The organism is Prosthecobacter fluviatilis (genome assembly GCF_055388355.1).
This window is the reverse complement of sequence record NZ_AP043782.1, coordinates 4,707,347-4,937,473: the sequence shown is the minus strand read 5'-3', so window position 1 is coordinate 4,937,473 and position 230,127 is coordinate 4,707,347. Positions and strand designations below refer to the sequence as shown.

At 61.1% G+C, this 230,127-nt stretch carries 197 protein-coding genes (1 of these 197 running past the window's edge); 88 read left to right on the top strand and 109 right to left on the bottom strand.

Features of this window, described 5'->3' with window-relative positions; translation table 11 throughout:
* Positions 1-144: 144 nt before the first annotated feature.
* A complete protein-coding gene (locus ACZ5WW_RS19330; RefSeq protein ID WP_377169024.1) occupies positions 145-1,143 on the top strand; it encodes a hypothetical protein in 999 nt (332 codons plus the stop codon).
* On the opposite strand, the gene ACZ5WW_RS19325 is transcribed toward ACZ5WW_RS19330, so the two are convergent.
* The 5 genes from ACZ5WW_RS19325 to glpK form a co-directional block, all read right to left on the bottom strand.
* Complete coding sequence (locus ACZ5WW_RS19325) at positions 1,127-2,149, bottom strand: PIN/TRAM domain-containing protein (protein WP_377169022.1); 1,023 nt, start codon at positions 2,147-2,149, stop codon at positions 1,127-1,129. The genes ACZ5WW_RS19330 and ACZ5WW_RS19325 overlap by 17 nt on opposite strands.
* Positions 2,150-2,211: 62 nt before the next feature.
* Entirely contained in the window at positions 2,212-2,931 is a 720-nt protein-coding gene (locus tag ACZ5WW_RS19320; RefSeq protein WP_377169020.1) for a hypothetical protein, read from the bottom strand.
* Between the two features lie 184 nt (positions 2,932-3,115).
* Positions 3,116-5,206, bottom strand: coding sequence for an ATP-dependent DNA helicase RecG (gene recG, locus ACZ5WW_RS19315; protein WP_377169018.1), 2,091 nt, complete (start codon positions 5,204-5,206; stop codon positions 3,116-3,118).
* Positions 5,207-5,254: 48 nt separating this feature from the next.
* Positions 5,255-6,334 (bottom strand): GNAT family N-acetyltransferase, encoded by a 1,080-nt coding sequence (locus ACZ5WW_RS19310; RefSeq protein WP_377169016.1) that lies wholly within the window; start codon positions 6,332-6,334, stop codon positions 5,255-5,257.
* A gap of 1 nt (position 6,335) precedes the next feature.
* Positions 6,336-7,820, bottom strand: a complete 1,485-nt coding sequence (gene glpK / locus ACZ5WW_RS19305) for a glycerol kinase GlpK (RefSeq protein ID WP_377169014.1) — start codon at positions 7,818-7,820, stop codon at positions 6,336-6,338.
* 126 nt (positions 7,821-7,946) lie between these two features.
* Between glpK and ACZ5WW_RS19300 the strand changes: the two genes are divergently transcribed.
* Positions 7,947-8,594 carry a hypothetical protein gene (locus ACZ5WW_RS19300; RefSeq protein ID WP_377169012.1) on the top strand — a complete coding sequence of 216 codons (648 nt, stop codon included), beginning with the start codon at positions 7,947-7,949 and terminating at the stop codon, positions 8,592-8,594.
* A 66-nt stretch (positions 8,595-8,660) separates the two neighbouring features.
* Here ACZ5WW_RS19300 and ACZ5WW_RS19295 read toward each other — a convergent pair whose 3' ends face one another.
* From ACZ5WW_RS19295 to ACZ5WW_RS19270, 6 genes are all read right to left on the bottom strand, one after another.
* Complete coding sequence (locus tag ACZ5WW_RS19295; protein ID WP_377169010.1) at positions 8,661-9,395, bottom strand: 3-keto-disaccharide hydrolase; 735 nt, start codon at positions 9,393-9,395, stop codon at positions 8,661-8,663.
* A 31-nt stretch (positions 9,396-9,426) separates the two neighbouring features.
* Positions 9,427-10,383 (bottom strand): carboxylesterase family protein, encoded by a 957-nt coding sequence (locus ACZ5WW_RS19290; protein ID WP_377169008.1) that lies wholly within the window; start codon positions 10,381-10,383, stop codon positions 9,427-9,429.
* A 32-nt stretch (positions 10,384-10,415) separates the two neighbouring features.
* Positions 10,416-11,390: an alpha/beta hydrolase family protein gene (locus ACZ5WW_RS19285; RefSeq protein ID WP_377169006.1), complete on the bottom strand. Its 975-nt coding sequence runs from the start codon at positions 11,388-11,390 to the stop codon at positions 10,416-10,418.
* 22 nt (positions 11,391-11,412) lie between these two features.
* Positions 11,413-12,546 carry a serine hydrolase domain-containing protein gene (locus ACZ5WW_RS19280; protein WP_377169004.1) on the bottom strand — a complete coding sequence of 378 codons (1,134 nt, stop codon included), beginning with the start codon at positions 12,544-12,546 and terminating at the stop codon, positions 11,413-11,415.
* Between the two features lie 77 nt (positions 12,547-12,623).
* Positions 12,624-14,033 (bottom strand): DUF1501 domain-containing protein, encoded by a 1,410-nt coding sequence (locus ACZ5WW_RS19275; RefSeq protein ID WP_377169002.1) that lies wholly within the window; start codon positions 14,031-14,033, stop codon positions 12,624-12,626.
* Positions 14,034-14,038: 5 nt separating this feature from the next.
* Complete coding sequence (locus tag ACZ5WW_RS19270; protein WP_377169000.1) at positions 14,039-16,099, bottom strand: DUF1553 domain-containing protein; 2,061 nt, start codon at positions 16,097-16,099, stop codon at positions 14,039-14,041.
* A gap of 87 nt (positions 16,100-16,186) precedes the next feature.
* Here ACZ5WW_RS19270 and ACZ5WW_RS19265 point away from each other — a divergent pair, with 87 nt between their 5' ends.
* Entirely contained in the window at positions 16,187-17,074 is an 888-nt protein-coding gene (locus ACZ5WW_RS19265; protein ID WP_377168998.1) for a helix-turn-helix domain-containing protein, read from the top strand.
* A 4-nt stretch (positions 17,075-17,078) separates the two neighbouring features.
* Here the strand turns inward: ACZ5WW_RS19265 and ACZ5WW_RS19260 are convergent, their stop codons facing one another.
* Positions 17,079-18,476 carry a Gfo/Idh/MocA family protein gene (locus ACZ5WW_RS19260; protein WP_377168996.1) on the bottom strand — a complete coding sequence of 466 codons (1,398 nt, stop codon included), beginning with the start codon at positions 18,474-18,476 and terminating at the stop codon, positions 17,079-17,081.
* Between the two features lie 115 nt (positions 18,477-18,591).
* On the opposite strand from ACZ5WW_RS19260, the gene ACZ5WW_RS19255 reads away from it, so the two are divergent.
* A complete protein-coding gene (locus ACZ5WW_RS19255) occupies positions 18,592-19,551 on the top strand; it encodes a threonine dehydratase (protein WP_377168994.1) in 960 nt (319 codons plus the stop codon).
* On the opposite strand, the gene ACZ5WW_RS19250 is transcribed toward ACZ5WW_RS19255, so the two are convergent.
* The 5 genes from ACZ5WW_RS19250 to ACZ5WW_RS19230 form a co-directional block, all read right to left on the bottom strand.
* Positions 19,548-21,398, bottom strand: coding sequence for a CocE/NonD family hydrolase (locus ACZ5WW_RS19250; RefSeq protein WP_377168992.1), 1,851 nt, complete (start codon positions 21,396-21,398; stop codon positions 19,548-19,550). The two genes, ACZ5WW_RS19255 and ACZ5WW_RS19250, sit on opposite strands and share 4 nt — an antisense overlap.
* A gap of 4 nt (positions 21,399-21,402) precedes the next feature.
* Positions 21,403-22,359, bottom strand: coding sequence for a TlpA family protein disulfide reductase (locus ACZ5WW_RS19245; protein WP_377168990.1), 957 nt, complete (start codon positions 22,357-22,359; stop codon positions 21,403-21,405).
* A 115-nt stretch (positions 22,360-22,474) separates the two neighbouring features.
* A complete protein-coding gene (locus ACZ5WW_RS19240; protein ID WP_377168988.1) occupies positions 22,475-23,422 on the bottom strand; it encodes a TlpA family protein disulfide reductase in 948 nt (315 codons plus the stop codon).
* Between the two features lie 49 nt (positions 23,423-23,471).
* Complete coding sequence (locus ACZ5WW_RS19235; RefSeq protein WP_377168986.1) at positions 23,472-24,926, bottom strand: DUF1501 domain-containing protein; 1,455 nt, start codon at positions 24,924-24,926, stop codon at positions 23,472-23,474.
* 27 nt (positions 24,927-24,953) lie between these two features.
* Entirely contained in the window at positions 24,954-26,375 is a 1,422-nt protein-coding gene (locus ACZ5WW_RS19230; RefSeq protein WP_377168984.1) for a sulfatase family protein, read from the bottom strand.
* 95 nt (positions 26,376-26,470) lie between these two features.
* Here ACZ5WW_RS19230 and ACZ5WW_RS19225 point away from each other — a divergent pair, with 95 nt between their 5' ends.
* The 4 genes from ACZ5WW_RS19225 (at position 26,471) to ACZ5WW_RS19210 (ending at position 29,636) form a co-directional block, all read left to right on the top strand.
* Positions 26,471-27,160: a hypothetical protein gene (locus tag ACZ5WW_RS19225; protein ID WP_377168982.1), complete on the top strand. Its 690-nt coding sequence runs from the start codon at positions 26,471-26,473 to the stop codon at positions 27,158-27,160.
* A gap of 92 nt (positions 27,161-27,252) precedes the next feature.
* The gene (locus ACZ5WW_RS19220; RefSeq protein WP_377168980.1) at positions 27,253-28,182 is read left to right on the top strand and encodes an alginate O-acetyltransferase AlgX-related protein; all 930 of its coding nucleotides are present in this window, start codon (positions 27,253-27,255) and stop codon (positions 28,180-28,182) included.
* A 12-nt stretch (positions 28,183-28,194) separates the two neighbouring features.
* On the top strand, positions 28,195-28,605 hold the full coding sequence (locus ACZ5WW_RS19215) for a MauE/DoxX family redox-associated membrane protein (RefSeq protein WP_377168978.1): 411 nt from the start codon (positions 28,195-28,197) through the stop codon (positions 28,603-28,605).
* The gene (locus tag ACZ5WW_RS19210) at positions 28,602-29,636 is read left to right on the top strand and encodes a threonine aldolase family protein (RefSeq protein WP_377168976.1); all 1,035 of its coding nucleotides are present in this window, start codon (positions 28,602-28,604) and stop codon (positions 29,634-29,636) included. The genes ACZ5WW_RS19215 and ACZ5WW_RS19210 overlap by 4 nt, the downstream gene beginning before the upstream one ends.
* A gap of 11 nt (positions 29,637-29,647) precedes the next feature.
* Here the strand turns inward: ACZ5WW_RS19210 and ACZ5WW_RS19205 are convergent, their stop codons facing one another.
* The 6 genes from ACZ5WW_RS19205 to ACZ5WW_RS19180 form a co-directional block, all read right to left on the bottom strand.
* Positions 29,648-31,051: a hemolysin family protein gene (locus tag ACZ5WW_RS19205; protein WP_377168974.1), complete on the bottom strand. Its 1,404-nt coding sequence runs from the start codon at positions 31,049-31,051 to the stop codon at positions 29,648-29,650.
* Positions 31,052-31,071: 20 nt separating this feature from the next.
* Positions 31,072-31,323: an FmdB family zinc ribbon protein gene (locus ACZ5WW_RS19200; RefSeq protein ID WP_377168972.1), complete on the bottom strand. Its 252-nt coding sequence runs from the start codon at positions 31,321-31,323 to the stop codon at positions 31,072-31,074.
* A gap of 74 nt (positions 31,324-31,397) precedes the next feature.
* Entirely contained in the window at positions 31,398-31,667 is a 270-nt protein-coding gene (rpsN, locus tag ACZ5WW_RS19195) for a 30S ribosomal protein S14 (protein ID WP_377168970.1), read from the bottom strand.
* Positions 31,668-31,857: 190 nt separating this feature from the next.
* Positions 31,858-32,640 (bottom strand): thiazole synthase, encoded by a 783-nt coding sequence (locus tag ACZ5WW_RS19190; RefSeq protein WP_377168968.1) that lies wholly within the window; start codon positions 32,638-32,640, stop codon positions 31,858-31,860.
* 29 nt (positions 32,641-32,669) lie between these two features.
* Positions 32,670-33,527 carry a hydrogen peroxide-dependent heme synthase gene (gene hemQ / locus ACZ5WW_RS19185; RefSeq protein ID WP_377168966.1) on the bottom strand — a complete coding sequence of 286 codons (858 nt, stop codon included), beginning with the start codon at positions 33,525-33,527 and terminating at the stop codon, positions 32,670-32,672.
* A gap of 99 nt (positions 33,528-33,626) precedes the next feature.
* Complete coding sequence (locus ACZ5WW_RS19180; RefSeq protein ID WP_377168964.1) at positions 33,627-34,088, bottom strand: hypothetical protein; 462 nt, start codon at positions 34,086-34,088, stop codon at positions 33,627-33,629.
* A 50-nt stretch (positions 34,089-34,138) separates the two neighbouring features.
* On the opposite strand from ACZ5WW_RS19180, the gene ACZ5WW_RS19175 reads away from it, so the two are divergent.
* From ACZ5WW_RS19175 to ACZ5WW_RS19150, 6 genes are all read left to right on the top strand, one after another.
* Positions 34,139-35,620 (top strand): PQQ-binding-like beta-propeller repeat protein, encoded by a 1,482-nt coding sequence (locus ACZ5WW_RS19175; RefSeq protein WP_377168962.1) that lies wholly within the window; start codon positions 34,139-34,141, stop codon positions 35,618-35,620.
* Between the two features lie 419 nt (positions 35,621-36,039).
* Positions 36,040-37,188, top strand: coding sequence for an efflux RND transporter periplasmic adaptor subunit (locus tag ACZ5WW_RS19170; RefSeq protein ID WP_377168960.1), 1,149 nt, complete (start codon positions 36,040-36,042; stop codon positions 37,186-37,188).
* Positions 37,189-37,303: 115 nt separating this feature from the next.
* Positions 37,304-40,441: an efflux RND transporter permease subunit gene (locus tag ACZ5WW_RS19165; protein ID WP_377168958.1), complete on the top strand. Its 3,138-nt coding sequence runs from the start codon at positions 37,304-37,306 to the stop codon at positions 40,439-40,441.
* A 55-nt stretch (positions 40,442-40,496) separates the two neighbouring features.
* The gene (locus ACZ5WW_RS19160) at positions 40,497-41,870 is read left to right on the top strand and encodes an efflux transporter outer membrane subunit (protein ID WP_464694178.1); all 1,374 of its coding nucleotides are present in this window, start codon (positions 40,497-40,499) and stop codon (positions 41,868-41,870) included.
* A 72-nt stretch (positions 41,871-41,942) separates the two neighbouring features.
* Positions 41,943-42,593 carry a tetratricopeptide repeat protein gene (locus ACZ5WW_RS19155; RefSeq protein WP_377168954.1) on the top strand — a complete coding sequence of 217 codons (651 nt, stop codon included), beginning with the start codon at positions 41,943-41,945 and terminating at the stop codon, positions 42,591-42,593.
* A 12-nt stretch (positions 42,594-42,605) separates the two neighbouring features.
* Positions 42,606-44,954 carry a ComEC/Rec2 family competence protein gene (locus ACZ5WW_RS19150; protein ID WP_377168952.1) on the top strand — a complete coding sequence of 783 codons (2,349 nt, stop codon included), beginning with the start codon at positions 42,606-42,608 and terminating at the stop codon, positions 44,952-44,954.
* A gap of 20 nt (positions 44,955-44,974) precedes the next feature.
* Here ACZ5WW_RS19150 and ACZ5WW_RS19145 read toward each other — a convergent pair whose 3' ends face one another.
* On the bottom strand, positions 44,975-46,186 hold the full coding sequence (locus tag ACZ5WW_RS19145; RefSeq protein WP_377168950.1) for a S1C family serine protease: 1,212 nt from the start codon (positions 46,184-46,186) through the stop codon (positions 44,975-44,977).
* A gap of 325 nt (positions 46,187-46,511) precedes the next feature.
* Here ACZ5WW_RS19145 and ispG point away from each other — a divergent pair, with 325 nt between their 5' ends.
* Complete coding sequence (gene ispG, locus ACZ5WW_RS19140; protein WP_377168948.1) at positions 46,512-48,293, top strand: (E)-4-hydroxy-3-methylbut-2-enyl-diphosphate synthase; 1,782 nt, start codon at positions 46,512-46,514, stop codon at positions 48,291-48,293.
* Here the strand turns inward: ispG and ACZ5WW_RS19135 are convergent.
* Positions 48,247-48,792 (bottom strand): NUDIX hydrolase, encoded by a 546-nt coding sequence (locus ACZ5WW_RS19135; protein ID WP_377168946.1) that lies wholly within the window; start codon positions 48,790-48,792, stop codon positions 48,247-48,249. The genes ispG and ACZ5WW_RS19135 overlap by 47 nt on opposite strands.
* A complete protein-coding gene (locus tag ACZ5WW_RS19130) occupies positions 48,785-49,069 on the bottom strand; it encodes a hypothetical protein (RefSeq protein ID WP_377168944.1) in 285 nt (94 codons plus the stop codon). Before ACZ5WW_RS19130 ends, ACZ5WW_RS19135 begins: the two co-directional genes overlap by 8 nt.
* Positions 49,070-49,184: 115 nt before the next feature.
* Here ACZ5WW_RS19130 and ACZ5WW_RS19125 point away from each other — a divergent pair, with 115 nt between their 5' ends.
* Positions 49,185-50,054, top strand: a complete 870-nt coding sequence (locus ACZ5WW_RS19125) for an FHA domain-containing protein (protein WP_377168942.1) — start codon at positions 49,185-49,187, stop codon at positions 50,052-50,054.
* Positions 50,055-50,066: 12 nt separating this feature from the next.
* Here ACZ5WW_RS19125 and ACZ5WW_RS19120 read toward each other — a convergent pair whose 3' ends face one another.
* Complete coding sequence (locus ACZ5WW_RS19120; protein WP_377168940.1) at positions 50,067-51,347, bottom strand: MFS transporter; 1,281 nt, start codon at positions 51,345-51,347, stop codon at positions 50,067-50,069.
* 191 nt (positions 51,348-51,538) lie between these two features.
* Between ACZ5WW_RS19120 and ACZ5WW_RS19115 the strand changes: the two genes are divergently transcribed.
* A complete protein-coding gene (locus ACZ5WW_RS19115) occupies positions 51,539-53,089 on the top strand; it encodes a hypothetical protein (RefSeq protein ID WP_377168938.1) in 1,551 nt (516 codons plus the stop codon).
* A 92-nt stretch (positions 53,090-53,181) separates the two neighbouring features.
* On the opposite strand, the gene ACZ5WW_RS19110 is transcribed toward ACZ5WW_RS19115, so the two are convergent.
* Genes ACZ5WW_RS19110 through ACZ5WW_RS19095 form a run of 4 tightly spaced genes read right to left on the bottom strand, consistent with a single transcriptional unit; the run spans position 53,182 to position 55,653 of the window.
* Positions 53,182-53,727 carry a hypothetical protein gene (locus tag ACZ5WW_RS19110; RefSeq protein ID WP_377168936.1) on the bottom strand — a complete coding sequence of 182 codons (546 nt, stop codon included), beginning with the start codon at positions 53,725-53,727 and terminating at the stop codon, positions 53,182-53,184.
* A 3-nt stretch (positions 53,728-53,730) separates the two neighbouring features.
* Complete coding sequence (locus ACZ5WW_RS19105; protein WP_377168934.1) at positions 53,731-54,159, bottom strand: ExbD/TolR family protein; 429 nt, start codon at positions 54,157-54,159, stop codon at positions 53,731-53,733.
* Between the two features lie 5 nt (positions 54,160-54,164).
* Positions 54,165-54,806: a MotA/TolQ/ExbB proton channel family protein gene (locus ACZ5WW_RS19100; RefSeq protein WP_377168932.1), complete on the bottom strand. Its 642-nt coding sequence runs from the start codon at positions 54,804-54,806 to the stop codon at positions 54,165-54,167.
* 43 nt (positions 54,807-54,849) lie between these two features.
* Positions 54,850-55,653, bottom strand: coding sequence for an energy transducer TonB (locus ACZ5WW_RS19095; RefSeq protein WP_377168930.1), 804 nt, complete (start codon positions 55,651-55,653; stop codon positions 54,850-54,852).
* 174 nt (positions 55,654-55,827) lie between these two features.
* Here ACZ5WW_RS19095 and ACZ5WW_RS19090 point away from each other — a divergent pair, with 174 nt between their 5' ends.
* The 7 genes from ACZ5WW_RS19090 to ACZ5WW_RS19060 all read left to right on the top strand — a co-directional run bounded on the left by ACZ5WW_RS19090 (position 55,828) and on the right by ACZ5WW_RS19060 (position 67,137).
* On the top strand, positions 55,828-56,934 hold the full coding sequence (locus ACZ5WW_RS19090) for a hypothetical protein (protein ID WP_377168928.1): 1,107 nt from the start codon (positions 55,828-55,830) through the stop codon (positions 56,932-56,934).
* Positions 56,935-57,048: 114 nt separating this feature from the next.
* Positions 57,049-59,406, top strand: coding sequence for a TonB-dependent receptor (locus ACZ5WW_RS19085; RefSeq protein WP_377168926.1), 2,358 nt, complete (start codon positions 57,049-57,051; stop codon positions 59,404-59,406).
* A gap of 223 nt (positions 59,407-59,629) precedes the next feature.
* Positions 59,630-61,888 carry a TonB-dependent receptor gene (locus tag ACZ5WW_RS19080; RefSeq protein ID WP_377168924.1) on the top strand — a complete coding sequence of 753 codons (2,259 nt, stop codon included), beginning with the start codon at positions 59,630-59,632 and terminating at the stop codon, positions 61,886-61,888.
* A 19-nt stretch (positions 61,889-61,907) separates the two neighbouring features.
* Positions 61,908-62,600, top strand: a complete 693-nt coding sequence (locus tag ACZ5WW_RS19075; RefSeq protein ID WP_377168922.1) for a Fe2+-dependent dioxygenase — start codon at positions 61,908-61,910, stop codon at positions 62,598-62,600.
* A gap of 2 nt (positions 62,601-62,602) precedes the next feature.
* Positions 62,603-63,745, top strand: a complete 1,143-nt coding sequence (locus ACZ5WW_RS19070) for a PepSY-associated TM helix domain-containing protein (RefSeq protein WP_377168920.1) — start codon at positions 62,603-62,605, stop codon at positions 63,743-63,745.
* 154 nt (positions 63,746-63,899) lie between these two features.
* Positions 63,900-66,029: a TonB-dependent receptor family protein gene (locus tag ACZ5WW_RS19065; protein ID WP_377168918.1), complete on the top strand. Its 2,130-nt coding sequence runs from the start codon at positions 63,900-63,902 to the stop codon at positions 66,027-66,029.
* Between the two features lie 304 nt (positions 66,030-66,333).
* Positions 66,334-67,137 (top strand): hypothetical protein, encoded by an 804-nt coding sequence (locus ACZ5WW_RS19060; RefSeq protein ID WP_377168916.1) that lies wholly within the window; start codon positions 66,334-66,336, stop codon positions 67,135-67,137.
* Here ACZ5WW_RS19060 and ACZ5WW_RS19055 read toward each other — a convergent pair whose 3' ends face one another.
* The 5 genes from ACZ5WW_RS19055 to rseP form a co-directional block, all read right to left on the bottom strand.
* Positions 67,138-68,031, bottom strand: coding sequence for a polysaccharide pyruvyl transferase family protein (locus ACZ5WW_RS19055; RefSeq protein WP_377168914.1), 894 nt, complete (start codon positions 68,029-68,031; stop codon positions 67,138-67,140).
* Between the two features lie 120 nt (positions 68,032-68,151).
* Positions 68,152-69,570: a glycosyltransferase family 4 protein gene (locus tag ACZ5WW_RS19050; protein ID WP_377168912.1), complete on the bottom strand. Its 1,419-nt coding sequence runs from the start codon at positions 69,568-69,570 to the stop codon at positions 68,152-68,154.
* 21 nt (positions 69,571-69,591) lie between these two features.
* A complete protein-coding gene (locus tag ACZ5WW_RS19045; RefSeq protein WP_377168910.1) occupies positions 69,592-71,193 on the bottom strand; it encodes a serine/threonine-protein kinase in 1,602 nt (533 codons plus the stop codon).
* A 77-nt stretch (positions 71,194-71,270) separates the two neighbouring features.
* Positions 71,271-72,440 (bottom strand): glycosyltransferase family 4 protein, encoded by a 1,170-nt coding sequence (locus ACZ5WW_RS19040; RefSeq protein ID WP_377168908.1) that lies wholly within the window; start codon positions 72,438-72,440, stop codon positions 71,271-71,273.
* Positions 72,441-72,452: 12 nt separating this feature from the next.
* Positions 72,453-73,967, bottom strand: a complete 1,515-nt coding sequence (gene rseP, locus ACZ5WW_RS19035; RefSeq protein WP_377168906.1) for an RIP metalloprotease RseP — start codon at positions 73,965-73,967, stop codon at positions 72,453-72,455.
* A gap of 178 nt (positions 73,968-74,145) precedes the next feature.
* Here rseP and ACZ5WW_RS19030 point away from each other — a divergent pair, with 178 nt between their 5' ends.
* Positions 74,146-74,928 (top strand): DUF3313 family protein, encoded by a 783-nt coding sequence (locus tag ACZ5WW_RS19030; protein ID WP_377168904.1) that lies wholly within the window; start codon positions 74,146-74,148, stop codon positions 74,926-74,928.
* 143 nt (positions 74,929-75,071) lie between these two features.
* On the top strand, positions 75,072-75,533 hold the full coding sequence (locus tag ACZ5WW_RS19025) for a hypothetical protein (RefSeq protein ID WP_377168902.1): 462 nt from the start codon (positions 75,072-75,074) through the stop codon (positions 75,531-75,533).
* Positions 75,534-75,567: 34 nt separating this feature from the next.
* Here ACZ5WW_RS19025 and ACZ5WW_RS19020 read toward each other — a convergent pair whose 3' ends face one another.
* The 3 genes from ACZ5WW_RS19020 to ACZ5WW_RS19010 all read right to left on the bottom strand — a co-directional run bounded on the left by ACZ5WW_RS19020 (position 75,568) and on the right by ACZ5WW_RS19010 (position 77,645).
* Positions 75,568-76,029: a RidA family protein gene (locus tag ACZ5WW_RS19020; RefSeq protein WP_377168900.1), complete on the bottom strand. Its 462-nt coding sequence runs from the start codon at positions 76,027-76,029 to the stop codon at positions 75,568-75,570.
* A gap of 24 nt (positions 76,030-76,053) precedes the next feature.
* Positions 76,054-76,653 carry a CDP-diacylglycerol--glycerol-3-phosphate 3-phosphatidyltransferase gene (gene pgsA / locus ACZ5WW_RS19015; protein ID WP_377168899.1) on the bottom strand — a complete coding sequence of 200 codons (600 nt, stop codon included), beginning with the start codon at positions 76,651-76,653 and terminating at the stop codon, positions 76,054-76,056.
* Between the two features lie 128 nt (positions 76,654-76,781).
* A complete protein-coding gene (locus ACZ5WW_RS19010; RefSeq protein WP_377168897.1) occupies positions 76,782-77,645 on the bottom strand; it encodes an alpha/beta hydrolase in 864 nt (287 codons plus the stop codon).
* Between the two features lie 105 nt (positions 77,646-77,750).
* On the opposite strand from ACZ5WW_RS19010, the gene ACZ5WW_RS19005 reads away from it, so the two are divergent.
* A complete protein-coding gene (locus ACZ5WW_RS19005) occupies positions 77,751-78,701 on the top strand; it encodes a phosphatidate cytidylyltransferase (RefSeq protein WP_377168895.1) in 951 nt (316 codons plus the stop codon).
* 41 nt (positions 78,702-78,742) lie between these two features.
* Entirely contained in the window at positions 78,743-81,814 is a 3,072-nt protein-coding gene (locus tag ACZ5WW_RS19000) for a PSD1 and planctomycete cytochrome C domain-containing protein (protein WP_377168893.1), read from the top strand.
* A 589-nt stretch (positions 81,815-82,403) separates the two neighbouring features.
* Here the strand turns inward: ACZ5WW_RS19000 and ACZ5WW_RS18995 are convergent.
* On the bottom strand, positions 82,404-82,766 hold the full coding sequence (locus ACZ5WW_RS18995) for a cupin domain-containing protein (RefSeq protein WP_377168891.1): 363 nt from the start codon (positions 82,764-82,766) through the stop codon (positions 82,404-82,406).
* Between the two features lie 160 nt (positions 82,767-82,926).
* Between ACZ5WW_RS18995 and ACZ5WW_RS18990 the strand changes: the two genes are divergently transcribed.
* Genes ACZ5WW_RS18990 through ACZ5WW_RS18980 form a run of 3 tightly spaced genes read left to right on the top strand, consistent with a single transcriptional unit; the run spans position 82,927 to position 87,840 of the window.
* Complete coding sequence (locus tag ACZ5WW_RS18990; RefSeq protein ID WP_377168889.1) at positions 82,927-85,638, top strand: hypothetical protein; 2,712 nt, start codon at positions 82,927-82,929, stop codon at positions 85,636-85,638.
* Positions 85,639-85,662: 24 nt separating this feature from the next.
* Positions 85,663-87,348 (top strand): tetratricopeptide repeat protein, encoded by a 1,686-nt coding sequence (locus tag ACZ5WW_RS18985; protein ID WP_377168887.1) that lies wholly within the window; start codon positions 85,663-85,665, stop codon positions 87,346-87,348.
* A gap of 42 nt (positions 87,349-87,390) precedes the next feature.
* Positions 87,391-87,840 carry a hypothetical protein gene (locus ACZ5WW_RS18980; RefSeq protein ID WP_377168885.1) on the top strand — a complete coding sequence of 150 codons (450 nt, stop codon included), beginning with the start codon at positions 87,391-87,393 and terminating at the stop codon, positions 87,838-87,840.
* An 8-nt stretch (positions 87,841-87,848) separates the two neighbouring features.
* Here ACZ5WW_RS18980 and ACZ5WW_RS18975 read toward each other — a convergent pair whose 3' ends face one another.
* From ACZ5WW_RS18975 to ACZ5WW_RS18950, 6 genes are all read right to left on the bottom strand, one after another.
* On the bottom strand, positions 87,849-90,002 hold the full coding sequence (locus ACZ5WW_RS18975) for a RecQ family ATP-dependent DNA helicase (protein ID WP_377168883.1): 2,154 nt from the start codon (positions 90,000-90,002) through the stop codon (positions 87,849-87,851).
* Positions 90,003-90,264: 262 nt separating this feature from the next.
* Complete coding sequence (locus ACZ5WW_RS18970) at positions 90,265-91,353, bottom strand: sugar phosphate isomerase/epimerase family protein (protein ID WP_377168881.1); 1,089 nt, start codon at positions 91,351-91,353, stop codon at positions 90,265-90,267.
* 75 nt (positions 91,354-91,428) lie between these two features.
* Positions 91,429-91,746, bottom strand: coding sequence for a hypothetical protein (locus ACZ5WW_RS18965; protein WP_377168878.1), 318 nt, complete (start codon positions 91,744-91,746; stop codon positions 91,429-91,431).
* 15 nt (positions 91,747-91,761) lie between these two features.
* On the bottom strand, positions 91,762-92,736 hold the full coding sequence (locus ACZ5WW_RS18960) for a hypothetical protein (protein ID WP_377168876.1): 975 nt from the start codon (positions 92,734-92,736) through the stop codon (positions 91,762-91,764).
* A 60-nt stretch (positions 92,737-92,796) separates the two neighbouring features.
* Positions 92,797-93,513 carry a glycosyltransferase family 2 protein gene (locus tag ACZ5WW_RS18955; RefSeq protein ID WP_377168874.1) on the bottom strand — a complete coding sequence of 239 codons (717 nt, stop codon included), beginning with the start codon at positions 93,511-93,513 and terminating at the stop codon, positions 92,797-92,799.
* A gap of 18 nt (positions 93,514-93,531) precedes the next feature.
* The gene (locus ACZ5WW_RS18950) at positions 93,532-95,016 is read right to left on the bottom strand and encodes a glycosyltransferase family 39 protein (RefSeq protein ID WP_377168872.1); all 1,485 of its coding nucleotides are present in this window, start codon (positions 95,014-95,016) and stop codon (positions 93,532-93,534) included.
* A gap of 54 nt (positions 95,017-95,070) precedes the next feature.
* On the opposite strand from ACZ5WW_RS18950, the gene ACZ5WW_RS18945 reads away from it, so the two are divergent.
* Genes ACZ5WW_RS18945 through ACZ5WW_RS18935 form a run of 3 tightly spaced genes read left to right on the top strand, consistent with a single transcriptional unit; the run spans position 95,071 to position 98,080 of the window.
* Positions 95,071-95,769, top strand: a complete 699-nt coding sequence (locus tag ACZ5WW_RS18945; RefSeq protein ID WP_377168870.1) for an outer membrane lipoprotein-sorting protein — start codon at positions 95,071-95,073, stop codon at positions 95,767-95,769.
* A gap of 8 nt (positions 95,770-95,777) precedes the next feature.
* Positions 95,778-96,989, top strand: a complete 1,212-nt coding sequence (locus ACZ5WW_RS18940) for a class I SAM-dependent RNA methyltransferase (protein WP_377168868.1) — start codon at positions 95,778-95,780, stop codon at positions 96,987-96,989.
* Positions 96,986-98,080, top strand: a complete 1,095-nt coding sequence (locus tag ACZ5WW_RS18935) for an iron-containing alcohol dehydrogenase (RefSeq protein WP_377168866.1) — start codon at positions 96,986-96,988, stop codon at positions 98,078-98,080. Before ACZ5WW_RS18940 ends, ACZ5WW_RS18935 begins: the two co-directional genes overlap by 4 nt.
* Before the next feature lie 66 nt (positions 98,081-98,146).
* On the opposite strand, the gene ACZ5WW_RS18930 is transcribed toward ACZ5WW_RS18935, so the two are convergent.
* From ACZ5WW_RS18930 to ACZ5WW_RS18915, 4 genes are all read right to left on the bottom strand, one after another.
* Positions 98,147-98,662 carry a hypothetical protein gene (locus ACZ5WW_RS18930; RefSeq protein ID WP_377168864.1) on the bottom strand — a complete coding sequence of 172 codons (516 nt, stop codon included), beginning with the start codon at positions 98,660-98,662 and terminating at the stop codon, positions 98,147-98,149.
* A gap of 52 nt (positions 98,663-98,714) precedes the next feature.
* The gene (locus ACZ5WW_RS18925; RefSeq protein ID WP_377168862.1) at positions 98,715-99,740 is read right to left on the bottom strand and encodes a methyltransferase; all 1,026 of its coding nucleotides are present in this window, start codon (positions 99,738-99,740) and stop codon (positions 98,715-98,717) included.
* Positions 99,741-99,786: 46 nt separating this feature from the next.
* Positions 99,787-102,348, bottom strand: coding sequence for a M56 family metallopeptidase (locus ACZ5WW_RS18920; protein ID WP_377168860.1), 2,562 nt, complete (start codon positions 102,346-102,348; stop codon positions 99,787-99,789).
* Positions 102,349-102,428: 80 nt separating this feature from the next.
* Complete coding sequence (locus ACZ5WW_RS18915) at positions 102,429-102,833, bottom strand: BlaI/MecI/CopY family transcriptional regulator (protein ID WP_377168858.1); 405 nt, start codon at positions 102,831-102,833, stop codon at positions 102,429-102,431.
* A 147-nt stretch (positions 102,834-102,980) separates the two neighbouring features.
* Here ACZ5WW_RS18915 and ACZ5WW_RS18910 point away from each other — a divergent pair, with 147 nt between their 5' ends.
* A complete protein-coding gene (locus tag ACZ5WW_RS18910) occupies positions 102,981-104,468 on the top strand; it encodes an MFS transporter (protein ID WP_377168856.1) in 1,488 nt (495 codons plus the stop codon).
* 348 nt (positions 104,469-104,816) lie between these two features.
* Positions 104,817-105,722: a PIG-L deacetylase family protein gene (locus ACZ5WW_RS18905; RefSeq protein WP_377168854.1), complete on the top strand. Its 906-nt coding sequence runs from the start codon at positions 104,817-104,819 to the stop codon at positions 105,720-105,722.
* 309 nt (positions 105,723-106,031) lie between these two features.
* Here ACZ5WW_RS18905 and ACZ5WW_RS18900 read toward each other — a convergent pair whose 3' ends face one another.
* Positions 106,032-106,877 (bottom strand): hypothetical protein, encoded by an 846-nt coding sequence (locus ACZ5WW_RS18900; protein ID WP_377168852.1) that lies wholly within the window; start codon positions 106,875-106,877, stop codon positions 106,032-106,034.
* 116 nt (positions 106,878-106,993) lie between these two features.
* On the opposite strand from ACZ5WW_RS18900, the gene lysS reads away from it, so the two are divergent.
* Positions 106,994-108,469: a lysine--tRNA ligase gene (gene lysS, locus ACZ5WW_RS18895; RefSeq protein WP_377168850.1), complete on the top strand. Its 1,476-nt coding sequence runs from the start codon at positions 106,994-106,996 to the stop codon at positions 108,467-108,469.
* Positions 108,470-108,652: 183 nt separating this feature from the next.
* Complete coding sequence (locus tag ACZ5WW_RS18890; protein ID WP_377168847.1) at positions 108,653-109,909, top strand: serpin family protein; 1,257 nt, start codon at positions 108,653-108,655, stop codon at positions 109,907-109,909.
* Here the strand turns inward: ACZ5WW_RS18890 and ACZ5WW_RS18885 are convergent, their stop codons facing one another.
* Positions 109,910-110,734, bottom strand: a complete 825-nt coding sequence (locus tag ACZ5WW_RS18885) for an alpha/beta hydrolase family protein (protein ID WP_377168845.1) — start codon at positions 110,732-110,734, stop codon at positions 109,910-109,912.
* Positions 110,735-110,820: 86 nt separating this feature from the next.
* Here ACZ5WW_RS18885 and ACZ5WW_RS18880 point away from each other — a divergent pair, with 86 nt between their 5' ends.
* Positions 110,821-112,254 carry a sulfatase gene (locus ACZ5WW_RS18880; protein WP_377168843.1) on the top strand — a complete coding sequence of 478 codons (1,434 nt, stop codon included), beginning with the start codon at positions 110,821-110,823 and terminating at the stop codon, positions 112,252-112,254.
* Positions 112,255-112,278: 24 nt separating this feature from the next.
* On the opposite strand, the gene ACZ5WW_RS18875 is transcribed toward ACZ5WW_RS18880, so the two are convergent.
* On the bottom strand, positions 112,279-112,857 hold the full coding sequence (locus ACZ5WW_RS18875; RefSeq protein ID WP_377168841.1) for a class I SAM-dependent methyltransferase: 579 nt from the start codon (positions 112,855-112,857) through the stop codon (positions 112,279-112,281).
* 61 nt (positions 112,858-112,918) lie between these two features.
* Positions 112,919-113,827, bottom strand: a complete 909-nt coding sequence (locus ACZ5WW_RS18870; protein WP_377168839.1) for a tetratricopeptide repeat protein — start codon at positions 113,825-113,827, stop codon at positions 112,919-112,921.
* A 203-nt stretch (positions 113,828-114,030) separates the two neighbouring features.
* On the opposite strand from ACZ5WW_RS18870, the gene ACZ5WW_RS18865 reads away from it, so the two are divergent.
* A complete protein-coding gene (locus ACZ5WW_RS18865) occupies positions 114,031-114,345 on the top strand; it encodes a hypothetical protein (protein WP_377168837.1) in 315 nt (104 codons plus the stop codon).
* 91 nt (positions 114,346-114,436) lie between these two features.
* On the top strand, positions 114,437-116,062 hold the full coding sequence (locus ACZ5WW_RS18860; RefSeq protein WP_377168835.1) for a sodium:solute symporter: 1,626 nt from the start codon (positions 114,437-114,439) through the stop codon (positions 116,060-116,062).
* Positions 116,063-116,398: 336 nt separating this feature from the next.
* On the opposite strand, the gene ilvC is transcribed toward ACZ5WW_RS18860, so the two are convergent.
* On the bottom strand, positions 116,399-117,427 hold the full coding sequence (gene ilvC / locus ACZ5WW_RS18855; protein WP_377168832.1) for a ketol-acid reductoisomerase: 1,029 nt from the start codon (positions 117,425-117,427) through the stop codon (positions 116,399-116,401).
* 126 nt (positions 117,428-117,553) lie between these two features.
* Between ilvC and ACZ5WW_RS18850 the strand changes: the two genes are divergently transcribed.
* Entirely contained in the window at positions 117,554-118,432 is an 879-nt protein-coding gene (locus ACZ5WW_RS18850; protein ID WP_377168830.1) for an FKBP-type peptidyl-prolyl cis-trans isomerase N-terminal domain-containing protein, read from the top strand.
* Between the two features lie 100 nt (positions 118,433-118,532).
* Entirely contained in the window at positions 118,533-119,636 is a 1,104-nt protein-coding gene (locus ACZ5WW_RS18845; RefSeq protein WP_377168828.1) for an acyltransferase family protein, read from the top strand.
* 431 nt (positions 119,637-120,067) lie between these two features.
* On the opposite strand, the gene ACZ5WW_RS18840 is transcribed toward ACZ5WW_RS18845, so the two are convergent.
* The 3 genes from ACZ5WW_RS18840 to secG all read right to left on the bottom strand — a co-directional run bounded on the left by ACZ5WW_RS18840 (position 120,068) and on the right by secG (position 126,150).
* Entirely contained in the window at positions 120,068-120,508 is a 441-nt protein-coding gene (locus ACZ5WW_RS18840) for a hypothetical protein (RefSeq protein ID WP_377168826.1), read from the bottom strand.
* A gap of 84 nt (positions 120,509-120,592) precedes the next feature.
* Positions 120,593-125,422, bottom strand: a complete 4,830-nt coding sequence (locus tag ACZ5WW_RS18835; RefSeq protein WP_377168824.1) for a PVC-type heme-binding CxxCH protein — start codon at positions 125,420-125,422, stop codon at positions 120,593-120,595.
* A gap of 152 nt (positions 125,423-125,574) precedes the next feature.
* Positions 125,575-126,150 carry a preprotein translocase subunit SecG gene (secG, locus tag ACZ5WW_RS18830; protein WP_377168822.1) on the bottom strand — a complete coding sequence of 192 codons (576 nt, stop codon included), beginning with the start codon at positions 126,148-126,150 and terminating at the stop codon, positions 125,575-125,577.
* A gap of 140 nt (positions 126,151-126,290) precedes the next feature.
* Between secG and ACZ5WW_RS18825 the strand changes: the two genes are divergently transcribed.
* Genes ACZ5WW_RS18825 through ACZ5WW_RS18805 form a run of 5 tightly spaced genes read left to right on the top strand, consistent with a single transcriptional unit; the run spans position 126,291 to position 132,810 of the window.
* Positions 126,291-128,435: a VIT and vWA domain-containing protein gene (locus ACZ5WW_RS18825; protein WP_377168820.1), complete on the top strand. Its 2,145-nt coding sequence runs from the start codon at positions 126,291-126,293 to the stop codon at positions 128,433-128,435.
* Positions 128,436-128,454: 19 nt separating this feature from the next.
* The gene (locus tag ACZ5WW_RS18820) at positions 128,455-129,618 is read left to right on the top strand and encodes a vWA domain-containing protein (protein WP_377168818.1); all 1,164 of its coding nucleotides are present in this window, start codon (positions 128,455-128,457) and stop codon (positions 129,616-129,618) included.
* Between the two features lie 16 nt (positions 129,619-129,634).
* On the top strand, positions 129,635-130,321 hold the full coding sequence (locus ACZ5WW_RS18815; protein ID WP_377168816.1) for a response regulator transcription factor: 687 nt from the start codon (positions 129,635-129,637) through the stop codon (positions 130,319-130,321).
* A gap of 4 nt (positions 130,322-130,325) precedes the next feature.
* Positions 130,326-130,577 carry a hypothetical protein gene (locus ACZ5WW_RS18810; protein ID WP_377168814.1) on the top strand — a complete coding sequence of 84 codons (252 nt, stop codon included), beginning with the start codon at positions 130,326-130,328 and terminating at the stop codon, positions 130,575-130,577.
* Positions 130,578-130,584: 7 nt separating this feature from the next.
* Complete coding sequence (locus tag ACZ5WW_RS18805) at positions 130,585-132,810, top strand: sensor histidine kinase (protein WP_377168812.1); 2,226 nt, start codon at positions 130,585-130,587, stop codon at positions 132,808-132,810.
* Here the strand turns inward: ACZ5WW_RS18805 and ACZ5WW_RS18800 are convergent, their stop codons facing one another.
* Positions 132,811-133,251 (bottom strand): 3-hydroxyacyl-ACP dehydratase FabZ family protein, encoded by a 441-nt coding sequence (locus tag ACZ5WW_RS18800; RefSeq protein ID WP_377168810.1) that lies wholly within the window; start codon positions 133,249-133,251, stop codon positions 132,811-132,813. It abuts the gene before it with no gap.
* 61 nt (positions 133,252-133,312) lie between these two features.
* On the opposite strand from ACZ5WW_RS18800, the gene ACZ5WW_RS18795 reads away from it, so the two are divergent.
* From ACZ5WW_RS18795 to ACZ5WW_RS18785, 3 genes are read left to right on the top strand one after another with little or no spacing between them, the layout of a single operon-like run.
* Positions 133,313-134,077: a lysophospholipid acyltransferase family protein gene (locus ACZ5WW_RS18795; protein WP_377168808.1), complete on the top strand. Its 765-nt coding sequence runs from the start codon at positions 133,313-133,315 to the stop codon at positions 134,075-134,077.
* Positions 134,078-134,109: 32 nt separating this feature from the next.
* Positions 134,110-135,498: a sulfatase-like hydrolase/transferase gene (locus tag ACZ5WW_RS18790; RefSeq protein ID WP_377168806.1), complete on the top strand. Its 1,389-nt coding sequence runs from the start codon at positions 134,110-134,112 to the stop codon at positions 135,496-135,498.
* A gap of 39 nt (positions 135,499-135,537) precedes the next feature.
* Positions 135,538-136,416: an alpha/beta hydrolase gene (locus ACZ5WW_RS18785; protein WP_377168804.1), complete on the top strand. Its 879-nt coding sequence runs from the start codon at positions 135,538-135,540 to the stop codon at positions 136,414-136,416.
* A gap of 18 nt (positions 136,417-136,434) precedes the next feature.
* Here the strand turns inward: ACZ5WW_RS18785 and ACZ5WW_RS18780 are convergent, their stop codons facing one another.
* Complete coding sequence (locus tag ACZ5WW_RS18780) at positions 136,435-136,899, bottom strand: L,D-transpeptidase family protein (RefSeq protein ID WP_377168802.1); 465 nt, start codon at positions 136,897-136,899, stop codon at positions 136,435-136,437.
* A gap of 125 nt (positions 136,900-137,024) precedes the next feature.
* On the opposite strand from ACZ5WW_RS18780, the gene ACZ5WW_RS18775 reads away from it, so the two are divergent.
* Genes ACZ5WW_RS18775 through ACZ5WW_RS18755 form a run of 5 tightly spaced genes read left to right on the top strand, consistent with a single transcriptional unit; the run spans position 137,025 to position 139,680 of the window.
* Positions 137,025-137,612 (top strand): TetR/AcrR family transcriptional regulator, encoded by a 588-nt coding sequence (locus tag ACZ5WW_RS18775; protein ID WP_377168799.1) that lies wholly within the window; start codon positions 137,025-137,027, stop codon positions 137,610-137,612.
* A 59-nt stretch (positions 137,613-137,671) separates the two neighbouring features.
* The gene (gene trxA, locus ACZ5WW_RS18770; RefSeq protein WP_377168797.1) at positions 137,672-137,986 is read left to right on the top strand and encodes a thioredoxin; all 315 of its coding nucleotides are present in this window, start codon (positions 137,672-137,674) and stop codon (positions 137,984-137,986) included.
* 40 nt (positions 137,987-138,026) lie between these two features.
* The gene (locus tag ACZ5WW_RS18765; protein WP_377168795.1) at positions 138,027-138,470 is read left to right on the top strand and encodes a DUF5069 domain-containing protein; all 444 of its coding nucleotides are present in this window, start codon (positions 138,027-138,029) and stop codon (positions 138,468-138,470) included.
* Between the two features lie 49 nt (positions 138,471-138,519).
* Positions 138,520-139,278, top strand: coding sequence for an SDR family oxidoreductase (locus ACZ5WW_RS18760; protein ID WP_377168793.1), 759 nt, complete (start codon positions 138,520-138,522; stop codon positions 139,276-139,278).
* 12 nt (positions 139,279-139,290) lie between these two features.
* Positions 139,291-139,680 (top strand): nuclear transport factor 2 family protein, encoded by a 390-nt coding sequence (locus ACZ5WW_RS18755; protein WP_377168791.1) that lies wholly within the window; start codon positions 139,291-139,293, stop codon positions 139,678-139,680.
* A 3-nt stretch (positions 139,681-139,683) separates the two neighbouring features.
* On the opposite strand, the gene ACZ5WW_RS18750 is transcribed toward ACZ5WW_RS18755, so the two are convergent.
* The 8 genes from ACZ5WW_RS18750 to ACZ5WW_RS18715 form a co-directional block, all read right to left on the bottom strand.
* Positions 139,684-140,694: an ADP-ribosylglycohydrolase family protein gene (locus ACZ5WW_RS18750; RefSeq protein WP_377168789.1), complete on the bottom strand. Its 1,011-nt coding sequence runs from the start codon at positions 140,692-140,694 to the stop codon at positions 139,684-139,686.
* A 52-nt stretch (positions 140,695-140,746) separates the two neighbouring features.
* Entirely contained in the window at positions 140,747-141,673 is a 927-nt protein-coding gene (locus tag ACZ5WW_RS18745; protein WP_377168787.1) for a hypothetical protein, read from the bottom strand.
* A 142-nt stretch (positions 141,674-141,815) separates the two neighbouring features.
* Positions 141,816-142,322, bottom strand: a complete 507-nt coding sequence (locus ACZ5WW_RS18740; protein WP_377168785.1) for an O-acetyl-ADP-ribose deacetylase — start codon at positions 142,320-142,322, stop codon at positions 141,816-141,818.
* Complete coding sequence (locus ACZ5WW_RS18735; protein ID WP_377168783.1) at positions 142,319-142,825, bottom strand: macro domain-containing protein; 507 nt, start codon at positions 142,823-142,825, stop codon at positions 142,319-142,321. Before ACZ5WW_RS18735 ends, ACZ5WW_RS18740 begins: the two co-directional genes overlap by 4 nt.
* The gene (locus tag ACZ5WW_RS18730) at positions 142,822-143,370 is read right to left on the bottom strand and encodes an RNA 2'-phosphotransferase (RefSeq protein WP_377168781.1); all 549 of its coding nucleotides are present in this window, start codon (positions 143,368-143,370) and stop codon (positions 142,822-142,824) included. Before ACZ5WW_RS18730 ends, ACZ5WW_RS18735 begins: the two co-directional genes overlap by 4 nt.
* A complete protein-coding gene (locus ACZ5WW_RS18725) occupies positions 143,367-144,293 on the bottom strand; it encodes an ADP-ribosylglycohydrolase family protein (RefSeq protein WP_377168779.1) in 927 nt (308 codons plus the stop codon). Before ACZ5WW_RS18725 ends, ACZ5WW_RS18730 begins: the two co-directional genes overlap by 4 nt.
* Complete coding sequence (locus tag ACZ5WW_RS18720; protein ID WP_377168777.1) at positions 144,290-144,862, bottom strand: NADAR family protein; 573 nt, start codon at positions 144,860-144,862, stop codon at positions 144,290-144,292. The genes ACZ5WW_RS18725 and ACZ5WW_RS18720 overlap by 4 nt, the downstream gene beginning before the upstream one ends.
* Positions 144,859-145,554: an NUDIX hydrolase gene (locus ACZ5WW_RS18715; protein WP_377168775.1), complete on the bottom strand. Its 696-nt coding sequence runs from the start codon at positions 145,552-145,554 to the stop codon at positions 144,859-144,861. The genes ACZ5WW_RS18720 and ACZ5WW_RS18715 overlap by 4 nt, the downstream gene beginning before the upstream one ends.
* Before the next feature lie 487 nt (positions 145,555-146,041).
* On the opposite strand from ACZ5WW_RS18715, the gene ACZ5WW_RS18710 reads away from it, so the two are divergent.
* The 4 genes from ACZ5WW_RS18710 to ACZ5WW_RS18695 all read left to right on the top strand — a co-directional run bounded on the left by ACZ5WW_RS18710 (position 146,042) and on the right by ACZ5WW_RS18695 (position 150,926).
* On the top strand, positions 146,042-147,067 hold the full coding sequence (locus ACZ5WW_RS18710) for an aspartate-semialdehyde dehydrogenase (RefSeq protein ID WP_377168773.1): 1,026 nt from the start codon (positions 146,042-146,044) through the stop codon (positions 147,065-147,067).
* Positions 147,068-147,418: 351 nt separating this feature from the next.
* Positions 147,419-149,098 (top strand): sensor histidine kinase, encoded by a 1,680-nt coding sequence (locus ACZ5WW_RS18705; RefSeq protein ID WP_377168771.1) that lies wholly within the window; start codon positions 147,419-147,421, stop codon positions 149,096-149,098.
* Positions 149,095-149,778 carry a response regulator transcription factor gene (locus ACZ5WW_RS18700; RefSeq protein WP_377168769.1) on the top strand — a complete coding sequence of 228 codons (684 nt, stop codon included), beginning with the start codon at positions 149,095-149,097 and terminating at the stop codon, positions 149,776-149,778. The genes ACZ5WW_RS18705 and ACZ5WW_RS18700 overlap by 4 nt, the downstream gene beginning before the upstream one ends.
* A gap of 71 nt (positions 149,779-149,849) precedes the next feature.
* The gene (locus ACZ5WW_RS18695; protein ID WP_377168767.1) at positions 149,850-150,926 is read left to right on the top strand and encodes a dipeptidase; all 1,077 of its coding nucleotides are present in this window, start codon (positions 149,850-149,852) and stop codon (positions 150,924-150,926) included.
* A 47-nt stretch (positions 150,927-150,973) separates the two neighbouring features.
* Here ACZ5WW_RS18695 and rtcA read toward each other — a convergent pair whose 3' ends face one another.
* The 4 genes from rtcA to ACZ5WW_RS18675 are packed head-to-tail and all read right to left on the bottom strand — an operon-like array spanning position 150,974 to position 154,638.
* Positions 150,974-151,999, bottom strand: coding sequence for an RNA 3'-terminal phosphate cyclase (gene rtcA, locus ACZ5WW_RS18690; RefSeq protein ID WP_377168765.1), 1,026 nt, complete (start codon positions 151,997-151,999; stop codon positions 150,974-150,976).
* Entirely contained in the window at positions 151,996-152,385 is a 390-nt protein-coding gene (locus tag ACZ5WW_RS18685; protein ID WP_377168763.1) for a hypothetical protein, read from the bottom strand. Before ACZ5WW_RS18685 ends, rtcA begins: the two co-directional genes overlap by 4 nt.
* A 27-nt stretch (positions 152,386-152,412) precedes the next feature.
* Positions 152,413-153,903 (bottom strand): RtcB family protein, encoded by a 1,491-nt coding sequence (locus ACZ5WW_RS18680; protein ID WP_377168761.1) that lies wholly within the window; start codon positions 153,901-153,903, stop codon positions 152,413-152,415.
* A 42-nt stretch (positions 153,904-153,945) separates the two neighbouring features.
* The gene (locus ACZ5WW_RS18675) at positions 153,946-154,638 is read right to left on the bottom strand and encodes a hypothetical protein (RefSeq protein WP_377168759.1); all 693 of its coding nucleotides are present in this window, start codon (positions 154,636-154,638) and stop codon (positions 153,946-153,948) included.
* Positions 154,639-154,833: 195 nt separating this feature from the next.
* Between ACZ5WW_RS18675 and rtcR the strand changes: the two genes are divergently transcribed.
* The gene (gene rtcR / locus ACZ5WW_RS18670) at positions 154,834-156,438 is read left to right on the top strand and encodes an RNA repair transcriptional activator RtcR (RefSeq protein ID WP_377168757.1); all 1,605 of its coding nucleotides are present in this window, start codon (positions 154,834-154,836) and stop codon (positions 156,436-156,438) included.
* On the opposite strand, the gene ACZ5WW_RS18665 is transcribed toward rtcR, so the two are convergent.
* Positions 156,439-157,194, bottom strand: coding sequence for a pseudouridine synthase (locus ACZ5WW_RS18665; RefSeq protein WP_377168755.1), 756 nt, complete (start codon positions 157,192-157,194; stop codon positions 156,439-156,441). It lies immediately after the preceding gene.
* A gap of 110 nt (positions 157,195-157,304) precedes the next feature.
* Here ACZ5WW_RS18665 and ACZ5WW_RS18660 point away from each other — a divergent pair, with 110 nt between their 5' ends.
* On the top strand, positions 157,305-158,018 hold the full coding sequence (locus tag ACZ5WW_RS18660; RefSeq protein WP_377168753.1) for a L,D-transpeptidase: 714 nt from the start codon (positions 157,305-157,307) through the stop codon (positions 158,016-158,018).
* Positions 158,019-158,021: 3 nt separating this feature from the next.
* On the opposite strand, the gene rsgA is transcribed toward ACZ5WW_RS18660, so the two are convergent.
* A complete protein-coding gene (gene rsgA, locus ACZ5WW_RS18655; RefSeq protein WP_377168751.1) occupies positions 158,022-159,146 on the bottom strand; it encodes a ribosome small subunit-dependent GTPase A in 1,125 nt (374 codons plus the stop codon).
* Positions 159,134-160,651, bottom strand: coding sequence for an OpgD/OpgG family glucan biosynthesis protein (locus tag ACZ5WW_RS18650; RefSeq protein ID WP_377168749.1), 1,518 nt, complete (start codon positions 160,649-160,651; stop codon positions 159,134-159,136). Before ACZ5WW_RS18650 ends, rsgA begins: the two co-directional genes overlap by 13 nt.
* Positions 160,652-160,750: 99 nt before the next feature.
* Between ACZ5WW_RS18650 and ACZ5WW_RS18645 the strand changes: the two genes are divergently transcribed.
* Positions 160,751-161,374 (top strand): DUF2238 domain-containing protein, encoded by a 624-nt coding sequence (locus ACZ5WW_RS18645; RefSeq protein ID WP_377168747.1) that lies wholly within the window; start codon positions 160,751-160,753, stop codon positions 161,372-161,374.
* On the opposite strand, the gene ACZ5WW_RS18640 is transcribed toward ACZ5WW_RS18645, so the two are convergent.
* From ACZ5WW_RS18640 to ACZ5WW_RS18610, 7 genes are read right to left on the bottom strand one after another with little or no spacing between them, the layout of a single operon-like run.
* Positions 161,364-161,960 carry a 3-keto-alpha-glucoside-1,2-lyase-like domain-containing protein gene (locus tag ACZ5WW_RS18640; RefSeq protein WP_377168745.1) on the bottom strand — a complete coding sequence of 199 codons (597 nt, stop codon included), beginning with the start codon at positions 161,958-161,960 and terminating at the stop codon, positions 161,364-161,366. The genes ACZ5WW_RS18645 and ACZ5WW_RS18640 overlap by 11 nt on opposite strands.
* A complete protein-coding gene (locus tag ACZ5WW_RS18635) occupies positions 161,957-162,562 on the bottom strand; it encodes a hypothetical protein (RefSeq protein WP_377168743.1) in 606 nt (201 codons plus the stop codon). Before ACZ5WW_RS18635 ends, ACZ5WW_RS18640 begins: the two co-directional genes overlap by 4 nt.
* Before the next feature lie 11 nt (positions 162,563-162,573).
* Positions 162,574-163,557 (bottom strand): C-terminal binding protein, encoded by a 984-nt coding sequence (locus ACZ5WW_RS18630; protein WP_377168741.1) that lies wholly within the window; start codon positions 163,555-163,557, stop codon positions 162,574-162,576.
* 19 nt (positions 163,558-163,576) lie between these two features.
* A complete protein-coding gene (locus ACZ5WW_RS18625) occupies positions 163,577-165,016 on the bottom strand; it encodes a DUF1501 domain-containing protein (protein WP_377168739.1) in 1,440 nt (479 codons plus the stop codon).
* A 7-nt stretch (positions 165,017-165,023) separates the two neighbouring features.
* A complete protein-coding gene (locus ACZ5WW_RS18620; RefSeq protein WP_377168737.1) occupies positions 165,024-166,394 on the bottom strand; it encodes a hypothetical protein in 1,371 nt (456 codons plus the stop codon).
* 20 nt (positions 166,395-166,414) lie between these two features.
* Positions 166,415-169,351 carry a DUF1553 domain-containing protein gene (locus tag ACZ5WW_RS18615; RefSeq protein WP_377168735.1) on the bottom strand — a complete coding sequence of 979 codons (2,937 nt, stop codon included), beginning with the start codon at positions 169,349-169,351 and terminating at the stop codon, positions 166,415-166,417.
* The gene (locus tag ACZ5WW_RS18610; protein ID WP_377168733.1) at positions 169,348-170,052 is read right to left on the bottom strand and encodes a FadR/GntR family transcriptional regulator; all 705 of its coding nucleotides are present in this window, start codon (positions 170,050-170,052) and stop codon (positions 169,348-169,350) included. The genes ACZ5WW_RS18615 and ACZ5WW_RS18610 overlap by 4 nt, the downstream gene beginning before the upstream one ends.
* A 155-nt stretch (positions 170,053-170,207) precedes the next feature.
* On the opposite strand from ACZ5WW_RS18610, the gene ACZ5WW_RS18605 reads away from it, so the two are divergent.
* Positions 170,208-170,900, top strand: coding sequence for a hypothetical protein (locus tag ACZ5WW_RS18605; RefSeq protein ID WP_377168731.1), 693 nt, complete (start codon positions 170,208-170,210; stop codon positions 170,898-170,900).
* A 69-nt stretch (positions 170,901-170,969) separates the two neighbouring features.
* Entirely contained in the window at positions 170,970-171,947 is a 978-nt protein-coding gene (locus ACZ5WW_RS18600) for an ArsR/SmtB family transcription factor (RefSeq protein WP_377168729.1), read from the top strand.
* On the opposite strand, the gene ACZ5WW_RS18595 is transcribed toward ACZ5WW_RS18600, so the two are convergent.
* On the bottom strand, positions 171,916-173,559 hold the full coding sequence (locus ACZ5WW_RS18595) for a serine hydrolase (protein ID WP_377168727.1): 1,644 nt from the start codon (positions 173,557-173,559) through the stop codon (positions 171,916-171,918). The two genes, ACZ5WW_RS18600 and ACZ5WW_RS18595, sit on opposite strands and share 32 nt — an antisense overlap.
* Before the next feature lie 83 nt (positions 173,560-173,642).
* On the opposite strand from ACZ5WW_RS18595, the gene lpxK reads away from it, so the two are divergent.
* Genes lpxK through ACZ5WW_RS18575 form a run of 4 tightly spaced genes read left to right on the top strand, consistent with a single transcriptional unit; the run spans position 173,643 to position 177,227 of the window.
* A complete protein-coding gene (gene lpxK, locus ACZ5WW_RS18590) occupies positions 173,643-174,866 on the top strand; it encodes a tetraacyldisaccharide 4'-kinase (RefSeq protein WP_377168725.1) in 1,224 nt (407 codons plus the stop codon).
* Complete coding sequence (gene fdhD, locus ACZ5WW_RS18585) at positions 174,866-175,690, top strand: formate dehydrogenase accessory sulfurtransferase FdhD (protein WP_377168723.1); 825 nt, start codon at positions 174,866-174,868, stop codon at positions 175,688-175,690. The genes lpxK and fdhD overlap by 1 nt, the downstream gene beginning before the upstream one ends.
* On the top strand, positions 175,687-176,109 hold the full coding sequence (locus ACZ5WW_RS18580) for a hypothetical protein (RefSeq protein WP_377168721.1): 423 nt from the start codon (positions 175,687-175,689) through the stop codon (positions 176,107-176,109). The genes fdhD and ACZ5WW_RS18580 overlap by 4 nt, the downstream gene beginning before the upstream one ends.
* Positions 176,106-177,227, top strand: a complete 1,122-nt coding sequence (locus ACZ5WW_RS18575; RefSeq protein WP_377168719.1) for a cysteine desulfurase family protein — start codon at positions 176,106-176,108, stop codon at positions 177,225-177,227. Before ACZ5WW_RS18580 ends, ACZ5WW_RS18575 begins: the two co-directional genes overlap by 4 nt.
* Before the next feature lie 5 nt (positions 177,228-177,232).
* On the opposite strand, the gene ACZ5WW_RS18570 is transcribed toward ACZ5WW_RS18575, so the two are convergent.
* The gene (locus ACZ5WW_RS18570; RefSeq protein ID WP_377168717.1) at positions 177,233-178,450 is read right to left on the bottom strand and encodes an MFS transporter; all 1,218 of its coding nucleotides are present in this window, start codon (positions 178,448-178,450) and stop codon (positions 177,233-177,235) included.
* Between the two features lie 262 nt (positions 178,451-178,712).
* Between ACZ5WW_RS18570 and ACZ5WW_RS18565 the strand changes: the two genes are divergently transcribed.
* Both ACZ5WW_RS18565 and ACZ5WW_RS18560 read left to right on the top strand, forming a co-directional pair.
* The gene (locus tag ACZ5WW_RS18565; protein ID WP_377168715.1) at positions 178,713-180,224 is read left to right on the top strand and encodes a TlpA family protein disulfide reductase; all 1,512 of its coding nucleotides are present in this window, start codon (positions 178,713-178,715) and stop codon (positions 180,222-180,224) included.
* A 9-nt stretch (positions 180,225-180,233) separates the two neighbouring features.
* Entirely contained in the window at positions 180,234-180,455 is a 222-nt protein-coding gene (locus ACZ5WW_RS18560) for a hypothetical protein (RefSeq protein WP_377168713.1), read from the top strand.
* Position 180,456: 1 nt separating this feature from the next.
* On the opposite strand, the gene ACZ5WW_RS18555 is transcribed toward ACZ5WW_RS18560, so the two are convergent.
* From ACZ5WW_RS18555 to ACZ5WW_RS18495, 13 genes are all read right to left on the bottom strand, one after another.
* Positions 180,457-181,122 (bottom strand): response regulator transcription factor, encoded by a 666-nt coding sequence (locus ACZ5WW_RS18555; RefSeq protein ID WP_377168711.1) that lies wholly within the window; start codon positions 181,120-181,122, stop codon positions 180,457-180,459.
* Complete coding sequence (locus tag ACZ5WW_RS18550; RefSeq protein WP_377168709.1) at positions 181,119-182,225, bottom strand: sensor histidine kinase; 1,107 nt, start codon at positions 182,223-182,225, stop codon at positions 181,119-181,121. The genes ACZ5WW_RS18555 and ACZ5WW_RS18550 overlap by 4 nt, the downstream gene beginning before the upstream one ends.
* Positions 182,226-182,309: 84 nt before the next feature.
* Positions 182,310-182,972 (bottom strand): response regulator, encoded by a 663-nt coding sequence (locus ACZ5WW_RS18545; protein ID WP_377168707.1) that lies wholly within the window; start codon positions 182,970-182,972, stop codon positions 182,310-182,312.
* Between the two features lie 31 nt (positions 182,973-183,003).
* Entirely contained in the window at positions 183,004-185,655 is a 2,652-nt protein-coding gene (locus ACZ5WW_RS18540; RefSeq protein ID WP_377168705.1) for a DUF4118 domain-containing protein, read from the bottom strand.
* 11 nt (positions 185,656-185,666) lie between these two features.
* The gene (gene kdpC / locus ACZ5WW_RS18535) at positions 185,667-186,251 is read right to left on the bottom strand and encodes a potassium-transporting ATPase subunit KdpC (RefSeq protein WP_377168703.1); all 585 of its coding nucleotides are present in this window, start codon (positions 186,249-186,251) and stop codon (positions 185,667-185,669) included.
* 4 nt (positions 186,252-186,255) lie between these two features.
* Complete coding sequence (gene kdpB / locus ACZ5WW_RS18530; protein WP_377168701.1) at positions 186,256-188,277, bottom strand: potassium-transporting ATPase subunit KdpB; 2,022 nt, start codon at positions 188,275-188,277, stop codon at positions 186,256-186,258.
* A 40-nt stretch (positions 188,278-188,317) separates the two neighbouring features.
* Entirely contained in the window at positions 188,318-189,376 is a 1,059-nt protein-coding gene (locus ACZ5WW_RS18525; protein WP_377168699.1) for a porin, read from the bottom strand.
* Positions 189,377-189,407: 31 nt separating this feature from the next.
* Positions 189,408-191,120, bottom strand: a complete 1,713-nt coding sequence (gene kdpA / locus ACZ5WW_RS18520) for a potassium-transporting ATPase subunit KdpA (RefSeq protein WP_377168697.1) — start codon at positions 191,118-191,120, stop codon at positions 189,408-189,410.
* A gap of 15 nt (positions 191,121-191,135) precedes the next feature.
* Entirely contained in the window at positions 191,136-191,312 is a 177-nt protein-coding gene (kdpF, locus tag ACZ5WW_RS18515; protein ID WP_377168695.1) for a K(+)-transporting ATPase subunit F, read from the bottom strand.
* Positions 191,313-191,479: 167 nt separating this feature from the next.
* On the bottom strand, positions 191,480-193,426 hold the full coding sequence (locus ACZ5WW_RS18510; RefSeq protein ID WP_377168693.1) for a potassium transporter Kup: 1,947 nt from the start codon (positions 193,424-193,426) through the stop codon (positions 191,480-191,482).
* 101 nt (positions 193,427-193,527) lie between these two features.
* Positions 193,528-193,857, bottom strand: a complete 330-nt coding sequence (gene ppnP / locus ACZ5WW_RS18505; protein ID WP_377168691.1) for a pyrimidine/purine nucleoside phosphorylase — start codon at positions 193,855-193,857, stop codon at positions 193,528-193,530.
* A gap of 66 nt (positions 193,858-193,923) precedes the next feature.
* The gene (locus tag ACZ5WW_RS18500; RefSeq protein WP_377168689.1) at positions 193,924-194,979 is read right to left on the bottom strand and encodes a hypothetical protein; all 1,056 of its coding nucleotides are present in this window, start codon (positions 194,977-194,979) and stop codon (positions 193,924-193,926) included.
* A 78-nt stretch (positions 194,980-195,057) separates the two neighbouring features.
* Entirely contained in the window at positions 195,058-195,783 is a 726-nt protein-coding gene (locus tag ACZ5WW_RS18495; protein ID WP_377168687.1) for a uracil-DNA glycosylase family protein, read from the bottom strand.
* A 90-nt stretch (positions 195,784-195,873) separates the two neighbouring features.
* Here ACZ5WW_RS18495 and ACZ5WW_RS18490 point away from each other — a divergent pair, with 90 nt between their 5' ends.
* The 4 genes from ACZ5WW_RS18490 to ACZ5WW_RS18475 all read left to right on the top strand — a co-directional run bounded on the left by ACZ5WW_RS18490 (position 195,874) and on the right by ACZ5WW_RS18475 (position 202,368).
* Positions 195,874-196,845: a S1C family serine protease gene (locus tag ACZ5WW_RS18490; protein ID WP_377169223.1), complete on the top strand. Its 972-nt coding sequence runs from the start codon at positions 195,874-195,876 to the stop codon at positions 196,843-196,845.
* Between the two features lie 40 nt (positions 196,846-196,885).
* Positions 196,886-198,718 (top strand): hypothetical protein, encoded by a 1,833-nt coding sequence (locus ACZ5WW_RS18485; protein ID WP_377168685.1) that lies wholly within the window; start codon positions 196,886-196,888, stop codon positions 198,716-198,718.
* 21 nt (positions 198,719-198,739) lie between these two features.
* Complete coding sequence (locus ACZ5WW_RS18480) at positions 198,740-200,992, top strand: FG-GAP repeat domain-containing protein (protein WP_377168683.1); 2,253 nt, start codon at positions 198,740-198,742, stop codon at positions 200,990-200,992.
* Positions 200,993-201,087: 95 nt separating this feature from the next.
* Positions 201,088-202,368, top strand: coding sequence for a dihydroorotase (locus ACZ5WW_RS18475; protein WP_377168681.1), 1,281 nt, complete (start codon positions 201,088-201,090; stop codon positions 202,366-202,368).
* Positions 202,369-202,371: 3 nt separating this feature from the next.
* Here ACZ5WW_RS18475 and ACZ5WW_RS18470 read toward each other — a convergent pair whose 3' ends face one another.
* Both ACZ5WW_RS18470 and ACZ5WW_RS18465 read right to left on the bottom strand, forming a co-directional pair.
* Positions 202,372-203,034, bottom strand: a complete 663-nt coding sequence (locus tag ACZ5WW_RS18470; protein ID WP_377168679.1) for a response regulator — start codon at positions 203,032-203,034, stop codon at positions 202,372-202,374.
* Positions 203,035-203,038: 4 nt separating this feature from the next.
* Positions 203,039-204,244, bottom strand: a complete 1,206-nt coding sequence (locus ACZ5WW_RS18465; RefSeq protein ID WP_377168677.1) for a sensor histidine kinase — start codon at positions 204,242-204,244, stop codon at positions 203,039-203,041.
* A gap of 291 nt (positions 204,245-204,535) precedes the next feature.
* Here ACZ5WW_RS18465 and ACZ5WW_RS18460 point away from each other — a divergent pair, with 291 nt between their 5' ends.
* Complete coding sequence (locus tag ACZ5WW_RS18460) at positions 204,536-205,420, top strand: polyprenyl synthetase family protein (protein WP_377168675.1); 885 nt, start codon at positions 204,536-204,538, stop codon at positions 205,418-205,420.
* Positions 205,421-205,556: 136 nt separating this feature from the next.
* On the opposite strand, the gene ACZ5WW_RS18455 is transcribed toward ACZ5WW_RS18460, so the two are convergent.
* Positions 205,557-206,189, bottom strand: a complete 633-nt coding sequence (locus ACZ5WW_RS18455) for a LolA family protein (protein WP_377168673.1) — start codon at positions 206,187-206,189, stop codon at positions 205,557-205,559.
* Positions 206,190-206,308: 119 nt separating this feature from the next.
* Here ACZ5WW_RS18455 and fabF point away from each other — a divergent pair, with 119 nt between their 5' ends.
* Positions 206,309-207,553: a beta-ketoacyl-ACP synthase II gene (gene fabF, locus ACZ5WW_RS18450; RefSeq protein ID WP_377168671.1), complete on the top strand. Its 1,245-nt coding sequence runs from the start codon at positions 206,309-206,311 to the stop codon at positions 207,551-207,553.
* A 247-nt stretch (positions 207,554-207,800) separates the two neighbouring features.
* Here the strand turns inward: fabF and ACZ5WW_RS18445 are convergent, their stop codons facing one another.
* On the bottom strand, positions 207,801-209,003 hold the full coding sequence (locus tag ACZ5WW_RS18445; RefSeq protein WP_377168669.1) for an alpha/beta hydrolase: 1,203 nt from the start codon (positions 209,001-209,003) through the stop codon (positions 207,801-207,803).
* Positions 209,004-209,471: 468 nt separating this feature from the next.
* Here ACZ5WW_RS18445 and ACZ5WW_RS18440 point away from each other — a divergent pair, with 468 nt between their 5' ends.
* From ACZ5WW_RS18440 to ACZ5WW_RS18405, 8 genes are all read left to right on the top strand, one after another.
* The gene (locus tag ACZ5WW_RS18440; protein ID WP_377168667.1) at positions 209,472-210,965 is read left to right on the top strand and encodes a hypothetical protein; all 1,494 of its coding nucleotides are present in this window, start codon (positions 209,472-209,474) and stop codon (positions 210,963-210,965) included.
* A gap of 21 nt (positions 210,966-210,986) precedes the next feature.
* Positions 210,987-211,421 (top strand): hypothetical protein, encoded by a 435-nt coding sequence (locus ACZ5WW_RS18435; protein WP_464694177.1) that lies wholly within the window; start codon positions 210,987-210,989, stop codon positions 211,419-211,421.
* 47 nt (positions 211,422-211,468) lie between these two features.
* Entirely contained in the window at positions 211,469-213,949 is a 2,481-nt protein-coding gene (locus tag ACZ5WW_RS18430; protein ID WP_377168663.1) for an Hsp70 family protein, read from the top strand.
* Positions 213,950-214,036: 87 nt separating this feature from the next.
* Complete coding sequence (locus ACZ5WW_RS18425) at positions 214,037-214,957, top strand: sugar phosphate isomerase/epimerase family protein (protein WP_377168661.1); 921 nt, start codon at positions 214,037-214,039, stop codon at positions 214,955-214,957.
* A 95-nt stretch (positions 214,958-215,052) separates the two neighbouring features.
* Positions 215,053-215,430 (top strand): four helix bundle protein, encoded by a 378-nt coding sequence (locus ACZ5WW_RS18420; protein WP_377168659.1) that lies wholly within the window; start codon positions 215,053-215,055, stop codon positions 215,428-215,430.
* Positions 215,431-215,481: 51 nt separating this feature from the next.
* Complete coding sequence (locus tag ACZ5WW_RS18415; protein ID WP_377168657.1) at positions 215,482-217,431, top strand: alpha-1,4-glucan--maltose-1-phosphate maltosyltransferase; 1,950 nt, start codon at positions 215,482-215,484, stop codon at positions 217,429-217,431.
* Positions 217,432-217,562: 131 nt separating this feature from the next.
* The gene (locus ACZ5WW_RS18410) at positions 217,563-220,022 is read left to right on the top strand and encodes a DUF4838 domain-containing protein (protein ID WP_377168655.1); all 2,460 of its coding nucleotides are present in this window, start codon (positions 217,563-217,565) and stop codon (positions 220,020-220,022) included.
* 57 nt (positions 220,023-220,079) lie between these two features.
* The gene (locus ACZ5WW_RS18405; protein ID WP_377168653.1) at positions 220,080-221,342 is read left to right on the top strand and encodes a CehA/McbA family metallohydrolase domain-containing protein; all 1,263 of its coding nucleotides are present in this window, start codon (positions 220,080-220,082) and stop codon (positions 221,340-221,342) included.
* Between the two features lie 111 nt (positions 221,343-221,453).
* Here the strand turns inward: ACZ5WW_RS18405 and ACZ5WW_RS18400 are convergent, their stop codons facing one another.
* The 7 genes from ACZ5WW_RS18400 to ACZ5WW_RS18370 all read right to left on the bottom strand — a co-directional run bounded on the left by ACZ5WW_RS18400 (position 221,454) and on the right by ACZ5WW_RS18370 (position 227,540).
* Positions 221,454-222,053, bottom strand: coding sequence for a hypothetical protein (locus ACZ5WW_RS18400; protein ID WP_377168651.1), 600 nt, complete (start codon positions 222,051-222,053; stop codon positions 221,454-221,456).
* A gap of 6 nt (positions 222,054-222,059) precedes the next feature.
* The gene (gene murJ / locus ACZ5WW_RS18395) at positions 222,060-223,718 is read right to left on the bottom strand and encodes a murein biosynthesis integral membrane protein MurJ (RefSeq protein WP_377168649.1); all 1,659 of its coding nucleotides are present in this window, start codon (positions 223,716-223,718) and stop codon (positions 222,060-222,062) included.
* Positions 223,719-223,990: 272 nt separating this feature from the next.
* Complete coding sequence (locus ACZ5WW_RS18390; RefSeq protein ID WP_377168647.1) at positions 223,991-225,031, bottom strand: L-threonylcarbamoyladenylate synthase; 1,041 nt, start codon at positions 225,029-225,031, stop codon at positions 223,991-223,993.
* A 147-nt stretch (positions 225,032-225,178) separates the two neighbouring features.
* Positions 225,179-225,973 (bottom strand): GTP cyclohydrolase FolE2, encoded by a 795-nt coding sequence (gene folE2 / locus ACZ5WW_RS18385; RefSeq protein WP_377168645.1) that lies wholly within the window; start codon positions 225,971-225,973, stop codon positions 225,179-225,181.
* 86 nt (positions 225,974-226,059) lie between these two features.
* A complete protein-coding gene (gene rpsR / locus ACZ5WW_RS18380) occupies positions 226,060-226,299 on the bottom strand; it encodes a 30S ribosomal protein S18 (RefSeq protein WP_377168643.1) in 240 nt (79 codons plus the stop codon).
* Between the two features lie 18 nt (positions 226,300-226,317).
* The gene (gene rpmG, locus ACZ5WW_RS18375) at positions 226,318-226,491 is read right to left on the bottom strand and encodes a 50S ribosomal protein L33 (protein WP_294397372.1); all 174 of its coding nucleotides are present in this window, start codon (positions 226,489-226,491) and stop codon (positions 226,318-226,320) included.
* Positions 226,492-226,514: 23 nt separating this feature from the next.
* Positions 226,515-227,540 carry a TraR/DksA family transcriptional regulator gene (locus ACZ5WW_RS18370; protein WP_377168640.1) on the bottom strand — a complete coding sequence of 342 codons (1,026 nt, stop codon included), beginning with the start codon at positions 227,538-227,540 and terminating at the stop codon, positions 226,515-226,517.
* A gap of 193 nt (positions 227,541-227,733) precedes the next feature.
* On the opposite strand from ACZ5WW_RS18370, the gene ACZ5WW_RS18365 reads away from it, so the two are divergent.
* Together ACZ5WW_RS18365 and ACZ5WW_RS18360 are read left to right on the top strand one after the other, a co-directional pair.
* Positions 227,734-228,117: a DUF4282 domain-containing protein gene (locus ACZ5WW_RS18365; RefSeq protein WP_377168639.1), complete on the top strand. Its 384-nt coding sequence runs from the start codon at positions 227,734-227,736 to the stop codon at positions 228,115-228,117.
* A gap of 144 nt (positions 228,118-228,261) precedes the next feature.
* Positions 228,262-229,452, top strand: a complete 1,191-nt coding sequence (locus ACZ5WW_RS18360) for a complex I subunit 1/NuoH family protein (protein WP_377168637.1) — start codon at positions 228,262-228,264, stop codon at positions 229,450-229,452.
* Positions 229,453-229,536: 84 nt separating this feature from the next.
* On the opposite strand, the gene ACZ5WW_RS18355 is transcribed toward ACZ5WW_RS18360, so the two are convergent.
* Complete coding sequence (locus ACZ5WW_RS18355; protein ID WP_377168635.1) at positions 229,537-229,953, bottom strand: VanZ family protein; 417 nt, start codon at positions 229,951-229,953, stop codon at positions 229,537-229,539.
* 125 nt (positions 229,954-230,078) lie between these two features.
* Here ACZ5WW_RS18355 and ACZ5WW_RS18350 point away from each other — a divergent pair, with 125 nt between their 5' ends.
* Positions 230,079-230,127, top strand: partial view of a 3-keto-disaccharide hydrolase gene (locus ACZ5WW_RS18350; protein WP_377168633.1) — the 5' portion only. Its footprint extends 689 nt past the window's final position; the window shows 49 of its 738 coding nt (coding positions 1-49); the start codon lies at positions 230,079-230,081; the stop codon falls past the right edge of the window.

Sequence of the window (230,127 nt, the reverse complement as noted above, 5' to 3'; positions counted from 1 at the left end):
ATCAGGGTGTCGAGCAGGTATTTGGCTGAAAAGGCGGCATATTATTCCCAAAGTTGATTTAGCTGATGACCGAAGGGCAGAGTTCAAACGGCTCGCAAAGTTTTATGGTAATTCTATAAAATGATGGAACCGTAGTTGATGGTCATGCCCTCCAAAGCACCAGCACCCAAATGCCTGCGCATCATGTGCGCGACATTCGCCTTGCTCTGCCTGAGCCTTGTTCCATGCAAAGCCATCGTGTTTGAGGCCACCGCTGATCCGAACCACAACATCACGGCGCCCACCGGCATTTTTGCGAATTCAGGATGGCAGTATGAGGGCACTTACGGAGCCTACCTCGGCACCATGATTGCGCCGCAGTACTTCATCACTGCACAGCACTTCGGCACCCAGGGCACCACCTTCACTCAAAACGGTGTTTTCAGCGGTGGCGCAGACGTGACCTATAACATCGATACCGCAGCCAACAGTGGCCTCGGCTACTGGGACATCGCGGGCACGGATCTGCGCATCTTCAAAATTCAGGAGACTTTTTCCGCCTACGCCCCGCTCTACACGGGAGCGTCAGAACTGGGCATGACCATGGTGATCAATGGCCGGGGCGGCCCTCGGGGCGCAGATGTCCTTGTCAGCGGCGTGCTGCACGGCTGGCAGGACACCAACCCGGATGGCATCGCCCGCTGGGGCACCAACACCGTCAGCAGCATTTATTCGAGCGCTGTTGGCGACCTTCTTGCGGCCTCATTCAGCGCCAGCGGGACTGCCGAAGAAGCCACGCTCTCCAACGGTGACTCAGGGGGCGGCGTCTTCGTCAATGATGGCGGGATCTGGAAGCTGGCGGGGATCAATTACAGCATCGATGGAATGTTCGACACCAACAATGTTTCCGGTGATGGCAGCGACTTCAACGCAGCCTTGTTTGACCGAGGCGGACTTTACCAGGGATCCGACTCCTTTGGCTGGACGTACATCCCCGACCTGCCGCTGGACAATCCCTCCAGCATGTACGCCTCGCGCATTTCCTCCAGCGCCTCCTCCATCATGGCCATCACCCTGGTACCAGAGCCGCACTCCGGCCTGCTAGTGATGATGGCGCTCTCTGCAGGCCTGCTTCAGCGCAGGCGCATCAGGCAGCCGGTTTGATCTCTGCAAAGATCAGCCTTCCTGCACTCGTGGGCAGGGTGCCCGAAACCACCACATCCACCGTTTGGCCGATCAGTGCCGCCGCATTGTTGACCACGATCATGGCACCGTCTGGCAGGTAGCCCACCGCCTGGTTTTTGTCCTTGCCCGGCTTGGTGAGCGGCAGCCGGAGCTCATCGCCCACGCTGAGCTCAGGATTCAGAGCTGCGGCAAGTTCGCGCATGCTCAGCACGGTGATGCCCCGCAAGCGGGCCACCTTGGCCAGGTTGTCATCATTGGTTAGCAGCCGGGCATTCAGCTCCCGCGCGAGAGTCACCAGACGAACCTCCACAGGGGCGTCTGAAGCTCCGTCCTCATGGATGGAAACTTTCATTTCCGGCTTTGCCCGCAGCTTTTCCATGGTGTCCAGCCCCCGCCGGCCTCGCAGTGACTGCGCGACTTCACTGGAGTCAGCCAGATGCTGAAGACCATCCAAAACACAACGCGGCACCACGACGGCACCGCTGAGAAATCCAGTGGCAAAAACCCCTGGCAAGCGGGCGTCCATGACCACATTGGCATCCAGCAGCAGCGGTTCGCCCTCGGAGCCGTCACGACGGAAACGGATGTATGGGATGAGAAATGCAAACTGATCACGGTCACTGCGCAGGGCAAATGTGACTCCAAAAAAAGCCAGCGTGCCGTAGATGCAAATTTCAGCGATATTTTGCAGCGCCGCCCCTTCTTCATGATTTTGAAAATAGGCGAGCTGGAAGACGCCGATGCGTGTGATCAGCCAGGCGCAGAAGAGCCCCACCGCCAGCCCCAGCGTGGCATGTGAAAAATCACGGAGAGTAAAGTGAGCCAGCATCACATCCAGCACCACCAGCAGCCCCATGAACACCGCCCCACTGAGCGCCCCGACCCAGGCATCCTGGTCCAGCCCCAAGGCGATCGCGATGCCGATGAAAACGGAAAAAGCAAAAAACAGCGCACGCACAAGGCGGATGGGCCAGGAGGTTTTCATGGAGTTGCTCAGGGATTAAAGCAAAATCCAGCAGGGGCAAAAGGATTCTCCCCCGGAATTGATCACGGCCGCATGGCCAGCCCACCGCGCCGAGTAAACTGCAGCTCCACACCGGCGCCTGCAAACACCCTTCCCATCTCACGTTCCAGCTCCGTCACACTCCGTCCGGCCAGGATAAACTCCCGCACCGCCCTCTCCTCATCCATGCCTTGTCCCATGGCCTGCAGCAGTGCTTTCACGCCTGCCCCGTTCCCTGCACGGTCAAGATAGGTGAGGTAGAAGGTCAGAAGCATTGCCGAGGCACGGTTTTCAGCGGCCACCGGCGTTTCCAGGCTGGCCGCCCATGATTTGGGATCTATCGCCATCAGTTCAGACAGGTTCAGCATGCCAAACCGCACCGCCTCCCCCATCTGCCTGGCACCCGACTCACGCAGGCTTTGCCGAAGTTGCTCAATTGTCTGAGCTGGAGACCTCCCCATATTCTTCACATCTGCGAATTCAGGCCTGTCAATCAGCAGCCAGGCTGGCGGCACCTGGGGAGACACTGGGGGCAACGCCACAGTTGCGGGCGCAGAAGACTCTATGGAAGACTTTTTCAACGCATAGGTGCCCGATGCCGGCGAGCGCACCGTCGGCAACAGCGACTTTAGGCTCTGAGCCTCCACCAAGGTAGATTCACGAACCGCAATGGCAGCGCTGGGGTGCGGCGTCTCCACCTTCAGCCACAGTGCAAATTCTGTGACTCCTAAGACTGCCGTAGCAAGTATGGCCACACGCAGCATCGAGACAACACCCGTGACTCCAAGACGACGCCGCTTACGGACGATTCTGGCTTGGTCCACCAGCGCTATGGGTGCGCAGCTGGGTGCTAAGGGTTCCATGACTGCAAGTACTGACCGGGTAAAAGCCAGGAGCGTCAAGCTCACCAGTCTAAACATTGATTCAAACAAAGTTAACTTATGCAAACTACTGCATCATCGCCTGCGCTTTTTCTGCCATCACTTCTTCCCCGCGGAAGGCCGCCAGTGCAGGCCTCCGCAGTAGCGGGTCCTCATCCAGCGTCCGCTCGGCCAGCTGTCGTGCCAGTCTCACCAGGCGCGTATCGGCCAGCAGTTCCCCAAACAGCAGCGGAGCCTGCCCGCTCTGCGCATTGCCCAGCACATCCCCTGGCCCGCGCCTCCGCAGGTCCTCCTCGGCAATCTGGAAGCCGTCGCTGGTCTCCTCCATGATGGCCAGGCGCTGCCGGTTCTCCTCGTCCTTGTCGTCCACAAACAGCACGCAGTAGCTCGTGTGCGCCCCGCGCCCGATGCGCCCGCGCAGCTGGTGCAGCTGCGCCAGCCCAAAACGCCCCGCATCATGAATGAACATCACCGTCGCGTTCGGCACATCGATCCCCACCTCGATCACCGTCGTGGAAACCAGCGCGTCCAGCTTCCCGGCTCGGAATCGCTTCATCACATCCTCCTTCTCTTCCGCGCTCATCCGCCCGTGCAGCAGCCCCACCTCGCACGGGGCCAGCAGCTTCGACCACTCCTCATGCCCCTTCGTTGCCGCGCCGGCCTCCAGCTTGTCTGACTCATCGATCAGCGCATACACGATGTATCCCTGCCGCCCCTCCTCGATTTGCTCCCTCAGAAACTTCGCCGCCTCTTTCAGCTTCGTCTTGGGCCTCACCTTCGTGATGATTTTGACCCCGTCACGCGGCCGCTGGTCGATCGTTGAGACCTCCAGGTCTCCGTAAATGGTCAGCGTCAGCGTGCGCGGGATCGGCGTGGCCGTCATCACCAGCACATCCGGTGTATCCCCCTTGCGGATCAGCTTCGCCCGCTGCGCCACCCCAAACTTGTGCTGCTCATCGATCACCACGATCCCCGTGTTGTGCATCAGCTCCATATCATGCAGCAGCGCGTGCGTGCCGATGACGATCTCAGCTTTACCCGTGCTGTTTTTTCCACGCATCAATTCCAGATCATCGCCATCCTCCCTTTTCGATCCCGTCCTGAGCGCCACCCGCAGCCCCAGCGGTTCCAGCCACTTCCGTGCATTGCGCGCATGCTGCTCTGCCAGGATCTGCGTGGGCGCCATCAGCACGGCCTGCCGCCCGGACTCAACCGCCCGCAGCATCGCCGCAAACGCCACCACCGTCTTCCCGCTGCCCACATCTCCGTGCAGCAGCCGGTTCATCGGATTCCCCGAAGCCATGTCTTTGTGAATCTCCTCCAGACAGCGCAGCTGAGCCGCCGTCAGTTGGAAGGGCAGCTCATTGAAAAAGTCCTTCAGCAGCTCCCCGGTACCAGTCTGCCTGCGCCCTCCTGACTCGATGACCTGCCTCTTTCTCCGCGCCACGCGGAGCTGATATCCATAAAACTCCTCCAGCGCCAGATAGCGCTTCGCCTGCTCCAGGCCTTCCGTGCTCGTGGGAAAATGCACCTCCTTCAGCGCCTTGGCGCGTGACATCCCTGCAAACTCCCCCTCCGCACTCGGCGTCGGCAGCAGATCTTCCACAAATGCATCCGGCAGCGCCTGCAGCACATGCCACGCCGCCACCCGCAGCGCCTTCTGCGTTATGCTGCCTCTCAGCCGGTACATCGGTGTGATGCGCCCCGTGTGAATCTGCTCCGCATCGTCATCCGCCCCGCCTTTGATGATCTCATACTCCGGATGCGCCATGCTCAGCCGCCCCTTCGTGTCCTTGATCACCCCATAGACGATCAGTTCCTGCCCCTCCGCCAGCACCCGGCTCATGAAGGGCATGTTCCACCACTTCAGCGTCAGCTGCTGCCCCAGCAAGCCCGTGGCATGCTGCACCACCGCCTCAAACACGCCCGAGCGCCCGCCAAAAAACTTGGTCCCCGTCTTGGTCACCAGTACGTGGTGGCACGCAGGCTGCAGCCCCGCCTGAAACGCCAGCGCCTGCATCTGCCGCCGGTCCTCATGCCGGAAGGGCAGATGCCACACCACATCCGCCGCCGTCTTCACCCCCTCCTTGCCCAGCAGCCTCGCCGCATGCACAGGCAGGCCGGGAACATCAGAAAGGGAAAGGTCGAGGGGGATCACAAGGGTGAGATGGAATGCAGGATCGACGCTGTCAAAGGCGATCTCGGTTCAAGGCACCGGCTTCTCCATCACATAATCATCCATCACAAACCCGCTGCCGATATCAGTCACAACATCCTCGGTGAATCGAAATCCCGCGCGCAGGTAGGAGCGGATGGCGCCCGCATTCTTCTTGTTCACCCGCAGGCGCACCGTCTTGCACTCCATCTCACGGGCCCGGTCCTCGGCCCAGCTCAGGGTAAAGGCACCCAGCCCATGCCCATGCACCTCGGGCAGCAGGTACAGTTTGTTGATGAAAAGCACGGGCTCAAACAGCTGCTTTTCAAAGGAGATGTACCCCACGGCCTTCGGCCCGGCCACTTCCACCAGCGCATACCATACATCCCGCGCCTGCATCTCGTGCGCCATCGCCCCCGGCTGGTACCAGATGGACAGCATGTAGCGGATCTGCGTCCCGCTGATGATGCCGGGGTAGCACGCATGCCAGATCTCGTGCCCCAGCCTCTGCACCACGGGCAGCTCTTCAGGCCCGATCCGCCGGATGCGCGCAGCCAGCGCTCCGCGCGGTTGCTGCTGGATCGTGTTCAGCGCATGCAGCCATACCTCTTCATCCCTCGCAGGCGAAAGCCGGTGCAGATGCGCGGATATCTCCTCCTGCGTGGGCTCCACCACCTGCTCCTCACGAATCTGCTTCTGGTCCGCAGGGAATTCCGCCTCGGGCAGGATCAGCCGTGCCAGATGCCAGCAAGCCCAGGCGCGCCAGGTGCGCAGTTCCTTGTTGGGCTCCACCATCCGCGTAGCCAGGTGCTGCCAGTGCCGGCGCGGATTTCCAATAAACTGCCCCTCCACCCGGTGCTGCATGATCCACACGAGCGCCAGATACGGCAGCGGCCATTTCGCCAGGATCGGCTCATCCGCCGCCAGTGGCAGGGAAAGCGCACGATTGATCAGCAGAATGCTCTTTGCCGGAAATCCCTCCCGCCACAAGCTCTGCGCATAGTGCAGCGCCACCTCATAAAACCTCGGCCCCCGGTCATGCTGCAGCGCCTGGATGTCATGATGGTCGTAGTGCCGGTTTTCCTCCGGCAGCATCGGACAGGGCGGATTGATCCACTCGGTGTGTTTCACTTTATTTCTCCTCCCATGCCATCGCACGTCCCAGCGCCCGTTTCCAGCCCTCCGTGATCCGGCTGCGCATTCCCGCCTTCATCGTGGGCTTAAACTTGCGGTCCGCCTGCCAGTGCTTGGCGATGTCGGCCACGTTTTTCCAGTAGCCCACCGCCAGTCCTGCCAGGCAGGCAGCTCCAAGTGCCGTGGTCTCGTTCACCTTCGGTCGTACCACCGGCACGCCCAGCAGGTCGCACTGCATCTGCATCAGCAGGTTGTTCACGCTCGCACCGCCATCCACCCGCAGCTCCTTCAGCTTGATGCCCGCATCCGCCTCCATGGCCTTCAAAATATCCATGACCTGCAGGGCGATGCCCTCCAGCGCCGCTCGCGCAATATGCGCCGCCGTGGTGCCACGTGTCATACCCACCAGCGTGCCACGTGCATACGCATCCCAGTGCGGTGCACCCAGCCCGGCAAACGCAGGCACCAGGTACACTCCGCCCGTGTCAGGCACGCTAGCGGCCAGCGCCTCCACATCCGCTGACTGGCGGATGATGCCCAGCCCGTCTCGCAGCCACTGAATCGCCGCCCCCGCGATGAAAACGCTCCCCTCCAGCGCATACTCCGTGCGTCCGTCGATCCTCCACGCCACCGTCGTCAGCAGCTTGTTTTTGGACGCGATGGGTTTCGTCCCCGTGTTCATGAGCATGAAGCAGCCCGTGCCATACGTGTTCTTCACCATCCCTGGCTTGGTGCACACCTGCCCAAACAGGGCCGACTGCTGATCTCCGGCGATCCCAGCGATGGGCGTCAGCCCGCCGAGCAGCTTCGTCTCACCAAACACCCCGCTCGAGTCCCGCACCTCCGGCAGCATCGAGCGCGGCACACCAAAGATTTTCAGCAGCTCCTCATCCCATGTCCCTTTGCGGATGTCATAGAGCATCGTGCGCGAGGCATTGCTCACATCCGTCGCATGCACCTTGCCTCCGGTCAGGTTCCACAGCAGCCAGGAGTCGATCGTGCCAAACGCAAGCTCCCCCTTCGCCGCACGCGCCTTGGCCCCCTTCACATTTTGCAAAATCCACTGCACCTTCGTGGCGGAGAAATACGCATCCACCACCAGCCCCGTCTTCTTCTGGATCACCTTGTCCAGCTTCTGCGCACGCAGCTTGTCACACATCGGTGCCGTGCGCCTGTCCTGCCACACGATCGCATTACAGACCGGCTTCCCCGTTTTGCGGTCCCACACTACGGTGGTCTCACGCTGGTTTGTGATACCGATCGCGGCCACATCCCCCGCCTTCGCACGAGCCTTGTGCAGCGCCTCGGCCGCCACCCCGGCCTGCGTCGCCCAGATTTCCTGCGCATCATGCTCCACCCAGCCGGGCTTGGGGAAGATCTGCCGGAATTCCTTCTGCGCCGTAGCCACAATGCCGCCGTCATGGTTGAAGAGAATAGCGCGGGAACTGGTCGTGCCCTGATCGAGAGCGAGGATGTATTTCATGGTTATTCAGAATGTTCCCAAGCCCAGCGCACAGAGTCAATGCCTTACAAACTGCCTGGCAACGTGTAGCTGGCATTTTTCCCCCTGAATGAATACTTTCCGCCGGAAAGCATCCAAACCACCGTCATGCAAGCCACCCCTGAACCCGCAGCGCCCGCCACAGCCCCCCGCGCGCGCTCCACCAAAAAAATCATCCTCATCACCCTCGCCGTCATCCTTGGCTGCGCGGGCATCGCCGCCGCCACCGGGGCCTTGTGGGTCAAGCACACCTTCTACCCCTCCCCCATGAAGCCGGTCAGTCTCACCGCCTCGGAGCAGGCCGCCCTCAACGGCAAGCTGCAGGCCCTCAACAACCCGGCCGCCATCCCGCCTGACGAGGCCAACCGTACCATCATCATCAATGAGCGCGAGGTAAACGCCTACCTCGCCCAGCAGCAGCTCGGCGAGAGCGTGCAGGTTCAGTTTGCTGAAGGCCAGGTCTCCGCTGCCATCATCCTCACCGCCCCTCCGGATTTCCCGCTCGTGCCCAATCAGAAAATCCGCCTCCGCTTCACCTTCGGCACCAGCCTCACCCCGGCCCACAAGCTTTCCCTCAAGCTCGACGATCTCAGCCTCGGCGGCATCTCCCTACCCAATAGCTGGATCGGCGACATCAAGGGCCTCGACCTCATCGCCGCCAACGTGGAATCCGACCCCGCTCTGCAAAAATTCGTCGCCGGCATCCAGTCCCTCGACATCCACAACGGCACCCTCCGACTCGTGCTGAACAAGTAACCGTTCAAAAAACAAAAAACCGCAGAGGATCATTCCCCTGCGGCTTTTTTCGTTTGGATTCAGCAGCTACTTCTTCGCATCAGCCTCGGCCAGGATCTTCTTGGCCTCCTCGGCACCGATCTCCCGCACCTGCAGGTTCCGCCAGCGGATCTCACCGCCATGCGTCTGCAGCATGATCGGCCCCTTCGCATGCAGCGGCTTCGTGCGGTCATAGTAGTTTTCCATCACGTTGCCATCCACCACCAGCTTGTCATTCAGCCACACCCACGTGCGTGCCCCGATCTGGCGGATGCGGAAGCTGTTCCACTCGCCAAAGGGCTTGTCCGCCACGACCAGAGGGTCACGTCCCGGCGTATCAGGAGTGTTGTTGAAAAGACCGCCCGAACCCAGATGGGGCCTGCGTGTCGGCTTGGACGGGTCAAAGACCTGGTTCTTGTCCCAGATCTGCACCTGTGGCACCCCGCGCAGATAGATGCCGCTGTCAGCACCCGCCACGGTTTTGTACTCAATGAGGAACTCCATGTCACCAAACTCCTGCTCCGTGGTGGCGTAGGGGCCATGACCGTCATTGACCAGTTCACCGTTTTCCACCTTCCAGAAGGTCGCGAACTCCTCGCGCATCTTCTTCAGCGCAGCCTCCTTCTTCTCGCCTTCCAGTTTGACGACGGAGTGCGGATTCAGCCCGTACCAGCCGGTCAGATCCTTGCCGTTGAAGATCGGCTTGAATGCGGAGTCTTCCGCACGGGCCACAAGACAAAAGGCCATCATCAGGCCGCTGAGGGAGAGTGTGTGTAATTTCATGGTCGTAGATCGATGGATTGCCGGATGCTTGTCACTTCGCTCCCTTGAGCTTGGCGATCAGGTATTCTGTGGTCGTTTTATACTTCACATCGGCAGCACCTGGATACACCACCTCGCAGCCCACGCCCTTTTCCTTGCAGTGTTCCTGCAGCTTCACGCCAAAGTTGGCCGTGTGTGTGGGGTCCTTCTCATCCTTGCCGATGGCGGGAGGCGCACCAAAGCTGCAATACACGCCTGGATCATCCGAGCTCACCAGCGCATAAGGCGAGTACTCATTGATCCACGGAAGGATGCGCTCGCGTGCAGCCACAAAGTCGTCGAAGTTTTTAAACTCGCCCGCCTTGCTGAAGGCATGGCCGCCATAGCGGCTGTTCGGCGTCCATTCACGCATCTGCTTCGGGTCCAGCGTCGTCTGCGGACCATTCACCGCTGCCGTCAGCAGGCGGGTGGACTCGCGCTTGATCGGATCGCTGCTCTTCGGATCCGCCATGTCGTCATGGTAGGCCAGCCACAGGCTGCTGCACGCACCAGCCGAGCCGCCGCTCGCCGCGATGCGTGTCTTGTCGATGTTCCACTCCGCCGCCTTGCTGCGCACCGTTTGCAGCGCCAGCGCCGCATCCGTCAGCGGGGCCTTCACCGGCGGCACCACATCCTGCGCCTGCGAAATGTAGCGGTAGTTGATCGACACCACCGAGATGCCTTCCTTCAAGAAGGGCTCCACCGCGATCCCCTTCTTGTCTCCGCCCTGCCAGCCACCGCCATGGATGAAGAAAAGCACCGGTGTCGGCTTGTCAGACTTGGCCTGCCAGAAATCCAGCACATTTCGTTCAGCAGGCCCATACTTAAAATCCGCCACCGTCGGCAGCGGATTCTTCGGATAGACCTTCTTGGCCGGTGCTTTTTTGACAGGAGCCTCAGCCTTCTTCGCCGGAGCATCGGCGGCAGAGGCAATGGAAACGAGCAGGAGGAGGGAGAGAGCGAGTTTCATGGTAAAGTTGAGTGAATCTTATCGCTCGTCGTTCAGGGTTTCTTCAGCGTCTCAATCAAAAACTCCGCAATGCTCTTGTGCTTCACGTCCGGCGCACCTGGATAAACCAGCTCGCATTCGTCGCCGATCTCACGGCAGTGCTCCTGCAGCTTCACGCCGTAGTTCGAGGTATGCGTCGGGTCCTTCTGCTCCTGCCCGATAGCCGGAGTGCTGCTGTAGTAGAGGTAAACAGGCGGATCATCCTTGCTCACCCATTCATACGGCGAGTACATCTTGATCCACTTCAGCACCGACTCACGCTTCTCCAAAAACTCCGCAAACCGCGTGTCGCGTGTCTTGCGCTCGTTCGGGTCCATGAAGCCAAAAGCATGACCGCCGTAGCGGCTGTTCGGCGTCCACTCCTTGAGCTGCTTCGGGTCCAGCGAGGTCTGCGCGCCGCTCACCGCCGCACACCACAGGCGCGTGGACTCACGCGCGATGGGATCACGGCTCTTCGGATCGGCCATATCGTCATGGAAGGCCAGGTAAAGACTGCTGCAGGCCCCGGCGGAGCCGCCGCTGGCGCCGATTCGCTGCTTGTCGATGTTCCACTCCGCCGCCTTGCTGCGCACAAACTGCAGCGCACGCGCCGCATCCTCCAGCGGCCACTGCACCGGCGGCATCACGCCAGCAAGCTGCGCCTGCCAGGAGTAGCGGTAGTTGATGGACACCACGGAAATGCCCGCCTTCAGGCAGGCCTCCAGCTCGCCCACGCCCGATTTGTCCCCCGCCACCCAGCCGCCGCCGTGGATGAAGAAAAGCAGCGGTGCCGGTTTCGCGGAATCGGCTTTGTAAAAATCGAGCACCTGCCGCTCATGCGTACCATAGGGCACATTCGCGAGCGTGGGCGCCCTCTTCGGCGCGGCAGGCTTCGCAGCAGGCGCAGCAGCAGGTTTCGTCGCTGGGGCAGGTGTCTGTGCGTTCAAAGACGCAGCAAGGATCAGTGTCAGAATGGCAGATGATTTCATGGTTGGTGGTGGATTGAAAGGATCAGGGTTTGGCAAAATGGTCCGCAGCAGCCTTCTGGAACGCCGGCAGAATCTTCTTCCCCTCGTCTGTTCTCCAGCCGGCATTCTGCACCATAAAGACGGTCACGATGCCCTTGGCCAGATCGATGGACATATTGGTGGAATAAGCCCCCCCGTGACCAAACGAGCTGCCATTAAGCGAGAAGCCCAGGCTGTAGGCGTTCAACCCCTCGCCGGTCTGCTTCGTCTGCAACTGTTTCAGCGCCGCCTCTGAAATATAGCGCTTCCCGTTCAGCTGGCCGCCATTGAGCAGCATCTGGCAAAACTTCACCACATCCGCCGCCGTGCTGAAGAGTCCCCCTGCGGGCATCGGCTGGCGGATGCGCTCATGCAGCGGGTAGTACAGCTGCCCCACCGTCGTGGCCTCCAGATCCGTCTTGCTCTCATTCGCCTTGTAGGAAGTCGCGATGCGCTTCTCCTGCTCCTCGCTCGGCCAGAAGGTCGTGTCCACCATCCCGAGCGGCGCAAAGAGCCGCTGCTGCATGAAGTCCTCATAGCTCATGCCAGACACCACTTCGATGATCCGCGCTGCAGTGTTGATGCCCGCATTCGCATACTGGTATTTCGTGTCCGGCTCAAACTGCAGCGGTGCCGCCGCATAGCTCAGCACCGCCACCCGCAGCGGCAGCATGTCCAGCGTCGGGCTCTCCACTGCCGATTTAAAGGCCAGCCCGCTCGTATGGCTCAGCACATTGCGCACCGTGATCGGGTGCTTCGGCTTCTTCAGCACCACATGCTCCGCATCCTTTTCCGCTATCACCATCTGCCCTTTGAATTCCGGCAGGTATTTCTCCACCGGATCATCCAGAGACACCTTCCCCTCGTCCACCAGCATCATGAAGGCTGTCGTCGTGATCGGCTTGCTCATCGACGCGATCCAGAAAATCGCGTTCTTAGCCATCGGCTTCTTCGCCGCGATGTCCGCCCAACCCACCGTCGTCACATCCAGCACTTTGTCCTTGTCTGCCACCATCGTCACCGCTCCCGCAAGCACCTTGTCCTCCACATACGGCTGCAAAACCGAGGCAATCGGCTTGGGCGCTTCAGCACGGAGACTGACAAGGGCAATGAAAAGAAATGAAGTGATATGTTTCATGATCACGGACCATTCCAAACGCTCCGCTCACGCCGTTCCATCAAACAAAACACAACCTCCAATCGGTGCCCCTAGGCTCACGCCAGCACCTTCTCAATCACCTTCCGATCCTCCACCCCCGTCAACCGCTGCGCCAGCCCCTGGTGCAGATAGCTCAGCCGCGAGTGATCAATCCCCATCAGATGCAGAATCGTCGCATGCAAGTCGCTCACATGGCAGCGGTCCTCCACAGCCTTGAAGCCCAGCTCATCCGTCGCACCTATGGCCTGCCCGCCTTTCACGCCAGCTCCCGCCAGCCACATGGAAAAGCCATGCCAGTCATGGTCACGTCCCGGCTTGCCCACGCCCTCGCTCGTCGGCGTGCGGCCAAACTCCCCGCCCCACACCAGCAGCGTCTCCTCCCACAGTCCCGTGCGTTTCAGATCGGCGATTAGCGCGGCTATCGGCTGGTCCGTCTCCCCCGCATGCAGCGTGTGGTTCGTGATGCAGTCATTGTGCCCGTCCCACGTGTCCTCGATATGCCCGCCACCAGAGTACAGCTGGATAAAGCGCACCCCTTTCTCGATCAGCTTGCGTGTGATCAGGCACTTGCGGCCAAATTCCGCCGTGCGTGGGTTGTTCAGTCCATACATCTCGCGCGTGGCTGCGTCTTCGTTGTCCAGATCCACAACGCTCATCGCCTCCGTCTGCATGCGGTAGGCCAGCTCATAGGATTCAATGCGCGCCATCAGCTCCGTCTCCTCAGGGTGCCGCAGCAGGTGCTCTTCGTTCAAGGATTTCAGCAGGTCCAGGCTGCGCCGCTGCGTGCGCTCGCTCGTCCCCTCCGGCGTGGCCAGATCCAGCAACGGCGAGCCCCCGCTGCGAAACAGCGTGCCCTGATATGCCGCAGGCATGTAGCCCGCTGTCCAGTTCGAGGCACTGCCGATCGGTCCGCCACGCGGGTCCGTCATCACGACAAATCCCGGCAGGTCTTGATTCGCCGAACCCAGCCCGTAGTTCAGCCACGAGCCCAGGCTCGGCTTGCCGATGAAGATGCTGCCTGTGTTCATCTGCAGGCAGCCCGAGGCATGTGCCGCCGTATCGGCATGCATCGAGCGAATCACGCACAGGTCATCCGCATGCATCGCCACATGGGGAAACAGGCTGCTGATCTCCAGCCCGCTCCGCCCATGCTTCTTAAACTCAAACGGCGACTGCATCAGATGCCCCACCGCACGTCCGTTCGATCCCACCTTCGCATCCCCCGTATAGGGCATGCCATTGTACTTCTTCAGCGCCGGCTTGGGATCAAACGTGTCCACCTGACTCGGCCCGCCGTTCATAAAGAGAAACACACAATGCTTCGCCTTCGCCACAAAATGCGGCCTCTTCTCAGCCAGCGGCGATGCAGCCATCGCATCCGCCGCCAGCAGATCCGCCAGCGCCAGCCCGGTAAAGCCGCCGGTGGCACGCATCAGGTATTCACGTCGTGTGAGAGGTCGGCTCATGATCATCACTCAGGATAAACAAACTCGTTCAGGTTCAAAATCACACGGCACGCTTGCTCCAGCGGCTGCTCCTGCAGAAACACAAGCATCTTCGCCAGCTCATCGCCCTTGGGCTCCCGGCACAGCGCCAGCTTCCACGCCAGCGCGATCTGCCTCTCCGCATCATCTCCCGCCTCTCGCCTGAGGCGTGCCGCAAAGTGCCGCGCCTGCTCGTTCACAAACTCACCGTTGAACAAGCTCAGCGCCTGCGGTGCCACCGTCGTCACCTGCCGCTGCGGGCAGCTGCTCACGGTGTCGGCAAGATCCAGCGTCTCAAACATCGGCACCACGAGCCCGCGCTTGATAAAGGCATAGATGCTTCGCCTCGACGCCTCGCCCTCATCCGAGGCTTTCCAAACCTTGTCCTTGTCCGTATTCGCTTCCAGCGCCGCCAGCGGAATGCCGGGCTTCATCGCGGGTCCAAATCGTTTCGGGTTCAGCCTGCCACTCACCGCCAGCATCGAGTCTCGAATAGCCTCCACCTCCAGCCGTCGATACTTCATCAGCGCCTCCGATGACCTTCCCATCTGCCACGCCTTGCTGGCCAGGATCAGACGATGCAGCTTCTTCAGCGACCACCCCGCATCGTGCATGAACCAATGCGCCAGCCAGTCCAGCAGTTCCGGATTTTCAGGCGCTGCGCCCATCAGCCCAAAGTCATTCGCCGTGCTCACCAGCCCCTGGCCAAAATGCTGCTGCCACACACGGTTCACCATCACCCGCGCCGTCAGCGGATTTTGCTCGCTCGCCATCCATCGCGCCAGCCCCAGACGCCGCTGCGTGGTCTTGTCATTTGCCGTTGGAAACGGCGGCTGCTCCTTCACCAAGATGGCAGGCACCGCAGGTCCCACCAGATCGCCAAACCGAGTCGGCGATCCACGCACCAGCACATGCGTCTCCGGCGCTTTCGCAGACGGTTCCTTCCACGCATACACCTCCGTGCCATCCACAGCCACCGTCAGCTCCTTGCGTCCATTGGCAGGACGTTGCAGCGGATTAAACACCGCCACCAGGCTGTAATAGTCACGCGTGGCCAGCGGCTCAAACTTGTGATCATGGCAGCGGGCACAGCCGATCGTCAGCCCCAGAAACGCCTGCCCCGTGGTGCTCACGATGTCATCCAGCTGGTCATACCGGTCCGCCGCAGGATCAGCAGGCTCATCATCCCAATGTCCCAGCCTCAGAAACCCGGTGGCAATAACTGATTTTACAGACCTCTCCGCCAGCTCATCGCCTGCCAGCTGCTCCATCACAAAGCGGTTGTACGGCTTGTCCTCATTGAGCGCCTCAATGACGTAGTCTCGGTAGCGCCACACAAAGGGCTTCTCCGCATCACGCTCATAGCCGTTGCTGTCTGCATAGCGCACCACATCCAGCCAGTGCCTCGCCCAGCGCTCGCCGTAATCAGGGCGTTTCAACAGATCATCCACCACCGCGCTCAGATCACCAGATTGGGCAAATCGCACCTGCTCCTCCACCGTGGGTGGCAGCCCCGTCAGATCCAGATGCACCCGCCGTAGCAGCGCCTGCGGACTCGCCTGCCGCACAGCCTCTGCCTTGCCAAACACAAACGCATCAATCGGATTCTTGTGCGCCGACTCCGGCACCGCCACACGCCTCACCGGCTGGAATGCCCAGTGCTCCGAAGGCTTTTTCGGAATCATCTCGTTCTTCGGAAACGGTGCCCCCGCTGCGATCCATTGCTTCATCAGCTCGATCTGCTCCGCACTCAGTCGCTTGCCCTCAGGCGGCATCTGCTCGTCCTCATCATTCGAGACAATCCGCTCCAGCAAAGATTCATGCGCCTCCTTCGGGATCAAAGCCCCCGCATCCAGCCGCAGGTCGCCTTTCTGCTTCACCGTCCCATGGCACGACACACAGCGCTCTTTCAGCAACGGCTTGATGTCCTTCACATAATCCACCGCCATCAGCGGCAGCCCTGTCACCAGCATCCAGACACACCCATGCAGCCCTGCGCGCGGCGCAGATGGCCGGAAGCTGCTGGAGTATGGGTTAGACGTTTGCATGGCTGGCATAGATCATCTGTCACATCAATACGGCCATTCCACACCTCTCTAAATTGAATGTCTGGCCTAATTCATGCATATTTTGGCATGGCCTCAGAGCACGACCCCAACCTCTATTTCAACATTCCAGGCCCTTGGAATGTGAACGCCACACGCCCTGTGCACTGCGATCTGGGGCAGATCGTTTACGCTGGCACCAAGTGGAACAGCCAGGCCACCTACGCCCACGCACCACCGCCGCACTACCTGCGTCCCACCCCCAATTACCTTCTCGTTCTCACGCTGGAAGGCACTGCAGACTACATGGACGACACCGGAGTGCGCTGCGTGTTGCAGCCCGGCACGCTCGTGTGGTCAAAACCCGGCATCAATCAAAGCTACGGCCCCCAGCATGGCGTGCGCTGGAGCGAGCTCTTCCTCTGGTTCAATGGCAGCGTGTTCGACGCCTGGCAGTCTGCTGGTTTCCCCGGCGAGCGCAGCCGTGTGCTGGAGCTCAGCCCCCTTCCTTACTGGACTGACCGACTCCGCCGCATCCTCCAGCCGCCGCCCGATGCACCGGCTCAGACACCTCTCTCCCGCCTCTGCCACTTTCAGCAGTGGCTCGCAGATGCGCTTCAGCAGGATGACGCACGGCACCAGACCACGGAAACCATGCAATGGCGCGAGACCGCTGAGCACATGCTCGCGCGTGGCAGGCTCGGCGCCCCCTCGCTGGAGCAGATCGCGGCAGACCTCGGCATGTCCTACAGCGCCTTCCGCAAACGCTTCCTGCACATGACCGGCAAAAGCCCCGGCGAATTCCGCGCCGACGCCATTGTGCTGCGCGCCTGCTCCCGCCTTCTCGAAAGCAGCCACACCCTCGCCCGCATCGCCGACGACCTCGGCTTCCACGATGCCTTCCATTTCTCCCGCCGCTTCAAACAAGTCGTCGGCATGTCCCCCAAAGACTTCCGCCGTCAGCACCGGCAGCGCTGAGCCACTACACCTCCGGCAGCTCAAACCCGGCGGCATACACTTCCTGCGCCAGCTTGTTCGCCTCGGCGGCAAACTCACCGGTGAATACCTCGTTCACCGGATCAAAGTCCAGCCACGGCCCCACAATGACCTGATCCACCTCGGTGTTGATCTGGTTCGCCGCCAGCGTGGCCAGCATGCCCTCAAACATCGTCTGTCCCATCTTGTCTCCCTGCAGTCGCTCTTTGATCTCCTCGTTCTTCATCGCCTTGCCCAGGCGATACGACGTATTCGCCAGATGCGAGAGCGCCGCCGCCTGCTGCCCATGCCGGATGTGCAGCACATCCTTCGTGTATTTCCCGGCACGCACGGAATCGATGAAGTTCTTCATGTGATCAGGCCCCGTCAGGAAGTTCTCAAACTTCGTGATCGTCTTGCCCTCGTTGTCGTAGGCCTTGGACTCCGCCACATAGCCGCCTTCACAGTGGATGATGTTCCCCGTGCGGATGCCCTTGTAGGGCGGTTCGCCGCTTTTCTTGTCCATGTTCTTCATCGGCAGGCCAAACATGTCCATCAGCAGCGGCACCGGCTCATACGGGTGAAAGGCCAGCTGGCAGTTCGCCGTCTGCCCGTCGTCCACATACCCCCAGCGGTGGCCCAGGCTCATCACACGCTGCGGCAGCACCGCAGGATCATTCAGCGCCCAGCGCGCCACATCGTACTGGTGCGGGCCCTGGTTCCCGATGTCACCATTCCCATACGGCCACTGCCAGTGCCAGTCGTAGTGAAACTGCTTCCTCATGATCGGCAGCACCGGACGCGGCGCAGACCACAGATTGTAGTCCACCGTGGCTGGCGGCTGCTGCGCGGCATCCACTTTGTCGATGCTCAGCCGCATCCCGTGCACCAGCGCATGAGACAGCTTCTTTTTCCCGATGTGCCCCTCGTTCACCCACGCCATCGCCGCAGCCCATCCCAGATCCGACCGCCGCTGCATCCCATGCTGCACGATGATCCCCTTCGCCGCCGCCTTCGTGGCCGCCGCCATCAGCTTGCGCCCCTCCACCAGATTGTGGCACACAGGCTTCTCCACATACACATGCTTGCCATGCTGCAGGGCCGTCAGCGCGATCAGCACATGGCTGTGGTTCGGCGTGGCAATCGTCACCGCATCGATTTCCTTGTCCGCGCAGCACTCACGAAAATCACGATAAGTCTTCACCGTGACATTCAGCTTGGACAGCTCCGCCACCTGCTTGTCGATCACCTCCTGGTCCACATCACACAATGCCACCAGACGCACTCCTGGCACCTTCATCAGCTCCTTGATGTGCCCGCGTCCGCGTCCGCGGAAACCGATCACCGCCACACGCACATCGCCATTCGCCCCTAGCGGTGCCGCCCACGCGGGCATGGATGCCATTCCGGCAAGAGAAGTCTGAAGAAACCGACGACGAGAAGTGATGGGCGCGTTCATAGTGCATCTCATACGTCCGCACCGGGCTTGCCTTTGCGAACTTCATGCCTAGCCATGCAAGATGCAGCCCCTGCCGACCCTCAGCGAAATCGAATCTGCCAAGGCCCTCATCCGCCCGCACATCCGCGAGACCCCCACCTACCGCTGGCCGCTGCTGGAGTCAGGACTCGGCTGCGAACTCTGGCTCAAGCACGAAAACCACACGCCCGTCGGCGCTTTCAAAATCCGTGGCGGTCTCGTTTACATGGACGAGCTCAAGCGCCACCAGCCCGACGTCCCGGGAGTCATCGCCGCCTCCACCGGCAATCACGGCCAGTCCATCGCCTACGCCGCCAGGCGCAATGGCCTGCGCGCCGTCATCGTCGTTCCGCATGGCAACAACCCGGAAAAAAACGCCGCCATGCGCTCTCTCGGTGCCGAGCTGGTCGAGCACGGCCGCGAATTTCAGGAAGCACTCGAATACTCCCGCGAGCTCGCCGCCAGGGAGGAGCTGCACGCCGTTCCCTCCTTCCACTCCTGGCTAGTGCGCGGCGTCGCCACCTATGCCCTGGAGCTCTTTCACTCCGTCGCGGATCTCGATGCCATCTTCGTCCCCATCGGCCTCGGCTCCGGCTTCTGCGGCATTGCATCAGCGCGCGAGGCACTGGGCCTTAAAACCAAAATCATCGGCGTGGTCTCCGCACACGCACCCGCCTACGCCCTCTCCTTCCAGCAGCGTCAGTTCGTCGAGCAGTCCAGCCAGACCCGCGTCGCCGAAGGCGTCGCCTGCAAGACCCCCAACCAGGACGCCCTGCGACACATCCTCCAGCACGCGCACGACATCCTCACCGTCACCGACGAGGAGGCTCTCGCCGCCATGCGCGAGATCATCCAGTCCACCCACAACATCGCCGAAGGCTCCGGTGCCCTCGCCTACGCCGCCCTCAAAAACCACTCCACCGCATGGCAGGGCAAACGCGTCGCCTGCATCCTCTCCGGCGCAAACGCCAGCATGCACATCCTCCGCGAAGCACTCAGCTAAGGACGCTCCACCACCGGCAGCACAATCTGCGATGGATGCTCACGGTCATGATGCACCGTATTCGTAGCGGTCACCGTCCTCCGGTGCTGCTGCAGCGGCTCCCCCGTGTTCGGGTTCACATCAAAACGCGGGAAATTGCTGCTGCTGATGTCCACACGAATCCGGTGCCCCTTCTTGAAGACATTGCTCGTGGGATAGAGCTTGATCGTGATAGGATACACCTTCCCCGGCTGCATCAGCTTCTCCTCCTTCAGCGAATCCCGAAACCGCGCCCGCATGATCCCGTCTGTCAGGTTCAGGTCAAAGCCATGCGGCCAGTCCGCGCTCGGCGGATACACATCCACCAGCTTGGCCGTGAAATCGGTGTCCACGGCGGACGACGAAATCCACAGCTTCACCTCCATCTCACCCGTCACTTCCGTGTCTTCCGCCAGCGGTGCTGTTTGAAACACCAGCACATCACTGCGCGCCGAGAGCGGAATGGGCTTCGTCCAGTTCCAGAACTTGTCACTGCCACGTTGATCCCACGCCCCCTGCTGCATGATGCCATCTCCCGAGGAGATGTTGCCTCCGAGCGTCGGCACCGGATTCTTCGGATCAAACGCATAGCTCTGCGCCGCCGCCTCCACCTTCGGCTTTGCATCACTCAGCAACCCTTCCGGATGCAGATAAAACGGCGTCGCCTTCGCCCGCGCCAGCGGCCACTCATTCTCATCGCGCCACTGCCCGCCATGATTCAGCAGCCCATCCTTCGTCTTGCTGCCATCACCCGTGCCCATCACAAAAAGACGCACCTTCTTCGCAAAGGGAGCCGCCTTGCCCACGCTGTTGTCCAGCCCCTTCATCCAGTGGTCAAACCACTCCTTGCGCCACGCCAGCTGGTCAGCGATGGCCGCCTCCGCGCCAAACTCCACCTGCCCGTGCGCCGACTTGTTCTGCATCCCGTGAATCCACGGTCCCATGATCAGGTACACATCACTTTTGAGCGCCTTGCTTAGCGCCTGAAAATTCGCCGAGGTGTTCCCCGCCCACGAGTCATACCAGCCGCCCACCAGATACACCGGCATGTCCTTGTATCGCTTCGGATCAGCCAGGATGTTGTTCTGCGCCCAGAAGTCATCGTCCTTGCCATGCCGCATCGCCTGGATCAGCCAGTCCTCATACTCCGGCGCCAGCTTCAGCGGCGTGCAACCCGGCCGCAGCGGCAGCAGGGACAGGTAGTCCCACCGGTGGTCCGCCATCTCCTTCAGCTCCACCTGCGTGGCCGGATTCAGCGCCGCATTGCTGCCCTTCCCGGCGTTCAGCATGATCCAGTTCCAGAAGCGCATCTCAAACGCCCCCGCATTCCGCATGCTCTGCCGTCCCATGTTCGACACCGCATCCACCGGGATCACCGTCGTCAGCTCCGGCACCTTCGCCAGCGCCATCGCGTGCTGCGTGCCGCCCACATACGAGGTGCCCACCATCCCGATCTTCCCGTTCGCCCACGGCTGCGCGGCTATCCACGCGGCGCAGTCCGTTCCATCAACGCCATCATCCGTCATCCAGTGCCACACGCCCTCGCTGGCGTAGCGCCCGCGCGTGTCCTGCGCCACAAACACATACCCATGCCTGGCAAAGTACTCGCCATAGCTCTTCGCTCCGTCCTTGTTGTACGGCGTGCGCGTCAGCACCACCGGCAGCTTCTCACTGCTGCCCGCCGGCAGATACACATCCGTGGCCAGCTTCACGCCATCGTGCATCGGCACCATGACGTTTTTCTCCACCTTCACGCCCGCCTCCTGCGCCTGCACATGCAGCCAGGAGACGGCGCAAAGAACCGTGAGCGAAAGCCGGTGCTGCCTCATAAAATCACTCCGCCAGCAGCTTCGTCACCGCCTCTTCCAGCTGGCCGCGTGCATTCGTGCTCACCACCATGCCCTTCTTATTCAGCAGCCACATGGCTGGGATCGATTGAATGCCATACTTGCTGGCGATCTCATTCTGCCAGCCCTTGCCGTCAAAGTACTGCGGCCACTCCATGCCCTTTTCCTTCACAAAGCCTTCCAGCTCCGCCTTGTCCTGATCCAGCGAGATGCCCACGATTTCAAAACCCTTGGCATGCAGCTCCTTGTACGCCTTGATCACGTTCGGCAGTTCGGCCACGCACGGTCCGCACCAGGTGGCCCAGAAGTCCACCAGCACCACCTTGCCCTGCAGCTTGCTCACATCCACCTCACGGCCATCCACAGCGGTAAACTTGAGCTCCAGCGGCTTGGCCTTGAGGTCGGCGCTCGCCTTGATGCTCTTCAGCTTGCCCTCCACCATCTGGTTCATCTTCTCCTCCGGGAAATCTTTCAGATGCTTCTCCGCCTTCGCGGTCCATCCGGCCAGGTCACCGCCGGGAGCCTCGGCGGCTTCCACAGATTCCATCACGCTCACCAAGCTGGCCTGGGATTTGGTTTCCGCTTTGGCATCCGCCGCCTTCACAATGTCATCCAGGCTGATCGCCGGCTTGGGAGCAGGAATTCCGGCCACCTCGCGCACGCGCCCCGTCATTGCTTCAAACAGCGCCGCATCCCAGCGCGCCGGATTGGACGGCCCCGCTTTCAGCGCCGCAGCATACGCGGCATCAAATTCCGTGATCCCCTTCTTGAGCATCGCGATCGCTTCTTCACGCGTCTTGGGCTTCTCCTTCGGATTTTTCACCCCCTCCACGATTTGATTGACCTTCTGCCATTCGGCATCGCCGTCGGCAGCACGCATTGAAGAAGAGACAGCCAGGACAAAAGTCGTGACTCCGAGGCAGAAAAGACGGTGGGCTTTCATGAAGGTGATCAGCCTAAACGGACACAATCCCCCACACCAATCTTTTTACGCAAAGATTTCCATCACACCCTGCTGCACTGCGGTGTGGATCTTTCGCATCAGCATCTCACGCCACCTACTCAGCCAGCAGCTTCTTTACCTGCTCCTCAAGCCCTTCAAAGGCAGTCTTGCTCGCCACCACGCCCTTCTTGTTCAGCAGCCAAGCCGTCGGGATGGACTCGAGTTTGTATTTCATGAACAGCTCATTCTCCGCGCCTTTGCCGTCAAAATACTGCGGCCACTCCATGCCTTTCTCCTTCAAGAAGGCTTCCAGCTCCGCCTTGTCCTGGTCCAGCGAGACGCCGATCACCTCAAAGCCTTTTTCGTGCAGCTCTTTGTAGAGCTTGATCACCTTCGGCAGTTCTTCCACGCACGGTCCACACCATGTGGCCCAGAAGTCGATCAGCACCACCTTGCCCTGCAGCTTGCTCACATCCACCGCACGACCATCCAAAGCCGTGAACTTCAGCTCCAGCGGCGCGGCCTTGGACTTCATGTCCTTGATCCGGTCTTCCACCATCGTGTTCATCTTTTCTCCGGGGAAGTCCTTCAGATGCTTCTCCGCTTTGGCGATCCAGCCCTCCACATCGCCTCCCGCTTCCGCAGCTTTGTCAGAGGCGATCATCACACTCGCCAGGCTGGCCTGCGATTTCGTCTCGGGTTTCGCATCCTCGGCTTTGACGATCTCATCCAGACTGATCGCCTCCTTCTCAGGCCCGGCCACGCCAGCCATCCCACGCACACGTCCCAGCATGGCTGCAAACAGTGCCGCGTCCCAGCGGGCGGGGTTGTTCGGTCCGGCTTTCAAAGCCGCCGCATAGCTCGCGTCAAATTCGGCCAGCCCATTCTTCAGCAAGGCGATCGCCGCATCACGCGACTGCGGCTTGTCCTTCGGATCTTTGATCGCTGCGATGGCTTCATTGACCTTCTGCCATTCAGCATCGCCGTCAGCGGCATGAAGGGAGAGTGAAAAACCCAGGGCAAGAGCCAGGGCGCAGGCGCGAAAAATTGGATGGACGTTCATTGAGAATGCAGGGAAGCCTAAACGGGCTGGATCCAGGCAACCAATCCTTTTACGCAAAGATTTCCGTCACCGCCTTTCCTTTTCCATCCTCCGTCACGTAGAAAGGCCGTCCCTCGATCTCAAATTCCGTCTTCGGGCTGATGCCCATCGCCGTCATGATCGTGGCATGCAGGTCCATCACACTCACGGGATTCTTCGTGGCAATCAGCGGCCTCTCATCGGCCGTCTCTCCATACAGGTGCCCCTTCTTCACGCCGCCGCCAAACATCACCACGCTCGTCCCGCCGGTAAAGTGGCGGTGCAGCCCGTAGTGCTTCATCTCACTCAGCGTATCCACCTTGAAGGTCGTCTGATCGTTCGCATTCGACCCCGGCTTGCCCTCCATCAGCGCATCACGGCTGAACTCGCTCGCGATGATAATCAGCGTGCGGTCCAGCAGCCCCTTCGCCTCCAGGTCACGCACGAGCTGCGAGATCGGCATGTCAATCTCCTTGTGCATCGCATCCACCGTCGTGTGGCCGTCCTTGTGCGTGTCCCACTGGAAAAACGGCACATACTCCGTGGTCACCTCCACAAACCGCGTCCCTGCCTCCACCAGCCGCCGCGCCAGCAGGCATCCGCGCCCAAAGCGCCCCGTGTCATACTTTGCGTAGCTCTCCTTCGGCTCCAGCGTAATGTCAAAGGCCTCCCTTTCCTTCGCGCTCAGCAGGCGGCACGCGTTGTCCATGCTGCGCAGCATCGACTCCTGCTGGTAGTCGCTCATAAACTCCCGCTGCGGGCTCTGGTCCACCAGCTTGCGGAAAAGCCGGTCCCGGTTCGCAAAGCGGTTCGCGTCCATCCCCTTCGGCGGCTTGACCGACTGCGCCGCCTCTTCCGGGAAGGGCAGGTTCATCGGCCCAAACTCGCTGCCAAAAAATCCCGCTGTCGTAAAGGCCTTCAGCTCCTCGCTTTCGCCCACGCCTTCCAGGCGCTGGCCGATGTTGATGAAGGCAGGCATCACCGGATTGCGCGGCCCAAGCACCTTCGCCATCCACGCACCGATGTGCGGACACGCCACAGTCTGCGGCGGCACATAGCCCGTGTGCCAGTGATACTGATGCCGCGAATGAAGAATGCTCCCCAGGTCCGGTTGCACCGCGCTGCGGATCAGCGTCGCCCGGTCCATCACGTGCGCGATGTTTTCCAGCCCCTGGCAGATTTTGATCCCGTCCACGCTCGTGTTGATCGCCGGAAACGTGCTCAGCATCCGCTTCACCTCCAGCCCCTTCTCAAAGGGCAGATAGCCCTTCGGGTCAAACGTGTCCGGCGCCGCCATGCCACCCGCCATCCACAGCAGGATGCACGCATCCGCCTTTGCTGGCGGGTGCGTCACCTTGTCGCCAGACTTCGCCCAGATGGCACGCGGCTCGCCCGTCATCCACGCAGCAGTGCCGGCTGCCGCCAGTTTCTTCAGGAAATCGCGGCGCACCAAGTGCTCGGGCAGGGAGGGATCAAATTCGTGCATGGCAGTACCAGTAAAACGCTCCCAGAATCACTTCGCTGGCTCATTTTTCTTCTTTCCCGGCCCGCGAGGCGGATCGCCCGGCATGCCCGAGTGCATCTTTCCCGCGGATGGGTCATGCGGCCCTTCCGGCAGCGTTTTGGCCCACGCCATCACCTTCTCGGCCAGCTTTTCCACCACCTCAGGATGATGCTCGGCCACGTTGTTCAGCTGCGTCAGGTCCTTCGTCACGTCATACAGCTCCACGCGGCTCCGGTCAGGGTTCACCAGCAGCTTCCAGTCCCCTTCACGGATTGCCAGCTCCGGGCTGTGGTGAAAGGGCTCGCCCGCGATGTTAAACCGCCACTCCCACATCAGTGGCTTGCTGCGTGGGCGCGCGACTCCTGTCATCACGTCGCTCACATCCTCCCCGTCCAGCGCATGCCCTTCAGGAATTTGCACCCCCGCCACTTTGCAGATCGTCGGCAGCCAGTCCACACCGGCCAGCACAGCTTTATCATTGATCTGCCCTGCAGGCACCTTGCCCGGCCAGCGCACGATGCCTGGCACGCGAATGCCCCCTTCATACAGGCTGCGCTTGCGCCCGCGAAAAGGCCCCGCGCTTCCCACACCGCTGTGTCCTGCATTGCCGATGTGGATGTCCTCCGGCCCGTTGTCGCTGCTAAAAAGAATCAGCGTGTTCTTGTCTTTGCCCATCTTCTCCAGCCCCGCCATCAGCCTGCCGACCTGTGTGTCCAGGTCCGTCACACTCGCGGCGAAGACCTCCATCGCAGCCGCCAGTGGAAAGTCCTTCCCACCCGCCCTCAGATGCACATATGCCCTCATCTGCTCAGGCGTCGGGTTCAGCGTCGCATGCGGCACCAGCGTCCAGAGCTGGAGATAGAACGGCCTGTCACCCGCCTGCCCGATAAACCTGAGCGCCTCATCTACAAACAGGGCCGTGGACTTGGCGCGGAAATACGGATCAGCTGCAGGCCCGTTTGCGCCCTCTTTCTCAGACGTACCCACATAGTCGAAACCATACTGACCGATCTCCGGCCCGCCAGAGCCATTGCCCAAATGCCACTTGCCGATATGCGCCGTCGTGTAGCCGGCGGTCTTCAGCAGCAGCGCCGCGTTCGGCACCTGCGGCTCCAGCCAGTTGGACATGCCACGTGCCTCGTTCTGCTGCGGCGTGGCGTAGTGCCCGTGGATGCGATGCCTGGCCGGATACTGCCCGGTAAAAAAGGCGCAGCGGCTCGGCGAGCACACCGAGGCGTTCACGTAGAACTGCGTGTACACCGTCCCCTGCTTTGCCATCCTGTCCAGGTTCGGCGTGCGGATGATCCGGTTGCCATAGCATCCAAGATCTCCCCAGCCCAGGTCATCGGCCAGGATGAAGAGGATGTTCGGCCTGTCCGCGGCAGCGGCGGAAATCGAGATCAGCAGGAGAAAGGCGAAAATGCAGCGCATGGCTGCCGCAAACGATGCCAGGCACCTCAAACTGTCACCAATGCCCCCAAGATTCCACGATTGACGCGCGTCCTCCTCTCCGCCATTTCCATACTGTGCTCGTCAGTCTCCACCATCTGCTGTTTGTGCTGCTGCCCCTGGCCTTGGCGGCCCGCCACATCATCCGGCCGCGACCGGACACGCTTGCCATGTCACATGGCGTCACCCGCTTCTGCCTCGGGGTCGGAAAATGGGTGCTGCTGGTCGATCCCCTGTGGCATCTGGCAGACATGACCTTCCGTGGCGGGCCCGAAAGCCTCGGCACCAGTGTGGCTTGGATGGGCTTTCTGGGCCTGCTGCTCAGCCTGCATTTCGCTGCCACCGCCGCTGGCGACACACTCGCCGGGCTCGGCGGCATGTTTGGCTTTCCAGTGTCTGACCTGGTGCAGGAGACGCTGTCGCTGCGGCGCTTCACCCAGGGAAAATGGCTGCGCCTGACCGCCCTCCTCCTGGCGGCCACCGTTCTGGCGGCCCTGCTCCTGACAGCCTCGTTCAACGACACCTGGCTGCATCTGAAGGCACTCTTCTCACCTCCGGCGCGGACAGCTTCCAGCGTGCTCCAGCAGGCACGCGTGCGCACAGACTTTCATGTGCTGACGATCGTCGCAGCACTTGCCAGCCTTGTCGCCCTGCCTCACTCACGTGATTTCCTGCGCGAGCCTGCCCCCTGGAAGGCTACCCTCTGCATCCTCATTTTCACCCTTGCTGCGGCAATGCTGTGGACGCATGCCGCCCCTGTGTCATGAAACCGCTGCCTCCACGAATCGACCCGGCAAAGCGTACGCCAGTCCCTCCAAGCCCGGAGCTAACCCCCCGGGCGGCGCAAAATATCGTCCGCGTGTTTGCTCTTCTGCTGGCCGTCCCCCTGCTGTTCGAAGCAGCCTCCTGGTTTACCTCTTCCAGGACCAATCTGGCGGCCGCCACCGTGCGTAGCGGTGTGCAGTGGCTGCTGATGCACGCCCTCAATGAAGGCAACCGCACAGTCTTTCTCGGCCGTGACGGCTGGCTTTTCGACCACCAAGAACTCGACCGGCTGGCCCATGCCAAGCGTGCGGGCAATGACGTGCATTCCGGACTGATCCGCCTCGCGGCTCAGTTGAAAGCACAGGACACCCAGCTGCTGGTCATCACCATTCCAGACCGCGCCACGCTCTACCCTGAAAAAATACGCCCCGGCCGCTATCTGGACGTGATCCGCCTGAAGGACGAGGCTGGCAGCCTGGCCGCCTTGAAAGCCGCAGGAGCCGATGTGCTGGACATGACCGACGGCCTCTGGGATTTCCGTGACAAAAAGCCGGTTTTTTATGCCCATGACAGCCACTGGACCCCTGAGGCCATGAAGGCTGTGGCGCTGGCGGTTCACAAGCATGTGCGCGAAAAATTCCCCCGGCTGAGCAGCGCCGAGACACCTGTCATCAATGCCAGCATTCTCGAACACACCGACCCAGGCGATCTGGCACGCAGGCTCGATCCGCTCCATGCATCCACTTTGCTGGGGGTGGAAAAAGCCGATCTGGTTTCCATCCAAGGCCTCCCGCAGAGCATCAAGTCTCCAGTTGTTCTCCACGGTGGCGACCTCATGAGGGTCTATGATGATGCTCAGCTCAGTTTTGGCGGCGGCAGGTCGCCGGACGCGGGCTTTGCCACACAGTTCGCCACATTGTTAGGACGCCCGCTGGATGTCAGAGGCATGCCACAGCCTGGAGAAAGCTACGATGACAAGAAGCTTGTCATCATTTTGTTGCCGATGGCTGAACTGGTGCCGTAAGTTTGCCCATCCATGCTCAGGCTCCTCCTCCACTTTTTTTTCGGCGGCGTTTTTGTCTATGCCGGGCTTTTGAAGGTGGCGGACCCCATGTCTTTTCTGGATGACATCCGCAGCTTCGACCTTCTCGGAGATCCCTGGGCCGCCTGGCTGGCCATGGGGCTTCCCTGGCTGGAAATTTTCGCCGGACTGTCCGTGATGAGCGGTCTCCTGCGTCCCGGAGGGTTGCTGATTTTGAACGGATCACTGCTCATCTTCCTCGTCGCCATCAGCATCTCCTGGTGGCGCGGCATCGACATCCGCTGCGGCTGCTTCGGCCACGCAGACGCCACCTCCAACTATCGCGACCTCATCCTGCGGGACATCCTGCTGCTCATCAGCGGACTCGTCCTGGTATGGCACGGCAAGCCCAGATCCAAAGCATGAGCACCGGACTCAAATACCACTTTGCCTCGGACAACACCTCCGGCATCTGTCCTGAGGCCTGGCAGGCTCTGGAGGAGGCCAACTCTGGCTACCAGCCCAGCTACGGCGCAGACACCATCACCAGCGAGGCCTGCGAAACCTTCCGCAGCTTCTTTGAAACCGACTGCGACGTCTATTTCGTCTTCAACGGCACCGCGGCCAATTCGCTCTCCCTCGCCACTCTCTGCCAGAGCTACCACAGCATCATCACCGCGCAGGAGGCCCATGTGGAGACGGATGAATGCGGTGCACCGGAGTTCTTCAGCCACGGCTCCAAGATCCTCCTCGCCCGCAGCCCCCTGGGAAAACTCGACCCCTCCGATGTCGAGCGCCTCGCCACCAGTCGCTCCGACGTCCACTTCCCCAAGCCCCGCGCCCTCAGCCTCAGCCAGAGCACCGAGCTTGGCACTGTCTACCGCCCAGGCGAAGTCAAAGGCCTCGGCGCTGTCGCGCGGCAGCACGGCCTCTCCATCCACATGGACGGCGCTCGCTTCTTCAATGCCCTCACCGGCCTGAATTGCGCCCCCGCAGACATCACCTGGCGTGCAGGCGTGGACGTCCTCTGCTGCGGCGGCACCAAGCTCGGCATGGCCGTCACCGAAGCCGTCGTCTTTTTCAACAAGGAGCTCTCCCAGGAGTTCGCCTACCGCTGCAAGCAGGCCGGACAGCTCTGCTCCAAAATGCGCTTCATCTCCGCCCAGTGGCTCCGCATCCTGCGAAACGACACCTGGCGCAAGCACGCTCAAAACGGCAACACCCTAGCACGGCGCCTCGCAGACGCCCTCGGCCACCTCCCCGGTGTGCAGATTCTCTACCCCGTGGATGCCAACGCCGTCTTCGCCAGACTGCCTGAAAAAATGAAGGAAGCACTCAAGGCGCGCGGCTGGGTCTTCTACAGCTTCATCGGCGGCGGTTCCCGCCTCATGTGCTCCTGGCGCACCACCGAAGCAGACGTGGACGCCTTCGTCTCTGACGCCGCATCGGCCGCCTGACCTCGCCTGTTTTACAATCCCTCAGGCTCGTCGCTGTCCGCCTTATTCTCCTGATCCTGCGCCACGGCAGAGCTCCGCTGGAAATGCAGCTGCAGCACACGCCGCAGATCCGCCTTCGTCGTCGTCACCTCATAGTCCTCGATCGTCACCTTCTCTCCCACCTTCGGCAGATGCCCCAGCAGGTGCGTCACATAGCCGCCGATGGTCGTCACCTCATCGCTCTCCAGTTCAATACCCGTCTGGTCCGCCAGCTCATAGAGATTGAATGTCCCTTCGACCGTAAACTCGTTTTCATTGATGCGGCGGAACTCGCTCACCTCGTGGTCAAACTCATCCTGAATGTCGCCCACGATCTCCTCCAGCACATTGTCCAGCGTCACGATGCCCACCGCTCCGCCAAACTCATCCACCGCCAGCGCCACATGCACATGCTTGTCCAGAAAGAAGCGCAGCAGCTTGTCGATCGGCATCATCTCCGGCACCATGTGCAGCGTCCGCATGATCTTGCGCAGGTCCGGCTGCGGCTGCCCGATCAGGCTGAGCAGATCCTTGATGTGAATGATGCCGATCGCGTGATCCAGGTGACCCTCCACCAGCGGGTAGCGCGTGTGCTTGGTGTCGATCGCGATCTTGAGATTGGCCTCAAACGTCTCGTCCGCGTCCAGAGACACCACCTGGTTGCGCGGCGTCATCACATCACGCACGCAGCGGTCATTCAGCGCCAGCGCGTTGAGCAGAATGTCCTTCTCTGTCTCCGTCACCTCCTTGGACTTCTGGCTTTCCGCCACGATGTGCCGCAGCTCTTCTTCAGAATGGGCGATCTCATGCTCGGAGACAGCGCTGATGCCCATCGTCCGCAGCACAAGGTTCGTGCTCGCGCTCAGTATCCAGATCGCCGGCTTGAGCACGACGTAAAACAGATGCAACGGCCGCGCGATCAGCAGCGTCATCGGCAGGGATTTGCGGATCGCCAGCACCTTCGGCGTCTGCTCCCCCAGCACCACATGCAGGTAGGTCACAATCGCATACGCGATGCCGATCGAGGTCCAGCGGATCACCGTCTCGCTGACAATGCCGATTTTAAAAAGCATCGGCTGCACCACGATGGCCACAAACGGCTCGCCAAAAATACCCAGCGCAATGCTCGTCAGCGTGATGCCCAGCTGCCCGGCGGAAAGGTACGCATCCAGGTTGCGCGTCACATTTTGCGCAAACTTCGCCCCGCGCGTCCCCTCATCAATCGCAGCCTGCAGCTGACTGTCCCGGACTTTCACGATCGCAAACTCCGCCGCCACAAAAAAGGCGTTGAGCAGCACGATCAGCAGCACAATCACGGCCTGCCAGAAAAGCTCCGAAGAGGTGAAACTCCACTCGCGCACGAGTTCAGCGGAGGCGTTGGCGAGCAGGAGTGTCATGAGGCGGCGCGGTCAGACGTTCACAGCTTCTCGTAGTTACCATCACATCTCTTTTCGAGGATGGTGAAGCCGGCGGCTTTCGCGTCGGAAACAGAAAGGGGTTTGGTGATCTTCGGTGTGTTGAAGCCCGAAATAAGTTTTTTGACCGGCTGCTTGCACAGCGGGCAGTTTTCCAGCGCAGGCCTGCTGAGAGGCCTACGCAGATCAAAGCCTCTGCGGCACGCAGGGCATCCTTTTTCCGGGTCTTCAGCGATGTAGGAGTAGGTAGGCATCTACAATAAAATATAAACGCTCCGCCTCTCCATGCAGCCGGAGAAAGCCCCGGCTGCAAGTTCGGACATGACTTTTACCAGCTGGACTTCGTCACCCCGGGGATCATTCCCTGGGAGGCGAGTTCGCGGAAGGTCATACGGGACATCTGGAAGCGGCGGATGAACGCACGACGACGGCCGGAAACGCGGCAGCGGTTGATCAGACGGGTCGGACTTGCGTCACGTGGAAGCATGGAGAGGCCGACGTAGTCGCCTTTCTCCTTGAGTTCAGCACGGAGTTTAGCGTACTTTTCGACAGTTTTACGTTTGCGCTTGTCGCGCTCGAGCCAGCATGTTTTTGCCATAGGGGCGCGGAGTCTGCCTCAAAGCCTTCTTTTCGCAAGAGAAAATTTCCACTGGCGCTGCCTCTGTTTCACGCTAAAAACCCCTTACTATGGTCATCTTTTACGGAATGTGTCTCGCTGCCTGCCTCCTTTTCTGCGGAGTTCTCGCTTTCACCTACTTGGTGAAAGGCTGAATCAGGCTGCGTCAGTGTCACTTATAAAGAAACGTCGTCAGCGGGCTGGTGGCTGAGGCCTCCATCGATCCCTCGCTGACTCCGATCTCATAGGCACTGCGTCCTGCCTCGACGCTCATTTTGAATGCTTTAGCCATTCGCACGGGGTCAGACGCCACCGCGATCGCTGTATTCACCAGCACAGCGTCTGCACCCATCTCAAAGGCCTCGGCCGCATGACTTGGCGCTCCGATTCCGGCGTCCACCACCACCGGCACCGTCGCCTGCGTGATGATGATCTCGATCTGCCGCCGCGTCGTAATTCCTTGGTGTGAACCAATCGGCGATCCTAGCGGCATCACCGTCGCCGTGCCCACATCCTGCAGTCTGCGGGCCAAAACGGGGTCCGCATTGATGTAGGGCAGCACAGTAAACCCTTCTTTCACAAGCACTTCAGCTGCTTTCAGCGTCTCGATCGGGTCTGGCAGCAGGTAGCGCGGGTCCGGGTGGATCTCCAGCTTTACCCAGTTTGGCAGCCCTGCGGCCACCGCCAGCCTGGCCAGCCGCACGGCCTCCTCCGCATTCATCGCCCCGCTGGTGTTCGGCAGCAGCAGCACGTTTTTCGGGATGAAGTCGAGGATGTTCGCAAAGGGGTCCCCCTTGCCAGAAAGATCCGCACGCCGCAGCGCCACCGTCACAATCTCCGTCTCCGACGCCACAATCGCATCTCTCATCAGCTCCCCGCTGGCAAACTTCCCCGTGCCCAGCATGAGACGGGAGTTAAACTGACGGTTGGCAATGATGAGAGGTTGATTGGACACAGGAAGTCAGAGATGCACCCAATCCTGCCTCACGCAAGCATCACCCGCTGCAACAGCTCGCCCGTCGGTGTCTGGATGCCGATGTAAAAGTCGCCAAACTCCCCGTACTGCGCCGTCACTTCGTCAAAGCGCATCTCATACACGATGCTCTTGATCTGGAACATGTCGTGCGCAAACAGCGTCACGCCCCACTCATAGCTGTCCAGGCCCGTCGAGCCCGTGATGAGCTGGCGCACCTTGCCAGAGTACTTGCGTCCAGTTTTCGCGTGGCCGCCCATCAGCTCACGACGCTTCGCAAATTCATTCGCATACCAGTTCGCGCCCACGTTGCGGCGCTTGCTCATCGGGTAAAAGCAGAAGACCTGCCAGTCCGGCATGTTTGGGTACAGGCGGTCGTTGAAGTATTTCGTCATGTGGCCCTTCCACTCGCCCAGCCGCTTCTCAAAGGCCTCAGTGCCCGGCGTCAGGTTCTCCGCCTTCTCCAGCTGAACTTTAAACTCTTCCTCGCTCTGCGAGTACTCCGTCCACTCGGTCATCGAGAGGTAGCTGTACGCCGGCGTCAGCACATCCGGCCCCAGCGCCAGGCTGATCTGCTTTTCAAATTTCTGCGAGTCATGCAGGTCCGGCGTCACCAGCATAAAGCCCAGCTCCGACTTTGGAGACACCATCGCAAACGCCAGCAGCTGCGTCCCCGGGTGCTTGCGGATCGCCTCAATCGTGCGCGTGAAATTCTCCCGCCGCTCCTGCCGCTCCTCCGGCGTCAGCGCCGCCCAGTAGCCATGATCGATGGTAAAAAACAAATGCTGCACCACCCAGCCCTCCTGGGCGATGAGCGGCTTCGATTCAGCAGGACCATTGGACGTGGGGAAAGAGGTGGGGATGAGCATGCAGGTTGGGATGGGGTTCCCTCCCCCATACGCCGGAATTCCCCCCGCTCAACGGCCTATCATTGGCTTTTGCTGCGCTTTATCGGTTCTTCCACAGCTTTAGTCATAGCGAATCTCAAACCTTCGAAGCATGGCCACGAATCGGCGGCTGCGGCGCAGAAGGGACGCCAGCCCAGCCAGCCAGAGCGCCAGCCCTAGAATCCAGGGCAGATCAGGGTGCAAAGGAGGAGGCCGCATCATCGTGTGCCTGCCCTCAAGCCAATGAACAGGTGCCACGATGATATCAGCAAGCATCGCAAACCCATCCGAGCTGCGGAATCCCAGGCTAAATCCAATCAAATAGGTCATTGCTGGCGGAATCCAGGAACGCGGCATGAGGCACGCTAAAAGGACCGGAAAAACAGAGCAGTAGCCGCCCCTCAGTAAAACCGTGCTGAGATCGAGCACCCGGCCTCCGATACCGTTTCCCCAGAGCCCAAGAAAAAAGCCAGCGATGCCGGCGGGAACACCTCCGACCACGAGCGCCACAAACTGGCGCTCATGCCAGGCAAGTTCACGCATGGGATTCATGAGAGTGGCATTCTTCACAGCTGTGGCTAGCTTGGCATGACATGAAAAATTCGTCGAGACTGTTTCTGCTGCTGTTCGCCCTGGACGTCTGCTCTGCGCAGGAGGCGTTTGACCGGCTGACCTTTCATGCGTCACCGAAGCCTCTGGCGGCAGAAGCGAAGACGAGCGACTGGCCACGGGTGCTCGGCCCCACGAACGATGCCCATTCACCTGAAACGCATCTGCTCAAGACCTGGGGGCGGGGCGGGCCGGAGAAGGTGTGGGAAGTCCAGATGGGTGAGGCCTATAACTCCCCCGCCATCAGCGGTGACTACTGCGTGATCTTCCATGCTCTGGAAGGCAGGGAAACCATCGAGTGCCTTCACCGTGAAACGGGGAAGCGATTCTGGTCCCAAGATTACCCGATCTCGTACCAGGATCGCTATGGCTTCGGCAATGGCCCGCGTGGCAGCCCGGTGATTGCCAACGGCATTGTGGTGACCTTTGGTGTGACTGCCGAGCTGCACGCGTTTGATTTAAAAACCGGCAAGCCATTGTGGCAGCTTGACCTGCGCAAAGAATACAACGTGCCGCAGGATTTCTTCGGCGCGGGAGGCACGCCGCTGATTCTCGACGGACGCGTGATCGTGAATGTCGGCGGCAAAAAAGCCCCCATCGAAGACAACGAAGGAATGCGTGACCGTAAAGCGAAGCTCGCGGAGGCAGGAGTGAGCGTGGCCGCCTTCGATTTGCAAAGCGGCAAGGTCGTTTGGACCATCGAGGACATCTGGGGCTCTAGCTATGCATCCCCCATTCCCGCCAAGATGCATGGGCAGACGAAGGTGCTGATCTATGCCGGTGGGGAGAGCGACCCGGCCACGGGCGGCCTCATGTGCATTGATCCCTCCTCCGGCAAGCTCCACTCCAAATTTCCCTGGCGCTCCGAGGACTACATCCAGGCCATCGGGACATCCCCCGTCGTCATCCCCGGCCAAAACCGCGCCTTCATCACCACGGCGTATCCGAAGGGCAGGCCACTCGGCGGCGCGATGGTGGAGTATGACGCGGAGTTTCAGGCCAAAGAAGTCTGGCAGTCCAAAAAGCTCGGCGTCCACTGGATGAACCCGGTGTATCACGATGGTCATCTGTATGCGATTGACGGTGAGACGGAGCCCAAGTCGCGCCTCGTCTGCGTGAACGCCGAGACTGGTGCAGAGGTGTGGGAGCAGCACATTGAATGGGAGGACGCTGAGTTTAGCAAGCTGACCGGACGTGCCAATCCCACACGTCTCAGCATCTTGCGTGCGAGTTTGCTGAAAGCCGATGGGGGCTTCCTTTGCCTCGGAGAAACCGGTTCACTGCACTGGCTCGATCTGAGTCCGGCCGGGGCCAAAGTGCTGGCACAAGCGCAGCCGTTTTATGCACTCAACACCTGGAGCCTGCCCGCGCTCAGTCACGGCCTGCTCTATGTGCGCCAGCAGTCGCAGGATCTGCTGCACAAGTCAGGCCCACGGGTCATGGCCCTGGATTTGAGAGGGAAGTAAACCATCCCCATAAATGGACATGAGTCAGCAGCCAGGCACCGCTTGCAGAGAGCTGCCGTGCTGCTGTAGCGAACTCTAACAAAAGAAGTAGAGGCTGGCGCCACCCCTGTTTCAGCAAGCCTTGCTGAAAACATATGAGCACCATGCGCCTGCCGTTTTTCACCACCTTTAAATTCCTGCAAATGAGGCATTTGAAATACGCATGTGAATGCGGATCATTTGCTGCCTGAGCACTCTGCAAACGATACTCGCTCAATCATCGAGACGATCTGTTGCATCGGAGTCCGGTTGTGTGCCAGTCAGCGCATCTTGAGAAATGGCACGTCAAATGCTAGACGACTGGAGTCTCGTTACAAATGTCACTTCAGATTCCAGAGACATCAAATCCCAATGACAATTGTCAGATCAAACCTAATGACATGCCCATGATCTCAAATGCATACATCATCGTAAGATCTGCCGGATCGAGAGCCGTCCTTGGCCTGTCCCTGCTTCTGTTACTGAATTCCTGCAACGAGAGTGCGACGGCGACAGGCAATGAAGTTAGAAAAACATTCCCCGTCACCTCCGCCGTGGTGATGAATGTCCCAAACGGCAAGGAATACGTTGCCAGCATACAAAACTCAAATTTCATCGAGCTGCGCGCCCGGGTGAACGGACGTCTCGAAAAAGTCTCTGTGGACGAAGGCCAGCGGGTCACTGCCGGCCAGCTCCTCTTCACCATCAGCAGTCATGAATACCAGGAGGAGGTCAAGCGGGCCAATGCGAAGCTCAAGAGCGCCCAGGCAGAGGCCAAGATGGCGGAGATCGACCTGCAGAACAATCAGCTGCTGCTGGAAAAAAAGATCATCGCCAGGTCCGAGTGGGAAATGGCCCAGGCCAGGCTGGACTCCGCCATGGCCAAGGTGGACGAGGCGCAGGCCACAGTCGCCGACGCCGAGCGCAGGCTCTCCTACGCCGAAGTCCGCGCCCCCTTTGATGGGATCATCAACCGCATCAAAAACAAAACCGGCAGCCTCGTCTCCGAAGGTGACCTGCTGACATCCATTTCCAATGACGGCGATGTCTACGCCTACTTCAACGTGTCGGAGCGTGAGTATCTGGAGCTGGCCAAACGCAAGGATCTCGGCGTTCAGGGCAGCGTTGCCCTGGAACTGGCCAATGGTGAAATCCACCCGTACAAAGGCCGAATCGAAACCTGGGAAAGCGTCATTTCAAAAAGCACCGGAAACATCGCCTTCCGCGCCAGCTTCCCCAATCCTGACCATCTCCTCAAGCACGGTTCCAGCGGCAAGGTGATCGTTCAGTCTGAGCTGAAAAATGCTCTCGTGATACCTCAGAAATGCACCTTCGAGGTACAGCACAAAACCTGTGTGTACATGCTCAACCCGGACAACAGCATCCAGCTGCGAGCCATCGACACCAAACTGCGCCTTCCCAACCATTATGTGGTCGACTCCGGTCTGAAACCCACAGACCGCATCATCTTCGAAGGCATCCAAGTGGTGAAGGAAGGTGATGTGATAGCACCGGACTTCAAAGCCCTCGCTGACGTGGCCCCGTTCTGATGCAGCACGCTCCGTAGCCAGCGCTCAGGACAGAAATGCCTGAGACCGCTGTCTCTCGTCCGGCAGTTCCGGACTTCAGAAGTCATGCACCCAACCGATGAATAAAAACGCCTGAATGATAAACGAGTTTATCCGCAGACCTGTGCTGTCGATGGTCATATCCATCATCATCACATTTCTAGGCCTGCTGGCACTGTATCAGCTGCCCATCACGCAGTTCCCCAGCATCGCACCGCCCGAGGTCAACGTGACGGTGGAGTACATCGGTGCCAATGCCGAAACACTGACCAAGGCGGCCATTGTCCCCCTGGAGAGGTCGATCAATGGCGTTCCCAGGATGAAATACATGTCCTCACGGGCCGCCAATGATGGCGTCGGTGTCATTTCAGTCATCTTTGAGGCGGGCACAGACCCGGATGTCGCGGCGGTGAATGTTCAAAACCGCGTCGCCACTGTGATGGGCGAGCTGCCTGAGGAAATCATCAAGGCCGGGGTCAGGATCGCCAAGGAAGAAAAGGCCATGCTGATGTATCTCGACATCACCAGCACGAATCCCGACATCGACGAAATGTTTCTCTACAACTTTGCCGACATCAACATCCTCACCGAGTTGAAGCGGATCAAGGGAGTCGGCTTTGTGGACATCCTGGGAGCCAGGGAATACGCCATGCGCATCTGGCTGAAGCCGGACAACATGCTCGCCTACAACATCTCGGCAGACGACATCCTGGCCGCCCTGAAGGAGCACAATGTTGAAGCCGCCCCGGGAAAGGTGGGCGAAAGCTCGGACAAAACAGAACCTCATCTCCAGTATGTCATCCGCTACTCCGGCAAATTCCGGTCCAAGGAGGATTACGAAAAAATCCCCATCCGCTCCAATGAAGAAGGCCAGATCCTGCGGATTAAGGACATCGCCGAAGTCGAGTTCAGCACCAATTATTTTGACGTCGAGGCAAAACTCAATGGCAGGCCCACGGCTGCCATTCTGCTGAAGCAGCTCCCCGGCTCCAACGCCAACGAAGTCATCGCCAACATCAAGCAGCGCATGGCCGAGATCAAGGAAGCCACCTTCCTCCAGGGCATGAACTATGAGATCAGCTACGATGTGTCGCGGTTCCTTGACGCCTCCCTGCACGAGGTGGTGCGGACTCTGGCAGAAGCCTTCCTGCTCGTTTCACTTGTGACGTTTGTCTTCCTCCAGGACTGGCGCTCCACCTTGATCCCCGTCATTGCCGTGCCCGTGTCGCTGGTCGGCACTTTCTTCTTCATGCAGTTGCTGGGCTTCTCCCTCAATCTCATCACCCTGCTGGCTCTCGTTCTGGCGATCGGCATTGTGGTGGACGGGGCCATTGTGGTGGTCGAGGCCGTGCATGCGAAAATGGAAAGCACCGGGGCGGGCCCGCGCCAGGCCACCGAGGAGGCCATGGGAGAAATCGGCGGCGCCATCATCGCCATCACTCTGGTGATGGCCGCAGTCTTTGTCCCGGCATCCTTCATGTCCGGCCCTGCGGGCATTTTCTACCAGCAGTTTGCGCTGACGATGGCCATTGCGATCGTGCTCTCAGGCTGCGTTGCGCTCACGCTGACGCCCGCATTGTGCGCCTTGATGCTGAAAAACATGCATCATGCGCCCAAAAGCAACAGCCTGCTGAACCGGTTCTTCAGCCTCTTCAATCGTAGCTACGACAAAGTCTCGGGGACTTACAACCGCTGGATTTCGGCGCTGGCAGGCAGGCGTGTCCTCAGCTGGGGCACCCTCCTCGGCTTCTGTGCCGTCATGGTATTCATGGGAGGCAGACTCCCCTCCGGTTTCATTCCCAACGAGGATCAGGGAGCGTTTTATGTCGGGGTCACCACCCCGGCGGGTTCCACCCTGGAACGAACCAAGGCGGTGGTGGATGAAATCCAGCACTGCTGCGAGGGCATTTCCGCCATCTCCTCAGTGTCCACGCTCGCAGGCGTCAACATCATCACCGACGCCAGCGGCTCGACCTACGGCTCCTGCCTCATCAATCTCACCGGCTGGCATGAGCGCACCGAGTCCGTCAGGGCCGTGATGGACGAGCTTCTCCGCCGGACACGGCACATCAATGACGCCGAGATCGAGCTCTTCTCACCACCCGCAGTGCCAGGCTACGGCAACGCCAGCGGCTTTGAACTCCGCCTCCTGGACAGAACGGGAAGCGGCGATTTTAAAAAGATGGAGGGCGTCGCCGCCAAGTTCATTGACGACCTGCAGGCACGGCCGGAAATCGCCAATGCCTTCACCAGCTTTGACGCCAGCTTTCCCCAGTATCTCCTGCATGTGGACAGCGACATGGCAGCGCAAAAAGGCGTGACCACAAACAACGTGATGAGCACACTGCAGACGATGCTGGGCGGCAAATACGCCACCAACTTCATCCGCTTCGGCCAGCTCTACAAGGTCATGGTGCAGGTGCTGCCGGAGTACCGTGCGCGCCCTGAGGACATTCTGAAGCTCCATGTCAAAAACGACCACGGGGAGATGGTTCAGGTCAGCACGTTTGTGGAGCTGGAAAAAGTGTATGGCGTGGACCAGGTCACCCGTTACAACATGTTCACCTCCGCGGAAATCAACGGCGAGCCAGGCGCCGGGTTCAGCAGCGGCGCTGCCATCAAAGCCATTCAGGAGACAGCCAAGGAAAAACTGCCCAAAGGCTATGGCATCGACTGGGCTGGCATCACCCGGGATCAGATCCTCGCAGGAAATCAGGCGGTGATTATTTTCATCATCTGCCTGGCCTTTGTGTATCTGCTGCTCTCCGCTCAGTACGAGAGCTTTCTGCTGCCCATGCCCGTCATTCTTTCACTCCCCACCGGGCTTCTTGGGGCCTTTGTTTTTCTGCTTTGGATGGGGCTTGAAAACAACATCTACGCCCAGGTGTCCATGATCATGCTGATCGGCCTCCTGGGGAAAAACGCCATTCTCGTGGTCGAATTCGCCATCCAGCGGCAGCGCGAGGGATTCACCCCTCTCCAGGCGGCGGTGGAAAGCGCGACCTCCCGACTGCGCCCCATTCTGATGACATCTCTGGCCTTCGTGGCCGGCCTGAGCCCGCTCATGGCGGCATCAGGGGTAGGCGCGGCTGGCAACAGAACCATCGGTGCCTCGGCGGTAGGAGGCATGATCTTCGGCACTGTTTTTGGCATGCTCGTGATCCCCGGGCTCTACGTCATTTTTGCCTCCTTCACTTCAACCACCAAACCATCCAAGGAACCGGAACATGCGTGAGACTTTGCATCTGAGCTGGCCATTCCTAAGCACGTGCGTTTCATTCATGACGCTGATGTTCACCAGCTGTGAAGACCTGCGCCGTTTTGGAAAAAAAACAAACCAGCCCCCCGCCACAGCGCAGGCACCGGAAAAATCTGCCTCCTTCACAGGCGTCAGCCAGTGGAAGAAACACTTCACAGATCCACGCCTTCAGGCCCTCACCGATCAGGCCCTGGAAAACAACCGCGACCTCAAAATCGCGCTTCAGCGCATCGAGATGGCGAAGGCGCAGATCACCGCCTCACGCAGCATGCTTGCCCCCAAAATCTCGGCGGTTGCAGGCGCCGGACTTCAGCGCTTCGGCCTCTACACGATGGATGGCGCCGGCAACAGCACCACCCCCATCTATGATGGCCGGATCGTCCCGCGGGATCTGCAAGACTACAGTATTGGCCTGCAGTCGAGCTGGGAGATAGACATCTGGGGGAAGCTGCGCAGCAAAAAGGCTTCCGCCACCGCACGCCTGCTCGCCAGTGTTGAAGGCAGAAACCTGGTGCAGACACAGCTGATCGCCGAGCTCGCCACGGCCTACTATGAGCTGCTGGCGCTGGACGCCGAAATCATCAACATTGACGAAACCATCAAAATCCAGCGCGATGCTCTGGAGACCGTGCAGACGCAGAAACAGGCGGGAGCTGCCAATGAGCTGGCCGTGCAGCAGTTCGAAGCGCTGCTGTACAATCTGCAAAGCATGCGGCTGGACACACAGCAGCAGATCGTGGAACAGGAGGGCATCATATGCAGCCTTCTGGGAGATCCAAAGCGGCCCATCGCACGCCACCGCATGGCCTTGATGGACTCCAAACTGCCGCAGCTGTCCTCCAGCGTGCCAGCCGACATGCTTAAAAACCGGCCCGACATCCGCCGTGCGGAATTCGAACTGGCGGCGACAAAGGCCGATGTGAAGGCCGCCAAGGCTGCCTTCCTGCCTTCGGTGTCCATCAATGGCATGCTGGGACTACAGGCGTTTCAAAGCAACCTCCTGCTCAACGTCCATTCCGCAGGCTACTCGGCACTCGGGGGCCTGGTCGCCCCATTGATCAACCGCAAGGCGATTCAGGCCGAGTTTGACCATGCCAGCGCCTCCCAGCTGGAGGCTCTCAACACCTATCAGCAGTCCATCGTAAACGGCTATGTGGAGGTCCACAATCAGCTGGCCTTCATCCGTATCCTGAAAAATCTCCAGGCCCTGAAGGCCAAGGAGGTCCATCTGCTGATCGAGTCTGTCAGCACGGCGGCAGATTTGTTCCGCACCCGCAGGGCCACTTACATCGAAGTGCTCAATGCCCAGCAAAATGCACTCAAGGCACGGCTGCAGCTCATCGGCGTGACCAAACGGCAGTTTCAGGTGCAGGCCAACCTGTATCGGGCGCTCGGAGGCGGCTGACCGGGATGGCCGCCAATTTCGTGCTTGGCGGGGGGCGGGCGTTTTGATAGCCTCGTCCCTACATCCCGAATAATGAACACTGCACTTGTCATCCGCATCTGTGTCATCACGATTGTACTGGTGGTCATCGCCCTGGCCTGGAGCTACTTGAAAGATGCGAGCGACGGCATGAAGCTTGTGTTTGTCATCCTCGTCGGCCTCGCAGGCGGGCTGCTCTCCGTCAAGTATGTCATCCCCTGGCTTGGCGACGTCATGGGAGAGGCCGTGTTTTCCTCAGGCGAAAAAGTGGAGCAGGACCACATGACCAAGGCCGCTGCCCGCATCGCCCAGGGTGACTATGAGGGAGCCATCGGTCATTATGAAAAAATGCTCGAAGAAAAGCCGGATGACCCCTTCCCTGTCGCCGAAATCGCCAAGATACACGCCGAGCGTCTGCACGACCCTCAGGCCGCCCTGAAAGTCCTGGAGGCACATCTGCAAAGCAAGGACTGGCCGGTGGATGATGCGGCCTTCATCATGTTCCGCATTGCCGATGTCCATCTGACTCAGCGGCATGATTTTGAAGCCGCCCGCGACATGCTGGAGCAGGTCATTGGCAACTTCCCAAACACACGACACAGTGCGAATGCACATCATCGCATCAGCGAACTCGAACAGATGCAGTTCAAGCTGCTCATGGAGCAGAGAAACAAGGCGGCCACCTCCGGTGCGGATCAGGCGTGACCCCCCAACCAGATGTCCGTGAAGATCCAGCTCTGGACACGGGCAAACCCTTTGATGGCCCTCGCGCTCGCCGCCGTGGCAGGCATCCTCGGCGCTGAATCGGGCTGGCTCCCTGCGCAGGCTCCCTGGTTTTTGCCCTCCATCTTGCTGCTGCTCGGCGCAGCTCTCGTCAGCGGTCGCGCCTGGCTGCTTGTTCCGGCAACGTCCCTCGTCTTTGCTTTTGTCCATGCGGTGCGCATTGAGGAAACTTTCCGCCACCCGCTGCGCCTTGCCCTGCAGCAGGCTGACAAGCCGGTGCCCGCCGTGGTCCGCGGGAGCCTGCTGCCGGAGTTTGACACCTCGGCAGATGAGCGCACCCACGCTCTCTGCATCACTGAAAAGATCGAAATCCCACAGGCAGGAATGGTGACCGGTCAGGCCGCAACACTGCTGGTGCGGCTGCCCAAAGACCTGTCGTTTCCAGGCGCTGGAGTTTATGAGCTGCACGGCAGCATCTACCTTCCGCGCACCGCTGCCAACCCCGGCACCTTCGACGCACAGCAGTACGCCCTTCGCATGGGCCGGGTGGCCCGTTTCGACGTTTCCCGCATGCAACGCCTTGGCGGCGGTGGCGCCGCCAGATGGTGCGCTTTCTTGGAGCAGGCGGAAAAATGCAGAAACTGGATCAGCACACAGCTCACCAAAGATCTCGAAGAAGATCCCCAGACAGTCGCGGTCCTGCGCGCCATGGCTCTGGGAGTCTCCGCCGAGGCGGACGATGAGATCGAAGATGCTTTTCGCAACAGCGGCACGCTTCATGTTTTTGCCGTAAGCGGCATGCATGTTGGGCTTCTGGGGCTCATCGCGCTGATGCTGCTTCGCCAGGTCGGCACACCACGGGCGCTGTCGCTCTGGCTTGTGATTTTCATCGTGTTTGCCTACGCGTTTGTCACCGGCTGGCGTCCCTCGGCGGCACGGGCGGCTTTCATGGTGGCCATTTACATGAGCGCAGTGCTGGTGGACCGTGAGTCATCCCTGCAAAACAGTCTGGGAGCCGCAGCCCTCCTGCTGCTGGCCACCGACTCTCATCAGCTTTTCATGCCGGGTTTTCAGCTATCTTTCGGCGTGTTGTGGCTCAGCAGCCTGGGCTCTGCCCCCCTTCTGAAAATACTTCAGCCGTTCACCCGGCTCGATCCATTTCTCCCCCCTCAGCTCGCCAGCTGGTCCCAGCGCAGCTGGAGCAGATGCAGGCTCTGGCTTGCCACCACATTGAGCGTGTCCTTTGCCGCATGGATCGGCAGCCTGCCGTTCATCCTCGGGCATTTTCAATCTGTCACGCCTGTCGCCGTGCTCGCCAACTGCGTGCTCGTGCCGCTCTCATCCATGTGCCTGGGTTCCACCTGCATCAGCCTCTGCGCCGCAGCTTTGCATCTGACCGGCGCCCAGGTCATCTTGAACAACGTCAGCTGGATGCTCGCGAAAGCGATGATCGCCAGCGCCCTATGGTTCGCCGGCCTGCCTGGCGCAAATTTTCATCTCCAGCCAGGCAGCGCAGCCACCCGCGCCCCTGCCGTCTGGCACATGCTGGAGCTGCCCCAGGGCGGCGCAGCCAATCACCTGCGCATCGGCAGCGCCCACTGGTTGTTTGACACCGGCAGTGAGACCAGCTTTCGCAGAGTGTTGCAGCCCTACCTGCATGCCAGTGGTGTGAATGCACTCGCCGGCGTCTTCCTGAGCCATAACGACGCCGACCACATCGGTGCGGCCGCGCAGATCGGCACGGCTTTTGATGCGCCGTTGCTGTATTGCAGCGCCCAGGAGCCCGGAAAGCATGACTCCTCACGCTCCGCAATGCGTCACCTGCTGGAGCGCCCCCTGCCACCACCCCTGCGAAAGCTGCATGTCGATGAAACAGTCACCTTGTCAGATGCCCGCGGCTTCAAAGTAGACGCACGTGTTCTTTACCCGACATTCCAGGTGCAGAATGATCGTGCCGACGATCGCACCATGGTCCTGATGGTACATCTTGGCCCCTGGCGCGTGCTATGGCTGAGCGACACCGGCTGGCACGCCGAAAAAGCCCTCTGCTCCAGCCCGCAGGACCTGCATTGCGATGTGCTGATACGCAGCCAGCATGAAGCGGACCTCTCCACCAGCGCCGAATTCCTGCTCAGGGCACGGCCTCAGGTCATCCTCTGCGGCAGTGATTCACGCGCCGTCGAAACAGCTCTTCCAGACTCACTCATTCAACGCGCCAGGCAGCTGGACACTCCTCTGCTCGACACCTGGAGCGCCGGCTGCATCAGCCTGCAGTTTGACCAGAACGAGCTGCACATCCAGACCACCCGCAGCAGACGGAGCCTGGTGCTGAAACCTCGATGACAGGCGGCCTTGCTGCCAGGCTACGGCGTCGCATCAGGCCTGGCTCCCAGCCTGGCAATGATGTCACCCATCTTGTTGTTGCGGATGACCTCGAGCTTCACCTCGCTGCCAGGCGGTTGTGTGCGGATGATCTGCAGCAGGTCTGCCGGAGAGCGGAAGGCCATGCCCTGAAACTTGGTGACCACATCTCCCTGCCTCAACCCCGCCTCCGCCGCAGGAGAATTGGCACCGATGTCCGTCACCAGCGCCCCGCGACGCGAGGTGCCCCACACCGGATCAATCTCCACCGGCTCGCTGCTGACTTCGAGCCCCAGGTAGCCTTTGCCCGTCGCACTGCTCACACCGGCGGTTTGCTTCTCGCTTTCCTTTAGCTTGGCCTGGATGTCGTCCACCACGGTTTTGGCCTGATTGGAGGGCACAGCCAGTCCCACCCCCTGCCAGGCGCTCACAGTCTCGTCTCCCCGGTAAATGGCGACGTTGATGCCAATGATCTCCCCGCGGATGTTCACCAGCGGACCGCCAGAGTTGCCCGGATTGATCACCGTGTCCGTTTGCAGGTAGTCGTACTGGCTGTCGCTGAGATGGCGGTCTCTCGCACTGATGATGCCCTGGGTCACCGTGCCGCTGAGGCCGAAGGGATTGCCCACAGCAAGCACGATCTGCCCCACCCGGGCGTCATCGGAATTGGCAAAGCTCAGCGCAGGAAAATCCACCCGCGGACTGTCGATTTTCAGCAGGGCAATATCCCGTTCTTTGTTGTACCCGAGAATCAGCGTCAGATATTTTTTATTGTCGTTGGTGGTGATCTGGATGTCCGCCGCCTGCACCCCTTCGATGACGTGGTAGTTCGTGACCACGTGCCCCTCCTTGCTGACGATCACCCCAGAACCGAGACCCGGCACGATCTGCTCACGCTGGCCGATCAATCCATAGAGCGGATGCCAGCTCATCGGCCCCGGCCGCACCGTCTTGGTCGTGACACTGACCACCGAGGGGAGCACGACTGCGGAAATCTTGGCAAACTCATCGTTCAGACGGCTCAGCAATGGCAGCTCATCTGGCGCTATTTTCGGCTTTTTCGGCATGGTCAGCGCTGCCGGGCCTGGCTTTTCCCCCTTCAGCAAATTGATCACCCCATAGCCCCCCTCCCGGCCATGCCGCCACCACGCAAATATCAGCGCGGCCAGCACGAACACAGAGAAGGCAAAAAGCAGACGACGGAGGTTTTCCATGGGGTACCAATGCGCCAACGGCTGCGAACTTCAAAGATCAAAGTTGAATCCCCCGGCCCCTCCCCGCTGGCATCATGCCGCCCGTTTCGGTCACAAAAATCACCAGTCCTCTGGCAGAAAGCCGGGAAGGGCCCGGCAGAGGGAAGAAAGGAGCTTGAGTACCGGCCGATGATCCCCAATAACAGCAACATTTGCCACATTGAATCAAATGCCAGCTCCCCCCTTGGCCTCAGCAAGGCCCCTGTAAGAAACTTGCCCCCCCACTCTTCACAGCGCGGCTTCCCGTTTGCTTCGCGGCGGCAATCCGGCATTTTAACCACCCGCCATGTCTTCCCCCCTGCTCCGCTACTGCACCGACCTCTACAATTACCAACGCCGCGAAACACGCCCTGTTTTGGTTGGAAACGTCCAGATCGGTGGCGGTGCCCCCGTGGTGGTTCAGAGCATGCTCACCAGTGACACACGCGACGCCGCCGCCTGTGTAAAGGAAGCTCTCGGACTGGCCGAAGCCGGCTGCCAGATCGTCCGCGTCACCGCCCAGACCCGCGTCATCGCCGAAAACTTGCAGCACATCCGCGACGGCATCCGTGCCGCAGGCTGCGATGTCCCCCTCGTAGCCGACATCCACTTCAAGCCAGACGCCGCCATGGAGGCCGTCAAATGGGTCGAAAAAGTCCGCGTCAATCCCGGCAACTACGCCGACAAAAAGAAGTTCGCCGTCAAGGAATACACCGACGACGAATACGCCGCCGAAGTCGCCTACATGGAGGAGCAGTTCGTCCCCCTCGTCAAGGAGTGCATCCGCCTTGGCCGCGCCATGCGCATCGGCACCAATCACGGCTCCCTCAGCGACCGCATCATGAACCGCCATGGGGACACCCCGCTTGGCATGGTGGAGAGTGCGCTGGAGTTTGCCCGTATCGCACGCGCCCAGGGTTACCACAATTTCCTCTTCTCGATGAAGGCCAGCAATCCGAAGGTCATGATCGAGGCCTACCGCCTGCTCGTTGCCCACCTCAACCAGCTCGGCAGCGACTGGAACTACCCCATCCACCTCGGCGTCACCGAGGCTGGCGATGGCGAAGACGGCCGCATCAAAAGCGCCATCGGTATCGGCTCCCTCCTCGCAGACGGCATCGGCGACACCGTGCGTGTCTCGCTGACAGAAGACGCCATCTTTGAGATCCCCGTCGCCCAGCAGCTCGTCAAACCCTACAACGAAGGCCTGCCTGCCAAAAACGAGCGCATCGAAAACGCCCCGCCCGTCAGCTACGATCCCTTCGACTACCAGCGCCGCGCCTCCCACACCGTCACCATCAATGGCGTCAAAGCCGGTGGCGGAGAAACCGTCCCCGTCTTCACCACCCGTCAGAAATGGGACGCCGTGGCCCACAAGATCGACAAGCTCGGCGACTACAAGCCCGAGGTCGTCGTCGAAGACAGCGGTGTCATCGAAATCGACCCGCGTGACGACTCCGCAGTCACCGATATCAACGCCAGCGCTGAGCCTCGCCTCGTGGCTGTGAAAAACGGCCTCAGCATCCCCGTCATTTCCGCCTACCGCCTGCTCGCCGCCAGGCTGCAGCCCCGCCACCCCATCCTGCTCAAAGACACCTTCCTGCCATCCGGCAGCGATGACTTCACTCAAAACCTCCTCGTGGCCGCCACCAACATCGGCTCCTTGCTGTGCGATGGCATCGGCGACGCCGTGATCGTCAGTGGCGAGCCCGCCCCCGGCCAGTCCCTCCGCATCAGCTACAACATCCTCCAGGCTGCCGGCGTCCGCATCTTCAAGACCGACTACGTCGCCTGCCCCAGCTGTGGTCGCACCCTCTTCAATCTCCAGACCACCACGCAGAAAATCCGCGCTGCCACCGGCCACCTCAAAGGCGTCCGGATCGCCGTCATGGGCTGCATCGTCAACGGCCCCGGAGAAATGGCCGACGCCGATTTCGGCTACGTCGGCGGGGCTCCCGACAAGATCAACCTCTACGTCGGCAAGACCGCCGTGAAGTTCAACATCCCCGAAGAAGAGGCTGTCGAACGCCTCATCGATCTCATCAAGGAGCACAACCGCTGGTTCGACGCACCACCCGCCATTGCCTGACGGCCTCCGCGTTTGCATCAAACGCAAAGTCATCCAGCGGCACTTCGTCCAGCGCACAGATCATGCATTCAGACACCTCCGAGGCCTGCATCACCACGTTGTCAAAATTCGGCACCCGCGCGTAAAAGCACAGATCCAGCGTCGGCCAGGTAAAGCCCTGAAATGGATACCGGTTGTTCAGCGCGCAGTAGTACGTGAAGGCGCTGGCAGGCAGATCAATTCCCACTTCCTCCAGCGTTTCACGCGCCACGGCCATCTCACCAGTTTCCCCAGGTTCAATGACGCCACCCGGCAGCCCCAGCAGGCCAAGGCCGGGCTCATGCGCCCGGCGGATCACCAGCACCCGGTCCTCTGCATCGAGCAGCAGCGCCACGGCAGCCGGAATCGGCGTGATGAAATGACGGAAGCCACACGCAGAGCAGACAAACTCGCGGTCACTTCTCGTGACCCATCCGTCGCTGCCGCAGTCGCTGCAAAATTTGAAGGGAGACTCAGCCATGGGGCTTCCCCTGCCGCCGATGTGCGCCCCATGCCAGCAGAAACACCAGCACGCAGGCAGCTTTCATCATGAACAGCCACAAAGGCTCCCACCAGGCACCGGTCTGCACTTCGATCAGATCAGAGACGCCAAAACATGCAAAAGCCAGGGGCAGCAGCCAGCGCCAGGGACGCTTCATTCGCAGCCGCACCGCAAGAACCAGCGCTATGATGAACCACAGCCCGGCCTCGGCGTAGTTGAACACTGCATGCAGCGTCAGCGTTGCTTCTTCATTCATGGCTCATGTTTCCCTGCACTCATCTCCCAGGCAAGGTCCATGCACGCGATAATTCTTCAGAACGACTCTTGGCTTGGCGGACATCCTTTGGCAGTATTCACGTTTATTCATCACCATGAGCACCACCCTCCTCCAGTCCTGGCTGCGTCTTCCCAACGGGGAGCGCCATGAACTGAACGGCACCTGCTCCATTGGCCGCTCTCCGGACAATTCGCTGCCACTGGCAGACAGTGAGGTCTCTCGCCGCCATGCCATCATCCAGGCCCAGGGAGAGCGCGAGTTCTGGCTGGTCGATCTCGGCAGCGCGAACGGCACCTACGTCAATGGCCGCCGCATCTCCCAGTCCGTGCGCCTGCACAACGGAGACCTCGTCCGCATCGCCAGCAACGAGCTGGAATTCGCCACAGAAATCCTCAGCGCGATGCATCCCGCCGGCCAGCAGGTCATGGCCTCCACCATGATCCACATCCGCCAGGCACAGTGCTGGCTCATGGTCGCCGACATCATCGGCTCCACACAGCTCTCACAGACCCTCCAGGGGGCTCAGTTCCCGCGCATGACTGGCAGCTGGTTCAAAAACTGCCGCCAGATCATCGACGAATGCGGCGGCCACATGTCCAAATATCTCGGCGACGGCTTTTTCTGCTACTGGGACGACACTGCGGACAGCGCCATCCAGGTACGCCAGGCGGTGGCACGGCTGTATGAAGCACAGCTCGCCGCCAATCCGCCTTTCCGCGTCGTCCTTCACTTCGGTCCCGCCATGCTCGGCACCGTGCCGACCATGAGCGAGCTCAACCTCCACGGCCCCGAGGTCAACTTCGTCTTCCGCGTCGAAAAAGTGGCCGCCGTGCAAAAGCAAAACATCCTGTTTACCGAGGCTGCAGTCCAACGCATGGCGGCGGAGCAGGAAGTGCGGCTCGTCTGCGAATGCACGGTGGAAGGCTTCTCAAAGAAGTTCCCGTTCTACACCCCGAGCCACTGAGGCGCGCACCGCTCAATCCACCGCACTCGCCACTCCATCCGCCTCCTTCGGCTCAGAAGGCAGCATAAACGCCACCGCTGCCGACGGAATGAACAGGAACCCCGCATACAGCAGCGCCGCCCTGAAATCCCCCACCTTCACAAAGATCCCAAAAAACACCGTCCCACCCGCAGCCACAATGCGCCCGATGTTATAGCAGAAGCCCGAGCCCGTCGTCCGCAGCAGCACCGGAAACACCGGCGGCAGGCACATCGTGAAAAGCCCAAACACACCCTGGCAGGCGCCGATGATCGCAAACTGCCACTTCGTCGCCTCCCAGCTCCACACCTGCGAAAACGACACATACATGATCGCAAAATACGCCAGCATCATCCCCACGATCGTGTTCCGGTAGCCAAACACCTTTGCCAGCCCGCCGTTGATGAAATTCCCGATCAGCGAGCCAAACATGATCCACATCAGCGCCGTCACCACCGCAGCATCCTTCCCCGCTTTGTCCAGCGGCACGATCTCCGCCAGGCTCAGCACGTGCTTCTGCTGCCAGAAAAGAAAGGTCCAGTGCGCCGTCAGAGACACCGAGCAGATCAGCATCACCCGCCACGTCACGCCCCGCACCGCCGGGCTGAAAAGATCTCCCAGTTTCGGCACCGGCTGCCCTTCACGCGCCTGCACCCACTCCTCCGTCTCAGGCACCGCCTTGCGGATCCACAGCGTGATCAGCGCCGGCAGGATCCCGATCAGGAAAATGTAGCGCGGCTCCTTCCCCGCCAGCAGGTAACCGGCAAAGCACGCCAGCAGCACGCCGCAGTTCACCGCGCTTTGCAGCGTCGCCGCGATCCACGGCCGCCACTTCTTTGGCCACGTCTCAGACAGCAGGGACGCGCCCACCGCCCACTCCCCGCCGATCCCCAGCGCCGCCAGGAAACGGAAGATCATGAGGTGCCACCACGTCTGCGCAAAATACGACAGCCCAGTGAAGCACGCATACGTCAGGATCGTCAGCGTCAGCGCACGGCTGCGCCCCAGCACATCGCCGATGCGGCCAAAGAAGGCACCACCGACAGCCCAGCCCGCCAGAAACGCAGCCTGAATGATGGACCCATGCGTCCCCACCGAGGGATCGCTCTCCGGCACCATCATGAGCTGCGCCACAAACGCCGTCGCGACGAGCGTGTAGAGATGCATGTCGAGCCCGTCAAACATCCAGCCCAGCCATGCGGCCAGCCCGGAACGGCGTTGCTCAGGCGAAAGATCCCTAAGGCGGGTGATTTCAGTGGAGGCTGGTTGGCTCATGCGGGCGCGAGTCTTTCGCAGACCGCCCCCAATGGCAAGCTCTTTACCTCCCCAGGCCAAGGTTCCATTCCACCCGCCCTGACCCACGCATCGCGTAGCGATGCCTGCACTGCCACCCGCCGCCCCCACATCATCTCCCATCTCGGAACAAACCTGCAATTTCCCCCCTGCCAATCCGTTCGCATGCGCTCATGCCCTCACATCTTCCTCCCCGTCTTCTGCTGCTGCTCGGTCTTGGCATGCTCATCTCGCCGGCTCTCTCTCAAGAAGCCCCTTTGAAACGCCCGCCTCCGCCTGTGCTGAAAAAAGGTGAGAAGCAGCTCTTTGTGGACAGCGTCATGATCCGCAGCAAGCAAGGCGTCACGCGAGTCGTCCATCCGGCCAGAAAGCTGGAGCATCCCGTCCTCACCGCAGAAATGCCCTGGGAGGTGCGGACCAAAGACGGCATTCTCGACAAGCGCGTAAACATCTACGGCACCGTCCTGCGCGATGAAAAAACCGGCTCTTTCCGCATGTGGTATGCAGACCCCGGCAGCGTCCTCTACGCCACTTCCGCCGATGGCATCCACTGGGAAAAGCCAGTTCTGAAGGTCGCTGGCGCCACCAATGAAACAGACCTGCGCCTCCACAGCCCCAGCATCATCGAGGACAAATTCGAAACAGATCCCAGGAAACGATACAAAGCCGTGGGCAATGCAGGCCGCGGCGTGGACGACGCAAAGCTGCAGCGGCTCAAAGACAAGTTTGAGCTCGTGGACTGGTATCGCGACAAAGATCATCGGCTCTATTACTCCGCCTACTCGGCCGATGGCTGGCATTGGACCGTCGAGCCCGAGCCCATCCTCCTCGGCTGCGACACCATCACCCTCTCCCAGGATCCGCAGACCGGCGAATACCTCGCCTTTCACAAACGCCAGGGAGATCCCCGCGTCATCGGCATTCGCCACGTGTTCCTTTCCGTCAGCAAAGACATGCAGCACTGGTCAGAGCCACATCCCGTCGTCGTCGCCGACGAGGTGGACAACAAAGCAGCCCGAAAGCTCAAGGGCGGCACCTACTCAGAATACTACAATCTCTCCGCTTTTCCTTATGCAGGTCAGTGGCTGGGTTTTGTGACCCATTTCCGGCGGGTCGAGCCACCCTCAGCCTTGTTTGGCAATGACGAGGTCGATGGCCGCAAGCGCTCCGCCACCGGCATCATTGATGTCAAGCTCATCACCAGCCGTGATGGCCGCCACTGGGACCGCTGCTCAGACCGTACTCCCGTGATTCCGCTGGGCCCGCATGCCTACGATGCCGGCAGCATCTTCGGCCTCTGCAACGCCCCCGTTTTTGTCGGCGACGAAATGTGGATGTACTACACCGCATCCACCACCCCGCATGGCGGCCTGGCCCCCGAAAAGCAGCAGTCCATCGCCCTCGCCATCTGGCGCACAGATGGCCTTGCCTCACTGCAGGCTGGAGAAAAAAACGGCACCATCGAAACCCATGACTTCACCCCCCAGGGCACGCAGCTTTTCGTCAACGCAGACCTCACCAAAGGACAGCTCAGCGTCGAGGTGTTGGACGCCACAGGGCAGACAATCAAAGGCTACGAAAAAGAAGCCTGCGTGCTCAAAGCTCAGGACGGCGTCAAGCTCCCCGTTCAGTGGGGAAACACCACCACACTTCCATCAGGCATCCCCATCCGTTTGCGGTTCCACCTCCAGAACGGAGATTTGTTTAGCTATGTGATCGAGTAGCTCAGGGGGGAGCCCCCGCCCCGCGCATCTCCATCTGAAAATCCGGTCTAACCATTGCCAACAATCGCAAACAACCGCCAGCCACCGCAGACTCACTTCCCTTTCGCCAGCTTGTTATACTTCTCCACCAGCTCGTTGAACTCCCGCGTCCGCGCATTCAGCTTGGAGATGGCGTCATTCCGCTCATCCACCAGCTGTTTCAGGAGCTCGTTCTGCTTCTCCATCGCAGTGTTCTGGGAGGTCACCATGCTGTTGTGGCTCTTGATCGCCTCCGCCCCTTTGCCAAAAGCGATCTGCGTGGCCTCAAGCCCGTGCTGCAGCTGCATCAGCTCCCGCATGTAAATGGCGATGGTGATGCCGCGCGCCACGGAGTCGGCGGAAAGGTCTTTGTACTCACGTGACACCTCCACCAGCCGGGCCTCCACCTCAGCCCGCAGTTCCGTCAGGCGGGCGATTTCCTTCTCATACTCACGCACCTTGCGCAAAGCCTCCACCTTGGCGGCGTTCTCCGCTTCAAGCTGTTTGACGAGGTCCAGAATATGGCCGCGCAGGCGCGTCTCTCTCTGCCACTGCACGATGCAGACGACACAGAGTCCCAGCGAGATGACGACCAGCAGCGTGGTGAGCAGACGCTTCATGGGTCAGAGTGCAGGCTTGGCCGAATTGGCAGGTTTCACATTGAAGGCCACTTTGGTGAAGCCGATCCGCTTGGCGGCATCCAGCACTTTCACCAGATCGGCATACCGCGTGTTCACATCCGCGCTGATGTAAACGGGCGTGGCGGGGTCCTTGCCGAAGCGTTCGGCCAGTTTGCGATCCAGCTCAGGCAGCGTGATCGCCGCCTTGTCGAAAAACACATCCCCGGTGGCGTTCACCGCCAGATTGATCATGTCCGGCTTGAAGTCGGACTGGGCGGAGGAGGCCACCGGCAGGTTGACCTTGATCGTCTGCTGCTTGCTCATGGTGAGACTGACCATCATGAAGGAGGCCAGCAGGAAGAACATCACGTCAATCAGCGGAATGATTTCCAGCCGCGTCTTTCGCTCGGGCAAGGGTGAATGCAGTTTCACGTAGATCAGGCCTTCGGGGTGGTTTTGTCAAATCCGTGCTGCACAGCGAGAATCAGCACATTGTTTGCCGCAGCTTCGAGATCAAACTTCAGAGCGGCAAGGCGTGCGTGGAAGTAGTTCATGGGCACCAGCGTGCCAATCGCGATGCCGAGACCGGCGGCGGTGGCGATGAGCGCCTCGCCAATGCCGCCCGTGACCTTTTCCACGGCAAGTTCGCTGCCGCCGATGCTGGTGAAGCTGCCCATGATCCCGGTCACAGTGCCCAGCAAACCGAGCAGCGGCGCGAGGGTGACGATGGTGTCCATCGCGCTCAGGTAGCGTCCTGCGTCACGCAGTTCCTGCCCGGCCGCCACTTCCAGAGCGCCCTGCATGCTGGTATGACGGTGGTTGAGCCCATGATGAATCATGCGCACCACCGGATCGCTGGATTTTGCCGAATGGGCAATCGCCTGGGCCAGATCTCCGGCCTCCAGCTTCTCATAGACTTCATCCAGCTGCTTGACGGAACGCTTGGCGGTGAACCTCAGCCACCAGAACACACGCTCCACAAAGATGCAGACAGCCACAACCGTGACCACTGCGATGGGGTACATGATGGGACCGCCTTTGTGAAAGAGATCGACGACGACGTTGGCTAGGATGGGCATGGAGGGGGATTAAAACGGACGAAACAAAAAAGCGGAAGGACCGTCAGTTCAGGCGGAAGGTCAGCGGCACAGTATGCCGGTGCGCCACGCCTGTCGGCCAGTGCCAGTTCCGACGCACAAAGGACACCGTGGACTCGTCCAGCGCACTGAAGCCTGTGGTGCTGATGACACTGACGCTTTCCACAGCGCCCGAAGGACCAAAACTGACGGCCAGGCGCACGGTGCCCTGCATGCCTGCGCTTCTGGCAAATTCGGGATAGGGCGGCTTTGGCAGCCTCCCTTTTCCGCTGCCCGCCCCGGTGCCGGTGGCTCCTGCCGTCCCGGCCTGCGTTGAGCTGGCTCCTGTGCCTTTGCTCTTGGCCACCGGGCCCTGCCGTGGGCGCGAGGGCGCCACAGGGGCTTGCTTCACCACCGGGTCCACCGGACGCAGAGCATCCTCGATCTTGGGCGCCGTAGGAACAGCAAAGATGTCCTCGACCGTCATCGCTTCGGCGATCTCTGGCAGGTCCAGGTTTTGCGGCGGAGTCTCGATGATTTGGGGAATCTCAACCTGGGTCACAGGATCAGGCTCAGTTGCCTCCTCAGCACTTTCCCCCATCGCCATCAGCTCGGACATGGACATTTCATCCATCGGCAGCTCCTCCTCCTCAGCGGACTCCAGCGTCTTCAGATGAATCGGCGGCAGATCATCCGCAAACATGCCGATGACCCCAACCGTCAGAAAGCTTCCCGTAATTCCAACAAGCCATGAGAGCGTGATGACAAACCGCACCAGACTGCCCTTGTGACGAGCCGTCACTGGGGAAGGAACAGCAGCAGATCTCGGTTGGGTGCGTTCGTAGCCCATGGTGGGCAGAGGATTTATCATCGTCGAGGTCATTGCACAAGGGGGGCGGGTTCGGAGGATGAAACGTAAGATCTGCATGTCAACTTGCAATTGCGACTCAGTCGCATCATTGATCATTTTTTGCTCATTCCCACCCTTCGCTTGTCCCGATCACCCTTTTTGGAGCCCCTCTGCATGCCCCCGCCTTCCCTTCCCCATGATTCGTCTCCTGAAGAGCGCAATGCCCAAGCCAAGGTTTGGATGAAGCGCGGCATCGCCCTCCTTTCCGCCAACAACCCGGAAATCCTGCCTGAGTCCCTCAAATGCTTCGATCAGGCACTCGCCATCCGCCGTGAGCTACCGCACGAGACCAGTTCCTTCTACCGCTGGCTCCTGACCGCCTGCTGGATGAACCGCGGAGATGTGCTCACCCGTCTCGGTAAACCGGCGGATCTCGCTGCCGCCATCCAAAGCTTCGACGAAGCCATTCTTCACCTCCAAAAACTCCCGCTGGAGGAAGACTCCCAGTATCGCGGCAGGCTGGCGCTGGCCTGGATGAACCGCTCCCTGGCGCTTCGGGCTCAAGCCCGGCCAGAAAGCCTGGAGGCAGCACTGCGTTCGCTGGATCATGGCCGGCAGGTGATCGAGGAAAGCGAGAAAGCGCAGCTCCCCGTCAACAAAGCCCTTCTCCCCACCCTGCTGCTCAACCGTGCCGCCCTGCTCCTGGAAATTTCCCCGCCGCTCCCCCTTCAGGCGCTCGCCACAGCCGAGGAAGTTCTCTCCTTGTGCCATTCCGGTGAGCATCTGACCCTCCAGGCTGCCGAGATTGGCCTGAAAGCACGCCATGTCTTTTGCCATGCTGTGGCAGTGCTTCTCGAAACCCCTCCCGTGGACATTTCCCGCGCTGACGGCTGGATCATGCAGGCCACCGACAAGGTGGATGAAGCCATGCACCTCACCGCCAAATGGGAGCCCCAGGCCGTGCACACAGACTTCCGCTCCATCCGGCACGAGCTCTTTCGCTACGGCTGCAATCTCCTCCTGGCTTACCAGCCCCACTTCATGGCGGAGTTTTTGCTCGATGTCCTCGACCCAGAACAAGGCTCACCGCTTCTCGCCAGAGACACCGCCCTTTATCAGGCCGGACTTGAGTCGCTCGAGCTGGCTGCGGCCGAGCTTCGGCGGCGCGGCCCCCTGGATCTGGGTCTTCAGAAAATGGACCGCCTGATCGAGGTGCTCGAGTCGTTGAGCCTTGCGGCGGAACGGATCAAAAAGCGCGCAGAGCAGGCTGCGACTGGGTGATATTTGCCCATTCAGGCAATCTCCCGAGGGGAGTCATTGACGGTTTCTTTCCCTTTTTGGTTACTCGCGCCCGCCAAGGAAAAAAATCAAGACTCATCCCAATCCTCCCTCCCCATGACAAAGCCATCCCTCGGAGCGTTTCATCGGCTCCGCAGCACCGACGCCCTCTCTGTTTCGACCCTGATGTGTGCTGCCAGCAGTCTGGCTGCGCAAACGGCCGACACCCCCGCCCCGCCATCCTTGGCGGGCACAGCCTCGCCCACAGAACTTGAGGAAATGCTCATTGAGGGCCGCCTCTACAATCCCAAACGGCTTCAGTCTCCGAAATACACAGAACCGGCACGCAACATTCCCCAGACTCTCACCATCATCCCCAAAACGGTGATCGATGACCGTGGCGCATTCACTCTCCGTGATGTGCTCAAAAACACCCCTGGCATTTCCATGCAGGCAGGCGAAGGGGTCAGCGGCACAGGCGGCGGGGACAACCTCACCATCCGCGGCTTCAGCTCTCGCAGCGACTGGTTTGTCGACGGCATTCGCGATCTTGGCACCTACAACCGTGACCCATGGAACACGGAGCAGGTCGAAATCGCCAAAGGTCCGGCTTCCACCACCATGGGACGTGGCTCCACCGGCGGCTACATCAACATGGTCTCCAAAATGGCAGGCCTGCAGGATGCCACCACCACCACTGCCACCATCGGCACCAGCAATCTCTATCGCGGCACAGTGGACTCCAATCAAAAGCTCTCCGAGCACACCGCCCTCCGCCTCAATGGCATGTGGAACTCCAATGACGTCGCCGGCCGCGACAACGTGTTCATGGGCCGCTACGGCATCGGTGCCTCGATCGCCTTCGGGCTCGGCACAGACACCCGCTTCACCCTGAACTACATGCGGCAGGAAGAGAACAACATGCCAGACTTCGGCATCCCCTGGGTCCCCGTAGCCAGCGGAGGCTACTCCGGCACCGGCGCAGGCCTCGGGAGCTTCGTCAACCAGCCCGCTCCCGTCAGCTACAGCAATTACTACGGACGCCGCAACTACGATTTCCAGAGGATCCAGAACGACATGATCACCGCGATCTTTGAGCATGATTTTTCCAGCACGCTCAAACTGCGCAACACCACCCGCTGGGCACGCAACCACTACGACGCCCGCCAGACGGCACCGCGTTTTCTGGACACCGTGCCAGGTGGCACCAACCAGTACACCAGCACCCTCGTTCTCGAAGAACAGCGCCGGAGATCCACCAACTCGGTTTTCAGCAACCAGACTCTTCTCACCGCTGACTTTGACACTGGTCGCCTCAAGCATGGACTCGTCATGGGCTTGGAATTCGCCTATGAACAGCAGCTCACCGCCTCGCGCGCCGGCGACGTCTCGGTCACTGACCTCTACAACCCCGGCCAGGTGGCTCCTCTCACATCCATTTCGCCGACTTACGCCAACGGTGTCCCCGGCCCCGGCAACCCCCTGGCAAACCGCACCAACACCATCGCAGGCATCGGCCCCACCGACCTTCCCGCCTCCGCCGAAGCCCATCTTTCCACGGTCTCCGTGTATGCCATGGACACGGTCAAAATTGGCAGGCACTGGCAGGTCAGCGCCGGCATCCGCTATGACCATCTCCATGCCGTGCAGCACGGCATCTACTACACCGGAGCCAACGACATTTTTGGAGGCAGCAACCCGGGCCCCACCAACAACGACGACCTCTTCAGCTGGAAGGGTGCCCTCGTTTACAAGCCCGTGGACCATGGCAGCTTTTACTTCGGCTATGGCACCTCCTACAATGCCACGGCGGATGGTGGAAACCCCGGCGGACTCGGACTGACCAATGTCGGAGCCGCTGGCAGCACGGGCAACAACACATTCGCAGGCCTGAACCCTGAACAGGCCACCACCTATGAGTTGGGCACCAAATGGGATTTGCTCAAGGAGCGGCTCTCTCTCACAGCAGCGCTCTTCCGCACCGAAAAGCGCAACGTCCGCACCACCAGTGCCAACGTCACCACCCCCGCAGGTGATCAGACTGTGGATGGAGTCGAGATCGGCATTGCCGGCCAGCTGACCCGAAAATGGCAGATTTTTGCCGGCGGCTCCCACATGGCGAGCAAGGTGAACAGCTCATCCATTGCCGCTGAAATCGGCCAGTCGCTTCCCAACGCACCAGATTACACCTTCAATCTCTGGACCACTTACAGCGTGACAGACGCCCTCCAGATTGGCGGTGGCACCCAGTACATGGGCAAGGTGATCGGCAATGCTGCAAACCCCTCACGCATTGTTCCAGACTACTGGACGACCGACCTGATGATCAGCTACCGCTTCAGCAACTCCTTCAGCCTGCGCCTGAACATCTACAACGTCGCCAACGAGCGCTACATCGAGACTAGCAGCAGCACTGGCCATGTCATTCCAGGCCCGGCACGCTACGCAGCGCTGACGGCCACCCTCAAATTTTGAATCTCGGTTGCTGGGTTGCTGAGGATGGGCCTTGGCGGTGCCACAGGGCGCCCCAAGGCCCATTCAATACCCCCGCCAGGGTGGAAAGCAAAAGAGCGCATGTTTTGAGCAAAAAGTTTCTAGTTTCCAGAGTTGACGGACTTTGAAACTGAGACTTAATCGCAACAAGTTAATGAAAACGAATCTCATTAGCAAAAAGACACCCTTTCCAGAACGCCCGCTCATGCAGAAAACCCTCGCTCCATCCCTCACCAGTCGTGTTCTCAAATCAGGTTCCGAGGCCCTCTCCATCACCACCCTGGTGTGTGCCGCAGGCAACCTGAGTGCCCAATCCGCCACCAGCAAGCCAGCCCCTGAGGCAGAGGAAATCGCAGAGTTGCCCGAGGTCCTCATTGAAGCCACGGGCTCGGTTTACAATCCGCAGCGCCTTCAATCCCCCAAATACACCGAGCCCCTGCGGGACATCCCCCAGACCATCACCGTCATCCCCAAGGCGGTCATTGAAGACCGTGGCGCCTTCAGCCTGCGTGACGTGCTCAAAAACACACCCGGCATCTCCATGCAGGCAGGTGAAGGCGGTGCAGTCTCCGGAGACAACCTCTCCATCCGTGGCTTCAGCGCACGCAGCGACATTTATCTCGACGGCGTGCGTGATTACGCCAACTACAACCGCGACCCCTTCAACACAGAGCAGGTCGAAATCACCAAAGGGCCTTCGTCCTCCACCGTTGGCCGCGGCTCCACCGGCGGCTCCATCAACACCGTCAGCAAGATGGCCAACCTGACGGACTCCGTTCTTTCCACGGTCAGCGCCGGCACCAGCAACCTCTACCGTGGCACGGTGGACGTGAACCAGAAGCTTTCTGAGCACACGGCCTTCCGCCTCAACAGCATGTACCACACCGCCGACACCCCCGGGCGTGATGAAGTCTCCATGGAGCGCTACGGCATCGCCGCCTCGCTCGGCGTAGGCCTTGGCACCGACACCCGCTTCATGCTGAATTATCAGCGGCTGGAGGAAAGCAACATCCCTGACTACGGCCTGCCTTGGATTCCCAACAACGGCACCTTCAGCGGCTCCGGGGCCGGGCTCGCCAACTACCAGAACCAGCCGCCCCCAGGCGTCAGCTTCAACACCTTCTACGGCATTCCCGGCGTGGACTATGAAAAGATCCAGACCGACCATTACACGGCCATCTTTGAGCACGATTTCTCCGAGCACACCCGCATCCGCAACGTCACCCGCTTCTCCCGCAGCCACCGCGACTCTGTGAGCACCGCACCACGCCTCCGTGACGTTGGCGTCGCCCCGGGCAATCAATACACCACGGTCCTGAACCGCCAGCTCCAGCGCCGTCAGCAGTTCACCGAGATGTTCGGCAACCAGACCAACTTCGTCGCCGACTTCGAGACCGGCCCCATCAAGCACGCTTTGGTCACTGGCATGGAGTTTTATCTTGAGCACCAGCAGAATGCGAACGTCGCAGGCATTTCCACCGTTTCAGATCTCTACAACCCTGGCGTCGTCAACTCCCCCGGCTCCGTCTCCCCCCCGTCCAGCGCCCAGGACATCACCAGCAAATATCCCGGCCTTCCGGCCCCGACAGAGGCTTACCTCTACACCTGCTCCGCCTACGTGTTCGACACCATGAAGCTCGGCAGGCACTGGGAGTTCAGCGGCGGTCTCCGCTATGACCACATGTACGCCACCGTGAGCCTCCCCGGCAACGCGCCCGGCTATGCCAACGCTGACGACCTCTTCAGCTACAAGCTCGCCCTGATCTACAAGCCCGTAAAGCAGGGCAGCATCTACTTCGGCTACGGCACCTCCTTCAATCCCACCATCGACGGCGCTTCAGGCGCGGGATTGGGCCTCACCGCCGCCACATCCACTTTGGACCCCGAACAAACCGCCACCTACGAGCTCGGCACCAAGTGGGATGTGCTCAAGGAGCGCCTCTCGCTCACCGCCGCACTCTTCCGTTCTGAGAAAACCAACGCCCGTACCACCGATGCCTCCGGCATCACCACTCTGGGCGGGAATCAGCTCGTCCAGGGCATCGAATTCAGCATGACCGGCAGCATCACCAAAAACTGGCAGGTCTTCGCAGGTTACGCCATCATGGAAAGCGAGACCAAGGCATCCACCGCTGTGGGAGCAGTCGGTCAGTCCCTCTCAAACGCCCCACCCCAGACCTTCAATCTCTGGACGACCTACAACGTCCTGGAAAAAACACAGGTCGGCTTCGGCGCTCAATACATGGGCGAACGCACCAGCAGCGACTCGTCCGCAAGCTCCCGCACCGCCCCCGCCTACTGGACGCTCGATGCCATGCTCAGCTACAAGCTGTCCGAGAAAGTCAGCTTCCGCCTCAACATCTACAATCTCGCCGACGAGCGCTACGTCGGCAGCGTCGGCGGCGGCCAGTTCGTCCCCGGTCCGGGCCGTTCCGCAGCTCTGACCGCCAGCATCAAATTCTAACCTGTTTCCCCTCCCCATCATGCTCATCGCAATTCCCGATGTCCTCACCCCTGAGCAGGTCGCTCAGGCGCGCCAGCTCCTGGACTCCACCGAATGGGTGGACGGCAAAGGCACCGCCGGCTACCAATCCGCCAAGGCCAAGGACAACATGCAGTTGCCCGAGGACAGTCCCGCCGCGCGCGAGCTCGGGGAGATGATCCTCACCGCCCTGTCAAAAAATCCCCTGTTCCACGCCGCCGCCCTGCCGCAGCGGATTTTCCCGCCGCTGTTCAACCGCTACTCCGGCGGCCAGTCCTTTGGCACCCATGTGGACAATGCCATCCGCCAGCATCCCACCATGCCCGTCCGCATCCGCACAGACCTCAGCGCCACGCTGTTCTTCGCCGGTCCGGAGGAGTATGACGGCGGTGAGCTCTGCATCGAGGATACCTACGGCGTGCAGCGTGTGAAGCTGCCCCCTGGCCACATGGTCCTCTATCCCTCCACCAGCCTGCATCACGTCACCCCGGTGACACGTGGGGCCCGCATCTGCTCCTTCTTCTGGCTGCAAAGCATGATCCGTGACAATGGTCAGAGATCGCTTTTGTTTGATCTCGACCTCGCCATTCAGCGCCTCGGCCGCGATCTCAAAAACAACCCCGTGGCCGAACAGACTGGCGTTCAGCTCACCGGCGTTTACCACAACCTGCTTCGCCAATGGGCGGAAATGTAATCGTGAAGCCAACCTTTCATCGCCTCATTTTCTGGGGCCATCTCATCGCAGGCCTTGTCGCCGGTGTGGTCATCCTCTCCATGGCCGTCACCGGCCTCATCATTTCCTACGAGGCCCAGCTTATCGACTGGGCCAATCGAGACCTGCGCGTCACCCCGCCTGCCGCAGGCGCCCCACATCTCGAAATCGAAACACTGCTGGCCAAAGTTCACGAAACCAAGCCCGGCTTGAATCCCAGCGGCATCACTTGGAAGGCTGACCCGGCCATGCCCGTCACACTTTCCGTTGGGAAGGAGGGCGTCTTTTTCGCCAATCCTTACACCGGCGAGTTTCTGGGCGAAGGCCACCGCGCCTGGCATGACTTCTTCCACGCAGCCACCGATTGGCACCGCTTCCTCACCGGCACCGGCCTGCCAAAAGAAACGGGCAAGGCCATCACCGGCGCGGGTTGTTTGATCTTCAGCCTGCTGCTGCTCTCCGGCATCTACCTCTGGTGGCCCCGCCACTGGCGCTGGGCCAACGTCCGGGCGGTCATCCTTCTCAATCCTCAGCTCAGCGGCCGCGCTCGCAACTGGAACTGGCACAACGTCTTCGGCTTCTGGAGCGCTCTCCCGCTGCTCTGCATCATCCTCACTGGCCTCATCATTTCCTATGGCTGGGCGAGCAATCTGCTCTTCACCCTCACCGGCAGTGAGCCACCCCCAGCACGCGAACGCCCCGCAGGCGGGCCCGGCGGCAAACGCGAGGGCGGCGGACCTGCCGCTCCCTCCCCTTCCCTCGCCGGATTACAACCTCTCCTGGCTCAGGCCCGTCAGCAAATCCCAGACTGGGCCAGCCTCAGTCTCCGCATGCCCCAGAAACCCGGCGCTCCCTTCCCCCTCATGGTGGACCGTGGCGGCCGCGGCCAGGTGCAGCTGCGCACCATGCTGAACCTCGACGTGGCCCAGGGCAAAGTGCTTCCCAGCCCGGACGATCTGCAGCAGCAAAACCTCGGTCGCCGCCTTCGCATGTACGCCCGCTTCCTCCATACCGGCGAGCTCTTCGGCCTCCTCGGCCAAACCGTTGCCGCACTCTGCACCATCAGCACCATCCTCCTGGTTTGGACCGGTTTTGCCCTGGCCTGGCGGCGCTTCCTGAAGACCTGATCTCCTGCCCCGCAGCGTCATCACAGATGCTGGAGCACAAGAAAGTCTCATAAAATTGCAATTGAGACTCTATCGCATAAAGAGCTTGAGCGTTAATGGATTCCGCTCAGTATCCCACCCTCCCTTGCGACGGAATCTCAGTATCAACATCCCCATGCCATCGACTTTCGCTCCTCTCATCCGCCTTTCCCCCGGACCGATCATCGCCGCTTCCGCCATCCTGTTCCTTGCACTGGCCTCTCACAGCCGTTCCCAGACTGCCAGACAAATCGCAGAGCAGCTCCCTGAGATCACCATCACCGCAGAAGCCGAGCCTGAGCCGCAGGTCATCATCCCCTACCTTCCTCCCGTCGAAGGCACCAAGATCTACGCCGGCAAAAAGGCGAGCTCCCTGAATATCCAGGCACTCCCTCAGGTGCAGGCAAACAACTACAGCCAGGCCTTTGCCATGACGCCCGGCCTGATCACAGCCGAAGAAAGCACCCCGCTGGTCAGCTTGGGCTTTCGTGGAATCGGCTCTCCAGACCGTGCCCAGTACTTCATGATGCTGCAGGATGGCATCCCCATCGCCGCAGACCCTCAGGGCTACCCCGAGTCCTACTGGACACCGCCGCTGGAGTCCACCCAGCGCATCGACTTCGTCCGCGGTGGTGCCTCGCTGCTCTACGGCCCGCAGCCGGCCGGCGCCATGAACTACGTCTCCTCCATGCCACGCACAGACCGCCTCTTTGGCATGCAGACCAAGCACATCTTCGGCAGCAATGACCTCTATTCCACCTTCACCTCCATCGAAGGCAGCGCCGGCAAATGGAGCTGGTACGGCTGGTTCAACCACCGCTCAGGCACCGGCTTCCGCAAAGCCAACAGCGACTTCAACGTCGATGGCGGCCGCCTGAAGCTCATCTACCAGCAGGCCACCGACACGCGCTGGATTTTTTCCCTCGATGCCGGCTCTGACCGCCACGGTGAGCCTGGCGGCCTGACCGCAGCAGCCTACAATGCCGACCGCAATCAGACCGTGCGCCCCACCGACCGCTTCCGTCTCACTCGTGTCGTCGCCAGCGCAGAGCTCCAGCACAAGTTTTCCAGCAAAACCGAGCTCAGCGTAAAAACTTGGGCAGGTGCCTATGACCGCTGGAGCAACCGTCAGGCAGGCAGCTTTGGCACCGTCACCGGCCCCACCACCGCCATCCAGCAGCAGCAGTTCTACAACTGGGGCATCGAACCCCGCATCCGCCACGATTATGAACTCTGGGGCGGCAACCACACCCTCGCTGCGGGCATGCAGTTCTACATGTGCCACTCTCCGCGCAAGGACTCCACCGGAGCCTATCCCACCGACAACATCGGCACCGTCAACACCCTCGCCTCCCGCGATGTCATCTACGGCTCCGTCTTCCTCGAAAACAAGTTCACCTTCGGCCGCCTCACCATCACGCCAGGCTTCCGCATGGAGATGATCAATCAGGACCTCACCGTCAGAAACATCGGTGTCACCACCACGCAGCGGGATTCCAGCAAGTTCGACAAGCAGCCGCTCTTCGGCCTTGGCCTTTCCTACGATCTCGGCAACCAGACCGCCGTCTATGCCAACATCTCCCAGAGCTACCGTGCCACCACCTTCGGCCAGTCGCTCATCCCCGCCGCAGGTGGCACGGCCAGTGACGTCGCCCCATCCCAGGGCTGGAGCTATGAACTCGGCCTCCGCGGCAATCCCAAACCCTGGTTCTCCTATGACACCTCCTTCTTCCTTGTGGATCTCGATGACAAGCTCGGCACCGCAGGCCTGAACATCCAGAGCGTCGGCCGCAGCATCAACTACGGCTGGGAAGGCGCCGCGCAGTTTGATGTCATCGGCGGACTCGACGCCCTCAACGGCACTCATCGCGGCGAGCGCCTCGGCGCCCTCAATCTCTACGGCAACATCTCCCTGCTTGAAGCCCGTCTCTCCGGTGGTGTGAACAACGGCGGCACCCCGCAGTATGCCCCCCCCTACATCATCCGCACCGGTGCCATCTACAAACGCAAGAGCGGCCTGAAGATCGCCTTCCTCGGCACCTTGATGGCACGCCACAATGGCAGCGACAACGCCGACAGCCGTTTTGACATTCCCGCCTACACCACCTGGGATCTCACCGCCGAAGTCCCCGTCGGTAAAAACTTCTCCGTCATGGCCGGCCTCAACAACGTCTTCGACAAGCACTACTACTCCCTCGTCACCAGCAGCGGCATCATACCCGCCTATGGCCGCAACTTCTACGTCGGCGGCAGCTTGAAATTTTGATCTGAATTAGGTTGGATCAGTTCTCTGCGGAGCGCGGAAGAGGTGTTCCGCCTCCGCAGGGATATCCCCCTTAGCTTCACTTCCGAAACGGTGCCTCCGGCATGCCCAAGCCGCTGAAGAGGCCGCCCACATTCCCTTGGTGCCTGCGGGTTTGGAATCGATCGCCCTCTCGCCCGTCATCAGCGTCTGCGGCTCAGCCGGCTCGTTCGGACAAGGAAAGAAGAACGACCGAGGCGAGTATCTTCATGGCTGGTTGGGTGAGAAGAGCCTTGTCAAGGTCAGCACCCGCACCATTGCTTCACAAATGTCTGCCGCCCTTTTTGCCGCCGGTCTTGGCGATGTGATCCGTGTCTGCTACCAGAATGCCGCCTATCGCGTGCTGAGCGAGACCACGCAGCCGATGCCCGTGATCCTGGCCTCTCACAATCCGTACTCGATCGAGATTTTCCGCCACCATCGCAACGCAAAAAATTTCATTCTCTACGATCTCGCGCATAAATATGAGGAGTTCTTCAACGCAGGCCTGCGCGGTGTGGACATCAACCGCGCGCTCTGTGCTTTTGCCGGAGTGGATCACGCCCAGCTGATACGCGGCCCTGCCAACGGCCATGTCCCGGTGTTCGACGCGCCGGATGACGTCGCTTCAGAAGGGCACATTGTGTTTCAACCCTTCGCGGGCAATGCGTCCTACCGCTCCCTGCCGCCAGATTTGATCGAAAAGGCAGCTCAGGTCCTGCGCACGCTTCCTTGCCGGGTCTTCGTGGTCACACGCAGTTATTTCCGTCCCGGCATGAAGGGAAAAACAATTCATTCTGTGGAGGATGCCCGCTCTCTGGAGGGCGGCAACATCACCGTGCTCGACAGCCTATCCGTCCCTGCCACTCTGAACCTCATCAAGAAGAGCCGTGCCTACGTGGGCAGCTGGTCCAGCCTGCAGCAGGCGGCCTGGTTTGAAAACAAACCGGTGGCGGTGTTTTACCCCGCAAACCACCACGATGTGACTCAGCCCACGGACTATGCCTTTGGCATGAGCCGGGCCAGCACGCTCGGACGTGAGTACTCGCAGATGGATGCAGCCGAACTCGCGGAGTTCCTGCACCGCTGGTGATCATCCGGAGATATGGCGGCGCAGCACTTCAAAGTGCGTGGCTGCGGCGCTGATGTCTTCGTCCAGGTTCTCCATGCGTATCTTGTAGGGCGCATCCACCGGAGTGATAAACGGCACCCGGCACGCGCGGGCGAAAACCATGCCATGGTAGCGTCCGGTGATGACCAACCGTGACCGAGCGATGGTTTCATACGCCGCCCGGGGTCCGGGTGAGGCGATGATCTGCGCCTGGGGAAAACGCTCCGCCGCTTCAGCGAGCAACGCATGATTGTCCGCCGGGGCCCCCATTCCCAGCCACGTCATCGACATGCCGCTGCCCGCAAACTGCCGCAGGTAGTGGTTTGTCAGCGCGTTCCTTGCATTGACGGCCCCCGCAGGGACCAGGGTGATGGATCTCATATCCCCCTGAGACGCCGCCGCTCCAGGCCGGTAAAGATAGGCTGCATCTGGCGCAAAGACCACATCCTCACGCCCGCACAGCTCCTGCGCGATGCCCACGCAGCGACGCGAGCGCAAAGTGACAAAATGCGCCTGCCCGAGATAAGGAGCCCACGGCTTCAGCCTGGCAGCATCATTTTCTTCACCATTGAACTGAAACTGAAATCCGCAGGAGAGAAATCCCCATGGGATGCGGCGCCTGATGGCCTCGTCCATGTAAAACCTCATGCAGCAAAAATGCGGGGACAGTCCTGCCGCATCACCTTCCTTGCCATGGTTGTACAAAATCCCGCCTCCGCCCATCACGAGCATGTCCAGATCTTCCGGCAACGCCCTGGGAAGATCCGAATTGTAGATGACCAGCTCATGCTCCGGCAGTTGCTGGGCAAAAACCAGCGGATAGGTGTCATCCCCCACATTGCCATAGCCAGAGGCTCCCACGAAAGCGATTTTCATGCGGCGGCAGCCTAACACAGTTTGCGGCATGCGTGACAGCTCCTTGGCGGAGATGCCGCAAAAAACAGACCTCTGCATAAGGGCGCCCCGGCTGCAACCCGGGGCCACGCTCGCCAGCCATCATGCCATGCTGCTGCAGGCGCTCTCAGACGCATCCCTCCGCCGTTTCGCCTGCCGTGGGGCAGCAGCCAGCAGCGCCTGGAACTGCCGCGCCACAGTTTCCCACCGAAAGGCATCACCTCGCACATAGCCCAGCCCTTCTTGGGCAAGACGGCCTCGTTCATCCTTGCTTTGATAAAGCGACTGCAAAGCAGCCACGAAAGGCTCTTCGTCCACCAGGCTCCCCACGGTGTTGATCTCGGGATGGATCAGCGTGCGCGAACATGGAATTTTGACCGCCGGCCTCGCCCACTCGCCCAGCGCGGAAGACGCAGGCACAATCTGTGGAATGCCGCAGGCCATTCCCTCCATCGTGGTCAGCCCCCAGCCTTCGCCCAGAGTTGTGGTCATTTGCACATCGAGGCTGCTGTAGATGCAGCTCAGACTGCTCACATCCTGCAGGTCTCGTATGTCCTCAGCCCCTGTGAGGATCAGAAGGTCGCTGACACCGTAGTAGCTCGCCACACGGCGCAGATCCCATCCCGTGTCCTTTTGGGCGCAGTGCAGCAGCAGATAGGCGTCGGCAATGCCGTGCTGCTTGACCCAGGCCGCAAAAATTTGCACCGTAAGATCAAGCCGTTTGCGCGGCTGGTTGCGGTTGATGTTGCCGACGATGAAAGCATCTGGAGGAACACTCAGCCCCAGTTGCAGCCGCGCCTCGGGCTTGCCCAGGGGCTGAAAAAGCTTCGTGTCAATGCCATGCGGTATCACATGCCGCAGCCCCGTGAAGCCAGCTGCCACAGCGGCACGATGGCCAAAATCCGTGTACCACACGGCGGCATGCAGCCGGTTCAGTTCCAGCATTGCCGCCGTGTCGAGATTCCCGCCGTCCACCGGCATGTACCCGATGATGGACACTCCGTCGGGTGCGGCTTTGGCAAACTCCGCCACATTCCACCAGTCGTTGTTGATGATGACTGCTGCAGGGTCAAACTCGGTGCACAGATGCTTGAAGCGGTTGATTCCCCACATGTCGCCACCCTGCCAGGCAGGCATGACATCATAGGGCAGCTCATGTGGCGCACCGTTGTAGTTCACCCCTGACACAATGACGTCCCACTCATGTCGCAGATGATTTAGCACCGCATGCGTCACCGTGGCAAAACCAGTCGGCACCAGGGCATCGCCAATCCACAGCAGGCGCGGCTTGGATGAGCGCGCCTTTCTCCTTCTGCCCCCCGCTGCCGGCGCCACATGCCCCGTCGCAACTGCGGTGACACCGCTTGCCATCACAGCCATCGGGCTGGGAAAGCCCGGGACGGCAGACTGCTTCACCGCCGCCGCACCTTTGTTCTGCGGACTTGCCGCAGCTGGCCTGGAATGCTGGCGCGCAGTTTTTCCATCGGCAGTTCCAATCGGGATGTCAGCAGGCTTGCTCATGTCAGTTTATGGGGGGCAGAATTAATCGGAGCTTATGATCTTGCACTGAGGCAGCATGACACCCAGTTTTTCCATCATCGTGTCCCCTGCAGCCAGGCGGTTCTTGCTGATCCGCAGCGCACGCAGAGACCTGCACGCGACCAGGTGTTGGATCGAGTCGTCTGTCACCAGAGAGGTCGAGGATAAATCAAGGTTCTTGAGGGTCGGCAGGGAGGTGAGATAGGCCAGCGCCGAAACCGGAACCTCCATTCCACGCAGGCAGAGATTGGTGACCGTCCCCGCCTCAAGCGCCAGCTGCGTCAGCACCTTCAAATCCTCTTCCAGCTTGATCGGCACCGTGCTCAGCGACACCCGCCAGACGGTGAAAGGCTCACTCGGTATTTCCACCGCGTTCTGAATGTCAAACCGTCCTCCCATCAGCTCTTCTTGGCTGGATGCGGTCTTCACATTCAAAAAGCCTTCATGTGCAAGAACCCATTCCGCCAGCCTCATCTGTTCAGGTGCAACCGTACTTGCGACCTCACGGCTTGGTTCCCCCGATGAACCTGCAGTCGTTTCACGGCTCTGCCCGTCATTGCGCCAGCCTCCCTGCCACACCATGCCAGCCGCTCCGGCCAGCACCATCGCTGCGGCTGCTCCCCAGACCAGCCGGCGTTTCGGCTGCCCCCGCTGCGGCATCCGGATCGTATCCGCACCTGTCGGTATTCTCACCGCCGCTCCTGCGGTACCGGCCAGATCACTTCTGGAGGGACGCCGGAAATTCTTCCAGTTGTCGCTGTTCTTGAAAAGCTTTTCCAGCACCTGGGTCATGTCCCGCACATGCTGGTAGCGCTTCTCGGGGTTGTTTTGCATCGCCTTGCTCACCACGGCGTCGATGCCCTTGTCCGCACCAGAACGAATCGACGGCGGCTCCCACACTCCCTTGGGCACATGCCCCGTGAAAAGCTCGTAAATCATCACCCCCAGGGAGTAGATGTCGGCACGGTGATCGATGTTCTTGGTCTGATCCAGCGCTTCAGGCGCGATGTAGTCCGGCGTCCCGATCGTCATGCCTGTGGCAGTGTAATCGACAGACTGCGGCCCCACGACCTTCGCCAGCCCAAAGTCAGCCACCTTCACATTGCCTCGCTCATCGACGAGGATGTTCGCCGGCTTGATGTCTCGATGCACAATCCCCTGCTCATGGGCAAACTGCAGCGCTTCACACACCTGGGTGATGATTTTGAGGATTTGCTTGGGCTCCGGCGGATCTCTCCTGAGCAGATGCTGCAGATCCATTCCGGCCACGAACTCCATCACATAGTACATCTGGCCGTCGGCTGTCTCGCCAAAGTCATGCACAGCGACGATGTGCGGATGATTCAGCTGCGCAAGCGCATGTGCCTCCCGCTTGAAGCGCTCCGCAAAGCTCTCCTTGTTCCGGTTCACCAGGGGGAGCAGTTTCACCGCCACTATGCGGTTCAGGCTTTTCTGCACCGCCTTGTAAACGGCGCCCATGCCCCCGCGTTCGATAAACTGGACGAACTTGTAGCTGGGAATCAACGCATCCAGTTCTTCGGTTGATGGCGGGATGAAGGGTTCGAAATGAACGGCTTCCCCCCCGTGGTCATTCGCCTGTTGCATGCTCCAGATTTAAGAACGCGGAGGCGTTTTGGCAAGACCCTAGGCTTCACCGGGCAAAATATTCACTAGAAAGGCCTTTAGGCGCTCTGATAGGCCGCCAGCAGCTCCTCCACGCTTCGTCCCCAGTTCAGCTCGCGTGTCAGTCGCGCATTCCCCGCAGCTCCCAAGGCTTGGCGGCGGGGCTCGTCGTCCAGCAGCTCCAGGATGGCATCCCCCAGCTGCTCCGCGGAGTTTTCCATGACATACACCGCGCTGTCTCCGGCTGAATAGCGGCCCTCCACGGTTCCAAACATCACCATCGGCCTGGAGAAGGCCATGTATTCCAGCACCTTGTTCATGGTGCAGTGGTCATTGTAGGCGTTGATCGGGTCGCAGGCGACGCCAAGATCCATCGTGCGCAAGGCGCGGCACAGATGCTCGTCACTGACCCTCCCTGGCATGCTGATGTGGTCCTGCAGACCCAGCCGGTCACGCAAAGCGACCAGTTCGGCATGCTCAGGCCCGGAGCCCATGAGCAGAAACTGCACATCTCTGCGCCCACGGTTTTTGACGATGTGGTCGGCGGCCTTCACCAGATAGTCCACGCCATCTGCGCTGCCCATGACTCCGATGTAACCAACGAGGTGTTTTTTTCCGGCACGCAACGATTCATCCGGCTCCGCGGCGGTGTTCATGCGGCTCGGCGCCGTACGCACCACGAATGCGCGCTCATCGCGCAGCCTGCCACGCCGCTTGACCGCGCTCAGCACACTCTGGTTGGTGGCGATCACCACATCCGCCAGCGCCAGCGTGCACCGCTCCGCGATGCGCACCGCCCAGTACATCAGTCCACGCCTGCCAAACTTCGCCTCAAACATCTCCGGCCAGAGGTCATGCACATCAAAAATGACCTTCACCCCGCCGAGCAGCTTGAACGGCAGCGCGATCAGGAACAGCAGATCAGGCGGATTGCACAGGTGAATAACATCAAAGCCCCCACGTCTCCAGGCCTTGAGAGCACACCTGAGCTCCCCCCAAAGCGCCGAAACGTATTCAGCTATGAAGCCGCCCAGTGATCCCGCTTCCCCGCTGATCCAGTGCCGGTAGATCTGGATGCCTTCCAGCACCTCCTCCGGCTGTGTGTACCCTCGCATCTGCGGGCACACCACAGTCACCTCATGCCCTGCATCACGCAGCGCGCAGGCCTCCTGCCAGACGCGCCGGTCGAAGGGAACAGGAAGGTTCTCGACGAGGATCAGGACGCGCATAAGCGGCGGAAATCACGCGCCCCCGGCGGCGCGTTGTTCTTTGGAAAGCCACTCAATCTTCAGCACCTTGCCCTCTTTGCCACCGCCTCCAAAAATGTCCCCGGTGTCCTTGAGGGTGACAAAGATGATGAAGCCGAAGAGCATCAGAGCGCAGGCGGTTTGCACGTATTCAAGAATCCTCCCCTGCGGCGGCTTGCGGCGGATCGCCTCCGCGATCGCCATGGTGATGTGCCCGCCATCCAGCACCGGGAAAGGCATCATGTTCAGGATGGCCAGGTTGATGTTGAAGACCACGCTGAACCACAGCACCAGGCGCCAGCCGTCCGGGTGCTCAAATAGCTTGTAATACAGGCGCCCCACACCGACCGGGCCGCTCATGTGCGCCGGGCTCAGGTCAGACTTGGGAGACAGCAGCTTGGAAACCAGATTGCCCATGTGCCTCACAGCATCGCTGATCTGCTCCCAGGGGCTGATGTGCCGGGGGACGCGTCTCCCTTCCGTATCCCAGGTGATGCCGACCATCGGGTATTCCTGGTGATCTTCCGTGACCTCCTTGAGATTGTTTTTGTCCGGAATCCGCGGCAGCACGGAGACCTGGAGGGCCTTGCCAGCACGCTCGACGCCCAGCACAATCGTCTTGCCAGGGTTGGCTTTGATGTAGTCACTCAGCTGCCCCATGCTGCGCAGTGTCTTGCCATCCACGCTCAGCACCATGTCGTTGGCCAGAATGCCCGCCTCATCTGCAGGGCTGTTTTTGGCCACTCCCGCCACCATGGGCGTCATCTGGCCTTCGAGGCCGATGGAACGCAGCTCAGGCCTTTTGAAAATCGCGCGCCACCAGGAGACCGGCTCCTCCTTTTTCTCGCTCTTGGGCCAGGCCTTCGGATCCACGTTGAATTTCATCCCCCCCGTTCCAGGACGTTCCACTTCAATCGCAATCGTCTCGCCTTCGCTCGCCACCACACCCCAGCGCACGCTGTCCACCAGCCCTTCAAAACGTTTCACTGGCGCACCATCAACGCTGAGGATTTTGTCTCCGGACTGCAGGCCCGCTTTGTACGCCGGACTGTCTTTGAGGACATAGCCCACGACAGATGTGGCGTGGGATTCACTCTCCGGCTTGCCCACTTTCCAGACCGCCACCGCAAACACACATGCCAGCATGAAGCTGAACAGCGGACCTGCAAAAGCCACGATGGCCTTGTCCAGCGGCGTGATCGGCGGCAGCACCTCCTGGCTCGTCTCCCCTTCGAGTCCTCCCATAGGAGCCATTTGCGGCAGGGCCACAAAGCCGCCCGCCGGTATGCTGCCAAGCCCGTACTCGACTCCATTGATCGTCTTCTTCCAGAGCGGCTTGCCAAACCAGATGTAGAATTTTTCCACCTTAAGACCACGCCAGCGCGCCGCAAGAAAGTGGCCCCATTCATGCACCACAATCATGAGGTTGAACACGAGGACCACCTCCAAAATGAGGATGATGAACCGGAGGATTTCACCGAAGGAACCGAGAGAGGAAAGCCATGCCATAAAATTGGAAGGAAGAGATCAGGCGGAGCGCGGCGGAATTGCCGGCGCACTGCATGACTGGGCCGGAAAGCTAACACCCCCCCATGACTGGTGCAAATGCTGCGGGGAAGTTTGTGTTGAGCCTAAAGCATGAAAGATTTGCCATTCGCCTCTCTCAAACGTATCCCCCTACAGTTCCATGATACTGACCCGTGCCACCCTTTTCCTGCTCATCCCCTGGATGATGATCTCCTGCCGTAGTGCCAAAAGCGTGGTGGTGGCCGTTGACGTCAAGCCCACGGCTTTTCTGCCTCATGCCAAGGAACTCAAGGAAGACCGCAAACGCTCCCCTTTTCTTGGCAACTGGTGGAGTACCGACAAGAAAGTTCTGGCGGCTGCCGAGAAGGTGAAGTCGATCTACATCGCCCCCGTGGTTTCTGATGAGCTGCGGGCTTCGACTCAAAAATTTGCGCTCATGGAGTTCAGCAAGGAGCGGCGTGATTCCAAGGTGAAGGACTTGGTGCGCTATACGCATGATAGATTCGTCAAGGCTTTCAAGTCGAACAAAAAATCTCGCTACACCGTTGTCGACGCGCCCTCCAAAGACGCCATGACATTGAAGCTCTCGATCATTGAGTGGGAGCCAAATACCTACTCGGGACTGGTCGTGCGGGAGGCGCTGGACATGGCGATCCCGGTGCCGTTCACTCCCGTCGGCAGTATCGTCGGAAAATCGGCACGCCCTGCCATCGCCATTCAAGGAGTTTTGACCGAGCCAAAGACCGGCAAATCCGTCTTCGAGTTTGCTGACAAGGAAGAGACCCGAATGGCGGTGCTCCTCTTCTTTCCCAATGAGCTGACTCCCACCGGCCAGGCAAAGTTTGCCATTCGCGAATGGGCATCGCAGTTTGAAAAGCTCATGAGCACACCTCCGGACAAAAAGGTGAGAGACAGCATGCCCATCCAGCTCATGGAATTCTAAGTTTGCTGAAGTTTTTCAGGGCGGCTTGTCCATAAAATTCAGAACCACTCCATCCGGGCGAAATTATACCCGAGAGGCGCTGAGGTTTAGGCGTTGCCTGTGGGACGGATTTGGTGCGCTATTCAAGCCTGCACTCCTTCGCCATGAAAAAGCCGCTTCTTCAATCTCTGGTGATTCTGCTCGCCGGTCTTTCACTGACCCTCACTGCCTGCCAGTATCCCTGCGCCTACAATAGCTCAGGCCCGTATCGCGGCACCTTCACCCCCTACCCCGCCATAGGCCGTGGCCCGCTGGGAGATCTCGCAGCCAGCACCCTTGGCTCCAACCGTGACCACTATTACTATGTGATCCGCGGTGCTCACACAGGGACGCGCAGCTACTCCATCCGCCCTTGGTATGCAGGCGCTGGCAGCTACCCAGCTCGCTATCCTGCTTCCTACCAGCTGCACCCCTATTACTCGAACAGCATTTTCAGCAGCCCGTACTACAGCCGCAGCCCTTCGTCCATCTGCAGCAGGACCAACCGTCCATGGGGCGGTGGCTACGGCTTTGGGCAGCCCTTTAGCTGGGGCACCGGTCTGGGCCTCGGATCATGCTGGTTCTGAGTCTGGCTGCCGGCAGGCGCTGGTCTCCCGGGGCTCAGTGCAGCTCAAAGATACCCTCAATCTCAACGGCGATGTTCCCCGGCAGCGAGCCCATGCCCACGGCGCTGCGTGCCCCGATGCCGCACTCCTCGCCCCAGATTTCGCCAAAAAGCTCGCTGCAGCCGTTGATGACCTTCGGATGATCACCAAAGTCCGCCGTGCAGTTGACCATGCCGAGCAGTTTCACCACGCGCTTCACACGGTCCAGGCTGCCCAGCTCGCTTTTCAGGGTGGCCAGCAAGGCCAGGCCTGTCTGCTTTGCTGCCGCCTTGCCCGCTTCGAGATCGAGATCCATGCCCACACGGCCAATGAGGTACTCGCCCTCTCCCAGGTAGGGCCCGTGACCGGACACATAGGCAATGTTCCCGACAATCACGACGGGTTTGTACACCCCCCCGCGTGGTGGTGCTGGAGGAAGTGTGAGACCGAGGGCGGCAAGCTGTTGTTCTGCGTTCATAGCATCAGGTTGGGTGGGAAAGCTTTAGGCATCGTCAAACAAATGCCGATTCTTCCAAAAGTAGCTAAATCCGGAGACCAGCGTCAGCAATGTCGTGAAATAGACCAAGGCTGAAGCCACCACACGCTCCACTTCCAGATTCGCCGTAAACGCAGGGTGTGTGAAGCCAAAGATCGGCTCCTCAGATGCGCGGCGCATCATGAAATAGATCACCGTCAAAATCTGCCACAGCATCTTGTGCTTCCCCAGTTTTTCCGCGGAAAGCACCGCCCCCTGCCCCGCCGCCACCAGCCGTATCCCGGTCACAAAAAACTCACGCGCCAGGATCACAATCGTGATCCACGCAGGCATCCGCGCTGCTTCTGGAATGCCCTTGTCCGAGGACAGCAGCACAAAAGCTGCGGCAATGAGGATCTTGTCCGCCAGCGGATCAAACAGCTTGCCGAAGTTGGTCACGATCCCGCGCGCACGCGCGATCTGCCCGTCAAAATAGTCTGTGGCCGAGGCAATGCCGAAGATGATCAGCGCCAGCGAAACCGTGTTCGACCACGGGATGTAAAAACACACCACAAACACCGCCGTCAGGATCAGGCGTGAGAGGGTGAGTTTGTTCGGCAGATTCATACAGGTTGGAGTTCTCTGTCTAGCGATGGAATCCCCCCCCTGTCAATGACGGTCCTGCAACGAAAGCACTTTGCTCGCGCATGGATGCAGCGGCCTCCCGTTTCACACTCATGCCAGGGCGGTCAAAATCACATCTCCGGAGGCTTGGCCAGTGTGGGCTCTCCTTTCAGCCACCCCAGCGAGACCAGGAACTTGTCCGTGGCCAGCAAAGTCTCGTAGTAAAACTGCATCTTGCCACCCTTGCCGGGATTGAAGAAACCATGCCCCTGCCCCTCATAAAAGATCGCCTCACAGCGCACGCCTGCCTTTTCCATGTTTGCCTTGAAACGCTCCACCACCGCCACCGGAATCAGCTTGTCCTGCGTGCCCAGAAACACGATCGCCGGAGGGTCATCGGCGCTGATGTTGTGCGCCGGCGAGTACTCCTTGTAGCGCTCCCCCACCCGGCTGTATCCCCAGCCCTGGTCCGGCCCGTTGTCAAAAACGGGATTGAACAGGGCCAGCGCGTTTGCCCTCGGCGAAATCTTCACATCGTCCTGCGGATCATCCAGCCCCTCCACCATGCCCACAAACGCCGCAAGATGCCCGCCCGCGCTGCCACCTCCGGCACCGATCCGATTCGGATCAATGCCCAGCTCCTCCGCATGCCCGCGCACCCACCGCATCGCCGACTTCGCATCATGCACGCAGTCAATCGGCGGCCCCGCGTCCCCCTTCTTGATCAGACGATACTCCACCTGCACACACACCATCCCACGCGTCGCCAGATACTCGCTGTGCTGCGTGAACTGAGTCGGCCCGCCGCCCACCCATCCGCCGCCGTGGAAAAAAACCATCGCCGGCCGCTGATCCGTCGCCTTCCAGTCCGGCGGATTGACCACGGTGAGCTTGAGCTCACGTTCACCCACCTTTTTGTAAATGCGCGTGGTCGGTTCGGCAGCGGGCAGCGCCGGGAGCAGGGCAATGAGAAAACCGATGATGCAGAGCTTCATGTTGGAGCAGGAAAATGTGAAGAGGACGATCCGTGGCCTACAACGGCGATGACCTAATCCAGTTTGCAAAAGAAGCGAAACGACCGTTCCTCTCCCTCATCTGGTATGAAAATCCTCTCTGACCCGGCTCTGTCCTGGCTTCTTGGCGGCACTCTCGCATTGCTCGTCGTCGCTTCGCTCATCGGCTGGGTTCTGGCTAAACGTGCGACATCCGAGGCCGCCAAAACCACCGTCGCAAACCTGAACGCGCGCACCCGGGCTTGGTGGGGCATGGTGGCCGTCTTTGCCGCGGCGCTCGCTGTCGGGCCGGTCGGCACGGCCCTGATGTTTTTCTTCAGTTCCTTCATGGCATTGCGTGAGTTCATCACCCTCACCCCCACCAGACCCGCCGACCACCGCACCCTCTTCTGGGTCTTCTTCATCATCACACCGCTGCATTACTGCTTTCTGGCGACCAATTGGTACCTCATGTTCCTTATCCTGATCCCGGTCTATGCCTTCCTGTTTGTCCCCATGCGCTCGGCACTGGCCGGTGACTGTGAAAACTTCCTCGAACGCACCTCCAAAATTCAGTGGGGGCTCATGATCTGTGTTTACTGCATCAGCTACGCACCTGCGATCCTCTGGATGGATCTGCCCAGCTGGCCCCAGCAGCGCGCCAAGCTGCTCTTCTGGTTCATCACCGTCGTCGAGATGAGCGACGTGATGCAGTACGTCTGGGGCAAGACCTGCGGCAGGCGCAAGATCGCTCCCACCGTGAGCCCCGGCAAAACCTGGGAGGGCTTCATCGGCGGCGGCCTCACCACCACCGCACTCGGCGCCTCCCTTTGGTGGGCCACCCCGTTCTCTCCGCTGCAGGCCGCAGCCATGGCCGCTCTGGTCGTGACCATGGGCTTTTTCGGCGGACTCGTGATGTCTGCCATCAAGCGTGATCGCGGCGTGAAGGACTGGGGCGGCGCCATTGCAGGCCATGGCGGTTTCATGGACCGCCTGGACTCCCTCGCCTTCGCCGCCCCCGTTTTTTTCCACGCCACCTGCTATTTCTTTGGCCGCTGAAGACGGAAAGCCTGGCGGGATGAGCTTCGTACTCCAAGACCATGCTCCTCCGCGCCTTCATCGCAGCCTCCCTCCTGACCGCTACCGCCTCTGCGGCGACGAAGCTCGACTTCAACCGCGACATCCGGCCCATCCTCAGTGACAACTGCTTTGCCTGCCACGGCTTTGACGCCAAGAAGCGCAAGGCCGACCTCCGGCTCGATGTCCCGGAAGTCGCCTTCAAGGCCATCGATGGCGTGTTCCCCATCAAGCCCGGCAGCCCCGAGGCCAGCTCCATCATTCAGCGCATCCTCACCAAGGATCAGAACGAGGTGATGCCTCCTCCCGAGTCCAACAAGCACATCACACCAGCCCAGGCGGAAATTCTCCAGCGCTGGATCAAGGAGGGCGCCGAATACAAGAAACACTGGTCTTTCGAAGCCCCCGTCAAAACAGCCCCCCCATCGGTCAAAGGCCCGGTCCGAAACGGCATCGACGCATTCATCCAGTCACGGCTCAGCAAGGAAGGCCTTTCTCCTTCCCCCGAAGCAAACAAGGAAACACTCATCCGCCGCGTCACCCTCGATCTCACAGGCCTGCCACCCACGCCCGCGGAGATCGACGCCTTTCTCGCAGACACCTCCCCTGACGCCTATGAGAAGGTTGTCTCCCGCCTGCTCAAATCCGAACGCTACGGAGAGCACATGGGCCGCTACTGGCTCGATGCCGCCCGTTACGCAGACACCCATGGCCTGCACCTCGACAACGAACGCAGCATGTGGCCCTACCGCGACTGGGTCGTGCGCGCTTTCAACCAAAACCTCCCCTACGACCAGTTCACCATCTGGCAGCTCGCCGGAGACCTCCTCCCGAACGCCACCGTGGACCAGCAGATCGCCTCCGGCTTCAACCGCTGCAACGTCACCACCAGCGAAGGCGGCAGCATCAATGAAGAGTTCATCTTCCGCTACGCTGTGGACCGTGCGGACTCCACCGTCGCCGTCTGGATGGGCCTCACTGCTGGCTGCGCCGTCTGCCATGACCACAAGTTCGACCCCATCTCACAAAAGGAGTTTTATTCTCTCTACGCCTTCTTCAACAGCGCCGCAGATCCCGCCATGGATGGCAACATCCTCCTCACCCCACCCATCCTGCGTCTGAGCACCGCCGAGCAGAAAAAGCAGCTCGCTGAGCTGGATCAAAACATCGCCGCGGCTCAGACGAAGATTCGCGCCGCCATCCAAACTATCAACTATACCGACCCCGCCACTCAGACTCCCGCTCCTCCAATTCAGACCAGCGAACTCGTCTGGTTTGAAGATGCCTTCCCCGTGAAAGCCGATTTTTCAGGTGAGCCCACGCAGCTCATCACCAAGGACAAGGGCCCTGTCTTCAGCGGCAATGCAGCTCTCAAACGAACCGCCACCGGTGTCGCTCAGGACTTCTTCGCCAATGGCGCCAAGTATGAAATTCCGCCCAACGGCAAGATCAGCGTCCAGTGCTACATCGACCCCGCCAATCCGCCCAAGGCCATCATGCTCCAGTTCCACACCGCCGGCTGGAATCACCGCGCTGTCTGGGGCCAGGAGGGGGCCATCCCCTTCGGGCAGGTTCGCACCCCTGAAAAAGTGCAGATGGGTGAGCTTCCCAAAGCAGGCGAATGGGTGAAGCTCGAAGTGCCGGCAGAGCGCCTGGGCCTCAAGCCCGGCATCAAGGTGACCGGCTACGCCTTCACCCAGTTCGGCGGCACCGTTTACTGGGACCGCCTCGCCATGACCTCACGCGTCGATCCCGCCAAAGACCCCCAGTGGTCCTGGAGCAAGTGGATCGAAAAAAACCAGGGCAAGCGTGTCGCCGAACTCCCCAACGACCTGCAGACACTCGTGCGCGGCAAAAAACCTGCCGAGTGGTCTGAGAAAGACGCCACACGGCTCAAGGAGTGGTGGTTCGAAAATGAATATCAGGGGGCTCGCAGTCTGGTCGAAGGCGCACGCGCCGAAAAGCTCGCTCTCGAGTCACAGAAAAAGACCTTGGATGATGTCATCCCCGCCACCTTCATCATGGCAGACCTGCCGGAAAAGCGTGAGAGCTTCGTCATGGATCGCGGTCAGTATGACAAGCCGAAAGACAAGGTCACCCGTGGCACTCCGGCCATTTTCCCACCTCTCCCCGCACAGGCCGACTACACACGGCTCGATCTCGCCAAATGGCTCGTCAGCCCTCAGCATCCCCTCACCGCTCGCGTCCAGGTAAACCGTCTCTGGCAGCAGTTCTTCGGCACCGGCCTTGTCAAGACCAGCAACGACTTCGGCTCCCAGGGAGAGCCCCCCAGCCATCCCGAACTGCTCGACTGGCTCGCCGTCACCTTCCGCGAAAACGGCTGGGACATGAAAGCCTTCGTCACCCTGCTCGTCACCTCCCACACATACAAGCAGGATGCCCGGTGCCCCGATCTCGCGCTGCAAAAGGACCCGGAGAACCGCCTCCTCGCCCGCGGCCCTCGCTTCCGTCTCGATGCCGAAGCCGTGCGTGACCAGGCCTTGTTCGTTTCTGGTCTGCTCAGCCCCAAAATTGGCGGCAAAGGCGTCAAACCCTATCAGCCCGAAAACATCTGGGAGCCCGTCGGCTTCGGCGGCAGCAACACCCGCAACTACATCCAGGACCACGGCGAATCCCTCTACCGCCGCAGCCTCTACACCTTCTGGAAGCGCACCGCCCCGCCGCCCAACATGACCTCCTTCGACGCCCCAAACCGCGAGAGCTACTGCCTGCGCCGCGAGCGCAGCAACACCCCGCTCCAGGCCCTCACCCTCATGAACGACATCCAGTTCTTCGAGGCCGCGCGCAACTTCGCCCAGCACGTCATGCAGGCAAACACCGGCACCGACGCCCGCATCACCGCCCTCTTCCGTACCGCCACCGGCCGCTACCCCAGCGCCCAGGAGGCCGAACTCATCCTCCAGTCCTTCCAAAAGGAACTCGCCGCCTACACTGCCAAGCCCGAGGAAGCCAAAAAGGCCATCACCTACGGCGAATCCAAGCCCGACGAAAAGCTCAACCCCGCCGAACTCGCCGCCTGGACCATGGTCGCCAATCTCGTCCTCAACCTCGACGAAGTGGTGACCAAGGGGTGAAACAACCATGGCCCCCTTGGAATGCCCATCATCTTGGAGAGGTTCGGCTGAGATTTGGACGCCGAATAGACAGACCCGAAGCAGCTGGCCGCTTGGTAAACTTCATTGGAGTCCCGGCAGGATTGAGATCCAGGCTGTGGGAGCAAGACTGGCATTCACGCCGACTCAAGTCATCGAGCTGCGGTTTTACCAATGGCCTCTGCCCACTCTCAAAGTGGTGATCAAAAATGGAAATCAGCATGCGCTGGTGACTTTCAGTGCCTTTCGAGGCAGTCGTATCCGGGCCGTTCTCGACACATGTGGTTTTCAGATCACAAAATACTGCCGCTGGAATATTGGAGGTGATACATCCAAGGACATGAAAACTTATGGCCTGTTTGATGCCCCCGACTGAGTCATAGCATGCCTGGTAGAAAACGGGTCTGTTTTACACCCAGCTCCACGGGAAAAGCAGGATGCCTCACGCAGGTCTTCTGGAGGAGACGGGTTGTCACGATCCCTCAACACTCTGCGATCCCCACTGTCCGCACCTCCACAAACCTTCGGGTCTCCGAAGCGAGATAGCGCCCATTTACCACGGTTCATGGTATCACCCCTCAAACTCCGTCTCTCGATCTGCTGAAGAAAAGCAGATCATCATCTCCGCATCCACGCCATCCAGCGCCCTCGCATTGTGCCACTGCCCCGCCGGAATCGAGATCGTGTCCCCCGCATTCAGCACAAACTTTTGATCCCCCAGGCTGTGCTCCAGCCTGCCCTTGAGCAGGTGCAGGATTTCATCGCAGTTCGGGTGGCGGTGCCTCGGGTTCGTCTGGTCCGCCGGGATGATCACATGCCCAAGGGTCATCGTGGTGGAGTTGCCCATTTCCCTCGATGCCAGCCAGGTGAGCTTCCCCCACGGCTGGTCGATCAAAATACCCTCGGCAAAACTGCGGATAGGAGAACGGTTCATGATGCTCGTCATGATTCCCGCGACGCTCTGTTTGGCGACTGATTTTTGGATTGTGTAAGGCGGGTAAGTTGTTTGTAAGCCAGTGCCTCACGCATTGCTTCTAATTATTGAAACTCTATCATGACGGCGTTCGCAGTTCTGAAAGCCCAACGCCTTTGTCATGCACCCCGCATCACTCACTTCACAGTTCACGCGCTCCTTGAATCGCCTGCTGTCGAAACTCCGCGTTCTCGGCTTTTTGGGACTGACGAGCATCTCAGCCGTGGCGATGGATCTGCCGGCTTATCGCAGCCTGTTTGTTGATCAGTCTCAGCGCCCAGATCCTCGTTCCCTCGCCGCCTTCGACCTCTCCGTTTTGAACCCGCAGGCAGAGCTCGACATGGAGCCCGGCCATGCCCTGGGGAATCATTACTATGCACTGCTGGATGTGGCCCACTTCCGCAACGGATCTCACGCCGCGATGAAGTGCCTGGAGCGCCAGGTGGCCTCAAAGCCCTCTGCCTCCGACCAGCAAACCCGCATTGTCGATCCTGCAGCCCCCCAGTGGGTCTCCTGGGTGGTCGAAGCACTTGCCGATCCCGCAGCAAAAAAAGGCTTCGACGGCTTCGTCCTCAGCCTCGGCTCTGAAGCAGCCACTCCCGCAGCCCGCAGCGCCATCCTTTCGCTCGCCGCCACCCTGCGCCTCCGCTATCCCGACAAGCACCTCCTGCTCGACCTCCGTCTCGCACTCGGCGTGGAGGCCGTGCACCTCGCCAGCGGGTTTCTGGCCCTCGGCGTTTACACCCGCGAAGGCAGAAACGGCGCCGCAGACTGGACGCCTCTTGCAGAGGCTCAGCGTCTCACACGCCTCATCCGCACAGTGCAGATGCAGGGCATGCGTGTCTTCGCTGTAGAGTACGCCTCGGCAGACGACCGCGCCGCCTGCCTTGAAGCCGCTCAGCGCCTCACCAGCTTCGGGGTCCTTCCTTTCGTCACCACCACGGCGCTCACCGGCGTCAACCTGGGTCCTTGGGAGGAAGCCTCCCGCCGCGTCCTCGTGCTGCATGGCTGGGATGAAAAACACGTCGGCGAAAAGTCGCCGCCTGTGGCATCCACCCTCACCTCTCGCCTCATGCGCCAGTCGCTCGAATGGCTCGGCTGCGAGCTCGATTTTCGCCAGGCAAGCGGCGCCTCCTTTCTGCCCGCAGATCACAATTTCGCCGCCGTCATTCTCGACTCCGGCCTGGTGCTCAGTCCCGATCAGCAACGCACGCTCGCCGCCTGGCTGCCTTCGCTGCGTGTCCGCAGGATCCCGCTGCTCCTCACCGGCATGCCTTGGACGGACGACACAGCACGCCAGCTTGCCATGCAGCATCTCGGCCTCGGCGGCAGCGCCCGCCCTGCGGCCCGCCTCGTCAAAACAAACGTCGTTGCCATGGACTCCGCCCTGCTGCGCGTGAACTCCAGGATCACTTCACACACGCTCGGCTTTCTCGATCTTGAAGCCCCTGCAGACGCACACATCGTTCTCGGTCTCCATGGCCAGGATGCCATGGGTACAGCTCATCGTTTTGACCAGGCCTTCCTCTCCAGCTGGGGCGGAGCCTGGGTGGACCCGGCTGCCCAGGCCGCCACTGCGCAGCTCGATCTTCCCGCATTCCTCACCCAATGGCTTGGCACAGACCGCAGCCTTCCGGTCCCGGACACCACCACCCGCACCGGACGCCAGGTGTTTTACAGCCACATCGAAAGCACCGGCTTTTCCACCCCTTCCACACTGCCCGGCTTTCCCCTCTGCGCCGAAGTCATGCGTGACCGCATCATCGGCCGCAGCCTGCTGCCCATCACCGTTTCAGTTTGCGAGGCCGAGTTGCGCGCCTGGCTGCCCGGTCAGAAGCCCGGCGAAGCAGAACGGCTGGAGCACGTGGCCCGCAGCATGTTTGAAATGCTTCAGGTCCAGGCCGCTTCGAACTCCTTTTCCCGCCCTTCCCAGTGGACCCCCGGCATCGCCATCTCCAGCACGCTCAATGAGCGCGCCAGCTCCGCACGCCATGACATGGAGCGCGAAATCGCCGGCTCCATGAGTTACATCCACCGCCGCCTGCTGCCCCTTGGCAAGGAGGTCAGCCTCATGCTCTGGCCCGCCAAAGCAGCCCCCTCCCCGGAAGCTTTGCGCTACTGCCGCACCATGAAAGTCGAGAGCCTCCCGGCGCACTCTGGCTTTGACCCCATCTCCAGCCCCTCCGGCTCCCGCAATCCCCCTCGCCTGGAACCGCTCGCCATTCGCTGCAGCTTTGCGGATGTGCGCACCGCCGCAGGCCTTGCCTCGCTCGAAAAAACCTTCGCCGCATGCTCAGAGCAGCCCCTGCACGCCATGACTGCGGCGGCTTATGCAGCCAGCGTTCGCGACGCACAGCACACCCGCATTCTCCGGGCCGCGCCAGATCATTGGATCATCCTCAACAAAGGCGAATGCCGCACCCTGAGGCTGCCCGTGACCGCCGGCCTGCCAGACATGGCGCGCTGCCAGGGGGTTTCAGGCTACAATGTGCATCAGGGCCAGCTCTACATCCACACCATGGGCCGCGCCCGCACCGAGCTTGTGCTCACCAAAGACAGGCCTGCTCAGCACATTCACCTCGCGGAGTGCAGCACCGCCGTCTCCTTCTTTGAGCTGACACCGGGCCGCGCCACCTTCCAGGTGCGTGACCTCCGCCCCGTGGAGATCGTCCTGGGTGGTTTTGAGCCTCGCGGACAGTGCGCCTACCTCGAAAATGGCCGCCCCTACACCGCACATGCAGATTCACAGGGCTTCGTCCGCCTCGAAGTCGCCTGCCGTTCCACCGTCTCTCTCCAGTCCCTGCCGCCTGCCGCACACGCGGCCATGCGCTGATCACCCCCGCATTCCCCAGTTCTCATGCGTCTCAGTCCCCGTCAGGCTTTCAGTCTCATTGCCGCCTACGCTTTGCTCGCCGCCGCCTGGGGCTGGCGCCTGCATGCGGATGATCCGGCCCCCTCAGGGGTCAATCCTCTGCTGGCAGACACACGCACAGCCATCGCCTCCAGCCTGGCCCGCGCCCCCGCTCACCTCCAGCAGCCTGCGGTGCTTCAGCTTGCACTGCTTCCTGACCATCAGGTCGAAGCGCTTCACGCCTGGCTGAAGGCGGCCCCCGAGCAGCGGCTGCGCCAGCTCACCGTACGCGAGGGCCCTCTCAACACGCCATCCCCGCTCAACACCGCACTTGTCTTTGTTGAGCTCACCCGCGCAGATGCTCCGCTCATCGAGGACAGCCGCCTTCTCCTCTCCGCTTCTGGCGATCGCATCTCAGAGCCCCACAAGATCGAGGCGCTCGAACTGCTCGCCTCTCAGGCCGCGGCAGCGGGCGAACGCACCCTGGCCATCGAAATCCATGAGCGTGTCTGCGCATTCCCTTCCGCCACATGGCAGCATGCGCTCGCTCTCATCGAAGCGGCACGCGCCGCCCGGCGCCCGGCCGCAGCCCTTCGTGTCGTCAAGGACTGGCTCAGCGAGACTCCCTCACGCCTGGATGCAGCTCAGCGCGAAGCCGCCCTCGACCTTCAGATCTCCCTCCTGCTCGAAGGCTCCCGTTATGCCGAGGCCAGCCGTGTCACGCTCGAATCTCTCCGTGCCTTGAAAGCCGGAGCCGCCATCCCCGCTCGCCTCATGCAGCGCGCTCTCCTTGCCACACGGGCCGCAGGAGAGTCCGCCGAACTGATGCCATGGATCGAGCGCCAGCTGCGCGCCTCGCCGGACCATCAGCTCTCTCTGAAAGACCTCGCTGCAAAACCATCCGTTGACGCCGGTTATCGCCACTGGCTGGCAGAAGGTGCCTGCATCGCCGATCTCAACCATCAGAGCAGCATCGCCTGCGAGTTTTTCTTCCGCCTCGCCGCCCTTGGCGAGACCCACGTGCTGGCCCGCTTGCATGCACTCGTCGCTCAGCTCGGGCGTGGCAGGGAGCTCGCCGCGGTGCTCGCCAGCCTGCAGCACCGCTTCCCCCCCCATCAGCTGGCGCAAGCCCTTGCAGAGGGCGATGCCCCGGCTGCCGCACGCGCCTTCCTCACCGCCCATCTCCAGTCCTCGGCCGATGACCGCGAAGGCTGGCGCATGCTCGCACAGATCGACATGGCCCTCCGTGGAGAAGCCGCCTCCACCATGCTTTGGCAGGGCTTTCTCAAACGCTTTCCAGGCGATGTCACTGCCATGAGGCAGCTCGCCGCATGCCAGGTCTCCGCAGCACAGCCCCGTCAGGCGCTCGACACCCTTCAGTCCATTCCCGTCGGCCAGCTCGATGAGCCCACGCTGAGGCATATCGCCGCACTCGCTGTCCAGTTGGATGACGTTCCCGCAGCACATCGCGCACAGCAGCTCCTCGTCGCCTCATCGGCCCATCCCTCCGCGCGCGATGTCCTCGCCCTTGCCACCACCACCCTGCAGCACCCCGATGCCGCGGCCGCCCATGAAGCGCTTTCAGAGGCTGCCTCCAGACTCCCTGCCGGAACCGGTTTTCACCGGTTCCTCACCGCCATCCCTGGCACCGTCGAAGCGACACACTTCAGCACTGCGGCAAAGTCTGAGTGAGAGTGCGGTTGATTCGCGGCGCGCTGTCGGCACCTTGGTCCCATGAACCGCCGTCACGCATTCCTGCTTCTTTGGCTCCTCCTCGCCAGCGCAGGCTGCAGCATGCTGCCACGCGATGAGCACGGCCGCCTTCAGTACTATGAGCGCCGTTTGCACAGCCTCGAATTTCCCGTCAGCCGCGCACGCCTCTACAAAACCCTGCGCCCCGCCTCACCTGCCGCCCCTACAGGCCAGACCGGCTCCGGCCTGCTCACCGGCAGTGAGTTCTACCGCCTGGACGACCTCTTCGTGGTCGAAATGTCCGTCGTGTACAAAGCCGTCGCAGGCATCGACGACTATCTCAGCCCCGCACCCACCATCGGCAGCCAGGTGCGCTCCATTCTCGACGCCTCTTGGAGCATCGAAAACTTCATGGACCGCGGCACCCCGGAGCATCCGTCTGACATCATTCAAAGAGCACGCATCCTGAAGCGGCCGGCGCAGAGGTATTGAGTCCCGGCTCAGCCGTGCTTCTTGATGATCTGGATGAATTCCGGCAGGTACTCCTTCGCCTTCTTCTCACCCACACCGCGGATCTTCAGCCCCGCCTCGGTCGTCTTGGGCTTGAGCCGCGTCATAAACTCCAGCGTCTGATTGCTGAAAATGATGTACGGCGGCACTCCTTCGGCCTCCGCCACGGCGGTGCGGTGGTGCTTGAGCTTCTCAAACAGCGCATCGTCAAATCCCAGCTCGCGTGCCGCCAGCTCCTCGTTCATCGCCGTCTTGCCCTTCGGCTTCGTCACCGGTGCTTGCATCGAAGGCCAGCGCATCTTCACATTCAGCCCCTTCTTCATCACCTCCGCTCCGCGTGAGGTCAGCGTGACTTTCGGGTACTCTCCGCTGCTCGTCTCGATGAGCCCGAGCTTCTCGATTTCAGCAAACAGCGGGTGCAGCGCATGCGTGCCCACATCCTTCAGCAGCCCATACGTCGTGAGCTGGTCATGCCCCGCGTCCACGATCTCCTTGGACTTGCTGCCCACCAGCATCTGGATGATCCGCCCTTTCCCAAAGCGCCCCTCCCAGGTGCCATCCGGCAGCCTCACGGACATTCGCGCGATGCCGCTCAGCGCCTGCCTCAGCATCGTGACTTCGTCCGCCCCGCCCTCGCGCGGAGGCTGCACGCCCTCGGCACGGCACACATCGCAGGTCCCGCAGGGCGTGCTCTCGCTCTCGCCAAAGTAGCGCAAAATCTGCTCCTGCCGGCAGGCCTTGTCGTCGTAGCAGAGCTCCACCATGGCCTTGAGCTTCGAGCGGTCGCGCCGGTCCTTTTCGCGCAGGGCCTCCGTGTCAAACTGCAGATCCCGCGTCAGCACATTCGGCTGCAGCAGCCGCGTGCCACGGATGCGTTTGCCGGGAATGTCAAAACGCTCGATGTAGTCGTTGCGGGCCAGGTAGCTCAGCGCCGAGCCAATCGCCATGCTGTTTTTCGCACCAGCGCGCTCCGTGATCTCATCAATCGACGCCTGCACCTCGTGATTCGAGTCCGCCGCGTTCAGCAGCGCCTGGTACACGCTGCGGATGATGTCCACGCTCGGATTGTTGCCATCAATGAAAAACTCCTGCGTCTTCGTGTCGGCAAAATTAAAAAACAGATCGCACTGCGAAGGCTCGCCATCACGCCCCGCACGGCCTGCTTCCTGGTAGTAGGCCTCCACGCTGCCCGGCACATCAAAGTGCACCACAAACCGCACATCAGAGCGGTCGATGCCCATGCCAAAAGCATTCGTCGCCACGGCCACATCCGCCTTCTTCGTGATGAACTTCGTCTGCCTCGACTCGCGCTCCTTGTCATCCAGCCCGCCATGGTACTCGATCACCTTCAGCTTCCATGACCTCAGCTCCTCGCCCACCTCCTCCACACGCTTGCGCGTGGAGCAGTACACAATCCCCGTTTTGAACTGCGTGATGATCTTCCTCAGCCGTTCATACTTGTCCGCGTTCGACTTCGTATGTGCGATGTTCAGGCTCAGGTTTGGCCGCTCAAATCCGCGGATCGTCACAAACGGATCCCGCAGCGCCAGCGTCTGCAAAATATCCCCCCGCACCTCCGGCGTCGCTGTCGCAGTCAAGGCTACCACCTGCGGCCGGTCCAGCTGCGCCAGCGCCTCTCCCAGCCGCATGTAGTCAGGGCGGAAATCATGCCCCCACTGCGAAAGGCAGTGCGCCTCGTCCACTGCAAACAGCCCGATCTGCACCTGCCGCAGCGCATTCGTAAACGCACGGCTTCGAAACCTCTCCGGCGCCACATACACCAGCTTGTACTCTCCCTGACGCAGCGCATTGATCCGCTCCTGCTGCTCTCCCAGCGAAAGCGAGCTGTTGATCAGCGTCGCCGGTATCCCACGCCTCTCCAGCGCATCCACCTGGTCCTTCATCAGCGCGATCAGCGGACTCACCACCACCGTCACCCCGTCCATCACCATCGCCGGAAGCTGGTAGCACAGCGATTTGCCACCCCCTGTAGGCATGATCACCATCGTGTCCCGCCCGCTCAGGATGCTCGCCATCACTGTTTCCTGGCCGTCCAGAAACTCACGAAAGCCAAAATACTTCTGCAACGCCATCTTGGCGTCGTGAATGGGAGTGGAGGCGGCAGTTGGAAGAAGTTCGGACACGGACTGCTCACCTTGGATGCGATGAGGAATGGCCGCAAGAAGACGCAAAAATATCAAAGACCACGCTTCCAGGCAGAGCGCTTCCGGCACGGCGCATCATGCCAGCTCGTAGGATGGATGTGGCGACAGCCCGCCCGTCCATCAGCGCACGGCAAACACCACGGCGTACGAGCCACCTCGCAGCCGGGCGGTTTGTCGAAGAATGCGTGGAAGCATCGACAGGCTCTCGACATCCCCCCCAGCCTGCGACCTGAGCCGCCACTCAATGCTCGTCCTTCTTCTTCGCATCCTTCGCTTTCAGCGAAGGCGTAAATCCATACTTCTCCCCCGCCTGCCGCAGGCATTTCACAATGTTGGTCTCCTCAAACTCCAGCGCCGCTTCCAGGCTCAGTCCCGTCGTCTTCGGCATCTTCTCCGCTTTGCGCTCTCGCACCATCGTCAGCGTCCGCGCCAGCTCCGTGCCGGGCTTCTCAGGAAAGGTGGCCCAGTAGGCTGGCTTCAGGCACGGAATGTCCAGCGGATCACGCGTGATCATCTCCAGGAGGTAGTTCACCTGCGGGTTGTATTTCTCAAACAGCGCAAACATGCGCGGCAGATCCAGAATCCCCTCTCCCAGCGGCACTTCGGCCAGCAGAAAGCCCGTCGCCGTCTCCTGCACCGCCATGTCCTTGATATGCGTGGTAACCGCAAACGGCGCCAGCGTCTCCACCACCGTCATCGGGTCCTCCAGCAATGCGATGCTGTTTCCCGTATCCACACACGCACCCATGTGCGGGCTGCTCAGCCGCCCCAGCATCTCCGCCAGTTCTGCCGCATGGAAGTCCTTGTGATTCTCAATCCCAATCTTCACCTTATGCCGTTTGGCCACCGGCTCCGCGAGCTGCATCGACTTAAACGCCCCCTCCTTCCAGTGCTTGAAATCCTCCAGGCTGGAAAACAGCTCATAGCGCCTGCCACCAGTCGCAGAGCGAAAAATCACCGCCCCCGCCTCCTTGGCCGTGCGCACCTCCTGCTCAAACCGCCCCACATCGCTTTCATTCTTCGGCAGCGTGATGCTCCCTTCCAGATTCATGCTGTACGACTCACAGGTCGCGCGCACCTTCCCCGCAAACTCACTCGTCCACCCGCCCACCAGCGTCTGCAGCGACCCCACGCCGAAATCACGCACATGATCCAGCACATCCAGCGCATGCTCAAACGGCGGGTATTTGATGTTCGAATACTTCCCCTGCCAGCGCTTCCAGTACGAGTGGATCACGATGCCCATCTTCTTTCCCTGCAAAGCAGCCGACGAAGGCAGCGCAGCTGCTAATGCGGCGGCTGCAGAGGTGAGAAAGGCGCGTCGGGTCATGGAGCTTCAGGAAACGTCTTCGAAAATGAAATCATTTCCCTCATTTGCACAGCAATCTCCCTGCAGAAACAGCGATTACCTCATTCCAATTTGGACATCCTGCCGATAAGCTGCCAAAGCCGCATCAAATCGTGCCGCCACATCACAGAATTCCCGCCCCCAGCCACTGCTGATGCTGACTTCTTGAATGGAACCCGTGGGGGCATATAAAACGGAAAGCCTCATGAGATCGCAGCGGCGGCCTGATTCCACATCTGCCACCAAAGCATCAAACTCTTCCAACGCCTCTGCGATGCCATCCCATCCTGACCAGACAAAGTCGTTTTCTGGAAGCACCATCAGCTCCCTCGTCTCTTTGAGAACGTTAAGCAGTTCTTCCTTGGCGTGATGCATGGCCGTGTCTGGCTCTCACCTCACCACACCGCCCACCCACTCAGGCTGCCGCTTTGCCAGGCACTCGGAGAGCCACCTCACCAGATCCGCCACGGACTCATGCTTCTTGCGCAGCGTGTTCAGCGCCGGCCAGTCGATGGTTTGCCGCGAGGTCGGCAGCGTGATCTTCTGGATGCGCAGCAGGTTGTGCACCGCTTCAAACTCCGCTGCGTTCATCGCCCGCAGTTCCTTGGCCGAGGGCAGGTCATCCAGCACCGTCAGCGGGATGCCCAGGCTGCAGATCCCCACACCAAATTGATGCCCCAGGCTGCGCAGCGCATCCACCAGCGCCTCGTCATTCAGACCTTCTGCGATCACGATCTCGCTTTGCAGCGTCCAGCGTGTGGCGCTCAGCGCCTGAAAAAAGTCGGCGCTGAAGGTGTCCGGCGCCACGCTGAGCTTGAGCTGCACCCCGGCCAGACCCACTACGGGTCCTCCGAGGTGGCGGCGTAGGTCCAGCATCGCCGCATCAAATCGCGGCGCATCATCACTGCCCGTGTCCAGGTCCCAGTCAGCCACCACCAGATCAGGGATGTCCCACTCACCCTCCATGCTCGGCGTCCCGCTGCTGTTGCGGTTCAGCAGGAAAGGGTAGCGCGAGCGCTGCAGGCACAGCCTCTCATAGATCGCCACCATCCTCAGGTAGCGCGACCAGCACTGGTCGCTCTCCCCCAGCTCACTGTCGAACAGCCCCTGCCGCGTCACGCCGTTGCTGCCGGAGAGCGTTTTCTTCTGCCGCTGGTAGTACCCCTGGCCCTGGTCCACCTTCGCGATGGGTGAGGTCGGGTCGTAGCTCAGAATGGAAAAATGGTAGCGCAGCGTCGCGTCGCTGTAGCCGTCACCCAGGCGCAGACGCACCAGGCGGATGAGTTCGGTGCCCTTGATCGAGTCCGCAGGATCATGCGGCAGGATTTCGGGCAGCAGTTGTCGCAGTTGTTCGCGTAGGTTCATCCTTGGTGCTGTGTCACAGCATGGCTGCGAAGCGGTTGTCTCGTCAACAACAGAAACGCATCAGCCACGCCGGTCCTCACGAATGACATAGCGCGTGCGCCGGCTGTTCAACCAGCGCACGCCAAACATGTCCATCGTCGCCCGCAGCGCGCGGTTGCCAAAGCCATACTTGCTCACCCCATGGATGCGCGGACGGTGGTTCACCGGCATTTCCGTCACCCGCCAGCCCATGTTCCGGATCAGGGCTGGGATGAAGCGGTGCATCCCATTGAAAAGCAGCAGCGCCTCCCGGCAGTCGCGTCGCATGACCTTCAATGTGCAGCCCGTGTCCCTCACATGGTCTCCCACAAAGCGCGACCTCACAAAGTTGGCGATCCGGCTCTGCAGCCTTTTGAACGTCGTGTCCTTGCGCTTGGCCCGGTAGCCGCAGACGAGGTCGTACCCCGGCGCCTCGTCCAGCTTCGCGATCATCGCCGGAATGTCCGCCGGGTCGTTCTGCAGGTCGCCGTCCAGAGTCACGATCACATCCCCCAGCGCAGAGTGAATGCCCGCGTGCATCGCTGCGCTCTGCCCGCTGTTTTTCTCAAACACAATCACCCGCACCCTCTCCCCACGCTGCACCCGTGCCAGCGTCTGGTCCTTCGAGCCGTCATCCACCAGCACCAGCTCATAATCATGCCCGCTCAGCGCCTTGTCGATCTGCTGCTGCATCTCCACGACATTATCCTCCTCGTTATAAAGGGGCACGACGACGGAGATGGCGGGAGACGAGGGCATGGGCGGGCGAAAAGGGCGTCAAAAGTCGGGCGGACGATAATCGTGGCAAGCGAAGATTTTGAGCCAGCGCACCTCATTCCCGGCATGCATGACCCGCACAACCGACAGCAGTTCCGTGCGCTGGAAGCGTTTTCTCAGCAGCTCAGGCACCCCCTTCGCGCTTCGCTCTTCCGTGACAAAAAGCGCACTGCGACCTGCAAAGGAGCTCAGATCGCTCAGCGCAGACTGCACCTTTTCCGCCTGGCCCAGGTAGTGGTCGAGTTCGGCCACCAGCGGCCACCCATCCGCAATGACAAACCACTTCCCCGTCCCGCCTGCCTGCTCCAGCACGGCAGAGACCACCTTGGCACTCTCACGCCAGCCACGCACACTCCCGGACGGGTCCGCGCTCAATGTCCTCGCCCAGTCCGTCACCGGGCCGGTTTTATGCGCAAAAGGCCAGCGCAGCCCCAGAGTGCGCGGCAGGTCCGTTTGCAGCAGAAAGGCGCTCTGCAGCGCCGCAAACATCAGAGTGACTGTTCGCAGGCTGATCTTTTGCTCGATCACCGCCGCACGGGCAACAGTGCTGCGATGCGCGAGAAGCATCGCCCCAAACAGCATCCACACCACGCCGCCCGTGTCCGGCCAGCACTCATTCGGGCCGTAAAAAAAGTCCGCCACCGCCAGCGGCAGCAGCATTGCCAGCGGCAGGCTGCGGTGGGATTGCAGCATGCCGCCGGCCACCCCCGCACGTACCGCCAGCACAAAAAGCACGAGCAGCAGCGGGGAGGCGAGCACCATCCAGCGCACTGCATTCGGAATCAGCCGCCACTCCGGCAGCCACTGCCAGGCGGCAAAGCTCGGCCAGCCATGCCCTCCCTGCCAGCCCAGCCAGCACAGCACCACCGTCGTCCACACCGCCATGATCTTTCTGAAACCAGGCCCCCGCAGGTGCTGCCGCAGCGGCTCAGGCAGCGCAAAGACGCAGCACACCGCCGCCATCATGGCCGAGGCCGGCGGTTGCGCCAGCCCCACCCCTGCCACACAGCCTGTCGCCCACCACCATGCACGCTGGCACTCTGCCTGCCGCAGCACACGGCGCACACACAGTGCCGCCGCAGGCACGAGCACGCAGGCACATGTCGCCGGCGTCAGTGTCACCGCGGCTAGATTGAAACCGGGCAGCACATTCACGATCACCACCGCCCAGCCCGCAATCTGCTCATCAAACAGCTCTCTCGCCAGCTTCCACACCAGCAAAACCGCCGCCAGCGCCAGCAGCGGCGCGAAAAACCTCACTCCAAACTCCCCCGCACCGCCAATAGCCATGCCCAGCCTGGCAAACAACGGCACCAGCGGCCCGATCTCGGAAAAACTCAGCCATTCGCCATGCTTGGCCCGAAAAACCGCCAGCGCCTCGTCCGGCGCGAGTTCCAGCGTCGGCAGCAGCGCCCAGCGCCAGAGCGTGAGCAGGCCCAGGGCGGCTATGAGAAAGCGCTGGCGCGGCATGATGGTTGGGCGCATTGAATAGAGTACGCCGTGCGCATGTCAAAGCGTCGTCACCAACCTCCCACCCTTATGAAACACCTTTACCTGCTACCGCTGCTGCTGCTGGCCCCCGTCCTGCGTGCCGAAGAGGCCCAGCCCAAGACAGCCGAGGAGATCATTCGCATCGTGCAGAACAGCTACGCCCTGCAAAACTACAAAATGAATGGCCAGCTCCGCGACGATGCCACCGGCCGCGTCGAACCCATGACGCTCACCATGCAGGACCGCGTCATGCGCTTCCTCTTCAAAAATCCGCCGCCTGAGATCGTCCACCTCGACATGAACACCTCTCCCGCCACCCTTTACCAGGTGCGCCAGGGCGGCTCCTCCGTCGTGCCCACCAGTCAGCATGGCAACAAGGTGCGCGGCATGGAGTTCAACTACGAGGACCTCTCCCTCGGCTTCCTCTACTGGCCCCGCCCTCAGCTCATGGGCGACGACCGCGTCAGCGGCCAGAAGTGCTGGCGCGTCCGCGTGACCAACCCGAGCAAAGACGGCCCTTACCATGCCGTTGACCTCTGGGTCCATCAGGGCAGCGGCGGCGCCGCCAAAATGGCCGCCTGGGACCGCAACAGCAAAATCGTGAAACGCTACCAGGTCACGAAAGTTCAGAAGGTGGAAGGCGCCACCACGCTCAAGGAACTGCGGATTGAAACCATCAATCCCGCCGACGATTCCGTCATCGGCCGCACCTACATGACACTGGAAGACCCGGTGAAAAACAACTGACGCGACGCATGCAACCGCCGCGCAAATTCAATCCCCACCCCTTCGCCTACCACCAGGAGCTGGATGTCCGCATCGAGAGCCTCACCAACGAGGGCGCCGGAGTCGCCCGCGTGGACGGCTGGGTCGTCTTCGTGCCTTTCACCCTCGTGGGCGAGCTGGTGAAGTGCCGTGTCTTCCGCAATCACAAAAACTACAGCGAGGCCGACTTCGTCTCCGTCATCGAGCCCTCGCCGCAGCGTGTCGCACCCCAGTGCACGCTCTTTGGCCAGTGCGGCGGCTGCCAGTACCAGCACCTCTCCTATGAGGAGCAGCTCCTCTCCAAGCAGCGCCAGGTGGCCGACCTCCTCCGCCACATGGCCAGGATCGAGCATCCCGTCTGCCCGGTCATCCCCTCCCCCGTTCAGTACGGCTACCGCTCCAAGATCACCCCCCATTTCCACCGCCCCAAAGAGGGAGGCATCGGCGCCATCGGCTTCCTGCGCGCACGCACCCGCAATGCCATGGTCGATGTGGAGCACTGCCCCATCGCCATGCCGCAGCTGAATGACCAGCTCGCCGCCGTGCGCGCACGTGCCCGCGCAAGCTCCGCCGAATTCAAAAACGGCGCCACCCTCCTCATGCGAGCCGCCAGCAACGGCGTCCTCACCCGCCCAGACGAGATCGCCGTCGAAGATGTGGACGGCGTCCGCTTCGAGTTCCAGGCAGGCGACTTCTTCCAGAACAATCCCTTCATCCTTCCCAAGTTCGTCCGCCATGCCATCGACGAGGCCAAGGCCACCGGCGCAAAGCATCTCGTGGACGCCTACTGCGGCAGCGGCCTCTTTGCCATCAGCGCCGCGCGCGACTTTGAGCAGGTCATCGGCGTGGAGATCTCCGAAACCGCCGTCAAAAAAGCCGCTCACAACGCCGAGATCAACGGCCTGACCAACTGCCGCTTCATGGCCGCAGATGCCCAGCACGTTTTCAAAGACGTCCCGCATGCCGGAGCCGACACCGTGGTCATCATCGACCCGCCACGTGCAGGCAGCAGCCCCGAGTTTTTGCAGCAGCTCTTCGCCTTCGGTCCCAAAGGCGTCGTTTACATCTCCTGCAATCCCGCCACCCAGATGCGCGACCTCGTCCTCTTCACCGAGGCCGGTTTCAAGCTCGGCACCGTTCAGCCCTTTGATCTCTTCCCGCAGACCAAGCACCTCGAGTGCGTCATGACACTGAGCCGATGAACCGTTTCGAATTCGCCACCGCCCAGCGCATCATCTTCGGCCGTGGCGTCTTCCGCGAGCTGCCGGATCTCTGCCGCAGCTTCGGCCAGCGCACACTGCTCATCGCCGGCAGCCGTCCGCAGCAGTGGGCGGACCGCTTTCCCCACGTGGGCATCCACTCCGTCAGCGGAGAGCCCACCGTTCAGGACATCGAATCTGGCGTCGCACTCGCCAAGGAACTGCGTGCCGACGTCATCGTCGCCATCGGCGGCGGCAGCGTGGTGGATGCCGGCAAGGCCATCTCTGCCATGAGCACGCAGCCCGCCGGGCTGATGCGCTACATCGAGGTCATCGGCGAAGGCAGATCGCTCGACGCCTCCCCAGTGCCCTTCATCGCCGTGCCCACCACCGCCGGCACCGGCGCCGAGGCCACGCGCAATGCCGTCATCGCCAGCACGGAGCACCGTGTCAAAGCCAGCCTGCGCCACATCTCCATGCTGCCGCGCATCGCGCTCATCGATCCCGAACTCGCCGCCGATGTCCCACCCGCCGTCACCGCCGCCAGCGGCATGGACGCATTGACGCAATGCCTCGAAGCCTTCGTCTGCTCCCGCGCCCAGCCCATGACCGACGCCCTCTGCCTCGATGGCATCCAGCGCGCCGTGCACTCTCTGGAGCGCGCCTTTGAAAACGGCCGCGACATCGACGCCCGTGAAGACATGGCCCTCTGCGCTCTGAATAGCGGCATCGCACTCGCCAATGCCGGCCTCGGCGCCGTCCACGGTTTCGCCGCACCCATTGGCGGCATGTTTCACGCCCCGCATGGCGCGGTCTGCGCCGCGCTGCTCGCACCCGTGTGGGAAGCCAACTCCCGCCGCGTGCAGGACCGCTCCAGGTTCACCCAGGTGGACTCCATGCTCGGCGGCGATGCCATCCCCTATCTTCACAGCCTCACAACCCGCCTCCACATTCCCAAACTCAGCCAGTGGGGCATCGCAGACAGCGACCTCGATGAAATCGCCCGCAAAGCCTCGGCCGCCAGCAGCATGAAGGCAAACCCGGTTTCCCTCAGCCACGAGGAGCTCGTTCGCATTCTGCGCTCAGCCTGCTAAAGGCACAAAAAGAAAGCCGGGGCCGCTTTCGCAAACCCCGGCCCCGCTCGTTGTTGGTTGCGGTAGTTATTTGATGTCACCGGCAAAGCCGGCGGCATTGAGGGCGGCCACCAGTTCAGACTTGGTGAACTCGCCTTCGACAGTGAATGAAGTCGCCTTCGCGACGATGTCGGTCTTCGTGATGCCCGCGACGGTCTTCACCGCATCAGCAGCGGCGATCTCGCACTTCTTGCAGCAGAGGTGCACGCCGGACACGGTGGCCTTCGTCATCTTCGCTTCAGGCTTCGCGGCCACCGCTGGCTTGTTCGCGGATTCCTCGCCTTCGATCTTGCCATAGTAGCCTGCGGCAATGATCGCCTCCGCAGCCTTCTTCGCATCGCCCTTCTTCTTCGAGACGATCGTCACGGTGGTTCCCTTGTCAGGCACGGTCACGGTGACATCGCTGCCGACGCTCATGCCGGCTTTGGTGATTCCCTTGGCGCAGCTGCCGCAGCAGTTGTGCACACCGGTCATCGTGAGTGTGGTTTCAGCACGCACTGAAGCGGCGAGAGCAAGGATGGATAGCAGAGTGAAGAATTTCATAAGCAATTTCAGAGACGATACGACAAGTCGCTTTCTTTGCACAATTTAATTTTTAACGCCGGATCGCAGTCATGAATCCACGCGCAATGATCGTGTCATGATACTCGCCAGGCGTAAATCCTGCTTTATCCAGCAGCTGCGCATACTCGCCCGTGCTGTAGCATTTCCCCTGCGTGGCATGCATCAGCAGGCATGAATACTCCGCCACATGCAGCGGTCCTGTTTTGTCCGCATTGATGAACGCATCATGAATGATCAGCAGTCCGCCCGCAGGCAGCGCTGCATGTGAAACCGCCAGCAGTTTCTCCACCTCAGCCACACCCCAGTCGTGCAGCACATTGGAAAAAAGATGCACGTCACATCCTGCAGGCATGCCTTCAACCATGTTCCCCGTCGCCACGCTCACACGCTCCGCACAGCCACGCTCCTCGATCAGCTTGCTCGCGATTCGGTCCACCGGCGCCTGATCAAACGCGACCCCTCTCATATGCTTGTGCTGCGCCGTGATCGCACACGCATACACACCCGATCCTGCGCCGATGTCCAGCACACAGCTGCGCCCCGTGAGATCCAGCTTCTTCGCCAAAGCCTGCGAGAGCAGCACCCCTCGGCAGTCCATCGCCGCCGTAAATTTTCGCGCAAAGTCCTCCTGTTCCATCGCCTTGTGCCAGTCAAACGCCGCCTTGTCTCCGCTCCACCCCGCCGGCTTGTCTGTCCTCAGCACTTCCAAAAAGTCGCGCGCAATCGGCCGGTCATGCAGCGAGGCAAAATAAGGCCTCACATCCCACACCGGCCCCGCGCACATAAACTCACGCGCCACCTCCGTCGTGTGAAACACCCCGCCCACATTCCTCACCCAGTCGTTCGCCGCAAACAGCGTCATCATCGTGTCCGCCGGACGTTCCTTAAAACCAAAGTGCTCGCAGATCCCCGCCAGCGAAGATGGATTAGCAGACAGCCATGTGAAGAAATCCACGCTCAACGCCGCCGTCACCATGTCCGCCCCGTACAGGCAGTCGCGATAACGGTAAATGCTGGTCGGATCAGTGACAGGGGCGGAGGTGAGGTCATGCATCATGGTCCCGCATGATGAAGGCTCCCCCTGTTTGCGGCAAAACCTGATTTTACTTTTTCCCCGCCTCTTCCTTGATCTGTCTCGCGATCATATTTCCCGTGATAAACAGAAAGCGCGACACACCTTCATTCGGTTGGGCGGCCAGAACGACTGTCTGTCCGTCCCAAATGCTCACCCCGGTGGAGAAACGCCTGACACCTCTTTCTGCAGTCCCGCTCTCATCATAGTTAATGATGAGCTCCATCGTGTTCCCATCCCCGCCAATCTGTGCTTCCACCTTCACATCGGCACCACCCAGCGCGGCCGGCATCTTGTACTTCTTCGATTGGCCATCCAGCACCAAATTTTCGATCTTCGCATTGGTAACGGCGATCTTCTTCATCACCGTCTTAAACTGATCCGGGGAGAAAATCCCCGCCAAGATAAACATCGGTAAAATTTCCGGCGGCCGTGACGCGCCTAAAGACAATAGCGTCGGGTCCGTGTTCACGGCTGGCTTTGGGGCATCGGGCTGGGGCGGCAGCCAGTTTTCCATCAGCTTTAAAAAATCGCCCCTCATCTCTGCCGCCTGCACAGTGACGAAAACACTCTTTTTCACCGCAGCCTCGTGGAGTTGCATGATCCAGATCTCAATGAGATCCAGCTTGGGCTTGGTGTTACGCACCGTGAGTTTTCCATCCTTGAGCACCGCTGAGGCGTTCTTTTCAAATGGAATGCCTGCGTCTTGGAGCACCTCCATCGGCGGCTTGTCTTTTGAAAAATTCGGGGGAACCCGGTACACGCGCTGACCCCATTCGTTCACCCTTTTGTCCGGCACGTCGATGCCTGTGCTCGATGGCTGCATCGTCGCGGTCGATTCAAAACTGACCGCCTTCTGCCCGGTCGGATTCAGCGCTTCAGCCGTAATGAGCACGGTGACGTGTTTTTTCGAGGTTGCGAGATGCGCCACGAGGGTCTCACCGCTCGCCAGCTCCCCCTGTGCGGACGCTGTGTAAATTTGCACTCGGTCCCAAACCGGCTTGTCCCCTTTTTGAGGCAGCCACGGTTGCACCCCATCGGGGTCGACGCCCAGATCCACTCTGGCTGCGACCAGAGCTTTGTCATCCCCCGCCAGATTGGCGGCCAGCTTGAGGCTCGGTCCGACGAGTTTGAGAGCATTTCCGGTAGTCGCGTCCGTTTGCTTCTCGGGAAGCACCTCCTTCACAATTTCATTGATGGCCTCCTGCCCAAGCTTCGTCGTGACAGCCGGCAGGGTTGCCAGCTCGATGCCCTTTTTTTGCGACACCTGCCGCCACAGTTCCCTGGCTTCATCAGGCTTTAAAATGCCACCCTGCGTTCCAAAGTAACTGTCTGCCTGAATCAGTTTGCACTGAAAGCACACCAGGGGTGTCCGCTTGCTAAGCCGGTCGATGATGGCTTCAATTTGATCGAGTGCCTGCTTGTAATGCCGCACGATCAGTTGTGAGGTCACCGGATTGTAAAGGGCACTGGCTCCTTCCGGAAAAGGAACGCCCCGATCCTCCAAAAGTTGACGGGCCGATTTTCCAAAGACCGCCTTTGTTTCCCCCTTGCCTGCAGCAAAGGGATCCGACTGCAGATCACCTAGGCTCAAAAAGTTCGGTGCCACCCTGTACGCCCGTGTGTGCATTCGACCATCATCCGCCTTGGCCTTCACAGCATTCCCCGGTTCCTGCGCCGCCGCGGTTGCAATGCCAAACGAGCCCGCAATCACCGGCGCAATGATCGCAAAAGCCACCAGCGCCAGCACAAACAGTGCCCCCACCTTCTTCCTCACACCCTGCGCCTCCATCAGCGCCACCAGTCTGGCCTTCAGCCGCCGTGCTGGCCGCGAATACGCGATCGGCATCACGCACGCCTGCTGCGGCCCCGGCCTCGCCGCACACTCCAGCAGGAAGTCCGCATAGGCCGTATGCTCACGCTCGCCGCCCACCGCAGCATCATCACACATCTCCTCGCGCGCCTGGGCATGTTCCTCCACCAGCGCATGCGCAAACGGGTTCCACCACAGGAATGCGCGAACCATGTTTTGCAGCAGCGCAGCCACCGTGTCGTGCAGCCGCAGATGCTCCCCCTCATGCCGCAGCAGCCAGCACCACTGCCGGGTTGTGAGTTTCTCAAACGCGGAGGCCGGAACCGCGATCACCGGAAAAAACCAGCCCGCCACACACGGCGAGCCTTCATGGTCAAAGACACACACACGCTCTGGATTCAGGTCAGCAGGCAGCTTCTCATGCTCGACATCGGAAGGCTTCCTCAAACCCCACACCCACCGCTGCACCCCGACACTTTGCACCAGCAGCCTCAGCAGCATAGCCGCAGTGACGATCCACGCCAGCCACCGCATCCCCCTCACCCCATCATTCACATCCCAGCCTCGTGTCTTGATCGCGCTGCTTGTCTTTGGAGCACTCGCCGGTGCCACGCTCACTCGCCAGTCCGCCTTAAAGCCCTCTCGGATCGGCGTCCACACCGGCACGCTTTCCTCCTTCTTCGGCAGCAGATCCTGCACCCTGATGTCAAAGGGCGTATACAAGCACATCAACACCGCCAGATTCGCCAGAATGCAGCGCCGCAGCGCATCGCGGATCACATACCGCACCAGCAGCCACGCCGCAGCACCTATCACCAGGCTGTGCACCACGTAATTAAGACACGCGATCGTCTCCGCACTCATGACTCCTCTCCTTTCTTCGCGCTGCTGCCACGCACCAGCTTTCGCAGTTCCACCAGTTCCTCCTCGGAGATCTCACCGCTTTCCACCAGGCAGCGCACCAGCGCCAGATTGCTCCCGCCAAAGAACCGCTGCTTCAGATCCGCCAGCACGCTCGTGCGGCCGCGCTGCTCCGGCACCGCTGGTTCATAAGAGTGGCTGCGGCTGGAGTCATCACGGCTGATCCACCCCTTCGCCTCCAGCCGCGTCAGCTGGGTTTGCAGCGTGTTGCGCGTCACCGGCTCGCCTCGCCCTTGGTTCACCGCCTCCAGCAGTTCCAGCACGCTCGCCGGGTGCTTTTTCCAGAGAATGTCCATCAGCGCCTGCTCGGCGGCGGAAAGCGGAGGCAGTGATTTTTTAGCCATATTTCGCGAGTTTGACGACATGTGTCGGATTTGTCGATCCAAAAATACGACATCTGTAGGACTTCGACCCAATGACCATCCAAATGATGAATTCCCCCCACGCAGTCCGTTGACTTGCCTCCCATCTCCTGACAGCATCGCCCCGCCATGTCCTCTCCCGCACCCAAAATCACCCTCACTCACTGGCTCATCATCATCATCGCCAGCATTGGCTTCTTGTTCGACACCTATGAGCTGCTGATGACGCCCCTCGTGGCTGCGCCGGCCATCGCCGAACTTCTCAAGCTCCCGATGAACAATCCCATCGTCACCAGCTGGGTGGGCAATCTCCTCTGGATCGCAGCCCTCTGCGGCGGCATCTTCGGTCTGCTCGGTGGCTGGCTGGTCGATCAGTTCGGCCGCAAGAAGATCATGGCCCTGAGCATCTTCCTCTACTCGTTCTCCCCCTTCTGCGCAGCCTACTCCACCTCGCTCGGCATGTTCGTCTTCTTCCGCAGCACCACCTTCATCGGCGTCTGCGTCGAGTTCGTGGCCGCCATCACCTGGCTCGCGGAGGTCTTCTCAGACAGGAAGCAGAAGGAAAAATGGATGGGCATCACCCAGGCCTTTGCCTCCCTCGGCGGTGTGTTCGTCACCCTCGTCAGCGTCTGGATCAACAAGCATGGCGTCGATCTCCCTCACATCGGCCTCCCCGCCGGCCTCGGATCAAACGACCCCTCCACTTGGCGCTACCTCCTCATGACGGGCATCCTCCCCGCCATCCCCATCGCACTGCTCCTGCCCTTCGTGCCAGAATCCCAGGCCTGGAAGGAAAAGAAAGCCGCAGGCACGCTCAAGCGCCCCAGCTTCGCCGCTCTCTTTGCACCTGAGCTTCGCCGTGTCACCCTCGTGACCGCCGCCCTCTCCGCCTGCGCCTACGGCATCGCCTTCGGTGCCCTTCAGGTCACCGTGGCACGCGTCACCCCCGGCCTGCCGGAGCTGAGAGCCCAGTCCAAAGCCCTTGCACCCCTGCGCAAGGCCGGTGAAGACCTCAACAAGCAGCTCAATGCACTCCCTGCCACAGACCCCGCCCGTAAGGAGCTTGTCGCTCAGATCAAGGCCAACTTCGGCCAGCAAAAGCCCATCAACGATGAAGTCAAAAAGATGGCCGACACCGTCCAGTTCTACCAGGAAATGGGCGGCCTCGTGGGCCGGATCGCGCTCGCCATCCTCCTCATCGTCGGCATCAGCCGCGTCGCCTTGCTGAAGATCTTCCAAATCCCCGCCCTCATCATCCTGCCGCTCACCTACTTCTATTACTTCGAGCAGGGCGGCACTGCCTTCCTCTTGGCCTACGGCATCTGCGGCCTGCTCACCGTCGCCCAGTTCAGCTACTTCGGCGAATACCTCCCCAAGGTCTTCCCCATGCACCTGCGCGGCACCGGCGGCAGCTTCGCCACCAACGTCGGCGGCCGCATGATCGGCACCAGCATGGCCTTCGTCACCACCAATCTCGTCGCCCCCATGCTCGCCGGCACCGGCCCCATGCTCCCCATGCATGTCGCCAAAGCCGCAGGCATCGTCGCCACGGTCATCGTCGTTCTCAGTTTCATCATCGGCTTCATGCTGCCGGAACCGAAGGCCGAGGAAGGCTGAAAATAACATGCTCTGCTGAAAAGCAGGTTCGTTCTCTTTTTGCCTCAAACATCCTGATTCACACCAGCCCTGAAGGGGCTGTGGATTCAGCCCAGGGTCAGCCGAGCCTAAGCGAGGCGACCCTGGGTATGGCAGGCATTACGGGTTGGCAAACCCAGCACGTCTTAGCATCACGCCGGGTTCCAGCAGCGTCTGCAACGTGTCCCGTCCCCCCCTGCCGCTGGCATCCGTGGGTATGATCACAGGATCGGCTGCGCCCGAAATCCGGCGCAGCCGTCATTCAGACTCATCTTCAACTGACCTCCGCACAAGAGAGAGATTGCATCATGGCACCGTACCCTTCCCGCCATGATTCGCTCTCTTCTCTCCCTCGTCATCTGCCTCGCCACACTCCACCTACACGCGGAGGAAAAGGACGACGGCAAGCTCCGCATCGTCGTTTTCGGCGCACATCCCGATGACGCCGAGTACAAGACCGCAGGCACGGCGGTGAAGTGGGCCCGCCTCGGCCATCATGTGAAACTCGTCTCCGTCACCAATGGCGACATCGGCCACTGGAAGGAAGCCGGTGGCCCCCTCGCCCTGCGCCGCGCAGCCGAGGTCAAAGCCTGCGCCCAAAAACTCGGCGTCACCTCCCAGGTCCTCGACATCCACGATGGCGAGCTTCTCCCTTCGCTGGAAAACCGCAAGCTCATCACCCGCATCATCCGCGAGTGGAAGGCCGACATCGTCATCGCCCACCGCCCCTGGGACTACCACCCTGACCACCGCTATGTCGGCGTCCTTCTTCAAGACGCCGCCTTCATGGTCACCGTCCCCTTCATCTGCCCGGAAATCCCGCCGCTGAAAAAGAACCCTGTCTTCCTCTACTCCAGCGACGGCTTCCAAAAGCCCTACCCCTTCACCCCGGACATCGCCGTCAGTGTGGATGACTCCTTCGACCAAAAGCTCGACGGCCTCCACGAGCTCACCTCCCAGGCCTACGAAGGCGGCGCCAGCGGCTCCGCCGAATACGTCGAAAAGGACGTCCCGCCCGCCACCGATGAAGTGGCTCGCCGCGCCTGGCTCAAACGCCGCTGGGGTGCCCGTCAGAGCAGCGAAGCCGACAAATTCCGCGACCTCCTCATCAAGCTCTACGGCGAAGAAAAAGGCAAAGCCGTGAAGTACGCCGAGACCTTCGAAGTCTGCGAATACGGCCGCCGCCCCAGCGCCACCGAGATCAAGCAGCTCTTCCCATTTTACGATCAGAAGTAAGGCCCGTTCACCGAATTTCGGAAGTTTCCTTCTCATCGCATTTCCACTGAGTTCCTCTTTAACAATCTTTTTTTCGAACTCATCTCAAGCCCTGAAAGGGCTGGGGACTCAGCCCAGGGCGCAGCGAGGCACGAGCAAGCCCTGGGTTATCCGCCAACAGATCCGGAAAGCAAACCCAGCACTCCGCCACACGCAGCTTCCACCAGCAGCGTCTGCAAGGAGCCCCGAAGCATGCCTGCTGTATAGAAACTCCCATCACCAGATCTACGACAGCGAGCCTGAACGCGCCCTATTCATTATCCCTTCATCTCACTTCAGCGCCGTGAAGCGGACCTGCAGCTTTTTCAGCGCCTCAGGCTTGCCGGCATTTTTGCGCATCAGCTCGCGCAGCAGCGTCGCGGCACGCACCTTGTCTCCCGCATTCATCAGGTCTTCGGCGTGGTTGGCCAGATCATTCTGCTGAGGAGTGAGTCCGGTTGTCGCGACAGTCTGGGCCGCCTTGCCAGGATTCGCCCGGACATGACCTCCGAAAATGTCCTCCACCTTCAGCCACGTGGCCTCTGAGCCATCCTCGGAAACCGCCAGCCAGAAAAGCGCGCCGCCTTCGCCACCCGCCTCCAGCACCCGGCGGTTTGCCACCACCGCATCCACATTCTGCACGACCCACGCATCCTTTTTCGCCCCCACCTCCAGCTCCTTGCCATTCCAGCGCATCTTCAGCTCCGCCCCCTGGTTTCGGCCCACCCAGACGATGTTCTGGATGTCCTGCGGAAAATTTTTCACAGGCTTGATCGCCGTCCCGCTTTCCGCTTTGAACTCAATCATGTCGCTGATGTTCACAGGCGTCACGAGCTTCAGGTCATCACTCACAAAATACCACGCGGCCCGCGTGTCGCTGAAAGCGAGCTGGAAGACACCCACATCCACAAAGGCATGGTCCCTGAATGGATTCTGATTCATTCCATTCCCCGTCACCGGGAAAAAGCTCTCACCATCATAGCGCAGGTGCCTGAGCGAATTCGTGCCGCGCAGATCCCACAGCACGTTCTCGATCGAGGTCGCAAATTTCTCCACCTCCGGCCATTCCTTCTGCTGACCTTGGGCAAGGCAGGCGAAAACGAAGAGAAAAAGAAAAATGGAATGCAGCAATTTCATTAGGTTCATTTTTTGGCATATCAGACGCGCTTTTGCAATCTCCAAGCCCCATCGGCATTTACAGTGGCAAACTCCCCGGAAAGGGCTATGAACACGGCCCCACTATCCGTACGACCATGCAACCGACGCCTGCCGCCCCTGAACATTCCGAGTCCGAACTCCTCCAATTCCGCCGTGAAAAGCTGGAAGGACTGGTGAAGACCGGCATCGATCCCTTTGGCGGACGCTTCGACACCACCCACCAGCCCGGCGCTCTCAAGGCCGACTTCACCGAAGGCCTCGATGTCCGCGTCGCCGGCCGCGTGCTCTCCCGCCGCGAGATGGGCAAGGCCACCTTCTTTGACCTCGGCGACATCACCGGCCGCATCCAGTGCTACCTCAGCAAGGGCGACGTGGGCGACGAGGCCTACGTGCAGTTCAACCAGCTCATCGACATCGGCGACTTCGTCGGCGTCGAGGGTCTCAGCTTCATCACCAAACGCGGCGAGCGCTCCATCCACGTCAAAAAACTGACCCCCCTCTCTAAGGCCCTGCGCCCCCTGCCCGACAAGTGGCACGGCGTCACCGACAAGGAGATCAAATACCGCCAGCGCTACCTCGACCTCATCTCCAATGACCGCAGCCGCGAGATCTTCGTGACCCGCAGCAAGATGGTCGCCTCCATCCGCAGCTACCTGCAGGAGCGCGGCTTCCTCGAAGTCGAAACCCCCATGATGCAGGACGTCCCCGGCGGCGCCGCTGCCAAGCCCTTCGAGACCTTCTTCCACGCGCTCAATCAGCCCATGTTCCTGCGCATCGCGCCGGAGCTTTACTTGAAGCGCCTCCTCGTCGCCGGCTTCACCCAGATTTTCGAGCTCAACCGCAACTTCCGCAACGAAGGCCTCAGCCGCCGTCACAACCCCGAGTTCACCATGCTCGAGGCCTACTGGGCCTACGCCGACTTCGAAAAGATGGCCGACCTCGTCGAAGGCATGATCTGCCACCTCGCCGAAAACTTCTGCGGCGGCCTCAAGATCGAGCACAAGGACGAAGAAGGCAACGTCACCAAGACCATCGACCTCACCCGCCCCTGGCGTCGCGCACGTTACACCGACCTCCTCAAGGGCATCGACCCTCAGTGGTATGAATACACCCCCGAGCAGCGCAAAGCCCGCGCCCAGGAGCTCGGCGTCGAAATCGGAGCCAACTTCGAAGACTACGAAGTCACCCAGCACGTCTTCGAGCGCCTCATCGAGGCCAAACAGTTCGATCCCCTCTACGTCACCCACTGCCCGAAGGAGCTCGTTCCCCTCGCCAAGCAGAACGCCGAGGACGGCTCCATCGTCGATGTGTACGAGCTCGTCATCAACGGCCAGGAAATCAGCCCCGGTTACTCCGAGCTGAACAACCCCATCGTCCAGCGCGACCGCCTCGAGCACCAGGCCGGCGAAGAGACCCAGAAGATCGACGAGGAGTTCATCCTCGCCCTCGAACACGGCATGCCCCCCGCCGGCGGCATCGGCATCGGCATCGACCGCCTCATCATGATGCTCACCGGCGCCGAAAGCATCCGCGACGTCATCCTCTTCCCGCAGTTGAAGCGCCGGGATTAAAAGTAGCCCAGTTGCGCCGCAACTGGGCTCCTACTCAAGGGTTGCTCACCATGCCTTTTCACAAGGCATGCTGCCCCAGCGTCAGCAAAGCAGCCATCTCGCTCCGCGAGATGAGCCGCGAATTTTCAAACGCGATCCAGTCTCGTTTGTCTCTATGGCTCACAAACGATCACACTCATGACCATGAGAATTCCTGCCCTCGCTCTGCTATTGGCTGCGTCCCCCTCATCGCTTCGCTCCGCCACACCCGAGCAGGCCGCACACGCCATCAACACCCTCGGCCTGGATCTCCACCGCCAGATGCCGAAGCAGGGCAACCTCTGCCTTTCCCCCTTCTCCATCCAGTCCGCTCTCGCGATGACTTACCTCGGAGCCAGCGGCGTCACTCAGGAGGAAATGGCCCGCGTGCTGCACTTCCCCAACGACAAACAAGCCATGGGGGAATCTTTCGCCGCGCTGAAACGAGCTTTGGACGAAGCGCGCGAGGCCTCCGTGAAGGCCGTGGCAGATGCCAAAAAATATGGTGGCCCCAGCGAGGTCACAACGCTGCGTGTGGCAAACCAGCTCTTCGGACAAAAAGGCCATGCCTTTCGTCAACCATTCCGCTCAGACGTAGAGAAGCATTTCGCCGCCCCGCTGAAGTTCATGGATTTCAGCAGCGATCCGGCCGGAGCCCGGATGGAGATCAACGACTGGGTGGCAAAGCAGACACGAGACCGGATTCGCGATTTGCTCCCCAAGAATGCGCTGACCAAGGACACACGCCTTGTGCTGACAAACGCGCTCTATTTCAAAGCCTCCTGGCAAAATGAATTCTACCAAGGATACACCCAACCAAAACCATTTCATGTGAATGGCGGTAAAGAAACAGTGCTGACGCCCACCATGACCCAACGAAGTCACCTGCACTACTACAATGGCCGCGGCTTCCAGGCGGTCACCCTGCCCTACGCAGGAGGTCGCCTGCATTTCCTCCTCATCGTGCCCGACAGCATCAACGGCATTGCGAACATCGAATTAAAGCTGACGCCTGAGCTGCTGCTCGCCTGCGCACACGCGGAAGAGCAATATGTCCTGCTGGACCTGCCAAAATTCAACATCGCTCCGCCCAGCCTACAGCTCGGCGAGATGCTGCAAAAGCTGGGCATGACCACCGCCTTCGACATCCCGGCGGGCAGCGCGGACTTTGATGCCATGTCTCCCAGGGGTCCGGATGACTACCTCTCCATTTCCAAAGTGTTTCACAAGACCTTCCTCGCACTCGATGAAAAAGGCACGGAAGCAGCGGCCGCGACAGTAGCGGAGATGATGCTCACAGGATCAGGCCAGCCTCGCAAAAAACCTTTGGCGATCAAAGCCGACCGTCCCTTCCTCTTCGCCATCCAGCACGCTGAAAGCGGAGCCTGCCTCTTCCTCGGCCGCGTCACCGACCCGCGCTGATCACTTCTTCACCGCCTTCCCTGCATCCAGAAACTCGATCGCCTTCTTCAGCCACTCCGCCTTCGGCGGCTGATGCCCCTGCCCCGGCACATTGATCATCTCCACGGACTTGAAGCCCTCCTTCTTGAAACCGTTTTCAAACACCGCCCGGGTGTTCTTCAGGTTAAAGTCCTTGTCCCCCGTCACCAGCACATACCGGCAGTCCGTCTTGGCCAGCGCCAGGATCTCATCATGCGGAATGTAGCGCGCCTCAAAGACCTCCGCCTGGTCGAGCGTGACGGTGTCCGTGTAGAAATTGGTCCCCATGAAGGCAATCGTGCCCGTGAACATGTCTGCATAAGTCACACCCAGCATGCTCGCCACACGCCCGCCGCCGGAGAAGCCGGAGACATACACACGCTGGTCATCGATGTCGAAAAGCTCACGAATGTTGTCGTTCGCATCCACCGCCAGGCGCATGCGGGCAAACACCTCACGGTTGTTGCCTGAGTTGTGCGCGCCCACAAAGATCAGCTTCTTCTCCGCCAGCACCGCCTCCCATTCCGGCGAGATCGCGGGCGCGTTGCTCGGGCTCACCCAGATGAAGAGCCCATGCGGATCTCCCTTCTTGTACTTCTTCGGCACAAGGATGTCGAACTTCTCCATGCGCACATCATAGGGCGGCGGCGTCTCCATCGCATGCATCCGCATCTTGATCTGCGCATTGTCCGAAACCTGCGGCGAGACTTGGAAGGTGATCGGCGAACGCACACCGGGCTTGATGCCCACATCAGCGGCAAAGCTAAGTACGCTCAGAAAGGGAAGAATCAGGAAATGCCGGGACATGCGCCCGATCAAAGCGGCTCCGTTTACGGCTGTCGATGCTGAAATCGTGCAATCTCACCGCTCCCCCCGTCGTTCTGGGGGTCCGCATGAAGCACCTCCTCAGCCTGCTCCTCCTCACCCTTTCCCTGCGCGCCGCCGACCGCGCACCCAACATCGTCTTCATCCTGGCGGACGACCTCGGCTACACCGACGTCGCGTGCTTTGGCTCCAAATACTACGAGACGCCGCACATCGACAAACTCGCGCAGCAGGGCATGAAGCTCACCAGCCATCACCACTGCCAAAACTGCCAGCCCACCCGCGCCGCCCTCATGAGCGGTCAGTACGCCCCGCGCACCGGCGTGTACACCGTCGGCGGCATTGGCCGCTTCGAGTGGGAGAGCCGTCCCCTGCGTCCGGTGGAAAACGTCACCCAGCTCCCGCTGGAAAAAGTCACCATCGCCCAGACCCTGAAAAAAGCCGGCTACGCCACCGCCATGTTTGGCAAATGGCACCTCGGCGAAAAAGACGCCTACCATCCAGGACAGCGCGGCTTTGACGAAGCCATCGTATCCATGGGCAAGCACTTCGATTTCAAAACCCAGCCACCGGTCGAATACCCCAAAGGCGAATACCTCGCCGACTTCCTCACCGACAAAGCCGTCGATTTCATCCAGCGCCACAAGGACGCCCCCTTCTTCCTCTACCTCCCCCACTTCGGCGTCCATTCACCCCATGAGGCCAAGCAAAATCTCATCGCCCGCTTCAAGGACAAAGCCCCCGTCGGCGGCCATCACGACCCGGTTTACGCAGCCATGATCGCCAGCGTGGACGAAAGCGTCGGACGCGTCATGGCCACCCTCGATGAACTCAAACTCGCAGACAACACCGTCCTCATTTTCGCCAGCGACAACGGCGGCGTCGGCGGCTACGCACGCGAAGGCATCAAAAAAGGCGGCGACATCACCGACAACGCCCCCCTCCGCAGCGGCAAAGGCAGCCTCTATGAAGGCGGCACCCGCGTCCCCTTCATCGTCCGCTGGCCCGGCGTCACCACACCCGGCTCCTCCAGCGACGTCCCCACCATCCATGTGGATCTCTACCCCACCTTCGCCGAGATCGGCAAAGCCCCGCTTCCCGAAAACCAGCCCCTCGATGGCGAGAGCCTCGTTCCCCTCTTCCGCTCCGCCTCCGCCAGCCTCAAGCGCGACGCCATCTACCAGCACTTTCCCGGCTATCTCGGCGCCGGAGAAAACACCTGGCGCACCACCCCCGTGGGCCTCATCGAGCAGGGCGACTGGAAGCTCATGGAGTTCTTCGAAGACGGCCGCCTCGAGCTCTACAATCTCAAAGCCGACATCGGCGAGCAGAAAAACCTCGCCGCCGCGCAGCCAGAAAAAACCAAGGAACTCCACGCCAAAATGCTCGCCTGGCGCGAAGCCATCAAAGCCCCCATGCCCGCCAAAAACGAAGCCCAGACTACCTCCGCCCCAAAGAAACAGGGCAAGGGCAAAGGCAAAAAGAAGAAGCAGGAGGAGTAGGCAGAATAGCCCTCGCCCTCGCCCTCACCCCTTCCGCGCCAGATACACAAACGCCGGTGGCACATTCCCCCAGACGACACGGCTCGTCTCCACCCCGTGCGTCATCTCATGCAGCAGCGCCCGGAACTGCCGCCCGCCCGGCAGCTTGTGAAAGCCCCAGTACGCAAACGTGGCAAAGCACCCGCCCGGCGCCAGGTGCGGCAGTACATTGTTCAGAATCGCCTCCTGCAGCCCGCGCGGAAACGCCGTCCACGGCAGCCCGCTCACGATCGTGTCAAACTTCTCCCCCGGTGGCAGCACCTGCGTAAAATCAAACTCCTGCGCCCCCGCGCACTCAAACCTCATCGTAGGAAAGCGCGGCTTCAGCTGCTGCACAAACGACTCGATCAGCTCGATGCCCAGATACTCCGCGTCATGCGGCATCGAGTCCGCGATGGCTCCGGTAAACGCACCCGTCCCAGGGCCGAGTTCCAAAATGCGCCTGGCCTTCCACACGCCCGCTGCCTCCATCATCCGTTCCGCCAGCGCCACGCTGGAAGGCGCCACCGCTCCGATGGTTTTCCAGTTATGACGCAATTCTTTGACAAAGCTGACGGCTGACATTCGGCGCGGATGTTAACGAGTACAATCCATCACGCGAGGTTTTTTGCGGCAGAATGAACTATCACGAATCCTTTTGTTTTCTCATCTCCTCCGCGATGCGAACCCGGCACTCCTCCGCAGATTTCGTGTACGGGTGTGCCTGCCCCAGGCTCTTCTTGAACCCCTCACGCGCACGCTCCATCAGCCCCAGCGCCTCCCGGTTCTTCGCCTGCGCCTCCAGGCACAGCGCCAGGTTAAAGCAGCTCATGAAAACATCTGGATGCCCCGCACCCAGCACCTTTTCCCGCAGCGCCAGCACCGTGCGGTGCTCACGCTCGGCCTCCGCATAGCGCTCCTGCTCCTGCAGCACCGCCGCAAGGTTGTTGCGGCTGGCCAGCGTCTTCGGGTGTTTCACACCCAGCAGCTTTTCCCTCAGCGCCAGCACGGCCCGGTGTTCCTTTTCAGCCTCCGCATGCCTGCCCTGTTCATTGAGCGCGGTGGCCAGGTTGTTGCGTGTGTCCAGCGTGTCGGAGTGCTCCGGTCCCAGCACACGCTGCCGCACGGCCAGCACCGCTCGGTATTCGCGCACCGCCTCCGCCTGCCTTCCCTGCTCCTGCAGGGTCGCCGCCAGGTTGTTACGGCTGACGAGTGTGTCCGGGTGCTCCTTGCCCAGCACTTTTTCACGGATGCCCAGCACCGCGCGGTTTTCCTTTTCAGCCTCCGCATACTTCCCCTCCGCAGCCAGCGTCGCTGCCAGATCACTCCGGCTGACCAGCGTGTCAGGATGGTTTTTCCCAAACACCTCATGGCAGGTCGAGACGATCTCCCTCAGCTCCATCTCGGCCTCCGCCAGCCTCCCTTGGGCAGACATCGCCGCAGCACTTTGGTAATGCTGCTGCAGCGCCACCAGCCGTTGCTTCTCACGCGTCATGCCCTCCTTCTCGGTCTGGCCGCTCGCTCCTGCCCACGGCAGCAGGCTGGCAGCTGACATCACCAGGGTTAGGCGCATCTTTTGCATGAGCTTTGCGGGATGATGAGGATGGGGCACAGCGAATCAAGACTAAAATCCGGCCGGCCCACACTCTCACATTTGAGTTTGCTCAATGCGAAGTTTCCAAACTTTGAACATCTCACCGCTCACCACATCCAATACCGGCTCTGTCAGCTTGCTGGCCAAAAGACGACCAACCCACCATGAAAAACCACCTCCGTACCCTCTGCCTCACCTCCCTCTGTCTTTCCACGGCACTCCTTCTTTCCCAGTGCACCACGCGCCCCATTGAGACAGCACGTGTGGCCAGCCCCACCCCCACAGGAAACGTCACGGTCAAAGCTCTCGGCGACACCACCGTCGCCACACGCAGGCTCATCCATCATCCTCTGACCAACAAGGACATCGGCAAAGTGTATGAGGAAATCACCATCGTCTCGCCTCGCGGCACTTCCGTCCAGGAACGCGTCATCGTACGCGCCCTGCCAAAGCTTGAGACCAACGTCGTCTCCAAATAGCCCCCCTTCTCTCCAGGGTTAGTTTCCGCTGCCCCGGCTGTTCTCTTGACGTGTGTGGTGCTTTGCAGCGACACTTCGCGCCACACACGCCATGCCCTACCTTCTCGATGCCATCGTCATCCTCGGTTACTTCGCCCTGATCATCGGCATCGGCCTCTCGCAGCGCAGCAAAAGCGGCAGCGTCGAGGGCTTCACCCTCGGAGACCGCCAGATCGCATGGTGGGCCGTGCTCGCCTCCATCCTCGCGGCCGAGATCAGCGCAGGCACCTTCTTCGGCGCGCCCGGCGAAGGCTACGCGCTGAAAAATTTCACCTACATCCAGCTCATCGTCGGCTACCTGCTGGCACGCGTGGTGGTCAGTGCCGTGTTCATTCCCGCCTACTACCGGCACAATGTCGTCAGCATCTATGAGTTCCTCGGCCAGCGCTTCGGGCCGCGCACACGCAGGCTCACCTCCGCGGTCTTCCTCGTCACACGCACCCTCGCCAGCGGCACACGCCTCTGGGTGCCCAGCATGCTCCTCGTGCTCGTGTGGCACCTGCAGTACCCCGGCGAGACACTCTCACCCACCAAGGAGTTTCTCCTCACCGGCGGCGCGCTGATCTTCGTCACCCTCGCCACCGCGCTCTACACCTCCATCGGCGGCATCCGCGCCGTCATCTGGACAGACGTCATCCAGATCATCGTCCTCATCTGCGCCCTCAGCTTCTCCCTCATCTACCTCCTCGGCCACATCCCCGGCGGCTGGGCTGGCGCCACCAAACTGCTCACGGGCGAAAAAGACCTCCTCGTCTGGGACTGGGGCATCAAGCCGGGCGTCGGCCTCTGGGAAAACATCAAAGGCATCCTCGAGCAGGAATACACCGTCTGGGCCGCCTTCCTCGGCTCCACCTTCGTCACCCTCGCCACCCATGGCACCGACCAGGACATGGTTCAGCGCATGCTCACCGCCAAGAACAAAAAGCAGAGCGCCATGGCCACCATCCTCTCCGGCCTCGCAGACGTGCCCATCACCCTCGTTGTCCTCGCCATCGGCATCCTCCTCTGGGTGTACTACCAGCAGCACCCGGACACCACCCTGCCTCGCAGTGAATCCGGTATCGTCTCTGCCAACAAAGTCTTCCCCCACTTCATCCTCACCGTCATGCCCGGCGGCATTCGCGGCCTCGTGCTCGCAGGCGTGCTCGCCACCGCCATGGGCTCCCTCAGCACCGCCTTGAATGCCCTCGCCACCAGCTACGTGCGCGACTTCCACTTCCGCTGGTTTGGCGAGCCCGCCACCGATGCCGGCCGCGTTCGCGTCCTCCGCTTCGGCACCGTACTCTTTGCCGCGCTGCTCATCTCCGTCGCCCTCGGCACCGCCTGGGTCACCACGCACAATCCCACCCTGCGCATCCTCCCCATCATCCTCGGCATCTTCGGCTACACCTACGGCTCCCTGCTCGGCGTCTTCATGGTCGGCCTCTTCACCCGCTCACGCGGCAGCGACTTCGGCAACACCCTCGCCATGCTCGCCGGCTTCATCGCCGTCGCCTACCTCAGCGGCCTCGACATCGATGTGCTAAAACTCTTCAACCCAAAGAGCACTTGGAAGCACGCCGACTGGGTCCCCGTCATCGAGTTCCCCTGGCGCATCATGTTCGGCACCGTCGTCACCTTCTCCATCGCCATCCTCTTCCCCTCTCCCACTCAGTCCCAGGAGGACCGCGCTAACTAAGTCACCTTGCTCTTCAAGTTCGTCCTCGATCCAGCCGCCCCGCAAACTCCCAGCCCTCCGCTCGCCCAACCCGCCTGCGACTTCTGCCATCCCCGTTCATAGTTCGGGCTTCAGCCCGTTCCGCAACCCCTCCTCGATCCAGCAGCTCCGAGTCACCTCGGCACTCCACACGCACAGACCTCTGCGTTTTTCCAATCTCTGCGGTGCAATCAATCAAGCGCTCCGCAGCCCCGGCGCCCCGCCCAAAAAAAAGCGCGGACCGTTTCCGATCCGCGCTCTTCTTGATTTTATCGGACGGTCTCGCCGGCTTCACCGCCTCGACCATCTTCACCACTCTTACGAGTAGCTGGCCTGCTGGCCCTTGATGTCGCGCTTCTTGATCCACGGCATCAGGCTGCGGAGGCGTGCGCCGGTCTTCTCGATCGGGTGCTTCTCGCCATCCTTCAGCAGCTTGTTGAACTTCTTGTAACCCGTCTTCGTCTCGCGCACCCACTCCTTGGCAAACTTGCCGGTCTGGATGTCCTTCAGCGCTTCCTTCATGCGCTTCTTCACGGACTTGTCGATGATCTTCGGACCCACCTTCACGTCGCCCCACTTGGCGGTTTCGGAGATGGAGAAGCGCATGCCCGCGATGCCGGACTCATTCATGAGGTCCACGATCAGCTTCAGCTCGTGCAAGCACTCGAAGTAGGCCATCTCAGGGGAGTAGCCGGCTTCCACCAGCACTTCAAAGCCAGCCTGCACCAGCGCGCTGGTACCGCCGCAAAGAACGGTCTGTTCGCCGAAGAGGTCGGTTTCGGTTTCTTCCTTGAAGGTCGTTTCCAGCACGCCGCCGCGGGTGCCGCCGATGCCGTGCGCCCAGGCCAGCGCGATCTTCTTCGCCTGCTTGTCGGCGTTCTGGTAGATGGCGATCAGGGCTGGCACGCCCTTGCCTTCGGTGTACTGGCGGCGCACGATGTGGCCTGGGCCCTTCGGAGCCACCATGATCACGTTCACGTCAGCAGGGACGGTGATCGTCTTGAAGTGGATGGCGAAGCCGTGGCTGAACAGCAGCGTCTTGCCCTTCACCAGGTTTGGCTTGATGTCCTTGTTGAAGACGTCGGGGATTTTGGTGTCTGGAACGGCGACAAAGATCACGTCGGCCTTCTTCACAGCTTCGGCAGTGTCATAGACCTTCAGGCCCTTTTCTTCGGCCACCTTGCGGCTCTTGCTGCCAGGGTAGAGGCCGATGATCACGTTCACGCCGCTCTCTTTGAGGTTCAGGGCATGGGCGTGGCCTTGGGAGCCAAAGCCGATCACAGCGCAGGTCTTGCCTTTGAGCGGTGCAAGGCTGGCGTCTTTTTCAGTGTAGATTTTCGCGGGCATATAGGTTCTGGTTAGAGGGGCGGCGACAGTGCTTCATCGGGGGGGCGGGGTCAAACGGCTTTTTCCCGGTCCGCCAAGGCTGTCGTTGACCACCCCCGGCCACTGGGTAGTCTCCGGCCCTCCAATATGAAACCCACCATCGCCCTGCTCTGCACCGCACTTGCTGCGGCATCCCTCGTTCAAGCCCAGGAAGTCAAGCCCGCACAGCAGCAGGCCGAATCCCCCTCCTCCTCCGCACTCCCCATGGACAAAGTCAGCTACTTCATCGGTAAAAATGTCGGGGCCTCCATCTTGCGTCAGCAGGAGAAGATCGACCTCAAGGAATTCGCCGAAGGCGTCAAAGACGCCCTCACCTCCAAGAAGAGCTCCAGCTACTCCATGGGCACCGGCCTCGGCCAGCAGTTCGCCAGCGAAGGCATCCCGATCGACGTCGAAAAGCTCATCGCCGGCATCACCCACACCGTGCAGCCAGGTTCTGACAAACCCGCCTACACCGAGGAAGAGCTGACCGCCGCCATGGCCTCCTTTGAAATCTTCATGAAGGCCAAGGCTGAGGCCAACATGACCCCCGAACAGCGTGCCGAGCAGGCCGCCGTGAAGAAAAAAATGGAAGCTGCCAAGGAGGAAGGCGTCAAATTCCTCGCAGAAAACACCAAGCGCAAGGGCGTCACCACCACCAAGAGCGGCCTCCAGTATGAAGTCATGAAGGAAGGCACCGGCCCCAAGCCCGCCATCACAGACACCGTCAGCGTTCACTACCACGGCACCCTCGTCAACGGCACCGTCTTTGACAGCTCCGTCGAGCGCGGCATGCCTGCCTCCTTCGGCCTTCAGCAGGTCATCAAAGGCTGGACCGAAGCCCTCCAGCTCATGCCCGTCGGCTCCAAATGGCGCCTCTTCATCCCTTCCGACCTCGCCTATGGCGAAAGCGGCAGCCCCAGCGGTGAAATCGGCCCCGGCGTCCCCCTCATCTTCGAAGTCGAGCTCCTCGGCATCGTGAAGTAACCGGCCACCATCTCATCATCACCTTTGAAGGGCGATCCTCGCAGGATCGCCCTTTTTCGTGCCGTTTGTTGCCAGCCTTTCTGGCCATCCTTTCACACCCATGTCCGCATCCACCACCCCTCCCCCCACCCCCGCACGTCTCCTCTCCCTGGATGCCCTGCGCGGTTTCGACATGTGCTGGATTCTCGGGCTCTCAACAGTCGCCACTCAGGTGTTGAACCGCGCCTTTCCACAACACCAGGCTGTGGCTGAACTGGCCACCCAGTTCACCCACGTCAAGTGGGACGGCTTCCGCTTCTACGACCTCATCTTCCCCCTCTTCCTCTTTCTCGCCGGCGTCTCCCTCTCCATCGCACTGCCACGCCGTCTCGCGCGCGATGGCCGTGGCGCGGCCATCCGCCACCTGCTCGCACGCGCCGCCATTCTCGTGGTCCTCGGCGTCATTTTCTCCGGCGGCGTGAAAAACGGCTGGGATCAAATCCGCTGGCTCGGCGTCCTCCAGCGCATCGGCATCGCCTCTGCCGCCGCCGGTTTGCTCTCGCTGTTTCTGAAGACCCGCGGCCTCACCCTGGCCGCCGCCACCTTGCTCATCGGCTACTTCCTCCTCCTGCGCTTCATTCCCGTCCCCGATATCGGCGCAGGAAACTTTGCCGAAGGCATGAACCTCACCAACCACCTCGACAGCATCTGGCTCCCCGGCCGCAAATACGACGGCGACCACGATCCCGAAGGCATCCTCAGCACCCTCCCCGCCATCGCCACCGCCCTCCTCGGCTTGCTCACTGGCAAATGGCTCACCTCAGACACCGCCCCTTACCGCAAGGCCGTCGGCCTCATCGCCGCAGGCGCGCTCCTGCTCGCCCTCGGCTGGTCCTGGCACCCCTTCTTTCCCGTCATCAAAAAAATCTGGTCCTCCAGCTTCGTCCTCGTCGCCGCCGGCTGGAGCGCCATCCTCCTCGGCACCTTCTACTTCATCGTCGATGTCCTCGGCTTTAGTCGTGGCCTCGCCCCCTTTCTCTGGGTCGGCTCCAATCCCATCGCCCTCTACCTCGCCTCCGGCTTCGGCTTCTTCCGCACCATCAGCGAGCGCCTCGTCACCACTCCCCCGCCCCCTTACGACTGGATCCCCTCCGCCATGACCTTCCTCATCATGCTCGCCACCGCCCGCTGGCTGCATCAAAGGAAGATCTTCCTGAAGGTCTGAAGTACGACAGACACTCCTTGTATATAGATCAGCGCTCTCAAAAACAGATTCCGAGCGCAGCATCTGCCACCGTAGGATGGGTGTGGCGACAGCCCGCCCGTCCATGAGCGCGCCGCAAACACCCATGCCCCTCGCACCCCGGCCAATTCACCAAAACACGGAACAAGCAGTTCCATGAATCGCAGGAGTGATGCTGCCCCAACAACGCCCCGGCAAACCAGGCTGGGAAGCGCGTAGCGCTGGTATAACGGTAACCGTGGGAGCCAACCCTCGGAACCACGCCAGCCAATCCCTGGAAAAAATCCGGTTGAACCGCGTAGCGGTGATACAAACCTCTATTCGGCCCATCGCGCCCCTCACTTCCCGCTCGCCGGGCAATATGGCAGGCTTTTCAAAAAACAGTCAAAAGCCAGTGCAGCTTCGATTGGCAGTCAAAGCCCGTCAGGAGGTCTGCGCAGGCTTTCTGGACCACGCCAGTTTTCGCGCATGGTCAAAAGGCAGGCTGAGGTCATGAAGAACACTGCCCATGCAGCACCGTAGGACACAAACTCACGCGGCGAGACCGGTGTGATCCAAGTCTTCCATTCCAAGGGCATGCTTTTCGGGCCTTGGAAGCCCGGCTCATGGAATTTCAAAATGAGGTCTTGGTAGACGACACGACCGACAACGATGACGGCAAACAAAGCGGTTCCTGTGAACAATCGCTTCAGGCTGGTGGGAAGCAGCACTCGCAGCCTCTGCCAGTCCTGAAGCCAGACCACGCTACTTCCGTTAATCTCACACAAGGCTCGGCCAGCCGCGAAAAATGGGATGAACACAATGAGATGCAGCGCATAAAAACCGACCCAAATGCCATGGTCGGGTCTGAACACGGCTGATAGGCAAACCGCCATCGAGCAGGCATACCCCGCCCAGGCGAGCATTTTGCAAAATCGCCTCCAAAGTGACATGGCGGATCAATTTTTCCCGCTCGCCCACTTCACCGCATTGCTCAAAATCTGCTGATACGGCTTCAGGTCATGCACCCGCGCATCATGCCCCAGCGCGATCCCCACAATCTTCGCCTTCGGATGCTCCGTGATCCACACGCTCGGATGCGCCGCCTTGTACTTGTCGCTCGGGCTCGTCTCCGCCAGCACGGTGATCTTCGCCGTCCCTGCCGGGATCTTGTCCGGCTCCGCATTCACATAATACAGCTCGTCCTCCACCGTGAAGCTCGCAGGTACTCCCGCCAGGATCGCGTGCTCGGCCTTCACCGCCTTCACATCGAAAGGATGGATCTTGTCATGCCCCCTCGCACCACCGCCCACGATCTGCGCATTCAGCTCCGGCCATCCGCCAAAGCCATACCACGTGCCAGGATGCAGCATGATGATCCCCTTGCCCGCCGCCGCAAAATCAAACAGCGCTTTGCGATACGCCGCCGTGTCGAAAAACTTCCGGTTCACGCTGATCACCGCCACATCCGCATTCGCCAGCTCCGCGGCCGCCTGGTCTCGGTCCTCGGTGTAGTGCACGGTAAACCCGGCGCTCTTCAGCGTCGCCACGTCCGTCTCGCCAAAGAACTTCGCGAAGTTGTGCGATGACCCGCCGCCAATGACCAGCACCTTTGTCTTACCGGCCTCCCACTGCACCGGCGTCGCAGCCACCAGCGGTCCGTCCCCTTTGCCACCTTCCTTCGGCCCCGCCTCTGCCGCACCACCCGCTTGCGCAGTGGCTTTGGGCTTCGCCGCTGCCTCTACATTCGCAGGCTCAGCGCTCGCGGTGATCGCCACCGTGCAGGGCGTCACGATGCTCCCGCTCGTCTCCAGCGTGATCTTCTTCAGCGCCCCCTTCTTCTTCAGATTGATCGCAAAATAACGCAGCTGTCCGCGCCGTGTGAAGTCACCCGCATCTTCACTCAGCGGCACCTCTGCCTTGCCGATGTAATCGGCGAAATGCTCCCCATTTTTCAGCACGATGCTCTCCTTGTCGCCGTCGGCATAATCAACATGCACCGTCATCGCCGGCTGTCCGCGCGCCTTGTCCCCGCCAAACGGCCAGCCCCAGCCAGCCACACCGCCCAGGAAATGCAGGCTCGCGGCCGTGGTGTTCGTCGCGATCTCCACCTTCTCGGGGAAGTTGTCAGCCGCAGTTCCCTTGCCACCACCTTTGAGAGCGATCAGGCTCGCCCCTGTCTGCGACTTCTCCGGGTCCATCACGAAAAACGGCACCCCATGCACCGTCACGTTGCCAAACTTGTGCAGCGTCACCGTCTGGTCCTTCGCATCTTCCTTCGCGAAAATGCCGGCACGGCTGTCCGCATTGTAAGCCGTGCGCAGGTCCACCACCCGGAACTTCTGCTCCCCGCCGCAGATGAAGGCCAGGATGTCCCGGATGTTCTCCGCCCCCAGTCCTTCCAGCCCTTCCGGCATCAGGCTCCGCCGCGTGTTTTCCCGCGTGGCGATGTCCGCCTTCTTGATCTCAAAATCACCGCCCTGATTCCGCAGCGTCAGGCTCGCCTGGTTTTCCGTGATGATCACACCCGCCAGTGTTTCTCCTTTCTTCGTGGTGATGTTCCAGGCCCAGAAGCTCGGATCCACCTCACGGTTCGGATCCACAATGTGCACCAGCAGCTCCGCCGGTCCATGCGCCCCCATGCCCGTGAGCTGCGGCCCCACATCGCGCAGCCCCACATCTCCCAGCTTGTGGCACACAGCACACGCGGCCGTAAACATCGCCTTGCCCTTCACCGCATCCCCCGGCTTCTCCACCTCCGGTGTCAGCTGCGCGATCAGCTCGTTCTTCGCCTTCGCGTTCGGGCTCAGCTTGTCGATCATCGCATTCGCCCGCTTTGCCACATCCTTGTTTGGATGCGTCCGCAGCCGCGCAATGTTCCCCGGCCCAATCTCCTTCGGGTCAATCTTCCCGTCCTGAATCGCATTCAGCAGCGCCAGCGCAGCCTCGGGCCTCTTCAAAATCGCATCAAAGGCTTGCGTGCGCAGCTCAGGCTTCAGCCCGTTCAGGTTCGCCACCAGATCCGTGACACTGCCCTTTTCATCCATGGCCGTGATGATCGCAGCCTGCAGCGCATTGGGAGAGTCTGCTCGGGACAGCACGCCCACCACCTGCACACTCGCATCGCCGCCGATTCCGATCAGCGACTTCGCAGCCGTGATGCGCTCCGCGATGGCTGCTCCCTTGTCCTCCAGCTTCGCCGTCAGACTCGCAATCTGCGCCTTCACCTCGGCCGCCAGCGCCCCCGCCTTGTCCCACTTCACCACCAGTGGCAGCACCGCCGCCGCCAGCCTTGGCTGTTCCAGCAGCTTCTTCAGCGAGCCCGTCAGCTCGGGCGTGAGCGCAGGCCCGCCGCTCATCATCTGCGCGATGCCTTGCAGGATCACGGCTTTAAGCCCGTCCGCTTTGGCATCGGCATTGGCACAGGCGCTGATCAGTTTGTCAGCTCCTGTCGGCAGCGCCGGCGGAAGCAATGCCGCCACGAAAGCTTCCGGTGCTCCATGCACCAGCGCAGCTTCAATCATTGGCTGAGCTTCATCAGCACAGGCGGCGATCAACGCCGAGCGGCTCCAGTCCTCTTTGGCAGCCTCATAATCCTTCAGCACCTGCTGGCGTCCCGCATCAGTTTTCACCGCCTTTTCAGCGGTCTCATAGGCTTTGAGCGCGTCGCTGCCCATCCTGGCGTTGGGGTTCTTGCCCTGCTTCACCGCCTTCGTCGCCTGCTTGTGCTGCACCTTCCAGATGCGCCCAAAGTAATGGTCACGGTCAGGCCGCACCGCCGCATTGGCCGGGCCGTGGACGGGGCCGCGCGTGTCGTTGTGAATCACCGCCTGATTGTAGAAATCCACCACATACAGCGCGCCATCCGGCCCCACTCGGTTTTCAATCGGCCGGAACCACAAATCCTTGCTGCGAATGAACTCAGTCTTCTCACGCCCCGCCTCACGATGCGCCTTGTAGGTCACCCCATCCTTCTCAACAAAGAAGTGGCTCACAATGTTCAGCGTCGGCTCGGTGGTGAAGTAACTGTAGTTCCACTTCTTTGGCCAGGCGCCGCCTTCATAGATCGCACAGCCTGCCGCAGCCGTGTAGCTCCCCACCTGGTCGATCTGCACATACGCCTGCTCCGGCCACGACATCAGCGGATATGTCGGCTCCTTCGGCAGCATGCCATTTGTGCCCATCACGCCGGGCAGCTTGCCCTTCGCCAGCACATACTCAGGCAGCACCACATGGAGGAAGTGATTCCCGCTCGTCGGCTGCGTAAAAAACACCTGCCCGTCCGTCGTGATGTCCAGTCCCCACGTATTCCCACCGCGTGAGGCATACTGCTCAAACGCGCTGCCGTCCGGCTTGAACCTCACCACCCCGCTGCCGTCCGTGCCAAAATCCTGCTTCCCGTCCGGCGAGGTCACATGCCCGGAGCTGTATCCATGCGTGGCATACACCCATCCATCCAGCCCCCAGCGCAGGTTGTTGATCACCGCATGCGTGTCCCCAGTACCCAAGCCCGTGTAAAGCTTCGTCCGCTTGTCCACCACTTCATCCCCGTCCGTGTCTTCCAGATACCAGATGTCCGGCGCTGCACACGCAATAACGCCCTTCTTGTAGAAGCAGAAGCTCGTGACGAGTTCCAGCTTGTCCGCAAACACATGCTTCTTGTCCATCACGCCGTCGCCATTCGTGTCAGACAAAATTGAAATCCGGTCGATCGGGTCACGGTCATACTTCTTCGTCCACGAGCCGCTGTCCTTCCACTTCTCCACATTTAGCTCACGCCGCCCGTTCGGGTACTCCGGCGTCTCGCACACCCACAGCCGCCCCTTCTCGTCCCAGTCCACATTCATCACCTTGTTGATCAGCGGCTCCGCAGCCACCAGCGAGATGTCAAACTCCGGATGCACCTCCAGCTTCTCCGCCGCCTTCTCCGGCCGTGTCGGTCCGCCTTCCACGTAGCGCAGATTGTCCCCCAGCTCCTCCGGCTTGCACAGTTCGTCCACATTCTCCCGCTTCCCCGCCCACGCGATCCCCCTCAGCAGCAGCGCCCGGAAATTCGGCCGGCTGAAGTTCGCATAATAATGGCCCGGGATGCTGACAAACGACCGGTAGTTGTCCTTCTCATAGGTCCAGACCTGCGGCTGGATGTCATAGATGCTGACCTCCTTGCCCCCCTTCGTGATCTCCGTGGCCCGCTTCGCGGCCTTTTCGTTCCGCGCCCCGGACGGCTTGGGGGTATAGGCCCCGGCCAGAATCCGGCACTCCGGCAATACATCCATGTCGTAGTAAATTTCATCATCCATTGCGAAATTCGACACATCTTTCGTGATCGGATTCTCATGATCCGTGAAGTACAAATGCATCGGCCCCTCCCGCCATTTCGTCTGCCCATGGTGCCACGACCCGCCGATGATCCCCTTGAACCAGTCATGGTCCTTGGAAACCGATGCCGCGTGGATCGTCACAATGCCGCCCCCGCGCTGCAGGAACTCCATCAGATCCTTCCGCTCCTGCCCGATCTTGATGTCACCACCGCTGTCCAGATGCAGAATCAGTACATCCGTTGCATCCAGCTGCTCCTTGGTGGGAAAGGCATCGCCTCCTGTCGCTTTCGCCCCCCGCTCATTCAAGAGCGGCACCCAATCCCGCAGAAAGGCAGGATGATCATGCGCCCCCGGCCCGTGGGACTTCGGCCCCGACCGGATAAACACCCGCAGCGGCTCCGCCGCAAAGGACGTGTGCTGGATGACGCAGGACGTGGCAAGCGCGAGAAGGAAAAGGAAACGTTTCATGGTTGGGCCGATGGTAGCCAGAACCAACGCACGATGTGAAGCCCGTTTTCGCACGGCACACTATCAGAAATGCACATGCATTCCCCGCCTGAAAAAACAAAGGGCACGACGCGAGTCGTGCCCTTGGTGGGAAATTCAATGCAAACCGTCGCTTACTTCGGCTGTGCTGCGGGAGCCGGAGCTGGCGCTGCTGCCGGAGCCGGTGCCGGAGCCGGTGCCGGTGCCGGTGCTGCTGCAGGAGCAGCAGCCTTGGGGGCTTCGGGAGCCTTGGCAGGCTCGGTCTTCGCAGGAGCGTCCTTCTTGGCTTCGGCCTTCGGAGCTTCACCAGCCTTGGCAGGCTCAGCTGGCTTTTCCGCATCCTTCTTCACAGCCTCCTGGATTTTCCCCAAAAGCTTGGCCTTCGCCTGCTCTTCAGCGGTAGGAGCGGCTGCAGCAGCAGGAGCCTCAGGCTTGGCATCGCCAAAAAGGGATGGGGCCTTGGTCCCGGTCTGGTGGCGGCTCACGAGCACCGCCAGGAGGATGGTGATGGCAAAAAGCGTGATGGCCAGATAGACCGTGAACTTCTGCAGCACATTCGTGGTCTGCGCACCCCAGACTTGGCTGGCGGCGGCGTCTCCAAAGGAGGCGCCAAGGCCTTCCTGACGGGGGCGCTGCATAAGCACGACGAGGATGAGCAGAAGGCAGACGATGACTTCCACTACAGTGAGAATTCCAATGAAGATGTCCATAAGAGGGGGCGCGAATATGGGGGGACTTCCCCGCTTGGCAAGGGGGAGTTCCAGTTTGCACAGCCGAGGCCGGGCCCGTTCGCCCCCCCCTTTACAGGGCGTTTACAGACGCCGCACGCCGCCTGAACCACCCTGGGGGCATGAAAACGACCCTGTGCGCCCTTTTTCTCGCCTCCCCGCTGCTCGCGCAGACTTCCGGCGTTCCGGCATGGATCTCCCCCAGTGCCAGGGTGATTCTCGCCCAGCCGGTTCAGGTCACCCAGGTCGAGGCCCGCATCGACCTCGCGGACCAGCACGCCACGACCACCCTGGACATCGCCCTGCACAACCCGACGGGCCGCCCGCAGGAGTCCGAACTGCTCGTCCCCGTCCCCACCGGAGCGGTACTGAAGGCCTTCACCTTTGAGGGCGGCGGCTCCGAGGGCACGGCCAAACTGCTGCCTCGGGAGGAAGCACGACGCATCTACGACTCCATCGTGGCACAGACACGCGATCCTGCGCTGCTGGAGTTCGTGGGCAACGCGGTGGTGAAATCGAGCGTGTTCCCCGTCCCGGCCAATGGCACACAGAAAGTCCGTGTGACCTATGAGCAGCTTCTCGAAGCCGATGGCGCGAGACTCGATTATGTCCTGCCGCGCTCAGAGGCGGTGGAATATGCGGTGCCGTGGAAGCTCTCCATGCGCGTCAAATCCACGTCACGCATCGCCTCGCTCTATTCTGCAAGCCACGAGATCTCGGCCAAACAGCCCGATGGCAACACCGCCACCCTCTCTTGCGAGACCAAGGACCCGGGGGCTTTCCGGGTGTCGCTGCTGCGTGAAACCAAGGATGAAATGACCGCCTCGCTGCTGGCCTATCCAGATCCCAAGATCGGCGGCGGCTATTTCCTGGTGATGATCGCCCCGCCAAAGCCCAAAACAGATGCGAAGCCCATCCTGCGGGAGGTCACCCTTGTCATCGACCGCAGCGGCAGCATGGCCGGCCCCAAGCTCGATCAGGTCAAAGCCGCCGCCTTGCAGGTGATCGAAGGCCTGAACGACGGCGAGGGCTTCAACCTCATCGTTTATAATGAGGCCGTTGAGATGTTTGCCGCGCAGCCGGTGATCAAAAACGCCGAAACCACCAGACAGGCCCGCGACTACATCAGCGCGCTGCGGGTGAGCGGCGGCACGAACATCCATGACTCCGTGGTCGATGCGCTGCGTCAAAAGCCGCTCGAAGGCATGCTGCCCATTGTCCTCTTCCTGACCGACGGCCTGCCCACCATCGGCCAGACCTCGGAAAAGGCGATCCGTGAGGCCGTGGCCAGGGGGAATCCGCACCAGCGCCGTGTGTTTACCTTTGGCGTCGGGGTGGATGTGAACACACCGCTGCTTTCCCGCATCGCCCGTGAAACCCGGGGCAGCGCGGAGTTTGTGCTGCCCAAGGAAGATGTGGAGGTCAAAGTGAGCCGGGTGTTTGATCGCCTGCGCGGCCCGCTGCTCACAAAGCCGACCATGCGGGTGGATGATCCGAGCCGGGTGAGCGATCTCATCCCCTCCCCCCTGCCTGATGTGTTTGAGGGAGAGCAGATTCTCCTGTCCGGCACCTACCGTGGCGAGGCACCGCTGCATTTCCAGCTCACGGGCGCTGCCGCAGGGGGAGAACGAAAATTCGATTTCACCTTCAATCTCGACAAGGCCAGCACTGCCAACGCCTTTGTGGCCCGGCTGTGGGCCAGCAACAAGATCGCCGTGCTCAGCGAGGCGATCCGTGACCTCGGCGCCGATGGTGCCACGGGCGGAACGACGGAACTGGTGAATGAAATCGTGCGCCTTTCGACGCAGTTCGGCATTCTCACCGAATACACCGCCTTCCTGGCGGAAGAAGGCACCTCCCTCGCCGCCGCGCCCGCCAATGCCAGCAGGGCTGCCGACAACTATAGCGACAGGGCGATGAAGATGCGCAGTGGTGTGGGCTCCGTCTCTCAGGAAGGCAATTTGAAGAAGGCCGCTGAATCCAAGCAGCTCAATGTCCGCAATCGCTTTCTCGATGCCAAGATGCAGGCCATCGAGATCACCAGCGTGCAGCAATGCCAGGCCGGAGCCCTCTTTAACAAAGGCAACCGCTGGACCGATGCCAGCGCCGCCAAGGCCGAACGCGCCCCTGACCGCACCGTCGAAATCGGCAGCACTGAGTTTGGCCGCCTTGTCGATGAGCTCGCCGCCGACAACCGCCAGAGCCTGCTGGCCCTGCGTGGCGAGCTGCTGCTGCAGCATCGCGGCCAGCTCGTCCTCATCCGCTGAAATTCCCACAAACACACCCATGAAAACGCCATCCATCCTCATCGCCACGGCTTTGACCGTGTGCCTCGCCATCGCCAAGGACGCCCAGCCGCCCGCACCCGTGGCGGAGATCGTAAAAGTCGAAACAGCTGCCGCAGACACACCGGTGGTGCAGATTGCCGTGCTGCTGGACACCAGCAGCAGCATGAGCGGCCTCATCGAGCAGGCGAAAACCCAGCTTTGGAAGCTGGTGAATGAATTCATCACCGCGAAGCAGGACGGCAAAACTCCCGTCGTGCAGGTGGCGCTGTATGAATATGGCAAATCTTCGCTGCGGGCGGAAGAGAACTGGATTCGCCAGATCCAACCGCTCACCCGAGATCTGGACAAAGTATCCGAAGAACTCTTCGCCCTGACGACAAACGGAGGCGACGAGTACTGCGGTGCGGTGATTGAGCGGGCGACGAAAGACCTCGCCTGGGATGCGAATCCGAAAGTGTACAAGGCGATCTTCATCGCCGGCAACGAGCCTTTCACCCAGGGGCCCATCGATTCCAAAAAAAGCTGTCAGAACGCCATCGCGAAGGGCATCATCGTGAACACGATCCATTGCGGCAGCGAGTCCCAGGGCATCGCCGAGCATTGGAACCAGGGCGCGCTGCTCGCAGACGGCAAATACCTCGTGATTGACCAGAACCAGGCCATCGTTCACATCGAGGCGCCGCAGGACAAGGAGATTGTGAAACTCAACGAACAGTTGAACAGCACCTACATCAATTATGGAAAGGAAGCTCCGATGGCCAAGGCCCGGCAACTCGCCCAGGACAGCAACGCCGCCGCCAAGGCTGAATCCGGCGCCCAGGTCCAGCGCATCATCAGCAAGGCCAGCGCCAACTACTGCAACACCGGCTGGGATCTCGTGGATGCCTGCAAGCAGAAGGACTTCGACATCACGAAGATCAAGGAGGCCGACCTGCCGGAAGAGATGAAGAAGATGAGCGTCGAAGAGCGCAAAACCTACCTGGAAAAGAAAATGGCGGAACGTGAGGGAATCCAAAAGCAGGTGCTGGCACTGAACAAGGAACGTGAGAACTACGTGGCCACGAAACGCAAAGAGTCCGCCAAAACCGACACCCTTGACACCGCCATGACCAAGGCTCTGCGGTCCCAGGCGGAGAAAAAAGGCATCGCGTGGGAGAAATGAACCTTTAAACTTCGCCATGCCGTCCACCATTCTTGTTGTTGAAGACGACGCCGCGATCCGTCGCGGCGTCCTGGATGCGCTCAAGTTCGCCGGTCATACGACCCTGGAGGCAACCGATGGTGAGAAGGGCATGAAGCTGGCCCTGAGTTCGACCTTCGACCTCATGCTGCTGGACCTGGTGCTGCCGCATGCGAGCGGCTTTGACATCCTGAAAGCCCTGCGCCGAGAACGACCCGGCACACCGGTGATCATCCTCTCCGCCCGCGGCGAGGAGAATGACCGCGTTCGCGGCCTGCGGCTGGGTGCGGATGACTACGTGGTGAAGCCGTTCAGCGTGCGCGAACTGCTGGCCCGTGTGGAGGCGGTGCTGCGCCGTGCACCCGAACGCCAGCCTGTGAGTGAAACGCTCACGCTCACCGCAGCGACGATCGATTTCGGGCAGAGCGTGGCCCGTTTTGAGAATGGCGAGAGCGCCGAACTGTCCGAACGCGAGCGTGATGTGCTGCGCTACCTGGCGCTGAATCGCGGCAGGCCGGTTTCACGGGAGGAGCTTCTGCAGCGTGTCTGGCACATCGAGAACCAGCAGACGGAAACACGCACCGTGGACATGCACATCGCAAATTTGCGCCACAAACTGCGAGATGATGCAGAAGCGCCGCGTGTGATCGTCACGATACGAGGCAAAGGTTATCAACTTGCCTGAACCCATGAACTTGAACTCCAACTTCTACGGCAGTTCCACCACTCTGAGGATCTTCTCAGCAGCGGCCATCGGAAGCATGGTTGGGGGATGGATCTTCTTTTTATTGGATTGGTTTGGACCGTGGCTGTTCAGCCAGTTCATTGCTTTCGTTCTGGGCATGAGCTCCTGTTGTCCCCTTGGGGGAATTGTCACTGCATGCTCTGTGCTCTCCCTGGCCACATGGTTTGTCTGGGCCATGATGAATTCCGCATCTTGAAAAAATCATGCGCAAACCGCTCCACATCTGGATCACCTTCATCGCCTGCCTCGGGCTGCTGCTCGCGGCGATGGCGTGGGTGAGCTGGCACACGCTGGCTCTGGAGCGCGAGCGGGAAACGGCGGCGAGGGAGGCCGACCAGCAGGAACGCGTACGGCTGGCGCTGTGGCGGCTCGATTTCCAAGCGAGTGCGCTCATGATCCGCGAAAATGCGCGGCCGCCCTATGATTTCCGTCCGTTTCATTCGCCGGAAGGTCTGATCAACAAAGCGTACGACAATGTGGCGAAGGGAGAGGTGCTGGTACCATCCCCGCTGCTCGCCGAGGTGCCGGAGCATGTGCTGCTGTATTTCCAGATGGACACGCGCGGCCAGGTTTTGTCCCCGCAGGTGCCGCAAAACAACGAGCGCACCCTGGCGCTGGCGCAGTTCATCAATGCAGATGACCTGACTCGCAGTGAACAACGTTTGAGTGGATTGCGTGAACTCCTCGCCAAGCCGGTGCAGATGATCACACTGCCGCAACAACGCGAGTCCTCGGTCCGGAACAACGGACGTGCTGCACCAATGGCTCCTGCGGCGGCAACCGCCCTCAATCGTCAGCTGCTTGCCGAGATGGCCTGCGTGGCCCGCTTTGACATTGATGACTCCAAGGCGGCTGAAGCCAATGATGCCAAACTTCCACGCAACCCGGCCTGGAATACGCAGCAGGGCCAGGTGGCGTCCCAGCAGTTGATGCTGAACAGCACGGAAAACTACTCGCGCAATCGGGCCGTCAGCCTGCAGGCCGAGGAGGCGATCAAACAGCAGCCGCAAATCAAGCTGAAGGAAGGATCCAACGCGCTGGCCTACTCCAAGGAAAGTGGGGCCGAGCCCAAGCCAGCACCGGCAAAGGCTTTGAAAAAAGAATCAGCGAAACCGGCAGACAAAAGCGAGGGGTCCAGCCTCGTAGCATCCACAGGGGCTGCGGCAAAGGCTGTGGATGAAAAGCAAATGTCGTCCCAAAGACAGCCACAAGATCTGGCCCCTGCGGCAGCTCCCGCGCCTATGCCTTTGGAGCCGAAAGCGGATGGTGCGGCCCGAGCCTTGGGGAATGAGTCCTCCGCGGCTCCAGCCGCTCCAGTTGCTGTTCAGCCGCCACCCAAAAACGCCTCCGCCGTGAACAGCTCGCGGCCTTTTCAAGGTGTGTGGATCGGCAGCAACCTCATGCTGACCCGGGAGGCCTTCGTGGACGGTGTGCGCATGGTGCAGGGCGTGTGGCTGGACTGGCCCGCGCTGCGCGACTCCCTGCTGCGAGAGATCACCGATCTGTTTCCCGATGCGAAGCTGGAGCCAGCGGCAAACGCCACCGCTGGCACGCGCCCGGATGACGACCCGCTGCGCTTTGCCGCGCTGCCAGTGCGGCTGGTGCCGGGGAGCATCCAGCTACCGCCGCTGCCATTCTGGACGCCGCTGCGAAGATCACTGGGGATCGCGCTCGCCTGCGGCCTGCTGGCCGCCGCGGCGGTGGGGCTGGTGCTGTTTGGCACGGTGGCGTTGAGCGAGCGACGCGCCGACTTCGTCTCTGCCGTGACGCACGAGCTGCGCACGCCGCTGACCACCTTCCGCCTGTATTCTGAAATGCTGGCGGATGGCATGGTGACCGATGAAGCGCAGCGCAAGACCTACCTCGACACCTTGACCGGGGAGGCGAGCCGGCTGAGCCATCTGGTCGAAAACGTGCTCTCCTACGCCCGGCTGGAGCGCGGCAGCGCCAAGGCGAGGGCCGAGAAAATTAGGATCGGCGAACTTCTGGACCGCATTTTGCCACGGCTGCAGCAGCGTGCGGATGCCTGCGGCATGACCGTGTGTGTGCAGGCGACGGAAACCGACCGCAAAACAGAGCTGCATGTGGACGCGGCGGCGGTGGAGCAGATCCTGTTCAACCTGGTGGACAACGCCTGCAAATACGCCGCCCCGCGCTCCTCAGAGCCGGTGATCCATGTGGAGGCGGACACGGGCGGCAAGTTTGCCATGCTGCGCGTGCGCGACCACGGCGGGGGCATCTCCCGCAGCGAGCGGCGGCGGATTTTCCACCCCTTTCACAAAAGTGCTGATCAGGCGGCGCACTCGGCTCCAGGAGTCGGGCTGGGCCTGGCGCTGTGCCGGCGGCTGGCTGCGGCGCTGGGCGGGGCGATCACCCTGGATGCCACGCACAAGGACGGGGCCTGCTTCATGCTGCGCCTGCCGAAGTGATCAGCGCTCTCCGGCGAGAGTGACCGCCCCGGTGAGGATGACGTTTCCCGCATCATCCCGGATTTCACCGCTGATCTGGCCCAAGGTGTCGAGCACGCCCTGCAGCGAGCCGCTGAGGTGAAGCGACTGGCCGGGAGTGATGCTGCCGAGAATTTTGATCTGCCGCACGGCGGTGAGGCGGAGATTTTTGAGCGGCGGCTCGCCCGGGCGGGTCTGTATGAGGATGCCGCCCAGCTGCGCCAGCGCCTCGATCATGAGCACGCCCGGCATGAGCGGCGCCCCTGGAAAATGCCCCCTCAGAAACTCCTCCCCCCCTTTGAGCCTCCACACCGCCCTGGCGGACACACCAGGAGTCAATTCAACCATTTCGTCGATAAAACGGAATTCAGAACCATGCGGCAGGGAGGAAAGCGCTTGAACAAGCTCAGCTGAAGATGTCATGCTGAAGTCTCTTATTCACGATTCCCCACCAGAGCAAACTCCAAGATGCGCACCGGCGCCGATGATTTGCCGTGTGCTGATCCAGGCATGGCATGCCGCCGTGCTGCTGACGAGCATGGTGTTCTGGGTGGTGGGCGGCCTGCTCTTTGTGCTGGCAGGAGCCTTGCTGGTGCCAGTGCTGCCGGTGGAAAAATCCCGCGCCATGGGGCAGTGGCTGCTGAGCGCGGCCTTCCGGATGTTTCTCGCCTTTCTCTGGATATGCGGAGTTTATGAGTGCGAATACATCGGCTTTGAGGCGCTGCGGGGCGTGAAAGGCGGGCTGATCATCGCGCCGAACCACCCGGCGCTGTGGGACGCCGTGTTCATCCTTTCCAAAATCCACGGTCTGCGCTGCATCCTGAAGGACACCCTGATGCACAACCCCTTTCTGCGCGGCGGTGCCAAGCTGGCGGGCTTCATCCCAAACAAGCCTGCGCACAAGATGCTGCAGCATTCCATCGAGGCCCTGCGCCAGGGAGACCGGCTGCTGTTTTTCCCGGAAGGAACGCGCACAAGGAAAAATGAGGAGTGCATCAACACCCTCCAGGGCGGCCTGGGCATCATCGCCACGCAGTCGAGCGCGCCGGTGTGGCCGGTCTTCATCGAAACCAACAGCGACTACCTTTGCAAAGGCTGGCCACTGTGGCACCTGCCAGACAAGAAGATCCGCATGCGCATCACGCTGGGAGAACCGCTGGCCAGCCCGCCGGATGAAAGCGCGGCGGCCTTTCTCCGACGGCTGCGCGAGGTGTTTCTGGCGGCGCTCGACAAAGGGACGAAAGCCTGATGGGAGGCCGGATCTGGCGCGTTATTCACTGCATGCGCCCGCTGCTCTTTGCACTCCTCTGCGGCACCAGCCTGCATGCTGAGCCGGACATTCTTCTCATCGTGGCCGATGACCAGAGGCCGGACACGATTCATGCATTGGGCAATGCCTTGATCGAGACTCCGAATCTCGACCGCCTCGTCGCACGCGGCACGTCGTTTTCGCGGGCGTATGCTGGCTACCCCATCTGCCATGTGAGCCGGGCGCAGATCCTCACCGGAAACCCGGCCTTCAAGGCGCTGCCGAAATACCCCGGCGGCGCGATCGATCCACGGCTTGCCACTCTGGGCGGCACCTTGCAGAAAGCGGGCTACCACACCTGCTACACTGGCAAATGGCATAATGACGGACATCCGCAGCAGCGCGGCTACACCACCACGAGCGGCCTTTACTCCAGCGGCGGCGGCAAGGGTGTGACACAGCCGGACGTAGATGACCGGGGCCGCCCGCTCACGGGGTATCGCGGTTGGACATTCAAGGACGGAAACAACCAGGCTGAACTGGACAAAGGCGTGGGCCTGCAGCCCGACAACAACCGCCACGTCGCAGATGGGGCCATTCGTGCGATCCATGCCGCCCCAAAAGGAAAGCCGCTGTTTCTGCATGTGAACTTCGCCTTTCCCCACGATCCACGGCAGTGGCCTGCAGGCATGAAAGATTGCTACGCTGCCGCGAAAATGCCGCTTCCGGCCAACTTTGCGGCGAAGCACCCCTTTGACCATGGCAACATCAGCGGGCGCGATGAACTGCTGCTGCCAACCCCACGCACGCCTGAGGCGGTGCGTGCAGAGCTGGCACTTTACTATGCCATGATCACGGATCTCGACGCGCAGCTGGGCCGCATCCTGGCGGCGCTGCCAGAGCCAGAAAACACGATCATCATCTTCACCAGCGATCAAGGTCTTGCGCTCGGCAGCCATGGGCTGCTGGGCAAACAGAACGAATATGAGCACAGCATCCGCAGTCCGCTGATCGTCTGCGGCCCCGGCCTGCCCAAAAACGAGCGCAGCGCCGCGCTGGCGAATCTGAACGATCTTTTTCCCACGCTTTGTGATCTCGCGGGGATCGCGGTTCCTGCCACTGTGCAGTCGAAGAGTCTTGCGCCGGTGCTGCAGCACCAAACCGAGCGTGTGCATGAGTTTGTCACGGGAGCCTACACGGACACCCAGCGCATGATCTGCGACGAACGCTGGAAATTCGTGCTCTACACCAAGCTGGGACGCGAACAGCTTTTTGATCTGCAGACCGATCCTGATGAGCTGCACGATCTCAGCGCCGATCCGGCCCACCGGGCCAAGCGTGATGAACTGGGAGCCAAGCTGCGAAATTGGCGTGAGCAGAATGGCGACCCCGATCTGTCAAAGCCGGGCCAGCTTCGATGAAATGGCTGCGCCTTCATCAGCGTTCCCGGTCTTTCCACCATGAACCGTCTCTGCCTCACGCTTCTTCTTTTTGCCTGCGCCCTGAATGCTCAAACCCCGGCTCCGACGGCCAAGCCAAAGGCCGCCGACGCGGTGGACAAGATGGCCGCCGGGCTGAAGCCCACGCGCATCCTGCCCTACAAGAAGACCGGTGACACCGAGCTGAAGCTGCATGTGTTTGAGCCGGAGGGCTTCAAGCCGGGCGACAGCCGCGCCTGCTTCCTCATCATTCACGGTGGCGGATGGACAGGAGGCTCTCCGCCGCGCATGTACCCCTTTGCCGCGCACTACGCCAAGCACGGCATGGTAGGCGTCAGCATGCAGTACCGGCTGCATAGCGCCAAAACAGGCGTGAGCGTCTTTGACTGCGTGAAGGACGCCCGCTCGGCGATGCGCTACATCCGCAGCCATGCGGCGGAGATGGGCATTGATCCGCAGAAGATCATCGTCAGCGGCGGCTCCGCAGGTGGTCATCTGGCGGCGGCCACAGCCCTCTTTGACAACGTTAACGAGGATGGCGACGACCTCAAAGTCTCGCCCATTCCGAATGCCCTGGTGCTGCTCTTCCCCGTGATCGACACGTCCAAGGATGGGTATGGAAACGCGAAGATCGGTGAGCGCTGGCAGGAGCTGTCGCCCGTGCACCTGGTGCGCGCCGGGGTACCGCCGACCATCATCTTTCACGGCACAGGAGACACCGTAACACCCTTTGCCGGCGCCAAGGCCTTCCAAGAAGCCATGCTGAAGGCGGGCAACCGCTGCGAACTCGACATCAATGAAGGCGGTGCCCACGGCTACCTCATGCGCAGTCAGGTGCTCTTTGACGACACGATGCAGAAGACGGATGTGTTTCTGAAGTCACTGGGGCTGCTCAAGTGACGCGCCAAGGCCCGGCAGTCACTCCTCAATCCACACGGCCGTGCCTTCGGGTACGAGATCAAAGAGCTCGATCATCTCCTGGTTGCGCAGGCGAACGCAGCCGTGGCTGGCGGGGCGGCCAATGGCGTTTTCGTCATTGGTGCCGTGGATGTAGACATAGCGCTGGTAGGTGTTGGCATTGCGCGGCTCGGTGCCATGCAGCCAAAGAATGCGGGTGAGCACGAAGTCGGATTTTGTGTCCATCCCAGGCACCCAGCGCCCGACGGGCTGGCGTGACTTGAAGATGGTGCCGCTCTCCGCGCCGTGGCCGTGCTTTTCTTTGACCACAAAGCGGCCCAGCGGCGTCTTGTTGCTGCCTTCGGTGAAGCCGATGCCGAATTTCGACGTGCTGCACGGCCATTCGCGCACGAGCTTCATGCCATCGTACAAACGCAGCCGCTGCGTGCCGATGCTGACTTCGAGGCGTGGAGAGGCGAGATTCATAGCTGTGATGAACCATTCATCAGCATGCGTATGACTGCACGCGAGAACTGCACCCGTGAGTGCGGAGCGGGTGTTTGAAAAAGCATTTGACGAATTAGACCAATCAGTCTAATCACTCCAATATCATGAGCGACCGGACGACCAAAGAACGCATTCTCGACGCAGCCGAAGGGCTGATGCTCGAGAAGAGCTTTCACTCGGTCGGGCTGAACGAGATCCTGGAGGCCGTGAAGGTGCCGAAGGGCTCGTTTTACCACCACTTCAAGTCCAAGGAGCAGTTTGGCGTGGAACTGCTGAAGCACTACGTGTCTGATGCCAATGCCTACAAAAGGCAGATGCTGCTCTCCCCTACGCCCGAGCCGGACCCGCTGCGCAGGCTGCTCAGCATGTGCGAGGGAACCATCTGCCGCGTGCTGGAAACGAAGGGAAAATGCCCCTGCCTGGTGCTCAAGCTGGCGGCCGAAGTCTCTGACATGAGCGAACCCATGCGCGAGGTGCTGGCCGAGGGAAACCGCGAGGCCATCGCCATTCTGGAGCAGGTGCTGCAGGAGTGCATCGAGAAGGGCAAAATCGCCAAAACCATCCGCCCTGCCGAGATGGCCCGGATCATCCACGACCTCTGGAATGGGGCCATGCAGCGCTCGATCGTGTGCCGCGACGTCACCCCGCCGCGCGAGGCGCTGGATTTTATTCGCACACTTCTCGCAGCCTGATTTTCTTTTTAGCCGTAAATAAACCGACCGGTCTATTCTTGAAACCAAAAACGCATCCTATGAAACCCATCGCCCTCACCTCTGAAACTTTTGATGCCACGCTCTCCGGCACCGACCAGCCCGTCCTCGTGGACTTCTGGGCTGAATGGTGCGGCCCCTGCAAAATGATGGCCCCCATCCTCGACCAGCTGGCCACCGAGCAGGAAGGCCGCGCCATGATCGCCAAAGTGGACATCGACGCCTATCCCGACCTGCAGGCCCGCTTTGGCATCCGCGCCATCCCGACCCTGATCGTCTTCAAGAATGGCCAGCCCGTGAACACCATCACCGGCGTGAAGAGCAAGGGCTTCCTCGAAACCGCACTGGCTGCCTGATTTTTCCTCAAAAACCCAACACAAACAAAATCCCCACTCCATGTCCATCGACCTGACCCAGCGTCCCCCACGCAGCCCACGCGTCCGCCTCGGCGGTTATGTGATCCTGCCCCGCCTGCTCGACAAATGCCGCGCGGAGATCGCCGGCAAGAACGGCGACTACCACTACAACTGCCCGCTGGATCAGCGCTTTCTCAGCTTCACCGGAATCGACCCTGAGGCACTGAAGGCCGAGGCCGCCAAGGGCCTGGGAGACGGCGACATGTTCTCCTGGATCGAGAAGACCGCGCTGCATCAACGCAGCGACTATGAGATTGCCCACTGGAGCGAATTCCGCGAAAACGCCGTGCCGTCCGACAACGAAAGCCGCGAATACATCAGCGCGCAGATTGCCAAGGCAGGCGGTGCGGCACGTGAAGACATCGGCACGTGGTTCGATTTCCTGGACTTCGATGACTACGTCTCCTTCGGCGGCAAAGCCTGAATTCATTCCCCAGCAACCCCACACTCTCAAAACACACCCGTTCAACAATATGCAAACCTCATTCCAAAACAAAGTCGTCCTCATCACCGGTGCCACCAGCGGCATTGGCAAAACCAGCGCACTCGCCTTCGCCAAAGCCGGAGCCAAGGTCGTCGTCAGCGGCCGACGTGAAACCGAAGGCCAGGCCGTGGTGGCCGAAATCAAAGCTGCCGGAGGCGAGGCCACCTTTGTAAAAGCCGACGTGGCCGTGGAGGCCGATGTGGCCGCGCTCGTGACCAAAACCGTGGCGACGTATGGCCGCATCGACGTGGCATTCAACAATGCCGGCATCGAATCCACCGGTCCCATTCCGGACGTGACCGAGGCCGACTACCGCCGTGTTTTTGATGTCAATGTGTGGGGTGTCATTGCCTCCATGAAGCATGAAATCCCTGTGATGCTGAAGCAGGGCGGCGGCGTCATCATCAACACCAGCAGCGTGGCCGGACACATCGGCATGGGCGGGGTGAGCGTGTATGTGGCGAGCAAGCATGCCGTGGAGGGACTCACCAAATCCGCCGCGATGGAATATGCGAAGCAAGGCATCCGCGTGAACGCGGTGGCACCTGCTGCCATCGAGACCGAGATGTTTGACCGCTTCACCGGCGGCAACGAGGACGCGCTCAATTACATGCGCAATCTGCATCCTGTGGGTCGCGTGGGGCGGTCGGAGGAAATCGCCAATCCCGTGCTGTTCCTGGCCAGCGATGCTGCATCGTTCATCACCGGCATCTCGCTGAATGTTGACGGCGGCTTCCTGGCACAGTAACAGCCGCGCATCATGACCCCGCTCGAAACCGTCCGCGAAGTGTACCGCGCCATGCGCGCGGGGGATGACGCCGCCTTCACCGCGCTCTGCACCGACGATCTCGTCTGGCAGCAGAGTGCGGGGTTTCCCGGCGGCTCCACGTGGCACGGAGCCGCCGCTGTGATTGAAAATGTCTTCCGTGCCAATGCCAGGCGCTGGACCGGCTTCAGCTTTACCGAGGAGGAAATCTTTGGCACCAGCAGCCGAGTGGTGGTGCTGGGTCACTACAGCGGCACCGCTCCTGCCACAGGCAAGGCCATGAGAGCCGCTGTGGCCCATGTGTATGATCTGAGAGACGGCAAAATATGCCGCTTCCGCATGTTTGCGGACACCCAACCGATGTGGCAGGCGCTGACCGCCTAACCATCAATAAGGAGGGAGCATGCGGCGAAAGCCGTGCAGGATCACGACGGCGAGAAAAAACAGGTTTCTCAGCAGAACGGCGGGCCAGAAATAGCGTGGCGCATGATCGTTTCCCGAAGCCAGGGCGTCCGCCATGCGTCGGATGTAATCGAGCGAGCGGGGCCACTCCCATATTCCGTCGATCCAAGTGCGTTGGATGCCTGCCTCTCCTGTTTCAGTGCCACAGATGGCTCCCGTAATGGCCGCGACGGTGTCGGTGTCGCCGCCGCAGGCGATTACTGAACGCAGCGCTGAGCCGAAGTCTCCACGATGCCGCAGCCAGGCATAAAGAGCCACGGCAACGCTATTCGGCGCATAGCCGCTGACTCCGTGAATGCAGCCTATTCTTTCTGCGTATTCGCCGACGGACATGCCTTCCTTGAGGCAGTCCTTCAATACAGCGAACCTCATCCGCATCTCTTCGGTTTGTACCAGCGGCTCGAGCTCAGCTAGAATTGCCGCCTGTTCCATGCCTTTTGCAGCCAAAGCCGCCGCCTCCGCCACGATCAGTGCGGATTCCTCTGCATGAGGTCCGCGATGAGTCACACGACATAGAGCCAGCGCCATCTCGCGCCGTTTCTCTGCATTATCACCAAACACCACGCCAATCACAGCACTTCGCATTGCCGCACCGTTTCCAGCCGATTTGACACCTGCCCGAGAAGGAGGGAAACCCAGCCAAAGTCGTATCACCGCTCTGGCAGTACTGAGCCCCACGCCCGCCGGAAGAGCGAGAAACCACCAGCGCAGCTCCCACGCAAACGCGCGCTGCACCGCAGGCATGTCTCCACGGTGTTTGGCCAGCGCCGCCGCGACCATGAGCGTATGCTCTGTGTCATCACTGAACATGCCGCGCCCAAACACAAAGCGATGATCCTGGCCCAGTGCAAACTTGGCCACCCGCTTCCGCGACAGCCCCTCCGCAGGCAGGCCCAGCGCATCTCCGACTGCGGTGCCCAGCAGGCAGCCAAGCAAGGCATCTGTAGAATTCGGTTTCATGATTTGGATGATATTTGGCCGCACAAAGTCAATTCCCGTCGCTGTGTCCCCAGCGGAACTGCAGCGCCTCCACCTCGTCGATCACAGAGGAGGTGGCTGTTCGCACACCGTCGTCTGTGACCAGATTGATGAATGCCATGGCATCGCCAAATGGCGCGCGGCCATCTTCAGCACCATAGTGAAGAATGAGCCGGCCTATGCCTGCCATGTGAGCGGCGAGGATCTGCAGCAAGGCCATCAGCGTGCGGTTGCCGCCGAAGGCACCGCAGCCCCACCAACCGGTGTGGATTTCAACGTCACTCGCCAGCACTTGGTCGCGCTGCGATTCAAGCCGTGCGGCCACAAAGCCATTGTAAGCGGTCTGCAGAATGTCGGTGATCTGCCTGCGGGTGTAGGCACCGGTGCCGGTCGGCGAAGAGATTGCCAGTATGTTGGAGGGAACGGCTGGTTTAAGCACTGTCAGCGCGCTCATCACCTGCTCCGCCGAGGCTTTACGAAAGTCGTTCCCATACAGCGGGCTGAGATTTGTCACCGTACCGCCGACCAGAACTTCCAGCCAGGCGCGCAACCCGGACTTGGCAGATGCAGTCCTGCCAGTCAGATCGAGCACGCACTGTCGTGGCACCTGAGAGACCAGCACGGGCGTACTCACTCCATTAGCGCGGGTAAGTGCTGGCAGTTCTTCATGCAGCAACACCTCTCTGATGGATCCCAGCAGCGGATGCTCCAGCACCTGCCACTCATCCTGCGCCATCAGGGGTGATCCATACGCAGCGAAGAGACGCGGATCAGCAAAGTTCAGGTGCCATACACCTGCATTTGAGGTGCTGTAGGTGAAGAAACCAGGCTCAGCACTCACTGCACAGCACCCAAGCCTTATCTCTTCCGGCAGCAGCCCCATGCTCCAGCGCGTGAGACGAACGCGCCCCTGCGGATGCCTGCCTTCCTCAAGCACACGTTTGTAAACGGCTTGCTTGTGCGCATGCCGCCACACAGGCGGGAAATCTGCCGCCAGTTGCGCGGCATCCCATTCTTTTTCTAGAATCAGCGCAGGTTGGTTCATGGCAGGGGTATCAGTTCAATGGAAGCCTCCGCATTCATACGATCAGCGCCTGATAGCGCGCCAAATCCTCCCGTCCAAAGCAGCAGAAAATCACACTCTCGATGGAAGTGGGCGTAGCAAGGAAAGCACGCACGGTCTCCACGGCAATCTCCGCCGCCAGATCTGCTGGAAAGCAATACACTCCGGTGGAAATGCAGGGAAAAGCGATGCTCTTCAGCCCATTCGCCGCCGCCAGTTTCAGGGAGTTCTCATAGCATGCCCGCAGCAGCTCCGGCTCTTTGTTGCGTCCGCCATTCCAGATCGGACCAACGGTGTGAATGACATGCCGCGCCTTTAGCCGATAGCCCTTCGTCATCTTAGCCTCGCCTGTACGGCAACCGTTCAGCGTGCGGCATTCAGCGAGCAACTCAGAGCCAGCCGCGCGATGGATGGCACCATCCACCCCACCGCCTCCGAGGAGGGAGGAGTTGGCGGCGTTGACGATGGCATCCACGTCGAGCGTGGTAATGTCGGCTTGGATAGTTTTGAGAAGGGTATTCATGAGGGTTTAAGATCGTAAACAGTGACAGGAATGCCACGCTGACAAAGATGCGTGATCAGCAAAGGTTCGACGAACTCCCATCGGCCACCTGCGAGTCCACAGCCGATTCTTGGCATGTGCACACTGGCCTTGGTTTTCAGAGCGTGATCGCCCACTTTGGCCAGAGCCCGGTCTATGGCCTCATAACGGACTGGCGGACTTCCTCGCTTTTTGAGTCCACGGGAGATTCCGTGCTGCCCTATCATGTTGGCGACCCAAATGTCATTCGTGACTTGAACGAATTGAACTTCTCCCAAAGCAAATTTTGGCATATCAGCGGGAGCCTTGCTGAACCAGCGGCGATACTCCGACTCGGGCTGCTTCCAGCGCTTTGAGAGAGCGCAGACAAAGCCAGCACCCCATGCACCCACGTCATTGCAGACATGGGCGATCAAGGCAGGCCCTCCACCAATGGGCACAGTGGCGTCCCCCACGCAGTAGGTGATGGCGTTTGAGGGCGTCATGCAGGGAATTGAATAAACTCCACCGGCACATGCTCCACGAGCCAGACGCCGTTGGTGCTGCGGTAGAAGGTGTGTCCAGCAGTGCTCATGGCGGCGGCGCGGATGGTGAGGAGAGCAGGCTTTCCATGACGAGCGCCGACTTCCATCGTGATTCGTGTTTCTGCTGAGAGATGCACATGATGGCGCTCCATCTTGAGCAGCCCTTGTGCACGAATGAAATCCAGAAACCGAGTGGCCGTGCCGTGGTAGAGCACTTCGGGAGGAGGCATCGGCTCATAAGCCAGATCCACCTCGATGGAGTGCCCCTGGCTGGCGCGAATGCGTTTACCATCGGCACTGAACTCAAAGCGCTTCTTGGCGTTGGTGTCCACGATGTGCCGCAACTGATCGCGTGTAATGGGACGTCTTGCCCTGGCACAGCCACATAGCAGCTCCTCCACGTCTGTCCATCCGGCGGAATCGAGGGTCAGAAAGGCCGTTTCAGGCTGATGACGCAGCACCAGGCTGAGAAACTTGCTGGTGCGGGTGGTTTGTTCGGGGTTCATTGAAATTCTAAATTGAGTGGTTCGCGAGATGCCAGCCACTCGTCTGGGATTCCAGCGCGGCCTATGGAAAGGGCTACCAAGCTGCCGACGATGGCGCAGTTGGTGTCCATATCGCCATGGACTGACACTGCCGTCCACAAGGCTTCGGCATAGTCATCGGGATGACGGCATGCACACCACAGGCAGAAAGGCACAGTGTCAGAGGAGATCACCTGTGAGCCGTTGCCCAGTATCGACGCCGCGGTTTTGGGCGAAAGCTCCAATGGTAATGTCAGCGCCTTTTTGAGCCTCCAGTAAGTTTCTGTTTGGGGCATATTGGCCAGCACAAAACGAATCATCTCAAACTCTTGTGATTTTGAGGTTTCACGCTGCAAAACCATCCAGGCGGCTGCAAGCGCCACGGCTATTGCGCCAGTCTGACCATCCTCGTGTGCATGGGTAACCTGGGCTGATTTGCGGGCATGTTCGATCACTATCTGCAGATCATCCGCAAAGTAGGCACCTATGGGCGCGGCACGCATGGCACCACCGTTGCCGCAAGAGCCTTCACCATCAAAGACACGCCCTGCAGCCTCCTGCCACGCCACGCCTTGACCAATCGCCTGCAAGATACCACGAGCAGTGCCACCGTAGCCGCGATCCGGCTCTCTGGCATACTCCCTGGCAAACTCTTTTGCAAGCCAGTCAGGCTCTATTGCCCGATGCTTCTGCAAGCAACGCGTGACGGCGACTCCCATCACGGTGTCGTCTGTGTAGAACCACGGAGGCGGTGGAATGAAGCGTCCTTCCAGCCGTTGATCAGCCGTCGCAGCGGTGACAAAGAAAAAACTTTGTCCAAAAGCATCCCCCACGGACAAACCGTCGAGCGAAAGCAGCGCGCGCTGGAAGCGCTGGTCGTGATCTTGATGATTTTCAGAGCTCATCCGTTATTCTTGTTTAATTGTTGCCGCACTTCCATGAGGGCAAACCCCAGGAGGTTCAGGCCTTTCCAATGCTGAGGCTTTTCTGCATTGTCATCCGTGGCCAACATCCCGATGCCCCAAATGCGATCATATGGGCTGGCTTCGACGAGAACTCGATCGCCAGTCTGAAGCAGAAAAGTTTTCAGCTCCTCATGTTGGGCAAATTTTGCTCCGTTACCGCGCACGACAATATCCCACCGATGCTGCAACCACGCCCGGTCATCGAAATTGGCCACCTGCCGACCAAGCTTTTTGGCTATAGCAGGACTCTTGGCGGCGATGATTTTAGAGAGCGTGGCTTCATCATGGAAAAGCCGCGCTTTTTCAGCCATCATGTAGTGCTCGGCAGTAGCGTAACGTATACCGTCGACATCGAATGGATGCCCGGCCCACCACTGGCTGAAGCACGACTTCGTCACAGACCCGTCTTTCGATGGAGTATGTCCCCAGAAAAAAGCCCACTTGGGACGCCATCCCATCTGCATTGCCTGGCTGAGTTCGGTCTGTGTCCGCGGTAATGTCGTATTCATATCTCAAACAAAAATCCCTTCTTCTTCAGCTTCTCATACCGCACGGGATCGAAGCGGAAGAGCTGGGCGGGGCGGTGGGTGCCTTCGCGGTGGGTTTCTTTGAGGGGGACGAGGAGGTCGTGGCTGAGGACTTTTTTGCGGAAGTTGCGCTTGTCGAGCGGGGTGCCGAGGACGCTCTCGTAGAGGCGCTGGAGCTGGGTGAGAGTGAACTTGGGCGGGAGAAGCTCGAAGCCGATGGGCTCGTAGCGGAGCTTTCCGCGGAGGCGGGCGAGGGCGGTGGCGAAGATCTCGGCGTGGTCGAAGGCCAAGGGCGGGAGGTCTGACACGGGGAACCAGCGGGCCTCGGCGGCGTCGGTGGAGGCGGCGGTGGTGTGGTCGGCGGGTTTTGTCAGGGCGTAGTAGGCGACGCTGACGACGCGCTCGCGGGGGTCGCGGTCCACGGTGCCGAAGGTGTAGAGCTGCTCGAGGAAGACGGTGCTGAGGTTGGTCTCCTCCTCGAGCTCGCGGCGGGCGGCTTCGTCGAGGGTTTCCTCCACGCGAACGAAGCCGCCGGGGAGGGCCCAGTGGTCTTTGAAGGGGGCGAGGCCGCGGCGGATGAGGAGGACCTGCAGCGCAGCCCGCGTGCTGTCGAAGCCGAAGACGACGCAGTCCACAGTGAGCGCGGCGCGCGGGTATTCATAAGTGTATTTCACACACGAAGTAATGTTTTAATTTTACACTAAGTCAAGGATGGGATTTGTGGGGAAGAAGGATGACGTCCAGTTGCGCTGAGACTGGGCAGGCGGTTTGGGCGTTAGGAGGGCGGCAGGGTCGCTCGGGTCTCAGTTGCGGCGCAACTGAGCAACTTTGCTGGCGCGCGTCGAGAAGCCTGGGAGGAGGAGGAAGCTGAGAGAACGGGGAGAAAGCGGACGCTGAGGATGATGCGGCGCTTTGGGGGAGAGCGGGGCGGATGGGTCGAGGACCCATTCTTTGCTGAAGCTTCGAAGGGCAGGCAGAGTTCGAGTAAGAGGACAAGGACGAGGACGATGCGAGGCCCGGGAGGAGGAGTATGAGTAGGAGGAAGAGGAGGATTGGGGGAGCTGCGCCCCGGTGCCCCACGCGGTCCTTGCATCCATGCTGGGAGGGGGTAGTATCGCGGCCCCCTTGAACCAACCCCATCGTTAGAACCGTTAGAATACCATGAGCACCCTGAAGAATGTCGCCATCGTCGGAGCCACAGGCGCTGTGGGCGCGGAGATGATCCGCTGCCTGGAAGAGCGCAAGTTTCCCGTGGGCCAGCTGACCCTCCTCGCCTCCGCACGCAGCGCCGGGAAGAAGCTGAAATTCAAGGGTGAAGACATCACCATCCAGGAGCTGACGCCGGATTCCTTCAAAGGGATCGACATCGCGCTGTTCAGCGCGGGTGGTGGCATCTCGCGTGACTTTGCCCCGCATGCGGTGAAGGCCGGTGCGGTGGTGGTGGACAATTCCTCCTTCTTCCGCCAGGACCCGAACGTGCCACTGGTGGTGCCGGAGATCAACGCCGCCGACGTGAAGAACCACAAGGGCATCATCGCGAACCCGAACTGCACGACGGCCATCTCCCTGATGGCGCTGTATCCGCTGCACCAGGCCTTTGGCGTGAAGCGCATCTTTGCCTCCAGCTACCAGGCGGTGTCTGGCACGGGCGCGCAGGCCATCGAGGAACTGGCCAACCAGTCCCGCGAGTGGGCCTCCCAAAACCGCGCCTGGGATGCGGCGAAGCTGGACAGCAAGCCACATGTGTACCCGCACCAGATCGCCTTCAACGCGATCCCCCACGTGGATTCCTTCCTCGACTCCGGCTACACCAAGGAGGAGATGAAGATGGAGAACGAGGGGCGCAAGATCATGCACCACGACAAGTTCCGCGCGTCCGTGACCTGCGTGCGCATCCCGGTCTTCCGTGCGCACAGCATCGCCATCAGCGCGGAGTTTGAAAAACCGGTGACAGTGGAAGCTGCGCGTGAAGTGCTCAGCAAGGCCCCTGGCCTGGACGTGCTGGATGATCCGGCCGCGAAGCAGTACCCGCTGGCGCTGGACATCGCGGGCCGTGACAACTGCGCGGTGGGCCGTCTGCGCCTGGACTGCGCGCTGGACAACGGCCTGTGCTTCTGGGTGGTGGGCGACCAGCTCCTGAAAGGCGCTGCGCTGAATGCCGTGCAGATCGCGGAGTGCCTGCTTTAAGCAGCCGCAGGCTGACCAAGCCATAAAAAATCGCGAAGGCGGGCTCCTGAAGAGCCCGCCTTTTTGTCTTTCCTCCTCAAAACACCGCGGTCTTACAACTTCCTTACAACCTGCTCACAAGGTTCTGACTCATTTTCCTCTAGGTGTAGAATGCTGTAGTTAGATCTGAGGACTGCGGCGTGGGCCGAATCTTGTGATCCTACATTTCTACTGTGTGGGTTATCCTTCTGGCTGTTGGAGATACCTGAGAATCACCGAGGCGGACTCACAAGGTCCGCCTCGGTATTTTTATGGATTTTATAAAATTTAGATGACCGAATAAATCGCGGGGCTAAATTATACGCCTCGCGAATGCTTCAACGCCGCTCCACGATCTTGTTCATCATCCTGGTGATTTTGCCACTGGCCCTGCTGGCGTGGCTGGGAACGTACCTGATCCGTGATGCGGAAAAGCGCACCGACGCCTCCATGCAAGCCGTTCTTGCTGAGAGGCTTAGCGCGGCAGATCAGCACATTCTGCACGACATGCGGCAGCTGACCGACCGGCTGGATGCCTGGGGAGCGCAGAGCATTGGGTCAGCGCGCCTGATGTCTGAGCGGCTGGCCACGCACCCTTGGATCGCGCAAACCTGGGCTGTGGCCGGAGAGGGTGAAAAAGTGCCGCTGGAGTCCTTTGAGGGACGTGCAGGTTACCAGCCGGGGAAGATTTTCGATGCCAAGGAGCGCGTCCAGGCGATCTTGGAGTCCACGCGAAATCCTGACAGCATGCCGCAGTTTGTCTCCATGCTGGAGGATGGCGGACCGCCCTTTCAGCGCATCTACACCCCAGGCAAGCTCCCGGGCATTCAGCAGCGCTCCTCGCAGTGGATGACGTACATCAAGATGTTTGGCTACCACATTGACGACAGGCCGGTGCTGTCAGACGCCCCCATGTCCTGGAGCGGCTGGCATGTGGGAGACTGTGTCTTCATCTACTGGCACCGCTTTGCGGACGGCAGTCTGAGCTGCGCGCTGATGAACCCGCAGATGCTGATGCACTCTTTTTTTCAGCGGCTGCCGCAGCCGGGGCTGGCCATCCCGCCCGGGCGGATGATGCTGACCACGGTCAAAGGCATACCCCTGCATGAATGGGGGAAGAGGCTGCCGGGCTCTGAACGCCCTCCGGCTGCGCACCGTGCGTGCTCGGAGCCGCTGTCCCAGTGGGAAATGGCCTACACGCCGGCGAATGAGGAATTTCCAAAGCCCTACTTGTTTCCGATCCTGCTGGGGGTGAGCTCCGGCATCGTGCTGGTGTTTGTGGTGGGGTGGCTGTACTTCCACGAGAGTGCCAGCGAGATCCGCGTGGCGCAGCAGCGTGTGACCTTCGTGAACCAGATCTCGCATGAGCTGAAGACCCCTCTGACAAACATACGCCTGTATGCGGAGATGGCGGCGCATCGTGCGGAATCTCAGGGCGACAGCATCGCCAAACGCCAGCTGGGGGTGGTGGAGGCCGAGACCTGCCGCCTGGACCGCCTGATCCAGAACGTGCTGAACTATGCCAGGCAGCAGCGCGACAAGCTGACCATCCAGCCCAAGGAACTGGCGCTGGATCAAACCGTGTCGCGCATTGTGGAGTTCTGGAAGCCGCTGCTGGAGAACAAGGGATTTGAGATCGTGACCTCGCTGCAGGGCCCCGAGACTGTGATGGCGGACCCCGATGCCATCGAGCAGATCCTCGGCAACCTCATTTCCAATGTGGATAAATACGCCAATGCGGGCAAGTGGATCGCCATCCGCACAGAGCACGATGAGCGCAACACGCGCATCATCGTGGAGGATCGCGGGCCAGGCATTCCCACCGGCAAACGCCGCACCGTCTTCGAGCCCTTTGAACGCCTGCGCTCAGACCTGGCCGAAGGTGTGAGCGGCACCGGCATCGGATTGACCATCTCGCGCGAACTGGCACAATTGCACGGCGGCTCCCTCACCGTGTGCCCCAACTACCGCGAAGGCGCACGATTCATTCTCTCAATCCCGAACAAACCATGACCAAAATACTCATCGCCGAAGACGACGACCACACGCGTGATGCGCTGCGCGAAGTGCTCACCATGGAAGGCTACGAAGTCATTCCCGCCAGCGACGGACTGCAGGCGGTGGATTTTTTCCGAGCTGAAAACCCCGACTTCGTCTGCCTGGATGTGATGATGCCCGGCCTGAACGGCTACGAAGTGTGCAAGCAGATCCGTCGCCAGGACGAAAAGGTGCCCATCCTCTTTCTCACCGCGAAGGCGGAGGAGATCGACACGGTGCTGGGCCTGGAACTGGGGGCGGACGACTACATGACCAAGCCCTTTGGCGTGAAGGAGATCATCGCGCGCATCCGCGCCATCCTGCGCCGCACCGCCTCCCGTGGCGGTGGCAGGACGGATGACGACTTCATGATGGATGACCTGCGTGTGGTGCCCACAGAGCTGCGCGCCTACCGTGAAAAGGCGGAGATAGCACTGAGCCCGCGAGATGTGAAGGTGCTGCGCCTGCTCTACGAGCGCCGGGGCAAGGTGATCGACCGCAACACCCTGGCCGACGAGGTCTGGGGCGTGGATTATTTTCCCGAAAGCCGCGCACTGGACCAGCACATCTCCCAGCTGCGCAAGCGCATCGAAAAAGACCCGGCGCAGCCACGCATCATCCGCACGGTGCATGGAGCGGGATATCGGTTTGAATGAGGTGTGGAGCATTGTGCGTAGAATGACGCTCGCTTCCGTCATTCAGCTCCCCACATTCGTCATTCATTCTCATGCTCACCTTCGACGCCCACCTCGACCTCAGTCTCAACGCCCTCGGCGGATTCAATCGCGACCTGCGCCTGCCCGCGCATGAGATTCGTCGGCGTGAGGCGGGCATGACGGGCAAAGGGCGCGCAGGAGGCACCACTACGTTTCCCGACATGCGGCGTGGCAAGGTAGGCCTGTGTGTGGCCACGCAGCTGGCAGGCTGCATGCCTGGGCCGTCTCCCATCGCCGGATGGATGTCTCCGGAGCAGGCCTGGGCGGAGACGCAGGGCCAGCTCTCCTGGTACCGCGCCATGGAGGAGGCCGGTGAGATGCGGCAGATCACCAATCTCAAAGAGCTGGATGGAATGCTGGCTCTCTGGAACGACACCTCGATTCCCGACGACAAAAAAGCCATCGGCTACATTCTCAGCCTGGAAGGCGCGGACTCCATCCGCACTGTTGGCCATCTGGAGAAGGCGTGGGAGCAGGGGCTGCGCGCCATGGGTCCTGCACACTACGGCGTGTGCCGCTATGCCCTGGGCCATGACAAGGTGGGCCCGCTGCCGCAGGGAGGCAAAGAGCTGATCCAGGAGATGGACCGCCTGGGCATGATCCTGGACGTGACGCACCTGAGCGATGACTGCTTCTGGCAGGCGCTGGAGATCCACCAGGGCACCGTGTGGGCCAGCCATAGCAACTGCCGTGCGCTGGTGCCTGATCCGCGCCAGTTTTCTGATGAACAGCTCAAGGCGCTGATCCAGCGCGGCGGTGTGGTGGGTGCGGCGCTGGATGCGTGGATGATGGTGCCCGGCTGGGTCCGTGGAAAGACCACTCCGCAGGAGATGGGACTGAAGCTCGAAGTGATCTGCGACCACATCGACCACGTGTGCCAGCTGGCGGGCAATGCTTTGCACAGCGGCATCGGCACGGATCTGGACGGCGGCTACGGCATCGAACAAACGCCGGAGGATCTGGACACCATCGCCGATCTGGCGCGCATCCCAGACATGCTGAGGAAGCGTGGCTACAAGGAGGAAGACATCGCCAACATCATGCACGGCAATTACCTGCGCCTGCTGCGTGAGGCGTGGGCGGAGTGATGGAGGGACGAACTTGGAAGTTCGTCCCTCCATCCTCGCGCGGTGCCTTAGCGGCAGCTGATGCTTTTCACCCCTGGGGCAGGCTCCTCCACGGCAAACTTCACGGGCAGGAACTGCTCGATGAGGGCCATGTTGGTCTGTGTATGATTGCTGATGGCGAGGGTATGGAAGACACCGCCGCCAGCCAGGGCCATGGGCAGCAGGAGCTGGTCTGCAAGATGCACTCCGACGGGAGCCTCAGAGGCGAGGTAGGAGAGCAGACCCTTCGCCGCACCTGTGGCCACGGCTTCTGCCGACCTGCCCTGCTGCGCGATGCCGCTGCTGATCTCGCACACGTTCTCAAAGCGTGCGCCCAGCAGGATGGCGTTGCCGGGGCCGGTGCTGTCATTGGCGTAGCGCAGATCGATCTGACCCACCGGCCACTCGAGCAGTTGGGTGGCAGTGGCGATTTCGCGCTCGGCGATGTCCCGATGCAGGTGGGCATGCAGCACGCAGCCGAATGCTTCGTGCAGCGCACCGCGCTCGATGAGTTTGAGCTTCTTCCATTTCTTGATGGGCCGGATTTCTACGGAGATGACTCCGCCGCCTGCCTGCATAAAGCCGGCGCGCTCCAGCTTCACCTCGGTCTTTGCACCGAGGCTCTGAATCACCGGCATGTAGCAGTGCTCGATGAAATCGAACGGCGGAGCCATGGGGTTGTGCGTGCCGCCTTCGATGCGCAGTGTGCTTGCGGCTTCCGCATGCAGCAGCGCGGGCAGCAGAGTCTGCAAAACGAGGGTGGTGCTGCCACCTGAGCCGATGGCAAATGAATAGTTTCCACCCATGACTTGGCCGGGACGGAACACAAGCTCCACCGAGCCGAGCTCTGCACCATCGACGCAGGCATCGCAAACTTTCGCCGCCGCCTTCACGCAGGTGAGATGCTGACGCATGAGGCCCGGCTTGGGCCGCTTGCCACGGATGTTGGTCATGCGGAAGGGACGGCCGGTGATCATCGCCAGAGACAGTGATGAACGCAGAAGCTGCCCGCCGCCGGAGTCGCCGGAGATTTGGAGGATGGGGATGGATTTCATGTTTGTTTGGCAAGCGTCAATGAGCCTGACGTGGCTGTGACCTCGGCTGGACCGCGTCCGAAGCGCAGAATGAGAGATTTCAACTGCCAGATCCCGAGTAAAAAAATCAAGAACCCGATGGCTATGAGAATCAAACAACCCGCTCCCGCCAATTTCGATTGGAAAGATTGAGGTTCGGGTTTGCGGAGTGCATCGACACGACGCACTCCGCTGAATTCCACACACTCGGCAGCAATGGGAGCTTTTCCCTCAGTAATCGCAATATCAATGGCATCGCGAAGGGCCATCAGACCGCTCCGATCACCAGAGAGAATCATCCCTCCAGAATCGTGATCCTCATCGACCTCAACCCATGTTGAAATGGGCTCTGTTTTTTGACTGCTCACAAATTGTTTAGATAACCGCTCATGTTTTCAATCATCCGCCTCCGCCGCATCCTTGATGACGAAACGGGCTTTGAGTTTGCACACCTGCTGGGCCAGACCGGCGGACTCGACGCTGCGGAGGACTTCTTTGAAATCCTTGTAAGCGTTGGGAGCTTCGTCGATCGGGTACTGGCGGGAGTTGAAAAGGATGTCGTGGGTGTCGAAGTCGGCGTCCACGGCCTTCTGGTCGAGGGTGCGTGCAGCGGCCTTGCGGCCCATGCAGCGGCCGGCGCCGTGGTTCACACTGTAGCAGCTTTTCACGGCATCGGGCTTGGCCACCATCACCACGGAGCCATCGCGCGGATTTCCGGGCAGCAGGATCGGGTGGCCGGTCTCGGCAAACGGTGTGTCCTTCAGCGCGTGGTGACCGCCTGGAAAGGCACGTGTGGCACCTTTGCGGTGCACCCAGGAGAGCTGGTTATTCACCACCTCCTGACGTGCGATGTTGTGGCTGATGAAGTACACGAGCTGGCCTTTCGCCCCTGGCAGCACTTCCTGGAAGGCTTCAAGAACGAGGGCATTGATGAGCATGTGGTTCACGGTGGCGAAGTTGGCCCCGAGCGCCATGTCATCGAGATAGGCGTCCGCTTCGGGTGTACCGAGCGGTGCATAGACGAGCTGCTTGTCCTCAGCCGGGAACGACATTCCCCAGGTGCGGAAGAAACCCTCCAGCGCCTTGAACTGGCGCTGCGCCAGGATGTTCCCGAAACCACGAGAACCGCAGTGGCTGAGGAAGGCGACACGATTATCCTGCAGGCCGAAGACTTCGGCGGTACGGCGCATGGCAGGATCATCGGCAAGCTGCACCACCTCGCACTCACCAAAGTGGTTTCCACCCCCGTAGGAGCCGAGCTGGGTCATCTTGTTCTCAAAGCCTGGGAAGCCGTTGAAGGCGCGCATTTTGTCCAGCCGCTCGTGCAGGGTGGAGATATTTCCATCGTGGCCGACGTGCGCGCTGTCCTCGCAGCGCAGCGCCCACTCCGGCGGGATGCCGAGTGCTTCGCACACGCTTTTGCTGGCGCCCTCAGTGCACACCTGCACACCGAGATCCGCGGACACACGACGGGATTTTTTCGCCTCGCGCTGACCACGGCCTGCGCCCGTAGGCGTGCGGGCTACGATGGCTTCGATGAGCCGGCGGCGGATCGTTTTGTCCACGATCTCCTCGGCAGGAATGTCCATCTGGAGGAGCGACATGGAGCACTTGATGTCCACGCCCACCGGGCCTGGATAGATGTGCGTTGGCGAAACCATCACACAACCCACCGGCGCACCGTAACCGGCATGTGCATCGGGGTTGAGCACGAGATCGGTCACGCCCGGAGCGGAGCGCGAGTTGAGAGCCTGGTCGATGCAGGTCTGGTCAAAGCCGGAACGAATGGCTTCGGTACCGATCACGGTGATCGGTTTACCGGCGTTGTTACGCGCAGGCAGGAAGGCTTCGGCTTCGGCGGTGATGTGGAATGGGGAGTCTGGCATAATGGTGTTTTGAAAAAAGAAAGAGGTGATGAATAAGTTGGATTATAAACTGATGTGACTTTGAATGACTCCGAGCAGCTTCTGCTCGGCTTCTAAAATGTGACGTGACTGAAGTTTGAACCGGCGAATGGGAGAACCGGAACGAGTCCAGGCAAAATCACGCCATAGTGCAAGAACGGCAGGGCCGTCTGAAATACCCTGTAGGCGATTCAACAATGCCTCGCCGTACGCCGAGAGGGAGGCTTGAAACCGCAAAGCCTCATCGCAGAGGCTTTTTCTGATTTGCAGTTCGAAGGATGGCAGACCTTCCTCGCGTGCGAGCATCTCCATTCGGCGCACCCGCAGCCTGCCAGCACGCTCCTTGTCTGCACGAGTGAGAGATTTAGGCTTCAAATGTTGTGCACGAACCAGACGCACGCAATAGGAGCAAAAGCAGTCGCAATCGCTGACATAACGGTCTTTGGGGCGGGCTTCGATGTCAAAAGAGGTCTCCAAGTAAGTTCCGAAAAAGTTCGCAAACGGCGTCATCTCATCTGCCAGTGGACGGCATTCATCCGGGAGATTGTAGAAATGTGCTTCCACCCAAATTCTGGCAGCATGGCCTGCGTCCGTCACATCATGAGCCTTCATGACGGGAACAAACCCCTCACGAATGGCATTGCCGAGCCACTGCAAAAGCTTGAAGCAGCGGTTTTGGATGGAGAGCGCGAATTCAATGTCCGTTTTGGAAAGCATGGCTTGGCGTTGGTTGTGTGCGTATGCCAGCCTCTATTGCTAGCCACGTGCCAAGTGCCTGAGGCTGGGGGAGCGAGTGAGGCTGGAAGCCTTGAAAAACAAGGGAAAGAAAAGTTTTCAGCCCTTTTTCAAGACCACTTCAGCTCTTGCGCTTTGTTACAGTTTATTATCTTATTAGATACAATTTTATCTTTAATGCCATACTCCAGACCAACCATCGTCTTCGGATTCCTCGGTTCGAACCTGGACCGTGCCTCTGGTCCGGAAAGATGGTCGAAATGGCGGCCTACGGTGGCAATGTGTCAGCAGGAGGATTTGCTGATTTCACGGCTGGAACTGCTGGTGGAGCCGAAATTTTCAGAACTGGCGCGGCAGGTGAAGGCGGACATCGAGAAAGTGTCGCCGGATACGATGGTGGTGGTGCATGAGTTCCCACTGAAGGATCCGTGGGATTTTCAGGAAGTGTATGAGCGGCTCTATGACTTTGTGCGTGGCTTCAGCTTCGACACGGACAAGGCGGACTACCTGATCCATCTCACGACAGGCACGCATGTGGCGCAAATCTGCTGGTTTTTGCTGAACGAGGCGAATTTCATCCCCGCGCGACTGCTGCAGACCTCGCCCTCGCGTGAAGGCGGGCGTGATGCGAGCGCGGCGGGGCGGTATGAGATCATCGATCTCGATCTCTCGAAGTATGACCGGCTCTCCACGCGCTTTGCGCAGGAGCAGGAGCGCGCGCTGGATTTTCTGAAGAGCGGGATCGCAACGAAGAGCAAGAGCTTCAACAAGCTGATCGGCCAGATCGAACTGGTGGCGGTGAACTCCAAGGCACCCATCCTCATCATGGGGCCAACGGGTGCGGGCAAATCCATGCTGGCAGGCCGCATCTACGATCTACGCCGCGAGCGTGCGGGACTGGGTGGCAGGTTTGTCGAAGTGAACTGCGCCACGCTGAGGGGAGACCAGGCGATGTCCGCACTGTTTGGCCACAGGCGCGGGGCCTTCACGGGTGCACAGTCGGACAGGCCAGGCCTGCTCAAGGAGGCGGACAAAGGGCTGATCTTTCTGGATGAGATCGGCGAGCTGGGGCTGGACGAGCAGGCCATGCTGCTGCGTGCGCTTGAGGACAAAACCTTTCTCCCTCTGGGAAGCGACAAGGCGGTGCAGAGCGACTTCCAACTCATCGCAGGCACGAACCGCGATCTGCGTGCGCAGGTGGCTGCGGGGAAATTCCGCGATGACCTGCTGGCACGCATCAACCTGTGGACCTTCACGCTGCCCAGTCTGGCAGAAAGGCGTGAGGACATCGCAGCCAATCTCGACTTTGAGCTGGAGCGCTTTGCCAAAACGCATCGGCGTCAGGTGCGCATGAACAAAGAGGCTCGGGAGACCTTCCTTAAATTTGCCCGCAGCCCGGAGGCGAAATGGAGCGCGAACTTCCGCGACCTGAACGCGGCAGTGACGCGCATGGCCACGCTGGCACCCCGAGGCAGGATCACCGTGGAATGCGTGGAGACGGAGATGGCGCGACTGCGCGAAGGGTGGCGCGAGGTAAATGCCAACATGCCGCAGACAGGAAGCACTGTGCTCAATGAGGAGCAGAGGGCGGCGATTGATCCTTTTGACCTGGCTCAACTCGACTACGTGCTGCAGGTCTGCCGGGAGAGCAAAACGCTCTCGGATGCGGGACGAAAGCTCTTCGCCGTCTCGCGCACCAAGCGGGCGAAGATGAATGATGCCGACAGGCTCAAGAAATATCTGGCCCGCTTTAAACTGCGCTGGGATGACTTGGCGGAGTGATCACACCGCAGGCTGACGAGCACGCAGTTTCGTGATCTCGTTCTTGCTGAGCTCGCGCCACTTGCCTTTTGGGAGACTGCCGAGCTCCAGCGTGCCGATCTTCACACGCATGAGGCGGAGGACCTCGATGTTGAAGGCTTCCAGCAGGCGGCGGATGTGGCGGTTGCGGCCTTCATCCAGGATGACTTCGAGCCACATGTTTTTTTCGCCGGCACGGAGAATTTTGACCGCCTTGGCGGAGAGGTGGCCGCCTAATTCTTCATCCTCGACGCCCTTCCGGATCTGGGCGAGACGCTTTTCATCCACAGTGCCGCCGATCTGCACGTGATAGGTTTTGTCCACATGCGTGTCGGGGTTGGTGATGGCGTCCGCCCAGGTGTTGTCATTGGTGAAGAGCAGGAGGCCCTCGCTGGCCTTGTCCAGCCGGCCCACGGGGGAGAGATGCGGCAGACGGGAGCCCTCAAAGCAGGAGTACACCGTCTCGCGCCCGAGCTCGTCTGAGGCGCTGGTGACGAGGCCGCGCGGCTTGTTGAGCATGACATACACCTGCTTTGCCTGATTGATGCTGACGTCATCCATGATGATGACGTCTTTTTTGAGCACCACGGGGAATTCGGGATTCTTCCGCACGACGAGGTTCACCTTCACCTTTCCCATGCGAATCAGCTCGGTGGCGCGGCTGCGCGAGCAGAAGCCCAGCTTTGACATGGCGCGGGCGAGTCCGGTGCGGGTGGGGGGGGGCGGCTGTTGTGACATGCAGGCAGAGTTAGCGCATGCGTGACAGCTTTGCCGGTGGAATCTGCTGGTGAAGAGGCATGAACGGGCAATAACTGCGGCACCAACCTCGTTTGCCAATAACGAACCGCATGACTTCACGACGCGCAACCAAGCTGATCTTTCCCCTGCTTGCCTGCCTGCTGCTGACGTCTCACGCATCTGCAGCGACGATCGACGCGATCACCTTTGCGGCCGAACCCGGAAAGCTGTTTTTGCCGGCCAACGAAGCGTTGGATGAGCTGAAATGGCCGGTGGCCCGGAATGATAAAGGAAGAATCTCTCTGCTGAACGAAATGGAAGTGAAGGCCGGAGTACTGCGCACCCTGCCAGACGGCACCGAACTGGTGAGCACCGATCTCCTGGCCCAGGCCGGAGCGCAGGTGGCAGCACCGGATGAAGAAGGTCGTGTGAAGGTGGGTGGATTGTTTCGAGGCTTCACCTTGAAGGTCGGAGCGCAGCGGGTGGTGGTCAGCCTCAAACGACAGCAGCTCCAGGGATGGCAGGGCGACCGCCTGGTGCTGCAGACGCACATCAGCTCCGGCCGCAATGGGCGCACGCCCGCAGGTGAATTCCGCGCGGGCCCCTTCCGCACAGCGATGCATTACTCCACGCTGTACCAAAATGCGCCGATGCCCTGGAGCGTGCAGATCAACGGCAATGTCTTCATCCATGGCTTCACCAGCGTGCCTGATTACCCTGCGTCGCATGGGTGCATCCGGGTGCCGCTGACGAATGGCAACCCGGCCAAGTTTTTCTACGAGTGGGTGCTCAATGGCACGCCTGTGAGCGTCACGAAGGATTGATGCTCAGGCGCGTGGCCTCAGGTCGCGCTCGATGTCCTCACGATCGACGCGGTTGCGCGCCTTGATTTTGTGGTCCCGCTTGTTGCGGCGCTCGACGGTCATCTGGCGTTTTTTGCGCTGCTTGCGCAGTTTTGCGATCTCGTCTTCCAGCTTCAAGTAGCCCTCATACCGCTCCGCATCCAGCGTACCAGCCTCCACCGCGCCGCGGATGGCGCAGCCGGCGTCGGAGCCGTGCTTGCAGTCGCCGTATTTGCACTGGCGGGCGAGTTCGTCGATGTCGGCAAAGCGTTCGCGCAGCGTGGTCTCATTCGTCCACATCTGCACTTCCTTGATCCCGGGGTTGTCGATGATGATGCCCCCCTTGTCGAGCACGAGGAGCTCGCGTGCGGTGGTGGTGTGGCGGCCTTTGCCGGTGATCTCATTCACCTCGTCCACCCACTGCCAGTCTTCCCCGAGCAGCAGGTTGACCAGCGCGGATTTGCCCACACCGCTGGAGCCGATGATGGCCACGCTCTGGCCGCGCTTGAAGTAATCTTTCAGCACCTTGAGCCCCTTGCGTTTTTTCACGCTGGTCACATGCACGTCGGCATCGGAATTCAGCGCCCGGATCGCCTCTGCGGCCTCCTGGTTTTGTTTGTCGGGATAGAGGTCGGCCTTGTTGACCAGCACGACGGCTTTGGCACCGCTGCGAGCGATGAGCGTGAAGTAGCGCTCCATGCGGCGCAGGCTGAAATCTGGACCGGCGTCGGTCACGACGATGACTGCATTCACGTTGGCGGCGATGACCTGCTCCTCGGCGCTGAAGCCGGAGGCCTTGCGGGAAAAGCAGGTCTGGCGCGGCAGGCGGGCGCGAATGATGTTGTCGCCATCTTCGCCGCCCACTTCCAGGGCCACCCAGTCGCCCACGGCGGGCAGGTCGGCGTCGGTTTCGGCATCGTGATAAACCTTGCCGCTGAGGATGACCTCAAACTCGTCAAAGCCCTTGGCTCCGTCCTCCAGCAGCGCGCCGTAGCTGATCTTGTTGTCACGGATGAGGCGCGCGGGCTTCCAGCCCTGGGCATGGTAGGGCTCAAAATGCTTCGCAAAGAAGTCATTCCAGCCGAGGTCGATGAGGCTTAGCGACGCCATTGGTACATCCAGCGTTCAGAGATGACCTTCTTTTCGTCCTTCAGCTCCATCATGATTTCCAGCAGGTTGGAGGCCTCGGGAATGTCGAGCTTGAAGAAGGCGCGCCAGCCGCCGGTCTCGTTGTTGCGCATCACACGCTTGTCCAGCACCTTGCCTTCGCCGCCGCTGAGCACCACGTCGATGTCGGGCGTCCAATCCTTGGGCTTGCCTGCGCCGGTTTCACCGCCCTTGGCAAAGTCGATCACGTAGAGGTGGTCGTCGGAATCCATGACAAAGCCACGGCGGGAGCTGATGACTTTGCACAGCGTGCCGGGCTCGTGCTGATCCAGCCAGCTCAGCTTGTACTCCACCTTGAGCGGCTCCTGGGGAGTGGCTGGCAGGTGGTCGGGCTTCCACATGGCCACGATGTTGTCCCAGGTCTCCTCGCCGCTGGAGAGCTCCACCAGCGTCACCGCACCTTTGCCAAAGCCGCTGACGGGCTGCACCCACACTGCCGGACGGCGGTGGTAGTTGGCCTCCAGATCCTGGAAGTTGTTGAAGTCACGATCACGCTCAGCCAGGCCAAAGCCCTTCAGGTTTCCCGTTTCGAAAATGCTCAGGCGCATGTCGCGGCTGACATCCAGCGGACGCCAGATGCTGGGGCCGCCCTCGATCTCGATCTGCAGGCCGTCCGAATCATGCACCTCAGGGCGGAAGTCATAGGGCTTGGGGTGTGAGTTTTCGCCAAACCAGAACATGCTGGAGAATGGGGCGATGCCGAGCATCTTGACCGCTTTGCGCAGGTGCAGAGTAGCCTTGATCTTCATCTCGGTGCTGACGCCCGGGGTGGACTCAAACTCATACGCGCCCGTGACGCTGGGGCCATTCAGCAGGGCCAGCAGCTTGAAGGACTTTTCCCCCGGCTTGGACTGCTGGAACCAGAAGTGGGTGAAATCGGGAAACTCCTCGGGCTCACCGCCGATGGTATTGACCGCCACACCACGCGCGGAAATGCCGTAGCCGAGCTCTGTGGTCACCGCACGGTAGTAGCTGGCCCCCATGAAAACCATGAACTCAAAAGGATGCTTCACAAGAGAGTCAGGCGCCAGCACACGGAAGCCGGCATAGCCCACTGGATTTTTGGCGCCGGCAGGTACTTTGAGCTCGCCGTAGTCGAAGTGGCTGCCGTCAAAGGGCACGCCTGAGGTCCTGGCATCCTGGATGTTGTAAAACACGACCGGCTTCTTGAACATCCAGCCGGGATGAAAGAACTCCACGCGGAAGACATCTCCCTGATCGGCAAAGAGCGCCTTGTCACGGCGAAAGCGGATCTGCCGGTGACCGTCATACTTCAGCCCTTCAAAAAAGGGATCCAGCTGCTGCGTGGGCGCCTGATAGGGCTGCAGGGCCAGCTGAGCGGCCACTTTTTCGAGATCGGCAAAGCCTTTGACCGATTCCAGGGCGACCTGGGCCGGACTCGATGATGCAGCTAGGATCAGGGCGGCAAACGGGAAGATGAATTTCATGCGGGAGGGGTGTGCTAGGATGCAGCACACAGGATGCCAGTCAACCTGTGTAGCAGGAAGGTCTTGCCAAAGCCCCGGCCAGTCCTGCATCTTTGCGGCATGTCCTCCGCCGCCCAAGTGAAGCTGCTGCCAGTCATTCTTTTCAACGCCGCCTACATGCTCGCCGCCGTTGTGGGAGCCGTGGTTCAAGGCAACCGTGAGTTCATTTTTTACATCGTGGTCATGCTTGTGCTGATCAGCGTCATCGGTGCCGTCCACCGCAGCGTGAGGCTGACCACTCCCCTGCTTTGGGCCTTTTCGCTGTGGGGTCTGGCCCACATGGCCGGGGGCCTGTGCCCCCTGCCCTCCGGCTGGCCCTACAATGGCGACAATGAGGTGCTCTACAGTGCGTGGCTCATCCCCGACCTGCTGAAGTACGACCAGATCGTACACGCCTACGGCTTTGGCATCACGACCTGGGCCTGCTGGCATATTTTGAGCCATGCGCTGCGGCAGCCAGATGGCGGGGCTGTGCGCCCCACGTTTGGCATCCTCACTCTCTGCGCGGCGGCGGGCATGGGCTTTGGCGCGCTGAATGAAGTGATCGAGTTCATCGCGGTGCTGACGATTCCCAACACCAATGTCGGCGGCTATGAAAACACGGGCTGGGACCTGGTTTCAAACTTGGTAGGGGCCACGATCGCGGTGGTGATCATCCGCCGCCGCTGCCGGGTCAGCCGCTGATCTTGAGCCCGCGAAACTCCAGCGCCCCGGCTTTTTCTCCCTCAGGACCGCCAGACTCGCCACCGAGGCCAAAGGTCAGCTTTTCCTCGGCAATGCAGGGATGGCTGGCTGAGATCGTCTTACCATCGACCGTGGCGGTGATGCTTTCGCCTTTGAACACGACTTTCACCTGATGCCACACGCCAGCAGCCAGAACATTGGGCTGCTTCAGCAGCTCGGTGCTCTCGCCTTTCTTCGGATGCGCCAGGATGCGCAGCTCACGGATGCTCATGACCAGGTGCACGATGTGCCCTCGCTCCTGGGCGCCGTTGAAAATGATGCCGGCAAACTGGGCCTTTCCCTCCAGTCGGAACTCGCACTCAACGACGCCATCCTTGAGCGGAAATTTGCGCACCTTCAGCGGTCCATGACGGCGCGGCCCTGATTCAAAACCACGCAGGATGCCATCCTTGGCCGTCCAGGTGCCCAGGCCCCAGTACCAGTCTTTGGACAGGCCGTCAGCAAAGCTCTCTTCGAGCAAAATCTTCACTTCGGCCCCCTGGAGCTGAATGCCCAGCAAAAGCAGCAACCACACGAGCTGCCTCATGGCTTGGTCTCTCCGCTGATCTTGAGATTGCGCACCTTCACGGATTTACCGGCTGCGAGCCAGCTCTGGCGCTTGGGCGTGGCCAGAAAGGCATGCTGCGCCTTGAGCTCCTGGCCGTCGAGATTGGCGGCCATCTGGTCGCCCCGCCACTCGACGCGCAGCTTGTGCCATTCGTTGGGCTTCACGGTCAGCGGCAGCTTGGCGATGGTGTGAGAGGGCTTCGCGGAATCTTCGGCAATGCTCAAACTCGTGGCATTGACGACCACACGGCCCACATGCTTGTCTGAATCACAGCCGACAAGGAAACTGCCCGGACCTTCGATGAGAAACTCCACCTCGATGGTGGCGCTGGCGAGCCCCACCTTGTGATGAAGCACGGGAATGTGCTTCTGCTCCGGCAGGTCCAGCACGCTGAGCACTCCGCCTTCGGCTGTCCATTTGCCTTTGGCGACGCTGAAACTCGCGTCCAGCGGGCCTTTGAAATCAGGCGCGGCCAAAACGGGCAGCACGTGGTCGTTCAGCAGAGGTTTGGAGTCTTCCGCGAGAGCAGCAGATGAAACGAGCAGACCCAGGGAGGCGGCGAAAAGATGGCGGAGGTTCATGGTGTGATGGTTTAAGAGGCAACGCCGTTCACAATGTTTTCTAACGGCTCATTGCGCACAGCCGCCAATGCGATGCGTGCGGAGGTGCTGCGCATCTCGATTTTGCTCTCCACGCTACAAAAGGCGGCATGGCAGGTGGCGATGAGGTTGGGGGCCGCAGCCTCCTCCTTGGTGCGCAGAGGCTCGTCTTCGATCACATCCAGCCCGGCACCGGCGATGCGGCCCTCGTTGAGCGCCGCGAGAATGGCGGTCTTTTTGATGATGGCGCCACGTGCGGTGTTAACGACAAAGGAGCCGGGTTTCAGCAAGGCCAGCTCGCGCTCAGAAATCAGGTGCCGCGTTTCCTCACTCAGCGGGCAGTGCAGCGAGAGCACATCGGTCTGCGAGAGGAGTTCATCCAGGCTGCGACAACGGGTGATGCCGACGGCTTTGTCAGCGCCATTCGGGAGGTAGGGGTCATGGAATATAACGCGAAAGCCGAGCGCCTTGGCGCGCAACGCCGTGGCGGTGCCGATACGGCCCAGGCCGACGATGCCGAAGGTGAGAGTGCTCAGGCGGCGAAGCTTTGGCGTGACGCGGATGTTCCAGCCGAGCTGCTTGGCCTCGGCATCCAGCGGCAGGATCTGCCGGCAAAGGGCCATGGCAAGCGCGATGGCGTGGTCTGCCACCTCCTCGGTGCCGTAGTCAGGCACATTGCACACGGCGATGCCGCGCTCGCGTGCTGCGTTCACGTCCACGCTGTCAAAGCCCACGCCATTGCGGATGATCGCGCGACAGTTCTTCAGCCGGGCGATGCCTTTGGCGGTGAGCGGCATGTTGTGCCAGATGATGATGGCATTAGCGCCGCAGACCTCATCGGTCAAATCGGCGTCAGTTTCGCAGAGCGTGCGGGTGACGCGTGCGGCACCGCCGATGATCTGGCGTTCGATGTTGGATTCAGGATCACCTTGTGGAGAGGTGGTCCAGTCGATGATGGCGATGTGAGGTTGGGACATGTGAAAATGCAGTGAGAACCTATGTGAGAATATCTTTGATGACGTGTCCATGCACGTCGGTAAGTCGGCGATTGATGCCATTGTTGTAAAAGCTGAGCTTCTCGTGGTCGATGCCCAGCAGATGCAATGCGGTGGCGTGCAGATCGTAGCAGTAGGCGGGGTTTTCTGCGGCCTTGGAGCCGAGATCATCCGTGCTGCCGTAGGCGGTGCCGCCCAGGATGCCGCCGCCGGCCATCCAGGCGGTGAAGGCGCCGGGATTGTGGTCGCGCCCCTTCCCCTGCGCGGCAGGCTGACGACCAAACTCGCTGGTGCATATGACGAGGGTGCTGTCCAGCATGCCGCGAGATTTGAGATCACGCAGCAAGGCTGCGGCGCCGGAGTCGAGCACCTGGCCCCAGTAGCCGTGGTCGCGCACGAGGTCTTCGTGGCTGTCCCAGTTCGGGCGGATTTTTTTGGCCGTGGTGTTTTCTGCGCCGCAGTAGATCTGCACGAAGCGCACACCGCGCTCAACGAGGCGGCGGGCGAGAAGACACTGGCGGCCAAAGGGGCCGATGTCTTCGTGATCGAGCTGGTAGAGCTGCTTGGTGACGTCCGTTTCGCCGCGCAGGTCGGTGACTTCGGGAGCGCTGAGCTGCAGGCGTGCCGCGAGTTCATACGCAGCGATGCGGGCTTCGAGTTCCGTGTTGCCCGCACGTTCGGCGGCGTGGGCGCGATTGAGGAATTGCAGAAAATCGCGGCTGGTCTGCTCGGTGTCGCCACGCAGTTGCGCGAAGCTTTTGGGCGGAAACAGATCGGCGATGGGCGGCTTTTCGGCATCGGTCTGCAAGGTCGTGCCCTGATGCACGGCAGGGAGAAAACCCGCGCCCCAGTTGATCACGCCCCCGGGCGGCAGGCCGCGCTGATCAGGCAGCACCACAAAGGCGGGCAGGTTTTCGCTTTCGCTGCCGAGGCCATAGGTGACCCACGCGCCCATGCTGGGGAAGCCGGGGAGGATGAAGCCGGTATTGGCCATGAACATCGCAGGTCCATGCAGCGCGCTTTTGCTCTGCATGGAATGAATGAAGGCCATGTCATCGACACAGGTCGCGAGCTGCGGGAAGAGATCGCTGATCCAGCGCCCGCACTGCCCGCGCTGCCGGAAAGGCCAGTAGCTGCCCTGGCAGTTGCCCGGCTTGGAGGCGAAGAACTGCATCTTGCCATCGGGATCGAAGGGCTTGCCGCTGCGCTTAGCCAGCTCCGGCTTGTAGTCCCAGGTATCCACATGGCTCAGACCGCCGGGGCAGAAAATCTGAATCACAGCACGTGCCTTTGCAGGCAAGGGAGGCTGCTTGGCGGAGAGCGGATTTGTCACGCCCCGAGCGTCCCGCTCGAGCAAGGAAACGAGGGCGATGCTGCCGAAACCGCCGCCGATTTTCTGAAGGAAATCGCGGCGTGAGGGGCCTGTGAAGTGAGTACTCATAGGGAAGTTAGCGAATCCAAATGCCTTTTCCGGAGCCTCCCTGCGGCGTGGTCTTGGGATAGTCGGGATTGGGCTTCAGCTCGATGACTTTGACGACCTCATCGATGGGCAAATCGGCCTTTGCCTCCTGCCAGCGAACGCCGGAGACGCTCAGATTGCGCACCGTGCAGCTGAGATCGGGGGAGAAGATTTCGGTCCAGGTGGCCGGGTCGTCCGCCTTACGTTTGTAGGTCTGCGATTTGGGGCCGAGTTCGATGAGGCGGAAATCCGCTGCGAGCGGGAAGTTGAGCTTCACGCCGCGGACGCTCAGGCTGTCAGTGTTGGCGTGGACCTGGATGCTGCCAGGACGTTTGAAGCTGAGGTTTTCGAAGACGATACAGCGCAGCGTGCCGATGCCTGCGCTGGCGTCTTTGTCGCGTCCGATTTCGAGATTCGGCTGATCGTAGAGCTTGAAGTCACGGATGCCGGCAACGTTGCGCACAGTGATGTCGTGGATGGGGCAGTCGAGTGTGGAGCCATCACTAAAGCGCTTCACGCCGGGAAGCAGGCGGATGGAATTTGCCGACGGCACGCCATCAGGCGAGCCATGGATCTCTTCGATGACGATGTGATGAATGGCCCCAAAGCTGGGCGCGTAGTTTTTCCATTCCCAGGCGTTCAGAGCGACGGTGTCATCATGTGAAACGCCGCTCACGCGACGGATGAGCCCTTGGCTGGCCGGGGCGTTTACATGCACTCCGTCACGCCCGTGACGATCCAGCGTGACGCCATCAACGGTGAAATCAGTGACGTTGGCCAGATGCACCGCGAAGGCCCGGCTCTGGCGCACGGTGATATTGCGAACGGTCACATGACGCACGTTGTGAAGAAGAATGACGCCATGCGTCCCAGGCACAGGATCTTTCTTTAACGATGCGCCACGTTGGTTGCCGTTGCCGTCCTTTATGCCATTGGCCAGCGTCGTCCAAATGCCGCCTTCGATGCTGATGCCGGTGTCGGGCTTGGTGTCTTCAGGCACAGGCTGGTCCGCAAAACCGACCATATGCTCATTGCGCACCATGCAGGTATTGGTGCCGGGTTTCAGCCGGATCTCGGCGTCTGGATCTGCCGTGAGCTTCTGACCGGACTTCAGGATGATCGGCCCATCGAGGTAGTAGGGCTGATCGCGCTTCGGCAGATGGACTGTGTTGTCTTTGTCGAGAGCAGTCTGAATGGCGGCGTTCCAGATGTTTCCCTGCACTTTGCGTGTCAGGGGTTTTCCCGCTGCATCAGGCCAGATTTCAGTCCAGACCGATGCATGCGCCAGTGATGGATCGACCTCCGCGGCAGAGAGCGATGCAAGCAGGCCTAATAAAAATGGAATGATTGGTTTGATCATGGGAGCAAGTTCGGCCTGCATCAGTCGAGGTAAACAAACTCATTCGCATTGATGAGCATGCGGCAGAGGGCAAAGAGCCCCTGCTCGGCGACGAGATGGGTGGCGGCGCTTTGTTCTTCAGCCTTCGGCTCTCTTTGAAAGCAGAGAAGGAAGGCCCGCCGGATGGCGGCTGCACGTGAGTCGGTTTCGTTTTCGATGCGGGAGACAAGGTTCGCGGCCTGCTGCAGCATGAATTCGTTGTTGCTCAACGTGAGCGCCTGCAGCGCTGTGGTGGTTTGTGCACGGGCCGGTGTGAGATTGGCGGGATCAGGGCAGTCGAGCGTGGACATGAACTGATGCGGCGTGGTGCGCACCACGAAGCGGTAGATGCTGCGGCGCAGCAGCTCGGGCCTGTCAGGCGTGATGTAGTCGTAGATGGGAGCGTAGGCCTCGGTGAAATTGAAATCACGGTAGCCGGGGCCGCCCATGGCGGGGTTCAAGGTGCCTGCGACACTCAGCACGGCGTCGTGCACGGACTCGGCATCCAGGCGGCGCGGGTTCTGCCGCCAGAGCAGGCGGTTTTGGGCATCCAGACGATTTGCCGTTTCATCGGGCAAAGCGGACTGCTGCCGATAGGCGGCGCTCATGACGATGAGCTTGTGCAGGTGCTTCAACGACCAGCCGCTCTGCAGCAGCTCACTGGCCAGCCAGTCGAGCAGTTCAGGGTGCGAAGGCCTGTCGCCGCCGAGACCGAAGTCACTGGGAGTGCTGACGATGCCCTGTCCGAAATGATGATGCCAGAGCCGGTTTACGAGCACACGGCTGGTGAGCGGATTGGCCGGATGGGTGATCCACTCTGCCAGCAGGCGGCGGCGCTGGCCCTCGGGCGTTTCATTTGTGCCGAAATCCATGCTGGCATGGCGTGCCCAGGCAAATGCCCCGGGCTGCACCTGCTGCTGCGGATCTTCAGGATTGCCCCGCCGCTGCACCCTGACCAGAGGCGGCTGTGCTTCGCTCACGACGGCATAGACTTTGGCCGGATCTGCCTGCGCTTTAAGTCCTGCGTCGAGCCTGGCGGCTTGAGCCCGCAATTGCTTCAGCTTTTCCTGATCAGCAGCCGTGAGCGTGCTGTGCTCCACCTCGGGCACCAGCCGTGCAGCGCCCAAAAACAGCAGGTCGCTGCCGATGCCGTCGCCGCCATCTGTGGCAATAAGGGTGAGCGTTTTCGCCGCCGCCGGAATGGCGATGTCCAAATGCGTGAACTCATCTTTGCGCATCTTGAGCTTCTGAAACTTGCGCTCCGCATCGACAAAGACGGTGAAGTCCGCACGCGAGGCCGCAGCACCGGCATCCGCACCAAAGCCTAGCGCCGCCGTCAAACGCATGTCCCCCAGGCCGCTGCTCCGACGGATTTTCACGAGGTCAAAGGTGATTCCGCTGTTTGCATGCAGCCCGAGAATGGAATGATCTTTCTCTGCGTAATCAACGCCACCGATTTTGGTGCTGCGCTGCGCATTCAGCGGGCCGTTGCGAATGGCATCCCACGTATGTCCGCTGGTGGCTGGCAGTCCTTTGACCTCCTGCTTGGCGGCCACGGGCACAGGGTTCCGGCCATCGGGAACAAAGACCCAGGAGACAAAACGGTCTGCATCTGCCACCTCCGCAGGCCACTCGATGCGCTGCGGTCTGTTCGTCTGGATGTCGCGATGATAGCCGAGCTTTCCCGTCGTGAGACTTCCTGTTCTCAGGTCGATGCCACGGCCTTTGACACCCCCGCCCGCCATGCCGGCAAGATCCAGCCCCTCCCCTGCCAGCTTTGCGATCTGGGCACGTGTCTGCGCCAGCTCCTTGTTCAGACGCGCTTTTTCCTCAGCCACGTGTTTAGCCTCCGCCGCGTCCACCTCGCGGTCTCCGCGCTTCACTCCGGCAAACACAGCCCACAGCCGGTAATATTCCTCCTGCGTGACGGGGTCTAGCTTGTGATCATGGCAGCGCGCGCAGTTGATGGTGATGCCCATCGTCGAGGTGATGACCTGCGTGACCATGTCATCCAGATCGCCTGCACGGGCGGCACGCCTGAGCATCTCGCTCTTCGTTTCCACCTGCCCCACAAAGTCCCACGGCCCGGCGGCGAGGAACCCGGTGGCGATGACGGCCTTGGTATCATTTGGCGCGATCACGTCTCCCGAAATCTGCTCGCGGATGAACTGGTCGTAAGGCTTGTCGGCATTGAGAGACTCGATGACGTAGTCGCGATAGCGCCACGCATTGGGCCGCAGCTGGTCGCGCTCAAAGCCGTGCGTGTCGGCATAGTGGGCGATGTCCAGCCAATGCCGCGCCCAGCGCTCGCCGTAGTGCTGGGAGCGCAGCAGCTCATCCACCAGCTTTTCATAGGCATTGGGGTCGGCATCTTTCACAAACTGCTCCACACGCTCCGGCGCAGGTGGCAGACCGAGCAGGTCAAAGCTCAGGCGGCGGATGAGCGTGCGACGATCCGCCTGCGGCGACATCTTGAGTCCTTTTGTCGCAAGCTTTGCCGTGATCAGCGAATCGATCGTGTCGTCCTTGGACGCGCGCCTGACAGGCTGCACCGCCCAGTGCTGCAGGCGCCTGTCAGTGGCGGCATCTTTGTCAGCAGCATTCTCAGGCCAGACCGCGCCTGATTGAATCCAGTCCTTCACCTGCTGAATCTGCGCCGGTGAAAGCGGCTCGCCCTTGGGGGGCATCCGCTCATCATCCTGCGTCGAGACGATGCGCTGATACAGCAGGCTTTTGCCAGCATCTCCCGCCTGGATGGCAGCACCGTCATGGCCTCCTTTGAAGGCGAAGATTTTGGCATCGAGGCGCAGCTCTCCCTTCTGCTTCTTTGCGCCATGACACTCGACGCAGCGCCGCTCCAGCAGCGGGCGGATGTCCTGATCGAAATCAACGGCCCGCACAGATGCAGCCGCCATGAGGATGAAGAGCGTCGTTTTCATCGTTTGGCTTTCGTCTTGGCGCCCGTCAGGTCGCGCGCTGCTTCGTCCATGTGGTGTTTCATCGCTTCGGCGGCCGCACCGGCATCATGCGCCGCCACCGCATTCAGGATGGCGGCGTGGTGGTCGATGGCCCGCTGCCTGCCCACGTTCCCAATCGTCACCCGGCGGCTCTCACGCCCCAGATCAGCCAGAGATTCCAGCATGAGCTTCAGGATCTCATTTCCTGCAATGCGGGCCAGCGTGCGATGAAAGTCGATGTCCGCCTCCACCTCTTCGTCATGGGTCTCCGCCGCCACGAGCCGCTCGTGCACGGTGCGCAGCTGCTTCACATCAGCGGCCCTGGCTTTCAGCGCAGCCTGTCGTGCGATCTCGGGCTCGATCACTGCTCGCGCCTCGATCAGTTGCCGCAGTCTCTCAGCCGCCTCCGGCAGCAAAATGGCCACGGAGCTGCTCAGCGGCTTGTGCAGACGGTTCACAGCCCGGATGCCGCTGCCATGGCGGATCTCCAGCAGTCCTTGCAGTTCCAGACGTTTGGTGGCCTCCCGCAGCACCGTGCGGCTCACGCCCAGGCTCTCGGCCATCTGCCTCTCCGGCGGCAGCCTGCCGTCGCCGGAGCCGGCTTCATCCCGCAGCTGAAGCGCCAGCCGTGTACACACCTGCTCAACGAGCGAGGGGGAGGATTTGAGAGGAGCTATGGTCATCGTATTGGTAGGAGGTCATACCAATTACGCCACCTCTGAAAAACTCTTTCGTGTCTCTTTTCCGCCTCCCCGGCATTCTCGCGCTCGCAGCACTTGAAACTTGAGCCTCCCCCCAAACGCGGGAAATTGCCCGGTCCCACCTCCAGCCGCGCCGCATGCCCTTCCGTGACACCCTGCTCAATCTCGCCATCACCTTTGTGCTGGTGCTGATCATCGTGCTCGTGGCTGTGCTGCTGAAACAAAACCACCCGCCGCCAGCGCAGGCGCTGCCAGTGGCTGTGGCCCATGTGCCAGGAGGGCAGGCTCAGACTGATCCCACACGTGCTCCGCTGCCGGAGTTCAGGATCTTCCCCAAGGCCCGCCTCATTGAAAGCCGCGCCAACGAGGCCGACACGCTGCGCATCAAGGTCAGCGACACCGAGGACGAGCACATCTTCGTGCTTTACTACGTCGATGCGCTGGATGCCTCCCTGACCCACCCGCAGCGTGTGCAGGATCAGGCGCGCTACTTTGGCGTGAGCAGCCAGCGTGTCATTGAGGAAGGGCAGCGCGCAGTGCATTATGTGACGCAGCTGCTCAAAGACCACACCTTCACCGTGATGACACGCTGGGAGGAGGTGCCCGGCCTCAGCCGCTACTATGCCCTGATCATCGTGGAGATCAGCCCCGGCAAACAGGTCTACCTGGCAGACCTGCTGGTGCAGCAGGGCTACGCCCGCGTGGCTGGCGTAACCTCCAGCCTCCCGGGAGATGCCCGCTCCATCAATGACTACGCCCTGGAGCTCCAGGGACTGCGACGGCAGGCACAGCAGGGCAAGGCGGGCATCTGGGCCGCGTCCAAGCTTTGAAACAGCCGCCTCACAGGTGCAAAACTCTGGCATTGATGAATCATCATACGTTGATACGATGACTTCACCTTGGCCTCCGTCCTCAAATCTCTCAGCCTCATCGCCGACCCCACCCGGGTGCGGCTGCTGCTGCTGCTCAAGCAGGAGGAGCTGAGTGTGGCGGAGCTGCAGGAGGTGCTCTCCCTGCCGCAGTCCAACATCTCCGCACAGCTGGCCAAGCTCAAGACGGCTGGACTGGTCAGCGACCGCCGCAGTGGCAAGAACCGGCTCTACCAGCTGGACCAGCCCGGCACCAAAGACCAGCCCACGCATGAGCACTTCCTAGCCCTGCTGGAGGCTGCCGGCGCTGAACTGCGCGAGGTGGCCAAGGATGCCGACGCGCTGCAGATCGTGCTGCGCAAGCGCGCCCAGACGGCCAAGGCCTACTTTGACGCACTGGCCGGGAAGTTTGGCCGCCACTACATCCCCGGCCGCTCATGGAAGGGCCTGGGTGAGACGCTGCTCAAGCTCATGCCGCCGCTGGTCATCGCCGACCTGGGCGCTGGCGAGGGCACCCTTTCCCAGCTTCTGGCGGAGCGCGCCAAAAAAGTGATCGCCGTGGACAGCAGTGAAAAGATGGTGGCTTACGGTGCGGAGCTGGCGCAGAAGCACGGCTTTGCAAACCTCGAATTCCGCCTCGGGGACATCGAGGCACCGCCCATCCCGCCGCTGAGCGTGGACCTCGTTTTCCTCAGCCAGGCACTGCACCACGCGCAGAATCCGGAAAAGGCGCTCAAAGCAGCCCATGGCATCCTGCGGCCCGGCGGTCGCATCGTGGTGCTGGATCTGCTGAAGCACCAGTTTGAGCAGGCGCGCGAGCTGTATGCCGACGTGTGGCTGGGCTTCTCCGAGAGCGATCTGCATGAGATGCTCGCCAAGGCGGGCTTCAAAAAGATCGAGACCAGCGTGGTGCACCGGGAGAGCAAGAGCCCGCACTTTCAGACCGTGCTGGCGCTCGCAGAAAAGGAAAACCGCCTCACTGCTTCGGGGCACTGGATGGGGTCTTAACCCTTGGTGCGGGCACCGTCAGTCCGTTTTGCAGCAGCGTAAGGCCATTGATCTGTTTGTCATCATCTCGGGTGAAGACGAGCGCCGCCTGCACCACATCGTATTCGAAGCGGTCGGCCTCCGTTTCAAAAACAGGCGCGGCAGGCTGGCCTTCCATCTGGGCGAAAAGCGTGCGCCCCTTGACTGAGACGGTGAGCTTTTGCATCCCCATCAGCGCGTACTCGCCTGCATAGGGCTGCAAGGCCTTGGCAGAGCCCAGCTTGTAGTCCGGCGGCGGTTTGGCACTGAGCTTTGCGGTGATCTCATTACCATTTTGAAAAAGGGTCACCGACCGGATGGCGCCCTCGGCGCGGTTAAAGCCGACCTCAGCCGCCACCTCTTTCATAAAAAAGCGGTCGGGGCCCTTGGCAAAAAGCCGCAGAAACATCTGCCCGGTCAGCTTTAGGTAGAGGTTTCCACCGTCGAGCTTCACGATGAAGCTCGAGTTGCGATCAAGTTCATAAAGCCCGGGGTACTGTTTCAGCATCTCCGCCGGCAGGGAGGTCTCTTTCTGCGTCGCCGGATCGAACGGTTTGACGGTGGTGGTGCCCGCAATCACCTCGCTGCCTCCCAGCGCGTTGCTGTTGATCAAGACCACACGCACGATGCCGCTGGCCGGTATCACCTGCAGCCCTGAGCAAAAACCTCCGGTGCCACCGTCATGGTGGAGCGTGGCATCGCCATCAAACTTTCCCAGCAGCACCCCCAGGCCGATCTGCCCACCCATGGAGGGCGCATCTGCCTGCGGCTTCAAAGCCAGTGCAAAGGCCTCCTTCAAAGGAGTCTGGTCAGGATGGAGCAGCGCCTCGCCAAATTTCATGAGGTCTGCCGCCGTGCTGCGCAGCGCGCCACACCCGGCCAGCGCGGCCATGTGCCAGGGCTTGGTTGCCTTTGCTCCATCATGTGGCATGGCGCGCGGCAGCCTGGCCTCAGGCTGCGGCGCCGTGTCCTTCATTCCCAGCGGCAGGCATATTTTCTCCACCACAGCCTTGTCCCATGACGTCTGGCATACCCCGCCCAGCAGATGCCCCAGCAGCCCCATGCCGAGGTTTGAGTAGCCAAAGGCGAAAGGGCTTTCCCCCTCCAGCTTTGCGGTGGCGAGATAGCTCCACAGCAGCTTCTCATCATAATTCGCATACGGGTCATCCTCCGCCATACCGGCGATGGCATTCTCCGGCAGGCATGGCAGCCCGCTGGTGTGGGTGGCCAGCTGCCTCAGCGTGATGGCTGCCACGCGTGGATCAGCAAACTTCACCTTCCCAGCCAGCATACCGCCGATGGTGGTGTCCAAAGTCACCTTTTTTTCCACCACAGCCTGGGCCAGCAGCAGCCCGGTAAAGACCTTGGTGATCGAGCCTATCTCAAAGACAATCTGCTCCGGCTTTGCCTCTCCGGCCTCCGGGGCTTTGCCGGCCATCGCATAGCTCACCTGGCCGCCGATGAGCTCCCCGGTGACAATGCAGCCAGCCGGGAGCAGCTTTTGCCTTCGCGCCGCCGCCTCGGCCAGAGTACCGGCCTGGGCCCATGAAACGGCTAGCAGCAGACAGGGCAGCATTCGGACGATTGTTTTCATTTCCATAAGGCTACAAAACTCCGCAGCAATCAGCAAGGCGTCTCGTTGACGTGGCGCGCTTTCCCGCCTCCTATGCCCTTCTTGTGAGAGACACCCTGGAAGACATCGAAAACTTCGTCATCGACGTGGTGATCAACAACCGCCGTGGCATCCGCGCATCGCTGCTGCGGGTCGTTTTCCGTGGTCTCTCGGGCATTTATTCCGCCGTCGTACGCACGCGGCTCTATCTTTACCGCCACCGCTATATCCATGACCACCACCTGGGGGTGCCTGTCATCAGCGTGGGAAACCTGACCACCGGCGGCACCGGCAAGACCCCCGTGGTGGAGATGCTCTCCAAGGCCCTGCACGAGCACGGCCGCAGGGTCTGCATCCTGAGCCGGGGCTACAAAAGCAAGCGGCAGAAAAAGCTCCCCTTCACCAAAAAACTGGCCTCACGTCTGGGCCTCATCCCCAAGCCCGCAGAGCCTCCGCCGCGCATCGTCTCCGATGGTGAAAAGGTGCTTCTCGACTCCCACAATGCCGGAGACGAGCCTTTCATGCTGGCCAAGAACTGCCCCGGCATCCCCGTGGTGGTGGACAAAAACCGCGTGAAAGCCGGAGCCTTCGCCATCCAGCATTTTGGCGCGGACGTGCTCGTGCTCGACGACGGCCTGCAGTACCTCAAGCTCAAGCACCGGCACGACATTGTGCTGATCGACAAAACGGCCGCCTTTGGCGTAAACGGCTACATGCTGCCGCGCGGCACCCTGCGCGAGCCCCCCCGCAGCCTGCGCCGCGCCAGCTACATCTTTATCACCAAATCTGACGGGGACAGCGAGGATGTGGTGAAGCAGATCCGCCGCTACAACCGCGCCGCCGAGATCATCGAGTGCCGCCACCGCGCGATGCACTTTGAAAACATCCACACCGGCGAGCGCATCCCCATCGACGGCCTGCGGGACAAGTTTGTCGGCGCACTTTCGGGGATCGCCGTGCCGGAGAGCTTTGAAAACGGCCTGCGCAAGCTGGGGGCCAAGGTGGAGGTGACCGCCCGCTTTGCGGACCATCACCGCTTTCGCGGCCCTGAGCTGAAGCAGTTCATCGAGCGCTGCTCCCGGCGGGATGTGCACTGCATGGTCACCACCGAGAAGGATTACGTGCGCTTTTCCAAGCTGCCGGAGTCTGACATCCCCTTCTACTTCATGCGCGTGGAGATCGAGATCATCCGCGGCCGCGATGTCTTTGAAAAAATGGTGCGCCTCATCGCCGAGCCGCGCCGCGTGCCTGCGGGCGTGCTGCCTGCGGATTTCATGGAGGCATCCTGATGAGCGCTGAAAATCCAGCCATGGCCGCCGTGCATCTGCACAAGTTGAGCACCGCCGGTGGCGCGGCTGAAGTGGACGATGTGACCGCCCGTGAAGAGCCGCTGGAAATCCGCGTGGAGGGCCGCTCCGTGGCCGTGGTGATGCGCACGCCGGGGCACGACGAGGAACTGGCGTGCGGCTTCCTCGTGAGCGAGGGCGTGGTGAAAAACCCGCGTGACATCCTCGAGGTCTCCCAATGCCCCAGCGTGAACAACAAGCATGGCAACATCGTGGATGTGCTGCTGGGCGGCGCAGTGGTGAACTGGGACTCCCTCACCCGCCATGTCTTCAGCGCCTCAAGCTGCGGGCTGTGCGGCAAGACCAGCATCGAAAGCGTGTTCCAGCAGTTCCCTTCCGTGAATGGAGACTGGCAGGTGGAGCCAAAGCTCATCGCCAGCCTGCCCGACAAGCTGCGTGCGGCTCAGGAAACGTTTTCAAAGACCGGCGGCCTGCATGCCAGCGGCCTTTTTGATCTGGAGGGCCGCCTCATCGTGCTGCGCGAGGACGTGGGCCGCCACAATGCGCTGGACAAGATCCTCGGCTACGCGCTCCAGCGCGGCATGCTGCCGCTGGACCGCCACATCCTGCTGGTGAGCGGGCGCGTGTCCTTTGAGATCATCCAGAAGGCGCTTGCCGCGCGCATTCCCCTGCTCGCCGCCATCTCCGCCCCGAGCAGCCTGGCGGTGGATTTTGCCCATGAGGCGGGCCAGACACTCGTGGGCTTTCTCCGTGGAGAAACCATGAATGTTTACACGCATCCGCAGCGTGTGAAGATGGCACCATGAAAAAAGCGAATCCCATTGTCCTGATCATCTGGGGAGCACTGTGCAGCTCGCTCTGCCTGTATGCCGTGATGCTGAGTTCGATGACTTTCGCGCCATCCAAGAGCGCCCCCGGTGCCATGGGGCAGGTCATCGCCCTCATCGCCGGAAGTGCCACGGTCCTGAGTTTTTTGCTGCGCAGGCTTCTGCTCGGCGGCTTCACCTCGGGTGCGCTCAATCCTGACGATCCGGAGCAGCGGGGCCGCTTCATCGCGGGTCATGTCGTGGTCTTTGCCTTGAGCGAAGGCATCGGCGTGCTGGGGCTTGTCAACGGCCTCCTCTCCAATGGACAGGGCGGCTCATGGCTGCCTTACCTTGGGCTCTCGCTCGCCCTCATGCTGCTGCACATCCCGCTGCCATTCCGTTTCAAACCTGCTGCATGAACGGCTACTTTGACCACAATGCCACCACCCCGCTGCACCCCGCCGCGCGAGATGCCTGGCTGCGGGCCAGTGAGAAGCACTGGCACAATCCCTCCAGCCTCTACCGCGATGCCGGCATGGCCAGCCAGCATCTGGAGTCCGCGCGTGAACGGCTGGGCACGCTGATCGGGACGGACGCAGAGCGCATCGTCTTCACCTCAGGAGCCACAGAGTCCAACAACGCGCTCTTCGCCCCCCTGCCGCCAGATGCGCTCGTTTTGATCTCCGCCATCGAGCACCCCAGCCTTCGTGAGGCCTCGCGTGGCAGACAGGTGCTGGAGCTTCCTGTCAACACCGACGGTGTCGTGGAACCCGACACCCTCAAAAGCCACCTCTCCGCCCACCGCCCGGCGCTCGTCTCAGTGATGGCGGCCAACAACGAAAGCGGCACCCTCCAGCCCTGGCGCGAGCTGGCGGCGCTTTGCCGCGCACACGGCGTGCCGTTTCACACGGACGCCGCGCAGTGGCTCGGCAAGATCGATGCCGCAGATCTTGGCGAGTGTGATTTCATCACCGGCAGCGCGCATAAGTTTGGCGGCGGCAAAGGCTGCGGCTTTCTGGTCCTGCCGTCCGAAGATTCACGGCTCGGCTTCATCCGTGGCGGCCCGCAGGAGCATGGGCGCCGTGCGGGCACGGAAAACTATCCGGCCATCGAGGCCATGGTCACAGCCCTAGAGTCGCTCACTCTGCGCTTGGGCGAAGTCGCGCAGACACAAAGCGGGCTGCGTGATGCCTTCATCGCTCAAATGCGGGCGCGTTTCGAGCCTCTGCGCGTCATCAGCGAATGCTCACCCCGGCTCTGGAACACCGTGCTCATGGTCATGCCGGAGCACGACAATCTGAAATGGCTCACGCGGCTCTCGCGGCGCGGTTTCAGCATCTCCACCGGCTCGGCCTGCAGTTCAGGCAAAGAGGGCTCCTCTGTGGTGGTGACGGCGCTCGGCGCCAGCGCGGCTGAACTGAAACGCGTCGTGCGCATCAGCAGCGGCTGGGAGACGACGGCAGAAGACTGGCAGGCGCTCGCGGTGGCTTTCGAGGAAGTGTTTGAAGAGCTGAACCGTGGCGGCAGGCCACAGTAGAAGGCTCACGCTCCTGGACGCGGACGGATCAGCAGCACGAGCAGTAGCGAGAACACACAGACCATGGCGAAGACGCCGAAGATGACGTTGAGCGGTATCTGCATGTCGCGCATCCTGCCGAAACCCCAGTCCGCCAGTCCGCCGCACATCATGCTGACGAAGTTCATGAGACCGTAGCCGGTGGCGCGCATGTGAGGCCGCACAATCTGGCTGAGGATGGGCATGTTGTTGCAGTCAAAAAAACCCCACCCGACACCAAACAGGATCAGCGAGGCGATGGCGAGCCCGAAGGAGTTCAGCGCAGGGGCATTGCCCACGCCAAACATGGCGGGAACGATGAGCATCATGCCGATGGCGCTGACGTAGATGCGGCCACGGTCGCTGCGCCGCATCCAGCGGTCCGCCAGCCAGCCGCCGAGGATCGCGGAGAGCAACGCCGCACCCTGCCAGTAAAGAGCGGCAGACACTCCGGCCTTGCCCTGGCTGATGTCGAAGGCCTTTTGCAGAATCGCCGGCATCCAGTCGCGCACCACCCAGGCGGCGAGAGCGGGCAGAGTGAAGTAGAGCACCAGCAGAATGAAATTGCGATTGCAGAGCAGTTCTCCAATCGCACCGCCGCGTCCGGCAGGCATCAGAGCCTCCTGAGTGTCCGTCTGCCGTGGCACGTCCCGCAGGAGCAGGAGCAGCGGGATGGCATAGAGGATGCCGGCCAGCCCCGTGAAATCGAACATGAAGCGCCAGCCGAGCTCAGGCTGATCTGCCACAAAGCCGGCAAAGCCGCCGACCATCACACCGCAATAAATGCCCATCTGATGCACGCCGATGGCGCGCGAGCGCGTCCCGGCGGTGTGATAATCCGCGATCAAGGCCAACGCCGCAGGGATGTAAAAAGCCTCGCTGATGCCCATCAGCGTGCGCGCCCAGTACAGCTCATTGAAGCTGCTCACATGTCCGGTGAGCCAGGTGATGAGCGACCATACGAACAGACTGCCACAGATTGTCAGCCTGCGGCTGAAGCGGTCTGCGATGTACCCGCCGATGGGACTGCAGATGGCATAGACCCATTTGAATGACGCCAGCATATGCCCCCAGTTTTCCTCCGTACCGATGTCCTTGATGTCGCCCATCACAGAGACCTTCATCGAGGCGATCATCTGGCGGTCCAGGTAGTTCAGCAGCGCCACTGGAAACAACAGCCCCACGATGAGCCACGCCCGGCGCATGAGGGGTGATGAAGTGTCAGCTTGGGTTGGAGACAAAGACATCCGCCCATTAACCACACACCACCCCGGGCGAAAAGCCTGAATTCATGCTTCGTCTTGACCCGTCCATGACTTAAAATGCACAGGCAAACCGGCTGGCCCGTCACAATCAAATCCTCCCGGGCTAATTCGCTAGGCGGCGCTTGATGTGACGCCACCGCCAACCAACCCACCCCCCACCACTTCTATGAAGCCTCTCATGCTGTGTTTTTGTTTGCTGCCCATGGCCGCCGCCCCCGCCGAAGAAGTCCGGCTGCAATGGATGAATGCGGGAATGTACTCCAAGGTCCACTACCAGGCGCCTGTCGTGACCAAGTTCCTGCAGCAACAGCCTGCGCAGATCGTCAAGGTCCCGGAAGGGCTTGTCGATCCGCAGTATGTTCTTCTGGAAACCGGACCCAGGGCGCAACGCAAGCTGGTGGGACTCATTCTGGATCAGCGCACGCCCAGGGAGGCGCACCTATGGGTGGATGCGAATGGCGATGGTGACCTCACCAACGATCCTGAAGCCAAATGGGTGTCTGCAGCGAGGGGGCCTGAGGGCAGGGAAATCATTTCCTGGCATGGAGCAGCCTCCGTTCAGATCACCTATCCGGATAGCACTCAGCAGATGGTGCTGGTCTTCTACCGGAATGGCTCCTCCTCAGGCCCCGGGCCTCTCATCTATCACCGCGACTACGGCCGTCAGGGCAAAGTCTCAGTCGGCGGCCGTGAAATGGATGTCTATCTGAGTGACGACACCACCACAGGCGAATTCACCCCGGAGCGCACCAGACTCATCCTCGACATGAATGGAGACCATCGGATCGATCCGAGGGCAGAGCTGTTCCAATTCGACAGGCCCCTTGTGCTCCAAGGCTCGGTGTATGAGACGAAGAATCTCTCCCCTGACGGCTCCCGCTTTGAGCTGGTGCCATCGGCTCTGAGTGTGGCTCAGGTCGAGGAGGAAAAGAAAAGCCGGGCAGCTGCCCAAATGGCGGGCCGGCGCAAGGCGCAGGAAGGTGAGATCGGCAAGCCGGCTCCCTCCTTTGAAGCCAAAACCATCGACGGCAAAACCGTACGCTTTCCTGAAGACTACAAAGGCAAGCTGGTGATGCTCGACTTCTGGGCCACCTGGTGCGGACCATGCCTGCATGAGCTTCCCGGGCTGATCAAAGCGCATGAGGAATTCGCCCCGCAAGGCTTCACCGTGCTGAGCGTCAGCCTGGACCACGATGAAGACGTGGCCACCCTGCCGGAATTTGTGAAAGCCAGAAACATGAACTGGCCGCAGGTCTGCGATGGAAAGAGCCGGCAGAGCGACATCGTGAGGCAGTACGGCGTGAATGGTATCCCCGCCTGCTGGCTGGTGGATGGAGACACCGGCCGCATCCTGGCCACTTCGGTGGATCTGCGTGGCGAGGCCCTGCGCGAGACCCTGGCCAAAGCGCTGGCGGCCAAGGGCTTTGGAAAAGCGCCTGCCCCCATGGCCACCATCCCCCCCAGTGCAGAAAAGGCGGAGCGTGAAGACCTCGCCTCGAATTCACTGGTGGACCGGCTGCAAAAACTGGCTGCCAAAGAAGGCCTGATGTCCGCCCAGGCCCTTCAGTCCCAGCTCGCTCATCCGACGCCTGCCCGCCTGAATCTGGCCACGCCACTGAACACTCCGCTGCGGGGGCGCGAGATCGCAAAACGCGCCGCTGAGGCTCACGTGCGTGTGGGCTGGGTTTATCAGTGCACCAAGTGCAGCCGCTGACACACACGCATGGATGTCAGTGCAGACTGGGCATCCGGCAGCAGCGGTGCTGCCATTCTCGACGCCTATGGAAATGCCATCGGCCATGTGGCACGCATTCGTCCCCTGCTCGGCTCCCAGCTAGCCTCGGAGGCCGGCAACGGCAAAGCCACCATCCCCACGCTCATGACGCTAAGCGAAGCCATCCCGGCATCCGTGGTGCTTTCCTTGATCGGCAAGGACAGTCAATGACTCAGGTCTCCTCCAGCCGATAGCCAATGCCGGGCTCGTTCACGATGCGGGGCCCGGCCTGACCAAGCTTTTTGCGCAGGTGGTTGATGTGCACGCGCAGACCTTCGCTCGGGTCGCTTGTCTGGCCGGCCCACACCTGCTTTGTGATCTGATTTTGCGTGACGATGCGCCCCGCGTGCTCTGCGAGCACCTTGAGCAGCACGAATTCGGTGGGCGTGAGTTTGAGCGGCGCCTCATCCAGCATGGCCTCGTGATGGAGCAGATCCAGCTTCAGAGGTCCGACCATGATTTCGGCACTCTGGCGCGTGAAACGGCGGCGCTGGATGACCGTGAGGCGGGCCAGCAGTTCGGCGGTGCCGAAGGGCTTGGTCACGTAATCGTCCGCGCCGTTTTCCAGGGCCTCGACCTTGATGGTCTCCTGGTCACGCACGCTGAGGATGAGCACCGGCACGTCGCTCCATTCCCGCAGCCGCTTCAGCACCTCGATGCCGTTCATTCCTGGCAGTCCAAGGTCCAGCAGCACCACATCGGGCCGGTGAAACGCAGCCTCCTGCAGGCCCAGCTGTCCCTCCGCTGCCTCGCTGACCTCGTAACCGCGCGACTCCAGCACCATGCGCAGCAGGCGGCGCATCTGCTGTTCGTCGTCAATGATGAGTGCCTTGCTCATGCAGCGCTGCGAGTTTTCACCGGAAGGTGCAGCACAAACTCCGCGCCGCCTTCAGGATGGGTATGCGCCTCAATGTCACCTTTCATGGCGCGCATCAAGCCGCGTGCGATGGCCAGCCCCAGACCGGTGCCGCCTGCGGGTGAATCTGGAGCACGGTAAAACTTGTCAAACAAATGCTCTTCCGAGCCAAGGGGCAGACCGGGGCCGTGATCTCGCACACTCAGCTCCAGAACATCGTCCGAAAGCGCAGCATGCACCTCGACAGCGGTGCCGGGTGGCGCATAGCGCGTTGCATTGTGCAGCAGATTGCCCAGCACCTGGGCGAGAAGGCGGCTGTCGAGCTTGAGCAGGGGCAGTTCCTCGGCACCGGAGACATGCAGCGTGTGCGCGGCCAGTTCAGCCTGGATGGGAGCCGTGGCGGCGTGCAGGACATCGCCCATCTCGCACCAGTCCGCGTGCGGCTCCAGGGCCTCAGACTCCACCCGGGTCATTTCCAAAAAATTTTCCACGATGCGCTGCAGACGCCGGTTGGCCGTCTCAATTTCCCTGGCATAGGCATTCCCCTGCCCCAGTCCGTCCAGAGCGGTGCGGATGATGGCGATGGGCGTTTTCAGCTCATGCGCCACGCTGTCCAGCAGCGTGCGGTGCAGCCGCTCAGACTCCGCAAGCAGTTCCGTGCGATGTTTCAGCTCCAGCAGATGTTCCCTCTCCTGATGATGCTGCGCCAGCGCCGCCTCACGTGCACGCAGCCGGATGATGAGATGTCCCATGCTCAGCGCCACGATGAAAAACAGGCTGAACATCACCATGTCCTGCGGCTTGTCGATGTGCAGCGTGAACTGCGGCGGGATGAAGAAATAATTCCACACCAGCGCGCTGACCACCGCCATCATCAGCACAGGCCCTCGGTTCCACCGCGTGCCGGCCAGCACGATGGCCATCAGAAACACCAGCGCGGCAAACAGATCTCCGGTGTAAGGCAGCAGCACCCAGCAGGTGGACGCCAGCACAAACACCAGAGTCAGCCCCCAGCTGTACTGCCCCACCTCCGCCAGTGGAACCGGCGGGGGGGCGGAGGGCTTGAAGCTCACGGCGTTTGGCATGGCAGCCCCATCCTTCGCTGCAAAGCGTCTCCACGCCAGTAAACAGCAGCAGCCAGGGCGTTAAGAAAGTGTAAAAAGAAAGGCTCAGTTCCCTTCCAGCCGATAGCCGATGCCGGGCTCGTTCTTGATCTCCAGCGTTGATCCCTCCAGCTTTTTGCGCAGGTGGTTGGCATACACCCGTAGGTAGTGGCTCTGCTCCTCCGCCTGCGGCCCCCACACGGCACGCAGCAGTTGCTTCAAAGTGACCACCTTTCCCGCATGCCGCACCAGTTGCGCCAGCAGCGCGTATTCCGTGGGGGTAAGCTTGAGCGGCTGTCCATGCAGCGTGGCCTCGTGGTGCACCGGGTCCAGCACCAGCGGCCCCGCCTGCAAAGCGGCATCATCCTGCCCTCCATGCCGCCGCTGGATGGCGGCCAGACGCGCCATGAGCTCGGCGGTGCTGAAGGGCTTGCACACATAGTCATCCGCCCCGGCGTCAAAGGCCGCCAGCTTCACCGCCTCCTGGTCGCGCACGCTGAGGACTAGCACCGGCACACTGCTCCATTCGCGCAGCCGCTTCAGCACCTCCACACCGTCCATGTCCGGCAGGCCGAGATCCAGCAGGATGACATCGGGCTTGTGAAAAACGGCCTCCTGCAGCCCGAGCTGACCTTTGTCCGCCTCGCGCACCGTGTATCCCCTGGACTCCAGCGCCATGCGCAGCAGGCGGCGGATCTGGATTTCGTCATCAATGATGAGTGCGGTCATGGGAACGTGAAAAACGAATCTCCAGATTCGCTCAGGCCATCTTATCGGCAGGATCAAAAACCGGCACGCGGTTTATTTCGATCACAAACTCAGCACCACCGCCCGGATGATTCCGCGCCGTGATGTCACCTCCCTGCGCCTGTACAAACCCGCGCGCAATAGCCAGACCCAGCCCCGTGCCTCCGACGGGCGAGCCCTGCACACGATAAAATTTTTCAAACACCCGCCGCTCAGTACCCGCAGGCAGGCCGGGGCCATGATCGCGAATGATAAGCCTGAGCTGCTGATCTCGAAGAGAGACGCTGACATCGATCCCCGTTCCCGGCGGTGTATAGATGGCGGCATTGTGCAGGATGTTGGCCATGGACTGCGTCAGCAGCGCATGGTCCAGTTTCAGCAGCGGAAAGTCCTCCGGTATGTGCAGCCGCACCTCATGCGCCGCCAGCGGATCTCCGACGGCCTTGCGCGCTGCAGCGATGACGTCCCGCACGTCGCACCAGTCCAGATTGGGCTTGAGCACATCGGACTCCAGCCGGGTCATCTGCAGCAGGCTGTCCACCACACGCTGCAGGCGCTGCGTGGCAGTGGTGATTTCTGTCAGGTAGGGGCTGCTCTGGCCGCCCATGCCTTCGAGCGCGGCATGGATCACGGCGATGGGCGTCTTCAGCTCATGCGAGACACTGTCCAGCAGCGTGCGGTGCAGCTTCTCAGACTGTGCCAGCACCTCGGCATGGCTCACGGCCTGGATGAAGTGCTCCTTTTCCAAAACCAGCGCCAGTTGCAGCGCAAAGGCCTCGATCATCTGCCGTGTGGCAAAGTCGAGCCGAGTCTCATGCTCAAACTGCAGGCCCAGCACGCCCATCGTGGCCGTGGCGGTCTGCAGCGGAAACCAGGTGGCCTCGGACTCCGGCAGCGTGTCGGTGAAGCGCCCGGCGCACTGCTTGTTCTCATAGCTCCACGCCACCACTCCCCACTCCTTGAGGCTTGGCTGAAAGGTGCTGGCCACATGGGCTGTCTTTGGCAGGGCACGGTCATTTTCACGCACAATGAGCGCAGTCTGCACATGCAGCAGTTCATTGATGCTGCGCAGCGCCTCGGCCAGCCCCTTGGCGGGCTCCGCCGCCAGCGCGGCACTCTGAGTCACACGCAGCAGCGCCCCGGTCTGTCGCGCTCGCCTGCGCTCGGCGGCCTCGCGCATCCGCAGCCGGCTTGTCAGGCTGCCCATGCTCAGCGCCACGATGAAGAACATGATGAACATGATCCAGTCCTCGGCCTTGTTGATGTAAAACGTGAACTGCGGCGGTATGAAAAAATAATCCCAGCACAGCGCGCACAGCGTGGCCATCACCAGCACAGGCCCCCGGCTGAAGCGCATGGCCGCCAGCACCACGCCCAGCAGAAACACCAGCGCCACAAACATGTAGCCGGTGTAAGGCACCACACCCCAGCACAGGCTAGCGATGGTGAACACGGAGACCAGCACCCAGCTGTACTCTCCAATGACCGAACCCGCCCCGGTCTCGTTCCCAGATGTCATGAGGGTCTTTTCCGCAGCCGCCATCGGCCGTACCACGCAGACGTCGATGTCGCTGCTCCCGATGATGATCTGATCCGCCAGCGACTGCCGCCACCACGCTGGCTTGTCCGGCTTTCCCACCACGATCTGCGAGACATTGCGCTCACGCGCCACCTGCAGCAGTGCTTCGGAGACGTTTTCCCCCGTTACGGAGACCACCTCGCCGCCCAGCTTGCGCGCAAGGCTGAGCGCACGTGTGAGCCGCTCCTGCTCCACCGGAGCGAGCACGCGGGAGCTTTCCACCCAGGCCACGATCCATGGGCATCCAAGCCGTGTGGCGGCGCGGCGCGTCCAGCGGATCAGGCTCTCGGCATACGGGCTGGGCCCCACACCCACCAGCAGGCGTGCATTCGTTTTCCACGCGCTGCTCACGCGCCTGGAACGGCGGATGTCTTCGAGATCGCGGTCCACTTGCTCGGCGGTAAAGCGCAGCGCCAGTTCGCGCAGCGCCGTGAGGTTCCCCTCCTTGAAGAATCCGCTCACGGCCTGCTCCGCACGCTCGCCGAGGTACACTTTCCCCTCCGCCATGCGCTCCAGCAGCTTTTCCACGCTGAGATCGATGAGCTGGATCTCGTGCGCGCGGTCCAGGATGGAATCTGGCACCGTCTCCTGAATGGTCACACCGCTGATCTGGCGCACGATGTCCACCTGGCTGTCGATGTGCTGCACATTGAGCGTGGTGTACACGTCGATGCCCATGTCAATCAGCTCCAGTACATCCTGGTATCGCTTTGTATGGCGCGAGCCCGGCGCGTTGGTGTGCGCCAGTTCGTCCACCAGCACCAGCTGCGGGCGTTGCGCCAGTACAGCATCGATGTCAAACTCCTCCAGCGTGAAGCCACGATGCTCCAGCTTCCGGCGCGGCAGGACGCGCATGTCGTCCAGCAGCGCCGCCGTCTCCGACCTGCCGTGTGTCTCCACCAAGCCAACCAGCACCTCCACGCCTTCCTTCACGCGCTGCCGCGCCGTCTGCAGCATGGCGTAGGTCTTGCCCACGCCAGGACACATGCCAAGAAAGATGTGCAGCTTGCCTGATTTGGACACAGCATCCGCCTTCTGCACCTGCGCCAGCAGGGCATCGGGGTCAGGGCGTGTGTCGTCATTCATGGCCGCTGGGGTTATTTCAAAGCATCGAGGCTCAGATTCAACTTCAATACATTCACCCCGGCATCTCCCAGCACTCCAAAGTCTGGCGGCGTGGTGTTGGCCACGATCAGCTCCTTCACTTTCTCCACGCTGAGTCTGCGCGCCTTCGCCACACGCACCGCCTGCAGCTCTGCATTCTTGATGCTGATGTGCGGGTCCAGGCCGCTGCCCGAAGCGGTGACGGCATCTGCTGGCACTGCCTCTTGATCGCTGAGACTGTTTTCAGCGCGATACACGGCAAGGCGCTCTTTGACCGCATCATTCAGCTTCTGCGAGGTGGGCCCCAGATTGCTGCCGCCAGAACTGGTGGCGTCATAGCCGGCGCCCGCTGCGCTTGGGCGCGGATGGAAGTACTGAGCGCCGGTGAAGCTCTGCCCCAGCAGGGCGGAGCCGCGCAAGACTCCGTCTTTGTCCATGATGAGACTGCCGTGGGATTTGCTCTTGAACGCAGCGTGGGCAATGCCGGTGACCACGAGCGGATACACACCACAGGTGACCACCGCGAGCACCAGCATGGCGAAGACAGCGGGGCGGAGTTCGGATACAATGGCTTTCATGGGATTAAGCGAGGTGAAGGGTGGCGATAATGACATCGATGGCCTTGATGCCGATGAAGGGGACAACGACACCGCCAAATCCGTAGATGAGCAGGTTGCGCTGCAGCACGGCGGCTGCGCCCATGGGGCGATACGGCACGCCTTTCAGCGCCAGCGGAATGAGGGCGATGATGATGAGTGCATTGAAAATGACGGCGCTCAGGATGGCGCTCTGCGGGCTGGCCAGCCCCATGACGTTCAGCGGGCTGATGGCGGGAAAGGTGGCCATGAGCATCGCCGGAATGATGGCGAAGTATTTCGCGATGTCGTTGGCGATGCTGAAGGTGGTGAGCGAACCGCGCGTCATGAGCAGTTGTTTCCCGATTTCCACGATCTCGATGAGCTTCGTCGGGTTGCTGTCCAGATCGACCATGTTGCCCGCTTCACGTGCGGCCTGCGTGCCGGTGTTCATGGCCACGCCCACATCGGCCTGGGCCAGGGCGGGGGCGTCATTGGTGCCATCTCCGGTCATGGCCACCAGGTGGCCCTCAGCCTGCTCGGCGCGGATGCGGCGCAGCTTGTCCTCCGGCGTGGCCTGCGCCATGAAGTCATCCACGCCTGCCTCTGCGGCGATCGCGGCTGCGGTCATCGGATTGTCTCCCGTAATCATCACCGTCCGGATGCCCATCTTGCGCAGTTGGGCAAAGCGCTCCTTGATGCCGCCTTTCACCACGTCCTTGAGCTCCACCACTCCGAGCACCTTGCTGGATTCGCATACCACCAGAGGCGTACGTCCAGCACGTGAGGCGGCCTCCACGATCTTGGCGATCTCAGGTGGATAAACACCACCCAGAGACTCGACATGATTTTTGATCGAGTCCGCTGCGCCTTTGCGGATGCTTCGGCCATCGAGATCGACACCGCTCATGCGAGTCTGCGCAGTGAATGGAATGAAAGTGGCATGCGGTGCAGCCAGCTCGCGTCCGCGCAGGTTGAACTTGTCCTTGGCCAGCACCACGATGCTGCGACCCTCCGGGGTTTCATCCGCAAGGGAGGCGAGCTGCGCCGCATCAGCGAGCTGCGGCTCCGTCACGCCAGGCGCAGGACGAAAATCGGACGCCATGCGGTTGCCGATGGTGATGGTGCCGGTCTTGTCCAGCAGGAGCACATCGATGTCTCCCGCGGCCTCCACAGCACGTCCGCTGGTGGCCATGACATTGCGGCGAATGAGACGGTCAATGCCGCTGATGCCGATCGCGCTCAGCAGTCCACCGATGGTGGTGGGAATCAAACAGACGAGCAGCGCGATGAGCACCGGTGTGGAGAATTCGACCCCCGAGTAGATGCCAAACGGACGCAGCGTGATGCAGACCAGCAGAAATATGAGCGTCATGGCGGAAAGCAGGATCGTGAGTGCGATCTCATTCGGCGTTTTCTGACGCTGCGCGCCTTCCACCATCGAGATCATGCGGTCGATGAAGGTGTTCCCCTTCTCCGAGGTGATGCGGATGACGATGCGGTCACTGATGACGCGTGTGCCTCCTGTCACGGCGCTGCGGTCGCCGCCGCTCTCGCGGATGACAGGAGCCGATTCGCCTGTAATGGCGGCCTCATCCACGCTGGCGATGCCTTCGATCACTTCGCCATCCGCAGGGATCACATCGCCGGTCTCACAGACCACGAGGTCTCCTTTTTCCAGGGCAGGAGCCGGCACCTGGATCTCAGTGCCGTTTTTCAGCTTGCGGGCGATGGTGTCCTTGCGTGCGGCACGCAGGCTGGCGGCCTGCGCCTTGCCACGGCCTTCCGCCACGGCCTCGGCATAGTTGGCAAACAACACGGTGAACCACAGCCAGATGCTGAGCTGGGTGATGAAGCCATGGTCGGCCTTGGTGGTGAAGATGCTCACGGTGGTGAGAACCGCTCCGACGAGCGTGACGAACATCACCGGGTTTTTCACCATCAGGCGCGGGTCCAGCTTCTGCAGCGCCCCGCCGACAGCGGGCACGAGGATGGAAGCATCAAAGAGCGAGGTAGGTTTGTGAGACATGAGGGGAGGGCCTTGGGCCGTTGGGTTCGAAGAATGAGTGTCAGGAAAAGCGGATGCTGAAGGATGCCAGGAGAGAGGTGCTGCTGCGCACCAGGGAGTCGCCCCGCTGAAAAGCCGGGGTGCTGTTGTGCAAGTAGCGCATCTCCACGCGAAAGAGCAGGTTCTTGCTGATCTGGCGGTCCACATTGAATGACACGCCGGTGAGGGCGGTCCTGCCCGGCAGGCTTACGATGACCCCGGAGGCATCGTTATACTGCTCCACGCGAAAGGCCGTGGCCCAGCGGTCGTCCAGCTTCCACCGCACGATGACATTGGGAGACCACCACAGGTTGTTTCCGCTGCTCGCACGCTGCTGCCAGCCGATGTCGCAGCCCACATACATGCTCACCGCGCTGCTCAGCACTAGGTGGGCATACAAGTTGTTAAAATAGCGCATGCGGCGCTGATCATCTGGAAACTCACTGCCCACATAGGTGCTCCAGTTCAGCAGCAGACGGTCATGGGGCGCCCATGCCACCTTGGTGCCAAAGCCCGGCAGGCTGTTGCCCGCCAGCGGGCGCACGCGCTGCCAGCCATCCACCACCAGGAATGCCAGCTCCCACTCCTTTTTCGGCTTCCAGGTCAGGCGGCCGCCGGTCAGAAAGTAGGGGGAGTTTTCCGCCATGAGACTGCGGCTCAGCGTGTAGTTGTCCGCGCCGATCGCGCTTTCAAAACCGATGTGCGAGCTGAACTCCCCCACATCCAGCCAGAGGGTGCGGCTGCGGTTCAAAGCGACTCCCACATAAGTGTCGTAAAAGTGCTGCAGCAGATCCGGCTCGGCGGCCAGATTGATCCGTGAATACGTGCCCGCCATGAGCCCCAGGCTCGCGTGATACCAGCCCCCGTTGAGATCGGCCTGGATCAGCGCCAGGTTGATGGCCGGGGCGTCAGTGGTGGTGTGGTTGTAGAGAAATCCCGGCCTGCGATGATTCGCGGGCTCGTTGAAATCGTACCCGTAATAGCTGTCCAAAAAACCTTTGTAAGCCACCGTGGGTGCGTCGTCCGCTGCCGGCACTATGGCAGGCGCGAGCATAAGAAGACTGAGAATGGATGCTTTCATGATGCGGAACCTTCGTGATGAGATGCCGGGGTTAAAAAAGTTTTCCCTGCGCCGTGAGGAAGTGCTCCACCACCGGCCCGAGGGCGAGTGCAGGCAGAAAATTGAGCGCGCCAATCAGCAGCACGGTACCGATGAGCAGCACGGTAAACGTCGCGCCATTGACCGGGAAGGTTCCGGCACTCGGCGGCACCGCCTGCTTGCCGGCGAGCGATCCCGCAATGGCCATGATGGGCACGATCATGAGGAAGCGCCCAATGAGCATGGCCAGGCCCAGCGTGGTGTTATACCACGGTGTATTAGCAGTGAGCCCGGCGAAGGCGCTGCCGTTGTTGCCGGTGGCGGAGCTGTAGGCATAGAGCATCTCACTGAAGCCATGCGGCCCGGCATTGTTCAGGCCAGCCACGCCCCACGCGCTCACGCAGGCCCAGGCCGTGAAGCCCAGAATGCTGAGAGTGAGGATCAGCAGCGTCAGCATGGCCAGCTTCACCTCCTTGGCCTGGATCTTCTTGCCCAGATACTCCGGTGTGCGGCCCACCATGAGCCCGGCGATGAACACCGCGAGAATGACAAACACGAGCATGCCGTACAAACCAGCGCCCACACCGCCGATGACCACCTCTCCCAGCTCGATCATGAAGAGCGGCACCAGCCCGCCGATGGCGGTGAAGGAGTCGTGCATGGAGTTCACCGCACCGCAGGACGCCGCCGTGGTGATGGTGGCGAAGAGCGAGGAATTGAAAATGCCAAAGCGTACCTCCTTGCCCTCCATGTTGCCATCCGCAGCGGCCACGCCGAGCTGCTGATGGACCGGATTTCCCGCCGCTTCACTATGAGCGCACACCAGCACACCGCCGACAAAGAGCACCATCATCGCTGCCCACACGGCCCAGCCGTGCCCCTGGTTCTTCACCATGCGGCCGAGGTAGTAGGTCAGACCGCTGCCGATGGCGAAGATCGAGAGCATCTGCACAAAGTTGGAAAGCGGTGTCGGGCTCTCAAAAGGATGCGCGGCATTCGCGTTCATGAAGCCGCCGCCATTGGTGCCCAGCATCTTGATGGCCACCTGCGAGGCCACCGGCCCCTGGGCAATGACTTGCTCCGCACCTTCCAGCGTCTTAGCATGGGTGTAGGCGTCAAAGTTTTGGATCATGCCCTGCGAGACCAGGAAGATGGCAAACACCACGCAGATCGGCAGCAGGAGGTAATACGTCACGCGCACCAGATCGGCCCAGAAGCTGCCCACCGTCCTCGAGGAGCTGCGCGCGATGCCGCGCACCAGCGCTGCCGCGATGCCGATGCCCACGGCAGCAGAAGTGAAGTTGTGGAAAGTCAGCCCCACCATCTGCGAGAAGTAGGACATCGTGGCCTCGCCGCCATAGCTCTGCCAGTTGGTGTTGGTGGTGAAGCTAACCGCCGTGTTGAAAGCCAGGTGATGACTCAGCGCAGGAAATCCCTGCGGATTCAGCGGCAGCACATCCTGCAGGCGCAAGATCGCATAAGTGAAGACCACGCCCGCAAGGCTGAAGGCCAGCATGGAAAAGGTGTACTGCAGCCAGGTCTGCTCACGTTTGGGGTCCACCCCCAGCACCTTGTAGGTGGCTCTTTCCAGCGGCTTGACCACCGGATCCAGCCAGGTGCGTCCGTCGGCATCCAGCACCTGCATGAGGTAGAGGCCCATGGGCTTGGTGAGGAGCGCCAGGAGGCCGAGGAAGAGGGCAAATTGCAGCCAGTCGGTGGAGTGCATGGTGAAAGAAGCGAGTTAGAATTTTTCCGGACGCAGCATCGCCACCATCAGGTAGGCGAGCAGGGCGAGGGCGATGAGCCCGACAAGGATGGTTTCCATGGTGGGCGGGGAGTTAGAGATTTTCGCAGCCGCGTGCGTAGAGCCCGCAGAGCACAAAGAACGCTGCGGTGATGCCGAGGCAGATGAGATCATTCATGGCGTGATGGATGTTGTTCCACCACCACGATGCCCGCTTCTCACATCCTGCCGAGTTAAAGGCAGGACTTGAGCCGTCAAAAAAGCGTTAAACCGGCTTTAAAAACGACATCTAGCCTGCGGTGCCCCTGCCTCCCGTCAATGTGACAAGCTCGGCAGCCAGTCTAGATCTCCACCTGCTGCCCCAGTTCGATCACCCTTCCTACTGGAATTCGAAAGTAGGTCGCCGGCTGCTGCGCCAGCTTGCTGGCAAAAGAGAAAAGGTGCTCGCGCCAGCGCGCCATGCCCGGTTTATGGCTGGGCACAATGATCTCACGGCCAAGAAAGAAGGTCGCTTTCACGGCCTCGACTTCGAGCCCGTAGCTGCCGCAATACTGCAGCAGCCGAGGCACGTCGGGCTTTTGCATAAACCCGTAGCGGCCTGTCACACGCCAGAAACCTTCGGAAAGCTTTTCTACTTCCACACGCTGGGTTGCAGGCACCCAGGGCTCGTCCTCGGTGATCAGTGTCATGAAAATGACCCGCTCATGAATGGCCCGGTAATGTTTAAGGCTGTGCAGCAGGGCGATGGGCGTGCGACCGCTGGTGCTGGACATGAAGATGGCCGTGCCGGGCACCGTGACCGGGGGGCTGCGCCTGATGCTTTCACAGAGCGTCTCCTGGCTGAGCGCGCTTTTCTCCATCGAGGCACGCACCAGACGCCTCCCGGTGGCCCAGGTCGTCATCAGCGTGAAGATGACAACGCCCACCACCAGCGGGAACCAGCCACCGTCGAAGAACTTCACCAAATTGGCGCTCAGAAACGCCAGTTCGATCACCCCAAAAACAAAGCACAAAGAGAGCGTCTTGAGCAGCCCCCATTGCCACAGGTGCCGCGCGGCAAAGTAAAACAGCACCGTGGTGATGAGCATCGTCATCGTCACCGCCACGCCGTAGGCGGCGGCCAGATTCGTCGAGTTGCGGAAGGCCAGCACCAGCGCCAGGCAGGCAAGCATGAGCAGCCAGTTGACCAGCGGGATGTAGATCTGCCCCATCGCATGCTCCGAGGTGTGCCGTATGCTCAGACGCGGCAGGTAGCCCAGCTGCACAGCGCTGAGTGTCAGCGAGTAGGTCCCGGTGATCAGCGCCTGCGAGGCGATGACCGTCGCTGCGGTGGCCAGCAGCACCATTGGCAGTGCGGCCCATCCGGGCGCCATCTGGAAAAAAGGCGCATGCGCCAGCTCCGGCTTTTGCATGAGCATCGCTCCCTGCCCCAGATAGTTCAGAGCCAGCGCAGGCAGCACCAGCGAAAACCACCCGCGCCGGATCGGCCCGGCGCCAAAGTGCCCCATGTCGGCATACAGCGCCTCCCCGCCCGTCACCGCCAGAAACACACTGCCCAGAATCACAAACGACTTGTGGCCGCCTGTGGTCAGAAAGTGCCACCCATGCCAGGGATTGAACGCGGCCAGGATTTCCGGCCCATGCACCAGATGCGTCACGCCGAGCACCGCAAGCGACACAAACCACAGGCCGGTGATCGGTCCGAAGAAACGCCCGACCCGGGCCGTGCCCAGGTACTGCACCGAAAAGAGCACCACGAGAATCACGATGGTGATGCCCATGATCAGCAGCTCCATCTTTTCATCCCACAGGGCCGCGGCGGCTGCATCCGCCGGCGCACTGCCCAGCAGCCCGCCATCTTTCAGGCCCTCCACCGCGCTCAGCACCGAAATGGCCGGCGTGATGATGCCGTCCCCAAACAGCAGCGCCGCACCAAACAGCCCCAGCAGCACGATCACCACACGGCGCTTGAGCGTCTCCGCCATGCCATGTGAGGCCAGAGCCATCAGCGAGAGCACGCCCCCCTCCCCCTTGTTGTCCGCACGCAGCACAAAGACCAGGTACTTCACGCACACCAGCAGGATCAGCGACCAAAGCACCAGCGAGACAACCCCCAGCAAATTCTCATGCGTGGCCGCCACATGATGCGGGCTGTGCGGGCCAAAGCATTCCTTGAGGGTGTAAATCGGGCTCGTGCCGATGTCTCCAAACACCACCCCCAGCGCGGCGATGACCAGGGTGGTGGTGGAAAGCTTGGGGTGGCCTGTCTTTTCTGCTGTGTCACTCATGACGGTGTGATGATCACTGGAAACCCCGAGGCCTCCAGTGAATGCCCCTGACAGGCGCGTTAAGAATGTGTGAAGAAAGGCTCGCCCGGCCCCGGATCAGCTCAGTCCAGGAATGAGCAGATGTACTCGCAGATCCCGGAGCCGACGCTGATGTCAAACCCGCTGTTGGCTGGCACATCAAAGAACTGCCCGCCTGCATACGGCACCTTTTCATCACTGCCGTCGAGCTTCACGACGCACTCACCGGCCACGATCTCCATGCGCTCCGCCTTGGCAGTGCCAAAGTGGAAATCGCCAGGATAGATGAGGCCCAGGGTTTTCTTGCTGCCATCAGGAAACAGAATGCTGTGGCTGACGACTTTGCCGTCAAAATAGATGTTCGCTTTGGTGACGGCGGTGACTCCGGAAAATTCGGCGGGGATGGCTGACATAAGGCGCGAGAAATAGGCGATCTTTTTGCACGCGGCAAGCACCGACCTGCGTCTTGACCCAACGGATTACTTCACCGGCACCCCCTGCAACAGTCCGATCGTGGCCCACGAACATCCCCAGTAGGTGTAAATGCCGGTGGCATCCTTGAAGGATTTTGCTTTGGCAGGGCCGCTGCGGTCAACCTGGCTGATGTGCGTGATGTCGATCGGCCAGCTGCCATCGTCGCTCTGGGTCTTCAGCAGCCAGTGCTGGGCACGCGCAATCGCGTCCGCCACAGCTCGGTCCGGGGCGTTTTCCTGCAGCACGTAAAGCACCTGTCCGGTGGCGAGGACGTCGCTCATGTTTTCGCCAAGGATGTAGCTCCAGCCCCCGTCGCCGCGCTGCCGTTTGAGGATGTCTTTGATCAAAGCTCCGACGTCCTCCGTCTTGCCAAAGCGGCGCGCATAAAGTGTGCGAAATACAATCGACTCCATCGTGGTGGGCATGTCCATTTTTTGCAGCGCGGGCGCGGCCTTGGCCTGCACCCCGGCAGCCTCTGGCACCGATGGCTGAGGCGTGGCAAGAGCGATCAGATGGAGGCGCAAAGCATTGGCCTGAGCATCACCCGCACCCCGTTTCTGCATGCCGGCAAACTGCCCGGCGGCACTCCATGAACCGTCCTGCTTTTGCTCAGCAGCGAGCAGTTTCGTCAATTCAGGCGCGCCCCTCTCAGGGAGTGCCAGGATCATCAGCGCGGCTTCTTCAAGCCCCGGCCGTTTGTCCGTCGCGCGTTCGACAGCCCATGCCAGCCATTCCTCGTACTTTTTGGCATCCACCGCAAATCCACGCCTCCGCGCCTCACGATGGCTCCAGAGCATCTCGGGCATGTGATGGCAGCCGTTGCAATTCTTGGCAGCCATCCATTCCTCCCCTTCCCTTTCAATAAAGCCGAGACTCTTGGTGATGCCGGCGCGGAGATCCGTCTCGCTCGGCGGCTTCACCGGCTCCGCAGTTTTCGCCGGAGCTTGCCTGGCAGCTTCAGCAGGATTCGCCGCAACCGGGGGCTTGTCATCCGCACGGACAATCGACAAAGCGCTCCCCAGCAGCACGAGCAGAAACGTCAGGTTGCGAATCTCGTTCATACAACCTTGAACGCTCATGCGGCGGAGTTGTTGCAGCGGCCCGGCTGGCTAAAGCCACGCGGGCGGGGCGAGCATGAATCACTCCCACACGCCCAGCTTCACCAGCTGCTTCGTGGCGGCCCCGGCCCAGTCACGGTTCGCGGCGGGGCTGGCAGGGCTGGGGTGAAGGACACGGCCCGTTTTGAAATCGCCTCCCATGGCCTCCTTGGCTCGCAGGGCGCACGCTTCCGCGAAGGCCCCCACCCCGATGACCCATTCGGGCTGCAAAGCACCAATCACGGCCTGCAGGTGCCTGTCACAGGCGGCCTCCAGCGCGGCAGTTTCGGCAGCAGGCAGTTTGTCTGGCGTGAAGTTGCGGCCACTGCCCTCAATGAAAACCAGCGGGCAGTAGTTCGCCACAAAGTGCTCTTTGAAGAAAGCCTCCGCCTTGCCAAACCGCTGGGCAAAGAGCCCCCACAGGCGACGTCCGCTGACTTCGGACTGCGGGCAGTCAAAGCCGACGACGGGCCGCTTCGGGTGTTCGCGCTCCGGTTTGCCCACCGGCTCACAGATCCCCATCCAGTCCCGCACGGCCGCGATTTCACCGAAGGGAACCCCCGTCTGCGTCATGCCAAAGGGCCCCGGGTTCATCCCCACGAGGACCACTTTCTTGTGGGTGCTGCCAAAGCGGCGCAGGTAGGCCTCATGCGGTGCCCAGGCGTAGTCGAGCGGCTGATAGACATACTCGACCGGGGCGGCAAACCGCAGCGGGCGCAGGGTTTCACGCAGGGTCTGGGCGGCGGCAATGAGGGCGTTGGCAGGCATCGCCGCATGAGATGCGCGGAGCTTCGCCGAGTCAAGATATGCAAAAAGAACTCGTATCCGCAAACACGTCCGCTAGAGTTCAAACCCGTGATGCGAAACAACCTGAGCTTCGGAATCCTGGCGGCGGCCTGCCTTGCAGCCCCTTCTTTGTCGGCAGAAAACGTCAGGATCGTGCTCAAAAACGGTGCCGAGCTGCGCGGTGAAGTGCTCAAGGACCGTGAAGACACCGTCGTGCTGGACCTCGGCCACACCGTGCTCACCGTGCCCCGCTCCGAAGTCTCTCTCTTTGAAAAAGCTGGCGCCGCCGCCGCCAAAACCGCCGCCGTTCAGGGGGAGGACATCTATTTTGTGGAACCCTCACGTGAGGCCATGACGGTGGAAAAAAACGTGCAGCGCGTGGCCGAGTCCGTGGTGCAGATCCAGACCGCTTCAGGCCTCGGCTCCGGCTTCATCATCAACAAGCTCGGCTACGTCATCACCAACCAGCACGTCATCGCCGGCGAGCGCGAGATCACCGTGGTGGTCTACCGCAAAAAGCCCGACGGCCTGGAGAAGCAGCAGTTCACCAAGGTGAAAATCATTGCCATGAACGGCTTCCTCGACCTCGCCATCCTGCAGATCGACGATGAAGCCGTGGACAGGCTGCCCTTCGTTCCCTTGGGGGACTCAGACGCCCTCACCCAGGGGCAGGATGTGTTTGCCATCGGCAGCCCTCTGGGGCTGGAGCGTTCCGTCTCCAAGGGCATCGTCAGCATCCGCGCGCGGGAAAGCGGCGGCCGCTGGTACATCCAGAGCACCACGCAGATCAACCCGGGCAACTCCGGCGGCCCGCTCTTCAACGCACGCGGCGAGGTCGTGGGCGTGAACAACATGAAGACCGCCGGCGTGGGCGTCGAGGGCCTGGGCTTTTCCATCCCCTCCAGCGTCCTCAGGCTCTTCCTCAAAAACCGCGAGGCCTTCGCCTTCGATCCGCGCAATCCCAACAGCGGCTTCCGCTACCTGCCCCCGCCGGCACCACCCCGGCAAAAAACAAAGCCGGATTCTGTAACCACCGGCGGCTGATTTTTCTGTACCTGGTATGACCCTCTTCCTTCCCCCCTCCATGAAACGCGCCTCCCTCCTTTTCTCGCTGCTGCTCACCAGCATCCTCCCCGCCTCCGCCGCAGACCGGCTGGAGCAGTGGTACAACCTCATGCCGAAAAACACCGTCGGTGTCATCGCCATCAAGAACACCCCTGAGCTGCTCACAGACTGGGACAAAAGCAGCTACGCGAAGTTCATGCAGGACGACGAGGCCAAACGCTGGATGTCTCCCATGCGCAAAGACGGCGACGCCCCCTGGGACAAGTTTTTCAAGGACATCTACGGCACCGGCATGTATGACACGCTCAAGGAATACCCGGGCGCGGTGGTCAGCTACCTTGTAATTGGCGACATCAGCCAGTTCGACAAAAATCCCCCCAACGTCTCGCTCTGCGAAGTCGGCGGCAAGCAGAAGGAGATCGAGGCTCAGAAGCTCGCCGAGGTGGAGTCCAAGAAAAAGGAAAACCCCGACCTCAAGCTCCGCACCGAAGACATCGGAGGCGTGAGCGTGCAGATCGCAGCGCTTTCGGATGACGCGGATGCTCCTTGGGTCATGGGCTGGGGCGTAGTCGGGGACGTGATGATCGAGGCCAACACCCACGCGCTCATGGAATACATGGTCGGCGCCCTCAAAAACAACGCCGGAGATCCTCCCGGAGCCGCTCGTGAACACCTCACACGCATCGGCCAGTTCACCAACGGCGGCGGAGACATGATGATCTACTTCAACGGTGTGAAACTGCTCGAGCTCGGCGAGCAGGCCCTCACCGCCGCAGAGGCCAAAAAGAAGGCGGAGGGCAAGGCCAACGCCGGCATGGGCCTGGACTTCAAGCCGCAGATGATCATGGACATGCTCGGTGCCAAGGAGCTGCAGGCCTTCGCTCTCACCGCAGAGCTCACGGACACCCAGTCACGCATGGACATGACCATCCTGCATCCGGAAAAGCCCTCCGGGCTGCTTGCCCTCATGCGTGGCACCAGCAATGAAGTCTCCCTGCCCGCCTTCATTCCCGCCGGCATCCTCACCGCCAGTGTCTCGCGCATGGACTTCGGCAGGGTCTATGACTCGCTCCTCGGCATGCTTGGAAAGCTCGGCCCCATGTCGATGATGGTCACCATGCAGCTCGCTCAGTTCGAAGGCCAGCTCGGCTTCAAGATCCGGGATGATCTCTTCGGCAGCCTGTCAGATGAAGTCATCCAGGCCCAGGACGGCGCTGGCACCAAGGAAAGCCAGGTCATGGGCTTCAAGATCAAGGATGCCGACAAGCTCGGCGGCGCGCTCGAAGGCCTCAAACGTTATGTCGGCGCAGGTTTCGGCGCTTTTGAGGAGAGCGACTACCTCGGCTTTGCCATCAACGCCCTCAAAGTTTCCCAGACTTCCAACGCCGCCACCGAAGTCGCCTACTGCAACACCGGCAAGTACCTGCTCATCTCCATAGGTGGCCAGGACACTCTGAAAAAAGTCCTGGGCCGCATGAAGGACCCCTCCGGCCCCAGCATCTGGGAGACTCCCCACGTTCAGAGCCTCCTCTCCATTGTGCCTAAAAACTACAACGGCGTCGGCGTCACAGATGCGGGCCGCCTCATGACCATGGTCGCCACCGCCGCAGCCGCTCTCGAGAGCAAAACCGGCGCAAAGGCCAAAACAGCCGCAAAAAAGAAAGGCCCGGGCAAAAAGGCGCTCTCCCCGGAAGAGGCCGTCACCGCAGCAGCCAGCGGCTGGTTTGACTCCAGCGCTCGCCCCTCCAACGAAACCTTCGAGCGCTACTTTGGCAGCCTGCTCAGCGCCAGCTATTCCCACCCGGACGCCATTCAGGTGCACTACCTGACCACCCCCGTCGAGGCCAAGTAATCCCCACTCCCACCACTCACCATGCGCCTTGCTCTCCTGCCCTTGCTGCTGGCGACCAGTGTCCTTGCCGAAAAGCCGGCACTGTATTTCGACGGGCCGGAGATCGTGAAGCTCGACTGGAACACCGCCAGCCCGCGTGCCGCTGACTTTAATGGCGATGGCCTGACAGACCTCGCCATCATCAACGCCTCGCGCGCACGCATCGAGTTCCTCCTCCAGCGCAAGGACGGCGTTCAGACCGGCACCCCGGAAAAATCCGCCCGCGCAGACCGCTGGAACCCGGTCCTCGAAGTCTCCCGTTTCGACAAGCAGCCGCTCGTCATCGGGCGTGCCGCCCTCGCGCTCGCCGTGGGCGACTGGAATGCCGACAAGAAGGCGGACATCGCCTTCATCACCGACGAGGACAAGCTCGTCCTCCGCATGCAGGATGAAAAAGGTGTCTGGGCGGCCAAGCGCGAGTTCACTCTCGACTCCACCGCCGACGACACCGAAGTGCTCGTCGCACGCGATTTGAATGGCGACGGCCGCGATGACATCGCCCTGCTCACCAGCACCCGCCTGATGGTACTTCTCCAGGACAAGCCCGGAGGCTGGGCGGAGCCGCAAAACTACGCCCTGGGAGAGGGCGGCTGCGCCGGACTCAGCAGCACCGACCTCAACAACGACGGACGCCCCGATCTTTTTTACACCTCCCCGGATGGCGATGCCCTGCTCGTGCGCCTTCAGAACGAGGGCGCAACCTTTGGCGAAGAGTGGCGGCTCGAAATCCCCGCCGCCAGGCACTGGCTGCATTCCATCCGCCTCGGTGCAAACAGCACAGGCGTCGCCTGGATCCAGGACGAAACCAACATGGTCGAAGTCGCCAGACTTACCCAGGGAGCCGCCGAACCCGATGCCGAGCGCGCCGCCACCATCCGCTACGCCATGCCTCCCACAGAGGCAAAAAACGGGGCTGTCGCCTTTGGCGACCTCACCGGAGACGGCCTGCCGGACGTCATCATGTCAGAGCCCAAGGCCGCACGCGCCTGGCTCTTCCAGGGCGGCAGCGGCGGCACCTTCAGGGAAGGGCGTGAGTTTCCCATCCTCAGTGGCGTCGAGTCGCTGGCCATTGCCGATGTGGATGGTGACAAAAAAGCCGAGCTCGTGCTGCTCAGCCCCGCGGAGCAGTCCGTCGGCCTTGCCCGCTGGCAGGACAACCGCCTGCTCTACCCCGAGATCATCTATCAGGCCAAAGAGGGCGAAACCCTGCTCACCCTGACCACCGACTCCGCCGTCCTCTGCGTCACCGAGATCAAATCCAAGCCTCAGCTCGTCACCCTCCGCAAGACCGCGGCGGCCAAAGGGTTCACCGCCACCACTCAGGAGCTCACCATCAAAACCGGCCGCATCAGTGGCATCCGTGTCGTCGATGCCAATCAGGATGGCCGCGGCGACCTCGCCCTTTTTTCCAATCTCGGCCCGCTGCAGATTCTCCTCAGCACCGCAGACAGCAAAGCGCCCTTCAAACGCGTCGAAGGCATCCCCGACGCCTTTGTGAGCAAGCTCGCCCCCGCCGCACTCACCACCGGAGACCTGGACGGCGATGGCAAGCCGGAGATCATCATCGCCCACCAGCAGCTGGCCCGGGCTTTCAAAGTCGATGCCGAGGGCAGGGCCAGCATCGTGGAGCAGTTCAATGCACCCGATGCCGCCGCAGAGCTGCACAGCGCGCTCGTTTCCCGCAAAAATGGCAAGACCTCCGTGCTGCTGATCGACGCCACACACAGCCGGCTGCACGAACTCACCGCCGGCGCTGACCGCGTCTATCGCCCCGACCACACCCATGCCCTGCCCGCCATGACGCCCGAGCTCTGCGCCCTCATGGCTGCAGAGAAAAACACCCGCCTGCTGCTGCTCGGCAAGACCAGCTTCCAGCTCGCACCGCTGGACGGCTCCACCCTCAAGCTCGAGACTGTGGCCAGCTTTGACAGCGAGCTCAAGGACACCTCCCCCTCAGACCTCCTCACCGCCTCGTTCTCAGGCGGTGACTTTGATGACATCGCCCTGCTCGACACCTCCAAGAGCCGCGTCGTCGAAATCTTCCAGCCCGCATCCGCGCAAAAATGGGACAGCGCCATGTACTTCCGCGTGTTCGAAACCGACCCGCACTTCCGTGGCAAAACCGGCCTAGAAAACGAGCCCCATGACTACGCTGCGCTCGATCTCAACGGCGACGGCCGGCTCGACCTCTGCCTGCTCACGCACGACCGCGTGCTCCTCTATGTGCGCCAGTAGCGGCACCTGCGCTGCGCCCTGAAACCGCCCCTGCGTCAGAGGATCTCATTTCACAGGCTTGCACAGGCTGAAAAAATGCCTGACATCATCGCTTCATGAAACGCCTCTACCGCAACGCCCAGATCGCCAGCGAAGACAGCCCGCAGCTCCAGACGGCCGACGTGCTCGTCGAAGGCGGCAGAATCATCGGCGTGGCGGCAGGCATCGGCGGTGTTGAAAATGCGGAGGTCATCGACTGCACCGGCCGCATTCTGCTGCCAGGCCTCTTTGACACCCATGTCCATGCCCGTGAGCCCGGCCAGGAGGACAAGGAAAACATCGCCTCCTGCTCGGAGGCCGCGATCAATGGCGGAGTCACAGGCTTCGTCATGATGCCCAACACCACACCCGCCATCGACAGCGCAGGTGTCGTCCGCAGCGTGCTGGAAAGCGCCCGCCGCACCCGCATCGGCCCCGGCATTCACACCGCAGGCGCCATCACCAAAGGCCGCAAAGGCGAAGAGCTTGCAGGTATCGCCGGCATGAAGGCCGCTGGCTGCGTCATGCTCACGGATGACGGCTACGCGGTGGACAATCCCCAGGTGCTCCGCCGTGCCATGGAGTACGCCCGCGACTATGACCTGCCGCTGTCCAGTCACTGCGAGCTCAAGGCGCTCACCGGCAAGGGCTGCATGCATGAGGGCAGCATCAGCTACGCACTCGGTCTCCCCGGCATCCCCAACATCAGCGAGGAGATCTGCATCTCACGCGACATCCGCCTCGCCGAATACACCGGCGTGCATCTCAACATTCAGCACGTCACCACCGTCGAAGGCATGCGCACCATCAGGCGTGCCAAGGACCGCGGCATCCGCGTCACCTGCGAGGTCACGCCTCATCATCTCATGTTCAACCATGAGCACATCGGCGACTACGACACGCACTACAAGATGAATCCCCCCCTGCGCACGCCTGAGGACAATGCCGCGCTCCTTCAGGGCCTCAGGGACGGCTGGTTTGACGTCATCGCCACCGACCACGCCCCGCACACCCCGTTTGAAAAAAACCAGGACTTTGCCAGTGCGCCCTTCGGCATCACCGGCCTGGAAACCGCCCTCGTCTCCCTCTACGACCGCTTCATCTCCAAGGGCCTCCTCGGCTGGCAGCTCATCGTGCGGCACTACAGCGCCGGGCCCCGCCGCCTCATGAAGCTGGCGCCCGTGCCCATCCAGGAGGGCGGCACCGCCGAGTTCATCGTCTTCAATCCCGCCCGCACCACCACCTTCAGCCGCGACTTCATGAAGTCCAAGAGCCTCAACACCCCCTTCCTCGACAAAACGCTGCAAGGCATGGTCGAGCGCGTGATCTATCGCGGCGAGGAGCTGCTGGCGCGCTAGGCTTCACCCCAGCCCGAGATTCCGCGCCATCAGCGCGGCGCTCGTGCGGTCCGGCACCTGCAGTTTGTCGAGCACGCAGGTCATGTGGTTTTTCACCGTGCCCTCCGCAAGGTTCAGCGCCGTGGCGATCTCCTTGTTGCTCATCCCTCTCACCAGGTGGCGCAGGATGTCCCTCTCACGCCGGGAAAGCTGGCTGGCGCGGTGGCGCTCCTCCACGCTCAGCAGACCGGTCTGTGAAAGCCGGTTGAACTCGGCCACCACATGCGTGGCGATCGCAGGCTGCAGGTACGTCTGTCCGGCTGCGACGGCCCGGATCGCATCCACCATCTGCGGCACCGGGGTATCCTTCAGCATATAGCCTGAGGCGCCCGCGCGCAGCGCCTCAAACACATCCTCCTCCTGGTCAAAGACTGTCAGCACCAGCACCCGGATCTCCGGATGCACCGCACGGATGCGCCGCGTGGCCTCCGCCCCGCACATCACCGGCATGCGCAGGTCCATCAGCACCACCTGCGGCCGGTGCTCAGCGCTCCGGTGCAGGGCTTCCTCTCCATTGGCAGCCTCCGCCACGATCTCCACCCTGCTGTCGAGCCCAAGCACGGCCTGCACCGCCTCGCGAAACGGGGCCTGGTCATCGACGAGCAGGATCTTGATCGGTGAGTTCATGCGTTTATCCCGGGACCACCATGCGGCAAAAGCCGCCGCCGCGCTGCTCACTTCCTGCGAAAAAGCTCCCATTTAGCAGCACCGCGCGCTCACGCAGGCCTTTCAGCCCATGGCCGTTTTCGGGCATGGCGCTGAAGCCCCGCCCGTTGTCAGCCACACTGAGCGCCACACTCGTGTCCGAGGTGAAATCAAGATGCACCGTGATCTCTGACGCACCCGCATGCCTGCACGCATTCGTGATGCCCTCCTGCGCACAGCGGTACAGGGAGATCTCCACCAGGGAGGGCAGCGGGCGCGATTTCCCAGACTGCTGCAGCACCAGCTTCAGCCCCGGCCTCTCTGCTCCGGTGATCAGGGAGGTGAGTGACTCCGCCAGGGTGCGCTCATCCTGCGGTGTGGCTCGCAGCGAGGACACCGACCGGCGGATTTCCGCCAGCCCCTCCCGGCTCGAACGCTGCGCCTTCTGAATCGAATCCAGCGCACGCGCAGGCGACTCATGGAGCAGGGCCTGAGCTGCTTCGAGCTGCACCACCACCACCGTCAGGCTGTGCCCTACCGCATCATGAATCTCCCGGGCCAGACGGTTGCGCTCCTGCTCCACCGCCACCACCGCCGCCTGGTCCGCCCGCAGCTCCAGCTGGGCATTGGCGGAGCGCAGCTCCGCCGCCACGCGCGCCGTGTTCTTCCGCTGCCTCGACGCCTGCGTCATCACAAAGCAGCAGCCCATGATGAACACACTCGTGGTCAGCTGGCCGCATGCCCAGTACAGCGCCGGGTACACCCCTTGGACGACGTATTCACGCGCCGAAGAGACCGCCAGCATGAGGCACAGCACCACCACCATGTGCAGACGCCGCGTCAGCAGCACTCCGGCAAAGCCCGCTGTCGGCATCCAGAACCACTGCTGCATGCCGATGGGGTTGATCTCCCCAGACGCATGCGTGCAGGCAATGGCCAGCAGAAATTGCACACCAAACACCCGGGCCGCCTGCAGGCCGCATTTCCCCTCCTCCATCCCTGGCTTGTCAGGGTGATAGAGGTCACACAGCAGCCAGCGCAAATGAAAAAGATTCCAGCCAAACGCCGCCAGCCCGCAGATGATCAGCATCACCATCTCGGAGCGCATCGCCCGCTCAAACATCAGGTAACCGATCCAGCCAATCGGCATCAGGCTGATCCATGCCAGGATCATGCTTGCGACCAGGACCATCCAACTGGCGGAAACCTCCGGCCTCCCCTGATTTGAACTCCCCCCTTTGTTAGTCTGTTGTTCGAAAGATTGAGACACCACTTTTGAAACCATTCAGATCCTTATCTTTCACAGATTTTTATTATTCGCGAACATTCCCCGCGCCACATGACTTTAGTCATACGCACCAGCCCAAATGTTGAATCTGGTTTAATCACCCTAGCAGGATTTCTGCCACTGCGCCTCCCACCAGCTTTCTCACCCCGGCAATCCCCGCTTGAATTGAGGCAGACTTACGGCTTCACAGTGCCCATGTCCGATCTCAAAGAATACCTCGCCCAGCGCTGCCAGCTTGTGGATGCCGCACTCAACCGCCTCATCCCGGACGCTGCCACACGGCCCATGACGCTCCACAAGGCCATGCGCCACAGCATGTTCGCCGGCGGCAAACGGCTGCGGCCCATTCTCTGCCTGGCCGCGGCGGAGGCCTGCGGCGGCTCCATCGATGACGCCATCTACAATGCCTGCGCCGTCGAATGCCTCCACACCTACTCCCTCATCCACGATGATCTGCCCTGCATGGATGATGACGACATGCGCCGCGGCGTTCCCACCTGCCATAAAGTCTATGGCGAGGCCATGGCCCTCCTCGCAGGGGATGCCCTGCAGGCCCTGGCTTTTGAACTGGTGACCAAAACCCCCATCGCCTCTCTCCACCCCGCTGCCGTCATGGTGCTGGAACTCGCACGCACGGCAGGAAGCCTCCACCTCGTGGGCGGCCAGGTGGCGGATCTCGAGGGCGAGGGCAAAAAGCTCCCGCTGGAGGACCTCCGCTTCATCCACGAAGGCAAGACCGCTGCCCTGCTGACCACCAGTGTCAGGCTCGGAGCCATGAGCGCCAATGCCAGCCCCGACCAGATGCAGGCGCTGCACGATTTCGGCATGGCCACCGGCCTGGCCTTCCAAATCATCGACGACATCCTCGACGTGACCCAGACCAGCGAAAAACTCGGCAAAAGCGCCGGCAAGGACGTCGAGTCAGAGAAGAGCACCTACCCCGCGCTCATGGGCCTGGAGGCCTCCCGCACCGAGGCCCATCGCCTCACCGAGGCAGCCAACCGCGCCTTGGATGTGTTTGGCGACTCTTCCACACGCCTTCGCCAGCTGGCGGACTACCTGTTGAACCGGGATTATTAGACCTGACGTTCATGAGTGAACTTCTGTCCAAAGAGGATGTCATCGGGCATCGGATCTGGGTTCCTCGCACAAACATTCACTGGCCTGATTACGGTGACTACTGGGAATGGCACGCCAACCATTCGCAGGATGCCTCTCACTGCGGCTGAAACAGCGGCGTGAGATCCCCGGCAACCTTCTCAGGCGGGCCAAAATTGAGCAGCAGGGTGGAGCCATCCCCCTGCACCACACGGAAACCCAGCAGCCTCCTGCCCCCGGGCTCGATTTGCATGTCGAGCTGCCTGAGATACTTTTTGATCAGCAGCGGCCGTGGAATCATCGCCACAGTGACGAAGCTCTTCTCCTGCTGGGTGATCCTGAGCGTGAAGTTGTTCGTCAGCGAACCGGCGTCCATCTCCCGGCCGCTGAGAAATTTCATCCACATCCGCACCCGGCTGTCATCCGGCTTCAGCGTCTGCCAGGGCGTCTCCGCGCTCTCTTTGAGCCGCACCGTTTCTTTGTCAAAAACCAGGATCGTCGCCGCAGGCTGCCCTAGCTCCAGGCGAAACCGGCCGTCGGCCATGCGCCAGAACCGCCCGCTGGCGGTGACCGGCTCCTTCAGCGCAGGCGTGGTACGCGTCTGCTGGAAGGCGACCTTGATGCTGCCAATGTCCTTCTGCGCCGCCATCCATGCCTGCATCACCGGTGGAATCGGCGGGGGCTCAGTCGCCGCCAGGGCAGGCAGTGTCAGCGCGAAAACAGCAGCAAAAACGGAGGGCAGTCGGATCACACCGCCAGCAGGACACCCAAATCCCCCGTGTCTCAAGCCTTTCGCTGCCATGTTTTCCCTTGCCCCCCCGTGCAAACCGTGTTCTCTGACCCTTCACCCCAACCCCCTACTTCACACACATGAGCGAACGTCGCGTCGTCATCACCGGCATGGGAGCCATCGCCCCCAACGGCAACAACAAAGATGACTTTTGGAAAAACCTGGTGGCAGGCAAGAGCGGGATCCGCCGCATCCAGTCGATGGACACGGAGAAGTACGACTGCAAGATCGCCGGTGAAGTGGTGGACTTTGACCCCACCGTCCATTTCAACAACCACAAGGACGCCCGTCGTGCGGACCGCTACTTCCAGTTTGCCATGGCCGCCTCCAAAATGGCCGCCAAGGACGCCGGTCTCAACCCCGACAGCCTGGACCCCCACCGCGTCGGCGTCATGGTGGGCAGCGGCATCGGCGGCCTCAGCACCATCGAGACCCAGTATGAGATCCTGCTCAACAAGGGTCCAAACCGCGTCTCCCCCTTCCTCATCCCCATGATGATCACCAACATCGCCAGCGGCATGATCGCGGCAGAATATGGTTTCATGGGCCCCAACATGGTCATCGTGACCGCCTGCGCCACCTCCAACAACAACATCGGGGAAGCCTGGCGCATGATCAAATTTGGCGACGCCGACGTGATGATCGCCGGTGGTGCCGAGGCCTCCATCCGTCCCTGCGGCCTCTCAGGCTTTGCCAACATGAAGGCTCTCAGCCTGCGCAATGACGAGCCCGAACGCGCCTCCCGCCCCTGGGACAAGGACCGCGACGGCTTTGTCATGGGCGAAGGCGCAGGCGTGGTCGTCATTGAAGAACTCGAACACGCCAAGAAGCGCGGTGCCACCATCTACGCTGAACTCGCCGGTTACGGCGCCACGGCAGACGCCTACCACCTCACCTCCCCGCATCCGGAAGGCCTCGGCGCCGCCAAGTGCATGGAGATGGCCCTGCGCCACGCCAAGCTGAACACCACCGACGTGCAGTACATCAACGCCCACGCCACCTCCACCCCGGTGGGCGACCTCTGCGAGCTGCGCGCCATCAAGCGCACCTTTGGCGACTACGCCACCAAGGGCCTGCTCGTCTCCGGCACCAAATCCATGACCGGTCACCTCCTCGGCGCTGCCGGCGGTGTGGAGCTCATCGCCTCCGTCATGGCCATCAAGGACCAGGTCATCCCGCCCACGATCAACGTCGAAAACCTCGACCCCGAAGTGGACGTAGACATCGTGCCAAACACCGCACGCCCCGCCAAGGTGGACGCCGCCCTGAGCAACTCCTTCGGCTTCGGCGGCCACAACGCCGCGCTGCTGATCAAGAAGTTCTAAAACTGAACTGGAATCACAAGACGGGTGTGGCGCAAGCCCACCCGTCTTTTTTTGGCGGATGCCATGGGAGCTCTCTTTTATACCACGATCAGTTAAAAACGGGTCTGAAGGTGGAGGCACGAGCTGACGGAGGGGGATCATCTTGATCCCCCCACCTGCAGCGTGTTCGCGGATGTGCGAGAGCGCTGGCTGGCCTCATGGAATGCTGACACCCACCAGTGAGACCTGTTTTCAGCTGTGCGTGGTATTACCGCGTCACCGCCAGCTCCACATCCTTCGCGCCTTCCACCACATCCAGGCTCCAGTCTCCCGCGCCGGGCTTCTGCTCCTTTGTCGTCACCGTGCCATCCGCTGTTTCCAGCCCCGGCACATCCGCAGCGCTGTAGCTCACCGTCAGCTTCACCTTGCCCACGATGGGCCCGGTCTTTTCTTCCAGCTTGAACTTGCCGCCCATCACACGTGCGCAGGCCACGGGGGCGGAGGGATCGTCTGAGGCAAAGATCACGCTGCCCCAGCTCACCGGCTTGCCGTTCACCGTAACCTTGCCGTTGATGGCCGTACGCTTCATCGGCTTGAGAAAGCCCTGGTTCCGCAGCCAGTCGCGCAGGTGCATGCTCCAGGTGCCCAGCACCGGATCACCCAGGAAGAGACCCACGCCATGCGGACCGGGGCGGTAGATGTGCAGCTCGGCGGGCACCTTGTTTTTGCGGCAGGCCAGGTAGAAAGCCACGGCGTTTTCGGCAGGCACCACCGTGTCCTCATCCGTCTGGAAGATGAAGGTGGGCGGCGTATTGGCCGTCACTCGCGTCTCGGTGCTCACGTGCTTCGCCAGCTCGTCGTTGTCATTCGGCCCCAGCAGGTTCTTGCGCGAGCCCTTGTGGCCGTAGTCCTCGATCATCGAGATCACCGGATACGTCGGCGCGGCCACATCCGGGCGTGCGCTGACCTGATCAATCGCGTCATTCGTCATGCCTGCGGGCTTTTCATCAAACATCGTCGCCGCCATCGAGGTCAGATGCCCGCCTGCGGAAAAGCCGATGATGCCGATCCGGTTCGGGTCGATGCCATACTGCTGCGCATTCGCCCGCACATGGCGGATCGCACGCTGCACATCGATGAGCTGCGTGGGAAAGTGATACCCCTGGCTGCCAAGACGGTAGTGCAGCACAAAGGCGGACACGCCCAGGCCATTGAACCACTTGGCTACCTGCACGCCCTCATGATCCGCCGCCAGCCCTCCGTAACCGCCACCCGGGCACACCACAAACGCCGCCCCGTTGGCCTTGTCCTTCGCCGCCGCCCACACATTGATGAAAGGCTGGTCCTTGTCCTCATCCCCCTTCGCTCCCGGTGCGCCCTCAGGCCAGAGACGGACCTTCGTCGGCTCGGCATGCAGTGAAGAGATCGTGGCGGAAACAAACAGCAGGGTCAGCAAAGTCAGCGGCTTCATGGTACCGCAAGAAGGCAAGCTGAGGCATCACTGCAACAAATCCCCCACTTTCACCCGGATCCACCAGCCATAAAAAATATGCGGTTGCCCGCTTTAACGATTTGCCTAGCATAAACTGCGCACATGACCACAGCAGACCCCGACCTCACCCCCCTGATGACGGTCGGCACACCTGCCTTGTATGCCCACAACGCCTTCCGCATCACGGGATTGATGGTCACTGCCTCCATGCGCGAGGTGACGCGCTACGGGGAAAGGTTGAAACTGCTGCAGCAGGTGGGCGGACAGGCCGCCGCAGGCCTGCCCGCGATGCTGGGCAGCACTCATGTCCCAGGGCCCGATGAGCTCCGAACAGCTCTCAGAAACTTGATGGATCTGCCAACCCGCGCGCTGCATGAATTCTTCTGGCTGTGGCCAGACAGCTGGGAGCAGCCGGAGGGGGATCCGGCCTTGATGAGCCTGAGACAGATGGACCTGGAGGGCGCCAAGGCCATCTGGACTGCGCGCGAGGCGGATGGCCAATGCTGCATTTCTACGCATAATCTTGCGGTGCTCAGCCACATGCGGGCCCTGGACTTGTCGCTGCGCGACTTGGCAAAGCCGCTGCCGCCAGAGGCACTCAACGAAATGTACGCTGAATGGCGGATGGCCATGAAACGCTGGAGGCGGATCGCGGAGGATGAGGATTTGTGGGACCATTACAAAGCGCGCATCATACAAATGGACGACCCGTCTGTGACCACAGGCCTGGCGCGGCGTCTGCGTGGAGACTTGCACTGGGCGTTTGACCGGATCCAAGCCATGCTCGCGGTGGCTTATGCGCAAAAGAAGCGCCGCATCGAGTGTCAATGGCTCATCAGCTTTTTGAAGTCTTCCCTGGGAGGCTTCGGCGAAGCTTTTCAATGCGCGACGGACCATGCGCTGGCCCGCGTGCGCGAGCGGCTGGACCATGCCCTTCAAAATGCCAGGCGGCAGGTTCAGACGGCGGAGATCGAAGGCATCGCCAGCGCTCGCCTGCTGCTGGACGCCGCCACCCCCTTGCTCAAGGTCGTGGAACTGGTGCAGCCCGGCCAGATGGGAAGCCCTGACCGCGAAAAAATCTCCCGGGGCGCTCTGAGTATCGCGGTGACAGGTTACAACTTGATCTACTGCTCCAAAAATCCCTCCCCTGCGGTGCTGGCTCAGCGGGAAAAACGAAGGCATGCGGAAGAATACCTCCCCATCATGGCGACCTGCCGCGCGCTGACGACTGACGCCGAGCTGCTCGGAATCATCAATTCCAATGTCCAGATCGCCCAGGCTCTTCTGCAAAGAATGCCTCCGGAAATAAACTTTGAGTACTCACGTCCAAAGCTGGTGAATGGCAGGAAAATGCTGTACCCCGCACAGCGCCCCAGATGGAGCACTCTCTTCCTTCACTGGCTGCGACTCGTCCCCCGGAGTGTCTGGATCTTGATGGTGATCATCTCCACAACCGCCGTCATTTCGCTGGTGGTCAATTCCATTTCTGCCAAACCCATAGCCACAGGAAAATTCACGCCCGAGGAGCTGAAAGCACACGGCCTGCCACAGCGCCTTGGTACGCAAGCGCTCATGGATTTGCCCAGCACCGGCGTGCTGCAGCGAAGTCCGGCTTTGCGAAGCGATCGTTCAAGATTGCAAATCTCGGCCCCCGTGAACGATAACGGCATTCATTTTTGCGCAATTCTGACTCTGCTGCTCAAGCCTGATCAATCTCTAAAGGTGTTTATCAGAAACGGGGAGAAGGCCGACATCAGGCTCCCGGATGATATTTATATGTTGACGCTCACCTGGGGAACCTACTGGAGCATTTTGGACAATCGGTTCGAGCCTCTCTATCAGGACAAGCTTTCTCCTTCACTCCTCCCCAATGGAATGCCCGCTGTCCTTCATATAACTTCGCTGCAGGACGGCGAGTTCCACATTCAACCCGCACACTGATCATTCCCTTCTCTTCCCACCATGAGCCAGTCCATTCCGACATCAATCTCATCGCCAGAAGCGGTCGCACCGAGAGATCCTGCGCCACAAAACGAGGGACACGTACCCCTGACAGCTCTCTGCGACATCGCCCTCCATGCATGGCGCCTGCAGCGGCGCATGACGGACCGTACCACCAAGGAAGTGAAGGAGGAGCACCGGCCGCTGGCGCGCCATGTGACTGCCATATTGGACACGCTGGAAAGGGTTGGCTTGACGCTGCGGGATCGTGAGACCGAAGCCTATGACTACGGCCTTCCAGAAAAGGTGGTGGCGGCGGAGCGCTCCGCAGCGGTAAGCCGTGAAACGGTGCTTGAGACCATCCGGCCCACGTTGTTTTTCCGCAACCAGATCGTCAAGGCGGGAGAGATCATCATCGCCCTGCCATTGGAGCCTTCCTCAGACTCCATCAGATGAGCTTCATTGCCTCACACTCTTCATCCTTAACCTCTCCAGATTCAATCATGCCACGTCAGACCCTCGATTTCGGAATCGATCTCGGAACCACCAACAGCGCCATCGCCGTGATGGAGGGCATCGCGCCCGCCATCATCAAAAACAACCAGGGGCAGGACACCACGCCCTCTGCCGTTGGCTTCACCAAGAACGGCGTGCTGCGGCTGGGAGAGGCCGCGCGGCGCGTGCAACTGGCGCAGCCCCAGGACGCTTACACGGAGTTCAAGCGGCGAATGGGCTCGGACGAAGTCTATGAGTTTCGTTCATCCGGCAAGCGCCTCAAGCCGGAGGAGCTTTCCGCCGAGGTGCTCAAATCACTGAAGGGAGATGTGGAACAGGCGCGCGGGGAGCAGGTGGCGGCGGCCGTGATCACCGTGCCTGCGGCGTTTGAACTGCACCAGTGCGAGGCCACGCAGCGTGCGGGCGCACTGGCGGGCTTCAGCATGACGCCACTGCTGCAGGAGCCGGTGGCTGCGGCGCTGGCTTATGGATTTCAGAAGGACCAGGAGAAAGGCTACTGGCTGGTCTATGACTTTGGCGGCGGCACCTTTGATGCGGCGCTGATCCGCGCGGAGGAGGGCATCATTCAGGTGACGGCGCATGAGGGGGACAATTTCCTCGGGGGCTCGGACATCGACTGGGCCATCTTTCAGCAGCTGCTGCTGCCGCGCCTCACGGAGCAGTTTGACCTTCCCGACTTTCGCCGGGGCAATCCCCGCTGGGAAGTGGCCGTGCAGAAGCTCAAGTCCGCCATCGAAAAGGCCAAAATTGAAGCCAGCCGCACCAGCCGCGCCCCGCTGGTGGAGTGCCTGTTTGAAGACGCCGCAGGAGCGGAGGTGGACCTTGAGTCTCTGGGCATGGAGCTGTCGCAGGAGGACATTGCACGCATCGCAGCACCGATCATCTCCAGATCGATCAGCCAGGTGAAGCGCCTGCTGGCCGGCAAGGGGCTGGCCTGCCACGACCTGGCCAGGACCATCCTGGTGGGAGGCCCCACCCTGGCACCCTATTTCCGTGCACAGTTGCAGTCGGAGCTGGGGACCAGCGTGGATTTCAGCGTGGATCCCATGACAGTCGTGGCCTGCGGCGCGGCTGTGTTTGCCAGCACGCAGCCCTTCACCGCAAAGGTGACGGTGGCCGTGTCCGCAGGAACGGTGGGGCTGGATCTGAAATACAAGCCCGTGGGCGTGGATGCCGATCCTCTGGTGGGCGGCCGCGTCCAGGCTGGCGCGGAGGGCTGTGCCAACCATACGATCGAATTCGCCAATGCCAGCAGCGGCTGGACCAGCGGCCAGGTACCGGTGAATCAGGACGGCACCTTTGCTCTCACTCTGGCAGCAGAGCGCAAGATGCGGAACGAATACCAGATCACCCTGCGGAACGCCGCCGGACAGCCGCTGAAGACCGCCCCCGAGAGCATCCATTACACCATCGGCGCAGCGGTGGAGGAGCAGCCTCTCATCCACTCCATCAGCGTGGCGCTGGCAAACAACAAAACACGCCAGTATTTCAGCAAAGGCTCGGGCCTGCCGCAGAAGTGCACGCATTCGCACCACACCGCCGACGTGCTGGTGGCCGGGGACAAGGAAAGCAGCCTGCGCATTCCCGTGGTGGAGGGTGAAAGCGCTCACAGCGACCGCAACCGCGTCATAGGCCACATGGAAATCCGCGGCGACCAGATCCGCCGCGATGTGCCCGCAGACCAGGAGATCCAGGTGACGCTCAAAATGGACGAATCACGCGACATCGTGATGGAGGTGTACATTCCCTATCTGGACGAGGAGTTTTCCACTCGTCTGGCACTGGGGCGCAAGGCCGCCGCAAACTCCGTGGAATTTCTGCACCAAAGGCTGATGAACGAAAACTCCCGCCGCCAGCTGCTGCGACGCAAGGCGGACGAGACCGAGGAGCGCACCGCAGCCCAGATCATCACCGATCTGGAACGCGAAATCTCCTTCGCTGAGCTGGAGGAGCGCATCCGTCAGGCCGACGGCGACTTTGTGACTTGCGAGCAGTGCGACAAGCTGCTGCTGGAGGCGGCCTGCCGTCTGGATGAGGCCGACGCGCTGATCAAGTGGCCCACCCTGGTCAGGAAAGTCAAACAACATGACAACGCCTTTTTCCAGCTGGCCCGTGAATGTGGCACCCCTGCCGATGTGCAGAAGGCGCAGGAGATGAATGACCGGATGCAGGAGTGCATACGCGCGAAAAACTTCGCCCGTCTCGATGCCGTGGACGATGAATTGTGGAGGCTGTACTCCAATCTGAGACACGGCCATTTCCCCTACTGGGAGAGAACTTTCCTATGGCTGGAGCCGCAGGCTCCGAGTTTGAGCGATCCCGAGGAAGCCCGCCGTTATGTACTGCTGGGGCGCCATGCGCTCACTGAAAAAAACCTCGCAGGATTGCGCTCTGCGTGCCACGGACTTTGGGGGTTCTTCCCCGACGAGGTGGAGATGTACCGGGGTCTGAAAGCGGGGATTACATGATCCCATCATCCGCCTCGACAAATTCGTTCTGTTTCCTCAGTATGGTACGACTCTAATCTTCCACCTCTCACCAACCGCACTCCCACCATGATCTCACGCCGTCATTTTCTCTCCACCAGCCTTGGCGCACTCAGCGTCTCCACCCTGCCTGCCATCGAGCCCATCAAGCGTCCCGGCAAAAGCCGCATGCAGCTCGGCGTGGCCGCCTACAGCTTCCGCGAGTACTTCCAGTGGATGCGCGACAAGGAGCAGAAGCCGAAGGACGGCAAGCCGCAGTGGAGCATCCTCGATTTCATCGACTGGTGCGGCGACAACAACGTCCCCGGCGCAGAGGTGACCAGCTACTTCTTCCCGAAGGATGTGGACGAAGCCTTCCTGCTGGAAGTGAAGCGCCGCGCCTACCTGCGTGGCGTGCAGCTCGCAGGCACCGCCGTGGGCAACAACTTCGCGCTGCCCAAGGGTGAAAAACTCAGCGAGCAGATCGCCTACACCAAGAAGTGGATCGACCACTCCGCCGTCATGGGCGCGCCGCACATCCGCGTGTTTGCGGGCCCGCAGCCCAAGGACCTCAGTGAGGAGCAGGCCGTGGCCAACTGCCTGGAGTCCTATCAGGAGTGCCTCGACTACGCCGCCAAGAAAGGCGTCTTCCTCGGCCTGGAAAACCACGGCGGCATCGTCGCAGAGCCGGACAATCTCATCAAGATGGTCAAGGCCGCCAAGAGCCCCTGGGCCGGCATCAATCTCGACAGCGGCAACTTCCACACCGAAGACCCTTATGCCGACCTCGCCAAGATCGCCCCTTACGCCGTCAATGTGCAGCTCAAGATGGAGATCAGCCGCAAGGGTGCCAAGAAAGGCGAAAGCGAACCCAGCGATGTGAAACGCGTCATCCAGATCATGCGCGACGCCAACTACCAGGGCTGGTTCACCCTCGAGTTTGAGACCAAGGAAGACCCCTTCGTCCGCGTCCCCGAAATCTGCAACATGCTGCGCCCGCTGCTGGGCTGAGTTTGCGGTGGTTGGCAGTTGTTTGCAATGGCTTGCAGTGGTTGATTGAAACCTTGGGTGCGATTCTGCACCTCGGTTCTTCATCGCTGCATACCATGAGAAAAGAATTCCCCTTTGAGAAGCTGGAAGTCTGGCAGGATGCCCGGCAGCTGGTCCGCTCCGTGTATGAGTGCGCAGGTGCATTTCCATCTGCAGAGCGCTTTGGCCTGGCCAGCCAGCTCACCCGTGCCTCGGTTTCCGTGGCCAATAATCTGGCTGAAGGCAGTGGGCGGTCCAGCCTAAAAGATCAGGCACACTTTTCCAGTCAGGCCTACAGCTCCCTCATGGAGACAGCGTGCGACCTGATTCTCTCCAACGACCTCGGCTTCACCTCCAGGGAGGCCACCGATCCCATCCTCAATCAGGCCTACGATCTTTCTGTCAGGATCCACAACCTCCGCGAATCCCAGCTGCGCCGCGCGGCACAGGCTTGAAACCACTGCAAACAATTGCAAACCATCGCCAACCACCGCAAACTTCTCCCCATGTCCCACGCCCCCACCGTCGTCATCGAAAATTTCTACCCCTGCCTTGATGGCGGGCAGCATCCGGTCAAGCGGGTCATCGACGAGCCGCTGGATGTCTGGTGCGACATCTTCAAGGACGGGCACGATGTGATGAGCGCCGTCCTGCGCTGGCGCGCGGCAGGCTCCAAGCGCTGGCTTGAGGCCCCCATGAAGCTGCTGGAAAACGACCGCTGGCACGGCCAGTGCCGCTTTTCCAAAGCCGGGCGCTGGGAGTATGTCGTGGAGGCTTGGGGAGACACCTTCCGCTCGTGGAAAAAGACCTTCGCCGTCCGTGTGCAGGCCAAGGACCCCGACGTGCCCGTGGAGGCTCAGGAAGGCGCACGCCTGCTGCGAGAGGCTGCCGGTCGCGCACGCACCGCAGGCGTCCCCACCGCAGCCACCCAGCTCGAAAACTGCGCAGACCTTCTCACCTCCGTAAAGCCCGCAGACATCATGGAGGTGCTGCTCTCCGACGAGATGCAGAGCCTGATGGACCAATACCCGGACCGCTCACAGTCCACCACCTCCGGCACTCTGCGCGCCACCGTGGAGCGCGAGCGCGCACGCTTCTCCGCCTGGTATGAGTTCTTCCCGCGTGGCGCTGAGGGTCGCAGCGACAAGCACTCCACCTTCCGCGACTGCCTGGGCCGCCTGGACCACGCCGCGCACATGGGCTTTGACGTGATTTATTTCCCGCCGATCCACCCCATCGGTGTCACCGCACGCAAAGGCAAAAACAACACCCTCACCGCCAAAGAGGGCGACGTGGGCAGCCCCTGGGCCATCGGCGGCCCCGCTGGCGGGCATTACAGCATCGAGCCCGCGCTCGGCACCGAGAAGGACTTCGTCTGGCTCGTGAAGGAGGCGAAAAAGCGCGGCCTCGAAATCGCGCTCGACTTCGCGCTCAACTGCTCGCCGGATCATCCTTATGTCAAAGACCATCCCGAGTGGTTCTACAAGCGCCCGGACGGCAGCATCCGCTATGCGGAAAATCCGCCGAAAAAGTACCAGGACATCTACCCGCTCAACTTCCACTGCGACGACTGGCGCAACCTCTGGAAGGAGCTCATCGCCGTGGTGCAGTTCTGGGTGGACCGCGGCGTGAAGATCTTCCGCGTGGACAATCCGCACACCAAGCCCGTCGCCTTCTGGGAGGAGCTCATCGCCACCATCCAGCGCAAGGACCCGGACGTGCTCTTCCTCGCCGAGGCCTTCACCAAGCCGAAGATGATGCAGGTGCTGGGCAAGGTGGGCTTCACGCAGAGCTACACCTACTTCACCTGGCGTGAGGACCGCCAGTCACTCACCGAATACGCCACGGAGCTCACGCGCAGCGACATGCGCTGGTACTACCGCGCCAATTTCTGGCCCAACACCCCGGACATCCTGCCTGGCCACCTCCAGAATGCGGGCTCCCAGATGTTCCGCATCCGCGCCGCCCTGGCCGCCACACTCTCCTCCACCTGGGGCATGTACTCCGGCTACGAACTCTGCGAAAACGACCCCTACCCCGGCAAGGAGGAGTACAACAACAGCGAGAAGTACGAGCTCAAGCAGCGCGACTACAACAGGCTCGGCAACATCACCGGCTTCATCCGCCAGCTCAACCTCATCCGCCGCGACAACCCGGCGCTGCACCTCTACGACAACCTTCGCTTCCACGGTGCGGACCACGCCCAGATGCTCTGCTACAGCAAGGCCACGCCCGACTTCAGCAGCCGCATCCTCTGCGTCATCAGCCACGACGCACACCAGCCGGCCATCGGCATGGTGCATCTGGACCTCAGCGCCCTCGGCCTGGACGGCAGCCGCCCCTACAAGGTGACCGACCTCCTCCACAACCAGACCTACGAGTGGCGCGGCGCGGACAACTACGTGGAGCTCCGCCCCGGCGGCACCTCCATGCACATCTTCCGCGTGGAGCAGTAAAGTGTCATGAAACCGCTGCTCTGCAGTTAATCGGTCCCTTGGCTCGCAGGGCGGTTCGGCTGCCTCGTCCTGCAGAGATAGATTTCTGCTGCATGGAGGTATTGGTGAGATCCCCAATCTCACACATCATCATGCTGAAGCAGCTTTGTTCTATCCTCGTCGTTGCCCTGATTGCCTCGCCACACTCGCTGAGCGCCGCAGATTCGATCATCGTCGAACAAGGCAGGCCTCATGCGGAGATCGTCATCTCTGACAAACCCGCGCGCATGACGAAGCTGGCGGCGAAGGAGCTGCAGCAGTACGTGGCCAAAATGTCTGGCGCGACTCTGCCAGTCGTCACGGAGCGCACGCCGGGAAAATCCACGATCTTTGTGGGCATGAGCCGCCACACGGAGGCTCTTGGCCTTGCGACACAGACGCTCCAGCACGGTGCCTTCCGCATGGCCTCAGGCGAGGGCTGGCTGGCCCTGCTGGGCGCGGACAAGGACTACGTGCCCATCGAGCCCTGGGGCCGCAAGCGGGACAAAAATGAAACCGCCCGCGTGAATGCCGAGTGGGACAAAATCACGGGAGACACTTTTTGGAACACCGCCGGCGAGCTCTACCAGCGCTACCACCCCGAGCTCGACATCTGGGAAATGGATGATGCAGGCACCTTCAATGCCGTGAATGAATTCCTGCGCAGCCTCGGCTGCCGCTGGTTCGCCCCCGGAGAGATCGGCGAGGTGGTGCCGCAGGTGGCCACGATCACGCTGCCGCAGGTAAACCGCACGGTGGCTCCCGACTTTGGCTTTCGCCGCTTCTCCTACTACACGCAGCACACCGGCATTGGCGACAGGGCTCTATGGGATCTTCGCCTCGGCCTCAACTTCGGCGCGGAGATCGCGGGCTTTCCGCAGATCTGCCACGGGCTGAAGTTTGTCATCATGCGCGATGAGATGAAAAAAGCGCACCCGGAGATGTATCTGCTGCAGGAGGGCAAACGCAGCACTCGCAGCGAAGGCATCCCCAATCTGCTCTCTCCGCTGCTGTTTGAAAAACAGGTGAAGCATGTGCGCGCGATGTTTGACCACTTCCACGAGCCGATGCACAACATCGACCTCGTGGACGGCTACAGCGGCCTGACCTCCGACGATCCCGCCTGGATGGCGCAGCTCACACCAGAGCGCGGCTGGAGAGGCACCATGTCCGACCACGTCTGGGGATACCTGAACCGCGTGGCGCTGGAGGTGAACCGCAGCCACCCGGACCGGCTCGTCAGTGCGCTGGCCTACGGCGCCTACACCCAGCCGCCGCTGAAGATTGAAAAGCTCAGCCCCAACCTCGCACTGATCGACGTGCGGCACCGTCAGGAGTTCTGGGACGAGGCCAAATGGAAGGAGCGCCGGGAATGGCGCGCCGAGTGGCTGAAGAAGCTGCCCTCCGGCAAGTACATCAGCTGGGACTTCTGCACCAATGCACGCCCGGAGCAGGTCGGACGTCCTGTGGTTTACACTCAGCAGATCAGCCGGGACCTGCGCGAGCTGAAAGGTGTCAGCCTTGGCGAACTGGTGGAAATTTACGCGCACCCCACAGACAAGGAGTCATCCTTTGGCTACAACGATCTCGCCATCGAGCATCTCAATCTCTATCTCACCGCACGTCTCTACTGGGATGTGAATCAGGACGTGAATGCGCTGCTGGCAGATTATGTCACCAGCTACTACGGCCCTGCGGCTGAGGCGATGCGGGCCTTCATCACCCATGCTGAATCCAACTGGATGCACATGAATACCGACGCGGCAAAGATCGGCGAGTCCCTGGACCTCCTCGCCAAGGCCAAGGCCGCCGCCGATCCGGCCAGTCTCCCGGGCCGCCGCATTCAGCAGATCGCGGAGCTCATGAAGCCTCTGGAAGCCCTGCGCATGCAGCTCAGCCGTAAACGCGAAACGGATCTCTCTTATCGCGTGCTGGAAACCTCCAACACCGGAGCCAAACCGCTCGGCAGCAAGCCGCTCGATGGCAATGTGGACAAAGCCTGGTGGGGCGAGGTACGCATCGCGCCGCTGATCAAGCTGCGCTCTGAAGACCCTCAGCCCAAATGCAACAGCAGCTTCCAGATCCAGCGCGATGGCGGCACCTTGCACATCGGCATCGTCTGCCTGGAGCCGGACATGAAAGGGCTGCAGACCAGCACAACTCAAAACGACGACCCCAAGCTTCTGGAGGGCGACCACATCACCCTGCTCATCGAGACATCCACGCGCAGCTACTACGAGATCTCCATCAATCCAGCCGGAGCCGTGTATGATCTCGACCGCGCCACGGGCGGACGTGGGCTCGGCTGGAGCAGCGGCGCGCAGGTGGCCGTGCATCGCGGCACAGATCGCTGGAGCATCGAGATGAGACTCCCGATCGTCGGAGACGAGGCCTTTGTGCTCGATCCCACCAAGGGCATCGATGGCTCGCGGCCCACCGAGCTCTTCCCATGGCACTTCAATCTCGGCCGCAGCCGTGTGCGTGATGGCAAAGCAGAGCGCACCGCCTTCTCCCCCACCGGCAAGGCAGACCTGCGCGTGCCTGAGAAGTTTGCCAAGCTCTGGGGGCGGTAAAACTTTACGTCACCAAATTCCCGGCGAGATCCACGCTTCTTCGTGCGTTCGAAAAAGATGCGCCCAACCATTTTCAGCATTCTTCTCCTCGGCCTGCTCTCCACCGCCTCCGCCGCAGAGCCGCGCTGGTACAAGGGGAACACGCACACGCATTCCCTGTGGAGCGACGGCAATGACTTTCCGGAGATGATCACGGACTGGTACAAGCAGCATGGCTACGACTTCCTGGCCATCTCCGACCACAACGTGCTCCAGGCGAAAGAGGTGTGGATGAGCGAGCCCGCCATCGAAAAGCGCCGCAAGGCCCTGGGCAAGACCACGATGGAAAAGTACCGCGCCCGCTTTGGCGACGAGTGGGTGACCACACGTGTCAAAGACGGCGTCACCGAGGTGCGGCTGAAGAAGCTGGAGGAGTACCGCCCCAAGTTTGAAGTGCCCGAAAAATTCCTCATCGTGCAGGCGGAAGAGATCAGCGCGGGGCTGGGCAAGGTGCCAATCCATCTGGGAGCGGTGAACCTGCGCGAGGAGATCAAACCGATCAAAGACCTGGGCAGCGTGCAGGAGGTGCTGCGGGCAAACTTTCAACTGATGAACGAGCAGTCCAAGCGGCTCGGCGTGCCGATGCTGACGCACATCAATCATCCCAATTTCCGCTGGGCCTTCACGGCAGATGACATGGCAGCCGTGCTGGAAGAAAACTTCTGGGAGATCTACAACGGCCATCCCGGCATCAACTGGCTCGGCGATGAGACGCGAGTGGGGCATGAGAAACTGTGGGACATCGCAAACACGCTGCGCATCGCCCAGTTCAAGGCGCCGCCCATGTATGGGGTGGGCACCGATGACGCGCACAATTACCACGGCGAGGAAGCAAGCCCCGGGCGCGGCTGGGTGATGGTTCGCGCATCGAAGCTCGATCCGGATGAACTCGTGAAGGCGATGAAGGCTGGCGATTTTTATGCTTCTTCCGGCGTCACGCTGGATGATGTGAGCTTCACCGACGGCACCCTGCGGATCCGCATTCATGCCGAGCCCGGGGTCATCTATGAAACGGTGATCCGGGGTACGTTGCAGGGCTTTGATGCGACGACAACGGACGTCAAAACTCCGCCGGGCGACACCTACCCCACCCGCAAGATTTACTCCGAGGATGTGGGCAGGACGCTGGCAAAGATCGAAGGCAGCGAGATCGTCTGGAAACCCACCGGCAAGGAATTGTACTTCCGCGCAACGGTTGTTTCTTCAAAGCCACATCCGAACCCCTCCTTCAAAGACCAGACCGAGATGGCATGGACGCAGCCGATGGGCTGGAAAAAGTAGCCCAGTTCCTGTGGAACTGGGGAGCGCTCCACAATGACGCAGAGTGTGGGACAGCCGGGTGGCGTGGGTGCAGCGAAAGCCCACCCTTGTTGCACAGCAACAAGGCTGCTTTCACCTCACCCTCATCCCCTGCATGCGCCCCTGCATGCCTTCGAGCATCGGGGCCATCTCCAGCTTCATGGAGAGCGGCGCCTCCTTGAAAAAGAGCCCCATGTCCTTCGTGAAGTTCTTTTCAAAGCTGGCGGCATCCTGATCCAGCATCATCTGCATTTCAGGGTTCTTTGAAGCCTTCTTTTTCATCTCGCGCTGGATGCCTCCAATGATCCGCCGGCGGTCCTCGGCGGGCAGCTTTTCCAGCCCCTTCATCACCGCCTTGAAGTTCTCCTCCACCGTGCGGCCCACATACACGCCCTTTTCTTCGTCCGTGAGCGATTTGGTAAAGCGCTCCATGGTTTCCAGGCCGTCCTCGCGCATCTGGTTGCGCTGGCTGAAGTCGAGCTTGAGCACGGAGCTGATGACCTTGTCCAGATACGCTTTCCGCTTCGGCTCAGAGAGGTTTTCATCCTCCAGCCACGGAGCCTCGGCCATCAGCGCCAGCGTCTTGTCCGGAGAGAAAACGGAGTCCTCCGTCACCCACATGACCACGCCGACTCCAGCCCACACGAGCACGAGAAAAGCGGCGATCTGGAGCCAGAAACGTTGGAGAGCCATGGTCCGCTACTTTTTGCCAAAGCGGCGGCCTAGCAACGAGAGAAATTCCCCGGCTTCCTCCACCTTGAGCAGCTTGGTCACGGCAAAATACGCTGCGGCAGACGCGCCGATGCTGATGCCCAGCGTGGCGCAGCGCAGCATGAACTGCAGATGCGCCCAGTCGGCCATGATGCTGCTCTTGGCCGCAATGCAGATGGCGGACATGGCCCCGATGCCCACCAGCAGCCTGCCGAGCGATTGCATCAGCGGGCCCGTCTCCAGTCCGGAGGCAAACTTGCGCATGCAGAGGTAAAGCGTGAGAAAATTGAGCAGCAGGCCCACCGCTGTGGCCCAGGCCAGCGCGGTGTGGTCCCAGTGGAAGACGAAGACGGTGATGGAGTTCACCGTGGCGGTGAAGACGATGACGCCAATGCTCACCACCATGGGAATGAAGCGGCGGTTGATGGTGTAAAACGCCGGCTGCAGCACCTTGATGGCGGCGTAGAAGATGAGCCCAAAGGCGTAGGCCTGCAGCGGCGCGGCGGTGTTGCGCACGTCCATGGCATTGAATTTGCCATGCTCAAAAATGACGGAGATGATCTCATCGGCAAGCAGCGTGAGCCCGACGGCGCAGGGCAGCGTGAGAAAGAGCACCAGACGCAGCCCCTTGGCCAGCGCCCCACGAAAGGCGGGGGTGATGCCATCCGTGGCCAGGCGCGAGAGCATGGGCAGCGTAACGGTGGCCACGGCCACGCCAAACAGCCCCAGCGGCAGCTGCTGCAGGCGCTGCGCATTCGCCAGCCAGGCGAGGGATTTTTCATGCCCTGCGGTGAAGGAGGCGAAGATGGAGTTGAGCATCACCGCCACCTGCGTGCCGCTGGCGGCCAGCATGGAGGGCCACATGAGATGCAACACCTCTTTCACGGCGGGGTCTTTGCAGCCAAAGTCAAAACGGAAGCGAAAGCCCACCCGACGCAGCGAAGGCAGCTGAATGCCGAGCTGCATCACACCGCCGATCAGTGTGCCGATGGCGAATCCCGTGAGCCCCTTCTCACTGACATGGCCATGGCGGAAGCCGGGATCGATGATCCACGCCAGCACCACGCCGCCGACAATGCAGCCGAGATTAAAAAAAGCCGAGGCCACGGCGGGAATGAAGAACACCTTCTTAGAGTTCAGCATGCCCATGACCAGCGCCGTGACGGACACCAGCGCGATGAAGGGGTACATGATCTGCGCCAGCCAGGTGCCGAGCACCTTGGCCTCCTCGCTCAGGCCCGGCGTCAGGATGCGGAAGAGGATGGGCGCCAGCGCCACGCCCGCGATGGCCACGAGCGTCATGAACCACATGGAAAGGGAGATCATCTTGCGCCCGAGCACCCACGCGGCCTCATCGCCCTCCGTCTTCATCTTTTTGGAGAAGGTGGTGACAAAGGCCGTCGAAAGAGCGCCTTCGGCAAAGAGATCGCGCAGCATGTTCGGCGTGCGAAAGGCGGCGGTGAAGATGCCGGTGAAGGCAGAGCCAAAGAAGCCGTTGAGCATCTGATCCCGCACCAGCCCGAGCACGCGGCTGCACAGGATGGCGATGGAGACCACCCCCGTGGAGCGGGCCGTGGCGCCTTTCTCCGTAGTGCGAGCCTCCGGCAGGCCTTCCTTCGCTGGTTCTGATGAAGATGCTTCAGTCATGGGGGTGTGATGCGTGATTCAAAGCGGTGCGTGCAGGCCAGGCGTGAATTTGGAGTGCGGTTGCGAAGCGAGGGACGAGCGCAGCCACCGCTTTCCGCAGGCCGCACGGCGCACGAACGCCCCAGTCCACCCGCCACCACGAGACGTTCGAAAGCGGCAGCTTCGTTCGCTCCTCACTGCGCGGCTGTACTCCAAAGGGCTCCCGCCACTTGCGCTGCCACTGGAACGAAGGACGTGAGGTCATCGAAGATGTTGAAGGGAGGACGGTTGCGCTACACCCGGCGGCTTGCGCGGCGGAGCTTGTCCATCATGGCGATTCCCATGCCATGTTCATGCAACGGTTCTGCAATGATTTCATCCACGCCCAGCTTGTCGAGCGCGCGGAGGACGTAGAAGAAGCGCACCGCCGCCTCCGGCAGCTTGCCGTTGCCGGGGCTCAGCATCATGACTTCCTCCCAGTCGCAGAGATTGAGGTAGCCGTCCTTCTCCTCGCCACGATAGCTCATGAGGGCGTAGCGCTTGCCCTCTTCGGGAATAAAATCCTCCGGACGCTCCAGCAGGCGCAGCGGCGTCTTGGGCGCGTAGTGGGAGGCCAGCTGGCCGGGCGCGGCGGTGGCTTCATCCACCACGGTACGGGTGGCCTGGCGCACCTTGCCGTACGCCTTCAGATCCTCCGGCGTGATCGGGCCGGGGCGCACGATGTCGATGAACATCTTCGGCGTTCCAGGCTCGATTTTGATGATGGTGGACTCCAGCCCAAACATGCACGCTCCGGCATCGACGATGAGGTGGATCCTCCCGTCCAGCTCGGCCTGCACAGCGCTGGCGGAGGTCGGGCTGATGGAGCCAAAGCGGTTCGCACTCGGCGCCGCCAGCGGCTTGCCCAAGCCGGTGATCACACGGCGGAAGATCGGGTTGGAGCTCACACGCACGGCCACCGTGGGCAGCCCGGCGGTCACGAGATCCGGCACGATCGGCTTTTTGGGCAGCAGAATCGTGAGGGGCCCCGGCCAGAAGCGCTCGACCATTTTCTTGAGCGTGGCGGAAATCTCCGGCGGCACATCGGCCACAAGGTCGATCTGGTCCTTGCTGGCGAGGTGGACGATCAGCGGGTCAAAGCTGGGGCGCTCCTTGGCCTCAAAGATCTTCGCCACAGCGGCCGCGTCCAGCGCATTCGCCGCGAGCCCATAGACCGTCTCCGTGGGCAGGGCGACGACTTCACCTTCCTTCAGCAGACGCACGGCTTCATCCACCGCCTGGTGCATGAGCGGCGGCTGGTCGGTGGGGAGGACGGCGGTGACGTAGGTGGACATGGAAGAAGTGAAAGATGAAGGCTGAAAGATAAAAGCTAAAAGGGTTCCAGAGCGGGTGATCGAGGCAGAACGATGTTCAGATTTAAGCTTTTATCTTTTAGTTTTCCGAACGCGTGAAGACTCCCCTGCCGGCAAAGCATGACTCCTTCACTTTGCCGCAGGAGCCGCCCCTCCCTCAATCATCGCCCAGGCGTTGTGATTGTGGATGGACTCGTAGTTCTCCGCCTCCACGCGGAACCAGGTGATGCGCGGATGCGCCCTGGCCTTCACCGCCACGTTGCGCACCAGATCCTCCACGAAAACGGGGTTGTCGTAGGCGGCTTCGGTCACATGCTTTTCATCCGGGCGCTTGAGGATGCTGTACAGTTCGCTGCTCGCGCTGGACTCCACCAGCTCCAGCAGGTCCTCGATCCACACAGGGTCGCTGAAGCGCACGGCCAGGGTCACGGTGCCGCGCTGATTGTGCGCGCCACGGGCGCTGATGGCCTTGGAGCAGGGGCACAGGGTGGTCACGGGCACCTCGACGGTGAGCACGAAGTCGGTGCTGTCCTTGTCGGCGTTCACTTCAAAGACCACGCCGTAGTCCAGCAGGCCCTCGGCACCGGAGACCGGGGCCTTCTTGGAGCGGAAGTAGGGGAATTTCATCTCCACGTGCGCCTTGTCCGCATGGAGCTTTTTCATCAGCTCGTGCGGCATGGCGACGATGTTGGAGACCGTCAGCTCCGTACCATGGGCGTGCAGCACCTCCACAAAGCGGCTCATGTGGGTGCCTTTGAAATGATGCGGGAGATCGACGGCCAGGGAGACGGTCGCAACCGTGTGCTGCACGGCGGCATCCCGGTCACGGATGCTCAGGGGAAACCTCAGGCTGCGCACACCCACGCGGTCGATGGGGAGGCGGCGGTCGTCGCGTTCGTTTTGCGTGTCGGAAAGGGCGGACATGGGCTGTAAATAGAACTTCCCACTGCCGCGTTATGCAACAGTGGGAAGCAGATCAAAAATTACCCTTCACAGGCAGAGCCTGCAAATCAAGGCAGAAGGTTGACGGCGCGGGAGCGCTTGATCTCACGCACGACCTTGCGGTGCAGCCAGGCGGGAAGACCGGTGATGCGGCGGGGGATGAGCTTGCCGGACTCCGTGGTGAAACGGGCGAGCAGCTCAGGATTGGTGTAGTTAATCTTCTCCACCGGGATGTCCACACGGCGGCGCGGCATCTTGCGATTCGCGCGGCGGAAGTTGGACATGCGTTCTTTGGTCTTCGGTTGCATGGCAGTCTTGGGTAAAAATTAGCGGGTTTCGCGGTGAAGGGTACGCTTCTTCATGAAGTGATTGAACTTCACCTTTTCAAGACGGCCCGGAGTGCGGACGCTCTTCTTGTTGCGCGTGGTCACGTAGCGGGAGGGCGGCATACCTGCGGCTTTCGCTTCGGTGCATTCAAGGGTGATGATTTCTCGCGGCATAAATTTGGGGCGTGGAGGCTAGATCACTCTTTGGAGAAGTCAAGCGATTCGCCAGAGTTGTTGTTCGAAGAGCTCGGCGCGGCATCATCATCATCCTTGTCGTCGTCGGCGGCATCGTCCGCATTGTCGAGTCCAAAGAGGGAGTGCACCGGGCGGCTCCAGCGGCCGCTCATCTGGCTGCGCTCGATCTTTTCCTGGTAGGCCACGGAGAAACGCGCGAAAGGCATCGCCTCCAGTCGCTCTTCCGGGATCTTGGTGCCGGTGCCTTCGCACACGCCATACGTGCCGGTCTCGATGCGCTTCAGCGCCTCGTTGATTTCATAGAGGGCATCCTGTTCCTTGCCCAGGAGGCTGAGGGCGAAGTCGCGGTCATACGCATCGCTGCCGGCATCGGCCTGATGCATGCCGAAGGCGGAGGCGTCGCCGTTTTCATTGCGGATGGTTTCGCTGGCCACGCCTTCGATGGAGTTGAGGTAGGCGTCGCGCAGCTCCACCAGGCGCTGCTTCTGCTTCTTGAGGAAAGGCGTCATCTTCACCGGGCCCTTGGCGATCTCGATGGTGATGCCTTCTTCCTCACGGTTGATGCGTGAGCGGGGCGTACCCGTGGTGGAGACAGAAGTGCGGGTTTTGGGAGTCAGCGGCGCAGGCGCGCTCTTCGGGGCGGGCTTCGCGGCCTTGACCGGAGCGGCCGCAGGGGCTGCCTTCACGGGCGCTGCCTTGGCAGCTGGTGCGGGCTTGGTCTCCTTGGCCGGAGCCTTGGCGGCTGGCTTCTTGGCGGCTGGCGCGGCCTTGGCTGCGGGCTTTTTGGCAGGGGCGGCTGCTTTCTTGGCGGGGGCTTTTTTCGGGGCGGGTTTCTTCACAGGTGTGGGGGAGGGTTTCTTCGGAGCGGGCTTTTGCGGCGCCGCTTTCTTCGAAATGGGCTTGCTCTTCGGTTTCGCGGCCTTGGCAGGGGCGGGCTTGCTCTTCGACTTCACCGCCTTCACCGGAGCTTTTTTCACAGGCTTGGCAGCGGACTTCTTAACTGCGGGTTTCTTGGATTTCGCAGGCATGACTTTGGCGGTGTTGGGTTAGTCGATGAACGTCTCCTTCCTTGCGCCCGGCAGCAGGGCGGAAAAAGAGGCGCGGATTCTGGCTGCGGTTCTCCCCACGCGCAACCAGTATTCCAGCACCGCCACAAGGTTCCCGTTTCAGCCTGTGATCTGGCCGGTTGCACCTGCCTGGCACAGGCCTACTCTTGCCCCCATGAATGCCGAGCCCCCCTCCAGTTCCGTGCTCTCCAGCCTCTGGCTGCAGATCCGCGCCGTCCTCGATCTGGTGCTGGATCTCTCCTTCCAGCGCTTTGTGACGCCGCGCCTGGTGCGCATGCTCTACGTGCTCAGCCTGCTGGCGGCGGCCTTTTACGCCTTCTCCTACATGTTCAGCGGGTTTAAAAACGGCACCTTCACCGGCCTTTTCCAGATGGCCACGGCCCCGCTGGCCTTTCTGCTCTACCTCATCGTGGCCCGTGTCACCGTGGAGCTGATCCTGGCCATCTTCCGCATCGCCGACCACCTGGCGCCGAGACCCGATGAGCCCGGAGCCAAGCCGCCGGTGAAGCCGGGGAATTTCACCGACCCGGTGCGGTAGGCGGAGGTATGACGAATGAGTAAATCCGAATGACGAGCCCTGCGGCCCTGGAGGCTGCGGCGGGAGACTTTGTGAAATTTTTCACAAATTGCGGTTGCCGCCCCCGGCTGCACCCTGATAATCGAGCCGCCGATGTACACTCCCATGCTCGCCACCTTCGATCTCATTGCGCTCGCCGTCTCGGTGGGGAAGATCGTTTTCCTCACCTTTCTGGTCATCCTCCCCCTGGTGTCCATCGCCGTTTACTTTGAGCGACGCATCTCCGCCGTCATCCAGGACCGCGTGGGCCCCAACCGCGTGGGCGTGCCGCTGACCCTCTTTGGCTTCAAGAAAGACTGGCAGCCCTTCGGCATCGGCGGCCTCGCCCAGGCAGCCGCAGACGGCCTGAAGTTCATCCTCAAGGAGGACTTCGTCCCCTCCCATGTCCGCACTTTCTACTACTGGCTGGCGCCTTGCCTCACCGTGGTGCCCGCGCTCCTCACCTGCGTGGTCCTGCCCTTCGGCAGCGAGCTCAATCTCTCCTTCCTCGGCATCGCCGAACCGGTCAAGCTGGTGATCGCAGACCTCAGCATCGGCCCTCTCTTCACCTTCGCCATCGCCTCCCTCGGCGTTTACGGCATCGTGCTCGCCGGCTGGTCCTCCAACTCCAAGTATCCCTTCCTCGGCGGCGTGCGCGCCAGCGCGCAGATGATCTCCTATGAGATGTCACTCGGCCTGTCCATCATCCCGGTGCTGATGATCTTTGGCGAACTCAACCTCACCAAGATGTCCTCCTTCCAGGACGCCAACGGCTGGCTGCTCCTGCCCTTCTGGGGCGAAGGCCTCAGCCTCTCCCGCTGGGTGCTCCTCATCCCCATCGTCATTTCCTTCGTCATCTTCACCGTCTCCATGTTTGCCGAGACGAACCGCCTCCCCTTTGACCTCGCCGAGTGCGAAACGGAGCTCGTCGCCGGCTACCACACCGAGTACAGCTCCATGAAGTTCGCCCTCTTCTTCATGGGTGAATACGCCGCCATGATCATCGGCTCCGGCATGGCCGTCACACTCTTCCTCGGCGGCTGGAGCATCCCCTTCTGGCCCTACCTGGAGAAAATCATCCCGCTGCAGCTCCACTACACGCCTGACACCACGCCGTTCTACACCGGCCTGCTGCACATCGGCACCTTCTTCGCCAAGGTCTTCGGCTTCATCGTCTTCTTCATCATCATCCGCTGGACCCTCCCCCGCTTCCGCTTTGACCAGCTCATGGCCCTCGGCTGGAAGGTCTTCTTCGAGCTCGCGCTCGCAAACGTCTTCCTCACGGCGGTGCTGATGTATTACTTCCCGCTGAAATAAGGCGAAGCCAAGTTGCTCAGTTGCGCCGCAACTGAGGCCTCTTCTGCCCACGACAGCCCCAGCGCACGATTCAAAGCCCTGCCTCTACCCCTGCGTGACCGCCGGCCTGCCAAGGCCCGCCCACTTCTGCACGCACATGGCGATGCAGGCGCCTATAAAGCCGCCGAACACATCAGCCGTCCAGTCCCACACATCCCCGCCGCTGCGGCCCGGCGTGTAGGTTTGGTGCCACTCATCAAAGCCGCCGATGGCCCCACAGAACAGGACGGATGCGAGAATGGCCATCGCCGTGGCTCCGGCACGGCCCGCCAGACGCAGGCTCAGCACAAAGCACATGCCGCCAGCCGAGAAAAAAACCGCGTGCTCCAGCTTGTCCACACCTTCAAACTTCGCCGGCGACGGCAGATGACTCTGGGACGAAAGCCAGTACAGCGTGCCAAACCACAGCAGCACCAGAACACGCCAGAGCCACGGCGACGAAAAGAAGCGGGGGAGTTGCATCGTCAGCCGCGTTATCACCCCCCTTGCCAAACAGCAAGCACGATCCGGCCCTTCCCGCAAAGCGATAGACAAACCTGAGCCTGCACGTTAAACCTCGCCCGACTGATTCTCACCACCAACCCATCATGAAACTGCACCTCGCCCTTGCCGCCTTGTTCGCCGCCCTCTCCTTCG

Excerpts from the sequence above, each read along its gene's own strand:
- ACZ5WW_RS19330 (WP_377169024.1), top strand. The coding sequence starts at position 145 with ATGCCCTCCAAAGCACCAGCACCCAAATGCCTGCGCATCATGTGCGCG.
- ACZ5WW_RS19325 (WP_377169022.1), bottom strand. The coding sequence starts at position 2,149 with ATGAAAACCTCCTGGCCCATCCGCCTTGTGCGTGCGCTGTTTTTTGCT.
- ACZ5WW_RS19320 (WP_377169020.1), bottom strand. The coding sequence starts at position 2,931 with ATGCTGCGTGTGGCCATACTTGCTACGGCAGTCTTAGGAGTCACAGAA.
- glpK (WP_377169014.1), bottom strand. The coding sequence starts at position 7,820 with ATGAAATACATCCTCGCTCTCGATCAGGGCACGACCAGTTCCCGCGCT.
- ACZ5WW_RS19300 (WP_377169012.1), top strand. The coding sequence starts at position 7,947 with ATGCAAGCCACCCCTGAACCCGCAGCGCCCGCCACAGCCCCCCGCGCG.
- ACZ5WW_RS19295 (WP_377169010.1), bottom strand. The coding sequence starts at position 9,395 with ATGAAATTACACACACTCTCCCTCAGCGGCCTGATGATGGCCTTTTGT.
- ACZ5WW_RS19290 (WP_377169008.1), bottom strand. The coding sequence starts at position 10,383 with ATGAAACTCGCTCTCTCCCTCCTCCTGCTCGTTTCCATTGCCTCTGCC.
- ACZ5WW_RS19285 (WP_377169006.1), bottom strand. The coding sequence starts at position 11,390 with ATGAAATCATCTGCCATTCTGACACTGATCCTTGCTGCGTCTTTGAAC.
- ACZ5WW_RS19280 (WP_377169004.1), bottom strand. The coding sequence starts at position 12,546 with ATGAAACATATCACTTCATTTCTTTTCATTGCCCTTGTCAGTCTCCGT.
- ACZ5WW_RS19275 (WP_377169002.1), bottom strand. The coding sequence starts at position 14,033 with ATGAGCCGACCTCTCACACGACGTGAATACCTGATGCGTGCCACCGGC.
- ACZ5WW_RS19270 (WP_377169000.1), bottom strand. The coding sequence starts at position 16,099 with ATGCAAACGTCTAACCCATACTCCAGCAGCTTCCGGCCATCTGCGCCG.
- ACZ5WW_RS19265 (WP_377168998.1), top strand. The coding sequence starts at position 16,187 with ATGGCCTCAGAGCACGACCCCAACCTCTATTTCAACATTCCAGGCCCT.
- ACZ5WW_RS19260 (WP_377168996.1), bottom strand. The coding sequence starts at position 18,476 with ATGGCATCCATGCCCGCGTGGGCGGCACCGCTAGGGGCGAATGGCGAT.
- ACZ5WW_RS19255 (WP_377168994.1), top strand. The coding sequence starts at position 18,592 with ATGCAGCCCCTGCCGACCCTCAGCGAAATCGAATCTGCCAAGGCCCTC.
- ACZ5WW_RS19250 (WP_377168992.1), bottom strand. The coding sequence starts at position 21,398 with ATGAGGCAGCACCGGCTTTCGCTCACGGTTCTTTGCGCCGTCTCCTGG.
- ACZ5WW_RS19245 (WP_377168990.1), bottom strand. The coding sequence starts at position 22,359 with ATGAAAGCCCACCGTCTTTTCTGCCTCGGAGTCACGACTTTTGTCCTG.
- ACZ5WW_RS19240 (WP_377168988.1), bottom strand. The coding sequence starts at position 23,422 with ATGAACGTCCATCCAATTTTTCGCGCCTGCGCCCTGGCTCTTGCCCTG.
- ACZ5WW_RS19235 (WP_377168986.1), bottom strand. The coding sequence starts at position 24,926 with ATGCACGAATTTGATCCCTCCCTGCCCGAGCACTTGGTGCGCCGCGAT.
- ACZ5WW_RS19230 (WP_377168984.1), bottom strand. The coding sequence starts at position 26,375 with ATGCGCTGCATTTTCGCCTTTCTCCTGCTGATCTCGATTTCCGCCGCT.
- ACZ5WW_RS19215 (WP_377168978.1), top strand. The coding sequence starts at position 28,195 with ATGCTCAGGCTCCTCCTCCACTTTTTTTTCGGCGGCGTTTTTGTCTAT.
- ACZ5WW_RS19210 (WP_377168976.1), top strand. The coding sequence starts at position 28,602 with ATGAGCACCGGACTCAAATACCACTTTGCCTCGGACAACACCTCCGGC.
- ACZ5WW_RS19205 (WP_377168974.1), bottom strand. The coding sequence starts at position 31,051 with ATGACACTCCTGCTCGCCAACGCCTCCGCTGAACTCGTGCGCGAGTGG.
- ACZ5WW_RS19200 (WP_377168972.1), bottom strand. The coding sequence starts at position 31,323 with ATGCCTACCTACTCCTACATCGCTGAAGACCCGGAAAAAGGATGCCCT.
- rpsN (WP_377168970.1), bottom strand. The coding sequence starts at position 31,667 with ATGGCAAAAACATGCTGGCTCGAGCGCGACAAGCGCAAACGTAAAACT.
- hemQ (WP_377168966.1), bottom strand. The coding sequence starts at position 33,527 with ATGCTCATCCCCACCTCTTTCCCCACGTCCAATGGTCCTGCTGAATCG.
- ACZ5WW_RS19180 (WP_377168964.1), bottom strand. The coding sequence starts at position 34,088 with ATGCGTGAACTTGCCTGGCATGAGCGCCAGTTTGTGGCGCTCGTGGTC.
- ACZ5WW_RS19175 (WP_377168962.1), top strand. The coding sequence starts at position 34,139 with ATGAAAAATTCGTCGAGACTGTTTCTGCTGCTGTTCGCCCTGGACGTC.
- ACZ5WW_RS19170 (WP_377168960.1), top strand. The coding sequence starts at position 36,040 with ATGCCCATGATCTCAAATGCATACATCATCGTAAGATCTGCCGGATCG.
- ACZ5WW_RS19165 (WP_377168958.1), top strand. The coding sequence starts at position 37,304 with ATGATAAACGAGTTTATCCGCAGACCTGTGCTGTCGATGGTCATATCC.
- ACZ5WW_RS19160 (WP_464694178.1), top strand. The coding sequence starts at position 40,497 with ATGTTCACCAGCTGTGAAGACCTGCGCCGTTTTGGAAAAAAAACAAAC.
- ACZ5WW_RS19155 (WP_377168954.1), top strand. The coding sequence starts at position 41,943 with ATGAACACTGCACTTGTCATCCGCATCTGTGTCATCACGATTGTACTG.
- ACZ5WW_RS19150 (WP_377168952.1), top strand. The coding sequence starts at position 42,606 with ATGTCCGTGAAGATCCAGCTCTGGACACGGGCAAACCCTTTGATGGCC.
- ACZ5WW_RS19145 (WP_377168950.1), bottom strand. The coding sequence starts at position 46,186 with ATGGAAAACCTCCGTCGTCTGCTTTTTGCCTTCTCTGTGTTCGTGCTG.
- ispG (WP_377168948.1), top strand. The coding sequence starts at position 46,512 with ATGTCTTCCCCCCTGCTCCGCTACTGCACCGACCTCTACAATTACCAA.
- ACZ5WW_RS19135 (WP_377168946.1), bottom strand. The coding sequence starts at position 48,792 with ATGGCTGAGTCTCCCTTCAAATTTTGCAGCGACTGCGGCAGCGACGGA.
- ACZ5WW_RS19130 (WP_377168944.1), bottom strand. The coding sequence starts at position 49,069 with ATGAATGAAGAAGCAACGCTGACGCTGCATGCAGTGTTCAACTACGCC.
- ACZ5WW_RS19125 (WP_377168942.1), top strand. The coding sequence starts at position 49,185 with ATGAGCACCACCCTCCTCCAGTCCTGGCTGCGTCTTCCCAACGGGGAG.
- ACZ5WW_RS19120 (WP_377168940.1), bottom strand. The coding sequence starts at position 51,347 with ATGAGCCAACCAGCCTCCACTGAAATCACCCGCCTTAGGGATCTTTCG.
- ACZ5WW_RS19115 (WP_377168938.1), top strand. The coding sequence starts at position 51,539 with ATGCCCTCACATCTTCCTCCCCGTCTTCTGCTGCTGCTCGGTCTTGGC.
- ACZ5WW_RS19110 (WP_377168936.1), bottom strand. The coding sequence starts at position 53,727 with ATGAAGCGTCTGCTCACCACGCTGCTGGTCGTCATCTCGCTGGGACTC.
- ACZ5WW_RS19100 (WP_377168932.1), bottom strand. The coding sequence starts at position 54,806 with ATGCCCATCCTAGCCAACGTCGTCGTCGATCTCTTTCACAAAGGCGGT.
- ACZ5WW_RS19095 (WP_377168930.1), bottom strand. The coding sequence starts at position 55,653 with ATGGGCTACGAACGCACCCAACCGAGATCTGCTGCTGTTCCTTCCCCA.
- ACZ5WW_RS19090 (WP_377168928.1), top strand. The coding sequence starts at position 55,828 with ATGCCCCCGCCTTCCCTTCCCCATGATTCGTCTCCTGAAGAGCGCAAT.
- ACZ5WW_RS19085 (WP_377168926.1), top strand. The coding sequence starts at position 57,049 with ATGACAAAGCCATCCCTCGGAGCGTTTCATCGGCTCCGCAGCACCGAC.
- ACZ5WW_RS19080 (WP_377168924.1), top strand. The coding sequence starts at position 59,630 with ATGCAGAAAACCCTCGCTCCATCCCTCACCAGTCGTGTTCTCAAATCA.
- ACZ5WW_RS19075 (WP_377168922.1), top strand. The coding sequence starts at position 61,908 with ATGCTCATCGCAATTCCCGATGTCCTCACCCCTGAGCAGGTCGCTCAG.
- ACZ5WW_RS19065 (WP_377168918.1), top strand. The coding sequence starts at position 63,900 with ATGCCATCGACTTTCGCTCCTCTCATCCGCCTTTCCCCCGGACCGATC.
- ACZ5WW_RS19060 (WP_377168916.1), top strand. The coding sequence starts at position 66,334 with ATGTCTGCCGCCCTTTTTGCCGCCGGTCTTGGCGATGTGATCCGTGTC.
- ACZ5WW_RS19055 (WP_377168914.1), bottom strand. The coding sequence starts at position 68,031 with ATGAAAATCGCTTTCGTGGGAGCCTCTGGCTATGGCAATGTGGGGGAT.
- ACZ5WW_RS19050 (WP_377168912.1), bottom strand. The coding sequence starts at position 69,570 with ATGAGCAAGCCTGCTGACATCCCGATTGGAACTGCCGATGGAAAAACT.
- ACZ5WW_RS19045 (WP_377168910.1), bottom strand. The coding sequence starts at position 71,193 with ATGCAACAGGCGAATGACCACGGGGGGGAAGCCGTTCATTTCGAACCC.
- ACZ5WW_RS19040 (WP_377168908.1), bottom strand. The coding sequence starts at position 72,440 with ATGCGCGTCCTGATCCTCGTCGAGAACCTTCCTGTTCCCTTCGACCGG.
- rseP (WP_377168906.1), bottom strand. The coding sequence starts at position 73,967 with ATGGCATGGCTTTCCTCTCTCGGTTCCTTCGGTGAAATCCTCCGGTTC.
- ACZ5WW_RS19030 (WP_377168904.1), top strand. The coding sequence starts at position 74,146 with ATGATACTGACCCGTGCCACCCTTTTCCTGCTCATCCCCTGGATGATG.
- ACZ5WW_RS19025 (WP_377168902.1), top strand. The coding sequence starts at position 75,072 with ATGAAAAAGCCGCTTCTTCAATCTCTGGTGATTCTGCTCGCCGGTCTT.
- ACZ5WW_RS19020 (WP_377168900.1), bottom strand. The coding sequence starts at position 76,029 with ATGAACGCAGAACAACAGCTTGCCGCCCTCGGTCTCACACTTCCTCCA.
- pgsA (WP_377168899.1), bottom strand. The coding sequence starts at position 76,653 with ATGAATCTGCCGAACAAACTCACCCTCTCACGCCTGATCCTGACGGCG.
- ACZ5WW_RS19010 (WP_377168897.1), bottom strand. The coding sequence starts at position 77,645 with ATGAAGCTCTGCATCATCGGTTTTCTCATTGCCCTGCTCCCGGCGCTG.
- ACZ5WW_RS19005 (WP_377168895.1), top strand. The coding sequence starts at position 77,751 with ATGAAAATCCTCTCTGACCCGGCTCTGTCCTGGCTTCTTGGCGGCACT.
- ACZ5WW_RS19000 (WP_377168893.1), top strand. The coding sequence starts at position 78,743 with ATGCTCCTCCGCGCCTTCATCGCAGCCTCCCTCCTGACCGCTACCGCC.
- ACZ5WW_RS18995 (WP_377168891.1), bottom strand. The coding sequence starts at position 82,766 with ATGAACCGTTCTCCTATCCGCAGTTTTGCCGAGGGTATTTTGATCGAC.
- ACZ5WW_RS18990 (WP_377168889.1), top strand. The coding sequence starts at position 82,927 with ATGCACCCCGCATCACTCACTTCACAGTTCACGCGCTCCTTGAATCGC.
- ACZ5WW_RS18985 (WP_377168887.1), top strand. The coding sequence starts at position 85,663 with ATGCGTCTCAGTCCCCGTCAGGCTTTCAGTCTCATTGCCGCCTACGCT.
- ACZ5WW_RS18980 (WP_377168885.1), top strand. The coding sequence starts at position 87,391 with ATGAACCGCCGTCACGCATTCCTGCTTCTTTGGCTCCTCCTCGCCAGC.
- ACZ5WW_RS18970 (WP_377168881.1), bottom strand. The coding sequence starts at position 91,353 with ATGACCCGACGCGCCTTTCTCACCTCTGCAGCCGCCGCATTAGCAGCT.
- ACZ5WW_RS18965 (WP_377168878.1), bottom strand. The coding sequence starts at position 91,746 with ATGCATCACGCCAAGGAAGAACTGCTTAACGTTCTCAAAGAGACGAGG.
- ACZ5WW_RS18960 (WP_377168876.1), bottom strand. The coding sequence starts at position 92,736 with ATGAACCTACGCGAACAACTGCGACAACTGCTGCCCGAAATCCTGCCG.
- ACZ5WW_RS18955 (WP_377168874.1), bottom strand. The coding sequence starts at position 93,513 with ATGCCCTCGTCTCCCGCCATCTCCGTCGTCGTGCCCCTTTATAACGAG.
- ACZ5WW_RS18950 (WP_377168872.1), bottom strand. The coding sequence starts at position 95,016 with ATGCGCCCAACCATCATGCCGCGCCAGCGCTTTCTCATAGCCGCCCTG.
- ACZ5WW_RS18945 (WP_377168870.1), top strand. The coding sequence starts at position 95,071 with ATGAAACACCTTTACCTGCTACCGCTGCTGCTGCTGGCCCCCGTCCTG.
- ACZ5WW_RS18940 (WP_377168868.1), top strand. The coding sequence starts at position 95,778 with ATGCAACCGCCGCGCAAATTCAATCCCCACCCCTTCGCCTACCACCAG.
- ACZ5WW_RS18935 (WP_377168866.1), top strand. The coding sequence starts at position 96,986 with ATGAACCGTTTCGAATTCGCCACCGCCCAGCGCATCATCTTCGGCCGT.
- ACZ5WW_RS18930 (WP_377168864.1), bottom strand. The coding sequence starts at position 98,662 with ATGAAATTCTTCACTCTGCTATCCATCCTTGCTCTCGCCGCTTCAGTG.
- ACZ5WW_RS18925 (WP_377168862.1), bottom strand. The coding sequence starts at position 99,740 with ATGATGCATGACCTCACCTCCGCCCCTGTCACTGATCCGACCAGCATT.
- ACZ5WW_RS18915 (WP_377168858.1), bottom strand. The coding sequence starts at position 102,833 with ATGGCTAAAAAATCACTGCCTCCGCTTTCCGCCGCCGAGCAGGCGCTG.
- ACZ5WW_RS18910 (WP_377168856.1), top strand. The coding sequence starts at position 102,981 with ATGTCCTCTCCCGCACCCAAAATCACCCTCACTCACTGGCTCATCATC.
- ACZ5WW_RS18905 (WP_377168854.1), top strand. The coding sequence starts at position 104,817 with ATGATTCGCTCTCTTCTCTCCCTCGTCATCTGCCTCGCCACACTCCAC.
- ACZ5WW_RS18900 (WP_377168852.1), bottom strand. The coding sequence starts at position 106,877 with ATGAAATTGCTGCATTCCATTTTTCTTTTTCTCTTCGTTTTCGCCTGC.
- lysS (WP_377168850.1), top strand. The coding sequence starts at position 106,994 with ATGCAACCGACGCCTGCCGCCCCTGAACATTCCGAGTCCGAACTCCTC.
- ACZ5WW_RS18890 (WP_377168847.1), top strand. The coding sequence starts at position 108,653 with ATGAGAATTCCTGCCCTCGCTCTGCTATTGGCTGCGTCCCCCTCATCG.
- ACZ5WW_RS18885 (WP_377168845.1), bottom strand. The coding sequence starts at position 110,734 with ATGTCCCGGCATTTCCTGATTCTTCCCTTTCTGAGCGTACTTAGCTTT.
- ACZ5WW_RS18880 (WP_377168843.1), top strand. The coding sequence starts at position 110,821 with ATGAAGCACCTCCTCAGCCTGCTCCTCCTCACCCTTTCCCTGCGCGCC.
- ACZ5WW_RS18875 (WP_377168841.1), bottom strand. The coding sequence starts at position 112,857 with ATGTCAGCCGTCAGCTTTGTCAAAGAATTGCGTCATAACTGGAAAACC.
- ACZ5WW_RS18870 (WP_377168839.1), bottom strand. The coding sequence starts at position 113,827 with ATGTCAGCTGCCAGCCTGCTGCCGTGGGCAGGAGCGAGCGGCCAGACC.
- ACZ5WW_RS18865 (WP_377168837.1), top strand. The coding sequence starts at position 114,031 with ATGAAAAACCACCTCCGTACCCTCTGCCTCACCTCCCTCTGTCTTTCC.
- ACZ5WW_RS18860 (WP_377168835.1), top strand. The coding sequence starts at position 114,437 with ATGCCCTACCTTCTCGATGCCATCGTCATCCTCGGTTACTTCGCCCTG.
- ilvC (WP_377168832.1), bottom strand. The coding sequence starts at position 117,427 with ATGCCCGCGAAAATCTACACTGAAAAAGACGCCAGCCTTGCACCGCTC.
- ACZ5WW_RS18850 (WP_377168830.1), top strand. The coding sequence starts at position 117,554 with ATGAAACCCACCATCGCCCTGCTCTGCACCGCACTTGCTGCGGCATCC.
- ACZ5WW_RS18845 (WP_377168828.1), top strand. The coding sequence starts at position 118,533 with ATGTCCGCATCCACCACCCCTCCCCCCACCCCCGCACGTCTCCTCTCC.
- ACZ5WW_RS18835 (WP_377168824.1), bottom strand. The coding sequence starts at position 125,422 with ATGAAACGTTTCCTTTTCCTTCTCGCGCTTGCCACGTCCTGCGTCATC.
- secG (WP_377168822.1), bottom strand. The coding sequence starts at position 126,150 with ATGGACATCTTCATTGGAATTCTCACTGTAGTGGAAGTCATCGTCTGC.
- ACZ5WW_RS18825 (WP_377168820.1), top strand. The coding sequence starts at position 126,291 with ATGAAAACGACCCTGTGCGCCCTTTTTCTCGCCTCCCCGCTGCTCGCG.
- ACZ5WW_RS18820 (WP_377168818.1), top strand. The coding sequence starts at position 128,455 with ATGAAAACGCCATCCATCCTCATCGCCACGGCTTTGACCGTGTGCCTC.
- ACZ5WW_RS18815 (WP_377168816.1), top strand. The coding sequence starts at position 129,635 with ATGCCGTCCACCATTCTTGTTGTTGAAGACGACGCCGCGATCCGTCGC.
- ACZ5WW_RS18810 (WP_377168814.1), top strand. The coding sequence starts at position 130,326 with ATGAACTTGAACTCCAACTTCTACGGCAGTTCCACCACTCTGAGGATC.
- ACZ5WW_RS18805 (WP_377168812.1), top strand. The coding sequence starts at position 130,585 with ATGCGCAAACCGCTCCACATCTGGATCACCTTCATCGCCTGCCTCGGG.
- ACZ5WW_RS18800 (WP_377168810.1), bottom strand. The coding sequence starts at position 133,251 with ATGACATCTTCAGCTGAGCTTGTTCAAGCGCTTTCCTCCCTGCCGCAT.
- ACZ5WW_RS18795 (WP_377168808.1), top strand. The coding sequence starts at position 133,313 with ATGATTTGCCGTGTGCTGATCCAGGCATGGCATGCCGCCGTGCTGCTG.
- ACZ5WW_RS18790 (WP_377168806.1), top strand. The coding sequence starts at position 134,110 with ATGCGCCCGCTGCTCTTTGCACTCCTCTGCGGCACCAGCCTGCATGCT.
- ACZ5WW_RS18785 (WP_377168804.1), top strand. The coding sequence starts at position 135,538 with ATGAACCGTCTCTGCCTCACGCTTCTTCTTTTTGCCTGCGCCCTGAAT.
- ACZ5WW_RS18780 (WP_377168802.1), bottom strand. The coding sequence starts at position 136,899 with ATGAATCTCGCCTCTCCACGCCTCGAAGTCAGCATCGGCACGCAGCGG.
- ACZ5WW_RS18775 (WP_377168799.1), top strand. The coding sequence starts at position 137,025 with ATGAGCGACCGGACGACCAAAGAACGCATTCTCGACGCAGCCGAAGGG.
- trxA (WP_377168797.1), top strand. The coding sequence starts at position 137,672 with ATGAAACCCATCGCCCTCACCTCTGAAACTTTTGATGCCACGCTCTCC.
- ACZ5WW_RS18765 (WP_377168795.1), top strand. The coding sequence starts at position 138,027 with ATGTCCATCGACCTGACCCAGCGTCCCCCACGCAGCCCACGCGTCCGC.
- ACZ5WW_RS18760 (WP_377168793.1), top strand. The coding sequence starts at position 138,520 with ATGCAAACCTCATTCCAAAACAAAGTCGTCCTCATCACCGGTGCCACC.
- ACZ5WW_RS18755 (WP_377168791.1), top strand. The coding sequence starts at position 139,291 with ATGACCCCGCTCGAAACCGTCCGCGAAGTGTACCGCGCCATGCGCGCG.
- ACZ5WW_RS18740 (WP_377168785.1), bottom strand. The coding sequence starts at position 142,322 with ATGAATACCCTTCTCAAAACTATCCAAGCCGACATTACCACGCTCGAC.
- ACZ5WW_RS18735 (WP_377168783.1), bottom strand. The coding sequence starts at position 142,825 with ATGACGCCCTCAAACGCCATCACCTACTGCGTGGGGGACGCCACTGTG.
- ACZ5WW_RS18730 (WP_377168781.1), bottom strand. The coding sequence starts at position 143,370 with ATGAACCCCGAACAAACCACCCGCACCAGCAAGTTTCTCAGCCTGGTG.
- ACZ5WW_RS18725 (WP_377168779.1), bottom strand. The coding sequence starts at position 144,293 with ATGAGCTCTGAAAATCATCAAGATCACGACCAGCGCTTCCAGCGCGCG.
- ACZ5WW_RS18720 (WP_377168777.1), bottom strand. The coding sequence starts at position 144,862 with ATGAATACGACATTACCGCGGACACAGACCGAACTCAGCCAGGCAATG.
- ACZ5WW_RS18710 (WP_377168773.1), top strand. The coding sequence starts at position 146,042 with ATGAGCACCCTGAAGAATGTCGCCATCGTCGGAGCCACAGGCGCTGTG.
- ACZ5WW_RS18705 (WP_377168771.1), top strand. The coding sequence starts at position 147,419 with ATGCTTCAACGCCGCTCCACGATCTTGTTCATCATCCTGGTGATTTTG.
- ACZ5WW_RS18700 (WP_377168769.1), top strand. The coding sequence starts at position 149,095 with ATGACCAAAATACTCATCGCCGAAGACGACGACCACACGCGTGATGCG.
- ACZ5WW_RS18695 (WP_377168767.1), top strand. The coding sequence starts at position 149,850 with ATGCTCACCTTCGACGCCCACCTCGACCTCAGTCTCAACGCCCTCGGC.
- rtcA (WP_377168765.1), bottom strand. The coding sequence starts at position 151,999 with ATGAAATCCATCCCCATCCTCCAAATCTCCGGCGACTCCGGCGGCGGG.
- ACZ5WW_RS18680 (WP_377168761.1), bottom strand. The coding sequence starts at position 153,903 with ATGCCAGACTCCCCATTCCACATCACCGCCGAAGCCGAAGCCTTCCTG.
- ACZ5WW_RS18675 (WP_377168759.1), bottom strand. The coding sequence starts at position 154,638 with ATGCTTTCCAAAACGGACATTGAATTCGCGCTCTCCATCCAAAACCGC.
- rtcR (WP_377168757.1), top strand. The coding sequence starts at position 154,834 with ATGCCATACTCCAGACCAACCATCGTCTTCGGATTCCTCGGTTCGAAC.
- ACZ5WW_RS18665 (WP_377168755.1), bottom strand. The coding sequence starts at position 157,194 with ATGTCACAACAGCCGCCCCCCCCCACCCGCACCGGACTCGCCCGCGCC.
- ACZ5WW_RS18660 (WP_377168753.1), top strand. The coding sequence starts at position 157,305 with ATGACTTCACGACGCGCAACCAAGCTGATCTTTCCCCTGCTTGCCTGC.
- rsgA (WP_377168751.1), bottom strand. The coding sequence starts at position 159,146 with ATGGCGTCGCTAAGCCTCATCGACCTCGGCTGGAATGACTTCTTTGCG.
- ACZ5WW_RS18650 (WP_377168749.1), bottom strand. The coding sequence starts at position 160,651 with ATGAAATTCATCTTCCCGTTTGCCGCCCTGATCCTAGCTGCATCATCG.
- ACZ5WW_RS18645 (WP_377168747.1), top strand. The coding sequence starts at position 160,751 with ATGTCCTCCGCCGCCCAAGTGAAGCTGCTGCCAGTCATTCTTTTCAAC.
- ACZ5WW_RS18640 (WP_377168745.1), bottom strand. The coding sequence starts at position 161,960 with ATGAGGCAGCTCGTGTGGTTGCTGCTTTTGCTGGGCATTCAGCTCCAG.
- ACZ5WW_RS18635 (WP_377168743.1), bottom strand. The coding sequence starts at position 162,562 with ATGAACCTCCGCCATCTTTTCGCCGCCTCCCTGGGTCTGCTCGTTTCA.
- ACZ5WW_RS18630 (WP_377168741.1), bottom strand. The coding sequence starts at position 163,557 with ATGTCCCAACCTCACATCGCCATCATCGACTGGACCACCTCTCCACAA.
- ACZ5WW_RS18625 (WP_377168739.1), bottom strand. The coding sequence starts at position 165,016 with ATGAGTACTCACTTCACAGGCCCCTCACGCCGCGATTTCCTTCAGAAA.
- ACZ5WW_RS18620 (WP_377168737.1), bottom strand. The coding sequence starts at position 166,394 with ATGATCAAACCAATCATTCCATTTTTATTAGGCCTGCTTGCATCGCTC.
- ACZ5WW_RS18615 (WP_377168735.1), bottom strand. The coding sequence starts at position 169,351 with ATGAAAACGACGCTCTTCATCCTCATGGCGGCTGCATCTGTGCGGGCC.
- ACZ5WW_RS18610 (WP_377168733.1), bottom strand. The coding sequence starts at position 170,052 with ATGACCATAGCTCCTCTCAAATCCTCCCCCTCGCTCGTTGAGCAGGTG.
- ACZ5WW_RS18605 (WP_377168731.1), top strand. The coding sequence starts at position 170,208 with ATGCCCTTCCGTGACACCCTGCTCAATCTCGCCATCACCTTTGTGCTG.
- ACZ5WW_RS18595 (WP_377168727.1), bottom strand. The coding sequence starts at position 173,559 with ATGAAAACAATCGTCCGAATGCTGCCCTGTCTGCTGCTAGCCGTTTCA.
- fdhD (WP_377168723.1), top strand. The coding sequence starts at position 174,866 with ATGAGCGCTGAAAATCCAGCCATGGCCGCCGTGCATCTGCACAAGTTG.
- ACZ5WW_RS18580 (WP_377168721.1), top strand. The coding sequence starts at position 175,687 with ATGAAAAAAGCGAATCCCATTGTCCTGATCATCTGGGGAGCACTGTGC.
- ACZ5WW_RS18575 (WP_377168719.1), top strand. The coding sequence starts at position 176,106 with ATGAACGGCTACTTTGACCACAATGCCACCACCCCGCTGCACCCCGCC.
- ACZ5WW_RS18570 (WP_377168717.1), bottom strand. The coding sequence starts at position 178,450 with ATGCGCCGGGCGTGGCTCATCGTGGGGCTGTTGTTTCCAGTGGCGCTG.
- ACZ5WW_RS18565 (WP_377168715.1), top strand. The coding sequence starts at position 178,713 with ATGGCCGCCGCCCCCGCCGAAGAAGTCCGGCTGCAATGGATGAATGCG.
- ACZ5WW_RS18560 (WP_377168713.1), top strand. The coding sequence starts at position 180,234 with ATGGATGTCAGTGCAGACTGGGCATCCGGCAGCAGCGGTGCTGCCATT.
- ACZ5WW_RS18555 (WP_377168711.1), bottom strand. The coding sequence starts at position 181,122 with ATGAGCAAGGCACTCATCATTGACGACGAACAGCAGATGCGCCGCCTG.
- ACZ5WW_RS18550 (WP_377168709.1), bottom strand. The coding sequence starts at position 182,225 with ATGCCAAACGCCGTGAGCTTCAAGCCCTCCGCCCCCCCGCCGGTTCCA.
- ACZ5WW_RS18545 (WP_377168707.1), bottom strand. The coding sequence starts at position 182,972 with ATGACCGCACTCATCATTGATGACGAAATCCAGATCCGCCGCCTGCTG.
- ACZ5WW_RS18540 (WP_377168705.1), bottom strand. The coding sequence starts at position 185,655 with ATGAATGACGACACACGCCCTGACCCCGATGCCCTGCTGGCGCAGGTG.
- kdpC (WP_377168703.1), bottom strand. The coding sequence starts at position 186,251 with ATGAAAGCCATTGTATCCGAACTCCGCCCCGCTGTCTTCGCCATGCTG.
- kdpB (WP_377168701.1), bottom strand. The coding sequence starts at position 188,277 with ATGTCTCACAAACCTACCTCGCTCTTTGATGCTTCCATCCTCGTGCCC.
- ACZ5WW_RS18525 (WP_377168699.1), bottom strand. The coding sequence starts at position 189,376 with ATGAAAGCATCCATTCTCAGTCTTCTTATGCTCGCGCCTGCCATAGTG.
- kdpA (WP_377168697.1), bottom strand. The coding sequence starts at position 191,120 with ATGCACTCCACCGACTGGCTGCAATTTGCCCTCTTCCTCGGCCTCCTG.
- kdpF (WP_377168695.1), bottom strand. The coding sequence starts at position 191,312 with ATGATCTCATCTGCCTCGGCATCACCGCAGCGTTCTTTGTGCTCTGCG.
- ACZ5WW_RS18510 (WP_377168693.1), bottom strand. The coding sequence starts at position 193,426 with ATGAGTGACACAGCAGAAAAGACAGGCCACCCCAAGCTTTCCACCACC.
- ppnP (WP_377168691.1), bottom strand. The coding sequence starts at position 193,857 with ATGTCAGCCATCCCCGCCGAATTTTCCGGAGTCACCGCCGTCACCAAA.
- ACZ5WW_RS18500 (WP_377168689.1), bottom strand. The coding sequence starts at position 194,979 with ATGAACGAGATTCGCAACCTGACGTTTCTGCTCGTGCTGCTGGGGAGC.
- ACZ5WW_RS18495 (WP_377168687.1), bottom strand. The coding sequence starts at position 195,783 with ATGCCTGCCAACGCCCTCATTGCCGCCGCCCAGACCCTGCGTGAAACC.
- ACZ5WW_RS18490 (WP_377169223.1), top strand. The coding sequence starts at position 195,874 with ATGCGAAACAACCTGAGCTTCGGAATCCTGGCGGCGGCCTGCCTTGCA.
- ACZ5WW_RS18485 (WP_377168685.1), top strand. The coding sequence starts at position 196,886 with ATGAAACGCGCCTCCCTCCTTTTCTCGCTGCTGCTCACCAGCATCCTC.
- ACZ5WW_RS18480 (WP_377168683.1), top strand. The coding sequence starts at position 198,740 with ATGCGCCTTGCTCTCCTGCCCTTGCTGCTGGCGACCAGTGTCCTTGCC.
- ACZ5WW_RS18475 (WP_377168681.1), top strand. The coding sequence starts at position 201,088 with ATGAAACGCCTCTACCGCAACGCCCAGATCGCCAGCGAAGACAGCCCG.
- ACZ5WW_RS18470 (WP_377168679.1), bottom strand. The coding sequence starts at position 203,034 with ATGAACTCACCGATCAAGATCCTGCTCGTCGATGACCAGGCCCCGTTT.
- ACZ5WW_RS18465 (WP_377168677.1), bottom strand. The coding sequence starts at position 204,244 with ATGGTCCTGGTCGCAAGCATGATCCTGGCATGGATCAGCCTGATGCCG.
- ACZ5WW_RS18460 (WP_377168675.1), top strand. The coding sequence starts at position 204,536 with ATGTCCGATCTCAAAGAATACCTCGCCCAGCGCTGCCAGCTTGTGGAT.
- fabF (WP_377168671.1), top strand. The coding sequence starts at position 206,309 with ATGAGCGAACGTCGCGTCGTCATCACCGGCATGGGAGCCATCGCCCCC.
- ACZ5WW_RS18445 (WP_377168669.1), bottom strand. The coding sequence starts at position 209,003 with ATGAAGCCGCTGACTTTGCTGACCCTGCTGTTTGTTTCCGCCACGATC.
- ACZ5WW_RS18440 (WP_377168667.1), top strand. The coding sequence starts at position 209,472 with ATGGACCTGGAGGGCGCCAAGGCCATCTGGACTGCGCGCGAGGCGGAT.
- ACZ5WW_RS18435 (WP_464694177.1), top strand. The coding sequence starts at position 210,987 with ATGAGCCAGTCCATTCCGACATCAATCTCATCGCCAGAAGCGGTCGCA.
- ACZ5WW_RS18430 (WP_377168663.1), top strand. The coding sequence starts at position 211,469 with ATGCCACGTCAGACCCTCGATTTCGGAATCGATCTCGGAACCACCAAC.
- ACZ5WW_RS18425 (WP_377168661.1), top strand. The coding sequence starts at position 214,037 with ATGATCTCACGCCGTCATTTTCTCTCCACCAGCCTTGGCGCACTCAGC.
- ACZ5WW_RS18420 (WP_377168659.1), top strand. The coding sequence starts at position 215,053 with ATGAGAAAAGAATTCCCCTTTGAGAAGCTGGAAGTCTGGCAGGATGCC.
- ACZ5WW_RS18415 (WP_377168657.1), top strand. The coding sequence starts at position 215,482 with ATGTCCCACGCCCCCACCGTCGTCATCGAAAATTTCTACCCCTGCCTT.
- ACZ5WW_RS18410 (WP_377168655.1), top strand. The coding sequence starts at position 217,563 with ATGCTGAAGCAGCTTTGTTCTATCCTCGTCGTTGCCCTGATTGCCTCG.
- ACZ5WW_RS18405 (WP_377168653.1), top strand. The coding sequence starts at position 220,080 with ATGCGCCCAACCATTTTCAGCATTCTTCTCCTCGGCCTGCTCTCCACC.
- ACZ5WW_RS18400 (WP_377168651.1), bottom strand. The coding sequence starts at position 222,053 with ATGGCTCTCCAACGTTTCTGGCTCCAGATCGCCGCTTTTCTCGTGCTC.
- murJ (WP_377168649.1), bottom strand. The coding sequence starts at position 223,718 with ATGACTGAAGCATCTTCATCAGAACCAGCGAAGGAAGGCCTGCCGGAG.
- ACZ5WW_RS18390 (WP_377168647.1), bottom strand. The coding sequence starts at position 225,031 with ATGTCCACCTACGTCACCGCCGTCCTCCCCACCGACCAGCCGCCGCTC.
- folE2 (WP_377168645.1), bottom strand. The coding sequence starts at position 225,973 with ATGTCCGCCCTTTCCGACACGCAAAACGAACGCGACGACCGCCGCCTC.
- rpsR (WP_377168643.1), bottom strand. The coding sequence starts at position 226,299 with ATGCAACCGAAGACCAAAGAACGCATGTCCAACTTCCGCCGCGCGAAT.
- rpmG (WP_294397372.1), bottom strand. The coding sequence starts at position 226,491 with ATGCCGCGAGAAATCATCACCCTTGAATGCACCGAAGCGAAAGCCGCA.
- ACZ5WW_RS18370 (WP_377168640.1), bottom strand. The coding sequence starts at position 227,540 with ATGCCTGCGAAATCCAAGAAACCCGCAGTTAAGAAGTCCGCTGCCAAG.
- ACZ5WW_RS18365 (WP_377168639.1), top strand. The coding sequence starts at position 227,734 with ATGAATGCCGAGCCCCCCTCCAGTTCCGTGCTCTCCAGCCTCTGGCTG.
- ACZ5WW_RS18360 (WP_377168637.1), top strand. The coding sequence starts at position 228,262 with ATGCTCGCCACCTTCGATCTCATTGCGCTCGCCGTCTCGGTGGGGAAG.
- ACZ5WW_RS18355 (WP_377168635.1), bottom strand. The coding sequence starts at position 229,953 with ATGCAACTCCCCCGCTTCTTTTCGTCGCCGTGGCTCTGGCGTGTTCTG.